Source organism: Trinickia terrae, from assembly GCF_005144415.1.
GTDB lineage: Bacteria > Pseudomonadota > Gammaproteobacteria > Burkholderiales > Burkholderiaceae > Trinickia_A > Trinickia_A terrae.
This window is the reverse complement of sequence record NZ_SWJE01000014.1, coordinates 1-226,036: the sequence shown is the minus strand read 5'-3', so window position 1 is coordinate 226,036 and position 226,036 is coordinate 1. Positions and strand designations below refer to the sequence as shown.

Annotated in this window: 227 protein-coding genes, 2 tRNA genes and 4 pseudogenes; 119 read left to right on the top strand and 114 right to left on the bottom strand. The window is 64.0% G+C overall.

The window, feature by feature from the left end; translation table 11 throughout:
* Positions 1-91 precede the first annotated feature (91 nt).
* The 7 genes from FAZ69_RS24485 (at position 92) to hslU (ending at position 7,621) form a co-directional block, all read left to right on the top strand.
* Positions 92-817: a DUF484 family protein gene (locus FAZ69_RS24485; RefSeq protein WP_136897675.1), complete on the top strand. Its 726-nt coding sequence runs from the start codon at positions 92-94 to the stop codon at positions 815-817.
* A 56-nt stretch (positions 818-873) separates the two neighbouring features.
* The gene (gene xerC, locus FAZ69_RS24480; protein WP_136897674.1) at positions 874-1,803 is read left to right on the top strand and encodes a tyrosine recombinase XerC; all 930 of its coding nucleotides are present in this window, start codon (positions 874-876) and stop codon (positions 1,801-1,803) included.
* A gap of 63 nt (positions 1,804-1,866) precedes the next feature.
* On the top strand, positions 1,867-3,069 hold the full coding sequence (locus FAZ69_RS24475) for a class I SAM-dependent rRNA methyltransferase (RefSeq protein WP_136897673.1): 1,203 nt from the start codon (positions 1,867-1,869) through the stop codon (positions 3,067-3,069).
* 182 nt (positions 3,070-3,251) lie between these two features.
* On the top strand, positions 3,252-4,325 hold the full coding sequence (locus tag FAZ69_RS24470) for a CobW family GTP-binding protein (RefSeq protein ID WP_136897672.1): 1,074 nt from the start codon (positions 3,252-3,254) through the stop codon (positions 4,323-4,325).
* A 595-nt stretch (positions 4,326-4,920) separates the two neighbouring features.
* On the top strand, positions 4,921-5,340 hold the full coding sequence (gene dksA / locus FAZ69_RS24465) for an RNA polymerase-binding protein DksA (protein WP_136897671.1): 420 nt from the start codon (positions 4,921-4,923) through the stop codon (positions 5,338-5,340).
* Between the two features lie 387 nt (positions 5,341-5,727).
* Positions 5,728-6,264, top strand: a complete 537-nt coding sequence (hslV, locus tag FAZ69_RS24460) for an ATP-dependent protease subunit HslV (protein WP_136897670.1) — start codon at positions 5,728-5,730, stop codon at positions 6,262-6,264.
* 7 nt (positions 6,265-6,271) lie between these two features.
* Positions 6,272-7,621, top strand: coding sequence for an ATP-dependent protease ATPase subunit HslU (gene hslU / locus FAZ69_RS24455; RefSeq protein ID WP_136897669.1), 1,350 nt, complete (start codon positions 6,272-6,274; stop codon positions 7,619-7,621).
* Positions 7,622-7,711: 90 nt separating this feature from the next.
* Here hslU and FAZ69_RS24450 read toward each other — a convergent pair whose 3' ends face one another.
* The 3 genes from FAZ69_RS24450 to FAZ69_RS24440 are packed head-to-tail and all read right to left on the bottom strand — an operon-like array spanning position 7,712 to position 9,828.
* On the bottom strand, positions 7,712-8,254 hold the full coding sequence (locus FAZ69_RS24450; RefSeq protein ID WP_136897668.1) for a response regulator transcription factor: 543 nt from the start codon (positions 8,252-8,254) through the stop codon (positions 7,712-7,714).
* Complete coding sequence (locus FAZ69_RS24445) at positions 8,251-9,546, bottom strand: ATP-binding protein (RefSeq protein ID WP_136897691.1); 1,296 nt, start codon at positions 9,544-9,546, stop codon at positions 8,251-8,253. Before FAZ69_RS24445 ends, FAZ69_RS24450 begins: the two co-directional genes overlap by 4 nt.
* Before the next feature lie 15 nt (positions 9,547-9,561).
* Positions 9,562-9,828 carry a cysteine-rich CWC family protein gene (locus FAZ69_RS24440; protein ID WP_136897667.1) on the bottom strand — a complete coding sequence of 89 codons (267 nt, stop codon included), beginning with the start codon at positions 9,826-9,828 and terminating at the stop codon, positions 9,562-9,564.
* Between the two features lie 211 nt (positions 9,829-10,039).
* On the opposite strand from FAZ69_RS24440, the gene argB reads away from it, so the two are divergent.
* The 3 genes from argB to slmA are packed head-to-tail and all read left to right on the top strand — an operon-like array spanning position 10,040 to position 12,501.
* A complete protein-coding gene (gene argB / locus FAZ69_RS24435) occupies positions 10,040-10,939 on the top strand; it encodes an acetylglutamate kinase (protein WP_136897666.1) in 900 nt (299 codons plus the stop codon).
* Positions 10,940-10,988: 49 nt separating this feature from the next.
* Positions 10,989-11,768, top strand: coding sequence for a pyrimidine 5'-nucleotidase (locus FAZ69_RS24430; RefSeq protein ID WP_136897665.1), 780 nt, complete (start codon positions 10,989-10,991; stop codon positions 11,766-11,768).
* Between the two features lie 49 nt (positions 11,769-11,817).
* Positions 11,818-12,501 carry a nucleoid occlusion factor SlmA gene (gene slmA / locus FAZ69_RS24425; protein WP_136897664.1) on the top strand — a complete coding sequence of 228 codons (684 nt, stop codon included), beginning with the start codon at positions 11,818-11,820 and terminating at the stop codon, positions 12,499-12,501.
* 25 nt (positions 12,502-12,526) lie between these two features.
* On the opposite strand, the gene FAZ69_RS24420 is transcribed toward slmA, so the two are convergent.
* Positions 12,527-13,903, bottom strand: coding sequence for an MFS transporter (locus FAZ69_RS24420; protein WP_136897663.1), 1,377 nt, complete (start codon positions 13,901-13,903; stop codon positions 12,527-12,529).
* Positions 13,904-13,934: 31 nt separating this feature from the next.
* Positions 13,935-15,116, bottom strand: coding sequence for a M20 aminoacylase family protein (locus tag FAZ69_RS24415; RefSeq protein WP_136897662.1), 1,182 nt, complete (start codon positions 15,114-15,116; stop codon positions 13,935-13,937).
* 132 nt (positions 15,117-15,248) lie between these two features.
* On the opposite strand from FAZ69_RS24415, the gene FAZ69_RS24410 reads away from it, so the two are divergent.
* The 7 genes from FAZ69_RS24410 to FAZ69_RS24380 all read left to right on the top strand — a co-directional run bounded on the left by FAZ69_RS24410 (position 15,249) and on the right by FAZ69_RS24380 (position 22,227).
* On the top strand, positions 15,249-16,199 hold the full coding sequence (locus tag FAZ69_RS24410) for a LysR family transcriptional regulator (RefSeq protein ID WP_136897661.1): 951 nt from the start codon (positions 15,249-15,251) through the stop codon (positions 16,197-16,199).
* Between the two features lie 344 nt (positions 16,200-16,543).
* Complete coding sequence (gene metX / locus FAZ69_RS24405; RefSeq protein ID WP_136897660.1) at positions 16,544-17,689, top strand: homoserine O-succinyltransferase MetX; 1,146 nt, start codon at positions 16,544-16,546, stop codon at positions 17,687-17,689.
* Positions 17,686-18,294 (top strand): methionine biosynthesis protein MetW, encoded by a 609-nt coding sequence (gene metW / locus FAZ69_RS24400; RefSeq protein ID WP_136897659.1) that lies wholly within the window; start codon positions 17,686-17,688, stop codon positions 18,292-18,294. Before metX ends, metW begins: the two co-directional genes overlap by 4 nt.
* 16 nt (positions 18,295-18,310) lie before the next feature.
* The gene (locus tag FAZ69_RS24395) at positions 18,311-19,648 is read left to right on the top strand and encodes an AmpG family muropeptide MFS transporter (RefSeq protein WP_136897658.1); all 1,338 of its coding nucleotides are present in this window, start codon (positions 18,311-18,313) and stop codon (positions 19,646-19,648) included.
* The gene (locus tag FAZ69_RS24390) at positions 19,630-20,703 is read left to right on the top strand and encodes a M48 family metallopeptidase (protein WP_439654794.1); all 1,074 of its coding nucleotides are present in this window, start codon (positions 19,630-19,632) and stop codon (positions 20,701-20,703) included. Before FAZ69_RS24395 ends, FAZ69_RS24390 begins: the two co-directional genes overlap by 19 nt.
* 121 nt (positions 20,704-20,824) lie before the next feature.
* A complete protein-coding gene (locus FAZ69_RS24385; RefSeq protein ID WP_136897657.1) occupies positions 20,825-21,694 on the top strand; it encodes a hypothetical protein in 870 nt (289 codons plus the stop codon).
* Complete coding sequence (locus FAZ69_RS24380; RefSeq protein ID WP_240702447.1) at positions 21,691-22,227, top strand: hypothetical protein; 537 nt, start codon at positions 21,691-21,693, stop codon at positions 22,225-22,227. The genes FAZ69_RS24385 and FAZ69_RS24380 overlap by 4 nt, the downstream gene beginning before the upstream one ends.
* A gap of 47 nt (positions 22,228-22,274) precedes the next feature.
* On the opposite strand, the gene FAZ69_RS24375 is transcribed toward FAZ69_RS24380, so the two are convergent.
* The 5 genes from FAZ69_RS24375 to gatC all read right to left on the bottom strand — a co-directional run bounded on the left by FAZ69_RS24375 (position 22,275) and on the right by gatC (position 27,482).
* Positions 22,275-23,054: an exodeoxyribonuclease III gene (locus FAZ69_RS24375; protein WP_136897656.1), complete on the bottom strand. Its 780-nt coding sequence runs from the start codon at positions 23,052-23,054 to the stop codon at positions 22,275-22,277.
* A 59-nt stretch (positions 23,055-23,113) separates the two neighbouring features.
* The gene (locus FAZ69_RS24370; protein WP_136897655.1) at positions 23,114-23,965 is read right to left on the bottom strand and encodes a polyphosphate kinase 2 family protein; all 852 of its coding nucleotides are present in this window, start codon (positions 23,963-23,965) and stop codon (positions 23,114-23,116) included.
* 154 nt (positions 23,966-24,119) lie between these two features.
* On the bottom strand, positions 24,120-25,589 hold the full coding sequence (gatB, locus tag FAZ69_RS24365; protein ID WP_136897654.1) for an Asp-tRNA(Asn)/Glu-tRNA(Gln) amidotransferase subunit GatB: 1,470 nt from the start codon (positions 25,587-25,589) through the stop codon (positions 24,120-24,122).
* Between the two features lie 2 nt (positions 25,590-25,591).
* Entirely contained in the window at positions 25,592-27,082 is a 1,491-nt protein-coding gene (gatA, locus tag FAZ69_RS24360) for an Asp-tRNA(Asn)/Glu-tRNA(Gln) amidotransferase subunit GatA (RefSeq protein ID WP_136897653.1), read from the bottom strand.
* A 100-nt stretch (positions 27,083-27,182) separates the two neighbouring features.
* Entirely contained in the window at positions 27,183-27,482 is a 300-nt protein-coding gene (gene gatC, locus FAZ69_RS24355) for an Asp-tRNA(Asn)/Glu-tRNA(Gln) amidotransferase subunit GatC (RefSeq protein ID WP_136897652.1), read from the bottom strand.
* A gap of 402 nt (positions 27,483-27,884) precedes the next feature.
* Between gatC and FAZ69_RS24350 the strand changes: the two genes are divergently transcribed.
* The 5 genes from FAZ69_RS24350 (at position 27,885) to rodA (ending at position 34,134) form a co-directional block, all read left to right on the top strand.
* Positions 27,885-28,928 (top strand): rod shape-determining protein, encoded by a 1,044-nt coding sequence (locus tag FAZ69_RS24350; RefSeq protein WP_136897651.1) that lies wholly within the window; start codon positions 27,885-27,887, stop codon positions 28,926-28,928.
* 104 nt (positions 28,929-29,032) lie between these two features.
* Entirely contained in the window at positions 29,033-30,109 is a 1,077-nt protein-coding gene (gene mreC / locus FAZ69_RS24345; RefSeq protein WP_136897650.1) for a rod shape-determining protein MreC, read from the top strand.
* Positions 30,106-30,618 (top strand): rod shape-determining protein MreD, encoded by a 513-nt coding sequence (mreD, locus tag FAZ69_RS24340; RefSeq protein WP_136897649.1) that lies wholly within the window; start codon positions 30,106-30,108, stop codon positions 30,616-30,618. Before mreC ends, mreD begins: the two co-directional genes overlap by 4 nt.
* Before the next feature lie 31 nt (positions 30,619-30,649).
* Complete coding sequence (gene mrdA / locus FAZ69_RS24335; protein ID WP_136897648.1) at positions 30,650-32,974, top strand: penicillin-binding protein 2; 2,325 nt, start codon at positions 30,650-30,652, stop codon at positions 32,972-32,974.
* Between the two features lie 11 nt (positions 32,975-32,985).
* Positions 32,986-34,134, top strand: coding sequence for a rod shape-determining protein RodA (gene rodA, locus FAZ69_RS24330; protein WP_136897647.1), 1,149 nt, complete (start codon positions 32,986-32,988; stop codon positions 34,132-34,134).
* A 76-nt stretch (positions 34,135-34,210) separates the two neighbouring features.
* On the opposite strand, the gene FAZ69_RS24325 is transcribed toward rodA, so the two are convergent.
* The 14 genes from FAZ69_RS24325 to def all read right to left on the bottom strand — a co-directional run bounded on the left by FAZ69_RS24325 (position 34,211) and on the right by def (position 47,050).
* Positions 34,211-34,858 (bottom strand): tetratricopeptide repeat protein, encoded by a 648-nt coding sequence (locus FAZ69_RS24325; RefSeq protein WP_240702453.1) that lies wholly within the window; start codon positions 34,856-34,858, stop codon positions 34,211-34,213.
* A gap of 86 nt (positions 34,859-34,944) precedes the next feature.
* Positions 34,945-35,727 (bottom strand): HpcH/HpaI aldolase family protein, encoded by a 783-nt coding sequence (locus tag FAZ69_RS24320; RefSeq protein WP_136897646.1) that lies wholly within the window; start codon positions 35,725-35,727, stop codon positions 34,945-34,947.
* Between the two features lie 182 nt (positions 35,728-35,909).
* A complete protein-coding gene (gene queD / locus FAZ69_RS24315) occupies positions 35,910-36,356 on the bottom strand; it encodes a 6-carboxytetrahydropterin synthase QueD (protein ID WP_136897645.1) in 447 nt (148 codons plus the stop codon).
* A 7-nt stretch (positions 36,357-36,363) separates the two neighbouring features.
* On the bottom strand, positions 36,364-36,996 hold the full coding sequence (queE, locus tag FAZ69_RS24310) for a 7-carboxy-7-deazaguanine synthase (RefSeq protein WP_136897644.1): 633 nt from the start codon (positions 36,994-36,996) through the stop codon (positions 36,364-36,366).
* A gap of 33 nt (positions 36,997-37,029) precedes the next feature.
* Positions 37,030-37,761 carry a 7-cyano-7-deazaguanine synthase QueC gene (gene queC / locus FAZ69_RS24305; RefSeq protein WP_136897643.1) on the bottom strand — a complete coding sequence of 244 codons (732 nt, stop codon included), beginning with the start codon at positions 37,759-37,761 and terminating at the stop codon, positions 37,030-37,032.
* Between the two features lie 470 nt (positions 37,762-38,231).
* Positions 38,232-38,307, bottom strand: a tRNA-Phe gene (locus FAZ69_RS24300).
* Between the two features lie 58 nt (positions 38,308-38,365).
* The gene (esaR, locus tag FAZ69_RS24295; RefSeq protein ID WP_136897642.1) at positions 38,366-39,055 is read right to left on the bottom strand and encodes a response regulator transcription factor EsaR; all 690 of its coding nucleotides are present in this window, start codon (positions 39,053-39,055) and stop codon (positions 38,366-38,368) included.
* Positions 39,056-41,458, bottom strand: a complete 2,403-nt coding sequence (locus FAZ69_RS24290) for a sensor histidine kinase (protein ID WP_136897641.1) — start codon at positions 41,456-41,458, stop codon at positions 39,056-39,058.
* The gene (locus FAZ69_RS24285) at positions 41,448-42,038 is read right to left on the bottom strand and encodes a DUF4390 domain-containing protein (RefSeq protein ID WP_136897640.1); all 591 of its coding nucleotides are present in this window, start codon (positions 42,036-42,038) and stop codon (positions 41,448-41,450) included. The genes FAZ69_RS24290 and FAZ69_RS24285 overlap by 11 nt, the downstream gene beginning before the upstream one ends.
* A complete protein-coding gene (gene rsmB, locus FAZ69_RS24280; RefSeq protein ID WP_136897639.1) occupies positions 42,035-43,486 on the bottom strand; it encodes a 16S rRNA (cytosine(967)-C(5))-methyltransferase RsmB in 1,452 nt (483 codons plus the stop codon). Before rsmB ends, FAZ69_RS24285 begins: the two co-directional genes overlap by 4 nt.
* Before the next feature lie 270 nt (positions 43,487-43,756).
* Positions 43,757-44,614 (bottom strand): zinc metalloprotease HtpX, encoded by an 858-nt coding sequence (gene htpX, locus FAZ69_RS24275; protein ID WP_136897638.1) that lies wholly within the window; start codon positions 44,612-44,614, stop codon positions 43,757-43,759.
* 114 nt (positions 44,615-44,728) lie between these two features.
* Positions 44,729-45,370, bottom strand: a complete 642-nt coding sequence (locus tag FAZ69_RS24270) for a LysE family translocator (protein WP_136897637.1) — start codon at positions 45,368-45,370, stop codon at positions 44,729-44,731.
* Between the two features lie 136 nt (positions 45,371-45,506).
* On the bottom strand, positions 45,507-46,496 hold the full coding sequence (gene fmt / locus FAZ69_RS24265) for a methionyl-tRNA formyltransferase (RefSeq protein WP_136897636.1): 990 nt from the start codon (positions 46,494-46,496) through the stop codon (positions 45,507-45,509).
* Between the two features lie 50 nt (positions 46,497-46,546).
* Positions 46,547-47,050 carry a peptide deformylase gene (gene def, locus FAZ69_RS24260; RefSeq protein ID WP_136897635.1) on the bottom strand — a complete coding sequence of 168 codons (504 nt, stop codon included), beginning with the start codon at positions 47,048-47,050 and terminating at the stop codon, positions 46,547-46,549.
* 215 nt (positions 47,051-47,265) lie between these two features.
* Between def and dprA the strand changes: the two genes are divergently transcribed.
* The 3 genes from dprA to FAZ69_RS24245 all read left to right on the top strand — a co-directional run bounded on the left by dprA (position 47,266) and on the right by FAZ69_RS24245 (position 51,899).
* On the top strand, positions 47,266-48,534 hold the full coding sequence (gene dprA, locus FAZ69_RS24255) for a DNA-processing protein DprA (RefSeq protein ID WP_439654793.1): 1,269 nt from the start codon (positions 47,266-47,268) through the stop codon (positions 48,532-48,534).
* Between the two features lie 118 nt (positions 48,535-48,652).
* Positions 48,653-49,030 (top strand): thioredoxin family protein, encoded by a 378-nt coding sequence (locus FAZ69_RS24250; protein ID WP_136897634.1) that lies wholly within the window; start codon positions 48,653-48,655, stop codon positions 49,028-49,030.
* A 199-nt stretch (positions 49,031-49,229) separates the two neighbouring features.
* Positions 49,230-51,899, top strand: coding sequence for a DNA topoisomerase III (locus FAZ69_RS24245; protein WP_136897633.1), 2,670 nt, complete (start codon positions 49,230-49,232; stop codon positions 51,897-51,899).
* A gap of 88 nt (positions 51,900-51,987) precedes the next feature.
* Here FAZ69_RS24245 and FAZ69_RS24240 read toward each other — a convergent pair whose 3' ends face one another.
* Both FAZ69_RS24240 and FAZ69_RS24235 read right to left on the bottom strand, forming a co-directional pair.
* Positions 51,988-53,124, bottom strand: a complete 1,137-nt coding sequence (locus FAZ69_RS24240; RefSeq protein WP_136897632.1) for a LysR family transcriptional regulator — start codon at positions 53,122-53,124, stop codon at positions 51,988-51,990.
* Positions 53,125-53,464: 340 nt separating this feature from the next.
* The gene (locus tag FAZ69_RS24235) at positions 53,465-55,321 is read right to left on the bottom strand and encodes a phosphoenolpyruvate carboxykinase (GTP) (protein ID WP_136897631.1); all 1,857 of its coding nucleotides are present in this window, start codon (positions 55,319-55,321) and stop codon (positions 53,465-53,467) included.
* Between the two features lie 345 nt (positions 55,322-55,666).
* Between FAZ69_RS24235 and FAZ69_RS24230 the strand changes: the two genes are divergently transcribed.
* Entirely contained in the window at positions 55,667-56,701 is a 1,035-nt protein-coding gene (locus tag FAZ69_RS24230; RefSeq protein ID WP_136897630.1) for a D-2-hydroxyacid dehydrogenase family protein, read from the top strand.
* Between the two features lie 129 nt (positions 56,702-56,830).
* Here FAZ69_RS24230 and FAZ69_RS24225 read toward each other — a convergent pair whose 3' ends face one another.
* Both FAZ69_RS24225 and FAZ69_RS24220 read right to left on the bottom strand, forming a co-directional pair.
* Entirely contained in the window at positions 56,831-57,700 is an 870-nt protein-coding gene (locus FAZ69_RS24225) for a patatin-like phospholipase family protein (RefSeq protein WP_136897629.1), read from the bottom strand.
* Positions 57,701-57,704: 4 nt separating this feature from the next.
* Positions 57,705-58,109 carry a PaaI family thioesterase gene (locus FAZ69_RS24220; protein WP_136897628.1) on the bottom strand — a complete coding sequence of 135 codons (405 nt, stop codon included), beginning with the start codon at positions 58,107-58,109 and terminating at the stop codon, positions 57,705-57,707.
* A 210-nt stretch (positions 58,110-58,319) separates the two neighbouring features.
* On the opposite strand from FAZ69_RS24220, the gene FAZ69_RS24215 reads away from it, so the two are divergent.
* The 7 genes from FAZ69_RS24215 (at position 58,320) to cysD (ending at position 65,349) form a co-directional block, all read left to right on the top strand.
* A tRNA-Lys gene (locus FAZ69_RS24215) sits at positions 58,320-58,395 on the top strand.
* Positions 58,396-58,761: 366 nt separating this feature from the next.
* Positions 58,762-60,426 (top strand): methyl-accepting chemotaxis protein, encoded by a 1,665-nt coding sequence (locus FAZ69_RS24210; RefSeq protein WP_136897627.1) that lies wholly within the window; start codon positions 58,762-58,764, stop codon positions 60,424-60,426.
* Between the two features lie 172 nt (positions 60,427-60,598).
* On the top strand, positions 60,599-61,318 hold the full coding sequence (cysC, locus tag FAZ69_RS24205) for an adenylyl-sulfate kinase (RefSeq protein WP_136897626.1): 720 nt from the start codon (positions 60,599-60,601) through the stop codon (positions 61,316-61,318).
* Entirely contained in the window at positions 61,302-62,357 is a 1,056-nt protein-coding gene (locus FAZ69_RS24200; RefSeq protein WP_136897625.1) for a DHH family phosphoesterase, read from the top strand. The genes cysC and FAZ69_RS24200 overlap by 17 nt, the downstream gene beginning before the upstream one ends.
* Positions 62,354-63,481 (top strand): sulfotransferase family protein, encoded by a 1,128-nt coding sequence (locus tag FAZ69_RS24195; protein WP_136897624.1) that lies wholly within the window; start codon positions 62,354-62,356, stop codon positions 63,479-63,481. The genes FAZ69_RS24200 and FAZ69_RS24195 overlap by 4 nt, the downstream gene beginning before the upstream one ends.
* Positions 63,482-63,513: 32 nt before the next feature.
* Positions 63,514-64,332: a sulfite exporter TauE/SafE family protein gene (locus FAZ69_RS24190; protein ID WP_136897623.1), complete on the top strand. Its 819-nt coding sequence runs from the start codon at positions 63,514-63,516 to the stop codon at positions 64,330-64,332.
* Positions 64,333-64,386: 54 nt separating this feature from the next.
* The gene (cysD, locus tag FAZ69_RS24185) at positions 64,387-65,349 is read left to right on the top strand and encodes a sulfate adenylyltransferase subunit CysD (RefSeq protein ID WP_136897622.1); all 963 of its coding nucleotides are present in this window, start codon (positions 64,387-64,389) and stop codon (positions 65,347-65,349) included.
* 175 nt (positions 65,350-65,524) lie between these two features.
* Here cysD and FAZ69_RS24180 read toward each other — a convergent pair whose 3' ends face one another.
* Positions 65,525-67,930 (bottom strand): heavy metal translocating P-type ATPase, encoded by a 2,406-nt coding sequence (locus tag FAZ69_RS24180; protein ID WP_136897621.1) that lies wholly within the window; start codon positions 67,928-67,930, stop codon positions 65,525-65,527.
* Between the two features lie 88 nt (positions 67,931-68,018).
* On the opposite strand from FAZ69_RS24180, the gene cadR reads away from it, so the two are divergent.
* A complete protein-coding gene (gene cadR / locus FAZ69_RS24175) occupies positions 68,019-68,450 on the top strand; it encodes a Cd(II)/Pb(II)-responsive transcriptional regulator (RefSeq protein ID WP_136897620.1) in 432 nt (143 codons plus the stop codon).
* Positions 68,451-68,495: 45 nt separating this feature from the next.
* Here the strand turns inward: cadR and FAZ69_RS24170 are convergent, their stop codons facing one another.
* The 5 genes from FAZ69_RS24170 to FAZ69_RS24150 form a co-directional block, all read right to left on the bottom strand.
* Complete coding sequence (locus tag FAZ69_RS24170) at positions 68,496-69,905, bottom strand: FAD-binding oxidoreductase (protein WP_136897619.1); 1,410 nt, start codon at positions 69,903-69,905, stop codon at positions 68,496-68,498.
* 29 nt (positions 69,906-69,934) lie between these two features.
* Positions 69,935-70,714 (bottom strand): ABC transporter substrate-binding protein, encoded by a 780-nt coding sequence (locus FAZ69_RS24165; protein ID WP_136897618.1) that lies wholly within the window; start codon positions 70,712-70,714, stop codon positions 69,935-69,937.
* Between the two features lie 90 nt (positions 70,715-70,804).
* Complete coding sequence (locus FAZ69_RS24160) at positions 70,805-71,665, bottom strand: carbon-nitrogen hydrolase family protein (protein ID WP_206171234.1); 861 nt, start codon at positions 71,663-71,665, stop codon at positions 70,805-70,807.
* A gap of 9 nt (positions 71,666-71,674) precedes the next feature.
* Positions 71,675-72,829 (bottom strand): pyridoxal phosphate-dependent aminotransferase, encoded by a 1,155-nt coding sequence (locus FAZ69_RS24155; RefSeq protein ID WP_136897617.1) that lies wholly within the window; start codon positions 72,827-72,829, stop codon positions 71,675-71,677.
* Between the two features lie 145 nt (positions 72,830-72,974).
* The gene (locus FAZ69_RS24150) at positions 72,975-73,163 is read right to left on the bottom strand and encodes a hypothetical protein (RefSeq protein WP_136897685.1); all 189 of its coding nucleotides are present in this window, start codon (positions 73,161-73,163) and stop codon (positions 72,975-72,977) included.
* A gap of 377 nt (positions 73,164-73,540) precedes the next feature.
* Here FAZ69_RS24150 and FAZ69_RS34050 point away from each other — a divergent pair, with 377 nt between their 5' ends.
* Both FAZ69_RS34050 and FAZ69_RS24140 read left to right on the top strand, forming a co-directional pair.
* Positions 73,541-74,134: a PAAR domain-containing protein gene (locus FAZ69_RS34050; protein ID WP_240702446.1), complete on the top strand. Its 594-nt coding sequence runs from the start codon at positions 73,541-73,543 to the stop codon at positions 74,132-74,134.
* Positions 74,135-74,136: 2 nt separating this feature from the next.
* Positions 74,137-74,919, top strand: coding sequence for a peptidoglycan recognition protein family protein (locus FAZ69_RS24140; protein ID WP_136897616.1), 783 nt, complete (start codon positions 74,137-74,139; stop codon positions 74,917-74,919).
* On the opposite strand, the gene FAZ69_RS24135 is transcribed toward FAZ69_RS24140, so the two are convergent.
* On the bottom strand, positions 74,896-75,219 hold the full coding sequence (locus FAZ69_RS24135) for a hypothetical protein (protein WP_136897615.1): 324 nt from the start codon (positions 75,217-75,219) through the stop codon (positions 74,896-74,898). The genes FAZ69_RS24140 and FAZ69_RS24135 overlap by 24 nt on opposite strands.
* Here FAZ69_RS24135 and FAZ69_RS24130 point away from each other — a divergent pair.
* Both FAZ69_RS24130 and FAZ69_RS24125 read left to right on the top strand, forming a co-directional pair.
* Positions 75,139-75,771 (top strand): YdcF family protein, encoded by a 633-nt coding sequence (locus tag FAZ69_RS24130; protein WP_369407763.1) that lies wholly within the window; start codon positions 75,139-75,141, stop codon positions 75,769-75,771. The two genes, FAZ69_RS24135 and FAZ69_RS24130, sit on opposite strands and share 81 nt — an antisense overlap.
* 105 nt (positions 75,772-75,876) lie before the next feature.
* Positions 75,877-76,653, top strand: coding sequence for a hypothetical protein (locus FAZ69_RS24125; RefSeq protein ID WP_240702445.1), 777 nt, complete (start codon positions 75,877-75,879; stop codon positions 76,651-76,653).
* Positions 76,654-76,729: 76 nt separating this feature from the next.
* Here the strand turns inward: FAZ69_RS24125 and FAZ69_RS24120 are convergent, their stop codons facing one another.
* Entirely contained in the window at positions 76,730-77,878 is a 1,149-nt protein-coding gene (locus FAZ69_RS24120; protein ID WP_136897613.1) for a branched-chain amino acid ABC transporter substrate-binding protein, read from the bottom strand.
* Between the two features lie 85 nt (positions 77,879-77,963).
* Positions 77,964-81,911 carry a trifunctional transcriptional regulator/proline dehydrogenase/L-glutamate gamma-semialdehyde dehydrogenase gene (putA, locus tag FAZ69_RS24115; RefSeq protein ID WP_136897612.1) on the bottom strand — a complete coding sequence of 1,316 codons (3,948 nt, stop codon included), beginning with the start codon at positions 81,909-81,911 and terminating at the stop codon, positions 77,964-77,966.
* A gap of 287 nt (positions 81,912-82,198) precedes the next feature.
* Between putA and FAZ69_RS24110 the strand changes: the two genes are divergently transcribed.
* Positions 82,199-82,384 (top strand): hypothetical protein, encoded by a 186-nt coding sequence (locus FAZ69_RS24110; RefSeq protein ID WP_136897611.1) that lies wholly within the window; start codon positions 82,199-82,201, stop codon positions 82,382-82,384.
* 363 nt (positions 82,385-82,747) lie between these two features.
* Here the strand turns inward: FAZ69_RS24110 and FAZ69_RS24100 are convergent, their stop codons facing one another.
* The 3 genes from FAZ69_RS24100 to FAZ69_RS24085 all read right to left on the bottom strand — a co-directional run bounded on the left by FAZ69_RS24100 (position 82,748) and on the right by FAZ69_RS24085 (position 87,184).
* Entirely contained in the window at positions 82,748-85,009 is a 2,262-nt protein-coding gene (locus tag FAZ69_RS24100; RefSeq protein WP_169708749.1) for a primosomal protein N', read from the bottom strand.
* Between the two features lie 466 nt (positions 85,010-85,475).
* Entirely contained in the window at positions 85,476-86,564 is a 1,089-nt protein-coding gene (hemE, locus tag FAZ69_RS24090; RefSeq protein WP_136897608.1) for a uroporphyrinogen decarboxylase, read from the bottom strand.
* A 191-nt stretch (positions 86,565-86,755) separates the two neighbouring features.
* Positions 86,756-87,184, bottom strand: coding sequence for an Hsp20/alpha crystallin family protein (locus FAZ69_RS24085; RefSeq protein ID WP_369407762.1), 429 nt, complete (start codon positions 87,182-87,184; stop codon positions 86,756-86,758).
* Positions 87,185-87,379: 195 nt separating this feature from the next.
* Between FAZ69_RS24085 and FAZ69_RS24080 the strand changes: the two genes are divergently transcribed.
* On the top strand, positions 87,380-88,171 hold the full coding sequence (locus tag FAZ69_RS24080) for a transporter substrate-binding domain-containing protein (RefSeq protein WP_136897606.1): 792 nt from the start codon (positions 87,380-87,382) through the stop codon (positions 88,169-88,171).
* A gap of 96 nt (positions 88,172-88,267) precedes the next feature.
* On the opposite strand, the gene FAZ69_RS24075 is transcribed toward FAZ69_RS24080, so the two are convergent.
* From FAZ69_RS24075 to FAZ69_RS23940, 28 genes are all read right to left on the bottom strand, one after another.
* Positions 88,268-88,741, bottom strand: coding sequence for a CoA-binding protein (locus tag FAZ69_RS24075; protein WP_240702444.1), 474 nt, complete (start codon positions 88,739-88,741; stop codon positions 88,268-88,270).
* 682 nt (positions 88,742-89,423) lie between these two features.
* On the bottom strand, positions 89,424-91,154 hold the full coding sequence (locus FAZ69_RS24070) for an AMP-binding protein (protein ID WP_136897604.1): 1,731 nt from the start codon (positions 91,152-91,154) through the stop codon (positions 89,424-89,426).
* Positions 91,155-91,417: 263 nt separating this feature from the next.
* Complete coding sequence (locus FAZ69_RS24065) at positions 91,418-91,843, bottom strand: F0F1 ATP synthase subunit epsilon (RefSeq protein ID WP_136897603.1); 426 nt, start codon at positions 91,841-91,843, stop codon at positions 91,418-91,420.
* A gap of 109 nt (positions 91,844-91,952) precedes the next feature.
* Complete coding sequence (gene atpD, locus FAZ69_RS24060) at positions 91,953-93,347, bottom strand: F0F1 ATP synthase subunit beta (protein ID WP_136897602.1); 1,395 nt, start codon at positions 93,345-93,347, stop codon at positions 91,953-91,955.
* 91 nt (positions 93,348-93,438) lie between these two features.
* Positions 93,439-94,317: a F0F1 ATP synthase subunit gamma gene (atpG, locus tag FAZ69_RS24055; RefSeq protein WP_136897601.1), complete on the bottom strand. Its 879-nt coding sequence runs from the start codon at positions 94,315-94,317 to the stop codon at positions 93,439-93,441.
* Positions 94,318-94,403: 86 nt separating this feature from the next.
* A complete protein-coding gene (gene atpA, locus FAZ69_RS24050) occupies positions 94,404-95,945 on the bottom strand; it encodes a F0F1 ATP synthase subunit alpha (RefSeq protein WP_136897600.1) in 1,542 nt (513 codons plus the stop codon).
* A gap of 49 nt (positions 95,946-95,994) precedes the next feature.
* A complete protein-coding gene (locus tag FAZ69_RS24045; protein WP_136897599.1) occupies positions 95,995-96,534 on the bottom strand; it encodes a F0F1 ATP synthase subunit delta in 540 nt (179 codons plus the stop codon).
* 2 nt (positions 96,535-96,536) lie between these two features.
* Positions 96,537-97,007 (bottom strand): F0F1 ATP synthase subunit B, encoded by a 471-nt coding sequence (locus FAZ69_RS24040; protein ID WP_136897598.1) that lies wholly within the window; start codon positions 97,005-97,007, stop codon positions 96,537-96,539.
* Positions 97,008-97,141: 134 nt separating this feature from the next.
* Positions 97,142-97,411 (bottom strand): F0F1 ATP synthase subunit C, encoded by a 270-nt coding sequence (gene atpE / locus FAZ69_RS24035; RefSeq protein WP_007180033.1) that lies wholly within the window; start codon positions 97,409-97,411, stop codon positions 97,142-97,144.
* Positions 97,412-97,487: 76 nt separating this feature from the next.
* A complete protein-coding gene (gene atpB, locus FAZ69_RS24030; RefSeq protein ID WP_136897597.1) occupies positions 97,488-98,339 on the bottom strand; it encodes a F0F1 ATP synthase subunit A in 852 nt (283 codons plus the stop codon).
* Between the two features lie 140 nt (positions 98,340-98,479).
* Positions 98,480-99,010, bottom strand: a complete 531-nt coding sequence (locus FAZ69_RS24025) for an ATP synthase subunit I (RefSeq protein ID WP_136897596.1) — start codon at positions 99,008-99,010, stop codon at positions 98,480-98,482.
* Between the two features lie 279 nt (positions 99,011-99,289).
* Entirely contained in the window at positions 99,290-100,414 is a 1,125-nt protein-coding gene (locus tag FAZ69_RS24020; protein ID WP_240702450.1) for an SLC13 family permease, read from the bottom strand.
* A gap of 49 nt (positions 100,415-100,463) precedes the next feature.
* Entirely contained in the window at positions 100,464-101,351 is an 888-nt protein-coding gene (locus FAZ69_RS24015) for a ParB/RepB/Spo0J family partition protein (RefSeq protein ID WP_136897595.1), read from the bottom strand.
* Positions 101,352-101,367: 16 nt separating this feature from the next.
* A complete protein-coding gene (locus FAZ69_RS24010) occupies positions 101,368-102,138 on the bottom strand; it encodes a ParA family protein (RefSeq protein ID WP_136897594.1) in 771 nt (256 codons plus the stop codon).
* A 25-nt stretch (positions 102,139-102,163) separates the two neighbouring features.
* The gene (rsmG, locus tag FAZ69_RS24005; RefSeq protein ID WP_136897593.1) at positions 102,164-102,877 is read right to left on the bottom strand and encodes a 16S rRNA (guanine(527)-N(7))-methyltransferase RsmG; all 714 of its coding nucleotides are present in this window, start codon (positions 102,875-102,877) and stop codon (positions 102,164-102,166) included.
* Entirely contained in the window at positions 102,874-104,844 is a 1,971-nt protein-coding gene (gene mnmG / locus FAZ69_RS24000) for a tRNA uridine-5-carboxymethylaminomethyl(34) synthesis enzyme MnmG (RefSeq protein ID WP_136897681.1), read from the bottom strand. Before mnmG ends, rsmG begins: the two co-directional genes overlap by 4 nt.
* Before the next feature lie 252 nt (positions 104,845-105,096).
* Positions 105,097-105,855, bottom strand: a complete 759-nt coding sequence (locus FAZ69_RS23995; RefSeq protein ID WP_136897592.1) for an ABC transporter ATP-binding protein — start codon at positions 105,853-105,855, stop codon at positions 105,097-105,099.
* Position 105,856: 1 nt separating this feature from the next.
* Entirely contained in the window at positions 105,857-107,641 is a 1,785-nt protein-coding gene (locus FAZ69_RS23990; RefSeq protein WP_136897591.1) for a branched-chain amino acid ABC transporter ATP-binding protein/permease, read from the bottom strand.
* Positions 107,642-107,645: 4 nt separating this feature from the next.
* Complete coding sequence (locus tag FAZ69_RS23985; protein WP_136897590.1) at positions 107,646-108,701, bottom strand: branched-chain amino acid ABC transporter permease; 1,056 nt, start codon at positions 108,699-108,701, stop codon at positions 107,646-107,648.
* Between the two features lie 164 nt (positions 108,702-108,865).
* Positions 108,866-110,026, bottom strand: a complete 1,161-nt coding sequence (locus tag FAZ69_RS23980; RefSeq protein WP_136897589.1) for an ABC transporter substrate-binding protein — start codon at positions 110,024-110,026, stop codon at positions 108,866-108,868.
* 177 nt (positions 110,027-110,203) lie between these two features.
* Positions 110,204-111,370, bottom strand: coding sequence for an ABC transporter substrate-binding protein (locus FAZ69_RS23975; RefSeq protein WP_136897588.1), 1,167 nt, complete (start codon positions 111,368-111,370; stop codon positions 110,204-110,206).
* Positions 111,371-111,922: 552 nt separating this feature from the next.
* The gene (locus tag FAZ69_RS23970; RefSeq protein ID WP_169708752.1) at positions 111,923-112,894 is read right to left on the bottom strand and encodes a branched-chain amino acid ABC transporter permease; all 972 of its coding nucleotides are present in this window, start codon (positions 112,892-112,894) and stop codon (positions 111,923-111,925) included.
* Positions 112,894-113,778, bottom strand: coding sequence for a branched-chain amino acid ABC transporter permease (locus tag FAZ69_RS23965; protein WP_136897586.1), 885 nt, complete (start codon positions 113,776-113,778; stop codon positions 112,894-112,896). The genes FAZ69_RS23970 and FAZ69_RS23965 overlap by 1 nt, the downstream gene beginning before the upstream one ends.
* Before the next feature lie 91 nt (positions 113,779-113,869).
* On the bottom strand, positions 113,870-115,090 hold the full coding sequence (locus FAZ69_RS23960) for an ABC transporter substrate-binding protein (RefSeq protein ID WP_136897585.1): 1,221 nt from the start codon (positions 115,088-115,090) through the stop codon (positions 113,870-113,872).
* Between the two features lie 104 nt (positions 115,091-115,194).
* A complete protein-coding gene (locus FAZ69_RS23955) occupies positions 115,195-115,950 on the bottom strand; it encodes an ABC transporter ATP-binding protein (protein ID WP_136897584.1) in 756 nt (251 codons plus the stop codon).
* Entirely contained in the window at positions 115,947-116,726 is a 780-nt protein-coding gene (locus tag FAZ69_RS23950; protein ID WP_136897583.1) for an ABC transporter ATP-binding protein, read from the bottom strand. The genes FAZ69_RS23955 and FAZ69_RS23950 overlap by 4 nt, the downstream gene beginning before the upstream one ends.
* 211 nt (positions 116,727-116,937) lie before the next feature.
* Positions 116,938-118,647, bottom strand: a complete 1,710-nt coding sequence (locus tag FAZ69_RS23945; RefSeq protein WP_240702442.1) for a GMC family oxidoreductase — start codon at positions 118,645-118,647, stop codon at positions 116,938-116,940.
* Positions 118,648-118,675: 28 nt separating this feature from the next.
* The gene (locus FAZ69_RS23940; RefSeq protein WP_136897581.1) at positions 118,676-120,196 is read right to left on the bottom strand and encodes a CoA-acylating methylmalonate-semialdehyde dehydrogenase; all 1,521 of its coding nucleotides are present in this window, start codon (positions 120,194-120,196) and stop codon (positions 118,676-118,678) included.
* A 181-nt stretch (positions 120,197-120,377) separates the two neighbouring features.
* Here FAZ69_RS23940 and FAZ69_RS23935 point away from each other — a divergent pair, with 181 nt between their 5' ends.
* Together FAZ69_RS23935 and FAZ69_RS23930 are read left to right on the top strand one after the other, a co-directional pair.
* Positions 120,378-121,277: a LysR family transcriptional regulator gene (locus FAZ69_RS23935; RefSeq protein WP_136897580.1), complete on the top strand. Its 900-nt coding sequence runs from the start codon at positions 120,378-120,380 to the stop codon at positions 121,275-121,277.
* Between the two features lie 149 nt (positions 121,278-121,426).
* Positions 121,427-121,960, top strand: a complete 534-nt coding sequence (locus FAZ69_RS23930) for a class IV adenylate cyclase (protein WP_136897579.1) — start codon at positions 121,427-121,429, stop codon at positions 121,958-121,960.
* Positions 121,961-122,023: 63 nt separating this feature from the next.
* Here the strand turns inward: FAZ69_RS23930 and FAZ69_RS23925 are convergent, their stop codons facing one another.
* A complete protein-coding gene (locus tag FAZ69_RS23925) occupies positions 122,024-122,515 on the bottom strand; it encodes an Lrp/AsnC family transcriptional regulator (RefSeq protein ID WP_169708748.1) in 492 nt (163 codons plus the stop codon).
* Positions 122,516-122,658: 143 nt separating this feature from the next.
* Here FAZ69_RS23925 and FAZ69_RS23920 point away from each other — a divergent pair.
* A pseudogene (locus tag FAZ69_RS23920) lies at positions 122,659-122,751 on the top strand (phenylalanine 4-monooxygenase); the annotation flags it as partial.
* A gap of 120 nt (positions 122,752-122,871) precedes the next feature.
* Complete coding sequence (locus FAZ69_RS23915) at positions 122,872-123,204, top strand: 4a-hydroxytetrahydrobiopterin dehydratase (protein ID WP_255451563.1); 333 nt, start codon at positions 122,872-122,874, stop codon at positions 123,202-123,204.
* 68 nt (positions 123,205-123,272) lie between these two features.
* Here the strand turns inward: FAZ69_RS23915 and FAZ69_RS23910 are convergent, their stop codons facing one another.
* Positions 123,273-123,497 carry a DUF3717 domain-containing protein gene (locus FAZ69_RS23910; protein ID WP_136897576.1) on the bottom strand — a complete coding sequence of 75 codons (225 nt, stop codon included), beginning with the start codon at positions 123,495-123,497 and terminating at the stop codon, positions 123,273-123,275.
* 126 nt (positions 123,498-123,623) lie between these two features.
* Here FAZ69_RS23910 and FAZ69_RS23905 point away from each other — a divergent pair, with 126 nt between their 5' ends.
* Both FAZ69_RS23905 and FAZ69_RS23900 read left to right on the top strand, forming a co-directional pair.
* Positions 123,624-124,310 (top strand): response regulator transcription factor, encoded by a 687-nt coding sequence (locus FAZ69_RS23905; RefSeq protein ID WP_136897575.1) that lies wholly within the window; start codon positions 123,624-123,626, stop codon positions 124,308-124,310.
* Positions 124,311-124,434: 124 nt separating this feature from the next.
* Positions 124,435-125,931, top strand: a complete 1,497-nt coding sequence (locus tag FAZ69_RS23900) for a sensor histidine kinase (RefSeq protein ID WP_136897574.1) — start codon at positions 124,435-124,437, stop codon at positions 125,929-125,931.
* A 9-nt stretch (positions 125,932-125,940) separates the two neighbouring features.
* Here FAZ69_RS23900 and FAZ69_RS23895 read toward each other — a convergent pair whose 3' ends face one another.
* From FAZ69_RS23895 to mnmC, 7 genes are all read right to left on the bottom strand, one after another.
* On the bottom strand, positions 125,941-126,426 hold the full coding sequence (locus tag FAZ69_RS23895; RefSeq protein ID WP_136897573.1) for an SET domain-containing protein: 486 nt from the start codon (positions 126,424-126,426) through the stop codon (positions 125,941-125,943).
* A 274-nt stretch (positions 126,427-126,700) separates the two neighbouring features.
* Positions 126,701-127,813 carry an NADH:flavin oxidoreductase/NADH oxidase gene (locus FAZ69_RS23890; RefSeq protein ID WP_136897572.1) on the bottom strand — a complete coding sequence of 371 codons (1,113 nt, stop codon included), beginning with the start codon at positions 127,811-127,813 and terminating at the stop codon, positions 126,701-126,703.
* 104 nt (positions 127,814-127,917) lie between these two features.
* Positions 127,918-128,640, bottom strand: a complete 723-nt coding sequence (locus tag FAZ69_RS23885) for a glutamine amidotransferase (RefSeq protein WP_136897571.1) — start codon at positions 128,638-128,640, stop codon at positions 127,918-127,920.
* Between the two features lie 90 nt (positions 128,641-128,730).
* Entirely contained in the window at positions 128,731-129,369 is a 639-nt protein-coding gene (locus tag FAZ69_RS23880; RefSeq protein WP_136897570.1) for a MarR family winged helix-turn-helix transcriptional regulator, read from the bottom strand.
* A gap of 597 nt (positions 129,370-129,966) precedes the next feature.
* The gene (locus tag FAZ69_RS23875) at positions 129,967-131,082 is read right to left on the bottom strand and encodes a YbdK family carboxylate-amine ligase (RefSeq protein WP_136897569.1); all 1,116 of its coding nucleotides are present in this window, start codon (positions 131,080-131,082) and stop codon (positions 129,967-129,969) included.
* A 45-nt stretch (positions 131,083-131,127) separates the two neighbouring features.
* A complete protein-coding gene (locus tag FAZ69_RS23870; protein WP_136897568.1) occupies positions 131,128-132,333 on the bottom strand; it encodes a cation:proton antiporter in 1,206 nt (401 codons plus the stop codon).
* A 790-nt stretch (positions 132,334-133,123) separates the two neighbouring features.
* Complete coding sequence (gene mnmC, locus FAZ69_RS23865) at positions 133,124-135,091, bottom strand: bifunctional tRNA (5-methylaminomethyl-2-thiouridine)(34)-methyltransferase MnmC2/FAD-dependent 5-carboxymethylaminomethyl-2-thiouridine(34) oxidoreductase MnmC1 (protein WP_136897567.1); 1,968 nt, start codon at positions 135,089-135,091, stop codon at positions 133,124-133,126.
* Between the two features lie 495 nt (positions 135,092-135,586).
* Between mnmC and FAZ69_RS23860 the strand changes: the two genes are divergently transcribed.
* Positions 135,587-135,865 (top strand): HU family DNA-binding protein, encoded by a 279-nt coding sequence (locus FAZ69_RS23860; RefSeq protein ID WP_006401505.1) that lies wholly within the window; start codon positions 135,587-135,589, stop codon positions 135,863-135,865.
* Positions 135,866-136,039: 174 nt separating this feature from the next.
* On the opposite strand, the gene zigA is transcribed toward FAZ69_RS23860, so the two are convergent.
* Together zigA and FAZ69_RS23850 are read right to left on the bottom strand one after the other, a co-directional pair.
* Positions 136,040-137,299 carry a zinc metallochaperone GTPase ZigA gene (gene zigA / locus FAZ69_RS23855; RefSeq protein WP_136897566.1) on the bottom strand — a complete coding sequence of 420 codons (1,260 nt, stop codon included), beginning with the start codon at positions 137,297-137,299 and terminating at the stop codon, positions 136,040-136,042.
* A gap of 169 nt (positions 137,300-137,468) precedes the next feature.
* Positions 137,469-137,915, bottom strand: coding sequence for a lytic transglycosylase domain-containing protein (locus FAZ69_RS23850; RefSeq protein WP_136897565.1), 447 nt, complete (start codon positions 137,913-137,915; stop codon positions 137,469-137,471).
* 481 nt (positions 137,916-138,396) lie between these two features.
* Here FAZ69_RS23850 and gspD point away from each other — a divergent pair, with 481 nt between their 5' ends.
* Genes gspD through gspF form a run of 3 tightly spaced genes read left to right on the top strand, consistent with a single transcriptional unit; the run spans position 138,397 to position 143,424 of the window.
* Positions 138,397-140,709 (top strand): type II secretion system secretin GspD, encoded by a 2,313-nt coding sequence (gspD, locus tag FAZ69_RS23845; RefSeq protein WP_136897564.1) that lies wholly within the window; start codon positions 138,397-138,399, stop codon positions 140,707-140,709.
* Entirely contained in the window at positions 140,706-142,202 is a 1,497-nt protein-coding gene (gene gspE, locus FAZ69_RS23840) for a type II secretion system ATPase GspE (protein WP_136897563.1), read from the top strand. Before gspD ends, gspE begins: the two co-directional genes overlap by 4 nt.
* A 4-nt stretch (positions 142,203-142,206) precedes the next feature.
* Positions 142,207-143,424 (top strand): type II secretion system inner membrane protein GspF, encoded by a 1,218-nt coding sequence (gspF, locus tag FAZ69_RS23835; RefSeq protein WP_136897562.1) that lies wholly within the window; start codon positions 142,207-142,209, stop codon positions 143,422-143,424.
* 6 nt (positions 143,425-143,430) lie between these two features.
* Here the strand turns inward: gspF and FAZ69_RS23830 are convergent, their stop codons facing one another.
* On the bottom strand, positions 143,431-143,844 hold the full coding sequence (locus FAZ69_RS23830; protein WP_136897561.1) for a type II secretion system protein N: 414 nt from the start codon (positions 143,842-143,844) through the stop codon (positions 143,431-143,433).
* A 128-nt stretch (positions 143,845-143,972) separates the two neighbouring features.
* On the opposite strand from FAZ69_RS23830, the gene gspG reads away from it, so the two are divergent.
* The 8 genes from gspG (at position 143,973) to FAZ69_RS23790 (ending at position 150,056) form a co-directional block, all read left to right on the top strand.
* Positions 143,973-144,437: a type II secretion system major pseudopilin GspG gene (gspG, locus tag FAZ69_RS23825; RefSeq protein WP_136897560.1), complete on the top strand. Its 465-nt coding sequence runs from the start codon at positions 143,973-143,975 to the stop codon at positions 144,435-144,437.
* A gap of 50 nt (positions 144,438-144,487) precedes the next feature.
* Positions 144,488-144,991: a GspH/FimT family pseudopilin gene (locus FAZ69_RS23820; protein ID WP_136897559.1), complete on the top strand. Its 504-nt coding sequence runs from the start codon at positions 144,488-144,490 to the stop codon at positions 144,989-144,991.
* Entirely contained in the window at positions 144,991-145,443 is a 453-nt protein-coding gene (gene gspI / locus FAZ69_RS23815; protein WP_136897558.1) for a type II secretion system minor pseudopilin GspI, read from the top strand. Before FAZ69_RS23820 ends, gspI begins: the two co-directional genes overlap by 1 nt.
* Entirely contained in the window at positions 145,421-146,116 is a 696-nt protein-coding gene (locus tag FAZ69_RS23810; protein ID WP_136897557.1) for a PulJ/GspJ family protein, read from the top strand. Before gspI ends, FAZ69_RS23810 begins: the two co-directional genes overlap by 23 nt.
* Positions 146,113-147,264 carry a type II secretion system minor pseudopilin GspK gene (gene gspK / locus FAZ69_RS23805; RefSeq protein ID WP_136897556.1) on the top strand — a complete coding sequence of 384 codons (1,152 nt, stop codon included), beginning with the start codon at positions 146,113-146,115 and terminating at the stop codon, positions 147,262-147,264. The genes FAZ69_RS23810 and gspK overlap by 4 nt, the downstream gene beginning before the upstream one ends.
* Before the next feature lie 124 nt (positions 147,265-147,388).
* Positions 147,389-148,768, top strand: a complete 1,380-nt coding sequence (gene gspL / locus FAZ69_RS23800; RefSeq protein WP_136897555.1) for a type II secretion system protein GspL — start codon at positions 147,389-147,391, stop codon at positions 148,766-148,768.
* Positions 148,765-149,280, top strand: coding sequence for a type II secretion system protein M (locus FAZ69_RS23795; protein WP_136897554.1), 516 nt, complete (start codon positions 148,765-148,767; stop codon positions 149,278-149,280). Before gspL ends, FAZ69_RS23795 begins: the two co-directional genes overlap by 4 nt.
* On the top strand, positions 149,277-150,056 hold the full coding sequence (locus FAZ69_RS23790; protein ID WP_136897553.1) for a type II secretion system protein N: 780 nt from the start codon (positions 149,277-149,279) through the stop codon (positions 150,054-150,056). The genes FAZ69_RS23795 and FAZ69_RS23790 overlap by 4 nt, the downstream gene beginning before the upstream one ends.
* A 75-nt stretch (positions 150,057-150,131) precedes the next feature.
* On the opposite strand, the gene FAZ69_RS23785 is transcribed toward FAZ69_RS23790, so the two are convergent.
* Positions 150,132-151,631, bottom strand: coding sequence for an efflux transporter outer membrane subunit (locus tag FAZ69_RS23785; protein ID WP_136897552.1), 1,500 nt, complete (start codon positions 151,629-151,631; stop codon positions 150,132-150,134).
* A 254-nt stretch (positions 151,632-151,885) separates the two neighbouring features.
* Positions 151,886-152,131, bottom strand: coding sequence for a hypothetical protein (locus FAZ69_RS23780; protein WP_136897551.1), 246 nt, complete (start codon positions 152,129-152,131; stop codon positions 151,886-151,888).
* A 243-nt stretch (positions 152,132-152,374) separates the two neighbouring features.
* Here FAZ69_RS23780 and FAZ69_RS23775 point away from each other — a divergent pair, with 243 nt between their 5' ends.
* The gene (locus tag FAZ69_RS23775) at positions 152,375-152,908 is read left to right on the top strand and encodes a MarR family winged helix-turn-helix transcriptional regulator (RefSeq protein ID WP_136897550.1); all 534 of its coding nucleotides are present in this window, start codon (positions 152,375-152,377) and stop codon (positions 152,906-152,908) included.
* A gap of 141 nt (positions 152,909-153,049) precedes the next feature.
* Positions 153,050-154,618: a DHA2 family efflux MFS transporter permease subunit gene (locus FAZ69_RS23770; protein WP_136897549.1), complete on the top strand. Its 1,569-nt coding sequence runs from the start codon at positions 153,050-153,052 to the stop codon at positions 154,616-154,618.
* Here the strand turns inward: FAZ69_RS23770 and FAZ69_RS23765 are convergent.
* From FAZ69_RS23765 to ada, 4 genes are all read right to left on the bottom strand, one after another.
* On the bottom strand, positions 154,575-155,102 hold the full coding sequence (locus FAZ69_RS23765) for a hypothetical protein (RefSeq protein ID WP_136897548.1): 528 nt from the start codon (positions 155,100-155,102) through the stop codon (positions 154,575-154,577). The genes FAZ69_RS23770 and FAZ69_RS23765 overlap by 44 nt on opposite strands.
* Positions 155,103-155,307: 205 nt before the next feature.
* Positions 155,308-156,921 carry a glutamate--cysteine ligase gene (gshA, locus tag FAZ69_RS23760; protein ID WP_136897547.1) on the bottom strand — a complete coding sequence of 538 codons (1,614 nt, stop codon included), beginning with the start codon at positions 156,919-156,921 and terminating at the stop codon, positions 155,308-155,310.
* 180 nt (positions 156,922-157,101) lie between these two features.
* Entirely contained in the window at positions 157,102-158,028 is a 927-nt protein-coding gene (locus FAZ69_RS23755; RefSeq protein ID WP_136897546.1) for a DNA-3-methyladenine glycosylase family protein, read from the bottom strand.
* Complete coding sequence (gene ada / locus FAZ69_RS23750; protein ID WP_136897545.1) at positions 158,025-159,116, bottom strand: bifunctional DNA-binding transcriptional regulator/O6-methylguanine-DNA methyltransferase Ada; 1,092 nt, start codon at positions 159,114-159,116, stop codon at positions 158,025-158,027. The genes FAZ69_RS23755 and ada overlap by 4 nt, the downstream gene beginning before the upstream one ends.
* Before the next feature lie 427 nt (positions 159,117-159,543).
* On the opposite strand from ada, the gene FAZ69_RS23745 reads away from it, so the two are divergent.
* Positions 159,544-159,969 (top strand): VOC family protein, encoded by a 426-nt coding sequence (locus tag FAZ69_RS23745; protein WP_136897544.1) that lies wholly within the window; start codon positions 159,544-159,546, stop codon positions 159,967-159,969.
* A gap of 65 nt (positions 159,970-160,034) precedes the next feature.
* On the opposite strand, the gene FAZ69_RS23740 is transcribed toward FAZ69_RS23745, so the two are convergent.
* The 3 genes from FAZ69_RS23740 to FAZ69_RS23730 form a co-directional block, all read right to left on the bottom strand.
* On the bottom strand, positions 160,035-160,589 hold the full coding sequence (locus tag FAZ69_RS23740; protein ID WP_136897543.1) for a YaeQ family protein: 555 nt from the start codon (positions 160,587-160,589) through the stop codon (positions 160,035-160,037).
* Positions 160,590-160,882: 293 nt separating this feature from the next.
* Positions 160,883-161,224: a surface attachment protein Sap1 gene (gene sap1 / locus FAZ69_RS23735; protein WP_136897542.1), complete on the bottom strand. Its 342-nt coding sequence runs from the start codon at positions 161,222-161,224 to the stop codon at positions 160,883-160,885.
* Between the two features lie 216 nt (positions 161,225-161,440).
* A complete protein-coding gene (locus FAZ69_RS23730; protein WP_136897541.1) occupies positions 161,441-161,779 on the bottom strand; it encodes a hypothetical protein in 339 nt (112 codons plus the stop codon).
* A gap of 31 nt (positions 161,780-161,810) precedes the next feature.
* On the opposite strand from FAZ69_RS23730, the gene FAZ69_RS23725 reads away from it, so the two are divergent.
* The 3 genes from FAZ69_RS23725 to FAZ69_RS33395 all read left to right on the top strand — a co-directional run bounded on the left by FAZ69_RS23725 (position 161,811) and on the right by FAZ69_RS33395 (position 163,257).
* On the top strand, positions 161,811-162,437 hold the full coding sequence (locus FAZ69_RS23725) for a LysE family translocator (protein ID WP_136897540.1): 627 nt from the start codon (positions 161,811-161,813) through the stop codon (positions 162,435-162,437).
* A 168-nt stretch (positions 162,438-162,605) separates the two neighbouring features.
* Positions 162,606-162,800 carry a hypothetical protein gene (locus FAZ69_RS23720; protein WP_136897539.1) on the top strand — a complete coding sequence of 65 codons (195 nt, stop codon included), beginning with the start codon at positions 162,606-162,608 and terminating at the stop codon, positions 162,798-162,800.
* A 298-nt stretch (positions 162,801-163,098) separates the two neighbouring features.
* Entirely contained in the window at positions 163,099-163,257 is a 159-nt protein-coding gene (locus FAZ69_RS33395) for a hypothetical protein (protein ID WP_169708747.1), read from the top strand.
* Between the two features lie 4 nt (positions 163,258-163,261).
* Here FAZ69_RS33395 and FAZ69_RS23715 read toward each other — a convergent pair whose 3' ends face one another.
* Positions 163,262-163,456 (bottom strand): glycine zipper 2TM domain-containing protein, encoded by a 195-nt coding sequence (locus tag FAZ69_RS23715; protein WP_136897538.1) that lies wholly within the window; start codon positions 163,454-163,456, stop codon positions 163,262-163,264.
* 428 nt (positions 163,457-163,884) lie between these two features.
* On the opposite strand from FAZ69_RS23715, the gene FAZ69_RS23710 reads away from it, so the two are divergent.
* Positions 163,885-164,091 (top strand): hypothetical protein, encoded by a 207-nt coding sequence (locus FAZ69_RS23710; RefSeq protein ID WP_136897537.1) that lies wholly within the window; start codon positions 163,885-163,887, stop codon positions 164,089-164,091.
* Between the two features lie 186 nt (positions 164,092-164,277).
* Here FAZ69_RS23710 and FAZ69_RS23705 read toward each other — a convergent pair whose 3' ends face one another.
* The 3 genes and pseudogenes from FAZ69_RS23705 to mnmE form a co-directional block, all read right to left on the bottom strand.
* Positions 164,278-164,556, bottom strand: coding sequence for a DUF4148 domain-containing protein (locus FAZ69_RS23705; protein ID WP_136897536.1), 279 nt, complete (start codon positions 164,554-164,556; stop codon positions 164,278-164,280).
* A 180-nt stretch (positions 164,557-164,736) separates the two neighbouring features.
* Positions 164,737-165,491: pseudogene (locus FAZ69_RS23700) on the bottom strand (YoaK family protein).
* Positions 165,492-165,599: 108 nt separating this feature from the next.
* Positions 165,600-167,000: a tRNA uridine-5-carboxymethylaminomethyl(34) synthesis GTPase MnmE gene (gene mnmE / locus FAZ69_RS23695; protein ID WP_136897535.1), complete on the bottom strand. Its 1,401-nt coding sequence runs from the start codon at positions 166,998-167,000 to the stop codon at positions 165,600-165,602.
* Between the two features lie 361 nt (positions 167,001-167,361).
* Here mnmE and FAZ69_RS23690 point away from each other — a divergent pair, with 361 nt between their 5' ends.
* Positions 167,362-167,784, top strand: a complete 423-nt coding sequence (locus FAZ69_RS23690; protein WP_169708746.1) for a transcriptional regulator — start codon at positions 167,362-167,364, stop codon at positions 167,782-167,784.
* Between the two features lie 147 nt (positions 167,785-167,931).
* On the opposite strand, the gene yidC is transcribed toward FAZ69_RS23690, so the two are convergent.
* From yidC to rpmH, 4 genes are all read right to left on the bottom strand, one after another.
* On the bottom strand, positions 167,932-169,602 hold the full coding sequence (gene yidC, locus FAZ69_RS23685) for a membrane protein insertase YidC (RefSeq protein WP_136897533.1): 1,671 nt from the start codon (positions 169,600-169,602) through the stop codon (positions 167,932-167,934).
* A 30-nt stretch (positions 169,603-169,632) separates the two neighbouring features.
* On the bottom strand, positions 169,633-169,863 hold the full coding sequence (yidD, locus tag FAZ69_RS23680) for a membrane protein insertion efficiency factor YidD (RefSeq protein ID WP_136897532.1): 231 nt from the start codon (positions 169,861-169,863) through the stop codon (positions 169,633-169,635).
* 115 nt (positions 169,864-169,978) lie between these two features.
* Positions 169,979-170,470 (bottom strand): ribonuclease P protein component, encoded by a 492-nt coding sequence (locus FAZ69_RS23675; RefSeq protein ID WP_136897531.1) that lies wholly within the window; start codon positions 170,468-170,470, stop codon positions 169,979-169,981.
* A gap of 15 nt (positions 170,471-170,485) precedes the next feature.
* Entirely contained in the window at positions 170,486-170,620 is a 135-nt protein-coding gene (rpmH, locus tag FAZ69_RS23670) for a 50S ribosomal protein L34 (protein WP_004198824.1), read from the bottom strand.
* Positions 170,621-171,017: 397 nt separating this feature from the next.
* On the opposite strand from rpmH, the gene dnaA reads away from it, so the two are divergent.
* The 14 genes and pseudogenes from dnaA (at position 171,018) to FAZ69_RS23600 (ending at position 183,897) form a co-directional block, all read left to right on the top strand.
* Positions 171,018-172,580, top strand: coding sequence for a chromosomal replication initiator protein DnaA (gene dnaA, locus FAZ69_RS23665; RefSeq protein ID WP_136897530.1), 1,563 nt, complete (start codon positions 171,018-171,020; stop codon positions 172,578-172,580).
* Positions 172,581-172,877: 297 nt separating this feature from the next.
* Entirely contained in the window at positions 172,878-173,981 is a 1,104-nt protein-coding gene (dnaN, locus tag FAZ69_RS23660; RefSeq protein ID WP_136897529.1) for a DNA polymerase III subunit beta, read from the top strand.
* 148 nt (positions 173,982-174,129) lie between these two features.
* Entirely contained in the window at positions 174,130-176,601 is a 2,472-nt protein-coding gene (gene gyrB / locus FAZ69_RS23655; RefSeq protein ID WP_136897528.1) for a DNA topoisomerase (ATP-hydrolyzing) subunit B, read from the top strand.
* A 397-nt stretch (positions 176,602-176,998) separates the two neighbouring features.
* Positions 176,999-177,292, top strand: a complete 294-nt coding sequence (locus FAZ69_RS23650) for a hypothetical protein (protein WP_136897527.1) — start codon at positions 176,999-177,001, stop codon at positions 177,290-177,292.
* A 53-nt stretch (positions 177,293-177,345) separates the two neighbouring features.
* Entirely contained in the window at positions 177,346-177,579 is a 234-nt protein-coding gene (locus tag FAZ69_RS23645) for a hypothetical protein (RefSeq protein ID WP_136897526.1), read from the top strand.
* A gap of 524 nt (positions 177,580-178,103) precedes the next feature.
* Positions 178,104-178,307, top strand: coding sequence for a type II toxin-antitoxin system HicA family toxin (locus FAZ69_RS23640; RefSeq protein ID WP_240702436.1), 204 nt, complete (start codon positions 178,104-178,106; stop codon positions 178,305-178,307).
* Positions 178,304-178,663 carry a type II toxin-antitoxin system HicB family antitoxin gene (locus tag FAZ69_RS23635; protein ID WP_136897524.1) on the top strand — a complete coding sequence of 120 codons (360 nt, stop codon included), beginning with the start codon at positions 178,304-178,306 and terminating at the stop codon, positions 178,661-178,663. Before FAZ69_RS23640 ends, FAZ69_RS23635 begins: the two co-directional genes overlap by 4 nt.
* A 127-nt stretch (positions 178,664-178,790) precedes the next feature.
* Positions 178,791-179,076: pseudogene (locus FAZ69_RS33390) on the top strand (transcriptional regulator); the annotation flags it as partial.
* Between the two features lie 380 nt (positions 179,077-179,456).
* Positions 179,457-181,061 carry an anti-phage dCTP deaminase gene (locus FAZ69_RS23625; protein ID WP_136897522.1) on the top strand — a complete coding sequence of 535 codons (1,605 nt, stop codon included), beginning with the start codon at positions 179,457-179,459 and terminating at the stop codon, positions 181,059-181,061.
* 86 nt (positions 181,062-181,147) lie between these two features.
* Positions 181,148-181,396: a hypothetical protein gene (locus FAZ69_RS23620; protein ID WP_136897521.1), complete on the top strand. Its 249-nt coding sequence runs from the start codon at positions 181,148-181,150 to the stop codon at positions 181,394-181,396.
* 447 nt (positions 181,397-181,843) lie between these two features.
* On the top strand, positions 181,844-182,479 hold the full coding sequence (locus FAZ69_RS34475; protein ID WP_136897520.1) for a PAAR domain-containing protein: 636 nt from the start codon (positions 181,844-181,846) through the stop codon (positions 182,477-182,479).
* Complete coding sequence (locus tag FAZ69_RS23610; RefSeq protein WP_136897519.1) at positions 182,479-182,739, top strand: hypothetical protein; 261 nt, start codon at positions 182,479-182,481, stop codon at positions 182,737-182,739. The genes FAZ69_RS34475 and FAZ69_RS23610 overlap by 1 nt, the downstream gene beginning before the upstream one ends.
* Before the next feature lie 489 nt (positions 182,740-183,228).
* Complete coding sequence (locus FAZ69_RS23605) at positions 183,229-183,525, top strand: type II toxin-antitoxin system RelE/ParE family toxin (RefSeq protein WP_136897518.1); 297 nt, start codon at positions 183,229-183,231, stop codon at positions 183,523-183,525.
* A 3-nt stretch (positions 183,526-183,528) separates the two neighbouring features.
* Complete coding sequence (locus FAZ69_RS23600; protein ID WP_136897517.1) at positions 183,529-183,897, top strand: addiction module antidote protein; 369 nt, start codon at positions 183,529-183,531, stop codon at positions 183,895-183,897.
* Between the two features lie 82 nt (positions 183,898-183,979).
* Here FAZ69_RS23600 and FAZ69_RS23595 read toward each other — a convergent pair whose 3' ends face one another.
* A complete protein-coding gene (locus FAZ69_RS23595; protein ID WP_136897516.1) occupies positions 183,980-185,035 on the bottom strand; it encodes a phage portal protein in 1,056 nt (351 codons plus the stop codon).
* Positions 185,032-186,801, bottom strand: coding sequence for a terminase ATPase subunit family protein (locus FAZ69_RS23590; RefSeq protein ID WP_136897515.1), 1,770 nt, complete (start codon positions 186,799-186,801; stop codon positions 185,032-185,034). The genes FAZ69_RS23595 and FAZ69_RS23590 overlap by 4 nt, the downstream gene beginning before the upstream one ends.
* Positions 186,802-186,945: 144 nt before the next feature.
* Between FAZ69_RS23590 and FAZ69_RS23585 the strand changes: the two genes are divergently transcribed.
* The 11 genes from FAZ69_RS23585 (at position 186,946) to FAZ69_RS23535 (ending at position 193,284) form a co-directional block, all read left to right on the top strand.
* The gene (locus FAZ69_RS23585; protein ID WP_136897514.1) at positions 186,946-187,758 is read left to right on the top strand and encodes a GPO family capsid scaffolding protein; all 813 of its coding nucleotides are present in this window, start codon (positions 186,946-186,948) and stop codon (positions 187,756-187,758) included.
* A gap of 25 nt (positions 187,759-187,783) precedes the next feature.
* On the top strand, positions 187,784-188,797 hold the full coding sequence (locus FAZ69_RS23580) for a phage major capsid protein, P2 family (RefSeq protein ID WP_136897513.1): 1,014 nt from the start codon (positions 187,784-187,786) through the stop codon (positions 188,795-188,797).
* Positions 188,794-189,483 carry a phage terminase small subunit gene (locus tag FAZ69_RS23575; protein WP_136897512.1) on the top strand — a complete coding sequence of 230 codons (690 nt, stop codon included), beginning with the start codon at positions 188,794-188,796 and terminating at the stop codon, positions 189,481-189,483. The genes FAZ69_RS23580 and FAZ69_RS23575 overlap by 4 nt, the downstream gene beginning before the upstream one ends.
* A gap of 102 nt (positions 189,484-189,585) precedes the next feature.
* Entirely contained in the window at positions 189,586-190,068 is a 483-nt protein-coding gene (locus tag FAZ69_RS23570; protein WP_136897511.1) for a head completion/stabilization protein, read from the top strand.
* Between the two features lie 2 nt (positions 190,069-190,070).
* Positions 190,071-190,277, top strand: a complete 207-nt coding sequence (locus tag FAZ69_RS23565; RefSeq protein WP_136897680.1) for a tail protein X — start codon at positions 190,071-190,073, stop codon at positions 190,275-190,277.
* 16 nt (positions 190,278-190,293) lie between these two features.
* The gene (locus tag FAZ69_RS23560) at positions 190,294-190,638 is read left to right on the top strand and encodes a putative holin (RefSeq protein WP_136897510.1); all 345 of its coding nucleotides are present in this window, start codon (positions 190,294-190,296) and stop codon (positions 190,636-190,638) included.
* A 1-nt stretch (position 190,639) separates the two neighbouring features.
* A complete protein-coding gene (locus FAZ69_RS23555) occupies positions 190,640-190,906 on the top strand; it encodes a phage holin family protein (RefSeq protein ID WP_136897509.1) in 267 nt (88 codons plus the stop codon).
* Positions 190,907-190,909: 3 nt separating this feature from the next.
* On the top strand, positions 190,910-191,740 hold the full coding sequence (locus FAZ69_RS23550; RefSeq protein ID WP_136897508.1) for an N-acetylmuramidase domain-containing protein: 831 nt from the start codon (positions 190,910-190,912) through the stop codon (positions 191,738-191,740).
* Positions 191,741-191,801: 61 nt separating this feature from the next.
* Positions 191,802-192,251 carry a phage tail protein gene (locus tag FAZ69_RS23545; protein WP_136897507.1) on the top strand — a complete coding sequence of 150 codons (450 nt, stop codon included), beginning with the start codon at positions 191,802-191,804 and terminating at the stop codon, positions 192,249-192,251.
* On the top strand, positions 192,224-192,703 hold the full coding sequence (locus tag FAZ69_RS23540) for a phage virion morphogenesis protein (RefSeq protein WP_136897506.1): 480 nt from the start codon (positions 192,224-192,226) through the stop codon (positions 192,701-192,703). The genes FAZ69_RS23545 and FAZ69_RS23540 overlap by 28 nt, the downstream gene beginning before the upstream one ends.
* A 221-nt stretch (positions 192,704-192,924) precedes the next feature.
* On the top strand, positions 192,925-193,284 hold the full coding sequence (locus FAZ69_RS23535; RefSeq protein ID WP_136897505.1) for a hypothetical protein: 360 nt from the start codon (positions 192,925-192,927) through the stop codon (positions 193,282-193,284).
* A gap of 221 nt (positions 193,285-193,505) precedes the next feature.
* Here the strand turns inward: FAZ69_RS23535 and FAZ69_RS23530 are convergent, their stop codons facing one another.
* Positions 193,506-194,255, bottom strand: a complete 750-nt coding sequence (locus tag FAZ69_RS23530; protein WP_136897504.1) for a DNA-methyltransferase — start codon at positions 194,253-194,255, stop codon at positions 193,506-193,508.
* Between the two features lie 139 nt (positions 194,256-194,394).
* Between FAZ69_RS23530 and FAZ69_RS23525 the strand changes: the two genes are divergently transcribed.
* Genes FAZ69_RS23525 through FAZ69_RS23510 form a run of 4 tightly spaced genes read left to right on the top strand, consistent with a single transcriptional unit; the run spans position 194,395 to position 196,913 of the window.
* Positions 194,395-195,090: a phage baseplate assembly protein V gene (locus FAZ69_RS23525; protein WP_136897503.1), complete on the top strand. Its 696-nt coding sequence runs from the start codon at positions 194,395-194,397 to the stop codon at positions 195,088-195,090.
* Complete coding sequence (locus FAZ69_RS23520; protein ID WP_136897502.1) at positions 195,087-195,443, top strand: GPW/gp25 family protein; 357 nt, start codon at positions 195,087-195,089, stop codon at positions 195,441-195,443. Before FAZ69_RS23525 ends, FAZ69_RS23520 begins: the two co-directional genes overlap by 4 nt.
* On the top strand, positions 195,440-196,351 hold the full coding sequence (locus tag FAZ69_RS23515) for a baseplate J/gp47 family protein (RefSeq protein WP_136897501.1): 912 nt from the start codon (positions 195,440-195,442) through the stop codon (positions 196,349-196,351). Before FAZ69_RS23520 ends, FAZ69_RS23515 begins: the two co-directional genes overlap by 4 nt.
* Complete coding sequence (locus FAZ69_RS23510) at positions 196,344-196,913, top strand: phage tail protein I (RefSeq protein ID WP_136897500.1); 570 nt, start codon at positions 196,344-196,346, stop codon at positions 196,911-196,913. Before FAZ69_RS23515 ends, FAZ69_RS23510 begins: the two co-directional genes overlap by 8 nt.
* Positions 196,914-197,016: 103 nt before the next feature.
* On the opposite strand, the gene FAZ69_RS34255 is transcribed toward FAZ69_RS23510, so the two are convergent.
* Complete coding sequence (locus FAZ69_RS34255) at positions 197,017-197,151, bottom strand: hypothetical protein (RefSeq protein ID WP_255451556.1); 135 nt, start codon at positions 197,149-197,151, stop codon at positions 197,017-197,019.
* Between FAZ69_RS34255 and FAZ69_RS23505 the strand changes: the two genes are divergently transcribed.
* The 9 genes and pseudogenes from FAZ69_RS23505 to FAZ69_RS23465 all read left to right on the top strand — a co-directional run bounded on the left by FAZ69_RS23505 (position 197,150) and on the right by FAZ69_RS23465 (position 205,483).
* The gene (locus tag FAZ69_RS23505) at positions 197,150-198,511 is read left to right on the top strand and encodes a gp53-like domain-containing protein (RefSeq protein ID WP_169708744.1); all 1,362 of its coding nucleotides are present in this window, start codon (positions 197,150-197,152) and stop codon (positions 198,509-198,511) included. The two genes, FAZ69_RS34255 and FAZ69_RS23505, sit on opposite strands and share 2 nt — an antisense overlap.
* Positions 198,512-198,532: 21 nt before the next feature.
* The gene (locus FAZ69_RS23500; RefSeq protein ID WP_136897498.1) at positions 198,533-198,976 is read left to right on the top strand and encodes a phage tail assembly chaperone; all 444 of its coding nucleotides are present in this window, start codon (positions 198,533-198,535) and stop codon (positions 198,974-198,976) included.
* Positions 198,977-199,014: 38 nt separating this feature from the next.
* Positions 199,015-200,187, top strand: a complete 1,173-nt coding sequence (locus tag FAZ69_RS23495; RefSeq protein ID WP_136897497.1) for a phage tail sheath protein — start codon at positions 199,015-199,017, stop codon at positions 200,185-200,187.
* A 24-nt stretch (positions 200,188-200,211) separates the two neighbouring features.
* Positions 200,212-200,721: a phage major tail tube protein gene (locus tag FAZ69_RS23490; RefSeq protein WP_169708743.1), complete on the top strand. Its 510-nt coding sequence runs from the start codon at positions 200,212-200,214 to the stop codon at positions 200,719-200,721.
* A gap of 49 nt (positions 200,722-200,770) precedes the next feature.
* Positions 200,771-201,139 carry a phage tail assembly protein gene (locus FAZ69_RS23485; protein WP_136897495.1) on the top strand — a complete coding sequence of 123 codons (369 nt, stop codon included), beginning with the start codon at positions 200,771-200,773 and terminating at the stop codon, positions 201,137-201,139.
* 8 nt (positions 201,140-201,147) lie between these two features.
* Positions 201,148-201,261 (top strand): GpE family phage tail protein, encoded by a 114-nt coding sequence (locus tag FAZ69_RS23480; protein ID WP_136897494.1) that lies wholly within the window; start codon positions 201,148-201,150, stop codon positions 201,259-201,261.
* A 15-nt stretch (positions 201,262-201,276) separates the two neighbouring features.
* Positions 201,277-203,954: pseudogene (locus tag FAZ69_RS23475) on the top strand (phage tail tape measure protein).
* A 24-nt stretch (positions 203,955-203,978) separates the two neighbouring features.
* The gene (locus FAZ69_RS23470; protein ID WP_136897493.1) at positions 203,979-204,404 is read left to right on the top strand and encodes a phage tail protein; all 426 of its coding nucleotides are present in this window, start codon (positions 203,979-203,981) and stop codon (positions 204,402-204,404) included.
* Positions 204,401-205,483 (top strand): phage late control D family protein, encoded by a 1,083-nt coding sequence (locus FAZ69_RS23465; RefSeq protein ID WP_136897492.1) that lies wholly within the window; start codon positions 204,401-204,403, stop codon positions 205,481-205,483. The genes FAZ69_RS23470 and FAZ69_RS23465 overlap by 4 nt, the downstream gene beginning before the upstream one ends.
* 9 nt (positions 205,484-205,492) lie before the next feature.
* Here FAZ69_RS23465 and FAZ69_RS23460 read toward each other — a convergent pair whose 3' ends face one another.
* On the bottom strand, positions 205,493-206,398 hold the full coding sequence (locus tag FAZ69_RS23460; protein WP_136897491.1) for a hypothetical protein: 906 nt from the start codon (positions 206,396-206,398) through the stop codon (positions 205,493-205,495).
* Positions 206,399-206,927: 529 nt separating this feature from the next.
* Between FAZ69_RS23460 and FAZ69_RS23455 the strand changes: the two genes are divergently transcribed.
* Positions 206,928-207,299 (top strand): helix-turn-helix domain-containing protein, encoded by a 372-nt coding sequence (locus tag FAZ69_RS23455; RefSeq protein ID WP_169708742.1) that lies wholly within the window; start codon positions 206,928-206,930, stop codon positions 207,297-207,299.
* Positions 207,300-207,302: 3 nt separating this feature from the next.
* Here FAZ69_RS23455 and FAZ69_RS23450 read toward each other — a convergent pair whose 3' ends face one another.
* Entirely contained in the window at positions 207,303-207,863 is a 561-nt protein-coding gene (locus FAZ69_RS23450) for a helix-turn-helix domain-containing protein (protein ID WP_136897489.1), read from the bottom strand.
* Positions 207,864-208,186: 323 nt separating this feature from the next.
* Between FAZ69_RS23450 and FAZ69_RS23440 the strand changes: the two genes are divergently transcribed.
* From FAZ69_RS23440 to FAZ69_RS23380, 14 genes are all read left to right on the top strand, one after another.
* On the top strand, positions 208,187-208,474 hold the full coding sequence (locus FAZ69_RS23440) for a DNA-binding protein (RefSeq protein WP_136897487.1): 288 nt from the start codon (positions 208,187-208,189) through the stop codon (positions 208,472-208,474).
* The gene (locus FAZ69_RS23435; RefSeq protein WP_136897486.1) at positions 208,471-208,719 is read left to right on the top strand and encodes an Ogr/Delta-like zinc finger protein; all 249 of its coding nucleotides are present in this window, start codon (positions 208,471-208,473) and stop codon (positions 208,717-208,719) included. The genes FAZ69_RS23440 and FAZ69_RS23435 overlap by 4 nt, the downstream gene beginning before the upstream one ends.
* Positions 208,720-208,804: 85 nt before the next feature.
* A complete protein-coding gene (locus tag FAZ69_RS23430) occupies positions 208,805-209,350 on the top strand; it encodes a BRO-N domain-containing protein (protein WP_136897485.1) in 546 nt (181 codons plus the stop codon).
* A 14-nt stretch (positions 209,351-209,364) separates the two neighbouring features.
* Positions 209,365-209,589 (top strand): hypothetical protein, encoded by a 225-nt coding sequence (locus tag FAZ69_RS23425; RefSeq protein ID WP_136897484.1) that lies wholly within the window; start codon positions 209,365-209,367, stop codon positions 209,587-209,589.
* 5 nt (positions 209,590-209,594) lie between these two features.
* Positions 209,595-209,795: a hypothetical protein gene (locus FAZ69_RS23420; protein WP_136897483.1), complete on the top strand. Its 201-nt coding sequence runs from the start codon at positions 209,595-209,597 to the stop codon at positions 209,793-209,795.
* A gap of 45 nt (positions 209,796-209,840) precedes the next feature.
* Positions 209,841-210,038 carry a hypothetical protein gene (locus FAZ69_RS23415; RefSeq protein ID WP_136897482.1) on the top strand — a complete coding sequence of 66 codons (198 nt, stop codon included), beginning with the start codon at positions 209,841-209,843 and terminating at the stop codon, positions 210,036-210,038.
* Positions 210,039-210,042: 4 nt separating this feature from the next.
* The gene (locus tag FAZ69_RS23410) at positions 210,043-210,276 is read left to right on the top strand and encodes a hypothetical protein (protein ID WP_136897481.1); all 234 of its coding nucleotides are present in this window, start codon (positions 210,043-210,045) and stop codon (positions 210,274-210,276) included.
* A 115-nt stretch (positions 210,277-210,391) separates the two neighbouring features.
* The gene (locus FAZ69_RS33385; RefSeq protein ID WP_169708741.1) at positions 210,392-210,544 is read left to right on the top strand and encodes a hypothetical protein; all 153 of its coding nucleotides are present in this window, start codon (positions 210,392-210,394) and stop codon (positions 210,542-210,544) included.
* 3 nt (positions 210,545-210,547) lie between these two features.
* The gene (locus FAZ69_RS23405) at positions 210,548-210,787 is read left to right on the top strand and encodes a hypothetical protein (RefSeq protein WP_136897480.1); all 240 of its coding nucleotides are present in this window, start codon (positions 210,548-210,550) and stop codon (positions 210,785-210,787) included.
* Between the two features lie 21 nt (positions 210,788-210,808).
* Positions 210,809-211,111, top strand: coding sequence for a hypothetical protein (locus FAZ69_RS23400; RefSeq protein WP_136897479.1), 303 nt, complete (start codon positions 210,809-210,811; stop codon positions 211,109-211,111).
* Between the two features lie 2 nt (positions 211,112-211,113).
* The gene (locus FAZ69_RS23395) at positions 211,114-213,906 is read left to right on the top strand and encodes a toprim domain-containing protein (RefSeq protein ID WP_136897478.1); all 2,793 of its coding nucleotides are present in this window, start codon (positions 211,114-211,116) and stop codon (positions 213,904-213,906) included.
* Between the two features lie 341 nt (positions 213,907-214,247).
* A complete protein-coding gene (locus FAZ69_RS33610) occupies positions 214,248-214,595 on the top strand; it encodes a hypothetical protein (RefSeq protein ID WP_206171233.1) in 348 nt (115 codons plus the stop codon).
* Complete coding sequence (locus tag FAZ69_RS34040) at positions 214,592-214,927, top strand: helix-turn-helix domain-containing protein (protein WP_240702432.1); 336 nt, start codon at positions 214,592-214,594, stop codon at positions 214,925-214,927. Before FAZ69_RS33610 ends, FAZ69_RS34040 begins: the two co-directional genes overlap by 4 nt.
* Positions 214,840-215,904 carry a tyrosine-type recombinase/integrase gene (locus FAZ69_RS23380; protein ID WP_255451562.1) on the top strand — a complete coding sequence of 355 codons (1,065 nt, stop codon included), beginning with the start codon at positions 214,840-214,842 and terminating at the stop codon, positions 215,902-215,904. The genes FAZ69_RS34040 and FAZ69_RS23380 overlap by 88 nt, the downstream gene beginning before the upstream one ends.
* A 252-nt stretch (positions 215,905-216,156) precedes the next feature.
* Here FAZ69_RS23380 and FAZ69_RS23370 read toward each other — a convergent pair whose 3' ends face one another.
* The 11 genes from FAZ69_RS23370 to FAZ69_RS23320 all read right to left on the bottom strand — a co-directional run bounded on the left by FAZ69_RS23370 (position 216,157) and on the right by FAZ69_RS23320 (position 225,878).
* Positions 216,157-216,768 (bottom strand): hypothetical protein, encoded by a 612-nt coding sequence (locus FAZ69_RS23370; RefSeq protein WP_136897476.1) that lies wholly within the window; start codon positions 216,766-216,768, stop codon positions 216,157-216,159.
* A gap of 2 nt (positions 216,769-216,770) precedes the next feature.
* Positions 216,771-217,109, bottom strand: coding sequence for a hypothetical protein (locus tag FAZ69_RS23365; protein ID WP_136897475.1), 339 nt, complete (start codon positions 217,107-217,109; stop codon positions 216,771-216,773).
* Positions 217,102-217,848: a TIGR04255 family protein gene (locus tag FAZ69_RS23360; protein ID WP_136897474.1), complete on the bottom strand. Its 747-nt coding sequence runs from the start codon at positions 217,846-217,848 to the stop codon at positions 217,102-217,104. The genes FAZ69_RS23365 and FAZ69_RS23360 overlap by 8 nt, the downstream gene beginning before the upstream one ends.
* A 361-nt stretch (positions 217,849-218,209) precedes the next feature.
* Entirely contained in the window at positions 218,210-219,064 is an 855-nt protein-coding gene (locus FAZ69_RS23355) for a tyrosine-type recombinase/integrase (protein WP_136897473.1), read from the bottom strand.
* An 84-nt stretch (positions 219,065-219,148) separates the two neighbouring features.
* Positions 219,149-220,063 carry a rolling circle replication-associated protein gene (locus tag FAZ69_RS23350; RefSeq protein WP_439654795.1) on the bottom strand — a complete coding sequence of 305 codons (915 nt, stop codon included), beginning with the start codon at positions 220,061-220,063 and terminating at the stop codon, positions 219,149-219,151.
* Positions 220,064-221,017: 954 nt separating this feature from the next.
* Entirely contained in the window at positions 221,018-221,350 is a 333-nt protein-coding gene (locus FAZ69_RS23345) for a hypothetical protein (protein ID WP_136897471.1), read from the bottom strand.
* A 9-nt stretch (positions 221,351-221,359) separates the two neighbouring features.
* On the bottom strand, positions 221,360-222,715 hold the full coding sequence (locus tag FAZ69_RS23340; protein ID WP_136897470.1) for a type II secretion system protein GspD: 1,356 nt from the start codon (positions 222,713-222,715) through the stop codon (positions 221,360-221,362).
* A complete protein-coding gene (locus FAZ69_RS23335) occupies positions 222,712-223,647 on the bottom strand; it encodes a zonular occludens toxin domain-containing protein (protein WP_136897469.1) in 936 nt (311 codons plus the stop codon). The genes FAZ69_RS23340 and FAZ69_RS23335 overlap by 4 nt, the downstream gene beginning before the upstream one ends.
* Entirely contained in the window at positions 223,648-223,839 is a 192-nt protein-coding gene (locus tag FAZ69_RS23330; RefSeq protein WP_136897468.1) for a hypothetical protein, read from the bottom strand.
* A gap of 8 nt (positions 223,840-223,847) precedes the next feature.
* On the bottom strand, positions 223,848-224,126 hold the full coding sequence (locus FAZ69_RS23325) for a DUF2523 family protein (protein ID WP_136897679.1): 279 nt from the start codon (positions 224,124-224,126) through the stop codon (positions 223,848-223,850).
* 249 nt (positions 224,127-224,375) lie between these two features.
* On the bottom strand, positions 224,376-225,878 hold the full coding sequence (locus tag FAZ69_RS23320; protein WP_169708740.1) for a virulence factor TspB C-terminal domain-related protein: 1,503 nt from the start codon (positions 225,876-225,878) through the stop codon (positions 224,376-224,378).
* Positions 225,879-226,036 lie beyond the last annotated feature (158 nt).

Genomic DNA, 226,036 nt, shown 5'->3' with positions numbered 1-226,036 from the left:
GGCTGTCAGCACGCTTGGGGCGGCCCGGCGCGTGCTGACCCAGCCCTCATCCAACCGATTCCCTGCGCATTCCTTATTGCCTGTCGAGACCATGAACGATCGCGAAGTTGCTGAATACCTGCTCGCCAACCCCGGATTCTTCGACGAGCACGCCGAGCTGCTCGCGACGATCCGGCTGGCGAACCCACACGGCAAGGCCGCAGTGTCGTTGCAGGAGCGGCAGATGGAAATGCTGCGCGAGAAGAACAAGCATCTCGAGCGGCGTCTCGCCGAGTTGCTGCGCTACGGCCACGAGAACGACAGCATCGCGACCAAGTTCAACCGCTGGACGATGCGCGTGATGGCCGAGCGCGACGGCTATGCGCTGCCGCGCGCCGTGTCGCAAGGGCTGACCGAGGTGTTCGAGGTGCCGCAGGCGGCGCTGCGCGTCTGGGATCTGGCCGAACCGTACCGCGAAGCGGAATTCGCGCGCCACGTCGGCGAGGAAGTGCGGATCTTCGCGAACAGCCTGGCCGCGCCCTATTGCGGCGCGAACACCGGATTCGAGGCGGCGCAGTGGCTCGCCGCGCCGGGCGAGTCCGCCACGGCGGCCGGCGATCCCGCCGTTGTCCCCGCCACGGCCGACTACGCCGCAACACAATCGATCGCGCTCGTCGCGCTGCGCGACCCGCGCGCGGGCGACGAAGGCGCCGCCTTCGGCCTGCTCGTGATGGGCTCGCCGGACCCGCGCCGCTTCCACGAAGGCATGGCGACCGATTTTCTCGCCCAGATCGGCGGGCTCGCCAGCGCGGCGCTGAGCCGGCTGCTCGCGCACTGACGCGTTTGCCGCGCGCCGCCCAAACCGCTCTCATCGCCCTTTCCGGACCTCACCCCGTGACCGCGGCCGACAACGACCCGATCGCCGCCTATCTGTCGAGCCTCGAGCACGAGCGGCGGCTGTCGGCGCATACGCTGCGCGCCTACACGCACGAGCTCGACGAACTGAAGAAGCTCGCCAAAGGCCGCCCGCTCGAAAGCCTCTCTGCCACCGACATGCGCGGCGCCGTCGTTCGCGCGCATGCCGGCGGGCTGTCGGCGCGCTCGATCGGGCATCGCCTCTCGGCATGGCGCGCGTTCTATCGCTGGCTGGCGGGGCGCATCGAGCTGCCTGCGAACCCCGTCGCGGCCGTGCGCGCGCCCAAGCAGGCGAAGACGCTGCCGAAAGCGCTCTCGGTCGACGACGCCAACAGGCTGATGGAAGCGTCCGCCGCGCCGAACACCGAAGACCTGCGCGATCACGCGATGCTCGAGCTGTTCTACTCGTCGGGGCTGCGCCTGGCCGAGCTGGTCGGGCTCGATGTCGCCTTCGCCGATGCCGACGGCTACCGCTCGGCCGGCTGGCTCGACTTGCAATCGGCCGAGGTGACGGTGCTCGGCAAGGGCAACCGGCGGCGCACGGTGCCGGTCGGCAGCAAGGCGCTCGCCGCGCTCACCGCGTGGCTCGCCGCGCGCGGAGAGTTCGTGAAGCTCGATCCGCATCCGCTCTTTCTGTCGGCGCGCGGCAACCGGATGTCGCCGAACGTCGTGCGCGACCGGGTGAAGCGCGCAGCGCTTGCGGCCGGCATTCCGGCCAACGTGCATCCGCACGTGCTGCGCCATTCGTTCGCGACGCATGTGCTGCAATCGAGCGGCGACCTGCGCGCGGTGCAGGAGCTGCTCGGCCACGCGAGCATCACCGCGACGCAGGTCTATACGGCGCTCGATTTCCAGCATCTCGCGCAGGTGTACGACAAGGCGCATCCGCGGGCGAAGAAGCGCGATTGAGCGTCTTTGAACCGCCCCCGCCACGCACGATCCGCGCGGCCAAAACCTAGCTTTTGATCATTTATGAATACCGTAACGCTGAAACCGTCGAAGGAAAAATCGCTGCTGCGCCGCCATCCGTGGGTTTATGCGAACGCGATCGACCGCATCGACGGCAAACCCGCCCCGGGCGCCACCGTTGTCGTGCGCGCACACGACGGGCGTTTTCTCGCGCGCGCGGCGTACAGCCCGCAGTCGCAGATCCGCGTGCGTGTCTGGAGTTTCGACGAAGCCGAGCCGATCGATCACGCGTTCTTCAAGCGCCGCGTGCAGCGCGCGCTCGCGCACCGGCAGGCGCTCGTCCAGGGGACAGGCGCGGTGCGGCTGATCTTCGGCGAAGCGGACGGCCTGCCGGGGCTGGTCGTCGATTACTACGTCACGGACGCCGCCGAAAAACGCGGCCAGCTCGTCTGCCAGTTCATGGCGGCGGGCGTCGAGGCATGGAAGGAAGCGATCGTCGCGGCGCTGACCGGCGCGACCGGCTGCCCGAACGTCTACGAGCGCTCCGACGTGTCGATCCGCGAAAAGGAAGGCCTCGCGCAGACCACCGGCGTGCTCGCAGGCGACCCACCGCCGGATACGCTCATCACGAACGAAAACGGCGTGCGCTACCACGTCGACGTTCGCAGCGGCCACAAGACGGGTTTCTACGTCGACCAGCGCGACAACCGCGCGCTCGTCCAGGCGTACGCCGCCGGCCGCGACGTGCTCAACTGCTTCTGCTACACCGGCGGCTTTTCGCTGGCTGCGTTGAAGGGGGGCGCGAAGCGCGTCGTGTCGATCGATTCGTCGGGCGAAGCGCTCGCGCTGGCGCAGCAAAACGTCGCCGCGAACGATTTCGACGCGTCCCGCGCCGAATGGCTCGACGCCGACGCGTTCAAGACACTGCGCCGCCTCTACGACGACGGCGAGCGCTTCGACCTCGTCGTGCTCGATCCGCCGAAATTCGCGCCGTCGCGCGAGCACGTGGATCGCGCCGCGCGCGCCTACAAGGACATCAACCTGACTGGCTTCAAGCTGCTGCGCCCGGGTGGGCTGCTCTTCACCTACTCGTGCTCGGGCGCGATCGATTCCGACCTGTTTCAGAAGATCGTCGCCGGCGCGGCGGCCGATGCGCGCGTCGACGCCCGCATCCTGAAGCGGCTCGGCGCGGGCGTCGATCACCCGCTGCTGACCGCGTTTCCGGAAGGGGAATACCTGAAAGGCCTATTGTTGCAAATCGCCTGAACGCCCATAGTTGGCGGGGATCCGACAAGCCCGGCGCAACCCGTCGGCCACGCGGACTTGACAGATATGCTTCAATAGCTGGTTGTTGGACACCCGGACACCCTCCGGGCACCCGCGCGGTCGGCCGCAGGCCCGGCCGGCATCGATACCGACTCACGATTCACGTACTACAGGCGATTCCAATGATTCCCGTCACCATCCTGACCGGCTTCCTAGGCAGCGGCAAAACCACGCTGCTCAAGCGCATCCTGAACGAAAAGCACGGCATGAAGATCGCCGTGATCGAGAACGAATTCGGCGAAGAGAACATCGACAACGAGATCCTCGTGCAAGACTCGGCCGAGCAGATCGTCCAGATGAGCAACGGCTGCATCTGCTGCACGATCCGCGGCGACCTCGCGCGGGCGCTCGGCGACCTGGCGGCGAAGAAGCAGTCGGGCGAGCTCCAGTTCGACCGCGTCGTGATCGAGACCACGGGCCTCGCGAACCCGGGCCCGGTCGCGCAAACATTTTTCATCGACAGCGAAATCGCCGACGAATTCCTGCTCGACGCGATCATCACGCTCGTCGACGCCAAGCACGCCGACAATCAGCTCGACGAGCACGAAGTCGTGCAGCGCCAAGTGGGCTTCGCCGATCGCCTGTTCGTCACGAAGTCGGACCTCGTCGACGAAGCGGCGCTTTCGGACCTGCGTCACCGCCTTGTGCACATGAACCCGAAAGCGACGATCAAGGTCGTCAACTTCGGCGAGGCCGACATCAAGGAGATCTTCGACCTGCGCGGCTTCAACTTGAACGCGAAGCTCGAGATCGACCCAGACTTCCTCGCCGAGGACGAACACGACCACGCTCATCACGCCCATGACCATGGCCACGATCATGACCACGAGCATTGCGACCACGATCACGGGCACTGCGAGCACGAAGGACATCACAATCATCGCCACGCGCACCACGACGACAAGATCAAGTCGTTCGTGTACCGAAACGACCGCCCGTTCGATGCGAACAAGCTCGAGGACTTCCTCGGCGGCATCCTGCAGATCTACGGCGAGCGCCTGCTGCGCTACAAGGGCGTGCTCTATATGAAGGGCGTCGACCGCAAGGTCGTGTTCCAGGGCGTGCACCAGATGATGGGCAGCGACCTCGCCGCGAAATGGCTGCCGATCGAGAAGAAAACCAACAAGATGGTCTTCATCGGCGTCGATCTGCCGCAAGACCTGATCACCGACGGCCTCGACGCCTGCCTCGCCTGAACGCGCCTGAAAGGCCTGTTCGCAACAATCGCAGGCCCCGAGCCGCTTCTTTCCCCGCTGACAAGCCCGGTTTGTGTGCGCTACGGCACCCAGACCGGCCCGCCGCCCCCGTCGCCCGTGGTAAAACAGGTGTAAGCCCTATGAGACAAGGGGCCGGATGGTGATCGCTTTTTGGCGGCTCGCGCGCTATATTTTCGGGATGGCGCGTCGATCCGGCAGGTGGGTTTTTCCGTTGGAGAACCGAATTGTGATTCAGTTACAATACGTGCCCACTGGAGAATGACAACGATTTGCCCGCGCATTGTCTGGACATGCCGGGCGTGAAACGGCGCCGGAAAACCTCATCCGGATCATGCCGAAAAATGCCGAAGCGCCGGCTTGCACGCCGGATGGTTAGCGAGCGCGCAGTCCGGCATCGAGATGCTCGGGGGCATCCGAGGATCGGTTTCCAGAGGAGTTCGGCCCCGCATCGGCGCGATGGGCGTCACGACAGCCCACCGTCCGTGTTCGCCTGCGCTTGGATTGGCTGGTTGCGGGTAACACGAAAGTGCGGGCAATATGTAAGAGTTTTGCCTCACATTGAAGAAGCACGCAGATGACGACGAAACGACTCTTGACCGAAGCCGAAATCCTGAAGATGAGCGAGAAGGATTACATGAACGAGGACCAGCTCGCTTTCTTCAAGAACCGGCTCGAACAGCTGCAGGCGGAAATCCTCCGCAATGCCGGCCAGACGACCGAGAACCTGCGCGAAACCGTGATCGTGCCGGACCCGGCCGATCGCGCGACGATCGAAGAAGAGCACGCGCTCGAGCTGCGTACGCGCGACCGCGAACGCAAGCTGCTGAAGAAGGTGCAGCAATCGCTCGCGCGCATCGAATCGGGCGAGTACGGCTGGTGCGAGGAAACCGGCGAGCCGATCGGCATTCCGCGCCTGATCGCACGGCCCACGGCCACTCTGTCGCTCGAAGCGCAGGAGCGGCGCGAGCTGCGCCAGAAGCTGTTCGGCGACTGATTGCCGAAACCGCGCGGCCCGCTCGCCGCGCCCAACACGCTGCTTCGTCGAAGAGGCGCACGGTGAACCGCGCGCCTTTTTTCTTTTGAGGCGCGTACGTCGCGCCCCGCCGTATCCCGTTCCCCGCACACGAATCCGCCGCAGTTGCCTTCGCTTTGCGCAAAGCCGCCGATGAATCGGCGCAGCTTTTACTGCACCTTCGCGCCGTTTTTCCGTCCTATGCCTATTGGCTGACTCTTGATAAAGCGGCGCCCGCCCTAAAATAAATCGGACGCGCGTCGCACGAGGCCGCGCGCATCGCATGAAGCCGCGCCTCGTCCGCCCTCTGGCGTACGTCCGGGTGACACGCCAGCCCCGTCGGGGGCCCTCATTTCTTAAGGAACGCACATGGAGCAATTTCACGGCACGACGATCGTATCCGTGCGGCGCGGCGACAAGGTCGCGCTCGGCGGCGACGGCCAGGTGACGCTCGGCAACATCGTCATGAAAGGCGGCGCGAAGAAAGTCCGGCGCATCTACAACGGCAAGGTGCTCGTAGGCTTCGCCGGCGGCACGGCCGATGCGTTTTCGCTGCTCGACCGTTTCGAAGCCAAGCTCGAAAAGCATCAGGGCAACTTGACGCGCTCCGCCGTCGAGCTCGCGAAGGACTGGCGCACCGACCGCATGCTGCGCCGCCTCGAAGCGATGCTGATCACCGCCGACGCGCAAACCACCCTCGTCATCACCGGCAACGGCGACGTGCTCGACCCCGAAGGCGGGATCTGCGCGATCGGTTCGGGCGGCGCCTACGCGCAGGCTGCGGCCCGCGCGCTCGTCGAGAACACGGATCTTTCCGCGCGCGACATCGTCGAAAAGGCTTTGGAAATCGCCGGTGACATGTGTATCTATACCAACCATAACCGCGTCATCGAGACGATCGAGTGAGGACACGATGAGCACTATGACCCCGGCCGAGATCGTCTCGGAACTCGACAAGCACATCATCGGCCAGAAGCGCGCGAAACGCGCCGTCGCCGTCGCGCTGCGCAATCGCTGGCGCCGCCAGCAGGTCGCCGAGCCGCTGCGCCAGGAAATCACGCCGAAGAACATCCTGATGATCGGGCCGACAGGCGTCGGCAAGACCGAAATCGCGCGACGTCTCGCCAAGCTCGCCGACGCGCCGTTCATCAAGATCGAAGCGACCAAGTTCACCGAAGTCGGCTACGTGGGCCGCGACGTCGACAGCATCGTGCGCGACCTGATCGAAATCTCGGTCAAGGAAACGCGCCAGACCGAGATGCGCAAGGTCCGCACGAAGGCGCAAGACCAGGCCGAGGACCGCATTCTCGACATCCTCTTGCCGACCGCGCGCCCGGTTGGTTTCGGCTCGGCGGCGTCGAGCTCGAGCGAACATGGCGACGAAGGCAACGCCACGCGCCAGACCTTCCGCAAGCGTCTACGCGAAGGCGCGCTCGACGACAAGGAAATCGAGCTCGACGTCGAGGCGCCGCAAATCGGCATGGACATCATGGGCCCGCCGGGCATGGAAGACATGACCGAGCAGATCCGCTCGATGTTCGCGAACCTGGGCGGCGGCAAGAAGACGCGCCGCAAGCTGAAGGTCAAGGAAGCGCTGAAGCTCCTGACCGACGAAGAAGCGTCGAAAATGCTCAACGACGAGGAAGTGAAGGCGAAGGCCGTTCAGAACGTCGAGCAGAACGGCATCGTGTTTCTCGACGAAATCGACAAGATCGCCTCCCGCAGCGAAACGGGCGGCGCCGAGGTGTCGCGCCAGGGCGTGCAGCGCGACCTGCTGCCGCTCGTCGAAGGCACGACGATCAACACGAAGTACGGGACGGTGAAGACCGATCACATCCTCTTCATCGCGAGCGGCGCGTTCCATCTGTCGAAGCCCAGCGACCTGATCCCCGAGCTGCAAGGGCGCTTCCCGATCCGCGTCGAGCTCGATTCGCTGTCGGTTGAGGACTTCGAAGCAATTCTCGTCGCGACAGATGCAAGCCTGGTCAAGCAATACCAAGCCCTGCTCGCCACCGAAGACGTGCAGCTCGAGTTCGCCGCCGACGGCATCCGCCGGATGGCCGAAATCGCGTTCGCGGTCAACGAGAAGACCGAGAACATCGGTGCGCGCCGACTCTATACGGTGATCGAGAAGCTGCTGGAGGAAGTATCGTTCGCGGCCGGCAACCACTCGGGCCAAGCCGTGAAGATCGATGCGGCTTATGTCGATCAGGCGCTCGACGAAGTCGCTCAAAGCGAAGACCTGTCGCGCTACGTGCTTTGAGTCGCAACTGAAGCGCTCTGCCGATGCAAAATGGGCGGCCCGTGAGGCCGCCCATTTTGCATTCAACGCTCGTTAAAACGTCAACAAACGTTACTGCTTCACCGGCCGCTTCGAGAGCTTGCGTTGCAGCGTGCGCCGGTGCATGTTCAACGCGCGCGCCGTCGCCGAGATATTGCCGCCGTTCTCCGCCAGCGCCCGCTGGATGTGCTCCCACTCGAGCCGCGCGACCGACAGCAGCGTCGGATGCTCGATCGCCTCCTCCGCCTGCACCGCGCTCGCTTCCCGCTGCAATGCGCCCAGAATCGACTCGACGTTCGCCGGCTTCGCCAGATAGTTGTCGGCGCCGTCCTTCACGGCCTGCACCGCAGTTGCGATGCTCGCGTAGCCGGTGAGAATCAGCATGCGCGCATCCGGCTGCAACTCGCGCAGCGGCGCGACGAGGTTCAAGCCTGAATCGCCGCCCAGATGCAGGTCGACCGTGATCTGCCCGAACTTGTGCTGGTTGGCGAGCTTGATCGCCTCCTCGGCGTTCGGCGCCGTATGGACCGTGTAGCCCCGGCGCGTCAAACCGCGGGCGAGAATGCCCGAGAACACCTCGTCGTCGTCGATGACCAGGAAATTCATATCGCTCATGTGTTTTTCTCCCTCGTATCGGTGGTGGCGGAAGCGGCCTGACCAAGGCTCGTATCCCCTTTGGCGGCCGGCAGGCGGAGCACCGCCCGCGTGCCGCGCGGATTGCAGTCGGCGAGCGCGATTTCGCCGCCAAGCCGCGCCGCAGCCGTGAAAGCCAGATAGAGCCCTACGCCGTGTCCGCCCTGCGTGCTGTCTACCGGCATCGAGCCGAGCGTGCCGCGCAGCTGCGGCGGAATGCCCGGCCCCGAATCGCATACCTCGAACTCGACCTTGCCGTGCACGCTCGACGCCGCGAGCGTCACGCGATCGCGGCTCGCGCGCGCGGCGTTGTCGAGCAAGATGGTCAGAATCTGGCTGACGGCGACCGTGTCGTCAAGCCACACGCCTTGCGGCGCCGCGCCGATCTGCTCGAACTTCACGTGCGGGTGGCGCAGCCGCCACTGAGCCGCGAAGCTCTGGAGCCACTCGTCGAGCGTCTGCCGGTGCGACGGCAGCGACGCCCGGCTTCGCAAGCGCGCGAGCGCCGAGGTACAGAGCGTCATCTGCTGTTCGAACACTTCGAGATCGGCGGCATACGGCGCGAGCCCCTTGTCGCTGCGGGCGGCGTCGCGCAATTCTTCGGACAGCATCGCAATCGTGGAAAGCGGCGTGCCGATCTCGTGGGCGACCGTCGCCGCCTGCACGCCGAGCGCCACGGCCCGCTCGTCGCGCAAGAGACGCTGCTGCGCATCGGCGAGCGCCGAGTCGCGCAGGCGCAACCCGTTCGACATGCGCGCGACGAACCACGCGATCAGGCCGACGCTCACCATGAAGTTCACCCACATGCCGGCCCGGTAGTAGTCGAACAGGTTGGCGGGATTGTCCATGTTGAGCGGAATCGAATCGAAGCCGAGCGACGCATAGCAGCAGACCGCGAACGCCGCGAGCCAGATCATCAAGTGCCACGGCAGGACGGCCGCCGCGATCGCGAGCGACGGCAAATAGAGCGACACGAACGGATTGGTGGTGCCGCCGGATAGAAAGAGCAGTGCGGACAATGCGGCGAGGTCGACCCATAGCTGGCCGAGCAGCTCGAAGTTGGTCTCGGGCCGGGCGCGCGCCACGCGAATCCAGGTGAGCGCATTGAAGACCACCTCCAGTGCGATCACCATCAGCATCGCCGGCAGCGGCAGATGCACGCCGAAGAAGATCTGCACAACGGCAATGGTGACGAGCTGGCCGATGATCGCCAGGCTGCGCAACCAGAACAGATGAGCGAGATTGACGCGGCCGGTATTGGTTATTCGGTGCAGGTGCATCGCACCAGTTTAACCGCTCGACGCTTCGCGGGACACCGAGGCGATCGCTTCGGCGAGGCATTCGGGGCACAGGCAACGCATATCGGGTAACAAGCGCTCGGGCGGCAAAACCGGCATCGCCCGGCACCAGCACTCGAACGGCTCGGAAGGATCGGCGCGCCTGCCGCAGTCGAATGCGCGCCCGCAGCGCGGGCAGCGTGCGCTCGGGCTCGCTAAGGAGCCGGAGCGGCTGGCGGACGGTGAGGCAGGAGAAGTCGAAGAGCTCGAGCGGGTCATGACGCGTCGAAACAACAATCGAAACGGAAGCCGGATCACTCGGCTCGACACATGATGCCACGCCTTGCGGGGCTCGCCGCAGGCAGGCGCGAAAACCGCCGTCCTATGCCGTCTGGACGACCCGCGAAAACCGTGCTGCGCTGCGCCAGTCCTGTACAATTCGCCCTGGTTTGCCCGTCCCTCACCGTTCGTTTCGTCAGAGCTTGCCGCCATGTCCGAGCCCATCGACCTCTCGCAGATCGCCCCCACGCTGAAAGCCGAAATTCTCGCGGAAGCGCTGCCCTATATCCGTCAGTATCACGGCAAGACCGTGGTCATCAAATACGGCGGCAACGCAATGACCGAAGAGCGCCTGAAGCAAGGCTTCGCGCGCGACGTCATTCTGCTGAAGCTGGTCGGCATCAACCCGGTGATCGTGCACGGCGGCGGCCCGCAGATCGATCAGGCGCTCAAGAAAATCGGCAAGCAAGGCACGTTCATCCAGGGGATGCGCGTCACGGACGAGGAGACGATGGAAGTCGTCGAGTGGGTGCTGGGCGGCGAGGTTCAGCAGGACATCGTCACGCTCATCAATCACTTCGGCGGCCACGCGGTCGGCTTGACCGGCAAGGACGGCGGCCTGATCCACGCGCGCAAGCTGATGATGCCGGACCGCGACAACCCCGGCCAGTACGTCGACATCGGGCAGGTGGGCGAAGTCGAGGCGATCAACCCGGCGGTCGTGCGCGCGCTGCAGGACGACGCGTTCATTCCCGTGATCTCGCCGATCGGCTTCGGCGAAGACGGCCTGTCGTACAACATCAACGCGGACCTCGTCGCGGGCAAGCTCGCCGTCGTGCTGAACGCCGAGAAGCTCGTGATGATGACCAACATCCCCGGCGTGATGGACAAGGAAGGCAACCTGCTGACGGATCTGTCGGCGCGCGAGATCGACGCGCTCTTCGCCGACGGCACGATCTCCGGCGGCATGCTGCCGAAGATCGCGTCGGCGCTCGACGCAGCGAAGAGCGGCGTGCGCTCGGTGCACATCATCGACGGCCGGATCGAGCATTCGGTGCTGCTCGAGATCCTGACCGAGCAGCCGTTCGGCACGATGATCCGCTCGCATTGAGCGCATCGAGCCTGCCGGGTGCGGCGCACCGCCGCCGCGCCCCATCGCCATGACCACCTCTCGCTCCAAGCGGCGCCGGCCGCATTTCTCCGGCGGCCGCCCCGTCTGGCTGTTCGACCTCGACAACACCCTCCACCACGCCTCGCACGCCATCTTCCCGGCGATCAACCAGGCGATGACGCAGTACATCATCGATGCGCTGCAAGTCGAGCGCGACGTGGCGAACCGCCTGCGCACCGGCTATACGCAGCGCTATGGCGCGGCGCTCCTCGGGCTCGAGCGGCATCATCCGATCGACCCCCACGACTTCCTGAAAACGGTCCACACGTTCCCCGACCTGCGTTCGATGCTGCGCGCGGAGCGCGGTCTCGGCCGGCTCATCGCAGCGCTGCCGGGGCGCAAGATGGTGCTGACCAACGCGCCCGAGGCGTATGCGCGCGTTGTGCTGCGGGAGCTCGGCATCGAGCGCCTGTTCGAGCGCGTGATCGCGATCGAGCACATGCGCGACCGCCGCGCCTGGCGCGCGAAGCCCGACGCCGCGATGCTGCGCCGCCACATGCGCGACGCCCACGTGCCGCTCGCCGACGCGATCCTCGTCGAGGACACCTGCGGGCACCTGAAGCGCTACAAGCGCCTCGGAATTCGAACGGTGTGGATCGTCGGCCACCTGAGCGCGGCGGGCCCATCGGCCCGTCTGCCCGGCACCGGGCGTCCCCACTATGTCGATCGTCGCATTCGTTCGCTAAAATCGCTTCGACTGGGTACTCGCGCCTCCCGCCGGGCCGCCCCAAGGGAGGCGCCAGCCCCCTCGGCGGGCAGCGAACGATAGTGAGCGTGGGGGCGTTCAACTAGCTTTGCATGGGACCGGGGCGACAAAAATGCAGTCGACTCAAAAGCATGACGCGGGCGTAGACCAGCAAGACCACACGGAAGAGCTCAATTCAGCCGGCGCGCGGGCGCCGCGCCTGAAGCCCGGCGAGCGGCGCGTCCACATCCTCCAGACGCTGGCCGCGATGCTGGAGACCCCAAAAAGCGAAAAGATCACCACAGCGGCACTGGCCGCGCGCCTCGGCGTGTCGGAAGCCGCGCTCTACCGGCATTTCGCGAGCAAAGCGCAGATGTTCGAGGCGCTGATCGAGTTCATCGAGGAGACCTTTTTTGGCCTCGTCAACCAGATCACGGAGAAGGAGCCGAACGGCGTACTCCAGGCCCGCGCGATCGGTTTGATGCTGCTCAATTTTTCCGCGAAAAATCCCGGCATGACGCGGGTACTGACGGGCGAAGCGCTCGTCGGCGAGCACGAACGGCTCGCCGAGCGTGTCGCGCAGATGCTCGAGCGCATCGAGGCATCGCTCAAGCAGTGCCTGCGGCTCGGTCTGATGGAGTTCAACCAGAAATCCGCGGACGCGCCGGTGCCGCTGCCCGCCGATTACGATCCCGCCGTGCGCGCGAGCCTCATCATCAGCTATGTGCTCGGCCGCTGGCACCGCTACACGAAGAGCGGCTTTGCGCGCATGCCCGGCGAGCACGCCGACGCGCAACTGCGGCTGATCCTGCAATAGTCCGCGTCAGTACGCTCCGGAGCGGTCAGCCGATCGGCCGCCCCGCGGTCTCGCGGATGAACGGCAGCGCCAACAGCGACACGAGCCCGCAGCCGATCAGGTACCACGCCGGCGCGAGCGGATTGCCCGACAGCTCGATCAGCCACGTGGCAAAAAACTGCGCGAAGCCGCCGAATATCGACACGCCCAGGCAATAGACGATCGACATCCCAGTTGCCCGGATCTCGCGTGGAAACAGCTCGGGCAGCATCACGATGTTCGGCACCGCGGTGAACGCCACGAGCACGGCCAGCACGGCGACGACCGCGAGCAGCACAGGAACCGTCGGATACGCATTGATCAGCATGAAGCCTGGATAGATCACGAGCACCAGCAGCACGCGCGACACCCAGAGCACCGGCTTGCGGCCGATCCGGTCCGACAGCATGCCCGCGAACGGCGAGCAGATCACCGTCATCAAGGCCGCCGTCCACGACGCCCACAGCGCCAGCGACATCGGCATGTTCAGCATGCGGATCGCGTAGGTCGACAGATAGAACAGCACGATGTAGTTCGCCGCAGTGCCGCCGATCGTCGTCACCACGCCCGCCGCGATCGAGCCCGCATGGTGGCGGAAGATCGTGCGCGCGGGATGCACGACCAGAGCCGGTTCCGCGGCACGCTTGGCATCCTGCTTCAGCTGCGCATGACGCTCGTCCGTCTCGACACCCGGCAGGGTCTCGTCGAGATGCCGCCGGATATAGGTGCCGATCGGCCCCATCGCCATCCCGATCACGAACGGAATGCGCCAGCCCCAGCTTTCGAGCGACGGCGTCGATAGGCTCGACGCCAGCACCACGCCGAGCAGCGATCCGCACACGGTGTTGAGGCCCTGGCTCACGAACTGCCAGCTGCCGTAGAAGCCGCGCGTGCGGTCGCTGCCGTACTCGAGCAAAAGCGAGGTCGACGCGCCCACTTCGCCGCCGATCGCAAAGCCCTGGATCAGCCGCGCGAGGATGACGAGCGCGGGCGCGGCGAGGCCGATCGCCGCATAGGTCGGCGCGAACGCGATGATCGCCGAGCCGAGCGTCATGAGCCACAGCGTGAGGCTCATCGCGGCCTTGCGGCCGGCGCGGTCCGCATAGGCGCCGAGCACCACGCCGCCGATCGGCCGCATGATGAAGCCCACACCGAAGGTGCCGGCCGCGAGCATCAGTTGCGCGAGCGAGCCCTCCACCGGAAAGTACAGCTTGCCGATGATGGTCGCGAAGAAGCTGTAGATCGTGAAGTCGAAAAACTCGAGGCCGTTGCCGATCGTGATCGCGGCGATCGCCTTCGGCTGCGAGATGCGCTTGGCCGGCGCGGAAGGTGGCGCGGCGCTGGCGCTCTGCGGGCCGGTCGCCTGGGCGGTGGAGGAATCCATATCTGTCTCCGGGATATCGTGGGAGCAGCGGTCAGCCAGCTTTCGCGAGGAAGGCCTCGGTGAGCTTGACCCAATAGGCGGCGCCCGTCGCGAGACAGTCGTCGTTGAAGTCGTAACCGGGGTTGTGGACCATGCAGCCGCCCTCCCCGTCGCCGTTGCCGATGATCAGGTAGCTGCCCGCGCAGCGTTCGAGCAGGAAGGCGAAGTCCTCGCTGCCGGTCAGCGGCTCCATATCGGCGATGAGCCCGTTCTCGCCGACCCAGTCGAGCGCGACCTGGCGCGCGAAGGCGGTCATGCCGGCGTCGTTGACGAGCACCGGGTAGCGGCGCTGGTAATCGATCTCGGCGCGCGCGCCGTATACGGCGGCCTGCGCGTGGATCACTTCGGTGATGCGCTGTTCGAGCAGGTCGCGGACCTCGGGCCGCAACGCGCGCACCGACAGGCGCATTTCCGCGCTCTCCGGAATCACGTTCGGCGCCTCGCCCGCGTGAATCGCGCCGACCGTGACGATCGCCATGTCGAGCGGCGCGACGTTGCGCGAGACGATCGTCTGCAGCGCGAGCACGATCTGCGCGCACACGACGATCGGGTCGACCGCCTTGTGCGGCACCGCGCCGTGGCCGCCGCGCCCGATCACCCTGGCGATCACCGTGTCGGACGACGCCATGAACGAGCCCGGCAGAAAGCCGAACTTGGCCGTAGGATGGCCGGGCATGTTGTGCATCGCGAACACGGCATCACAGGGGAAGCGTTCGAACAGGCCGTCTTCGATCATCTTCTTCGCGCCGGCGAGCCCTTCCTCGGCCGGCTGGAAAATCAGGTTCAGCGTGCCGTCGAACGACTTCTCGCGCGCGAGGTGCTTGGCGGCCGCGAGCAGCATCGCCGTGTGGCCGTCGTGGCCGCATGCGTGCATCTTGCCGGGGATCGCGCTCGCGTACGGCAGGCCGGTCTGCTCGTGGATCGGCAGCGCGTCCATGTCGGCGCGCAAGCCGAGGCGCTTCGCGCCGCTGCCCACCTTCAGTTGCCCCACGACGCCGGTCTTGCCGAGCCCGCGATGGACCGTGTAGCCCCATTGCTCAAGCCGCTCGGCGATGAGGTCGCCGGTTGCGGCTTCCTCGTAGGCCAGCTCCGGGTGGGCGTGGATCCGGCGCCGCAAGGCGATCATTTCCTCTTCGAGATCGGCGATGCCGGCCGGGATTGCCATCGTGTTCATGCTGCTGTCTCCGTCGATGCGATATGTCGCCGCAGCATAGCCAGCGATATTTCCCCCGCACAGGGCGTAAAATCGTCGCGACAGCAACCGTTGGTTGCCACTTGGCATGCCAGGCGCCAACGGGAACGCCCGATGAAACTCCACCAGCTCACCACGCTCGCGGCCATCGCCGATACCGGCAGCATCCGCGCCGCCGCGCGCTCGCTCGGCGTCTCGCCGGCCGCGGCGACCAAGGCCGTGCGCGAGCTCGAAGCCGACCTGCGCGCGCCGCTCGTGATCCGCGGCACGAGCGGCATCACCTTCACCGAGTACGGCCGCGCGCTCGTCGTCCATGCGCGGCTCGTGCTCGGCCAGCTCGCGCGCGCCGAGGCCGAGCTCGACGCGATGCGCGGCAAGAGCGCCGGCAAGCTGTCGATCGGCGTCACGCCGTGGGTCGCGCTGACGTTCCTGCCGGGCGCCGTGCAGCGCTTCCGCCAGCGGATGCCGGAGGTCCAGCTCGAGTTCTTCGAGGGGCTGCTCGCCGTCGTCCAGCCGCGCCTGCGCGACGGCAGCCTCGATTTCTCGATCGGCCGGCCGCCGCCCGCGTCGCCGCAGTCGGAGTTCCAGGCCGTGCCGCTTTTTTCGACGCATTCGGCCGTGGTCGCGCGGCGCGGCCATCCGCTCGCCGAATGCCGCTCTCTCTTCGAGCTCGAGGACGCCGAATGGGTGCTGAACTGGGATCCGGCGAGCCGCGAGCCGATCTCGGAGAACGTGTTTCGCCGCCGCGGCATGCGCGTGCCGCAGACGATCCATCTCGCGCATTCGTTTGCGATCGTGCTCGGGCTGCTCGCACACACCGACATGTTGAGCATCTTCCCGTGGCCGCTCGTCGAGGTGGGCGTCGGCACGGAGAGCCTGCGCGCGCTGCCGCTGCGCGAGACGGTCGACGAGACGATCGTGAGCGTCGTCTCGCGGCGCGGCGCGCCGCCGAGCCCCGCCGGGGCGTGCTTCCTCGAATGCCTGCGTGAAGCGATCGACGAAGGCGCGCGCTCGGACGATCCGGAGCAGCGGCGGCTGTTCCATTCGATCGAGCTGCTGCTGTGAGCGAAGGCGGCCCGCCCCGCGTGAGGCATCGGCGCAAGCATCCGCGACGCGATCGAGGCCGCGCAAGGAATCCGTCGCCGTAATGCGGACTACGCTTGCCGCGTCCTCGCCGCGGATATTTTTCCGCTATACTTTGCCACCTGTCGTTACAGCCGCTGCGCATAGATGCAGCGGAATTCACAGCGCGCCGATTTGCTGACTCGATTGCGGGCGCGCGAACCTTCGCAGCAGAATCAATGCGCGGAGGTTCACTATAAATGCGGCTAAAGAGGTCGTCAGCCGCGCACTCCCTCCCTTCGCGCATCGCCGACACCATTTAGCCGCCCTGTCAGAAGGCGGAATGAATGGAATCGATCGGTATCGTCGCTCCACAAAAAATGCGGTTCACCGAGCCGCTCGCCATGCAGAACGGCAGCTCGCTTGCGAGCTACGAGCTGATGGTCGAAACCTACGGCACGCTCAACGCCGCGCGCTCGAACGCCGTGCTGGTCTGCCATGCGCTGAACGCGTCGCATCACGTCGCGGGCGTCTACGCGGACGAGCCCAAGAACGTCGGCTGGTGGGACAACATGGTCGGCCCCGGCAAGCCGCTCGATACGAACCGCTTCTTCGTGATCGGCGTGAACAACCTCGGCTCCTGCTTCGGCTCGACCGGGCCGATGAGCATCAATCCCGAGACGGGCAAGCCGTACGGCGCGAGCTTCCCTGTGGTGACGGTGGAGGACTGGGTGCGCGCGCAGGCGCGCGTCGCCGACGCCTTCAACATCGAGCGCTTCGCGGCCGTCATGGGCGGGAGCCTCGGCGGCATGCAGGCGCTCGCCTGGAGCCTGATGTATCCGGAGCGCCTCGGCCACTGCATCGTGGTCGCGTCGACGCCCAAGCTCTCGGCGCAAAACATCGCGTTCAATGAAGTGGCGCGCTCGGCGATCCTCTCCGACCCCGACTTCCACGGCGGCGACTACTACGCGCACGGCGTGAAGCCGAAGCGCGGCTTGCGCGTCGCACGGATGATCGGCCACATCACGTATCTCTCGGACGACGACATGGCCGCCAAGTTCGGCCGCGCGCTGCGCCGCGCGGAAGGCGCGCTCGACGAATACAACTTCAATTTCGACGTCGAGTTCGAAGTGGAGTCGTACCTGCGCTATCAGGGCGACAAGTTCGCCGACTACTTCGACGCCAACACCTACCTGCTCATCACGCGCGCACTCGACTACTTCGACCCGGCCAAGACGTTCGACGGCGACCTGACCGCCGCGCTCGCCCATACCACGGCCAAGTACCTGATCGCGAGCTTCTCGACCGACTGGCGCTTCGCGCCCGCGCGCTCGCGCGAGATCGTGAAGGCGCTGCTCGACCACAAGCGGCAGGTGACCTACGCGGAGATCGACGCGCCGCACGGCCACGACGCCTTCCTGCTCGACGACGCGCGCTATCACAACCTGATGCGCGCCTATTACGAACGCATTGCCGAGGAGGTGGGCGCATGAATCAGCAAGCCATCGACAATCTGACCGCGCGCGCTGATTTCCGCGCCATCGCCCGCTGGGTCGAGCCGCGCTCGACGGTGCTCGATCTCGGCTGCGGCGACGGGACGCTGCTGCGGCTGCTCACCGAAGAGCTCGAAGTCTCGGGCTACGGCATCGAGATCAACGACGCCGGTGTGCTCGCCAGCGCGAAGAACGGCGTGAACGTGATCCAGCAGAACCTCGAAGACGGCCTGCGTCTCTTCGAAGACGGCAGCTTCGACTTCGCGATCCTGTCGCAGACGCTGCAGACGATCCACCAGACCGCCGCGATCCTGCGCGAGACGGTGCGCGTCGGCAAAGAGTGCATCGTCTCGTTCCCGAACTTCGGCTACTGGCCTCACCGGCTGTCGGTGATACAGGGACGCATGCCGGTGTCGAAATCGCTGCCTTATCAGTGGCACAACACGCCGAACGTGCGCGTGCTGACGATCAAGGATTTCGAGGCGCTTGCGCCGGAAGTCGGCATCGAGATCCTCGACCGCGCCGTACTGCACGGCGGCCAGACCGTGCGGTGGGGCGTCAACTGGCGTGGTAGTCTTGCGGTCTATCGCGTGAAAAAAGGGTAGCCCCATCAAACGAGACATGCCCAATCAGGCACAGGAGCAGGACCAGAAGCCGCCACAGGAGCATGGCAAGCATCGCGAGCACCACGAGCCGCCCGCGCTCAGCGCCCACGAGGCGCATCCGGGCTGGCGGGCCTTCCTGAACCGGCACATGCTGATTTGCGTCTTTCTCGGCTTCACGTCGGGATTGCCGCTCTTCACGCTCGTCTATCTGGTGCAGGCGTGGCTGCGCTCCGAAGGGGTCAATCTCAAGGAGATCGGCCTCTTCGCGCTGATCCAGTTCCCGTACACCTGGAAGTTCGTCTGGGCGCCGCTGATGGACCGCTACGTCCCGCGCCTGCCCGGCTGGCGCCCGGGGCGGCGGCGCGGCTGGATGCTCGTCACGCAACTGCTCGTCGCGGGCGCGATCGCCTCGCTAGGCTTCGTCTCGCCCCGCAGCGATATCTGGACGGTGGCTGCGCTCACCGCGCTCGTCGCCTTCTTCGGCGCAAGCCAGGACATCGTGATCGACGCCTACCGGCGCGAGCTCCTGCGCGACACCGAGCAGGGCCTCGGCAACGCGGTCCACGTGAACGCGTACAAGATCGCCGCGCTGATTCCCGGCTCGCTCGCGCTGATCCTCTCCGATCACATGCCGTGGGACGTCGTGTTCGCCGTGACCGCGGCGTTCATGCTGCCGGGCATGGCGATGACGCTCCTCGTGCGCGAGCCCGAGATCCATGGCGCGCCGCCGAAGAACCTGCGCGAGGCGATCGCGTTGCCGTTCGCCGAGTTCGTCTCGCGCGACGGCTGGCGCGCCGCGCTTCTCGTGCTCGGCTTCATCTTCCTCTACAAGCTCGGCGACACCATGGCGACCACGCTGTCGACCTCGTTCTTCCTCGACATCGGCTTCGACAAGACGCAGATCGGCGTGATCGCGAAGACCACCGCGTTCTGGGCGAGCATCGCGGGCGGCATCATCGGCGGCGTGTGGCTCGTGAAGATCGGCATCGCGCGCGGGCTGTGGATTTTCGGGGTCGTGCAGATCGTCTCGACACTCGGTTTCGCGTGGCTCGCGAAGATCGGCCCGTCGCCGGCGGCGCTCGCGCTGATCTACGGCTTCGAGACGTTCTCGACCGGGCTCACGCTTGCCGCGTTCACGGCCTATATCGCGAGCACGACCGATCCACGCTACACGGCCACCCAGTTCGCGCTCTTCACGAGCCTTGCCTCGGTGCCGCGCACGCTCGCGTCGGCGTCGAGCGGCTTCATCGTCGCGAAGATCGGCTGGTTCGACTACTTCATCGTGTGCGCCGTGCTCGCGTTGCCGGGCATGCTGCTGCTGCCGATGATCGCGCCGTGGAGGGCCCGGGCGTGAAGGCTCTCGCATCGTCGGTGCTGCTATGCGCCGGCGCGCTGCTTTTGTGCGCGATGCCTGTCGCGGTCGTGGCGCAGACGGCGGCGAGCGGGTCCGCAAGCCCGTTGAATACGCCGCCCGCCGTGCCCGTTCCGATGCTGCCCGCGCCCGCCGGCCCTCCGGCGAAAGCACCCGCGGCGGCCCCCGGCTTGTCGTCGAGCGCTTCTGCCGCACTGCCGGCCGCCGTCCAGACGTATCAAACGAACCGCAATCTGCAAGTCCGGTTCGGCAACGCGACCACCTTCCGCAACCTGATTCCGTCGCCGGCGCTCGAAGAGCAGGCCGCCGACGAATACGCCGACATCCTGCACGGCGCCGCGCAAACCGGCCGCCTCCTGCCGGACTCGGACGCCCGCGTCAAACTCGCGCGCGACATCGCCGCCAAGGTGATGCCGTATGCGCTGAAGTGGAACGACCGCGTGAAGAACTGGAAGTGGGAAGTCAACGTGGTCCGCTCGTCCGAGATCCGCATGTACTGCCTGCCGGGCGGCAAGATCGTCGTCTATAGCGGGCTCTTCGATCGCGTGCATCTGAACGACGACGAGCTCGGCGTGCTGTTCGGCCACGAAATCGCCCACGCGCTGCGCGAGCACGCGCGCGAGCGGCTCGGCGAGCAGCAGTCGGCGCAGATCGGCACGGGCTCGATCCCGCAGCTCTTCGGCCTCGCCGACCTCGGCGCGACGCCGCTCGGCATCGGCTCGCAGCTGCTGGCGATGCGCTACACGCCGACCGACGAGACCGAGGCCGACGTGATCGGCAGCGACATCGCCGCGCGCGCCGGGTTCGACCCGCGCGCGGCGGTCACGCTCTGGGACAAACTCGCCGCCGCGACGCACAGCAACAAGGAGCAGGGCTTCATCTACGTGCACCCATACAGCGCGACGCGGCGGCACGACATCGTCAAGCGCCTGCCCGACATGCTCTCGCTGTATGCGAAGGCGCGGGGCGTGCCGGTCGATTCGCTGCCCGATTACGCGGGCATCAGCGCGGTCCGCAAGGGCACGGCGTCGCGCTAGCGGGGCGCGTGCTCACCCAACCTAAAAAAAGCAGGCGGCCGGAATATCGGAATCGTCTGATGGAGATCTCGAAACCGGGTCGACACAGTGGGGCTCCACCACTGACGGACGAGGTTTCAACATGGCTAGATTGCTACGCAACGACGGAACCACTATTGGAGGACAAATCACGCTGGTCGCGGGTAACCGGCTCCCGTTCAAAGTCTCCGGATTGGGGCCGAACGGCAGGCATCTCATCCTGACGAGCGACCACCACTCAGTGCGGATCTTTCCGATCAGGGCCGACCATCGGAACGTCGAGCAGCGTCTCATGCTGGAAGCGCACGGATGCGGTGTTTCGTGCAGCCAGATTGCCCACGTCGAAGCCTACGTCAGCGATGAGCGCGGCCAGCCGCTTCGCCGTGATTTCGACACCGACCGGCTCGCCGTGCAGATACTCCCGAAACTCGAACTGCCGCCCGCCGTCACCGAAACGGGGATGTTGGCGCGGATGTTGATTTCGGAAAATGCGGGACCGGAAAGTCCGGATTTCGTTAGCCTGAACGAGGCGCGAGTAGCGATGCAATGGATGGTCGTTGTGTTGAGAAATCGTCTCAAACTCGGTGCTCAACATTTTGCTTCGGGCCGACACGCGACCACCTTGGAATCGCTTATCAAGGCACCCAATCAAGTTGACGGATTTGAGAATTACCCAAGCATACGGCCTAAACAACAGCAATTAATAGACAAAGTAGCTGCGAATGCAAATGAAGGAACTCACAGACTTAATAAGCAGTATCGGGACTACCCGGAAACGGCATTAGCGGTGGCGCGTGGCGAGCTCACAAGTGCGGATCCCTGCCCAACTGGCCTCTATGCGTGGCGTACTAGTGAGGCAAAGTCACCTGGCGACAATTTCGTCCAATTCGCGACAAAAGGTGGGCAGGACTTTTATACGTTGACGAACGATTTCATATCGAAAGCGCAATCTCGGACGGAGGTGCGGCAATGAAGCAGAAACGCACCCCGAGTCTCGTTATGGCATGTGTTTCAGCTGCGCTCATCTGCGCGACGAGTTTTGCTGCTGACGATCTTCCGGAAGGCTTCAACCGAAAACCAACCTCGAGATTCGTCGTATCCGACAATCCATACTACAAAGACCCGCAGATTGCCCTGAAGAACGGGGTTGCTGCCTACCAAAAAAATCATCAAACCAATCGTTTCTGCGTCGTCGGCTACCAATGGCAGACTGGAAGCATGAATGTCTGGGTGCTCTGGAAAGAAGAAGAGGAGCTTCTTCTTTGGGATGGCGCATTGGACCCCGACAGTCGAGCAAAAAGTTTGATCGGCGTTCGCCGCGACCTGAAACTCGGCAGAGACACGGTCAAAACCGAGAACGACATCAACGGCAGCACCTACCTCGTGACGGAACAATGGTGGCACGCCGTCGCCGACGACTGCTTGAAGCACGGCGAGAAGTACGTCATCGGGCCCTTCAAGGCCAAGGCCGCCAAACCAACTGCCGATCAATCCGCCAACCCATGAAAGCCTGAGCGAAGATCCACCACGACGGGGGCAAAGCCCCCGCTTCGTCAGCTCTTGACCTTGTGGTCGTAGTCGACCGTCAGCGGCGCATGGTCGCTGAACTTGATGTCGCGGAAGATCGACGTGCCCTTCGCCTTGCCCGCGATGCCCGGCGTCGCGATCTGGTAATCGATCCGCCACCCGACGTTCTTCGCATACGCCTGTCCGCGATTGCTCCACCACGTGTACTGCTCGGGCCGCTGATCGAGCGTGCGGAACACGTCGACGTAGCCGACTTCGTCGAAGAGCTGGCTCAGCCAGGCGCGCTCTTCGGGCAGGCAGCCCGAGTTCTTCTGGTTGCTCTTCCAGTTCTTGATGTCGATTTCCTTGTGGACGATGTTGACGTCGCCGCACAGGATCACTTCGCGCTTCTTGCTCAGCTCCGCGAGGTGGGGCATGAACTCGTCCATGAAGCGGAATTTCGCCTGCTGGCGGTCGTCGCCGCTCGAACCGGACGGCACATACACCGACACCACCGACAGCTTCCCGAAGCGCGCTTCCACATAGCGCCCCTCGGGGTCGAACTCCTCGCTGCCGTAGCCGATGACGACGTCGTCGGGCTCATGGCGCGTGTAGACGCCCGCGCCGCTGTAGCCCTTTTTCTCGGCATGCTGGAAGTAGCCGGTAAAGCCGTGCGGCGCGAGGAATTCGGGCGTCATGTCGTCCTGCGAGCACTTGAGCTCCTGGACGCAGAGCACGTCGGCGTTCTGCTCGCCGAACCACTCGAAAAAGCCCTTCTTCGCAGCGGAGCGGATGCCGTTCAGGTTGGCGGTGATCACACGCAGCATAGTTTCCTGGTCCTGGTTCTTGTCGATGGATGGAGTGGGTTCGCTAGCGGTCGCTCGGCTCACTCGACCTTGATGCCCTTGAGCGCTTCCTTCGCGGGCGGGTATTCGAGCTTCATGTCCTCCAGTACGCGCAGCAGCAGCTCGGCCACCATCAGGTTGCGGTGCGACTTCGAGTCCGCCGGAATCACGTACCACGGCGCGTATTCGGTCGACGTCGCCGCCAGCGCGTCGCGGTAGGCCTCCTGATACGGCTCCCAGAGCTTGCGCGCTTCGATGTCGGAGATGTCGAACTTCCAGTGCTTGGTCGGATCGTCGATGCGGGCCTGCAGGCGGCTCTTCTGCTCGTCCTTCGAGATGTGCAGGAAGCACTTGATGATCGTCGCGCCCGCATCCGCGAGCAGCTCTTCGAATTGCCGGATGTGCCCGTAGCGGCGCTCGGTCTCGGCGGCGTCGATCTGGCCGAGCACGCGCGGCACCAGCACGTCCTCGTAGTGGCTGCGGTTGAAGACCGTCAGCTCGCCCGCGGCCGGCGCCTTCGCGTGCACGCGCCAGAGGAAGTCGTGCGCGGTCTCGATCGGCGTCGGTGCCTTGAACGGCACGATGCGCAAGCCGAGCGGATCGACTTCGTGGAACACGGCGCGCACGGTGCCGTCCTTGCCGCTCGTATCCATGCCTTGCAGCACCAGCAGCACGCGCTGGCGGCGCTGCGCGTGCAGGCGCTCCTGCAGCTCGTCGAGCCGATTGCCGAGCTCCGACAGGCGCGCGCGGTCGGCATCCTTCGATCCCATCGAAAACGGCTTCGACGCGGTGTCGAAATCGGTCAGCGAAAACTTCCCGGCTTTCTTGCCATTGCTCTTGCCGTTGCCGACGTAGGGGACGCGAAAGTCGTCCAGGCTCGGTTGCTTCGGCATGCGCGCTCCAATGTATGTGGCGGCCACGCCCGCGATGGGCCGGCACGCCATTTCAAACAAAACGGGCCGTCGCCTCGTATTCCGTCCGGCAACAGCCCGTGGTTCCATCATGCGGACTCGCACCGCGCAAGCCCGCAGTTCCGGCAAGGGACGCTCAGGATAGCTTCTTCTTCAAAAGCTCGTTGACCTGCTGCGGATTGCCCTTGCCCTTGGTCGCCTTCATCGCCTGGCCGACCAGCGCGTTGAACGCCTTTTCCTTGCCCGCGCGAAACTCCTCGACCGACTTCTGGTTCGCCGCGAGCACCTCGTCGATGATCGCTTCGAGCGCGCCGGTGTCCGAGATCTGCTTCCAGCCCTTCGCTTCGATGATGCGGTCGGCGGCGTCAACGTCCGTGGCCTTCTCTTCCCAGATCGCGAGGAACACATCCTTGGCGATCTTGTTCGAGATCGTGCCGTCGGCGATCCGCTGCAGCACCAGCGCGAGCTGGGCGGCGGAGACCGGGCACTCGGCGATCTCGAGCCCGTCGCGATTCAACTGCGACGACACTTCGCCCATCAGCCAGTTCGCCGCGGTCTTCGATTGCGCCGTTCCGGCCTTGGCGACCACCGCCTCGAAGTACGCAGCCATCGCCTTGCTCGACGTGAGCACGCCGGCGTCGTACGGCGTCAGGCCGTATTGCTCGACGAAGCGCTTCTGCATGCCGGCCGGCAGCTCGGGCATCTCGCCCTTCACGCGCTCGATCCACGCCGCGTCGATCACGAGCGGCATCAGGTCCGGATCGGGGAAGTAGCGGTAGTCGTGCGCGTCTTCCTTGCTGCGCATCGAGCGCGTTTCCCGCTTGTCCGGATCGTAGAGGCGCGTTTCCTGCACGACGGTGCCGCCGTCCTCGATCAGCTCGATCTGGCGGCGCACTTCGTACTGGATCGCCTCTTCGAGGAAGCGGAACGAGTTGAGGTTCTTGATCTCGGCGCGCGTGCCGAACTCCTTCTGCCCGACCGGACGCACCGAAACGTTCGCATCGCAGCGGAACGAGCCTTCCTGCATGTTGCCGTCGCAGATGCCGAGCCAGACGACGAGCGCATGGAGGGCCTTCGCGTACGCCACGGCCTCGGCGGCGCTGCGCATCTCCGGCTCGGTGACGATCTCGAGCAGCGGCGTGCCGGCGCGGTTCAGGTCGATGCCGGTCATGCCCGCGAAGTCTTCGTGCAGCGACTTGCCGGCGTCTTCCTCGAGGTGCGCGCGCGTGAGGTTGATGGTCTTCTCGTACGCGGCGGCGCCCGTCTTGTCGTTGGCGGGCACCTGGATCGTGACCTGGCCGCCCTGCACGACGGGGATCTCGTACTGGCTGATCTGATAGCCCTTCGGCAGATCAGGGTAGAAGTAATTCTTGCGCGCGAAGATGCTGCGCGGCGCGACCGTCGCGCCGATCGCGAGGCCGAAGCGGATCGCGCGCTCGACAGCGCCCTTGTTCATCACCGGCAGCACGCCCGGCAACGCGAGATCGACGGGGCACGCCTGCGTGTTCGGATCGGCGCCGAACTGCGTCGACGCGCCCGAGAAAATCTTCGAGGCCGTCGAGAGCTGCGAGTGCGTCTCCAGGCCGATAACGACTTCCCACTCCATATTCAGACTCCTGCCGGGGATTGCTTGTGCCAGTCGGTCGCGCGCTGGAACGCATCGGCGATCTGCAGCATCCGGGCTTCGTTGAAATAGTTGCCGACGATCTGCAAGCCGACCGGGCGCTTGGCGTTCGCGCCCGCGCCGAAGCCGCAGGGCACGCTCATGCCGGGCAGGCCGGCGAGGCTGATCGACAGCGTGTAGACGTCGGCGAGGTACATCTGCACCGGGTCGTCGCCCTTCGCGCCGATGTCCCAGGCGACGGTCGGCGCGACCGGACCCATGATGACGTCGCACGTCTTGAACGCTTCCTCAAAGTCCTGCGCGATGATGCGGCGGATCTTCTGCGCCTGCAGGTAGTACGCGTCGTAGTAGCCGTGCGACAGCACATAGGTGCCGACCAGGATCCGGCGCTTCACCTCGGGGCCGAAGCCCTCCGCGCGCGACTTCTTGTACATGTCTAGCAGATCGCGGTACTCGGCGGCGCGATGGCCGTAGCGCACGCCGTCGAAGCGCGACAGGTTCGACGACGCCTCAGCCGGCGCGATCACGTAGTAGACGGGAATCGACAGTTCCGTCTTCGGCAGCGACACCGGCACGAGCGTCGCGCCGAGCGCTTCGTATTGCTTGAGCGCGGCATCGACGGCGGCGCGCACATCGCCGGCGAGACCATCGCCGAAGTACTCCTTCGGCAAGCCGATGCGCAGGCCCGCGAGCGGTTTGTCCGCCGCGCCGCCGGTCGACCAGGTCTGGCCGAGGAAGCGCGTGTAGTCTTCGTCGTCGCGCTTCAAGCTCGTCGAGTCACGCTCGTCGAAGCCCGTCATCGCGTTGAGCAGCGCCGCGCAATCGGCGGCGGTCTGCGCCATCGGGCCGCCCTGGTCCAGCGACGACGCGAACGCGATCATCCCGTAGCGCGACACGCGGCCGTAGGTCGGCTTGATGCCGGTCACGCCCGAGAACGACGCCGGCTGGCGGATCGAGCCGCCGGTATCGGTGGCCGTGGCGGCGGGTGCGAGGCGCGCGGCCACGGCCGCCGCCGAGCCGCCCGACGAGCCGCCGGGCACCGCGGCCGTATCCCACGGGTTCTTCACCGATCCGTAGGCCGAATTCTCGTTCGACGAGCCCATCGCGAACTCGTCCATGTTGGTCTTGCCGAGCGTCACCATGCCGGCGCGCATAAAGCGCTCGACGACGGTCGCATCGAACGGGCTCACGTAGCCCTCGAGCATCTTCGAGCCGGCCGTGGAGCGCCAGCCGCGCGTGACGAAAACGTCCTTGTGCGCGATCGGCAGGCCCAGCAGCGGACCGCTCTCGCCGCGCGCGACGCGTTCGTCGGCGGCCTTCGCCTGCGCGAGCGTCAGCTCGGGATCGACCTGGATGAACGCATTGAGCGCGCTCGCGGCCTCGATTCGCTTCAGATAGTGCTGCGCCAGCTCGACGGCGGAACATTCCTTCGTCGCGACGAGCGCGCGCAGCTCGGTCAAACTCTTTGCATGCATTGGATGGGCGTTCCTAAGAAAACGCCGGGCCGCCCCAAGTCTTCTTACCCCCTTGGGGGGGCCTGGCGCGTAGCGACAGGTTTGGGGGCGCTCCGAACGGTTATTCGATCACTTTCGGCACGAGATACAGGCCGTCCTGCACCGCGGGCGCGGGACGCTGGTACGCATCGCGATCGACGGCCTCGGTGACGGCGTCGTCGCGCAGGCGCAGCGCGACGTCCTCGATGTGTTCGATGGGGTGGGCGAGCGGCGCGATGCCGGCCGTATCGACGGCCTGCATCTGCTCGACGAGCCCGAAGAAATCGTTGAGCTGGGTAAGCGTGTGCTCGGCGTCGGCGTCGGCCAATTCGAGGCGCGCCAGGTGCGCGATGCGCTTAACATCGGTCAGGGTCAAAGCCATGCTGTCACCGGAAAAGACGTGGAACTTAGCGCAGCGCGGAAAAACGATGCTGCGACAAGGAGTTAGGAAACGTCGCGGCGGCGAGATCGAGCCCTTAAAACGCAGGCCCGGTAAGGCAAAAAGTGCCGTCCGTATCCTTCAAATACGACAAAATTATAAGGTATCATTACGCGTTCGACCCAAACCCGGGCCGACTTACCTAGGCCTTTCGGCGTGTTTTCTACGGTTTTACTGAACGCTGCGCTGAGGATTCCACCTTGGTTTTTCGCACTCCCCGGTAGATTTCATTGCAGCTTCGTGCTCGTGTGGCGGCCGCTCACGCCCGAACTCGAAGCTGTTATTTTTTCCGCTGCCGCGCGGCGCCCATGAAGCGAAGCCGGCCCCCAGCGAGACAGGATTTTCATGTTCGGCTTTTTGCGCAGCTACTTCTCCAACGATCTGGCGATTGACCTCGGCACTGCCAACACGCTCATTTACATGCGCGGCAAGGGCGTCGTTCTCGACGAACCGTCAGTCGTCTCCATCCGCCAGGAAGGCGGTCCCAACGGCAAGAAAACCATTCAGGCAGTCGGCAAGGAAGCCAAGCAGATGCTCGGCAAGGTGCCCGGCAACATCGAGGCAATCCGCCCGATGAAAGACGGCGTGATCGCCGACTTCACCGTCACCGAGCAGATGATCAAGCAGTTCATCAAGATGGCGCACGAGTCGCGGATGTTCTCGCCCTCGCCGCGCATCATCATCTGCGTGCCGTGCGGCTCCACCCAGGTCGAGCGCCGCGCGATCAAGGAAGCCGCGCACGGCGCGGGCGCCTCGCAGGTCTACTTGATCGAGGAGCCGATGGCCGCCGCGATCGGCGCGGGCCTGCCGGTCTCGGAAGCCACGGGCTCGATGGTCGTCGACATCGGCGGCGGCACCACCGAAGTCGGTGTGATCTCGCTCGGCGGCATCGTCTACAAGGGTTCGGTGCGCGTCGGCGGCGACAAGTTCGACGAAGCGATCGTCAACTACATCCGCCGCAACTACGGCATGCTGATCGGCGAACAAACCGCCGAATCGATCAAGAAGGAAATCGGCTCCGCATTCCCGGGCTCCGAAGTCAAGGAAATCGAAGTCAAGGGCCGCAACCTCTCGGAAGGCATTCCGCGCAGCTTCACCATCTCCAGCAACGAAATCCTCGAAGCGCTGACCGATCCGCTGAACCAGATCGTCTCGTCGGTGAAGATCGCGCTCGAGCAGACGCCGCCGGAACTCGGCGCCGACATCGCCGAGCGCGGCATGATGCTGACGGGCGGCGGCGCGCTGCTGCGCGACCTCGACCGCCTGCTCGCCGAGGAAACCGGCCTGCCGGTGCTGGTCGCCGAAGACCCGCTGACCTGCGTCGTGCGTGGCTCGGGCATGGCGCTCGAGCGCATGGACAAGCTCGGCAGCATCTTCTCGTACGAGTGAAACCCGTGTCAGCAGACAGCGCGGCGCTCTCGGTCCCACCGGCGAGCCGCCGCGCTTGAGCGCGCCGTAGCTTCACTCACACGATCACGCCTTCGGCGCCGACCATGGAATACAGTCCGCCGCCTCTGTTCAAGCAAGGCCCGTCCGCGCTCGCGCGGCTGGTCTTCTTCGTCGTGCTCGCGCTCGCCTTGCTGATCTCCGATGCACGCTTCAGGACGCTCGAAATCGTGCGCGGCGTGCTCGGCGCAGGTCTCTATCCGCTGCAGCGCGCGGCCCTCGTGCCACGCGACGTCTTCATGGGCGCCGCCGATCTCGCCGTCACGAGCGCGACCTTGCGCACCGAAAACCAGAAGCTCACCGCCCGCAACCTCCAGCTCTCGACGCAGGCGAATCAAACCGCCACGCTCGAGGCGGAGAACGCGCATCTGCGTGCGCTTCTCGACCTGACGCAGCAGATGACGACGAAGTCCACGCCTGCCGAGATCCAATACGACACGGCCGATCCGTTCACGCAGAAGGTCGTGATCGGCGTCGGCTCGCATCAGGACGTCCAGAACGGCTCGCCTGTCGTCAACGAGAACGGCGTCGTCGGCCAGGTCACGCGCGTGTTCCCGATGCAGTCCGAAGTGACGCTCTTGACCGACAAGGATCAGGCCGTGCCCGTGCAGGTTGTCCGCACCGGGCTGCGCAGCGTGATCTACGGCACGCCCAAGGGTGACGCGCTCGAAATGCGCTTCGTGCCGATCAGCGCCGACGTGCTCGCGGGCGACGAGCTCGTGACGAGCGGCCTCGACGGCGTCTATCCGCCAGGGCTGCCGGTCGCGAAGGTGGCGCGCGTCGACAAGCTCGCCGATACGGCGTTCGCGCGCGTCGTCTGTCAGCCGGTCGCAACCGTGCGTGGCGCGAAGCAGTTCCTCGTGCTGCACTACATCAGCAATGTGCCGCCGCGTCCGGAAGAGCCCGAGTCGGCCTCAACGGCCGCGGGGAAAGACGCGAAGAACAAGAAAGCGGTGAAGGCCGCGGACAAGGATAAAGCCGCCGGCAAGACCGCTCCCGATGCGAAGGCCGGCGAGAACGCCGCAGACAAGACCGCAAAAACGCCAACCGCCGCAAAGAGCACCGAGAAGAACGCGAAAGCGCCCGCCGCCGATCACGCCGCCGCATCGGGAGCGAAGCGATGAACCGCCCGCAATACATCCTGCTGCCGGTCAATCCGTACTTCATCGCGTTCAGTCTCGCCGCCGCGTTCCTGCTGAATCTGATGCCCTGGGGGCGCCTCGTCGCCGTGCCCGATTTCGTCGCGCTCGTGCTCCTGTTCTGGAACGTGCACCAGCCGCGCAAGGTCGGCATGGGCCTCGCGTTCCTGCTCGGCATCCTGATGGACGTGCACAACGCGAGCCTGCTCGGCGAGCACGCCCTCGCCTATACGCTGCTCTCGTTCGGCGCAATCACGATCCACCGGCGCGTGCTCTGGATGACGCTCGGCGTGCAGATGTTCGCCGTCGCGCCGCTTTTGGTCGGCGCGCAGCTCGTGCCGTTCATGATCCGCCTCTTGATGGGCGCCGCGTTTCCCGGCTGGGGCTATCTGATCGACGGCTTCGTCGAAGCCGCGCTCTGGCCGGTTGCGAGCATGCTGCTCCTGATGCCTCAGCGCCGCCCGGAAGACCCGGACGACACCCGGCCGATCTGAGCCCGTTTCGAATCCGTAGCACGGTACTCGCATGACCGAATTCAAGGACACCCAGCAACAGCTCTCCCGGTTCCGTCTGCGCGTCGCGGCGGCCGGGGTGTTCGTGTTCGTCTGCTTCGGCCTCCTGGTGCTGCGCTTTCTCGACCTGCAGGTCTGGCACTACAGCAAATACTCGCTGCAGGCCGAGGAGAACCGCATCTCGGTCGCGCCGATCGTGCCGAACCGCGGCATCATCACCGATCGCAATGGCGTCGTGCTCGCCAGGAACTACTCGGCGTACACGCTCGAAGTCACGCCGTCGAAGATCGACGACACGCTCGATAACGTGATCGACAAGCTCTCCACGGTCATCTCGATCGACCAGCGCGACCGCCGCCGCTTCAAGAAGCTGCTCGAAGACTCGAAGAACTTCGAGAGCCTGCCGATCCGCACCCGCTTGACCGACGAGGAAGTCGCGAAGTTCACGGCGCAGCGTTTCCGCTTTCCCGGCGTCGACGTGCGCGCGCGCCTGTTCCGCCAATACCCGCTCGGCACGACGGCGGCGCACGTGATCGGCTATATCGGCCGGATCTCGCAGCGCGACGCGGAGCGCATCGACGCCATCAGCGACCAGAACGACAGCGACCCCGATCACTACGATCCGCGCCTCGACGCGAACAACTACAAGGGCACCGACTACATCGGCAAGATCGGCGTCGAGCAGAGCTACGAAACCGAATTGCACGGCATGACCGGCTTCGAGGAAGTCGAAGTGACGGCGGGCGGGCGCCCCGTGCGCACGCTCTCGCGCACGCAGGCGACGCCGGGCAACAACCTCGTGCTGTCGCTCGACATCGGCCTGCAGCAGGTCGCCGAGCAGGCGTTCGCGGGCAAGCGCGGCGCGCTCGTCGCGATCGAGCCCTCGACGGGGGACGTGCTCGCGTTCGTCTCGTCGCCGAGCTTCGATCCGAACTCGTTCGTCGACGGCATCGATCAGCAGACCTGGGACGAGCTCAACAACTCGGCCGACCATCCGCTCCTGAACCGGCCGCTGCACGGCACCTATCCGCCGGGCTCGACCTACAAGCCGTTCATGGCGCTCGCCGCGCTCACCCTGCACAAGCGCACGCCGAGCTGGGGCTTCCAGGACCCGGGCTCGTACACGTTCGGCGGCCACACGTTCCGCAACGACGTGCCGCAGGGCCAGGGCTGGATCGACATGAACCGCGCGATCATGGTGTCGAACGACACCTACTTCTACATGCTCGCGCACGACCTCGGCGTCAACGCGATCGCCAACTTCATGAAGCCCTGGGGCTTCGGGCAGATCACCGGCATCGACATCGCGGGCGAGGCGCGCGGCGTGCTGCCGTCGACGGACTGGAAGAAGAAGGCCTACCGCAAGCCCGAGCAGCAGCGCTGGTACGAAGGCGAGACGATCAGCCTCGGGATCGGCCAGGGCTACAACTCGTACACGATCCTGCAGCTCGGGCACGCGACGGCCACGCTCGCCAACAACGGCGTCGTCATGAAGCCGCACCTCGTGAAGGAGATCGAGAATCCGATCAGCCACGATCTGCGCCTGACCGTGCCGAAGGACAACGGCCGGATCAACGTGACGCAAGACGATATCGACGTCGTCAAGCGCGGGATGGTCAACGTGACGGCCAATCCGTCCGGCACCGCGTATCTGCTGTTCCGCAACGCGCCTTACGTGACGGCCGGCAAGACCGGGACCGCGCAGGTGTTCTCGCTGCAGGGCGCGAAGTACCACGGCCACGCGCTCGCCGAAAATCTGCGCGACCACGCGCTCTTCATCGCGTTCGCCCCCGCCGACAATCCGCAGATCGCGGTCGCGCTGGTCGTCGAAAACGGCGGCTGGGGCGCGCAGGCCGCAGCCCCGATCGCACGCCGCGTGCTCGACTTCTGGCTGCTCGAGCGCCAAAAGCCGGGCGCGGAAGCTGCGGCGGTCGCGGCTGCGGCGTCGGCGACGCAGGCGATCACCGTGCCGGTGATCGGCGCGTCCGATGCCGCGGAAGGCTCGGAGCCGCTCGTCAAGGTCGCGGCGGGGTTCACGGCGCTGCCGTCGCCAGTGCCGCCGAAACCCGCTCTGGCGGTGGGGGCGTCGGGCGCTGATGTCGCTGTGGGGGGCTTCGGCGCGGCCCCCGGGCCGGTTGTCGGCTCAGGCTCAGGCTCAGGCGCTGCCGCGGCGGCGGGCGCATCGGGCGCGGTCGCCGCGCCGGCGAAAAAGCCCGCGCCGCGCAAGCCGCGCCCCGCCAGCGAAACGCCCGACGTCGCTATCGCGCCGCCGTCGCGCGACGAGAACGCGCCGTCCGCCGCCCCCTCCACGCCGGCCCCGTCCGGCATCGACGAATAACGGAGAAAGACATGCAATTCGACAAGCGTGTCTGGCTCGAACGCGTCAAGCAGATGTTCGTGGGCTTCGATCGCCCGCTCGCGCTGACGGTGTTCCTGCTGCTGTGCGTCGGCATCGTCACGCTCTATAGCGCGACGCTCGACATGCCCGGCAAGGTCGAGGACCAGTTGCGCAACATCCTCTTCACCTTCGCCCTCATGTGGGCGCTCGCCAACTTGCCGCCCACGACGCTGATGCGCTTCGCCGTGCCGCTCTATACGGTGGGGATCGCGCTGCTCGTCGGCGTCGCGGTGTTCGGCATCACGAAGAAGGGCGCGAAGCGCTGGATCAACGTCGGCGTCGTGATCCAGCCGTCCGAGCTCCTCAAGATCGCCACGCCGCTCATGCTCGCGTGGTACTACCAGAAGCGCGAAGGCGGGCTGCGCTGGTGGGACTTTCTCGTCGGCTTCGCGATACTCGCCGTGCCGGTCGGCCTGATCGCCAAGCAGCCGGACCTCGGCACGGCGATGCTCGTGTTCGCCGCGGGCCTCTTCGTCATCTACTTCGCTGGACTGTCGTTCAAGCTGATCGCGCCGGTGCTGGCGGCCGTCGTCGTCTCGGTCGCGCTGATCGCGACGTTCCAGGACAAGATCTGCCAGCCCGAAGTGCAGTGGCCGCTCATGCACGACTACCAGAAGCACCGCGTCTGCACGCTGCTCGACCCGACCTCCGATCCGCTCGGCAAGGGCTTCCACACGATCCAGGCAGTCATCGCGATCGGCTCGGGCGGCCCGCTCGGCAAGGGCTGGATGAAGGGCACGCAGGCCCACCTCGAATTCATCCCCGAAAAACATACCGACTTCATTTTCGCCGTGTTCTCGGAGGAGTTCGGGCTCGCGGGCGGACTCGTGCTGCTCGTGCTCTACATGCTGCTGATCGCGCGCGGACTCTATGTGGCCGCCAACGGCGCGACGCTATTTGGGCGCCTCTTGGCCGGGTCGCTCACGATGGCGTTTTTCACCTACGCGTTCGTCAATGTCGGGATGGTGAGCGGGATTCTGCCGGTCGTCGGCGTGCCGCTGCCGTTCATGAGCTATGGGGGCACCGCGCTCACTACGCTCGGCGTCGCGGTCGGACTCATCATGAGCGTCGGGCGGCAGAAGCGGCTCATGAAAAGCTGAACGCCGCGCGCCGGGCTCGAGGCCCTGGCAGCGCGGCGTTTTCGGGTTCGCTTGCCGGTTCGATCGCGATTGGCGGTTACTGCGGCTTCGCCTTCTGCTGTAGCTGCGCGCTGAGCTGCTGGTACTTCAAGCGCGCTGCCGGATCGCCCTGCGCCGCCGCGGCCGCGTAGTAAGCGCGCGCCACGTTCAGGTTCTGTTCGACGCCGTCGCCGCCGAGCTCATAGAACGACCCCGTCACGTATTGCGCGGTCATGTCGCCGCCTTCGGCGGCCTTCTTGTACCAGACGAACGCCTGCTTGTTGTCGCGCGACGTGCCCCGTCCGTCGAGAAACTGATTCGCAAGCGCCAACTCCGCCTGCACGTGACCTTGCTCCGCCGCCTTCAGGAACCAGCGATGCGCCTCGGCCGGATCGCGCACGACGAAATCGCCATCGTCGTACATCTTGCCGTACACGTACTGCGCGTGCGACATGTTCGCGTCAGCAGCCTTCTTGAGCCACTTCTTGCCTTCGTCGACGTTCGCCTTCGTCCCCTCGCCGTTCAGCAGCATCATCGCGTAGTTGAATTCGGCGAGCCGGCTGCCGCGCTCGGCGGCGTCCCGGAACTCCTTGAGCGCAACGGGAAGATTGCCGGCGTTGTAATCGGCGACGGCCGTCTGCGTTTCCGCGTCGGGGGCCTCCTGCTTCACTGTCTGCGCATGGGCCGCGCCGCTCATCGCCAGCATGCCGCACAGCGCGAGGCCCACCCAGGCCGAGATGGGCTGGGCCATCGCGGCCCGAGCCGCCTTCGCCCGCGCCTTTTCTCGTTTGTTCATGACCGCACCTCCTGTAACGCTTGACGCGTTGCGCGCAGCAGCCAGACGACGTCGGCGCCGAGCGCGATGAAACGAAAGCCGGCGTCGCGATATTGGCGCGCGCCGGCGCTATCGAGCGCGAAAATGCCCGCGGCGACGCCGGCGCGCTGCGCCGCGTCCGCGATCCGCGCGATCGCTGCCTGCACGTCGGGGTGCCGCGCATCGCCAAGATGGCCCAGGCTCGCGGACAAATCGCCAGGACCGACGAACAGGCAATCGACGCCCGGCGTCGCCGCAATCGAGTCGACGTTTTCGAGCGCGCGCGCCGACTCGATCTGCACGATCGTCGCGATCTGCGCATTGGCCGTCAGCGCGTAGTCGCGGCGCATGCCGAACGCCGCTGCCCGCACCACGCCGGCGACGCCGCGCAGCCCATCGGGCGAATCCGCGTGCGGGTACTGTGTGAGGCGGACCGCGTGCGCAGCCTCGTCAGCCGTTTCGATGTTCGGGAACATGATCGTGCGCGCGCCCGCGTCGAGCACGCGCTTCACGAGCCACGGGTCCTTGGCTGGAACGCGCACGACGGGCTCGCTCGGCAAATGCGCGGCAGCGATCGCGCGCAACTGCGCCGTGACGTCGCCGGAATCGTTCGGCGCGTGCTCCATGTCGATGCAAAGCCAGTCGAAGCCGGCATGCGCAAGCGCCTCGGCCGCATTCTCGCTGCCGAGCGATAGCCAGAGCCCATACAGCGGGTCGGCTTCCTTCAGGCGTTGCTTCAGGGGATTGGTCAGGGCGCTCATTTGCGCACTCCTCGCGCGTGCGCGATGCAGCACGCAATGCGCCCGACGAGGCGGGCTTTTCGCCCGTTTGTCCCGCTTGGGACCAAGGTCTCCGGCATGTGTCGCTCCGTGGTTTTATTCATGAGCGCGCCGGGCGGACCGGCGCGCTCATGTAGGAGCGATCATACCGTGCCAAAAACGGCTCAGCCGCGGACCACGTCGGCCCAGCAATTCGGCGTTTCGTAGAGACGCACACGGTGCAGACGCAGGTTCACGCCGTAGTGCGCGTCGTAGACATTCGCAAGCACGTCGAACGCGACCGCCGCGAGGTTCTCGACAGTGGGAATGCGATCGAGCACCACGGTCTTGTGGCCTGGCATCGAATCGAGAAACTCGCGCACCTTCGTATCGCCCTCGAAGACGAGGAACGCGTGATCCCAGCGATTGACGAGATGCTCCATCGCCAGCGATTTGACGTCGGCGAAGTCCATCACCATGCCGCGGTCCGGCGCGCCTTCCGTTTCGACCACGTCGCCTTGCAGCGTGATTTCGATCACGTAGCGGTGCCCATGCAGGTTGCGGCACTGGCTGCGGTGGTCAGGAATGCGGTGGCCCGCGTCGAATTCGAGTTTTCGGGTAATCGTCAGCACGGCAGGGTCACGGAATATTCAGGTACTTGTGGGTTTGCATCGACAAACGCCATTGCGGGTGGCGCTTGCACCAGTCGATCGCGAGCTTGGTGTTGAGATCGCGCGACGGGCCGTCCATCGGCTGGACGAGGAAGTGGTCGAAATCGAGCTTCGCGTAGTCGGCGAGGCGCTGGTTCTCCTGCGGAATCACCACCTTCAACTCGTTGCCCTTGGTGACGACGAGCGGCGCATCGGCCTTCGGGCTCACGCAGATCCAGTCGATCGTCTCGAGCACCGGCAGCGAGCCATTCGTCTCGATCGCGATCTCGAAGCCGGCCGCATGCAAAGCATCGACGAACGGCGGGTCTATCTGCAGCATCGGCTCGCCGCCGGTGCAGACGACGAAGCGATGCCCCTCGCCCTCGGGCCACAGCGACGCAATCAGCGCGACCAGTTCATCCGCACTCTTGTACTTGCCGCCGTTCTCGCCGTCGGTGCCGACGAAGTCGGTATCGCAGAAGCGGCACACTGCCTCCGCACGGTCTTCCTCGCGGCCCGACCACAGATTGCAGCCGGCGAACCGGCAAAACACGGCAGGGCGGCCGGCATTGGTGCCTTCGCCCTGCAACGTGTAGAAGATTTCCTTGACTGCGTATGTCATGCTGCTCTCTGTGTCGTTCTCGACCGTGGCCGATCAAACCGGCTCGGTCACTTTCTCGCCCGCGAGAAACGCCTCGTAGCCGCGCTTGCGCAAACGGCACGCCGGACATTCGCCGCAGCCGAAACCCCAGTCGTGCAATTCGGCGCGCTCGCCGACATAGCAAGTATGCGTCTCGACGCGCACCAGCTCGACGAGCGCATCGCCGCCCAACTCCTGCGCGAGACGCCAGGTATCGGCCTTGTCGAGCCACATCAGCGGCGTTTCCAGCACGAATCGGCTGTCCATGCCGAGATTCAGCGCGACTTGCAGCGCCTTCATCGTATCGTCGCGGCAATCGGGATAGCCCGAGAAATCCGTCTCGCACATGCCGCCGACCAGCACCCGCAGTCCGCGCCGATAGGCGATCGCTGCGGCGATCGTCATGAACATCAGGTTGCGGCCCGGCACGAAGGTATTCGGCAGACCGTTCGCCGTGGCCTCGATCTGGATTTCGCGCGTCATCGCGGTATCGCTGATCGAGCCTAGCACGGACAGATCGATCATGTGATCGTCGCCGAGCCGCGCGCCCCAAGCGGGAAACGTGCGCGCGATCGCGCTGCGAAAACCTTCGCGGCATTCGAGCTCGACGCGGTGCCGCTGACCGTAATCGAAGCCGAGCGTCTCGACCGTCTCATAGCGATCGAGCGCCCATGCGAGGCAAGTGGCCGAATCCTGGCCGCCGGAAAACAACACGAGCGCGCTGTTCTTAGCGTCTGTCCGAGTCACCGTGAAACTCCAAGAGTGATGAGGGCTCGCGTCGCGCACGGCGCGGTGCGGCAACGCGTGCCGGCGGTGCCGGCTCAAGCAGTATAGGTCGCACCGTTTTGCGTCAGGCGGCGCGCCGCTTATACCGCTGATCGCCGGCTGCGACGCGACGCATCAAGCTGGCCAGGAGACGAGCACGCAGCGAAATCCGCTGCCGCAAACAAAAAAGGACTTGCGGGACACATGCGGCAAGTCCTTGTAATTGCAAGATTTTATCATGTCGTCTTGGAATGGCGCTGGCCTCTGCCTGCCGCCCGGCTCGCGCTCATCAACTGATGCGCTCGCCAGCCTTGCATGGGACCCGAGTAAGTGCTCGGCATGGGGCCGGAGTAAGTGCTGAAGCACCAACTCCGGCCGACAGCTGAAGCGTCAACTCGGGTCGACATACGAAAAACCCCAAGAACCTCGCGATTCTTGGGGTTGGATACTGCTGGTGGCCTGGGGCGGAATCGAACCACCGACACGCGGATTTTCAATCCGCTGCTCTACCAACTGAGCTACCGGGCCACGAAGAAGCGAGAGTATAGCAAGGGTTTTTGCCGTCCTCAAGCCCTTTTTCGAAGATTTATTCTCCCTTGTTCTTGCCGAGGTCGACGCCAAGCTGCTTGAGCTTGCGATACAGGTGCGTGCGCTCAAGCCCGGTTTTCTCCGCAACGCGCGTCATGCTGCCGTTCTCGCGCGCGAGGTGATATTCGAAGTACGCGCGCTCGAATGCATCGCGCGCGTCGCGCAACGGAATGTCGAACGAGATCGACGCCGTCTGGGCGGGCAGGCCGCCGCTTGCGCCATTCTCCGCGCCGGCCATCGGCAGCGCCGCCGCCGAGGCGATCGCCGCGGAGTTGACGGGCGCCGCCGGCTTGGCCGCGGCGCCGCCCACGGGCAGCGCCGCCCCGCCGCGCGCCAGCCCCTGCTCCACGGCCTTCAGCAGCTTCTGCAGCGCGATCGGCTTTTCGAGGAAATTCAGCGCGCCGATTTTCGTCGCCTCGACCGCCGTATCGATCGTCGCGTGGCCGGACATCATGATGACGGGCATCGTGAGCTGCCCCTGCCCCGCCCACTCCTTGAGCAGCGTGACGCCGTCGGTGTCGGGCATCCAGATGTCGAGCAGCACCAGATCAGGCGCCTGACGCAAACGGAAATCGCGCGCCTGCTGCGCGTTTTCCGCGACCTCCACGAGGTGTCCTTCGTCGGCGAGGATCTCCGAGAGCAATTCCCGGATGCCCATTTCATCATCTACCACCAGGATGGTTGCCATTTACGCTGCCCTTGTCTGCACTATTGCTTTTGTGTTTCCCGGCGCCCGGGCGCCGTGCGATGGCGCGTGCTCCGCACCGGGCGAAGCGCCATCGTCTGCCATCTGGAGAAACAGTATCGAGATCTGCGCCCCTTCGATCACGTCGCCCGCTTTCACGCGGTTGCGAATGTCGATGCGTGCGCCATGTTCATCGACGATCTTCTTGACCGTGGCGAGACCGAGTCCCGTCCCTTTGGCCTTCGTCGTCACGTAAGGTTCGAACGCGCGCGTCAGGATGCGCGCGGGGAAGCCCGCACCGTTGTCCGAGACGGTCAGGCGCACGGCGACGCGCACGGTGCCGTCCACGTCGGGGTCGCCATATTCTACTGTCTTGGTTTCGAGCAAAACACGCGGATTTTCGACATCGGCCACCGCGTCCTGCGCGTTTTGCAGCAAGTTGTGAATCACCTGACGAAGCTGCGTGGCATCGCCGCGAATCACGGGCAGCTCGGAAAGCTCCACGCGGATCGCGCTCTTGCCCTCCTCGATGCCGTAGAGCGTCAGCACTTCCGACACCAGCTCATTGAGCTGCAGATTCCCGAGCACCGCGGGCGGCGTGCGCGCGTATTCGCGGAAATCGTCGACCATCTGCTTCATCGCCGCGACCTGGTTCACGATGGTCGTCGCGCCACGCTTCAGGACGTCGGCGTCGGGCGGCGCGAGCTTGTCGGCGAGCTTCATCTGCAGGCGTTCGGCGGAGAGCTGGATCGGCGTGAGCGGGTTCTTGATCTCGTGCGCGAGACGACGCGCGACTTCGCCCCATGCAACCGAGCGCTGCGCCGAGATCACGTCGGAGATGTCGTCGAACACGACGACATAGCCCGCCGTCTGCACGTCCTCGATGTTCTCGGTGCTCGACACGAGCCGCGCCCCGCGCACGAGCAGTGTCAGCGGCTCGGTCTCGCCCGCGACCGGCACCGCGAACTGCTGCTGCCAGTGGCCGTCGTCGGCCATGCCGTTGGTGCTCGCCGCATCGCGGTCGGCAAACGCCTTCTTCACCAGCGCGCCGAACTCGGCCAGCACGCCGATGTGATCGAGCGAAGCGCCCAGCATCGATTGGAACGGCTGCCGGAAGATGCGCTCGGCACCGCGGTTGGCTGTCGTCAGGCGGAACTGGCGATCGAACACGAACACGCCGGCCGTCAGATTCGCGAGGATGCTCTCGAGATACGCCTTCGAATGCTCGAGCGCCACGCGGTTCTTCTCGACGGCGGCGCGCGCCTCGGAAAGCTGGCGCGTCATCGCATTGAACGACTGGGTGAGAAAGCCGAGCTCGTCGCGCGACTTGATTTCGCGCTTCGGCGTGTAGTCGCCCTCGGTCACTTCCTTGGTCCCTTGCGCGAGCAGGAACAGCGGCCGCGCGAGCTGGTTGCCGAGCGCGAGCGCCAGCATCATCGCGATGAAGGTCGCGAGAAAAAGCGCGAGCGTCAGCGTGCCGATGTACATCTTGCGCAAGCCGGTGCGGCCGAGCGCCTTCTCCTGATACTCGCGATAGGCGCGCTGCACGGCATCGGCGTTGCGCGCGAGCGTAGGCGAAACGGGCTGCGTCAATTGCAGGAAGCGTTCGGCCGGCTGCAGGAGCGACGTGCTCGAATCCGGAATGCGCTGCACGATGCGCAAGCGCAAGGCGCCTTTCGAATTCGCGTCGCCATCGACCTCGCCTTCGATCGCCGCATAACCACGGCCGCGCGCCTGGTTGAGCATTAGCTGCGTCGGCAAGTCGTCGGGCACGAGCGCGGCGTAATTGCTCGTCGCCTGAGCGACGACGTGCAGCTCCGGCGTCGCGCCCGAGACCGTGCGCACCGTTTCGACGAGCGTCGCGTCCTGCACGCCGAACTGGTCGCGCAGACGCAAGAGCGTGAGCGTCATGCTCGAAGGATCCGTGCTCGCGAGCTGCTCGGCCATCATGCGGCCCTTCGTCTGCAAGTCCGACAGCGACGCGTCGAGCATGCCCCGCCCCAGGTTCAGGCCGGATGTCAGCGCGGTCTCGACGTTGACGTCGAACCACGATTCGATGCTGCGCGACACGAACTGATACGACACGATGTAGATGATGCCGCCCGGCACCACGCCAACGAGCGCAAAGAAGATCGCGAGCTTCGCGAGCAGCCTCGTGCCGAACTTGCCCTTGCGCAAGCGCGCGACGATCATCACGACGAGCGTCACGACCACGAGCAGGAAGATCAGCGCGACCACGATGTTGGCTGCGTAGAGCCACGAGTAGTAGCGGTCGAAGAATTCGGTGTTGGCGCTCGCGGCGGCGAGCAGCACGAGGAGCAGGATCGCGGTGACGGCGACCGTCGACACGAGCAGCCGCACGACGACGCCCTTCGCTCCCACGGATCGGCGGACTCTATTTAGCACGTTCAGCCACCGTGAAGTTAAAGCGCTTCCAGTCGGAAGCGAGCGCCCAGTCGCGGTTGTTGACCGCATCGACCTGGAACGGCTTAGGCATTAGCGCGGTATCGAGCTGCATCCGTACGGACGCGTTGTAGGTGTCGCCCGGCTGCACCTGATTGCGGTCGATCACGTGCCACGACGTCACGTGCTTGATGACCGAGAGCGCCTCGTCGAGCGACGAAAAACCGAGCTGCAAGCCGCCGCTCGACACGCGGTACTCGCGCGTGAGCGGCTGGAACGACAGGCGGATGGTCTGCGACACGGACACGGGCTGCTCGTCGAACCAGTACCAGCGCGGACGGCTCAATTCGAAATCGGTCGTGAAGTAGAGCGGGATGCCTTTGTTGACGGCGTCTTCGAGGCTGCTGTTGAGCTCGAAATCGAAGCGGGCGTCGAGGTTCCAGCCGGTACCGTCCGCTTGCAGCGAGGCGCGCTGCACGGAGATCGGATCGGCGCACGCGGGCCCGGCTGCGGCGAGGCAAAGGGTCAGCGCGATCCAGAGCGCGGCCGCGAGCCGTAGCGGAAAAAAGCGTTTGATCGTCACCGTTTCTGAAAGCGCGCGTAGAAGAATCCGTCGTGGTCTATATCCGAACCCGTGCGCTGCCCGAGGCCGGCTGCACTCGGGAGTTCAGCCGCGGATCCGGCTTGTTCGCGGGCAAGAACCGGCACCAGTTGCCCCGGAGCGTCCAATCGTACCGCATCTTCATGCGCGCTTTCAAACCACCGCGCCTGCAACTCGCCCTCTTCCGGAAAGATCGAGCAGGTAACGTAAAGCAACTCGCCGCCTGGTTTCACGAGCGGCCACAACGCCGAGAGAATACGCCGCTGCTCGGCGGCGAGCGCCGCGATATCCGATTCGCGCCGCAGCCAGCGGATATCCGGATGGCGGCGGACGATGCCCGATGCCGAGCACGGCACGTCGGCGAGAATGCGGTCGAACGGCGCCCCGTCGTGCCATTGCGATGGGCTGCCGGCGTCGCCGATGCGCACGTCGGCTTCGAGCCCGAGGCGCGTCAGGTTTTCGCCGATGCGCTCCGCGCGGGACGGGTCGCTTTCGAGTGCGACGAGGTCGACGTCGGCCAGCTCGAGCACGTGCCCCGTCTTGCCGCCGGGCGCCGCGCAGGCGTCGAGCACGCGCATGCCGTCGCGCACGGCAAGCCATTGCGCGGCCAATTGCGCGCCCGCGTCCTGCACGGACACGACGCCATCGGTAAAGCCCGGAATGCGTTCGACGGGCATCGGCGTTGCCAGGCGCACTGCGTGAACGCCGGCCAGGGTCGCGTCGATTTGGTGTTCGCGCAGCGTTTCCAAATAAGCCTCGGCTGTCGCACGGCGCGCGTTGACGCGCAGCGTCAGCGGCCCTTGCCGATTGCCCGATTCGAGAATGTCCTGCCAGCGATCGGGCCAGGCGCGCTCGACAGCGTCGATCCACCATGCCGGATAGTTCCAGCGCGCGACGCGGTCCGCGCGGAACTCGTCCAGCAGTGCGTCGCGCTCACGCAGGAAGTTGCGTAGCACCGCGTTGACGAGCCCTTTCGCAAAGGCGAACTCGCGTCTTGCGCCGATTGCCTCCACGGCTTGGTCGACGACCGTAAACGGCGCATAGGCGGCGGTGCCGGCCTCGTCGGAAAGCAGCGCGAACGCGCAGCTCAGCATGTTGCCGACATGCGCCGGCGGCGCCTTGTGAACCAGTTTCGCGACAAGCCAGTCGACGCTCGCAAGACGGCGCAGCGTCCGATAAGCGATGTCCTGCACGGCACCGCGAGACAACGCGGCGTGGGCGACGCCCGTCGATGCGTGCAGCGCGGCGAGGGCTGCCGGCAGCGCGCTCCCCTCACGCACTGCGCCGACCGCCTGCGCGGCTCCGTCGAGCGCGAAGCCCAGAGAATCGGGTGCAAGATGCAGCGCCGACAGGCGCCCTTGCCGCACCGCAGCCTGTTTCTGCGCGATGGACGATTTGGAATGGCGACGTGCGGAGGATCTTTGAGTCATGGAGAAGATATGAACGTGCCGCGCGGATCATCGCATGGCGCAACCGCAATACAAGCGCGGCATTGTAGCGTGGCGCGGCATGCCATCCGTCTTACGGATGACGTCTCGCCGACGCGGCTGGCTGCGTCGATTGCGGTCTCGGCCGAGACGTTCGATCAGATCGCGCGCTCCATCAATCAAAAGGGCAGGCCTCTCGGCCCGCCCCGGCGTCTGCGGCTCGATCAGGCATCGAAAGCCTGCGCCCCGCAACAAGCTACTGCACCTCGAGCGTCAATCGAAACGCCCCGTACGAGCCATTTCCGTTAAGCGGGCAATCCGCTCCTCGGTTGCCGGGTGAGTCGAAAACAGATTCGCGATGCCGCCGCCCGACAGCGGATTCATGATCATCATCTGTGCAGTTGCCGGATGCGCTTCCGCAGCGGCGAACGGAATGCCCTGCGCGTAGCGGTGGATCTTGTCGAGCGCCGAGGCCAGCGCTTGCGGATCGCCGGAGATCTGCGCGCCGCCGCGGTCGGCTTCGAATTCTCGCGCCCGCGAAATCGCCATCTGGATCAGCGCTCCAGCGATCGGCGCGAGCAGGGCCACCGCGATGCTCGCGATCGGATTGGTTGGACGCCCTTCTTCGTCGCGCCCGCCAAAGAACATCGCGAAGTTCGCGAGCGCCGAGATGGCGCCGGCCATTGTCGCGGAGATCGTCGAGATCAGGATGTCGCGATGCTTCACGTGCGCGAGCTCGTGCGCCATCACCCCGCGCATTTCGCGCTCGGACAGCAAGCGCAGGATGCCCGTGGTGGCCGCGACCGCCGCATGCTCGGGGTTGCGGCCCGTGGCGAACGCGTTCGGCGCGTCTTCGTTGATCAAGTAAACGCGCGGCATCGGCAATTGCGCGCGCGTGGCCAACTCGCGGACCATGCGATAGAACTGCGGCGCACTCGCTTCGTCGACTTCCTGCGCGTTGTACATGCGCAGGACCATCTTGTCCGAGAACCAGTACGAGAAGAAATTCATGCCGAGCGCGACGAAGAGCGCCAGCATCATGCCGCGATGCCCGCCGATCATCCCGCCGATCACAATGAACAGGGCCGTGATCGCGGCCATCAGCGTTGCCGTTTTGACCCAATTGAACATGCTTGCTCCTAACCGTTTGCGTGCGCCACGCTTTGTTCCGCCCGATGTGGCGAGCGGATGATTGTAAGGAATATGTTGGATAAGGGCAGGCGCAAATAATTCAAATTGATTCGATCAATGCCGCGCGGTCGCGAGCTTGATGCCGAGCCCGACGAACGCGCTGCCGACGCCGCGGTCCAGCCACCGCTTCACCGCCGGCTTGCCGCCCAGCCGCTGCGTGACGCTGCCCGCGATCCACGCGACGAAGCTGTTCCACACCATGCTCATCAACACGAACACGACGCCGAGCGACAAGAAAGCGAGCGCCTTGTGCTCGCTTTCCGCAGCGACGAATTGCGGGAAGAACGAGACGAAGAACAGCACGACTTTCGGGTTCAGCACGTTGGTCCAGAACCCCTGCATGAAGAGCTGCTTGAGCGACTTCGGACCGCCCGCCGCGCGCGCCTTGCCAGCCGCCTCGGCCTGCTCCGGCTTCGCGAAGATCAGGCGCACGCCGAGATAGATCAGGTACAGCGCGCCGACAAACTTGATGACCGTAAAGGCAGTCGCCGATGCCGCGAGCAAGGCGGTCAGCCCGAACGCGCAAGCGAGCGAATGCACGCAGCAGCCGGCCGAAATGCCGAGCGCCGACATCAAGCCCGCGCCTCGTCCCTGCGCGACGCTGCGGCCGACGATGTAGGCCGTGTCCGGCCCGGGCGTCACGTTGAGCAGGAAGACGGCGGCGATAAAAAAAGCGAAGTGGACGATGCCGAACATGGCGAACCTGGGATGGCGTGGAATGACGTGGATGGAACGGGGATGCACGGAAGATTCTAACGCGCGCCGCGGACGCCGCGCGAGCTGGCCTAACGGGCAAGGCGGCGCGTCCACGCCCCGCCCGAAGCAGCGTTCATCAAGACTCAGGCAAGCCGAAGCGCTGCCCCGCCGACAGCGCCGTGCCGGCAAGAAATTCGCGCACCGGCAGGCGCTTGCCGCCCGGCTTCTGCAATTGTGTGAGACGCAGCGCGCCTTCAGCGCATGCGACGACGACACCGTCCGCGGAAACGTCGACGATCTCGCCCGGCTCGGCCGTGCCATCGCCTCGCGCGACAACAGGCTCCGCCGCCCAGATTTTCAGCGCGGTGCCGTCGCCGAGCGTGGCGACGCCGCCGGGAAACGGATCGAACGCCCGAACCTGCCGAGCCAGAACCGCGGCCGGACGGCGCCAGTCGAGCGCGGCCTCGTGCTTGCCGATCTTTTCGGCGTAAGTCACGCCGCCCTCGGGTTGCGGCGTCTCGTGCAGCGTGCCGCTCTTCTCCAGCTCGACGAGCGCGTCGGCGATCAGGCGCGCCCCAACGGCTGCAAGCTTGTCATGCAGCGTCGCGGTCGTGTCATGGGCCTCGATCGGCACGCGCCCGACCGTCAGCATCGCGCCTGTATCGAGGCCCACATCCATGCGCATCAGCGTGATGCCGGTCTCGGCGTCGCCGGACTCGAGCGCGCGATGAATCGGCGCCGCGCCGCGCCAGCGCGGCAGCAGCGAAGCGTGAATGTTGATGCAGCCGTGCCGCGGGATATCGAGCACTTCCTGCGGCAGCAGCAACCCGTAGGCCGCGACCACCATCACATCGTGCGGCGTTGCCCGCAGTTGCTCGATGGCGGCGGCGGCTTCGGCAGGAAACTTGCCGGCGCGGCGCAACGACGGCGGCTGCGCCACGGCGAGCCCATGCTCCTGCGCATAGCGCTTGACGGCGCTCGCTTGCAACTTCATGCCGCGCCCGGCCGGGCGGTCGGGCTGCGTGAGCACGAGCGGCACGGGAAAACCAGCGGAGTGAATCGCGGCTAGCGCCGCCGCGGCAAATTCCGGCGTGCCTGCAAAAACGACGCGCAACGTATGGGCCATGGGTTCGAGGTCGAATGGGAAGCGAAGGAGCGCGATGCGAGCCTAAGGTTTTACATCGCGTGCGCGAGCTTTTTCATCTTCGTCTTGATACGCGTCTGCTTGAGCGGCGACAGATACTCGACGAACACACGCCCCATCAAGTGATCCATTTCGTGCTGGATGCAGACCGCAAGCAGCCCCTCGCAATCGATCTCGAAGGTCTCGCCCTTCTCGTTGAGCGCGCGCACGCGCACCTTTTCGGCGCGCTCGACGCTGTCGTAGATGCCCGGCACCGACAAGCACCCTTCCTCGTTGATCTTGCGCTCGTCGCTCGACCAGATGATCTCCGGGTTGATGAACGCCAGCAGCTGGTCATGCGTCTCCGAGACGTCGATCACGATGACGCGCTCGTGCACGTCGACCTGCGTCGCGGCAAGCCCGACGCCAGGCGCGGCGTACATCGTCTCGGCCATGTCGGCGACCAGCTTGCGGATGCGGTCGTCGACGGCCTCGACCGGTTTCGCGATCTTGTGCAGGCGTTTGTCGGGGTAGTTGAGGATGCTGAGTAAGGCCATGGTCGTGAATGTGGTCGGATGCGGTCGCGCAAAGCAATACCGTGACGAAAAAAGCCGGATGCGGCAATAGGCCGTTCGGCCGGCTTGCGGGCCCGCGGCCGCGTCTCGAAGATAACGGCTGAATGCACGATTCAACCCACATTGCTCGGACACAGCCACGAACACCGCGTATGTGCGCGGCGCTGCATTGTATTTCGGATGATGAAAATTTTAGCATGCTGCCTGTCTGTCCGCAGGCGGCGCTGGAGGCTCGCCTTGCCATGCACGCCCTGCCGATGACCGACACCGAACTCGCCGCGTGGCTACGGCTCGCCACGGCGCGTGGCCTGACTCCAGCGGCGCTGCGCGGGCTGCTCGACGCGTTCGGCATGCCCGAGGCGGTGCTGGCTGCGCCATTTCAGGCGCTGGCCGCCGCCGCGGGCGAGGCCGCCGCGCGGGCCGCGCTGGCCGAGCCGCCAGCGGGCTTTGCGCAACGGCTCGCCGATACTGCGCGTTGGCGGGCCCAGCCGGGCAACGCCATCGTCGCCCTGAGCGACCCTGCCTATCCGCCCGCGCTCCTCACGATGCCCGATCCGCCGCCGCTGCTATATGTAAAGGGCCGTCTGGAGTTGCTGCACGCAAAGTGCGTGGCCATCGTCGGCAGCCGCAATGCGACGCCGCAGGGGCTCGAAGACGCCGCCCGTTTCGCGCAAGCCCTGTCGGACGCCGGGCTCACCGTCGTCTCGGGGCTCGCGCTCGGTATCGACGGCGCCGCGCACCAAGGCGCGCTCGCCGGGCGAGGCAGCACAGTCGCGGTGATCGGCACCGGCGCGGACCTCGTCTATCCGTCGAAGCATCACGCCCTCGCCCACCGGCTGGCCGCGGACGGCGCGATCATGTCGGAGTGGCCGCTCGGCACGCCGGCGAAATCCGCGCACTTTCCGCAGCGCAACCGGCTGATTGCGGGCCTCGCGAGCGGCGTGCTGATCGTCGAGGCCGCGCTGCGCTCGGGGTCGCTGATCACAGCGCGGCTTGCGAACGAAATGGGGCGTGATGTCTTCGCGATTCCAGGCTCGATCCATGCGCCGCTTTCGCGCGGCTGTCACAAGATCATCAAGGAAGGCGCGAAGCTCGTCGAAACACCGGAGGACATCCTGGAGGAGCTCGGTGGCGCTGTGCCGGTACGGTCGCCGCCGGACTTATCGAAGGGAACGCGTCTGGTGAGCGAGTCCGCGCCGCCCGCGACCGAGCCGGGCTCCGAATATGTCCGCTCCACACCGCCGGAAGCCGCGCCAACGAAACGAAGCGCGCCCGCCTCGCCGCCGGACCCACAGGCCCAGCGTCTGCTCGACGCCCTGGGTCACGCTCCCGCGACCCTTGAAGTCCTCGCCGCCCGGACCGAGATGAACGAAGCCGCCCTGCAAGGCACGCTGCTGCAACTGGAGCTCGCCGGGAGGCTGACGGCGCTTCCGGGCGGGCGCTTCGCGCGCATCGAACGCGGCTAGATCCAGAGCGTGCCGCTGGCGCCGGCCTCGGCGCGCCAGCGAACGCGCCGCCCCGTGAGAGGCGTGCTACAGTCGCCGCAAGCAGTTCGCACTTCGGAAAAGAACGCAAGGAAATACCATGCCAGCGCTGAATCTCGACACCGACGCAGACCGGATCGCCGAGCGCATCAACGACACCGACACCCTGCTGGTCGCCTGCCTGTGCGCGGAATGGTGCGGCACCTGCCGCGACTACCGCGCCGGCTTCGACCGCCTCGCCGACGCCCACCCGAATGTCTGCTTCGCCTGGATCGACGTCGAAACCCACGCCGACCGCTTCGAAGACCTCGACGTCGAGAACTTCCCGACGATCCTGATCGAAGACGGCATCACCACACGCTTTTTCGGCACCGTGCTGCCGCACCTGTCGATCATCGAGCGCATGCTGACCGACTTGACCGCGCTGCCGGACTCCAACGGCGCCCCCAAGCTGCGCCCGGCCCTGGCCGCAGCCTGACGCCGCAGCCGTTTCCTCCCCGCCGAACCGGCTCGCCACACCGCCCTGCAAACCGCATGCAGCGTGCCTGTCGTGTACGTGGCTTGGCCCTTTCGTTGTGTGCGTTTTTAAACAAGCGCAACGGCGTGTGCTATAAAGCGGTCGTTAAAGAGACCAACATCAGGGTTTTGACCCCGATCCACAAACCTCACAACCAGTCATGTCCAAAGCACTGATCATTGCGGAAAAGCCTTCTGTCGCGAACGACATCGCGCGTGCGCTGGGCGGCTTTACCAAGCATGACGAGTACTACGAGAGCGACGAGTACGTCCTGTCGTCGGCGGTCGGCCACCTGCTCGAGATCGCCGCTCCCGAAGAATACGAGGTCAAGCGCGGCAAATGGAGCTTCGCGCATCTTCCCGTCATCCCGCCGCATTTCGACCTCAACCCGATCGCAAAAAGCGAATCGCGGCTCAAGGCGCTCACGAAGCTGATGAAGCGCAAGGATGTCGAGCGCCTGATCAACGCATGCGACGCGGGGCGCGAGGGCGAGCTGATTTTCCGCCTGATCGCGCAGCACGCAAAATCGAAGCAGCCGGTGCAGCGCCTGTGGCTGCAATCGATGACCCCGGCGGCGATCCGCGACGGCTTCGCGAAACTGCGCACCGACGAAGAAATGCAGCCGCTCGCCGATGCGGCGCGCTGCCGCTCGGAGGCAGACTGGCTCGTCGGCATCAACGGCACGCGCGCCATGACCGCGTTCAACAGCAAGGGCGGCGGATTCTTCCTGACGACCGTCGGCCGCGTACAGACGCCGACGCTGTCGATCGTCGTCGAGCGTGAGGAGAAGATCCGCAATTTCGTGCCGCGCGACTATTGGGAAGTGCGCGCCGAGTTCGTCTGCGCGGCGGGCTTCTACGAAGGCCGCTGGTACGACCCGAAATTCAAGAAGGACGAGTTCGATCCGGAAAAGCGCGACTCGCGCCTCTGGAGCCTCGCTGCGGCGGAATCCGTGGTGGCCGCGTGCCGCGAGCAGACCGGCATGGTCACCGAGGAATCGAAGCCGTCGACCCAGCTCTCGCCGCTGCTCTTCGACCTGACGAGCCTGCAGCGCGAGGCGAACGGCCGCTTCGGCTTCTCCGCGAAGAACACGCTGGGGCTCGCGCAGGCGCTCTACGAAAAGCACAAGGTGCTCACCTACCCGCGTACCGACGCGCGCGCGCTGCCGGAGGACTACCTCGGCACCGTCAAGAGCACGCTCGACATGCTCAAGGAAAGCAACAACTATCTGCCGTTCGCGAAGCAGGTGCTCGACCGCGGCTGGGTGAAGCCGAACAAGCGCATCTTCGACAACTCGAAGATCAGCGACCACTTCGCCATCATCCCGACGCTGCAGGCGCCCAAGGCGCTGTCGGAACCCGAGCAGAAGCTCTACGACCTCGTCGTGAAGCGCTTCCTCGCCGTGTTCTTCCCGGCCGCGGAATACAAGGTTACGACGCGCATCACCGAAGTCGCCGGCCATCACTTCAAGACCGAAGGCAAGGTGCTCGTCGAGCCGGGCTGGCTGCAGGTGTACGGCCGCGAGACGAGTGGTGAAGACGCCAACCTCGTGCCGGTCCAACCGAACGAGAAGGTCAAGACCGACGAAATCGCCGCTCACACGCTCACCACCAAGCCGCCCGCGCGCTACAACGAAGCGACGCTGCTCTCGGCGATGGAAGGCGCGGGCAAGCTCGTCGAAGACGACGAGTTGCGCGAGGCGATGGCCGCGAAGGGCCTCGGCACGCCGGCGACGCGCGCCGCGATCATCGAAGGCCTGCTCGGCGAAAAGTACCTGCTGCGCGAAGGCCGCGACCTGATTCCGACGGCCAAGGCATTCCAGTTGATGACGCTGCTGCGCGGCCTCGGCGTAAAGGAGCTCACGGCGCCGGAATTGACGGGCGAATGGGAATACAAGCTCGCGCAGATGGAGCGCGGCAACCTCGCGCGCGACGCGTTCATGCTGGAGATCGCCCGCATGACGCAAACCATCGTCAAGCGCGCGAAGGAGTACGACTCCGACACGATCCCCGGCGACTACGCGACGCTCACCACGCCGTGCCCCAACTGCGGCGGCCAGGTGAAGGAAAACTATCGCCGCTTCGCCTGCACGAAGTGCGAGTTTTCGATTTCGAAGATTCCGGGCAGCCGCCAGTTCGAGATCGAGGAAGTCGAGGAATTGCTGCAAAAGAAGGAAATCGGTCCGCTGTCGGGCTTCCGCAGCAAGATGGGCCGGCCGTTCTCGGCGATCCTCAAGCTCTCGTTCGACGACGAAACGAACAACTACAAGCTCGAGTTCGATTTCGGACAGGAGCAGGGTGGCGAGGACGGTGAGGCGCCGGACTTTTCCGAGCAGCAGCCGGTCGGCGCGTGTCCGAAGTGCAAGGCGCGCGTGTTCGAGCACGGCATGAGCTACGTCTGCGAGAACTCGGTCGCGAACCCCAAGACTTGCGATTTCCGCTCGGGCAAGGTGATTCTCCAGCAGGAGATCGCCCGCGAGCAGATGGCCAAGCTGCTGGAAGAAGGCCGCACCGATTTGCTGACGAACTTCAAGTCGTCGCGCACCGGCCGCAACTTCAAGGCGTTCCTCGTCAAGCAAAGCGACGGCAAGATCGGCTTCGAGTTCGAGAAGAAGGAGCCGTCGGCCAAGACGGCTGCGAAGACCGCGTCGAAGACGGCTGCCAAAGCGGTTGCCGCAGCCGAAAGCAGCGATGCCGAGGAAGCCACGGTCACCGCCGCGCCTGCCAAGAAAGCTGCGGTGAAGACTGCAGCGAAAACGGCAAAGAGTGCGGAAAAGCCTGCAGCCAAGACGGCGGCCAGGAAAACGCCGGCGCGGAAAACCGGCTCATAAGCGACGCGGCGGGGCTGCACGCCCCAAAACAGAAGCGCAGCCTTTGCTGCGCTTCTGTCCTTTCACCGACGGTTTCTCGCCAAGCGACTCAGTGCTCGTTCGCGTAAACCGGCACCGGCCACGGCGCCGGCGTGCGCGAACGAGACGACTTCGCCACCTTCGGCGACAGCGCCTCATCGATCAGTTCGGCGCGCTCTTCCGCATCGTCGCGACGCTCGAACGCCGCCTTGGCCGCGCGCAGTTCGACGGGGGCCGGCGCCACCGGTCCGGAAGCCGGGGCCGCAGCCGGCCGCACCATCTCGCCCTTGATCCACTGCTCGCCAAGCTGGCTATTCGGCGTTTGGCTGAAGTGCTCGACGAGGTGGTCGATGAATGTGCGCACCTTCGCCGGCAAGTGCCGCCGGCTCGGATAGCCGACGTTGATTTCGACCTGCGGCAACCGGTAATCGCCCAGCAGCCGCACAAACTGGCCACGCGACATATCGCTGCCGATCAGGTAGCTCGGCAGAATCGCAATGCCCATGCCGAGCAGCGCGAACTGGCGCAGCATTTCCGTGTTGTTCGCGATGATCACGTTCGCCGGACGCACGCGCACCTCGCCTTCCGGCCCCGTGAACACGCGCTCGTCGCCCCAGTATTCCGACGGCAGGCTCAGGCACGGGTGCTCGAGTAGATGCTCCGGGCGCGTCGGCACACCGTGCTTCTCGAGGTAAGCCGGCGTCGCGCAGACGGTCAGGCAGCCGGTCGTGAGGCGACGCGTGACGATGCTCGCGCTCCTCATCTGCCGTGCGATCACGATGCCGACGTCGAAGCCTTCTTCGACCAGGTCGACTTGCCGGTCGACCAGCGTTAGGTCCGGGACGACCTTCGGATAGCGCTCCGTATAGGTCTGCAGCACGGGCGCGAGATTATGCAGCCCGAACACGACGGGCGCGACAATGCGCAGCGTGCCGACCGGCTCGTGATTGCGCGCGACGACCATTTGCTCGACGTCTTCGAGTTCGTCGAGAATCTGCCGCGCGCGCTCCAGGTACACCTGACCGGATTCGGTGAGGGACAGACTGCGCGTGGTGCGGTTGAGCAGGCGCGTGCCCAGCCGGCCTTCGAGGTCGGCGACGTGGCGCGTGGCGACTGCGTTCGAAATATCCATTGCGCTCGCGGCGCGAGCAAAACTGCCGAGATCCGCCACTTTGACGAACACGCGCATTGACTGCAGATGATCCATTGACAACTCCTGCCGCTGCTTCTGTTTCAGGAAACGAGTGAAGCACAATTGGTGATTGTCCTACGACTGGAGAATCCGCGCAGAGTTGCCCAATGGCAGAAGATTTCTCGTGAATTTTTGTTGATTATTCATTTTGGTACGTACCAGATGGGTCGATTATTCCCCTTTCAGAAACAATCAGCCTAAAAAACGCTACCGCGCACGTACCAGAAGAAATAACCAAAGATCGATTCGGGGTCAAATTGAATTTCTACAATCCCCTCTAATTTTAGAAAATCACGCCCAAAAAGGAAAAGCCGCCTTGGCGGCGGCCTTCCCGGCGAAGCAAAGACTTCCCAACCTATGCGCGCAAGCGCCCTTCGAATGCCGTCTTGGTTTGCGTCAGCGCGTCCGGCAACCGATGGCGCAAGGTCTCGAACAGCTCCCCATGCAGCACCAGCTCTTTGCGCCACGCAGCATCGTCGACCGAGATGACTTCCTCGAACTGCTCACGTGTGAAGTCGAGCCCTTGCCAATCGATGTCCTCGTAGCGCGGCGACACGCCGAACGCGTGGTCGACGCCCACCGCGCGCGCCTCGACGCGCCCGATCATCCAGCGCAGCACGCGCATGTTCTCGCCGAAACCGGGCCAGACGAACTTGCCGTCCGCGCCCTTGCGGAACCAGTTCACGCAGAAGATCTTCGGCAGCTTGGCGCCGAGCGCCTCGAGCTTGTCGCCGACGGCAAGCCAATGGCCGAAGTAATCGCTCATGTTGTAGCCGCAGAACGGCAGCATCGCGAACGGGTCGCGGCGCACGACGCCCTGCTGGCCGACCGCCGCGGCCGTCGTCTCCGAGCCCATCGTCGCGGCCATGTAGACGCCTTCGACCCAGTTGCGCGCCTCCGTCACGAGCGGCACGGTCGTGGAGCGGCGGCCGCCGAAGATGAAGGCGTCGATCGCGACGCCCGCGGGGTTCTCCCAGTCGACGTCAATCGACGGACATTGCGACGCCGGCGCCGTGAAGCGCGCGTTCGGATGCGCCGCCTTGCGGCCGGTCTCCTTCGCGATCGCGGGTGTCCAGTCCTGGCCCTGCCAGTCGATCAGGTGCGCGGGCGGCGCGTCGGTCATGCCTTCCCACCAGACGTCGCCGTCGTCGGTCAGCGCGACGTTCGTGAAGATCACGTTCTCCTTGAGCGTCGCCATCGCGTTGTAGTTGGTCTTCTCGCTCGTGCCCGGCGCGACGCCGAAGTAGCCGGCCTCCGGATTGATCGCGTAGAGACGGCCGTCCTTGCCGGGCTTGATCCACGCGATGTCGTCGCCGATCGTCGAGATCGACCAGCCGCTCATGCCCGCCGGCGGAATCAGCATCGCGAAGTTGGTCTTGCCGCAGGCCGACGGGAACGCCGCCGCGACGTGATACTTGCGCCCCTCCGGCGACGTGACGCCGAGAATCAGCATGTGCTCGGCGAGCCAGCCTTCGGCGCGGCCCATCGTCGACGCAATGCGCAGCGCGAAACATTTCTTGCCGAGCAGCGCGTTGCCGCCGTAGCCCGAGCCGAAGCTCCAGATTTCGCGCGATTCGGGGAAATGAACGATGTACTTGGTGGGATTGCACGGCCAGCTGACATCGGCCTGGCCCGCGGCGAGCGGCGCGCCGACCGAATGCACGCACGGCACGAACTCGCCGTCTTCGCCCAGCACGTCGTACACCTTGCGGCCCATGCGCGTCATGATCCGCATGTTGGTCACGACGTAGGGGCTGTCGGTCAGCTCGACGCCGATGTGCGCGATCGGCGAGCCGAGCGGCCCCATCGAGAACGGCACGACATACATCGTGCGGCCGCGCATCGAACCGTCGAAGAGACCGTCGAGCGTCGCACGCATTTCAGCAGGCTCGATCCAGTTGTTGGTCGGCCCCGCGTCCTCGCGATGCTTCGCGCAGATGAACGTGCGATCTTCGACACGCGCCACATCCGAAGGATCGGAGCAGGCGAGATACGAGTTGGGCCGCAACGCCTGATTGAGCTTTTTCAGCGTGCCGGCGGCAACCATCTGGGCGCACAGGCGGTCGTATTCCTCCTGCGAGCCGTCGCACCAGACGATGCGCTCGGGCTTCGTCAGCGCGGCGACGTGCTGAACCCAGTCGATCAGCCGGCGATGCTTGATGTAGGCAGGGGCTTCAAGTGTGACTTGGCCTCCGAAGGCGGGATGATTCATCGAGCTGTCTCCGTTTTGTGATTGTGAAAAGGGAAACGGTAGGCGCTCGCTGACGCTGCAGGCGAGAGGCGCGTTCGCACGGTATCGGGGAAACCCCTGTGCGCGCTGAGTTGCATGACGTCAGGAGCCATTCAGCTTGCCGGCGGCAGCCTTTGTTTGTCACGGCTTGCATCTTCACGCGACAAGCTGTTAAAAAGTGAGAGTCCTGTCTATCCACAGTAATGAGCATCGTGATGACTGGCGTCGCATCGCTCATGCCAGCTTGTGCTTCACACCACAGGTTGGAGCGTCAAGGATATCACTCCGTTCATTGCGCACATCGTGCGCCGCAAAACATACCTGCTTATGAAGATTGCCATTCTCGACGACTACCAGGACGCGGTACGCAAGCTCGATTGCTTTCAATTGCTTGCGGACCACGAAGTCAAAGTATTCAACAACACGGTGCGCGGCCTCGGTCAGTTGGCGAGCCGCCTCGCCGAAGTCGACGCGCTCGTGCTGATTCGCGAGCGCACACGCATCACCTCGCAACTGCTGGACAAGTGTCCGCATCTGCGCATGATCAGCCAGACCGGAAAAGTCGCGGGCCATATCGATCTCGAGGCCTGTACCGAGCGCAACATCGCGGTGCTCGAAGGCGTCGGCTCGCCGGTCGCGCCGGCCGAACTGACCTGGGCGCTTATCATGGCCGCACAGCGGCGCATTCCGCAATACGTGGCAAACCTTAAGCAAGGCGCCTGGCAGCAGTCGGGACTGAAGACGTCCGCGCTGCCGCCGAACTTCGGGCTCGGCCAGGTGCTGCGCGGACAGACGCTCGGCATCTGGGGCTACGGCAAGATCGGCCGGCTCGTCGCCGGTTACGGCAAGGCCTTCGGCATGAAGGTGATGATCTGGGGCCGCGAGCATTCGCTCGAAGCGGCGAAGGCCGATGGCTACGACGTCGCCGAGAGCCGCGAAGCGTTCTTCGAGCAGAGCGACGTGCTGACGCTGCATCTGCGCCTGCACGACGACACGCGCGGCATCGTCAAGCTCGACGACCTGCTGCGGATGAAGCCCACGTCGCTGCTCGTCAACACGAGCCGCGCCGAACTGTTCGAAGAGGGCGCGCTCTCCGCCGCGCTCGCGCGCAACCGGCCGGGGATGGTCGCCGTCGACGTCTACGAAAGCGAGCCGATCCTGCAAGGCTATGGCTTGCTGCGGCTCGAGAACGTGATCTGCACGCCGCATATCGGCTATGTCGAGCGCGAGAGCTACGAGCTGTACTTCAGAGCGGCGTTCAACAACATCCTCGCGTTCGATCGCGGCGATACGTCGAGCGTCGCGAATCCGGAAGCGATCTCGGGCGCGCGCCGCCACAACCGGCAGCGCGAGCGCGACTGACTACCAGTTCAAAGCCGATCGAGCAGGTGACGGCGGCGCCGGGCGCGGGCAGCGCTCGGCGCCGCTTTATTTCTTTGCGGGTTTCTTGCGAATTTTTTGCTGACCGGCGTGCGTGCGACGCGGCAGGTATCAAGCGTGCGCCGCAACCTCCAGCATTGCCGGCAAGCGTTGCAAAAACCGCTCGCCGTCGGCGCGGCCGAGATCGTACGCCGGACGCATCTGCGCTGGGCTCGTGTAGTCCCAGCTCGAAATCGGCACCTTGCGCGACGGCTGCACATAGATGCGCTGCTGCTCGCCATGCGCGAGCGCGAAGGTCTGGGGCCGCGGATAGAGCCGCGTCACCATCACCAGCACGCGCCCCGGCGACGCGTCGAGCGCGCCGACGGGCACGTTGTCGACCATCCCGCCGTCGAGCACCGGACGGCCGCCGCGCCGCAAAACCGGCGTGAACGGCGGCGTGCACGACGACTGCAGAATCAGGTCGGCGAGATCCTCGACTCGCGCGCAATCCTGCACGCGCACGAACTCCGGACGAAAGCCGAGCGAGCGGCCGAGCGTCGGATGCAGCGTCTTGCGCACGTGCTTTTCGATGTTGTAAGCGACGAGGCCGGCGGCCACCGCGCTGCGCGCGCCGAGCCAGCGCGGCACATGCGAGACGCCGACGCGAATCTCCGGCGCATCGGCGAGCTTCGCGAACGGCTCGCCGTAGATGTCGAGCAGTGCCTGCCGGTAGATCCGATAGTGCGGAAACACGGACTTGCCTGGGTGCAGGAGGTTTCCCCAGTAGGCGTTCTTCGTGTTGTGCCGCAGCGCGTCTTCGTAATAGCGCATGACCCACTCGGCGTCGCGCGTATAGAGCATGCAGGCGGTGGCGGCACCCGCCGAGATCGCCGTGATCACGCGAGGCGCAAGACCGATCTCCGGTTGCACCACGTCCCAGAAGCCGGCCTGCCACCAGCAGCGATTGCCGCCCCCCGCGAATACGACCTGATCGAACATGTTCTTAGTCGAAAAGCGTGTAGGTGGTCGTGGCGTGGCAGGCCGTCTTGCCGTCTTCGTCGGTCAGCTCGATTTCACCGAACACGAGATTGCGGCCCAGGCGCAGCACGCGCGCCGCCACGAGCACGTCGCCCTTGCGGACCGCGCGCATGAAGCTGATGTTCTGCGAAACGGTCGTCATCGGCTTGAAGCCGCCGAGCGCGGCCGAGATCGCGACCACCATCGCCGTATCCGCCGCCGCCATGAAGACCTGCCCGCAGATGACGCCGCCAGAATGCCGCAGCTCACCCGAAAACGGCAAGCGCAGCGTCGCGCCTTCCTCCGTGACGGACACCGGCTTTAGCCCGAGCGTGCGCACCCATGGCGCCAGCACGCGGTCGAGCAACTCGAGAACCTCGGTTTCGTCCATGATTTGTCTCCGGGCCGGCCTAGCGACGATCGCGCAGCCTGACGGTGGCGTCATCATACCGGGACCGCGGAACGTGCACCAAAGAGGGGGCGCTCGGGTCGTCGACGAGTGCCTTGCGTCGGCACCGGCAACTGGTCTACACATTTTTTAAGAAAATGACGAAAGGGGCTAGGCAAGGCTCAAAAAGTCCTGCATAATTCGCAGTCTGTTGGGGCGTTAGCTCAGTTGGTAGAGCAGCGGACTCTTAATCCGTAGGTCGAGTGTTCGAGTCACTCACGCCCCACCAAGAAATTCGAAGGCTTGCACGTTCGTGCAAGCCTTTTTGCTTTGCGCGACGCACAGCGAGCACGTAACAGCGATTCACCACTCGCACCCGCAAAATACGTCAGCCGATAGCCCCAACTGCCTGACGCACTTCCTGTCATCCCCCACCGCCAGCCCGCTTGACAGGTTTCCCCTACACGCGCCTTCCCTTCTTCCTACGGAACCGGTTTCACCCACTCAGTTAAAAATTCACTTAAGAGAATGTCGTAATAACAGACAATTTGTCTGACTTAACGCTTTAGAATCCCCTTCAGGCCGCCGTTTACGCACTCATAGAAACTGACACGTTCCCGGTGGAAGCGTGTCCTTTTTAAAAGGCGCCAGGGCCATGAACTTCTCTCACATGAAGGTTGCCATCCGTCTTGGAACCGGTTTCGCGCTGGTTTCATTGCTGCTGGTATTCGTCACACTATTCGGCTTGTATCGCATGTCGGAGCTCGAGGCATCGATGGTCGACATTACCGACGTCAACTCCGTCGAAGCCGCGCTGGCGAACCGCCTCGACCAGACCATTTCGAATCGCGCGCTCGCGCTGCGCAACCTGATCCTGCTCCAGGCCGACCAGCAGGACCAGATCGCTATCGAAGCCAAGCGCTTCGACGAAGAAGCCGCTGCGTATGAAGAAGCCCGGGCGAAGCTCGCCACGATGTTCGCGCTGCCGGGCACGACTCCGGAAGAAACAGCGCTGCTCGAGCAGATCAGGCAGCAAGGCGAGCAGGCCCAGCCGCTCATGCAGAAGGCGCGCGAAATGGTGCTGGCCGGCCAGAAAGACGAGGCCTACCACCTGTTGCGCTTCGAATTGCGCCCGGTGCAAGCGAAATGGTGGGGCTTCGTGCGTCAGCTGCGCGATCTCGAGCATCGGCAGAACGACGAGGAAACCACCGCCGCAAAAGCCTCGTACCGGAGCAGCCGCACGTTGATCCTCGTGATCGCGTCGCTGGCGCTGCTGACGAGCATCGTATCGGCGACAGTCATCACGCGCGGCTTGCTCAAGCAGCTCGGCGGCGAGCCCGGCGATGCGGTCGACGCGGCAGCCAGCGTCGCGCGAGGCGACCTGACCGTCGACGTGATCTCGAAGGACGGCGACACCTCGAGCCTCATGCATGCGATGAAGACGATGCGCGACAGTCTCGTAGCGATCGTCAGCCAGGTCCACACGAGCACCAGCACGATCGCCTCGGCCGCCAGCCAGATCGCAACCGGCAATCTCGATCTGTCGTCGCGGACTGAAGAGCAGGCAGCGTCGCTCGAAGAAACCGCGGCGTCGATGGAGGAGCTGACCGCCACCGTCAAGCGCAACTCCGAGCACGCGCGCCAGGCAAATGAGCTCGCGCTGTCGGCGTCGCAGGTGTCCGAGCGCGCCGGCACGGTGGTGTCGGGCGTCGTGCAGACGATGGGCGCGATCAGCGACGCGTCGAGCAAGATCGTCGAGATCATCGGCGTCATCGACGGCATCGCCTTCCAGACCAACATCCTCGCGCTCAACGCGGCGGTCGAAGCGGCGCGCGCCGGCGAGCAGGGCCGCGGCTTCGCCGTGGTCGCGGGCGAAGTGCGCAACCTCGCGCAGCGGGCGGCGGCCGCGGCCAAGGAAATCAAGGCGCTCATCGTCGGCTCGGCGGCGCAGGTCGACGCCGGCAACCGTCTGGTCGAAGAAGCCGGCGCGACGATGGGCGAGGTCGTCGAGAGCGTCAAACGCGTGACGGTCATCATGACCGACATCATGAGCGCGAGCGACGAGCAGGCCCAAGGCATCGAGCAGATCAACCAGGCGCTGACCCAGATGGATCAGGTGACGCAGCAGAACGCCTCGCTCGTCGAGGAGGCCGCGGCCGCAGCCGAATCGATGCGCGAACAGGCTGCCGCGCTTGTCCAGACCGTCAGCATCTTCAAGCTGAACCAGCCGGAGCCGACGATCGGCGCGGCGCGCAAGCCGGCGTACGCTTCGGCGGCGAGCCGCAAGGAATTCGTCTACGAGACGGCCGAAGCCGCCTGACGAGACGCGCGCCGCCCTGAAAGCGGCGCGCTGTTTTTTTTCGCAAAGAAGCAAACGATTGCGCGCCGCGCGGGCGCCAAGCCAGACCTGATAGAGACGCACCCTGCCGAGTTCGAGCTCGGCCCGACTTCGCTTTGGCTTGCTAATTTGTAACCCTCGAGAGGGGAAACTCATGAGTGGCAATGTGCAGGTCGTACCCGGCTTGGTCGTTCCATCTGGCGATGAGGCGCGCGCGCCCGTCAAACCTGACGCCGAGCACCACCGCCCCGGCGCGCCGTCGAACGTGTTCTGGCACGGCGGCGGCCCCGCCAGCGAGATGCGCCCTCTGCAGTTCGGCCATCCTCCGGTGTCGTTCTGGCTCACTGGCTTGAGCGGCGCCGGCAAGTCGACCATCGCCTTCGAGCTCGAGCAGCGGTTGAGGGCCGACGGGCGTCCCTGCACCGTGCTCGACGGCGACAACCTGCGCTACGGCCTGAACTGCGATCTCGGCTTCTCGGAGGACGACCGCCGCGAGAACATCCGGCGCACCGGCGAGGTCGCGCGCCTGATGAACGACGCCGGGCTGATTGTCATCGCCTCGCTGATTTCGCCTTATCGCAAAGACCGGGCCACAGCGCAGCGGATCATCGGCGAAGATCGCTTCATCGAAGTCCATGTGAGCACGCCGCTCGAGGTGTGCGTAGCGCGCGATCCGAAGGGGCTCTACAAGAAAGCGCGGCAGGGAGAGATCCGGCACTTCACGGGCGTCACGTCGCCTTACGAACCGCCGCTTGCGCCGTCGGTCGTCGTCGATACGTCGCAACTGGCGCACGGCGGCGCGGCGGCCGAGCTCCACGCGTATCTGATCGAACGCGAACGTTGCGAAGGCAAGCGCCATGCTGCCGCGAAATGAGCGTCCGGCAGCCCCGCTCGCCTACGACGTGTTCAACGGCGACGCGGACGGCATCTGCGCCCTGCATCAGCTGAGGCTCGCGTATCCGGCCGATGCGCAGTTGATCACCGGCGTGAAGCGCGACGTCGAGCTGCTGCGGCGCGTGCCTGGCGAGCCGGGAGTCGACGTCACCGTGCTCGACGTCTCGCTCGACACGAACTTTGCCGACCTGACGCGCCTCGTCGAAACCGGCGCGCGCGTCGCCTACTACGATCATCATTCCGCCAGCCGCGCGTTCGCGCATCCCGGGCTGCGGCTCTTCTGGGACGACTCGGCGGATGTCTGCACGAGCCTCATCGTCGACCGCGAGCTGGGCGGCCGATATCGCCCGTGGGCAATCGTCGCGGCGTTCGGCGACAACCTCGGCCCCTGCGCTCGCCGGCTCGCGGCGAGCGCAGGCTACCCGGAGTGCGAGACAGCGGCATTCGACGAGCTCGGCCGGCTGCTCAACTACAACGCCTATGGCGACGCCGTCGCCGATCTGCACGTCGCGCCGGATGCGCTCTATCGCGAGCTGCACACCTTTGCCGACCCGCTCGATTTCATCGCCGCCTCGCCCTGCTACGGGCTGCTCGCGGACGGCTACCGCGAAGACGTCGAGTGCGTCGCCGCGCTCGCGCCCTACCGCGCCTGGGACCGCGGCGCGATCTACGTGCTCCCCGACACATGCTGGTCGAGGCGCATATCGGGGACGTTCGCGAACCGCCTCGCGGCCGAAGACCTCGGCGCCTCGTTCGCGGTGCTGACCGCGGCCGCAGACGGGTCCTGCTGCGTCAGCGTCCGCTCCAGCGACCCGCACGCGCATCCGGCCAACGCGCTGTGCGAGCGCTTCGCGAGCGGCGGCGGAAGGCGCGCCGCAGCGGGCATCAACGTGCTGCCCGCCGACGCCTTGGGCGCGTTCATCGATGCCTTTGCCGGCCATTTCGTGCTGTCGGGCGGCGGCATCGTGCCGGCGCCTCGCCCATCGACTCCGCCCCACGACCAGGAGACCCGCCGATGAACGCCGCCATCCCGTCCGACGCACCCGCGCGCCGCCCCCGCCCGGTACTGATGATTCCGCTGCGCCGCTGCGGCAGCCACGCCCTGCGCCTGCGCCTGAATTTCAATCCCGCGTTCTATTCGCCGTACCCGCTGCATATCGTCGATTTCATGCCGATCGTGCCGCTCTACGGCGACCTCGGCGACGACCGCGCGTATTTCCGTCTGGTCTGCGACGTGATCGGATTGCAGGCGGCGAGCATGGTGAAATGGCCCGGCATCGTATTCGATCCGGTCGAGATCTTCGAGGTGATCCGGCACGAGCCGCGCAGCGTGCATCGCATCGTATGGGAGCTGCTCCTGCGCGCAAGCGAAGCGCGCGGTGCGAGCGTCGCGATGGACAAATCGCTCGACAGCGTGCATTACGGCGACGAGCTCATGCGCCTCTTCCCCGAGATGCGGTTTCTCAACGTGGTGCGCGATCCGCGCGCGCAGATCGCGTCGATGAACAAGGCGATCATTCACGACTTCGACACCTTGCTCAACGCGCAAACGTGGGTCGCCGCGCACCGCGCCGCCGACGCGCTCGTCGCCCGCTATCCCGAGCGCGTGCTGACGGTGCGCTACGAAGACTTCCTGCACGACCAGGAGGCGACGTTGCGGCGGATCTGCATGTTCTTCGGCATCGAGTTCCTGCCGCAGATGCTCGACGTCTCGCGCTCGCAGGAAGCACGGCAGATCTCGCAGATGTCCTCGCTCTGGTCGTCGAACTGCTTTGCGCCGATCGCGGCGAACATCGACAAATACAAGCATCAGTTGTCGGCAGACGAGATCGCCGTGATCGAGACGCTCACCGCCGGCTATATGCGGCGCTACGGCTACGAATTGACGACCGATGCGCAGGCGCCGGTCGACACCGCGGCGCTCGATGCCGCACGCCGACATTCCGACGCCGGCCGGACCGACGCGTGGCAGACGCTGGAACACGCCAACTTCCGCGACTTCGCGCTGCGGCGGCATCGCGCCGAGTATCTCGCGACCGTGCGCGCCCGTATGGAGCAGTTTGCCGCCGCGCACGCCGGGCAGGCTTCTACGGAACGCTACACGCTCGACGAACTGGACCCGGCATTCGAAGTGACCGACTGAGCCCCTGACCGACTCCCCGATAGGAGCGCAACATGTCGATCGCACTGTCGTGGCTGCATACGCAGATCGCCCTTGCCGGCGTGTCCGGGCTGTCGATCGGCTTTGCGCTCGGTCTCGTCGGCGGCGGCGCGGGCATGCTCGCCGTGCCGCTCTTGCTCTACTTCGTGAAAGTCGGCGACCCGCACATGGCCATCGGCACGACGGCCATCTCGATTGCGATGACCGCGCTCGTCAATCTCGTCGCGTATGCGCGTGCGGGACTCGTGCGCTGGCGCACCGCGTCGGTGTTCGCGGCGGCCGGCGTGGCGGGCGCGTTCGCCGGGTCGAGGTGGTCGCTGCACGTCGATGGCGGCGTGGTGATGCTGTTGCTTGCGGCTGTCGTCGCCGTTGTCGGCGTGATGATGTTTTCGCGCTCGCGCGCCGCTGCCCCGCGTCTCAGCGCAGCCGGAGACGCGCGGCAGGAACCGGAGTGGGCCGGTCGCGGCATCGCCACGGCCGGAGCCGGGGTTGCGATCGGCGGCGTCGCCGGATTCTTCGGCGTTAGCGGCGGCTTTCTTTCGGTGCCCGCGCTGCACTTCATCGCCCGCATTCCGATGCTCGAGGCAGTGGCCTCGTCGCTGCTGTCGGTGATCGTGTTCGGCGCGACCACCGGCGTCAACTATGCGATCGCGGGCAAGGTCAGCGTGCCGCTCTCGCTGGCGCTCGTCGCGGGCGGCGTGGTCGGCGGCAATGCCGGCATGCGCGCCGCCAAGACGCTCGCGAACAAGGGCGATACGCTGCGCCAGCTATTCGCAGCGATGCTGCTGTTGATCGCCGCCTATATCGCCTATCGCAGCGTCACGCAGTCGTGATGCAACCATCGGCGGACTTGAACCGAACAACGGAACACCACATCGAGAGCAAACATGAGCGACCTACTCGACCCGGCGCCCGCCGAGGCATCGCGCCAACCAGCAAACCGCATGGCTCACCTCGACTGGCTCGAAGCCGAGTCGATCCACATCCTGCGCGAACTGGTCGCCGAATGCAGCAAGCCTGCGCTGCTGTTCTCGGGCGGCAAGGATTCGGTGGTGGTGCTGCACCTGGCGCTGAAAGCCTTCGGCCTCGGCGCGAACCGCAAGACTTCGCTGCCGTTCCCGCTCGTGCACATCGACACGGGCCACAACTACGGCGAGGTGATCGATTTCCGCGACCGCCGCGCCGCCGAGATCGGCGCGCAGCTGGTGGTCGGCCACGTCGAGGACTCGATCAAGCGCGGCACGGTGCGCCTGCGCCGCGAGACCGATTCGCGCAACGTCGCGCAAGCGGTCACGCTGCTGGAAACCATTGAAGCGCACGGCTACACCGCGATGATCGGCGGGGCGCGCCGCGACGAAGAGAAGGCGCGCGCCAAGGAGCGCATCTTCTCGTTCCGCGACGAGTTCGGCCAATGGGACCCGAAGGCGCAGCGCCCGGAACTCTGGAGCCTCTACAACGCGCGCCTGCACGCAGGCGAGCACCTGCGCGTGTTCCCGATCTCGAATTGGACCGAGCTCGACGTGTGGCAGTACATCGCCCGCGAAGGGCTCGAGCTGCCCTCGATCTACTACGCGCACCACCGCGAGATCGTGCGCCGCAACGGGCTGTTGGTGCCGGTCACGCCGCTCACGCCGATGCGCGAGGGCGAGACGAGCGAGACGGCGCTCGTGCGCTTTCGCACCGTGGGCGACATCAGCTGCACGTGCCCCGTGGAGAGCGACGCGGACGACGTCGAGAAGATCATCGCCGAGACGGCGGTGACCGAGATCACCGAGCGCGGCGCCACGCGGATGGACGACCAGACCTCGGAAGCTGCGATGGAGCAGCGCAAGAAGCAAGGCTATTTCTGAGTGCCCCCAAGCCTGGCGCTGCGCGCCAGGCCCCCCGAGGGGGTCAATAAAACTTGGGGCGGCCCGGCGTTTTATTGAGAGCACGAACGAGGGCAGGACAATCATGAGCATTCATCAACCGGAAGACCTCGGCGATCTCGCGCGCGGACTCCACCGCCGCCGCGCGCCCTGCTCATCACTTGCGCAACAACCGCAACCCGTTCGCCACGACTATCAAGCTCGCGCCCGCATCGGCAAACACCGCCATCCACATCGTGCCCATGCCGGCCAGCGTGAGGCCGAGAAACAGCGCCTTGATGACGAGCGCGAACGCGATGTTCTGCACCAGCACCGCATGCGTCGTGCGCGACAGGCGCACGAACTCGGGAATCTTGCGCAAATCGTCGTCCATCAGCGCGACGTCGGCGGTTTCGATCGCGGTGTCCGTGCCCATCGCGCCCATCGCGAAGCCGATGCCCGCGCGCGCCAGCGCCGGGGCATCGTTGATGCCGTCGCCGACCATGCCCACCACCGCGCCGTTCGCTGACAAAGCGTCGACCGCATTGAGCTTGTCCTCCGGCAACTGATTGCCGCGCGCATCGTCGATGCCGACCTGCGCCGCGATCGCCTGCGCCGTGTGCGGGTTATCGCCCGTCAACATCGCCGTGCGGATGCCGAGCCGGTGCAGGTCCGCCACGGCGGCGCGGCTCGTCTCCTTGACGGTATCGGCGACCGCGAAGAGCGCGAGCACGCGCTCGCCGTCGATCAGCATCACCACGGTCTTGCCTTGCTGCTCGAGCGCGTCGAGCCGCGCTTCGAGTTCGGCGGAGCAGCGCCCCAGCTCCTCGACGAGCCGATGGTTGCCGAGCCAGTACGGCAAGCCGTCGATCGTGCCGCGCACGCCGCGCCCGGGAATCGCCTCGAAATCGGCGACGTCGAGCACGCTCTTGCCGATCCGGCCTGCCGCGGACGCGGCGATCGCTTGCGATACCGGGTGATCCGAGCGGCCCGCGAGGCTCGCGCCAAGATGCCGGGCGCGCTCGAGATCGATGTCCGCGCGCAGTTCGAAGTCGGTCTGCACCGGCTTGCCTTGCGTGACCGTACCGGTCTTGTCGAGCGCAAGCCACGCGAGCTTGCGGCCTTCTTCGAGGTACACGCCGCCCTTCACGAGAATCCCGCGCCGCGCGGCGGCCGCGAGGCCGCTGACGATCGTGACCGGCGTCGAGATCACGAGCGCGCACGGGCACGCGATCACGAGCAGCACCAGCGCACGGTAGATCCACTCGTGCCACAGCGCCCCGAACAAGAGCGGCGGCACGGTGGCGACGAGCAGCGCGAACGCGAACACGATCGGCGTATAGACGCGCGCGAAGCGGTCGACGAAGCGCTGCGTCGGCGCCTTCGCGCCTTGCGCTTCCTCGACGGCGTGGATGATGCGCGCGAGCGTCGTGTTGCTCGCGGCGGCGCTCACGCGGTAGTCGAACGAGCCCGACTCGTTGATCGTGCCGGCGAATACGGCGTCGCCCTCGGCCTTCTCGACGGGCAGGCTTTCGCCGGTGATCGGCGCCTGATTCACCGTCGAGCGGCCCGCGACGATCTCGCCATCCAGGCCGATGCGCTCGCCCGGCTTCACGCGCACCACGGCGCCGACCGCGACCGAGCGGGCGTCGACCGAAGCCCAGCTGCCGTCGGGCTGCTGGACCGTGGCCGTGTCGGGAGCGAGGCGCATCAGGCCCTGGATCGCGTTGCGCGCACGGTCGAGCGACTTCGCCTCGATCAGCTCCGCGAGCGTGAACAGCACCATGACCATCGCGGCTTCGGGCCATTGCCCGAGGACCATCGCGCCGGTGACGGCGATGCTCATCAGCGCGTTGATGTTCAGGTTGCCGTTGCGGAGCGCGACCCAGCCTTTCTTGTAGGTCGTCAATCCGCAGACGGCGATGGCGATGCCCGCAAGCAGCGCCGCCAGCCACGCGGGCAGGCCGAACCAGGTCGCGGCTTCCGACGCGGCAGCCGCGACGCCCGCGAGCGCCAGCGGCCACGTGCGCTTCGGCGGCGGCGCGATTGCCTCGTGCGTGCCGGCATCGGCGTCGGGGAGTTCGGGCACGAAGCCCAGCGAGCGGATTGCGTCCAGCACCGGCGCCTGCGCATCGGGCGCGTGGACCACCGTGAGGACGCGCTGCATCAGGTTGAACTCCATGGCGGAGACCGCCGGCATGTGGCCGAGCTTCTTGCGGATCAGTGCTTCTTCGGTCGGGCAGTCCATCTGCATGATGCGGATCGACGTGCGCACGCCGCCGGCGGTCACTTCCGCGGCGCGCAGCGGGGCCAGCGACGGCGCGGGAGCGCTGCAGCAGGCGCTGCCGTGCGAATCGTGCGAATGGGCGTCGTCGTGGCCGTGGCCGTGCTGATGGTCGTGATCGCGGCCACCGTCGTGCTCATGCCCGTGGTGATGTGCATGCCCCTGCTCGTGATCGTGCCCATGACCATGCCCGCACGCGTGCCCATGGCCGTGCGCCTTTCCGTGGTCATGCGCGCCGCCGCACTCCTGTGGCTGGCGGGGTGCGTTGTGCACTTCGAGCGGATTCTTGGTTTGGGTCATGACGCGCTTCCTGCATCCTTGTGTACGTTGACGTACAGTTAACACCTTGAAGCCGCTACAAGGTCAAGGCGAGGAAAAGGGGAAGCACATGAAAATCGGAGAACTGGCAAAAGCCGCGAGTTGCACGACGGAAACGATCCGCTTCTACGAAAAAGAGGGGCTGATGCCGGACGCGCAGCGCACCGATGCGAATTACCGCAGCTACTCGGCCGAGCACGTCGAGCGCCTGCGTTTCATCCGCAACTGCCGCGCACTCGACATGACACACGACGAAATCCGCGCGCTGCTGCGCCTGACCGACGACCCCGCCGAGCGCTGCGGCTCGATCAATACGCTGCTCGACGAGCACATCGGACACGTGAATGCGCGCCTCGCCGAGCTGGAGCAGCTCAAGACGCAGCTGACCGCGCTGCGCGAGCAATGCGTGGGCGAGCACACGGTCGAGGACTGCGGCATCGTGCATGGCCTGACGACGATGGAAACCGTCGCCCCTTCGGCAAAACGCACGCATGTCGGCTGACCCGAGCGGGGAAATCGGACCGCTCGCGACGCAATCGATGCCTGCCTACAAGACCTTGCCGGGATTCAGAATGCCGAGCGGATCGAGCGCCGCCTTCATGCGGCCCATCAGCTCGATCTCCGCGGCGCTGCGCGAATAGCCGAGATAGGCGCGCTTGAGGCGGCCGATCCCGTGCTCCGCCGAAATCGAGCCTCCCATCTCGCGCACGACTTCGTACACGACGCGATCGACGGCGTCTTCGCCATGCAATGGCAGGTCTTCGAGCGAGACGCCGATGTGGATGTTGCTGTCGCCGATATGCCCGAAGAAAAGGCTCACCGCATGCGGCCAGCGCTCGCCAAGCGCCGCGCGGCAACGCGCGGCGAACGCACCGATCACGCCGATCGGCAGGCTCACGTCGAAGTTGATCAGGTGCGGCAGCGTGTCGATCGCCAGGCCTTCGCGCAGCGTCCACATCTCGAGCGCCTGGCGTGTCGAGGCGGCGAGTGCCGCATCATCGAGCAAGCCGTCTTCGAAGCATGCGCCGAGGCATTGCTCGAGCGCTTCATGTGCATCCGTCGCCAACGCTGCCGCTTCGCTCGACGCGCATTCGATCAGCACGACAAACCCGTCGTCCGCGGCGAGCGGCGCGGTGACGCCGGGCGTATTCGCCGCGACGAATCGATAGAACTCCGGCCACATCGCTTCGAAGCTGATGACCGACGGCAGCGTCGCGCGCACGCGGTGCCAGAGCTTGACGACTGCGTCGTAGCCGGCGACGCGGCACAGCGCGGTCGCGGGTGGCGCGAGCTTCGGATGCAAGCGAAGCACAGCGCGCGTGATGACGCCAAGCGTCCCTTCGCTGCCGATGAAAAGCTGCTTCACATCGAAGCCCGCGTTGTTCTTCAGCATCTTGTTGAGCGAGCTCACGACGGTGCCGTCGGCCAGCACCGCCTCCAAACCGAGCACCTGCTCGCGCATCACGCCATAGCGAATCGCGCGATTGCCGCCCGCGTTCGTCGCGATGTTGCCGCCGACCTGGCACGAGCCGCGCGCGCCGAGATCGATGCCGAGCGCGAAGCCTGCTTCGTCGACGGCTTCCTGCACCGTTTGCAGCAGCGTCCCGGCACGGACCGTGACCGTGCCCGCCGCCGTGTCGATTTCCTCGAGGCCCGCGAAGCGCTCCATCGACAGCACGACCTCGCCGTCGAGCCCGACCGCGCCGCGCGCGAGCCCGGTCACGCCGCCCTGCGGCACGATGGGTTGCTTCAAGCGCGAGCAGAGCGCAAGCGCGCGCGAAACGTCATCGACCGTGCGCGGCCGGATCACCGCGCATGGCCGCACGCCGGGCGCTTCGTTATAGGCCGTGAAGTAGCGTGGATCGATGGCGCCGCCGAGCGAGACGAGGTCGCCGCCCAGCTCCTTCAGCAGCACTGCCGTGACTTCCTGCTCTCCATTGCCGCCGCTCGCCGCCATCCGCCCGCTCCTTTGCCTGGCCTCGACCGTTACTTCGCCGAGACGTCGATATTGCCGAAGTACTTCTGCGCGAGCGTCTTCACCGTGCCGTCGGCCTTCACCTTCGCGATGGCCGCGTTCAACTGGCCGCGCAATGCGTCGTCGCCCTTGCGGATGCCGAACGCAATGCCGCTGCCGAGGATCTTGTCGTCGTGCACGGGCTGGCCAACGAACGCGTAGCCCTTGCCGTCCGGCTTCGAGAGGAAGCCCGTCTGGCCCGCCGGCGCGAGCACGAGCGTCGCGTCGAGGCGGCCCGCGACGAGGTCCGAGTACACCTGGTTCTGGTCCTGGTACGGCACGACGGTCACGCCGGCCGGCTCCCAGTGCGCCTTCGCGAAGGTCTCCTGGATCGACGCCTGCAGCACGCCGACTCGCTTGCCCTTGAGCGACTCCGGCGTCGCCACGAGGCCGCTTTCGCTCTTCGCGATCAGCTGCGTCGGCACACGATAGATGACGGTCGTGAAGTCGATTGCCTGACGGCGCTTGTCGGTCGCGTTCATCGCCGAGTTGATCGCGTCGAACTTGCGGCCTTGCAGCGCCGGGATCAGGCCGTCGAACGACGTCTCGACCCACGAGCACGTCAGGTGCGCAGCCGTGCAGACGGCATTGCCGATGTCGATGTCGAAGCCTTGCAGCTGGCCGTCCGGGCCCTTGGATTCGAACGGCGGATATTGCGCTTCGAGGCCGAAGCGCATCGAAGTCGCGTCGGCGAACGCCGATACCGATGCCAATGCGCACGCGATTGCGAGCAGAACGTTGAGTCGTTTCATCGTGGATCTCCTTGCCTGGGTGTCCTTGGGTATGTTGCGGGCCGCTCAACCGGCGGCTTGGGCGCGTCATCGGCATCGATGACGCGCCAGTCAAAAAGCGGCGACCTCGGATGGCGTCGCGATGCGCTTGTGCGTGAGCACCGGCAGGCGCTCGCGCACTTCGCGCAACGAAGATGCGGTGAGCCGCGCCACCGCGATGCCCGGCTCGTCGTCACGGCGCGCGAGCACGTCGCCCCACGGTCCGACGATCATGCTGTGGCCGAACGTGCGCCAGCCGTTCACGTGGGTGCCGCACTGGCCCGCCGCAATCACGTAGGCCTGGTTCTCGACCGCGCGGGCGCGCAGCAGCAGCTCCCAGTGCGCGAGGCCCGTCGTGTGCGTGAACGCCGCGGGCACCGCGATCACGTCGGCCGCCGGCGCCGCGCGGTAGAGCTCGGGAAAGCGCAGGTCGTAGCAGACCGACAGCCGCAGCGTGCCGAACGGCCCGTGCGCCGTGCCGATGCTTTGGCCGGCCATCATCGTGTCGGCCTCGGCGTGCCGCTCGGCGCCCTGGTTGAAGCTGAACAGATGGATCTTGTCGTAGCGCGCGCTGCAGTTTCCGTCCGGATCGAACAGCAGCGCGGTGTTGCAAGCGTGCGTGCCTTCCTGCGCGCCGCCGCGTTCGGGACGGATCGGCACCGTGCCGCCGATCAGCCACACACCGGTCTCGCGCGCGAGCTGCGCGAGCGCCCGCTGGATCGGCCCCGCGCCGAACGGCTCGGCGAGCGCGACGCGTTCTCGCTCGTCGTTGCCGATCCAGCAGAAGTACTCCGGAAGACTGACGAGCGTCGCGCCTTCGCGTGCGGCCTGCTCCACCCAGCGCCGCGCTTCGCCGAGGTTTTGCGCGACGTCGGCGGTGCTGCTCATCTGCACGACGGCCGCGGTCAGCGTCTCAATCATTTCTTTGCTCATCGTGCTTCCTCAGATCGAGCAAAGACGGCGCGCGCCTTCGATCAGCGTCGCGTCGTCCTTCGAGAAGCTCAGGCGGATCACGCCCTCGTCGGTGCCGTCCGTGTAGAACGCGGAGAGCGGAATCGTCGCCACGCGCACGTCGCGAATCAGGCGCAGCACGAAGTCACCGTCACTTTCGCCGGAGAAGTGGCGAAAGCGCGCGAGCATGAAAAAGCTGCCCTCGCTCGGCAACAATTCGAAGCGCGATTCGGCAAGCGCTTGCGCAAGCAGGTCGCGCTTCTTCTGATAGAAGGCGGACAGGCCGAGATAGCTCTCCGGCTCGGCGAGCGCATCGGCGAACGCGTACTGCATCGGCGTATCGGCGGAGAACACCATGAACTGGTGGACCTTGCGGATCTCGTCCATCAGCGCAGCGGGCGCGAGACAGTAGCCGACGCGCCAGCCCGTCACGTGATACGACTTGCCGAACGACGACACGATCACGCTGCGCTCGGCCAGCTCGCCGTGCCGCGCCATGCTGTGATGGCGCGCGCCGTCGAACACGACGTGCTCGTAGACCTCGTCGGAGAGGATCACGATGCCGGTGTTGCGCGTGAGCGCTTTCAGGCGCGCGATGTCGTCGTCGCTGAAGATCGTGGCGGTCGGGTTGTGCGGCGTGTTGACGATGATCATCCGCGTCTTCGGCGTGATCGCCGCGGCGACCTCGTCCCAGTTCACGCGGAAATGCGGCTGCGAAAGCTTGATCGCGACAGGCTTCGCGCCCTGTAGGCGGACGATCGGCGCGTAGCTGTCGAACGACGGCTCGAAGTAGATGACTTCGTCGCCGGGATGCACGAGCGCGCTGATCGTCGAATAGAGGCCTTCGCTCGCGCTCGCGATCACGGTCACTTCGGTTTGCGCGTCGTAGCGCACGCCGTAGAGGCGCTCGACCTTGTCGGCGAGAGCGTCGCGCAGCGCGCCGATGCCGGCCATCGGCGCGTACTGGTTGTGCCCCGCGCGCATCGCGGCGGCGACGCCGTCGACGAGCTTCGCGTCCGGCGCGAAATTCGGCGCGCCTTGCGACAGGTTCAGGGCATCGTGCTCGGCTGCGAGCTGGCCGATCACGGTGAAAATCGTGGTGCCCACATCGGGCAGTTTCGAGCGTGGTGTCCAGGCGCTCTGCATGTTCGCTCCTCCATCCGGCGGCCTAGTGCCGCGCGGCGTACGTGCCGATGAGGCCGGCGCATGGCCGGGGCCTCGTTAGAGTATGCAGATTAGGCCCGACCGAAATGGCCGCCACAATCGAAACTTTGTCATGCGGGGCATGCGTTTACGTCATGGGGCGGCCTTCGATCTGCTCGTAGACGACGGTGCCGTCGTCGGCCTCGAAGCGCTCGACGTAGTTGCGCGCGCCGCACATCGGGCAGCGGAACAGGAGGCCTTGTCCTTCGTTCTTGATGATGACGTCGGCTTGCTCCCATTGAGCTTGGCAGGATTGGTTTCTGCAGGTGAATGTCATTGATGCTCCGGTGAAGTAAATAAGGTGAGGCGCAATCGCGCTGCCGGGAGCAAGAGTATCGCGATGCAGCTCACATACGCCAAAGATCTTGATTGCCATCAACCCTTGTTTCGTCTGTTATGCAGCCGGCATTCAACAAAAGCAATACTCGCTCATTTCGGACCAATCCTATAGACGTGTTGCCGCGCCTTCGAATATGAGTGCTCAGTTGCCCCTCATTCAATCATCGTAAGGAGCTTTTTCTATGCCGCACGTTGAAGGACAAAAGGACGCTCAGCCTGATTCGTCGATCAAAGCAACGCATCTGCTTGCGACCATCGGGTCGCTAACCGAGCGCGGCGGACGCATCACGAAAGCGACGAGTTGACGAGGGGTACATGATTCGATATTTCCTCGCAAGAGGCGACCGCGCCGGGAATGCAGTGATCATTGACGGGCTGCCGAACATCACCTGTTCGAATCCCCCTCCGCGCGTGGAGATTGCCACTCTCTACATGAAAACCTACTGCACGGCCTGCAAACGCGAAGGATTCATTGCGCCCAAGGGACCGCGTTTGCCGGGCACCGCGCCTAATGGCGAGCAGTGGGCGCTCAGCGGCGACATCAACGTTTGCGGTTGTAATCCCCCGCCGGTCTTCTATGCAGAGCGTGGCATGAAGATGACGTTCACGGCGGAACAAGTCGCGACGCTCATCGCTCCGCCGACAAGTACTCGGCCGGCCGCAACCGTCTCTCCACCACCGAGCTCCCGCATCGAATCACCACACTCCCGGTGGTTCTTCATTTCGGACAGCACGACCGGGGAGCCTTTGCCCAATCGTGACTTCATCGCGAATGTCGGAGGCGTCCGGCAGGCGGGGAAAACCGATGCCAACGGCTACGCACAAATTACGACTGACAGCGAACAGCCGGTCGAGATCCATGTTGTATTCAAGGCACCCAAACGCAAATTGAATCCTCGAGGAGCCTAACCGTGCCAGCCGACTACACCGTCGAACATTGGACAACGTCGCATACCGTAGCAGGCAGCAGCAAGCATGACGCCATCTCGATCTCGGTCAACGATCGCGCCGCGACACGGCAAGCCATCATTGAAAGGCTTAAGCAGAAAGGCTATACACTGCTCGAACGTTCCTCTTGGAACGCAAAGCCTCCTAAACACGGTCTGACGCCAACTAACTGGGACTATCGGGATATTGTGATTCACCATGCTGGCCGTAGTTATTCGTGTGCTTTGAACGGGCATGGTGCCATTGAGCAAATCCAGAAGGCTCAAGAATATGACATGCGTAAGTTCTACGATATTGGCTATCACTACGCGGTTTCGTGTGGCGGTGAACTGATTGAAGCACGTGATATCAGATTTACAGGATCTCACGTGGCGGGAGACAACAAAGGAAAAATCGGCATTGTCCTGCTCGAAAATTTGGCTGAAGCGGGTGAGGCTTGGCAACAGGAATACAGTCGGAAATCACTTTGGCAGCAACTCAAGGGAGCGCTTGATATCGCACGAGACGCAGTGGCATTCGATCATGCATTGCCGACGAAAGTGCAGATCGACGCATTGTCAGCTCTGATAGGAACACTCAAGGAGTTCTTCGACATTTCGGCATTAGGCGGACATCGCGAATATCAACTTCTCGCGCCCGGCAACGAAGGGCGGGCATGTCCGGGAAAGTATGGTATGCAAGTGGTCGACGAAATGCGTGAGAAGTTCATACTTCGATCTCCTTCAAAACGAAATAAACCAACTTAGTTGCTGATTAATAATATACGTGTGACGTTCAAACTGGCTTTGAATCAACTGGCAACGCTGCTCGTTGGGAACGCGCTCTTTTACTGGCAGTCCGGCCATTTCTTCGACTGATCCGAGCCATTCACTGCTACCAAGGTCCGGGCCATGTCCGTGACCATCCGATACATCAAAGTAGTTTCGATCTATGTATGAAAGCCATTCATTTGTGCATGGCCGAGCGTGAGGAGGACGCGGCATGCTTGTCGTGATAACAAGCCACCCGAGTACGATAACGATAAAAAAACCGGCGAGGATTTTCATTTGAGCCTTTTTAAGATCATTACTTGCCTATGGCTGCTCGCCGGCGCAGTGCTGGCTTCGGCCGGTCTGCTGTCCCGAGCGCAACCTGCGGACGTTGCGATCGTGCTAGGAAACACCGTGTATCGCGATGGTAGTCCGTCGCCGAGGCTGGCGGCAAGGCTGGATAGGGCCAGTCAGTGTTATGAGCAACGGCAATGCGGACTTATCTTCGTGAGCGGTGGTGTTGACGCGTCCGGCACGGATGAAGCCGTTGCGATGCGCGCCTATCTGATACGCCGAGGGGTTCCAGCTGGCAGGATAGTAGTCGATAGTGCAGGGGTCGACACTTGGGCTACCGCGCACAACGCAAGCACCTTCATGCGAGATCGCGGACTGTCGAGCGCGATCGTAGTAACACAATATTTTCATCTTCCGAGAGCCATGTTGGCGCTTAGGCGCTTCGGTGTGCGTGACGTTAGCGGCGCATATCCTCAGTTTTGGGAAAGTCGGGACATCTACTCCGTTGCGCGCGAAGTACCTGCCTTTGTCTGGTACGGCATCCGCACCCGCTAGCCAAGAACTGCCCAAAGTCAAATACAGATTCAAGTGAGCCGCCCACGGCAGCACGATTTTCTGGACACACAACCCGGACTACCTGAAAGCGACAGGAGGGAAAGCATGCCGATGAAAACCGCAAGCACGCTGGCGGCAGCCTTGGCTGCTATGTCGATCAATGCCGCTGCTCAGTCTTACGATAGCTATGATGCGTTCTACGCTGCCCAGCCGGATACAGTGTTCGGCGTCCCGATCAAGCAAGATATCGACCCGAATGAGCCAACCGCTCATGTGCTCCATTCCTACCCGGATAAGCCAGGTTATTTCACGGAACTACACGCCAAGCTGGAACAGAAGGCGTTGACTATTGAGCTTTGGCAAAATCGCATCGTAGTCGACGGTAAAACCTATCGTTTTGCGCGCGCTACGGCATTTCCGGGAGAGCACGCGTCGAATATCTTTCCAGAGTCAGCCGAAGTGTTCGTAGCCGCGCGAGCAAACATCCATCCGCCCCTGGTTTGCGTGGAAGGACACGGCAGCGCCTCGGGCGAAGCATCCAGCCGATATCAGCAAATCTTCCTCGTGATGAACCCGCTGGCCCGCAGGCCCGTGTTTTTGCAACTGCCCGGATTGCTTTCGTCGTGCCGGGCCGTATTGGTGACGAAAGACGGGAAGCTTGCCTTCCCGAAGAACAGCTATCTATTCGATGCTACGCAAGAATCCCGCGTTGGCCTGCTAATGTCGTACTACACCTTTGAGAACCAGCGCTTCGTCCCAGCCCTATACGAGATCAGGCTCCGATTTACGCGTCCCGAGGTACCGTTTCAATTCTCAGTTCAGGACAAGAACGAAACAGCTTCCGCCTTCGCGCCCCAAATGAAAAAAGCTCCGCGGGGATAACCCCGCGGAGCCTGACCTACCCGCGCTACACGCAAACCACGCGCGGCGCGGCGCGGCGCATCCATCAAACCAGCGATTACTTCCCGCCGATGCTCTGCAGCGGCGTCCACTTGCCGCCTTCGACCTTGTACACCGTGATGCCACCGTTCCTCAGGTCGCCCTTCGTGTCGTACGCGAGGTGCGTCGTCGTCACGGCGGGCATGTCGGTCTGCGCCAGCAACGGCAGGTACTTCGCCGGATCGGTCGAGTTCGCCTTCTTCATCGCGTTGAACATCGCCATCGCGCCGTCGTAGGCGTACGGCGAGTACGTCTGCACGTCTTCGCCGAAGCGCTTCTTGTACTTCGCGACGTAGTCCTTGCCACCCGGCATGTCGTCGAGCGGCAGGCCGGCCAGCGAAGCGATCGTGCCGTCCGCCGCGTCGCCCGCCACTTGCAGGAACGTCGGGGTGTGGACCATTTCACCGCCCATCAGCGGAGCCTTCATGCCCAGCGTCTTCATCTGCTTGACCATCGGGCCCGCTTGCGAATCCGCGCCGCCGTAGTAGATGAGATCCGGATTCGCCGCCTTCAGCTTGGTCAGGATCGCCTTGAAGTCGACAGCCTTGTCGTTCGTGAACTCGCGGTCGACGATCGTCGCGCCCGCAGCCTTCGCGGCCTTCTCGAACTGGTCGGCGAGACCCTGGCCGTAGGCCGTGCGGTCGTCGACGATCGCGATCTTCTTCATGTTCAGGCTCTTGACCGCGAACGTGCCGGCCACCGAACCCTGCTGGGTATCGGAGGTCATCATGCGGAACGTGGTCTTGAAGCCTTGTGCCGTGTACTCAGGCGCCGTCGCCATCGCGATTTCGGGGATGCCCGCGTTCGCGTAGATGCGCGAAGCCGGGATCGTCGTGCCCGAGTTGAAGTGGCCGAGCATGCCCTTGATGCCGTCGTCGACGAGCTTCTGCGCGACGGTCGTGCCCGTGCGCGGGTCGGCCTGGTCGTCGGCTGCGTCGAGCACGAACTTCACCGGCTTGCCGCCGATCACCGGCTTGGTCGCGTTCATGTCTTCGATCCCGAGCGTGATGCCGTTCTTGAAGTCCGCGCCATAGTGCGCTTGCGCGCCCGTCATCGGGCCGGCAAAGCCGATCTTCACTTCATCCGCTTGCTGCGCGTAGGCCGTCCCCGCCAGCGACAGTGCGGCAACCAACGTTGCGCCTGCCAGCTGTTTCATCGTGTGTTGCATAGCTTCTCCTAGGTACCAAGGTGGTGGTGGAGCGGCTTCGGGGTCGCCTTACCGCTTCCTTTTTGAATCGATCGATGAGGGTCGCTCAGCCGATCGTCATCAAATTCGCATTGCCGCCTGCCGCAGCCGTGTTCACGCTGACCGAGCGCTCGGTCAAGAGGCGCTCGAGCGCGTAGTCTTCGTCGCCGTTCCCGAGCGAGCCCGCCGCCACGCCCTGCACCGAGACGATCGGCCCCGGGCGCTTCGCGACTTCCTTCACGAGCGCGAGCAGCTCGTCGCTGTCGCCTTCGAACAGGACCGCGTCGAACGACGCATCCGCGCCCTTCGCCACGCTCGCGTGGGGCTTGAGTTGGGCCGGCAGCGCGGCGAACAGCTCCTCGCCCGCCGCGCCCGAGAACAGCGCGCGGTTGCCGGTGGCGAGCACCGCCGCGAACTGCGCGCGGGCGCCGCTCGCCGTCGTGGGCACGCAGGATACCGTACCGCGCGCGCCGAGCGTATACGTGTTGCGTTCGCCCGTCGGTCCCGGCAGCACGGCGGTCGCGCCGGCCAGCACGTGCGCGAGGTAGCCGTCGCAGCGCGCGGCGAGCGCCGGCTCGCGCTCGGCGATCAGCCAGTCGCGCAGCGCCGCGAGCGCGGCGGCGGGCGATGAACCGTCGGCGCTGCCGTTGCCATTGCCGTCGGCAGGCGCATCGACGATAAGCGACGCCGCCAGCGACTTCGGCAGCCCCGCCGGACGCTTCGCGAGCAGGCGCTGCAGATAGAGCGCGCCGCCCGCCTTCGGACCCGTGCCCGACAAGCCTTCGCCGCCGAACGGCTGCACGCCGACCACTGCGCCGATCACGTTGCGGTTCACATAGATGTTGCCGACGTGCGCGCGGCTGATCACATGCGCGATCGTCTCGTCGATGCGCGTATGGATGCCGAGCGTGAGGCCATAGCCGGTCGCCTTGATCTGCTCGAGCAGCTTGTCGAGGCCGCTCCTGCGATAGCGGATCACGTGCAGCACCGGGCCGAACACTTCGCGCTTGAGCTCGTCGATGCTGTCGAGCTCGATCAGCGTCGGCGGCACGAAGGTGCCTTGCGCGCAGCCCTCCGGCATCGGCAGTTGCGTGACCACGCGGCCTTTCTCGCGCAGCGCGGCGACGTGCGTATCGATCGAGCGCTTCGCTTCGGCATCGATCACGGGGCCGACGTCGATCGAAAGGCGGTCGGGGTTGCCCACCGCAAGCTCCTTCATCGCGCCCTTGAGCATCGTCAGCGTGCGGTCGGCGACGTCGTCCTGCAGGCACAGCACGCGCAGCGCGGAGCAGCGCTGGCCGGCCGAGTCGAACGACGACTGCAGCACGTCGGCGACCACCTGCTCCGCGAGCGCCGACGAATCGACGATCATCGCGTTCTGCCCGCCCGTCTCGGCGATCAGCGGAATCGGCCTGCCGTCCGCATCGAGGCGCTCGGACAAGGTCTTGTTGATGAGGCGCGCGACTTCGGTCGAGCCCGTGAACATCACGGCGCGCGTGCGATGGTCGGCGACGAGCGCGGCGCCCACGGTCTCGCCGTTGCCCGGCAAGAGCTGCACCGCGCCCGGCGGCACGCCCGCTTCGCGCAGGATGCGCACGGCTTGCGCGGCGATCAGCGGCGTCTGCTCGGCCGGCTTCGCGATCACGGTGTTGCCGGCGGCGAGCGCCGCAGCGACCTGGCCCATGAAGATCGCGAGCGGGAAGTTCCACGGGCTGATGCAGACCACCGGGCCGAGCGGGCGGTGCGTATCGTTCGAAAACTCGTCGCGGATCTGCGTCGAGTAGTAGCGCAGGAAGTCGATCGCTTCGCGGATCTCGGCCACCGCGTTCGGCAGCGACTTGCCCGCTTCGCGCACCACGAGGCCCATCAGCGTGTGCATCTGCGCTTCGAGCAGGTCGGCCGCGCGCGCGAGGCAGTCGGCGCGCGCCTCCACGGGCGTCGCCTGCCAGATCGGCGCGGCGGCCACGGCGTTCGTCAGCGCGGCGCTCACGTGCTCCGCGGTCGCTTCGACCACCGTGCCGACGAGATCGCGATGATCGGCCGGATTGCGCACAGGCCGCTCGCTTGCGGCGGCACAGGCGATCCCGTCATGCTCGAGCATCGGCGCGGCGCGCCACGGATGATGCGCACTCGCCAAGAGCGCCGACGACAGCGACGCGAGCCGATGCTCGTTCGACAGGTCGAGCCCCATCGAATTGAGGCGCTCGGCGCCGTAGAGATGGCGCGGCAGCGGGATCTTCGCGTGCGGCGCGCCGAGCGGCGAGATCTTCGACGCTTCCTCGACCGGATCGGCGACGAGATCCTTGACGGGCACGCTCTGGTCCGCGATGCGGTTCACGAACGACGTGTTCGCGCCGTTCTCGAGCAGGCGGCGCACGAGGTAGGCGAGCAGCGTCTCATGCGTGCCGACCGGCGCGTAGACGCGGCACGGACGATTCAGCTTGTCGCGGCCGGTCACTTCTTCGTAGAGCGGCTCGCCCATGCCGTGCAGGCACTGGAATTCGTACTGGCCGGGGTAGTAGTTCTGCCCGGCGAGGTGATAGATCGCCGCCAGCGTGTGCGCGTTGTGCGTCGCGAACTGCGGATAGACGGCATCGGGCGCGCCGAGCAGCTTCTTCGCGCAGGCGAGATAGGAGACGTCCGTGTAGATCTTGCGCGTGTAGACGGGATAGCCTTCGAGGCCGTCGAGCTGGGCGCGCTTGACTTCGCTATCCCAGTACGCGCCCTTCACGAGCCGCACCATCACGCGATGGCGGCTGCGGCGCGCCAGATCGATGACGTAGTCGATCACGAACGGGCAGCGCTTCTGATACGCCTGGACCACGAAGCCGATGCCGTTCCAGCCCGCCAGATCCGGATCGAAGCAGAGTGCTTCGAGCAGGTCGAGCGAGATCTCGAGGCGGTCGGCCTCTTCCGCGTCGATGTTCAGGCCGATGTCGTAGCGGCGCGCGAGGACTGCGAGCGCGCGCACGCGCGGCAGCAGCTCGCTCATCGTGCGCTCCTGCTGCGAGCGCGAGTAGCGCGCATGCAGCGCCGACAGCTTGATCGAGATGCCCGGGCCTTCGTAGATGCCGCGGCCGCCCGCCGCCTTGCCGATCGCGTGGATCGCCTGCTCGTAGGACGCGTAGTAGCGCAGCGCGTCCTCTTCCGTGGTCGCCGCTTCGCCGAGCATGTCGTACGAGTAGCGGAAGCCGCGCGCCTCGTACTTGCGGCTGTTGGCGAGCGCTTCGGAGATGTTCTCGCCGGTGACGAACTGCTCGCCCATCAGGCGCATCGCCATGTCGACGCCCTTGCGGATCAGCGGCTCGCCGCCCTTGCCGATCAAACGCGTAAGCGCCGACGAAAGGCCCGCTTCGCTATTGGTCGTGACGAGCTTGCCGGTGATCATCAAGCCCCAGGTCGCCGCGTTGACGAACAGCGACGGCGCATGGCCGACGTGCGACTTCCAGTCGCCCTTGCTGATCTTGTCGCGGATCAGCGCGTCGCGCGTCGCGCGATCGGGAATGCGCAGCAGCGCTTCGGCGAGGCACATCAGCGCGACGCCCTCCTGGCTCGACAGCGAAAACTCGTGGATCAGCCCTTCGACGCCCCCGCCGCTGCGCTTCGCGCGCAAGTTTTCGACGAGTTTGGTCGCCATGGTCTCCACGTCGGCGGCGAGATTCGCGGGCAGCCGGGCCTGGCCGATCAGGAACGGCACGCACTCGGGCTCGGGACGGCGGTACGCCGCCGTGATCGCCGCGCGCAGCACCGATTGCGGCTGCACGCTCTGAGCGAAATCGAGGAACGGATGCGGCGCGCCGTCTTCGGCGTCGCCGGTAGCACCGTCAGCCAGATCGGCCGAGCCGATGTGGCCGGAGAGCTCGGCAGGCATCTGGCCGTGCTCGATCTTCTCGAGATAGGCAAAGATCGCCTGCTTGATGAGCCAGTGCGGGGTGCGCTCGAGACGCGCTGCAGCATCCTTGAGCCGTGAGCGGAGGATGTCGTCGACTTTGACGCCTAAGGTGGTGCTAGCCATGATTCCTTCGTTTGCCGGCCGACAGTGGCGGCGAATGACCAAAAAGTTGGCGAATCGTACCCCTCCCAATAAAAAGGTGCAACCAAATATCGAGCGCGGTTGCACCCCTCGCAGAGCCTTTAACAGCAAGGCTTCCCGGGAAATGGCGTCAGCCGGGGCCGTTAGGGTTGCGCTCGGTATTTTCCCTGAGCGGAAATCGTTATCATCGCCCTCTTCGCGGGCGAAACGCTGCCGTTAACCCAGGTACGGGGTGTAGCGAACAGTGCGAAGCACGAAAGGAGTGGCAAATGGAAAAGTGGCTTGTGATTGGCAGCATCTGGACGATGTCCATGGTTTGCCTCGTTCTTTTCGTGCGCGGCGCTTCGCCCGCACACAACCGCGCCGTCGCGATGGCGCGTTCGCGCGAAGAGCGCCGCAGGAAAGAAGCGCTCGGGCGTCAGTCAGGATCGGCAGTAGAACCGGAACGGACTTAAGCAGAAAAAGCGTGGCGTGCGCCAGCCGCCGGGGAGGACTGAGCGCATGCATCGTCGGGGAACACCAGCCGGCCGTGCGAACGGCACAGGCGGCTATCGGCGACGCTCGCACCCAACCCCGACCCGAATACAGCGAGGCCCGAAATGCTTTGCTCGAAAGATTGCCGATTGTCCGCGCGGTACCGGCAGCCGCAACAACGGGGACGCAGGCCGGCACCGGCCCGCTCGAGACCGCTCATGACCCCGGCCTCAAGCTACGCCAACAGGGTGCGAACCCGTGCGCGGACGGCGCGCAGCCGGCTGCGATATTGACGGCGACGCCCGCCGTGAACGCCGGGAATTCCGAACCGACCCGATCCCTGGCTAGATGTCGAGCGGATCGACCTCGACGTTCCAGCGCAGTACGCCCTTGAGCGCGCGCAACGCCGGCTGCCACGCGCGCAACGTGCCCTGCAGCGCCGCGCGCGACGCGCTTTCGAGCAGAAGCTGCGCGCGATGGACGTTCGCGACCTTGACGATCGTCATCGGCACCGCGTCGTAGACGGTCACGCGCTCGGCCGCCGCAATTCCCGCGAGCGCAGCGGCAGCCTGCTGCAGGAAGGCCAGCGCCGCGTCGAGCGTGCGCCCCTCGGCGCGCAACAGCGCCTGGTAAACGAACGGCGGCAGACGGGCATCGCGCCGCTCCGCGAGCGTCGAATTCGCAAATCCCACGTAGTCGTGCCGACCGAGCGCGTGATAGAGCGCGTGGCGCGGATAGCGCGTCTGCACCAATACTTCGCCCGGCAGCCCGGCGCGCCCCGCGCGCCCGCTCACCTGCATCAATTGCGCAAAAAGCCGCTCGCTCGCGCGGAAATCGTGGGAGAACAAGGCGGTATCGGCATTGAGCACGCCGACGAGCGACACGCGCTGAAAATCGTGCCCCTTGGCGATCATCTGCGTGCCGACGAGAATGTCGACCTCGCCCGCGTGCACGTCCGAAAACAGCGCCTGTGCGCTGCCCTTGCGGCGCGTGCTGTCCGCATCGATACGCAGCACGCGCGCGCCCGGCACGGCGGCGGCCAGTGTCTCCTCGACGCGCTGCGTGCCGCGCCCGAGCGGGGCGATGTCGACATTGCCGCACTCCGGGCATGAACGCGGAATGCGCGCTTCCCAGCCGCAGTGATGACAGCGCAGCGCGCGTTCGGGCTTGTGCAGCACGACATAGGCGCTGCAGCGCGGACAGCCGGCCACCCAGCCGCAGGCGTCGCACGCCAGCGCCGGCGCATAGCCGCGCCGGTTCAGGAACACGAGGCTCTGCTCGCCGCGTTCCAGGCGCGCTTTCAGCGCGGCGATCAGCGGCCCTGACAGCCCCTCGACCGACGCCCGCCCACGCCGCCGCTCGTCTTCGAGATCGATCAGCCGCACCGTCGGCAGCACCGCTTCGGCGACGGCCCGGCGCGCCAGCGTCAAGCGCTGGTAGCGGCCCTGATCGGCGTGCCACCAGCTCTCGAGCGACGGCGTCGCCGAGCCCAGCACGACCGGGATGCCGAGTTGCTTCGCGCGCCAGACGGCCAGGTCGCGCGCCGAGTAGCGCAGCCCTTCCTGCTGCTTGTAGGCCGGATCGTGCTCCTCGTCGACGACGATCATTCCGAGTTTCGGCAAGGACGCCAGCACCGCGAGCCGCGTGCCGAGCACGATGCGCGCATGCCCGAGGTGCGCGGCGAACCAGTTGCGCGCGCGCTCGCCTTCGGCGAGGCCGCTGTGCAGCGTCACGATGGCATCGCCGGGCAACGCCGCAAAACGCGCGCGAAACGCGGCCTCGAACTGCGGCGTCAGGTTGATTTCGGGGACGAGCACGAGCGCCTGCGCATCGGGGCGCTCGGCAAGCAGCGCGGCGAGCGTGTGGAGATAGACCTCGGTCTTGCCGCTGCCCGTCACGCCGTGCAGCAGGAATGGTGCGAAAGCGCCGGTGGCGCCGATGGCTTCGACGGCTTGCGCCTGCTCGTCGGTGAGCGTCACGCCTCGAGCCGGGGGCGCCGCGGACGCAGAGCCATTCGCCGCGCGCGGCATATCGCGGGCAGCCGCCGGGTCGATCACCTGGTGCTCGACCCAGCCTTCCGCCTGCCACGTCGCGAGCGTGGCGACCGCTTTCGGATGGATCGCACGGGCCTCGGCAGGATCGATCGATTCGGCGGCCGCGAGCGCTTCCGCAAGCCGCCGCAAGGCGCTCGCGCGCGCCGGCAGCGCCTCGGGCAACGCCGCGCGGCCGCCGTCCGTCAGCCGGTAGCGCTCCTCCGGCGCAAACAGCCGCGCCCAGCGCGACGCGTCGCGCAGCGCCTGCGGCAACGCCGGCAGCGCCACCTCGCCGAGCCCGCGCTGGTAGTAATCCGCCGCGAACGTCGCAAGCGCGAGCCATTCGGCGGACAGCGGCGGGCACGCGCCGCAAAGTGCGCCGGTATCGCGCAGCCGCTCCGGCGGCACGTCGCTGTGAGCGGTCACTTCACAGACGAGCCCCACCACATGCCGCTTGCCAAACGGCACCTGCGCCAGCATGCCCGGAGCGGGCTGCAGCGCAGCGTCGCAGCGGTAATCGAAGAGCGTCGGCAGCGGATGATCGAGCGCGACGCGGACGAACACGCCGCTCACGCTCCCGCGCGCTCCGCCGCGCCGGCCGGCCGGCGCGAACGCCGCGTTGCGGCCCCGGCAGCGAAGTTAAAGTAAAACATCACATTCGCCGCTAAGTTTTGGATTCTCATTAAGAATTGCCCGGTTGCCGATGAGCCTGTGGATAACTTTGTTGAGAAGTCGCCCGGCAAACCGGAAGAATGGCTCTGGGACGCCATTCTGTGGGCAATCGCACACTGTTTCCGGGTGCCGTCAAACCCTTACCAGACAAGGCTGGACACTGTCAAAAGCACAATTCCCGAGATAATGCCAGCGACAAATCGCTCTGCCGCGCCGCAACGAGTGGAATGTGTATAAGTCAAGTCTTGACAATCACAAGACAGCCAAATGACGCGGCCCCCGGCGAGGGTTCACCCTTAAGGGAAGAGCCCACTTTGATGCGACGCAGCAAATATTTTGGCTGGGCGGCACTCCGCCGGAACGGCGCTCACGCACCCGCCCGGACCGCGCGGCTATGCCGGTGAACCTCGTCGACCAGTTCCGCGACATGCTCGGGCGGCGTGAACTGCGAGATGCCATGGCCGAGGTTGAAGACGTGCCCCGGATGATTGCCGAAGCTGTCGAGCACTTTGCGCGCTTCCTCGCGAATCGCCGCAGGCGGCGCGAACAGCACCGAAGGATCGATATTGCCCTGGAGCGCGACGCGCGCGCCGACGCGCTCGCGGGCCCGGCCCAGGTTCACGGTCCAGTCGAGGCCCACCGCATCGACGCCTGTCGCCGCGATCTCTTCGAGCCACAGCCCGCCGCCCTTCGTGAACGTGATCACGGGCACGCGCGCGCCGTCGTGCTCACGCTTCACGCGGCTCACCACCTGCTCGATATAGTGCAGAGAAAAGCGCTGGTAGACGCCGTCGGCGAGCGCCCCGCCCCAGGTGTCGAAGATCATGACGGCCTGCGCTCCGGCTTCGATCTGCGCGTTCAGATAGGCCGCGACCGCCTGCGCGTTCACGTCGAGAATGCGGTGCATCAGGTCGGGCCGCGCGTAGAGCATCGACTTGACCGTGCGGAAGTCGTCCGAGCCGCCGCCTTCGACCATGTAGCACGCGAGCGTCCACGGGCTCCCCGAGAAGCCGATCAGCGGCACGCGCTGGCGGCCTTGTCCGTCGGTGAGCGCACGGCGGATTTCGCGCACCGCGTCGGTCACGTACGACAGGGTCGCGCCGATATCGGGCGCCGCGAGCTTCGCGACGTCGGCCTCCGAGCGCACCGGATGGGCAAACTTCGGACCTTCGCCGGCGGCAAAGTCTAGACCGAGGCCCATCGCGTCGGGGATCGTCAGGATGTCGGAGAAGAGGATGGCGGCGTCGAGCGGGTAGCGATCGAGCGGCTGGAGCGTGACCTCGGTCGCATAGTCCGGGTTCTTCGCAAGACCGAGAAAGCTGCCGGCGCGGCTGCGCGTCGCGTTGTACTCGGGCAGATAGCGGCCCGCCTGGCGCATCAGCCAAACGGGCGTGTAGTCGGTCGGCTGGCGCAGGAGCGCGCGCAGAAAGGTGTCGTTCAGAAGGGTATGAGCCACGGTGGAGCGACCAAAGGCGTAGAGCAAACGGCAATTCTACCGGAGGCGGGCTTCCCGATCCCGCGGGATACGCGCAATGAGGCGCGGCGCACCCCGCTCGCCTGGCGCACTGCCGCGCCGCCCGGCGGCGCCCGCGCAAAACAAAGCCGCGCGGCTCATCGCCGCGCCGGCTTTCGTCCGTCGCCCAGGCGTTATTCCACCGTCAACTGACGCGTCTTGGCGGCGGCCTTCTTCGGCAGCGTCAGCGTCAGCACACCGTTTTCGAACTTGGCGCGCGCGTTCGCTTCGTCGACCTCGTTGGGCAGCGCGTAGCTGCGCGACACCGCACCGTACTGCCGCTCGCTGCGCAACACGCGGAATTTCGCGCCGGCCTCGCCGCCATTTTCAGCGCTCAGCTCGCGCTTCAATTCGGCGCGCAGCGTCACGACGTTCGCGTCGATCGACACCTGGATGTCCTCTTTCTTCACGCCGGGCAAATCCGCGAGCAGCGTGAAGCCGTTGGCGTCTTCGCGCACTTCGGTGCGCACGTCGATCGCGGCCGGCGACTCGCCCGGCACCTGGCCATGCACGGGACGAATATAGAAACCAGGCGCGAAATCGCGGAATAGTTCTTCAAACATGGAACGGCTGGTCAACGACGACATTTCGAGCTCCTTTGAATTGGACACACGCAGAAGCGCCGCGCGCAGACACGCTGCGCATCGTTCACTGGAGGCGTTCCGCCATGACACAAAGATAGGGTGTCGCAGTCGATGTTCAAGGGGCGATGCGCTCGGCTATGATCGATCCACCCATACCCACGCGAGAAGAGACCGATGAAAAGAACCACCCTTGCCCTGCTGTTGAGCGTCGCCTGCGCCGGCACGGCGCTCGCCCAGTCGAATGCGGCCGTCAGCCCGCCCGCCCAGTCACGCCTGGATCAGATCGCGGCGCGCGGCACGTTGCGCGTCTGCACGACCGGCGACTACAAGCCGTATTCCTTCTACCGCCCGGACGGCGGCTTCGAAGGCATCGATATCGACATGGCCGAGTCGCTCGCGAAGTCGCTCGGAGTGAAGACGGAATACGTGAAGACAACGTGGTCGAACCTGATGAACGACTTCATCGCGAAGTGCGATATCGCGGCGGGTGGCATATCGACCTCGCTCGAGCGGCAAAAGCGCGCGTTCTTCACAGAGCCGTACATGGTCGACGGCAAGGTTCCGATCGCGCGTTGCGGCGACGTCGACAAGTACCAGACCGTCGCACAGATCGACCAGCCGTCGACGCGCGTGATCGTCAATCCCGGCGGCACCAACGAGCGCTTCGCGAAGCAGTACCTGCCGCACGCGACGCTGACCGTCTACCCGGACAACGTTACGATCTTCAAGCAGATCCTCGCGGGCAAGGCCGACGTGATGGTCACCGACGCCTCCGAGACGCTGCTGCAGCAGAAGCTCAATCCCGGACTCTGCTCCGTGCATCCCGACAAGCCGTTTCAGTACGGCGAGAAGGCCTACCTGGTGCCGGGCGGCGACGTCGTGTTCCAGCAGTACGTCGACCAGTGGTTGCACCTCGCGCGCGCAACCGGCGAGTTCCAGTCGATCTCGGACAAGTGGCTCAAGTAGCGGCGAGCGGCGCAGCCACGCGCCGCGCCGCCATTCGCATCCCCTCGCGCGCGGCAGCCGATTCGCCTTGCAGACGGCCGAAGCCGTGGAAACAGTTCATTCGTAGACGTGGCCTGGCACCCGCGGCGACGGCGCATGCGCGCGATGCAGCGCGCCCACGATGCGCTCGTGCTCGACTTTCACGCACAGGTCCATCGCGACATCGAGCCCAGCGGCCGCGGCTCGCGCCACGGCCTCGTCGTTGACCACACCGAGCTGCAGCCACAGCGACTTCGCACCGATTGCGATCGCCTCTTCGGCCACCGGCAGCACTTCGTCCGGGCGCCGGAAGACGTTGACCATGTCGATCGACACATCGTCCACCGCGAGCGCGTTCGCCGCATCGGCCAGCGTCGCATAGCAACGTTCGCCGAGCACGCCGGCGGAATCGTTCGCATAGGCGGGATTGACCGGCACGATCCGGTAGCCGTGCGCCTGCATATATGCCGCTACCGAATAGCTGGGCCGATGCGAATGATTCGACAAACCCACTACCGCGATCACGCGATCGCGCTCCAAGATGCGCTGCAAAGTTACACGCTCAATCATCGTAACAATGTCGACGGAAAGTTAGCGTGCCGCAACTAGACGCGGCACGAGTCCAAATAGATAACAACAGGAAGGAATCGGCCGCATATTCGGCGATCTCCCACGGTGCGCGGCCACGATTCGTGGCATCGATCATCCGGTCGATGCTCCCTCGTCTGCAACGCCCTTTCCGAAATCGGTAAGAATATCTTATTAAGCGTCCGCCGACGGCAAAAAATCCCGGAGAGCCTTATCTGGCGGGCGTTACAACCTGAAACACTTTGTTACCGCGTCCGGGAAGCAATTCGCCCAAAATGCCCTTCAACGGTTTCAACACGGATGTGGCCGCGGTGCAGCGTGTGAGCGGATACGATGCACTCAAGCCGGTCGGCCTTGCGCCGAATCCCTCCCCGGGGCATCCCTGCTGGAACCGTTATCGGCGCAATGCGCCGTTCCAGCCGGTTCCTACATTGGTCTCCTCGCGCTAACCCCGTAGCGTGTGGTTTTTAGCGGGCTCTAGGCCCGCTTTTTTTTCGCCTGTTTCTTTTGCAAGCGGCTCCCAAGTTGCCCTGAACACTTAGGTGTTCCGCACATCATTGTTGCGTCACGACCAGCGCTTGGCGCGGCAGCTCTCCTCCCCTCATCGAAGTCGAGCCTTTGCCGCGCCCTGCAGCGTTTGCATGCCTTACGCCGTCGGCGGCGCCGACAGCTTCAGTTCGTCGATCATGCGTTCGCGCATGACGAACTTTTGCACCTTGCCCGTGACCGTCATCGGCATCTCGTCGACGAAGCGGATGTAGCGCGGCACCTTGTAGTGTGCGATCTGCCCTTGGCAGAAGTCCTTCACTTCGTCGGCAGTCATCGCTTCGCCGGGGCGCAGCACGATCCACGCGCAAATCTCTTCGCCGTATTTCGGATCGGGTACGCCGAATACCTGCACGCTCTGAATCTTCGGATGCCGAAACAGGAATTCCTCTATCTCGCGCGGATAGACGTTTTCACCGCCTCGAATCAACATGTCCTTCAGGCGGCCGACGATGTTGCAATAGCCATCGGCGTCGATCGTCGCCAGGTCGCCCGTGCGCATCCAGCCGTCGACGATGGCTTCGCGCGTGCGCGCATCGTCGTCCCAATAGCCCTGCATCACGGAATAGCCCTTGACCCACAATTCGCCCGTCTCGCCGACAGCGACCGTCTGCCCTGACGGATCGACGACCTTCGCCTCGAGATGCGGCTGAATCCGCCCGACCGTCGAGGTGCGTTTCTCGACCGGATCGGCTGTCGATGTCTGGAACGACACCGGGCTCGTCTCGGTCATCCCATAAGCGATCGTGATCTCCGACAGATGCATCCTCGACATCACGCGCTTCATCGTTTCGATCGGACACGGCGCGCCGGCCATGATGCCCGTGCGCAGCGAGCTCAGATCGAAGGTCGCGAAATCGGGGTGATCGAGCTCGGCGATGAACATCGTCGGCACGCCGTGCAGCGCGGTGCAGCGCTCGTCCGACACGGCGGTGAGCGCCGCGCCCGCATCGAACCCTTCGCCGGGAAACACCATCTTCGCGCCAACCGACACGCAAGCGAGAACCGCCAGCACCATGCCGAAGCAGTGGTAGAGCGGCACGGGAATGCAGAGCGCGTCGACTTCGCTCAGACGCATCGCCATCGCAATGTAGCGCCCGTTGTTGACGACGTTGTGGTGCGTGAGCGTTGCGCCCTTCGGATTGCCCGTGGTGCCGCTTGTGAACTGGATGTTGATCGGGTCGTGTGCGGAAAGCGTCGCGTCGATCGCATCGAGCTGCGTGGTTTCGAGCGCCACGCGCCCCATTTCGACGAGCTCCGAGAAACACAGCATGCCGACCGTCTCGGTATCGCAGGTCCGGATGACCGTGCGCAATTGCGGCAAGCGTGCAGCGTGAAGATCGGCCGGTGACTGCCGGGCAAGTTCCGGCGCGAGCTCCTGCAGCATTTCGACATACATCGACGTCTTGAAACGCTCCGCGCAGACGATCGCCTTGCAGCCTGACTTGTTCAGCGCGTACTCGAGCTCGGACAGCCGATAGGCGGGATTGACGTTCACCAGTACGGCGCCGATGCGCGCCGTAGCAAACTGCGTCAGCAGCCACTCCACGCGGTTCGGCGACCAGATGCCGACGCGATCCCCCCGGGCGATGCCGAGCGCCGCAAACCCGGCCGCCACGACATCGACTTCATCGGCAAACTCCTGCCAGGTCCAGCGAATGCCCTGCTCGCGAAACACGACCGCCTGCCGATCGGGAAAGCGCTTCGCGGTATCGCGCAACAACTGCCCGATCGTCGACTCGGATAGCGGGATATCGGTTGAACCGCGCACATAGGAAAAACCGTCGACCGGCACGATCAGCGCACCGTCGCTAGAAGCCTGCGTTGCCATGGTTGTCTCCGCCAGAGGTAAGCGTTTTTTGGAATAGATATCGGCCGTCATTCTGCCACCCGTGGATGACAGACCGGCATCAAGTCTTACCCGCAGCATACACGCGCCGTTCCGCTCACTTGCGCCAAGGGCGCGGCCGCAAAGCCAGCGCGACAAAAACGCAGCGCTTTGCATGGGACCCAAGTAAGCGCTAAAGCGCTAACTCGGGCCGACACGAAAAAAAAGCAGCCCGAAGGCTGCTTTCTTACGACGATAAGATCGTCTTAGCGCTGACCGCGCAGCTTGCGCAGACGCTCGATCGCCGCGAGCTGAGCCGTCGCGTACGCGAGTTCCGCTTGCGCGGTCGCGTACTCGAGGTTCGAACCCGAGTTCTGCAGCGCCTCTTCCGCACGCTTGCGAGCCTGCTCGGCCTTGGCCTGGTCGAGGTCCGCGCCGCGGATCGCCGTGTCGGCCAGCACCGTCACCGCGCCCGGCTGCACTTCGAGAATGCCGCCCGCGACGAACACGAACTCTTCCTCACCGTTCTCGGCCTCGATGCGCACCGCACCCGGACGAATCCGCGTGATGAGCGGCGTATGGCCCGGCAGAATGCCGAGCTCGCCCGCCTCGCCCGGCAGCGCGACGAATTTCGCCGGACCCGAGAAGATCTGCTCTTCCGCGCTGACGACGTCTACTTTGATGGTTGCCATATCGACTCGACTCCTGGTTGAGCGTATTACGAGGGCGCCGCGCCCGCGAAAGCTACCGTTTCAGTAGTCTTCGCGCGCGAGCTGGCGCCCGCTGCGTTACACCCGACCTTTACTGGATCTTCTTGGCCTTTTCGAAGGCTTCGTCGATCGTGCCGACCATGTAGAACGCCTGTTCCGGCAGGTGGTCGCACTCGCCGTCGACGATCATCTTGAAGCCACGGATCGTTTCCTTGAGCGGCACGTACTTGCCCGGCGAGCCCGTGAAGACTTCCGCGACGTGGAACGGCTGCGACAGGAAGCGCTGGATCTTACGCGCACGAGCCACGGAGAGCTTGTCTTCCGGCGACAGCTCGTCCATGCCCAGAATCGCGATGATGTCGCGCAGTTCCTTGTAGCGCTGCAGCGTTTGCTGCACGCCGCGCGTGATCGTGTAGTGCTCTTCGCCGATCACGTTCGGGTCGATCTGGCGCGACGTCGAATCGAGCGGGTCCACGGCGGGGTAGATACCGAGCGAAGCGATGTCACGCGACAGCACGACGGTTGCGTCCAAGTGGCCGAAGGTCGTAGCCGGCGACGGGTCGGTCAAGTCGTCCGCAGGGACGTACACAGCCTGCACCGAGGTGATCGAGCCGGTCTTGGTCGACGTGATGCGCTCTTGCAGCTTGCCCATTTCTTCAGCCAGCGTCGGCTGATAGCCCACTGCCGACGGCATACGGCCGAGCAGTGCCGACACTTCGGTACCGGCCAGCGTGAAACGGTAGATGTTGTCGACGAAGAACAGCACGTCGAGACCTTCGTCACGAAAGTGCTCGGCCATCGTCAGGCCCGTGAGCGCCACGCGCAGGCGGTTGCCCGGCGGCTCGTTCATCTGGCCGTACACGAGCGCCACTTTGTCGAGAACGTTCGAGTCCTTCATTTCGTGGTAGAAGTCGTTCCCTTCACGGGTACGCTCGCCCACGCCCGCGAACACGGAGTAGCCGCCGTGCTCCTTCGCGATGTTATTGATGAGCTCCATCATGTTGACGGTCTTGCCCACGCCTGCACCACCGAAGAGGCCAACCTTGCCGCCCTTCGCGAACGGGCAGATCAAGTCGATAACCTTGATGCCGGTTTCGAGCAGTTCCGTCGACGGCGACAGCTCGTCGAACGCCGGGGCCTTCTGGTGGATCGAGCGCATGTTGTCGCTGGCGATCGGGCCGGCTTCGTCGATCGGACGGCCGAGCACGTCCATGATGCGGCCGAGGGTCGGCTTGCCGACCGGCACGCTGATCGGCTTCGCGGTGTTCTTCACCACGACGCCACGCCGCAGGCCGTCCGACGCACCCAAACAAATCGTGCGCACGACGCCGTCGCCGAGCTGCTGCTGAACTTCGAGGGTCAGTTCCGTGCCTTCGAGAATCAGGGCATCGTAGACCTTCGGCATGCTCTCGCGCGGGAATTCCACGTCGATCACCGCGCCGATGCACTGTACGATCTTGCCTTCTACCAAAGCAGTTGTACTCATCGCTTTTCCTTTAGATACTCAATTCTTCACTCGCGCAAAGGCGCAGTCACCAAGCGTTTCGCCGTCAGGCTGATCGAAGCAATCGCCGCGATCAGACCGCCGCGGCGCCGCCGACGATTTCCGACAGTTCCTTCGTAATCGCGGCCTGGCGGCTCTTGTTGTACGACAGCTGCAGCTCGTTGATGACCGTCTTCGCGTTATCGGAAGCGGCCTTCATCGCCACCATCCGCGCCGACTGTTCCGACGCCATGTTCTCGGCCACCGCCTGATACACAAGCGCTTCGACATAGCGCACGAGCAACTCGTCCACGACTGCCTGCGCATCCGGCTCGTAGATGTAGTCCCACGCCGAGTTCGGAGTCGTCTTGTCGTCGCGCTCGAAATGCTCGGCCGACAGCGGCAGCAGTTGCTCGATCACCGGCTCCTGCTTCATCGTATTGATGAAGCGCGTGTACGCAAGGTACACCGCCGAGATCTTGCCTTCCGAGTACAGATCGAGCTGCACCTTCACCGCGCCGATCAGCTTCTCGAGGTGAGGCGTATCGCCCAGCTGCACGACGTTCGACACAACCTTTGCACGCAGGCGGTTCAGGAAGCCGAGGCCCTTGTTGCCGATCGCCGTTGCTTCGACCGTCTGGCCTTTGCCTTCCAGCTCCTTGAACTTTTGAAGCGACGCACGCATCACGTTCGTGTTCAAGCCGCCGCACAAGCCCTTGTCGGTCGTGACGAGGATGAGGCCCGCAGCCTTCGCACCCTCGTTCTCCACCATGAACGGGTGGCGATACTCGGGGTTCGCACGGCTCATGTGCGCAGCGATATCGCGGACTTTCTCGGCGTACGGACGAGCAGCGCGCATGCGCTCCTGGGCGCGGCGCATCTTCGATGCCGCCACCATCTCCATCGCTTTCGTGATCTTGCGCGTGTTTTGCACGCTCTTGATCTTGCCGCGAATTTCCTTCATTCCAGCCATTGCTTGCTCCTTGATCCTTGATCGAAGCGGCGCGGGCTGCCCCGCGCCGCTTCAGCATCCGTTATTGACTAGCGGATCACGCTGGATCAGTAAGCGCCCGACTTCTTGAAGTCCTTCAGAGCGGCATGAAGCGCGCCCTCGTCGTCCTTCGAGAGGTCCTTCGTATCTTCGATGCGCTTGATCAGGTCGGCATGGCTCGTCTTCAGGAATTCGCGCAGGCCCTTTTCGAATGCCAGGACGTCCTTCACTTCGAGGTCGTCGAGGTAGCCGTTGTTGGCCGCGAACAGCGCCACAGCCAGCTCCCACACTTGCAGCGGCTGGTACTGCGGCTGCTTGAGCAATTCCGTCACGCGGCGGCCGCGCTCGAGCTGCTTGCGGGTGGCTTCGTCGAGGTCCGATGCGAACTGCGCGAACGCGGCGAGTTCACGGTACTGCGCGAGGTCGGTACGGATACCGCCCGACAGCTTCTTCACGACCTTCGTCTGCGCCGCACCGCCCACACGCGACACCGACACGCCGGCGTTGATTGCCGGGCGGATACCTGCGTTGAAGAGGTCGGTTTCCAGGAAGATCTGGCCGTCCGTAATCGAGATCACGTTCGTCGGAACGAACGCGGTCACGTCGCCGGCTTGCGTTTCGATGACCGGCAGCGCCGTCAGCGAACCGCTCTTGCCCTTTACTTCGCCGTTCGTGAACTTCTCGACGTACTCTTCCGAGACGCGAGCCGCGCGCTCGAGCAGACGCGAGTGCAGATAGAACACGTCGCCCGGATAGGCTTCACGGCCCGGCGGACGGCGCAGCAGCAGCGAGATCTGACGGTACGCCCAAGCTTGCTTGGTCAAGTCGTCATAGATGATCAGCGCGTCTTGGCCGCGATCGCGGAAGTATTCGCCCATCGTGCAGCCGGCGTACGGCGCGAGGTATTGCATCGCAGCCGATTCCGATGCCGAAGCGGCGACGACGATCGTGTATTCCATCGCGCCCGTTTCTTCGAGCTTGCGCACCACGTTCATGATCGACGAAGCCTTCTGGCCGATCGCGACGTAGATACAGATCAGGTCCTTGCCCTTCTGGTTGATGATCGCGTCGACAGCGACTGCGGTCTTGCCGCACTGGCGGTCGCCGATGATCAGCTCGCGCTGGCCACGGCCGATCGGCACCATCGAGTCGATCGACTTCAGACCCGTTTGCACCGGCTGCGACACCGACTTACGCCAGATCACGCCCGGAGCGATCTTTTCGATCGCGTCGGTCAGCTTCGCGTTGACCGGGCCCTTGCCGTCGATCGGGTTGCCGAGCGCGTCGACCACGCGGCCGACCAGCTCCGGACCCACCGGCACTTCGAGAATGCGGCCCGTCGTCTTGACGATGTCGCCTTCCGAGATGTGCTCGTATTCACCCAGAATCACGGCGCCGACTGAGTCGCGCTCGAGGTTCAGTGCGAGGCCGAACGTGTTGCCCGGAAACTCGAGCATTTCACCTTGCATCACTTCCGACAGGCCGTGGATGCGCACGATACCGTCGGTCACGGAGATCACGGTGCCTTGGTTGCGAACGTCTGCGCTCGCTTCAAGGCCCTGGATCCGGCTCTTGATCAGCTCGCTGATCTCAGAGGGATTGAGTTGCATTATTCGCTCCTGATAGTCAATTCTGTTGCGTGCCAGCCGCGTATGCGCTTCAGGCGGTCAGTGCCGTCTGCATGCTGGCGAGCCGCGCGCGGACCGAGGTATCGAGCACTTCGTCGCCGACCGTCACGCGCACGCCGCCGATCAGCGACGCGTCGACTTCGACCGCCGCCTTCAGCTTGCGCTTGAACTTGCGCTCGAGGCTTGCGACGAGCTCGTTGAGCTGCTCGCCTTCCAGCGGGAATGCGCTGACGATCAGCGCATCGGCCGCGCCTTCTCGAGCGTTCTTCAGTTCTTCGAACTGCGTGGCGATTTCCGGCAGCAGGGCGAGCCGATGATTGTCGACCAGCATCTGCGCGAAGTTCCTTGCCTGCGGGGTGTCCTTGACCGGCGACTTGACTGCGGCGAGCAGCAGGTCGCTGACTTGAGTACGGCTCACCTTCGGGCTCGCGGCGATCGACAGCACTTCGGGCAGACGCGCAACCTGTGCCAGCTCCCGCACGAGAGAGGACCAGGCGGCGACGTCACCCCCTTCGGCCACGCGGAACAGCGCTTCTGCGTACGGACGGGCGATGGTTGCAAGTTCGGCCATGATCAGAGCTCGGCTTTCAGTTGATTCAGCAGTTCGGCGTGGGCCTTTTGATCGACTTCACGCTTCAGGATCTGCTCTGCGCCCTTCACCGCCAGCGTGGCGACTTCGCCGCGCAGCGCTTCGCGCGCCTTCACGATCTGCTGATCCGCGTCGGCTTTCGCTTGCGCGATGATGCGAGCGGCTTCGGCTTGTGCGTTCGCCTTGATTTCCTCGGCGACGGCGAGTGCGCGCTTCTCGGCATCAGCAATGCGTTGCTGGCCGTCGTTGCGTGCTTGAGCGAGTTCCTGGTCGACGCGCTTGTGCGCGGCTGCGAGTTCCGATTTGCCCTTCTCGGCGGCGGCAAGACCTTCAGCGATCTTCTTCGCACGCTCGTCGAGGGCGTTGATCAGCGGCGGCCACACGAACTTCATCGTGAACCACGCGAGGATCAGGAACACGACCATTTGCGCAAACAGGGTTGCGTTCAGATTCATGGTGTTTCCTTATATGTTGCGATGCACGGAAAGATGAAACGGCAAGGCGCTCATCGACTTGGATTCGATCAGCGCCCCAGTACCCGTTTCGCCCTGCGCCATGAAAAGGAGTTGGCGCAAACTTCCGAGGAACCTCAGCCTGCCAGCTTCGACAGGAGCGGGTTCGCGAACGCAAACAGCATTGCCACACCGACGCCGATCAGGAACGCCGCGTCAATCAGACCAGCCAAGAGGAACATCTTGGTTTGCAGCGGGTTCATCAGTTCCGGCTGACGCGCGCAAGCTTCGATGTACTTGCCGCCCATCAGACCGATACCGATACAGGCGCCGATAGCACCCAGGCCGATGATGATGCCGATACCGATGGCGGTCAGACCTTGGATGTTGGCGATGAAAGCTTGCATGATCACTCCTTTGTGAAAAGACTTTTTAGAACCAGGATTTAAGAAACGAAACGAACTTGAAACTCTTTACGCACGCTTAGTGCGTGTCATGTGCCTGGCCGATGTACACCAGCGTCAGCATCATGAAAATGAACGCCTGCAGCAGAACGATCAGGATGTGGAAGATTGCCCAGACGCTGCCCGCGATCACGTGACCGATGAAACCGAGCACCGAGGTATCCGCGCCGAACGACCACACGCTGCCGAGCAGGGCGATCAGCAGGAACAGCAGTTCGCCGGCGTACATGTTGCCGAACAGTCGCAGCGCGAGCGAAACCGTCTTCGCGACGTACTCGATGATGTTCAGTGCAAGGTTCGGAATCCACAGCAGCGGATGCGCGCCGAACGGAGCCGACAGCAGCTCGTGCGCGAAGCCACCCGGGCCCTTGATCTTGAGGCTGTAGTAGATCATCAGCACGAACACGCCAAGCGCAATGCCGAAGGTGCCGTTCAGGTCGGCCGTCGGTACGATGCGATGGTGCGGAATGACCGTCGACAGGCCCAGCCAGCCGATCACGCGGCCCGGCAGGTCGACCGGGAGGAAGTCGAGGGAGTTCATCAGCCCGACCCAGATGAACACGGTCAGCGCGAGCGGAGCGATGAAGGTGCGGTTGCCGTGAACGATCGCCTTCGATTGGTCTTCAACCATCTCGACGAGCATTTCGATCGCGCACTGGAAGCGGCCCGGCACGCCGGGCGTCGCTTTGCGCGCCGCAAGACGCAGGATGAGGATCGTCACGAGACCACAGACGATCGACCAGAACAGCGTGTCGAGATTCCAGATATGGAAATCGACGACCGACGTCTGGTGCGCCGTGGAGAGGTTCTGCAAGTGGTGCGCGATGTATTCGGACGGATCCATACCGCGCGTTCCTTCGCTAGCTGCCATATCGTTAGTGCCACCCAAATTGTCGAAAATCTTCATTGCCCGCACCCGCCGCAGGCTTGCGATCCGGGAACAGGCCAGCGCGAGTCAGGTCTTACCCTCGCTGCACGCCGCGCCGGACTAGGTCCGGCTGCATTCGGTATTCAGCGCCAGGCGAGCGCGACCCAGTACGTCTTCAGCGCGATGAGGTAGGTCACGAGCAACGGCAACCAGCGCACGTCGTGATACCAATACGCAATGGCCACGAACATCGCGACCGTCGCACCCATCTTGAGCGCTTCGCCGATCATCCAGCTCAGGATGGTTGCGCCGCCGCTCAGCTTCCGAAGACGTGCCGCGAACAATGCGCTCGGCACCCAGCAAATCGCTCCCCCCAGGAACGCCGACAGCGCAGCAGCGCCCGGCGGCTTATAGAACAGCCACCAAACCAGCGTAGCAACCAGGGACAAAACCATTTGCGCAGCCACGACCCTGAAAGGCGTGACGCGCGATGGACGACTCACATCCGGGCCAAACAGTTTCTCTGCTTCAGCCCGCGAGAGCGGAACGATGTTGTTATCTTGCTGCTCGGCATCCCACGCATCGTCGGTCCATTCCTGCCGACCGTCGGCCGCTTCGGAAGCGGTGCGTTGCGCGTGTTCTTCGTGCCTGTCATTCGGCGCTCGACCCGCCATCGCAGTGTTCCGCAAAGTCCATTCGGCCCGTGTCTTTCGTGACGCTTACGGGGTTGCCTAGCTAATAAATCCGGGCGATTGTAAGCGATAGTTGCAGGCGATTCAAGACTTTACCTGCGTCAAAAACCGGCGCGAAAGGCGCGCCCGCCAAGCGGCGACCGCCCTATTTCCAGGGGCCGGAGCGTGGAATGTAAGGCGGCCCCGCTATACCGGGGTCTAGCGCTGGACAAGGCGATCCATCCGCGTGGCGACAGATCTCCAAATGACAATTTCAGCGTGTCAAAAATGAGACACAAACCACGTCCCGAGTGCACCGGCAACGACCCAGAACGGAATCGAAAAGCAGTGGAATTGCAGCCACATCCCTCGCTGCTTCGCGAGCCGAACGGCGATCAGATTCGCAAGCGAACCGATCGCCACGCCAAAGCCACCGACACTCACGCCGAACGCGAGCGCGCGCCAGTTCTTCGTGAATTCGGCAAGCATGATCGCGGCCGGCACGTTGCTGATGCCCTGTGACAGCAGCATCCCCGCCGCGTATGCGCGTAACGGAGTGTCCAAGCCCGCGCGCCCGATCGTTTCGTGTACCCACGGCAAGGCGGCGACGCTGCGCAGAACGATGAACATCAGCACGAAGATCAACAGCAGGAGCCAGTCGATTTTCAAGACGGCGTCGCGACGCCAGATCAGAAAACCGCACGCGACGCCGATGAGCCCTATGCCCGCATGGTGCGAATCCGCGAGCAGAACGAACGCAGCAAAGAGAAAGGCCGCGACGCCGGCAAACGCGCGATCGACGGGTTGAACCGCCGTGTCTCGCGAGAGATCGAGCGGCCGAGCTTTGAACGACGCCATCGTCAAAACGTACAGCATCGCCATCGACACTGCGCATAACGGCGCAAGCGCCAACACGAAGCGGCCGAACGAGACTCCGCTTACCTGCCAGAGAAAAAGGTTTTGCGGATTTCCAAGCGGCGTCAGGATCGAGCCAGCGTTCACAGCAAGCGCGACGAAGATCACGAGGCGCTTCAGCGGCAATGGCGTCAGCTTATTGAGCGACAGCACGAGCGGCACGACGACGAAGAGCGCGACGTCGTTGGTCAGGATCGTCGATAGCGCGGCGGCCAAGGTCACGAGCAAGGCAGCGAGCGCCCGCTCGGAATGGATGTGGTGGACGACGCGATGCGATAGCCAGCTTAGGGATCCTGATAATTCGAGCGCCTTGGTCAAGATCAGGAGTCCTGCCAGCGTAAGCACCGTCTGCCAGTCAACGAGCCTCGGAAGCGATGCCCAGGAAGTGCGATGGAACACCTGGAGCAAAGCGAACGCGACCAACAGCAGCACCAGCACCGGCTCCTTCGCGACGACCGAAAGGAGCCTGCGGGGCCAGCTTGTGCGCAAAATTTGAGCTTCGTCGGCTAACGGCACGGGCAAGTCGCGATGCTCGAATCGATCAGGCCGCAGGACCGCCGCGCAGGCGCGCGAGTATGCCCTCGAGCGCGTCGAGGTCACCGAAATCGATCTGCAGCTGGCCTCGTCCGCGACGGCCCAGTTTGATCTTCACGTTGGCGACCAGAAGGTCGGACAGCTCTTCTTCGAGGCGGCGCGTGTCGCGGCCACCATCCTGATTGGCGCGCGCCTTCACCGCCGGACTCGCCTTGGTCGTCGCTGTCACAAGCTTTTCGGTTTCGCGCACCGACATCCGTTTGTTGACGACCTGATTCGCGAGCGTGATTTGCGTCGCCGCATCGACGGCGAGCAGCGCGCGAGCATGGCCCATGTCGAGGTCGCCCGCGAGCAGCATCGTCTGCACCGGTGTCGCGAGATTCAGGAGACGCAGCAAGTTCGACACTGCGCTGCGCGAACGTCCGACGGACTCCGCCGCCTGCTCGTGCGTGAAGTTGAAGTCGTCGAGCAAGCGCTGGATGCCATGCGCCTCTTCGAGCGGATTCAAGTCTTCGCGCTGGATGTTCTCGATCAGCGCCATCGCAGCAGCAGCCTGGTCCGGCACGTCCTTGACGAGCACAGGCACTTCGTCGAGCCCGGCCAGATGCGCCGCGCGGAAACGCCGCTCGCCAGCGATGATTTCGTATTTCTCCGCGGATACCGGGCGCACCAGGATCGGCTGCATCAAACCCTGCGCGCGGATGCTCGCGGCCAGCTCCTGCAGCGCGCCCTCGTCCATGCGCGTGCGCGGCTGGTATTTGCCCGCCTGCAGCTTGCCGAGCGGCAAGACGTGCGGCACGCCGTCGCTGCGGACCGCCGCGGCGATCTCCGGGCTTCCGCCGAGCAACGCTTCCAGGCCGCGGCCCAGTCCCTTCTTCTTTGCTACTGCATTCATCGTGCTTCCTCGATCCTCAGAGTGCGCGCACTCGTTCAATCATCTCGGCGCCGAACTGGACGTAGGCCTGCGCACCACGCGACGCCCGGTCGAACACGACGCCCGGCAAGCCGTAGCTCGGCGCCTCCGCGAGACGCACGTTGCGCGGAATCACAGCGTCGAACACCTTGTCGCCAAAGTGCTCCTTCAATTGATCGGAAACTTGCTGCTGGAGCGTGATGCGCGGATCGAACATGACGCGCAACAGGCCGATGACCTTGAGATCGCGATTCAGGTTGGCGTGCACCTGCTTGATCGTGTTGACCAGGTCGGAGAGACCCTCGAGCGCGAAGTACTCGCATTGCATCGGGATCACGACGCCATGCGCAGCACACAAGCCGTTCAGCGTCAGCAGCGAGAGCGCAGGCGGGCAATCGATCAACACGAAGTCGTATTCTTGCGAGACGAGCTCCAGCGCATCCTTCAACTGGCGCTCGCGATTTTGGACGCTGACTAGCTCCACTTCCGCACCGGCCAGTTCGCGGTTGGCCGGCAGCACGTCATATGACACGGCCTCCGGCTTGATGCGCGCGTCCGCGACCGAAACGCCATCGACCAGCACTTCATAGACAGTGTTTTCGCACGCGGCTTTGTCGATGCCGCTGCCCATGGTGGCGTTGCCCTGCGGATCCAGATCGATCAGGAGGACGCGCTGCCCCTGCGATGCGAGACTCTCGGCGAGATTGACCGTTGTCGTCGTTTTGCCGACGCCGCCTTTCTGGTTCGCAACGCAGAAAATTTTTGCCATCGTTGGTAGATCCCTTTGTACTGCATCAAACCGAATGTTCCGAGCTTTGCTCGCCTGTGCTGCCGTCGACCGAAACCTGAACCAGATGACGCTCCGCGTCCAGCGACGGCACGTTGAGCCGAATCACCTGCATCGCTTTGGAACCGGCCGGCAGGCGCTCGATTTCGCCGTCCGGGCGCACGCCCTTCATCGCCCAGATCGAGCCGTGCTCGGCAACCAGATGCCGCGCCAGTGTAACGAAATCGGCGAGCTCTGCGAATGCGCGCGACACGATGACGTCGAATTTTCCCGGCACTTCGGCGCCTGGGCGCAGTGATTCGACTCGTCCGGTCACGACGGAAAGGTTGGCGAGCTTCAACTCCGCCTTCGCCTGGGACTGAAATGCCGTCTTTTTATGGACGATATCGTTCAGCGTCACTGTCCATTCGGGTAATGCGATCGCCAGCACGATGCCCGGCAAGCCGCCGCCAGAGCCGACATCCAGCACCGACGACGCCACTCGCCCGGCCAGATGCGGGACGATCGAAAGCGAGTCGAGGATGTGTTGAATCAGCATCTGCCGCGGATCGCGGATGGCGGTCAGATTGTAGACCGCATTCCATTTCGCGAGCAGCGCGACATAGTCGAGCAACTTGCTTTCCTGCGCGTCGGTAAGATCGACGCCCAGTTCTTCGACACCTGATCGCAGCAGCGCAGCCAGCGACTCACGGCTAGATGCTTCTCTTGAGCGCGACGTCATTGGACTGCCGGCGTGCTATCGGCGCTGCCGGCTTCCCCGGCAGCCGCACTCGCCGCACCTCGACGGCCCAGCCCGCGCTTCAGGTGCACCATCAGCAGCGAAATCGCCGCGGGGGTGATGCCGGAGATTCGCGAGGCCTGACCGATCGTCTCGGGACGGAACTGTGTAAGTTTCTGACGCGCTTCGAACGACAAACCACGCACTTCCGAGTAGTCCAGCGCCTCCGGCAAGCGCGTGTTCTCGTTAGCCTCGTTCCTCTCAATTTCACCGGCCTGGCGCTCGATGTAGCCCTGGTATTTGATCCCGATTTCGATCTGCTCCTTGATCTGAGCGAGCAACACTGAATCGTCGGCCAACGGCTCCGCCGGCCCGCACGTCCCTTCGAGCAAACCGCAGACGCCCTCGTAGCTGACGCCGGGGCGACGCAGCAGATCGGCCAAGCTGTATTCGTGATCGATCGGCTTGCCGAGCAGCGCGGTCGCTTCGTCTGACGAAAGCGTCTTCGGATTGACCCACGTAGCCCGCAAGCGCTCTGTTTCACGTGAAACAGCGTCGCGCTTACGGCAGAACGCCTCCCAGCGGATATCGTCGACGACGCCCAGCTCACGGCCGATCTCCGTCAGCCGCATATCGGCGTTGTCTTCACGCAGACTCAAGCGATATTCGGCACGACTAGTGAACATCCGGTACGGCTCGGAGACACCGCGCGTAACAAGATCGTCGACAAGCACACCCAGATAGGCCTGGTCGCGACGCGGGCACCATGCGTCCTTCCCCTGCACCTGCAACCCGGCGTTGATCCCGGCGAGCAACCCTTGTGCGGCCGCTTCCTCGTAGCCGGTCGTACCGTTGATCTGGCCCGCGAAGAAAAGCCCATGAATCACTTTAGTTTCCAGCGAGGCCTTCAGCCCGCGCGGATCGAAATAATCGTACTCGATCGCATAGCCGGGACGCAGGATATGCGCGTTCTCGAGACCGCGCATCGAATGCACCAACTCGAGCTGTACGTCGAATGGCAGGCTGGTCGAGATTCCGTTTGGATAGAACTCGTTGGTCGTCAGGCCTTCCGGCTCAAGAAAGATCTGATGCGATTCCTTCGATGCGAACCGGTGGATCTTGTCTTCAATCGACGGACAATAGCGCGGCCCCACCCCTTCGATAACGCCCGTGTACATCGGCGAGCGATCGAGACCGCTACGAATGATGTCGTGCGTCCGCTCATTCGTGTGCGTCACCCAACACGGCATTTGCCGCGGATGCTGCTCGGCGCGCCCGAGGAACGAGAACACCGGCACCGGATCGAGATCGCCCGGCTGCTCTTCGAGAACGGAAAAGTCGATCGTCCGGCCGTCGATGCGCGGAGGCGTACCGGTCTTCAGGCGCCCCTGCGGCAGCTTCAATTCCTTCAAGCGAGCGGAAAGCGAAACCGCCGCTGGATCGCCAGCCCGGCCACCGGTGTAATTGTTCAGGCCAACGTGAATCTTCCCATCCAGGAAGGTGCCGGCCGTCAGCACGACAGCACGTGCCCGGAAGCGGATTCCCACCTGCGTCACCGCACCGACGACGCGGTCGCCCTCCACCATCAAGTCGTCGACGGCCTGCTGGAACAGCCACAAATTCGGCTGATTCTCGAGCCGCCGGCGAATCGCCTGCTTATACAGCAAGCGGTCCGCCTGGGCGCGCGTCGCCCGGACCGCCGGCCCTTTCGACGAATTGAGGATGCGGAACTGAATACCGCCCTCGTCGGTAGCCGCAGCCATCGCTCCACCCAGCGCGTCGACTTCCTTGACCAGGTGACCTTTGCCGATGCCGCCGATGGACGGATTGCAGCTCATCTGACCGAGCGTTTCGATGTTGTGCGTAAGCAGCAGCGTTTTCACGCCCATGCGGGCGGACGCCAAAGCGGCTTCCGTGCCGGCGTGACCGCCGCCGACAACGATGACGTCAAATTCTGTAGGAAAAAGCATTGCAGACCTCGCGCAGTGATGTGCACGAGCCTTTCTGAGAAAAAGTATGGGCGAATTATAGCGGGTTCGCTTTTGGCCCGAATTTCGTCCGGATAGCCAACCCGAAGAACGGACCGCTGTGGGCCTGGAGCATGGGATCCAAGTAAGCGCTAAAGCGCTAACTCGGATCGACACAAAAAAGCGGCGTGTTTCACGTGAAACACGCCGCTCATCGAATTGACCAAACCGCCTTCGCGGCCGCGGTCATCATCACTAGGCGGTTTTCTTCGTCAATCCAAGATACGTTTCGATAACTCGCGGATTGTGGGCAAGCTCGTCAGCCACCCCCTCCATCGCCAGCTCCCCAGTTTCCAAAACGTAGCCGTAGTCCGATATCTGCAGCGCCGCACGCGCGTTCTGCTCGATCAACAGCGTCGCAACGCCGGTTCCCTTGAGCCTGGCGATAATGTGAAATATCTCCTTCACGATAAGCGGCGCCAGTCCGAGGCTAGGCTCGTCGAGCATCAGCAAATCGGGCTTGCCCATCAGCGCCCGGCCCACCGCGAGCATCTGCCGCTCGCCGCCCGACAACGTCCCCGCTGCCTGCTTGCGACGCTCCTTCAGCCTAGGGAAAAGGTCGAACACGGGTTCGAGCTGGTCGAGGTAATTGCGTTCCCCTGCGCGCTTGCGGCGGTACGCGCCGAGCAAGAGGTTATCCTCGACGGTCATCGTAGCGAATAGCTCCCGCTTTTCCGGCACAAGGCACATGCCGCGCGCAACACGCTTCTCGACCGGCAAAGCCCCGACCTCCTCGCCACGATAACGAACGCTGCCCCTCGCGTGCCCGGTCACGGGCAGCGCGCCCATCACCGCATTTAGCAGCGTCGATTTCCCTGCTCCATTCGGTCCGATGACGCTGACGATCTGACCCGGCGCCACCTTGAGCGCCGCGCCGTGCAGCGCCTCAACCTTGCCGTAGCGCACCGACAGTCCCGTCACTTCCAGAATCGGCATGGTTTTCGTCTGATTCATGTCATTCCACTCCGCCGAGATACGCTTCCAGCACCGCCGGGTCTTTCTGCACGTCCTGCGGCAAGCCCTCCGCGATCCGCGTGCCGAACTCCATCACGACCAGCCGATCAGTCAGGTTCATCACGAAATCCATGTCGTGCTCGACCAGCAGCACGCTCATCCCCTCCGCTTTCAACTTGCGCAGCAACTCGGCGAGCTGCTGCTTCTCCTGGTAGCGTAAGCCCGCCGCCGGTTCGTCCAGCAGCAGCAACGTCGGATCGCAGCACAGCGCACGCGCAATTTCCAGAATCCGCTGCTGACCCAGCGCCAGGCTGCCCGCCTCTTCATACATATGCGACGCCAGTCCGACGCGCTGGATCTGTCTCGCGGCCTCCGCCATCAGGCGTGCCTCCTCCGCGGCATTCAGCCGGACGACGCTGCGCCAGACGCCCGCTGCCCCCCGCAAATGCGCTCCCAGCGCAACGTTCTCGAGCACCGTCATGCCCGGCAGCAGCTTCACGTGCTGGAACGTGCGCCCGATTCCGCGTTTGACAATTTCACGTGAATTGAGCGCATCGATCCGCTCGCCGCGAAAGCTGATGGCGCCACGCGTCGCTTGCAGCACACCGGTGACAAGATTGAACGTGGTCGACTTGCCCGCGCCGTTCGGCCCGATCAAGCCGACGATCTGCCCCGCCTTGACCTCGAAGCTCACGTCGTTGACGGCCACCAGGCCGCCGAACTGCTTGCGCGCGTTATCCACGACCAGGAGCGTTTCGCCTGCAGTCGGCTTAGCGCGCTGCGGCAGCGGTTCCGCATGCTCGGGCACATGCGCGCTCGGTCCACGCGGGAACAAGCGCGCCACGAAAGGCCACACGCCCTGTCGCGCGTATTGCAGCAGCAGCACCATGAGCACGCCGAACACGATCACTTCGAAGTTGCCGGTCTGGCCAAGCAGCATCGGAAGCAGGGTCTGCAGGTAGTCCTGCAGGATCGTAAGAATCGCCGCGCCAAGCACCGCGCCCCACACGTGCGAAACACCGCCCACCACCGCCATGAACAGGAATTCGATGCCGTGGTTCAGGCCAAACGGCGTCGGGTTCACGGCGCGCTGCAAGTGCGCGTACAGAAAGCCCGATATCGCCGCGAGCACCGCCGCATAAATGAAGATCACGACGCGCATCCACGCCGTGTTCACGCCCATCGCTTCGGCCATCACGCCCGCCCCGCGCAGCGCGCGAATCGCACGCCCCGGCCGGCTATTAAGCAGATTTTGAACAGAGACGACCGCACCCAGTACGACGATCCATATCAGGTAGTAGATGCTGCGCCCGGATGCCAGCGAAATGCCGAGCACGTCCAACGCAGGAATACCGTTGATGCCATCGTACTTGCCGAGCAGCTCCATGTTGCCGAACAGGTAGTACAGCGAGAGCCCCCACGCGATCGTGCCGAGCGGCAGGAAGTGGCCGGAGAGCCGCATCGTGACCGCGCCAAGAATCAGCGCCACCAGCGCCGTCAACACGACGCCCACGATCAGCGCAAGCCACGGCGAGACGCCGTATTGCGTCGTCAGATAAGCAGTCGCATACGCGCCAACGCCGACGAATGCGGCCTGCCCGAAGCTCGTCATGCCACCGATGCCCGTGAGCAGCACGAGCCCGATCGCCACGATCGCATAGAGCCCGATGTAATTGAGCAGCGTGACCCAATACTCGGGCACGTGAACCGGCTGCGGCAGCACCGGAATTGCAAAGATCACGACGAGGAAGAGCCAGAAGAACCTGTTTCGAATCACGCGTTTCATCGGCTTACTCCTGTTCCTCTTCGACGTGCGGGCTCGCGAAACTCCGCCAGAGCAGCACCGGAATGATCAACGTGAAAACGATCACCTCCTTATAGGCGCTTGCCCAGAACGACGAATACGACTCGAGCAGCCCGACGAGCACCGAGCCGGCCGCCGCGAGCGGATAGCTGACGAGGCCGCCGATGATCGCGCCGACAAAGCCCTTCAAGCCGATCAAAAAGCCCGAGTCGTAGTAGATCGTGGTGAGCGGCGCGACGAGGATGCCGCAGAGCGCCCCGAGGCCGGCGGCCAGCGTGAACGCGAGCCGCCCGGCCTGGGTCGTGCCGATACCGACGAGCCGCGCGCCGAGCCGGTTCACCGAGGTCGCACGCAACGCCTTGCCGGAGATCGTCCGATCGAAATACAAATAGAGCGCGACGATCAGCACGGCCGCCGTGCCGACCACCCACAGGCTCTGCCCGGACACGGCCAGGCTGCCGGCGTTGAACGTGGCATCGGAAAACGGCGTCGTGCGCGAGCCTTCCGCGCCGAACATCACAAGGCCAAGACCAACCATTGCAAAGTGCACGGCCACCGCAACGATCAGGAGCAAGAGCGTCGTCGCCTCGGCGATCGGCTCATAGGCTAGCCGGTACACGAATGGACCCATCGGCACGACGATCAACAGCGTGAGCGCGATCTGCACGATCATCGGCATCGGCTGCATGAAGATGCCGCGCGTTACCGCGTAGACGGCGACCGGAAACAGCAGGTACTTGCCGGCCAGCATCGCGAGCGTGCGCGGCGCATGACGCCGCCGCTCGGGATGCCGCACGAGGCTCGCCGTCTCGACGACGAAACATGCCACGCCCATCGTGATCAGCAGCCAGCAGGTGGCGGGAAATTTCTGCGACTGGAGCGCGGCGAGCGTCAGCGCGCCATACGAAACGAACTCGCCCTGCGGAATGAAGATCACCCGCGTGACGGAGAACACCAGCACCAGCGCCAGCGCCAACAATGCGTAGATCGCGCCCGTGGTGATGCCGTCTTGCGCGAGAATCGCCGCAATCGATAGATCCATGCTTCCTCTTTTTTCAAGCTTCGAATGGGAAATCGGGGAATGCCGGCGCGCCGACATCGAAACACGCCCGCCGGGCCGCCATGCGGCGCGACGGGCGTCTGTCCATTGCTTCGATCGGCGCGGACCGCGACGGCGGCATCGAGCCCCGCCCCCGGTCGAACACTTCAGTCGTTCTGAAGCTTCCACTTGCCGTCGACGATCTGTACCATCACGCGTGCGCGGTCGTCGAGGCCGTTGTGGTTTGCCGGCGTCGTATTCATCACGCCATGCGCGAGCGGCAGATCCTTGATGTTTTCGAGCGCTGCGCGCAGCCCCTCGCGGAACGCCTCGGTGCCCGGCTCGCCCTTCTTCAACGCTTCGGGAATCGCACGCTGCAGCATCTGCCCAGCGTCCCACGCATGGCCGCCGAATGTCGCCACCGTCCCGACGCCATATGCCTTCTCATAGGCCGTCTTGTACGCCTGCGACGATTGCTTGACCGGGTTCGAGTCCGGCAACTGGTCGGTGACAAGAATCGGGCCCGCGGGCAACAGCTCGCCGTCGCAGACCTTCCCGCACACGCGCAGGAAGTCGTTGTTCGCGACACCGTGCGTCTGGTAGATCTTGCCCGCATAGCCACGCTCCTTGAGCGCCGTCGCCGGCAGCGCGGCCGGCGTGCCCGAGCCGCCGATCAGCACGGCGTCGGGATGCGCACTCATCAGCTTCAGCACTTGCCCCGTCACCGAAGCGTCCGCGCGGTTGTAGCGCTCATTGCCGACGATCTTCAGGTGATGCGCCTCCGCAGCCTTACTGAACACGGTGTACCAGCTCTCGCCATACGCATCCGAGAAGCCGATGAAGCCAACCGTCTTCACGCCGTGCTTTTCCATGTAACCCGCAATCGCTTCGGCCATCAGGCTGTCGTTCTGCGGCGTCTTGAAGGCCCAGGCGCGCTTCGCGTCCATCGGCTGGACGATCTGGGCAGAAGCCGCGAGCGAGATCATCGGCGTCTTGCCTTGCGACACGGGGTCGAGCATCGCCAGCGAGTTAGGCGTCACCGTCGAGCCGACGATCGCGTCGACATGGTCCTCGTCGATCAGCTTGCGCGTGTTCTGCACGGCGCGGCTCGTGTCCGAACCATCGTCGAGCACGATGTACTGCACGCTCTTGCCGGCGATCTCCTTCGGCAGCAGCGCAATTGTGTTCTTCTCCGGAATGCCAAGCGACGCGGCCGGGCCAGTGGTCGAGAGCGTCACGCCGATCTTCACCTGCGCGAAGACCGCGCTCGCGCTGCATACCAATACCGCCGCAACGCCTGCCTGCATCCACCGTTTCGTTTTTTTCATCGATCGTCTCCAAGCGCCTTCAATAAGCGAGTATTCGTTGCCGGCAACGAGGCCGGACACCCGAATCTAGTTATCGCGCCACGGCGTGCCAAGCATGGTTTTCCCGCGCAATACGAATAAAAAAGGCGCGTCGGACAACACGCGCCTTTTGCCTCGATCGGCTCGATCACTTCACGATCAATCGCCAATCAGCTTCCACTTGCCGCCGGTGATCTGCACCATCACGCGCGCGCGCTGGTCGAGCCCCGAGTGATCCTTGGCGCTCATGGTGAAGACGCCGTGTGAAGCGGGCATGTCCCTGGTGTTTTCGAGCGCGGCGCGCAACGCCTCGCGAAACGCCTTGGTGCCCGGCTGTCCCGCTTTCAATGCGACGGGAATCGCGCGCTGAAGCAACAGCCCCGCATCCCATGCGTGCCCCCCGAAGGTCGATGCCGACCCCGCGCCGTAAGCTGCTTCATACGCGGCTTTGCATGCGAGCGCCTGCTTCTTGGCCGGATTCGCGTCCGGCAGTTGATCGGCGACGAGCAGCGGCCCGGCAGGCAGGTACGTGCCTTCGCAATCCTTGCCGCACACGCGCAGGAAATCACTGTTCGCAACGCCGTGCGTCTGGTAGATCTTGCCCTTGTAGCCGCGCTCCTTGAGCGTCTTTTGCGGCAGCGCCGCCGGCGTGCCCGAGCCCGCGATCAGCACTGCATCCGGGTTCGACACCATCAGCTTGAGCACCTGCCCCGTCACCGATGTATCGTTGCGTGCGAAACGCTCGCTCGCGACGACCTTGATGCCCGCGAGATACGCGGCCTTGCCGAACTCCTTGATCCAGCTCTCGCCGTAGGTGTCGGAAAAGCCGATGAACGCGACCGTCTTCACGCCGTGCGCCGCCATGTGCTGCGCGATGGCCGTCGCCATCAAGGTATCGTTCTGCGGCGTCTTGAAGACCCACGCGCGCTTCTCGTCCATCGGCGCGACGATCGACGCGTTCGCCGCCATCGAGATCATCGGCGTCGACGACTCCGATGCAATGTCGATCATTGCGAGCGAGCCCGGCGCCGCGGTTGAACCGATGATCGCATCGACCTGGTCCTCGCTCGTCAGCTTGCGTGCATTCTTGACGGCCTGCGTGGAATCGGTGGCGTCGTCGAGCACGATGTAGTCGACTTTCTGGCCGGCGATTTCCTTCGGCAGCAGCGCGATCGTGTTCTTCTCGGGAATGCCGAGCGATGCGGCAGGACCGGTCGCCGATACCGTCACGCCGATCTTGATATCCGCCTGCGCATGGCCGCTCCACCCCGCTGCCATACTTGCTGCGGCCAGCGCCGCCCCTATCCAACGCAACCTGAACATCACGACTTTCCTTACCCCGCACCGATGTTTCGTTTGAATTTGACGATTGAAACGCGACCAGAGGAAAGAGGCCCCTGCTCCGAAAGACGGCGAGTGTAAGGGAGGCAAGCGAAGCACAGCAAGGCATCGCACGAAGAATCAGAAGATTCCTAAACGCGTGGGATGGGCTGAAAGACTGAAAAGGCGTGAGCGCAAAATGGCGCGCCAAAAGAGAGGAACGTCGGAAGCTCGATCAACAAGGCCACAACGGGCCATGCTTTGCATGGGACCCAAATAAAAAGCGCTGTTGGATCAACTCCAACAGCGCTTTCGTCCGGGCACTGAGTGCCTCGATTGTCTCCTCGTTCTCCACCTGCAAATTCGGGTGCATCAGAACTAAGCGAGAGATTAAACAACCCTGCCCCATGCCACAACCTAGCATTTACCCTAGTGGTGCAAGATTGCACTTCTCTGGGGCGGCCTGCGGTGCAAAAAAACGCGCCCATCAAGGCGTATTTCAACAATCCATTTAGATCGGAATCCGAATTATCTGCGCAACCACCTCTGCCGACCGAATCATGTCCGCAGCAGCCGCACGCGTGCGACGATCTCACCGACAATCCCCCGCCTGAACGCAAGCACACAGGTGATGAAGATCAGGCCGATGACGATCGTCGTCGATTCGCCGAGCGAGCGGAACCAATCGATGCCCGTCGCCGATGCGATCACGGCGCCGATATCGCCCATCCGGTCCTCGAGCGAGACGATCAGCGCCGCGCCGACGAGCGGCCCGAACAGCGTGCCCATGCCGCCCACGAGCGTCATCAGGATGACGAGGCCCGACATCGTCCAGTAGGCGTCGCTGAGCGTCTCGAAGCCGAGCACGAGCACCTTGAGCGCGCCGGCGAAGCCCGCGATCCCCGCAGACAGCACGAACGCCAGCAGCTTGAAGCGGTCGGTGTCATAGCCGAGCGAGATGGCGCGCGGCTCGTTCTCCTTGATCGCGGTGAGCACTTGCCCGAATGGCGAGTGCACGACGCGCACGATCAAGAGGAACGCCAGCACCACCAGCACGAGCAGCACGTAGTAGAGCGCGAGGTCGGACGACAGGTTCAGGAAGCCGAAGAGCTTGCCGCGCGCCACGCCCTGCAGGCCGTCCTCGCCGTGCGTGAAAGGCGCCTGCAGATAGACGAAGTAGACCATCTGTGCGAGCGCGAGCGTCACCATCGCGAAGTAAATGCCTTGCCGCCGGATCGCAAACAGGCCGACGATCAAGCCGAGCAGCGTCGCCGCTGCCGTGCCGGTGATCACGCCGAGCTCAGGCGAAAGCGACAGCGATTGAATCGCGTAGCCGGTGGCATAGCCCGCACTCGACAGGAACATCGCATGACCGAACGACAGCAGCCCTGTATAGCCGATCAGCAGGTTGAACGCTGCCGCGAAGAGCGCGAAGCACAGCACCTTCATCACGAACACGGGATACGCGCCGAGCCACGGAGCGGCAATCAGGCCGATCAGCAACAGGCCGTAGAGCGCTTTTCTGTGCATCATCTTTCCTTGCCGAAGAGACCCGCGGGACGCACCAGCAGCACCAGCGCCATGATGACGAAGACGACGGTCGCCGACGCCTGCGGATAGAACACGCGCGTGAGCCCTTCGATTACGCCGAGCAGGAGCCCCGTCACGATCGAGCCCATGATCGAGCCCATGCCGCCGATCACGACTACCGCGAACACGGTGATGATCATCGATTGCCCCATCAGCGGCGAGACCTGGATGACAGGCGCCGCAAGCACGCCCGCGAATGCCGCGAGCGCGACGCCGAAGCCATAGGTGAGCGTGACCATCAGCGGTACGTTGACGCCGAACGCTTCGACGAGCTTCGGGTTCTCGGTGCCGGCGCGCAGGTACGCGCCAAGCCGCGTCTTCTCGATTACGAACCAGGTCACGAAGCAGACCACGAGCGACGCCACCACCACCCACGCGCGGTAGTTCGGCAAATACATGAAGCCGAGATTGGTGGCGCCGGCGAGCGCGTCGGGCACGTCGTACGGCTGCCCCGACGAGCCGTAGATCGAGCGGAACACGCCTTCGATCACCAGCGTGAGCCCGAAGGTCAGCAGCAGGCCATAGAGATGATCGAGCTTGTAGAGCCAGCGCAGCATCGAGCGCTCGATGACCATCCCGAAGATGCCGACGACGATCGGGGCGATCACGAGCATCGCCCAGTACGGCAGATTGAAGTACGACAAGCCCATCCACGCGAGCATCGCCCCCAGCATGAACAGCGCGCCGTGGGCGAAGTTGATCACGTTGAGCAAGCCGAAGATGACGGCGAGCCCCAAGCTCAGAATCGCGTAGAACGAGCCGTTGACGAGGCCGAGCAGCAACTGGCTCAGCATCGCGGGCAGCGGAACGCCAAAGATATCCATCGATGAACCTGATGTCAGAGTCGGAACGGTGCGCCGCGCGGATCGGAATCAGCGCGTCGGCGCCGACTCCAATTCCATGCGGCGCGCCGCATCACTTCCACAGATCGCACTGCGATTCGGCCTTGGTCCCGAACGCCTGGTCGCCAGGGATCGTCGCCTTGAGCGCGTAGTAGTCCCACGGCTTCTTCGATTCGGCCGGCGTCTTCACCTCGTACAGGTACATGTCGTGGATCATGACGCCGTCCGCCCGGATGGAGCCCTTGGCATAGAAGTCGTCGACGTTCTGCTTCCTGACTTGCGCCATCACCTTGTCCGCATCGGTCGTGCCGACGGCCTTCACCGCATTCAGGTAATCCATCGTCGCCGAATAGTCGGCTGCCTGAAGGCTCGACGGCATCTTCCCGGTCTTCGCGAAGTAGCGCTGCGACCATTTGCGCGCGGCATCGTTCTGATCCCAGTACCAGCTGTCCGTGAGCAGCAAGCCCTGCGCCGTCGGCAAGCCGACGCTGTGCACGTCGTCGATGAACATCAGCAGCGCGGCGATCTTCATCGTCTTGCCGATGCCGAACTCCTTCGCCGCCTTGAGCGAATTCACGGTGTCGCCGCCCGCGTTTGCGAGGCCGAGCACCTGCGCCTTCGATGCCTGCGCCTGAAGCAGGAACGAAGAGAAATCCGAAGCCGACAGCGGATGGAACGCGTGGCCGAGCACCTTCCCGCCGCCCGTCTCGACGACCTTGGTCGTGTTGGCATCGAGCGACTTGCCGAATGCGTAGTCGGCCGTGAGGAAGTACCAGTTCTTGAGCCCCTGCTTCACGATCGCGGAACCGGTGCCCTTCGCGAGCGCGGTCGTGTCATAGGCGTAGTGAATGGTATAAGGCGTGCACTGCTTGTTCGTCAGCGCGTCGGTACCCGCACCGATGACGAAGAACGGCCGCCTCTTCTCCTTGATAACGTCGTTCGTCGACAGGGCCGTCGCCGAATTCGTCCCCCCGACGAGCATGTCGAGGCCTTCGGTGTCGATCCATTTGCGCGCGGTCGTCGCAGCAATGTCGGCCTTGTTCTGGTGATCGGCGTAGAGCACCTTGATCGGCTTGCCGTTGACCTTGCCGCCGAAGTCGTCGACCGCCATCTGGATGGCCGTCAGGCCGCCCTTGCCGTCGATGTCCGCGTACAGACCCGACAAGTCCGTGATGAAGCCGATCGTGACCTGGTTTTCGTCGGCCATGGCCTGCTGCATCGGCGCAGCGGCGAGCCATGCGGCCGTCGTCAGAGCGAGAGATCCTGCAACGCGTGCGAGCAACTTCTTCTTCATTGGTCTATCTCCTTCGTTGCGTTCTGGTTTTACGTAAAACGTCGGGCACACGGGTCTTGCCGGGACGCGAGCGCATCAGGCAGGCCCCGCGCATCGAACAAGCTTCACACGCCGAGCAGGTCGTGCAGCACCGGCATCTTGCTTTCGAGTTCGCGAGCGCTGAAATGCTCGACGATGCGGCCGTGCTCCATCACATAGAAGCGGTCCGCGAGCGGCGCGGCAAAACGGAAATTCTGCTCGACCATCACGACCGTATAGCCGCGCTGCTTGAGCATCAGGATCATGCGCGCGAGCGCCTGCACGATAACGGGCGCGAGGCCTTCCGAGATCTCGTCGAGCAGCAGCAGGTTCGCGCCCGTGCGCAGGATGCGCGCGACGGCGAGCATCTGCTGCTCACCGCCCGACAGGCGCGTGCCCTGGCTCATCCGGCGCTCCTTGAGGTTCGGGAACATCTCGTAGATCTCGTCGAGCGACATGGCGTCCTTGGCCGCGCCGACCATGGGCGGCAGGATCAGGTTCTCCTCGCACGACAGGCTCGAAAAGATCCCGCGCTCTTCCGGGCAGTACCCGATCCCGCAATGCGCGATCTTGTGCGTCTGCAGATCGATGGTCTCGCGCTCGCCGATGCGGATCGAGCCCGTGCGCCGTCCCGTGAGTCCCATGATCGCGCGCAAGGTCGTGGTGCGCCCCGCGCCGTTGCGGCCGAGCAGCGTGACGACTTCACCGCGGTTCACGGTCAGATCGACGCCATGCAGAATGTGCGATTCGCCATACCAGGCTTGCAGGCCTGCGATGGTCAATGCAGGCGTGCCGTTCGCGGCCTCGATCACTTCGATGTTTTCGCTCTCGGCCTGGCTCATGCGTGCGTTCCCGTGAGTGCGGCATCCGCGCTGCCCATGTAGGCCTGCATCACGAGCGCGTTCTTCGAGACTTCCGCGTAAGTGCCTTCAGCGAGCACTTCGCCGCGCTGCAGGACGGTGATCGTGTCGGAGATACCCGCGATCACGTTCATGTTGTGCTCGACCATCAGGATCGTGCGGCCGCTCGACACTTTCTTGATGAGCGCCGTCACACGGTCGACATCTTCGTGGCCCATGCCCTGCGTCGGCTCGTCGAGCAGCATCAGCTCGGGCTCCATTGCGAGCGTCGTCGCGATCTCGAGCGCGCGCTTGCGGCCGTACGACAACTCGACAGTGAGCGTATCGGCGAAATCGGTCAGGCCGACTTGCGTGAGCAGGTCGAGCGCTTCTTCGTCGAGCTGCTTGAGCGTGCGCTCGCTCTTCCAGAAATGAAAGGCGGTGCCGAGCGAACGCTGCAACGCGACGCGCACGTTCTGCAATACCGTCATGTGCGGAAAGACCGCCGAAATCTGAAACGAGCGGATGATGCCGCGCCGCGCGATCTGCGCGGGACGCTCGCCGGTAATGTCCACGCCGTTGAAGACGATCTGTCCGGCCGTGGGCCTGAGAAACTTGGTGAGCAGATTGAAGCAGGTGGTCTTGCCTGCGCCGTTCGGCCCGATCAACGCATGAATCGAGCCGCGGCGCACGCGCAGATTGACACCGTTGACAGCGGTGAAACCTTTGAATTCTTTAGTCAGCCCGCGCGTTTCTAGAATCGTGTCGCCGAGAATCATGTCCCCTTCCGTGCGAAGTCAGGCGATGCACTGCTTGGTTTGCGCGCCGACCGCGCCGCACCACGCCGCAGCTAGCGTCAGTCGCGCCACCGCTTGTTATGACGTGGTGCACCAATACGGACAACCGCCCCTACCGCACCACGCGGCACCGCGCCATTGTCTCGCCAATGATGCACCGCATTCATTGGGATTTGCACTAGGGTCTATTCACCTATGAATGATCTACGAACGACGAAGCGGTCTGCTGTTCGGCTCCGATATGGACTTGCCGCGAGCGCGCTTTCCGATCTGCGCGAATCATGTCGCTGGCTCGTTCGGCGATCATCAGCGTCGGCGAATTCGTATTGCCCGATGTAATCACCGGCATGATCGACGCATCGACGACCCGCAATCCTTCCAATCCGATGACACGCAAGCGCGAATCGACGACGGCTGACGGATCGTTGCCCGCGCCCATGCGGCAGGTGCCGACCGGATGAAAGATCGTGGTGCCCACTTCGCCCGCAGCCTTGACGAGCTCGTCTTCGGTCTGGAACTGCAGCCCCGGGAGGATTTCCTTCGGCGCGTAGCGCGCGAGCGCGGGCGCGGCCGCGATGCGCCGCGTGAGACGCAGCGCGTTTGCCGCGACGTGACGGTCGCGATCGGTCGACAGATAGTTCGGCGCGATCAAAGGCGGCTTGCGCGGATCGGCGGAATCGATATGGACCGTGCCGCGCGAAGCGGGACGCAGATTGCATGCGGACGCCGTAAAGGCGTTGAAGCGATGCAGCGGCTCGCCGAAGCGATCGAGCGAAAGCGGCTGCACGTGGTACTCGATATCGGGGCGCGTGATCGACGGATCGCCGGGATCGGACTTCGCGAACGCGCCGAGCTGCGACGGCGCCATCGACATCGGCCCGCTTTGCGTGAGCGCATATTGCATGCCGATCATCAGCTTGCCCCACCAGTGCGCCGACATCGTGTTGAGCGTACGCACGCCGCTCACCTGGAACGCCGTGCGCAGCTGCAGATGATCTTGCAGGTTTTCGCCGACGCCACGCAGGTCCTGCACCACGCCGATGCCGAGCTTTTGAAGGCGCGCGCCGTCGCCGATGCCAGACAGCTCGAGCAGTTGCGGCGAATTCACCGCGCCCGCGCTCAACAGCACCTCGCAGCGCGCTTTCGCAGCGAAATCGATATCACCCGCCACGCCGCCGCGATACTCGACGCCGATACAACGCTTGCCTTCGAACACTAGACGTTGCGTGAGCGCGCCCGTGATGATCGTGAGATTGCCGCGCTGCAGGGCCGGACGCAAAAACGCCTTCGACGCGTTCCAGCGAATGCCGCGCTTCTGGTTGACGTCGAAGTAGCCGACGCCGGTGTTGTCGCCGCGATTGAAATCATCGGTGGCGGGAATGCCCGCTTGCTGTGCGGCCTCGGCGAACGATTCAAGGATCTGCCACTTCAGCCGCTGCTTCTCGACGCGCCACGGGCCGCCCGCGCCATGCCACTGATTCGCGCCGCCGTGATGGTCCTCGCTGCGCCTGAAGACCGGCAGCACCGCATCCCAGCTCCACGACGAATCGCCCGTGATGCGCGCCCACTCGTCGTAGTCTTCGCGCTGGCCGCGCATGTAGATCATGCCGTTGATCGACGACGAGCCGCCGAGCACGCGTCCGCGCGGATACGACAGCGCGCGCCCGTTCAGCCCTGCTTCGGCTTGCGTCTTGTAGAGCCAGTCCGTGCGCGGATTACCGATGCAATACAAATAGCCGACGGGAATGTGAATCCAGTGATAGTCGTCCTTGCCGCCGGCTTCGAGCAGCAGCACGCTGACGTCCGGGTCTTCGGTGAGGCGGTTCGCGAGCACGCATCCGGCCGTGCCCGCGCCGATGACGATGTAGTCGAACTCGCCTTCGAAAGTGGTCTCTTTGCTCATCTGTGCACCCGTTGTCATCGGCCTTGCCTTACTTCGCAACCGGCATCGTAAACTCCGCGCCCTTCGCGATGCTGTCCGGCCAGCGTTGCATGATGCTCTTGTAGCGCGTGTAGAAGCGCACGCCTTCCTCGCCGTACGCATGGTGATCGCCGAACAGCGACTTCTTCCAGCCGCCGAACGAATGCCACGCCATCGGTACCGGAATCGGCACGTTGATGCCAACCATGCCGATCTGGATCTGCCGCGAGAACGCGCGCGCGATGCCGCCGTCGGTCGTGTAGCACGAGACGCCGTTCGCGAACTCGTTGGCGTTGATCAGTTCCACCGCCGACGCGAAATCGGGCACGCGCACGACGCACAGCACGGGCCCGAAGATCTCCTCGCGGTAGATCGTCATGTCGGTCTTCACGTCGTCGAAAAGCGTGCCGCCGAGGAAGAAGCCTTGCTCGTGTCCCGGCACCTCATGGCCGCGGCCATCGACCACGAGCTTCGCGCCCGCGTCCACGCCCGCATCGATATAGCCCGACACCTTCGCGCGATGCGCGGCCGTCACGAGCGGCCCCATCTCGGCATCGGCCTCCATGCCGTTCTTGATCTTCAGCGCCTTCACGCGCGGCGTGAGCTTGTCGACGAGCTCGTCGGCGATATGGCCGACGGCAACCGCCACCGAGATCGCCATGCAGCGCTCACCCGCCGATCCGTAGGCGGCGCCGATCAGCGCGTCGACGGCCTGGTCGAGATCCGCATCGGGCATCACCACGAGATGGTTCTTCGCGCCGCCGAGCGCCTGCACGCGCTTGCCATGCTTGGTGCCTTCGGTGTGGATGTAATGCGCGATCGGCGTCGAGCCGACAAACGAAAGCGCCTCGACATCGGGATGCTCGAGCAACGCGTCGACCGCCGCCTTGTCGCCGTGCACGACGTTGAACACGCCGCCGGGCAGGCCCGCTTCCTTCAGCAGTTCGGCGAGGCGGATCGACGCCGACGGATCGCGCTCCGAAGGCTTCAGCACGAACGTGTTGCCGCATGCGATCGCGATCGGGAACATCCAGCACGGCACCATCATCGGGAAGTTGAACGGCGTGATGCCGGCGACGACGCCAAGCGGCTGGCGCAGGTTCCAGTTGTCGATGCCGCCGCCGATCTGGTCGGTGAAATCGGTCTTCAGCAGGTTCGGAATCCCGCAGGCGAACTCGACGATCTCGATGCCGCGCATCACCTCGCCCTGCGCATCGGAGAACACCTTGCCGTGTTCCTTCGTGATCAGCTCGGCGAGCTCGTCGTGATGCTCGTCGAGCAGCTGCTTGAACTTGAACATCACGCGCGCACGCTTGATCGGCGCGGTCTCGCTCCACTGCGGAAACGCCGCCTTCGCGGCGGCAACCGCGGCGCCCACCTCGTCCGCGCCCGCCAGCGGCACGCGCGCTGCCAGGCAGCCGAGCGCCGGATTGAACACATCGCCGAAACGGCCGCTCTTGCCGGCCACCGTGCCGCCGCCGATGAAATGAGTCAACTCGCGCACGCGTGCGCCTCGATCTGCCTCGCTCATGTGTCTCCTCACTCTCGCTGGGTGAATGGAAAGAAATCGCCGGCAGGCATTCGCGGCCCGCTTTGCCGCGCCACCGAAGCCCGCCGGACGGATGCGCCTGCTTCGAAGCGTACGCGGCATCGCGCCGCCAAATCCAATGAGTAATGCTCAACTGCGTTATAAGCCGCGCTAATATCAGCGGATGGACCTGATCCTGCTCCGTGCCTTCGTGACAGTGGCGCGCGTCGGCAACCTGACGCGCGCCGCCGCGCAGCTGCACCTGACCCAGCCCGCCGTCAGCCTGCAAATCAAGAACCTGCAGGAGACGCTGGGCGTGACGCTGTTCACGCGCACCTCACACGGGCTCACGCTCACGCGCGACGGCCAGTCGCTCCTGCCGCACGCCGAGCGCGCGCTCGCCGCGGCCGGCGACGTCGAGCGCGCGGCGGCGACGCTGCGCCAGGAGGTGCACGGGCGGCTGCGCATCGGCACGATCCTCGATCCCGAGTTCCTGCGGCTCGGCGGTTTCCTCAGGCAGCTCGTCGAAACCTATCCACGGATCGAGACCGCCTTGCGGCACGGCATGTCGGGCTGGGTGCTCGAACAGATCCGCTCGCGCGAGCTGGATGTCGGCTACTACATCGGCGACCCCGCCGAAGACGACCCGCGCGAGCGCGGCCTCTTCCGCGCCGCCACGCTCACCCGCTTCCAATATCGCGTGCTCGCGCCGGCCGGCTGGAAGGACCGCGTGAGCCGGGCGCGCGACTGGCGGGCGCTGGCCGCGCTGCCGTGGATCTGGACGCCGCCGGCGTCCGCGCATCACCGGTTGCTGTCGCGGCGCTTCGCCGAGGCGGGCGTGACGCCGGTGAAAGTCGCCGAGGTCGACCAGGAGCCGTCGATGCTGGATCTCGTCAAATCGGGGGTCGGGCTCACGCTCGCGCGCGATTCGATTGCCATTGCGGAGGCGCACACCCATGCGCTGACGATCGTCGAAGGCGTCACGGTGCCGACTCAGCTGGCGTTCGTCACGCTTGCCGAGCGCCAGGACGAACCGGCAATCGCGGCGGCGTTCAAGCTGATCGAGCGCCAGTGGGCGATATGAGCGGCGCTGATGAGGCGGCTTTCGCGGACGGCGCCCGAGTCACGACAGTGATCGGCAAATTTTGCTAGATTCGTGGTTCGGTTCGCGCTTCGCGCGCACCCCTCCGCGCTGTTCCTTGCCCCATTCTTCTTCTAGACAGGAGCCTCAAGATGGCACGCAACATCGAAATCAAAGCCCGCGCCCAGCAGTTCGAGCAACTGCGCGAACGCGCCGCCGAACTTTCGTCCGAGGCTCCGCTGATCTTCCGGCAACAGGACTTTTTCTACGACGTCCCGCGCGGCCGCCTGAAGCTGCGTCAATTCGACGACGGCACGCCCGCCGAGTTGATCTTCTATCAGCGCGACGACCGGGACGGCCCGAAGGCGTCGTACTACACGCGCAGCCCCGTGACCAACCCCGAAGCCATGCATGCGCTGCTCGCCACCGCGCTCACGACGCGCGGCATCGTCACCAAGGAGCGTCACGTCTACCTCGTGGGACGCACGCGCATCCACCTGGATCGCGTCGACGGGCTGGGCGATTTCGTCGAGCTGGAAGTCGTGCTCGCGCCCGAGGACGACGAGGCAGGCGGCGAAGCCGAGGCGCACGCGATGTTCGCCAAGCTTGGCGTGCCGCAATCGGATCTCGTGGCGGTCGCTTACGTCGACATGCTCAATCCTGCGAAGGAGCAGGAGGCGGCCTGAGCAAACGTCTGGATCGAGGTACGCCGACGGCCGCAGGCAGCGGCGCGCCGTCAGCGCATCGAACTAGGCCGCCCCTGCCCCGGGCGACAAATGCCCGAGCGGCAACGGCCCATTGCGCTTGAACGTCGTGAGCACGATATTCGAGCGCACGCTGTCGACGCCCGGCACCCGCATCAGCTTCTTCATCACGAACGACGACAGCGCGTTCAGATCCGGCGCCACGATCCGCAGCAGATAGTCAGCATCGCCTACCACCGCATGGCATTCGAGCACTTCCGGCAGCATGTCGATCTGCTGCTGGAACTGCTCGATGATCGAATCGCCGTGATGCTTGAGCTTCAGGCTCGTGAACGCGGTCACGCCGAGCCCGAGCTTTTCGGGCCGCAGGACGACGCGATAGCCGTCGATCACCCCTGACGCTTCGAGCCGCTGCAAGCGCCGCCCGATTTGCGACGGCGACAGCGGCACCTGCTCGCCGAGCTGCTGATGCGTGGCGCGTCCGAAGCGCTGCAGCACCTCCAGCAGCGCCAAATCGAAGTGATCGAGTTCCAGCATGAGAATTTCCCGCATAAATTTAAAATTAATGCGTGATTATTTCATATTTGATCAATATCACGCGCTGATTACGCCTATTCCGCAGAATACTCGCACTGCACTCGCATGAACTCGATTTCGCGAACGCAATTCGCCGCCGGGCCATGTCCTCTGCCGTCACCGCCAAACTGAAGGAACAATTCGAAACTGGCCTGGAGACCCGCGCCGACTTCACCATCGATCGCGTGATCACGCGCGGCACCCAGGAAGGCTGGCAAGCCGGCGGCGACGTCTGACGCTTGCCTCTTGACGCCTTCTGCAAGCGCCTGCCGTCTGTGAAAAAATGGCTACGCGGATGAAACCCGAGAGATCCGCGCATCAACGAAGTCCATAGAGGTGACACGATGATCCACAAGCTGACTTCCGAAGAACGCGCTACGCAACTTGCCCAGCTGCATGGCTGGCAGGCCGTGGCGGGCCGCGACGCGATCCACCGTCAATTCAAGTTCGCGGATTTCAACGAGGCGTTCGGCTTCATGACGCGCGTGGCGATCAAAGCGCAGGAGATGAATCACCACCCGGAATGGTTCAACGTCTATCACACGGTGGAGATCACGCTATCGACGCACGACGCGGACGGCCTCACCGAACGCGACATAGCGCTTGCACGCTTCATCGACGAGGTCGCAAAGTCGATGCAGCACAAGTGATCGCGAGGCACGGCAGAAGCGCGCCGTGAAAGCGTTTTGCAGGTAAAACGGGGCCGAATCTTCGCTTTCTACAGGCCGTTTTTAAGGCGCACGTAAGATTCCCAGGCCTCGCGTGCAATCGGTTCCAAACCTTCCGGCGATAGACTGGTCCGACGCTGTACAATCATCAGCGCATACGGCTTGGAGAGCGCGCTTGCCTCTTTGCATAAGCTGAGCTCGTCGCCGCTCGAGGGCGAACGGTTGCGCCAGAAATTGATCGCGGCTTCTAGTTCGTTGATCGTAATATTGGACATGTTCTCGTGATCGTTCCTTGGCCGCCTGCTCGAACCCGACGTGCAGCGGCATGCACACCGGCAGAGACGGCGCACCGGCGAACCGCGTGCTTCAAACGCCTAACCCATTGTACTTGAGCGAAACCCATGCGACTCCTTCTGATCGAAGATGACCGCCCCATCGCGCGCGGCATCCAAAGCAGCCTCGAACAAGCCGGCTTCACCGTCGACATGGTCCACGACGGCATCTTTGCTGAACAAGCCCTCACGCAGAACCGCCACGAACTCGTGATTCTCGACCTCGGCCTGCCCGGCATCGACGGCATGACGCTCCTGTCGCGTTTCCGCCAGAGCAATCGCCATACGCCCGTCATCGTGCTGACCGCGCGCGACGAGCTCAACGACCGCGTCCAGGGCCTCAATTCGGGCGCCGACGACTACATGCTCAAGCCGTTCGAGCCCGCCGAGCTCGAGGCGCGCATTCGCGCCGTAATGCGCCGCAGCGGCCCGCACAGCGACATGCCGCGTCCCGAAGTCTCGCTCGGCGGCGTGCGCCTTTCGGGCGTCGATCGCCGCATCTTCAACGACGACAAGCCGCTCGAGCTGTCGCCGCGCGAATTCGCGGTGCTCGAGATGCTGCTGCTGCGCCACGGCCGCGTCGTCAGCAAGGCCCAGTTGCAGGATCACCTGACGCACTTCGGCGGCGATCTCGGCGACACCGCGATCGAAGTCTACGTGCACCGCGTGCGCAAGAAACTCGAGAACTGCCGCGTCGAGATCGTCACGGTGCGCGGCTTCGGCTATCTGCTGCAGGAAATCCGCCAGGCTTCGTAAGCCGGCTCATCGCTATCGCCCCGGGTCGAGCCGTCTCTTCCGCAACTTGCGCCGCGCCTCCCGTGCGCAGCGCCCCAACGGATAGCACGGCGCCCCGGGGCTTTTCCATCTCGCACGTCCGACCATGCCTCCCGCCGCCGCGAATAGCCTGCGCCGCTCGCTGCTGCGGCGCCTCGCCGCACCGCTGTCCCTGCTCGCGCTGATGAGCGGCCTGATCGCGTATTGGCTCGCATGGCAGTACACACAGCACGTCATCGACCGCTCGCTCGCCGACCTGGCGACTGCCATCTCCAAGCAGATCCAGATCGCCGGCCCTGACGCGCCGATCACCGTCCCGCCGCTCGCGCAGGCGATGTTCTCCGACCCCACCGAGAACCTGATCTACCGGATCAGCGACGGCGAAAACGAAATCGCCGGCGACCCGAAGCTGCCGCTGTTCGGCTCGAACGTGCGCCGCATGCACTATGCCTACGCGTTTGAAGCGCAGCATCAGGGTGTGAGCGTGCGGGTTGCGCAGGTTCGCGTGAACCAGGCGGGCGGCAATCCGATGATCGTCGAAGTTGCCCAGCCGGTCCGGCATCGTTTCCGCATCGCCGCCGAGTTCCTGGTCGCGATCATGATGCCGCTCCTGCTGCTGCTGCTCGCGGGCTGGGTGATCGTGTGGCGCGTCGTCAACCAGCAGCTCAATCCGCTGACGGATCTCGCCGATTCGCTCAACCGGCAGACGCACACCTCCCTCGAGCCCGTCGACGAAACCTATGTGCCCGTCGAGATCCGGCCGCTCACGAGCGCGCTGAACGCGCTGCTCGAACGCCTGAAGACCGCGCTCGACGCGCAGCGCAAGTTCATCGCCGACGCCGCACACCAGTTGCGCACGCCGCTGACGGCCGTGAAGCTTCACGCCGAGCAGGCAGCCAATGCGCGCGACCCCGCCCAGACGTTCGCCGCCGTTGCCGAGCTGCGCGCCGCCGCCGACCGTGCAGTGAGATTGTCGAACCAGCTGCTTTCGCTCGCGCGCGCGGAGCCGGGCGCGCAGGCCGCGCGCTTCGTCGAGTTGGACCTCGCCGCCCTCGCCTTCGAGACCGGCGCGGAATGGGTGCCGCGCGCGCTCGCGGCGCATGTCGACCTTGGCTTCCAGCGCCTCGACGATCCGGCGAACGACAGCGCCCTCGTCGTGCGCGGCAATCCCGTCTTGCTGCGCGAAGTGATCGCCAATCTGCTCGACAACGCGTTGAAGTATGTTCCGCCGGCGCGCCTCGACGGCGGCAGAATCACCGTCGGCGTCGCCCAAGTGACGATCGACGGCAGCGCGTTCGCCGAGATCATCGTCGAAGACAACGGCCCCGGTGTGCCCCTCAATCAGCAGGCCGATCTCTTCAAGCGCTTTTTCCGCGGCGACGGGCAAAACGTGGCAGGGACCGGCGTCGACGGCGGCGCGGGCCTCGGGCTCGCGATCGTCCACGACATCATGGTGCTGCACGGCGGCAGCGTGCAGTACGCCGACGCACCCGAAGGCGGCGCCCGCTTCATCCTGCGCGTGCCGCTCGGCGCCGCAACGCATGCCGACGATTCGACGCAAGCCAAAAAAAAATCGGCGCAACATGCGCCGATCGATCTGTGAAGAAGCCAGCTAGTCTTTTTTCTTGCGCTTCTTCTCTTTCTCTCTGTCCTTCGCCGGCGCAAGCATGGTGCCGCGGCACTTGCGCGCTCCGCAACGGCACTCGTACTCGCGCTTGAGCTTTTTCGTTTGACGCGCATCGATGACGAGACCGTAGTCGTAGAACAACTCCTCGTCGGCTTCGATATTCCGCAGGGCGTGGACGAACACGCGCCCATCCACCTCTTCCGCTTCGCAATTCGGCGCGCACGAATGGTTGATCCACCGTGCACTGTTACCGTTCACCTTGCCGTCGATCACGCGGCCGTCTTCGAGCGCGAAGTAAAACGTGTGATTCGGCTCATCGGGGTTGTGCGGATGCCGTCGCAGCGCCTCTTTCCACGAGATCCGTTCACCCTTGTATTCCAGCAGACGCTCGCCGGCCTTGATCGGCTCCACGGCGAACACGCCCTTGCCGTGCACACCCGATTGGCGCACGGCCGTCCTGCGTGAACTCATCGACGAATCCTTTTAAAACTGCAAGCGGCCAACGCTGGCCGACAGGCGCCGCGCGCTTCACGCGCGCGTGGGGCATTTTCAATCTTGGCGCGTTGCATGGGATCCGAGTAAGTGCTGAAGCGCTAACTCGGATCGACATAGAAAACGCGGCGCCCAGCGGGCGCCGCGTCAACGTGCGACGCGAACGCGTCACAACCGGCATCGTACACGTTCAAGATGGCTCAATTCAACCTCATGCGCTGCTTCGTGTGCGCGGTCCGGCTGAGCACCTCGCTCAACGCTGTCCGAACGAAATGTCGCCGAACAGCGCCTTCTGCTCGCGCGGCTGCGAGCGCCAATATTGCGGCGGCGCCTCGACTGCCGCGCCGAGCTGCGCCGCGGCATGCCACGGCCAGCGCGGATCGTAGAGCATCGCGCGCGCCATCGCGATGCAATCGGCCTTGCCCGTTTCGACCAGCTCGTTCGCGTGCACCGGATCGGTGATGAGGCCGACGGCGATCGTCGTGATGCCAGTCTGCTCTTTGACGGCTTCGGCGAACGGCACCTGATAGCCCGGGCTCAGTGGAATCTTCTGCAGCGGCGACACGCCGCCTGAAGACGTATCGACCCAGTCGCAGCCGCGCTTCTTCAGCTCGTGCGCGAAAGCGATCGTGTCGTCGAGACTCCAGCCGCCGTCGACCCAATCGGTTGCAGACACGCGCACGCCGACAGGTTTGTCGGCAGGAAACGCCGCACGTACGATCTCGAAGATCTCGAGCGGAAAGCGCATGCGGTTTTCGCGCGAGCCGCCATATTCGTCGGTGCGCCGATTCGCCAGCGGCGACAGAAATTGATGCAGCAAATAGCCGTGCGCGCCATGCACTTCGAGCGCGTCGATGCCGAGCCGCGCGGCGCGGCGCGCCGTGGCGGCGAAGGCTTCGCGAATGCGGTTGAGTCCTGCAGTATCGAGTGCGAGCGGCGGATCTTCTTCAGCCTTGTGGGGAATCGCAGAGGGCGCGTGCGTCATCCAGCCACCGCCGGCCACGGGGATTAGCTGGCCGCCCTCCCAAGGCACACGACTCGACGCCTTGCGGCCGGCATGCGAGAGCTGCATCGCGACGGGGATGTTCGAATGCCGGCGGATCGCCGCGAGCACCGGCACGAGTGCGCGCTCGGTCACGTCATCCCACAGGCCGAGACAGCCGGGCGTGATGCGCCCGTCCGGCTCGACGGCCGTGGCTTCGATGCACAGCATGCCCGCACCGGACAGCGCGAGATGACCGAGATGGATCATGTGCCACGCGGTCGCTTCGCCGCGCTCGGCGGAGTATTGGCACATCGGGGAGACAACGATGCGATTCGGGAGCGTCACGCTGCGCAGCGTGAGCGGAGAAAAGAGCGCGGCCATGGAAGTCTCCTTCTACGCGGGATTCGCCCGATGCGGCAAAGAAGCGCCCGAGCATAGCACGTGAGATTTTTTCTTGCGGACGCCCGCCTCGGCGGCGCCGACGCTCAGCGCCGGGCGACTCCCGCGGCGTCGAACCACTCGTCGAAAGTCTCGCGCGCGGCCGCTTCGAGCGCCGGGCCGAGACGCGCGGTATCGGCGCGCAACCGCTGGGCATCGACACCCGGCATCGCCCCGATTTCTCCAGCATGACCGATGAGCCAAGGCTCGAACCGTTCGGCGCGAATCTCCGGATGGCATTGAAAGCCGAGCACGTGGCTTCCCCATGAAAACGCCTGGTTTTCGCAATCGGGCGTGCGGGCAAGATGCACGGCGCCGGCCGGCAGATCGAAGGTATCGCCGTGCCAATGGAGCATCGAGGTGTGCGCGCCATCGAGATGCCGCAACGGCGATGCCTGCCCTGCCGCCGTCAACGTGAGCGGGCTCCACCCGAGTTCCTTCTTCGCCGCGGGATAGACGCGCGAGCCGAGCACGCGAGCGATCAACTGCGCGCCGAGACAAATGCCGAGAGTCGGAAAACCAGCGGCGATGCGCTTTTCGAGCAGGGAAAGGAGTGGCTTGAGCGTGGGATAAGCGGCATCGTCATACGCGCTGATCGGCCCGCCGAGGACCAGCGTCAGCACGGCTGCGGCAGGATCCGGCGCATCGAGGCGCGCGAGGCCGACGTCGAGGTAGCGTATCGTCAGGCCTCGCTCGCCGAAAACACGCTCGAGACTGCCTGCATCCTCGAAAGACACATGGCGGATGGCCAACACTTCGCGATTCGTCAAAGCCGGCCCCCCGCGACGGGATCGAACGACAATTCGGCAAGCCAGACAGCCGGCGCGCGGCCGGCCGCCTTTCCGAGAACGATTTCAGCCTTACGCCGCGAAAATCTTCCAGGTCTTCTTCTGCGTGGCGACGTCGGCTTCTTCGTGGACCGAACAATCCAGACGCAAGTCCGTGTCCGCAAACGACAGCTCGAGCAGCTTGCAGCGATGCGGCGTCTTCTTCGGGTTCTTGCTCGGCTCGAAGTGCGAGCAGGTCAGGCACATCCGGTGCTGCGGGATGTCGCCCTGCTCTTCCAGCTGGCGGATCATCTTCAGGAGCGTGCGGTAAAACACCGCCTGCTCTTCGTCGCGCAGCGTGCCGACTGCCTCGGACAGGAAATCCGGCCACTGCAGCGCGCGCTTGGCCGCGGTGCGGCCGCGAGCCGTCAGGCGCACCGCCAGGGCGCGGCCATCGTCGAGCGCGCGGCGCTTTTCAACGAGACCCTTGGTTTCGAGCGTGCTGACGGCGTCGCTCGTGGTCGCCGCCGTCAACGCCGTCTCGCGTGCGATCTCGCCGAGACGCATTGGGCCCTTGCGCTGCATCAGCAGGACGAGGATCTCTCCCTGGGTCGGCGTCAGGCCCGCGCCTTCGGCCCATTCCCATGCCTGACTGCGCATCGCCGTGCTCAGCCGCAACAGGCTGTGCGTCACGCGTCCGGTGGCCTGTTCTCCGTATACACCTTCGCTCATAGTCTTTCGTTCGCTATTGACAGCATGCTGCTGTTTAGTCGACCGTCCGGCGTCTTGCGCCGGCGGCCTGCCGTGGGGTGGCTCGCGGCCGTATTTTCACGGGCGAGCCATTCTACTATCTCAAAAATTTCGCGTTGTTCAAGACTCAAAACCCGCTTGTGGTGACTTGCGCCGCGCGGTTTTGCGGCGATGCGCCTCGCGTTATACCCGATCGCCGAGTCATCCGCATGACTTCACGCCGCAGCAAGATCGACATTCTATTCGAGAGCGGAGAATCGCACAGCTAAGTTATTCAGTGAATGTTGTGGATAACCTTGGGACAACTGCAGGGACTGATTGTGCGTGATTTTTTGATAACGTAAAAGTGCGACATGAGCGCCGACGAAGTTATCCCGCTTCCCCACCCGAATCGCATGCACTGCCCACGCGGTTATCGTTTACGCATGCCGTTGAGTTTACGTCGAAATTTCCGGTTTTCCACAGGTGGAGGCGGCCTTTGTTAACTATTACTACGTTTGTATACGTAAACTTTAAGAAAACCTAAAGGACCTTTCATCGGCGTACGGATAGAAAAAACCCTGATGCGGCTTCACCCGCCTACCCGCGCCACTGCAGGCACTGCTGCCGGACGGCCTCGTGCAGCGACTTCTCCTTGTCGAATACGCCGCGCAGCCAGGTGGCGTCATTGACCTGGCCGCGCGCGATCGCGGCGACCTCGGCCAGCGCCGCCTTCGACCCGAGCGCATCGGCGTGCGGAGCGATCGCGTCGAGCGTCTCGAGGATGTCATCGGAAATCGAGCGCCGCTCGCCCGTCTGCGGATTGATGCAGACGCCGGCCAGACCGAAGCGGCACGCCTCGAAGCGGTTGAACGTGTAGACGAGGTAGTCGTCTTCCTTGGGCGTGAGCGGCTTGTCGAGCAGCAGATGGCGCGCGAGCGTCTGGATGTAGCAGGCGATCGCCGCAGCGCGATCGACCGACAACGGCGTGTCCATCACGCGCACTTCGATCGTCCCGAAGCCGGGCTTCGGGCGGATGTCCCAGTAGAAATCCTTCATGCTGTTGACGACGCCCGTATTGACCATCTTCGAGAAATACTCCTCGAAGCTGCCCCAGGTCAGCACGAACGGCGCACGGCCCGAGAGCGGAAACGCGAACACGGAATTCAGGCGTGCCGAATGAAAACCGGTGTCGACGCCCTGCACGTACGGCGATGAAGCCGACAAAGCGATGAAGTGCGGAATGAAGCGCGACATCGAGTGCAGCATGAAGAGCGCGCTGTCCGGATCCGGGCAGCCGATGTGCACGTGCTGGCCGAACACCGTGAACTGCTTGGCCAGATACCCGTAGAGCTCGGAAAGATACTGGAAGCGCGGCGTGTCGAAGATCTGCCGCTCGCTCCATTGCTGGAACGCGTGCGTGCCGCCGCCGCACAGGCCGACATTCAGATGGTCGGCGGCCGCGACGAGCGTATCGCGGATCTTGCGCAGATCGGTCACCGCCTGCTCGTACGACGTGCAGATGCCGGTCGACAGCTCGATCATGCTTTCGGTGATCTCGGGCGTGATGTTGCCCGGGATCTTCTCGTCCTTGACGAGCCGCATCAGGTCGGAGGCGGCTTTGGTCAGATCATAGTCGTGCGTGTTGACGACCTGGATCTCGAGCTCCACGCCGAACGTGAAAGGCTTGGAATTGATGAAGGCTTCGAGCGACATAGCGTCCTCTTTGGTACGTGACCGGTAAATCGCTGGCGAGCTGCGTCAATCGTCGCGGCGCTCGCCGACGAGCATCAGGCTGCGGTAGACGAGCCACGGCCCGACGATCTGCAGCACCACGATAGAGCACATGACGACGGCGCTCAGCATCGGATCGAACTTCGGATACAGGTCGTAGGTGTCCTCGACGAGCAGGTACGCGAGCGCCGACATCGGCGACAGCGACAAGCCGAGCGCCACGCCCTGCTTCATGTCGAGACCGCTCGGCTTCGCGAACGCCAGCACGCCGACGAGCTTCGCGACGAAGCGCGCGACGATCAGCGCGAGCGCCGCGGCGCCGCCGAGCGCGATGTCCTTCCATTCGAACGACGTGAGCGTCAACACGAACAGAATGACGGTCAAGAGCCACCCGGCCGTGCCGAAATGCTGCGGCCACAGTTGCGGCTTCGCTTCGAGATTCTTCACGATGATGCCCGCCGCGAGCAGGCTCAGGATCGTCGACAGCTTGAACAGATGTGCAATTGCGATCGCAAGCAGCACGAGGCCGAACAGCGCGACGAACGAATGCTCGTCCTGCAGGTTGAAGCGCCGGTACAGGAAAGTGCAGGCGCGCGCGAGCGCAAACGCCAGGATCAGCGAGCCGACGAGCAGGTAGAGCGGCTGCACGATCGTCGCGAACACGTTGCCGTAGGTTTCCTGGTGCACCCAGCCCGACGCGAGCTTTTCGATGATGACCGCATACATGCTGTTGAGCGCCGTCAGCGTGAGCAGGCGCTGCGTGACCTGGCCTTCGGCGCGCAGTTCGGTCTTCAGCTGGATCACCATGGCCGGCGAGGTCGCCATCGCGATCGACGCCAGCACGACCGAGACGATCACCGGCACGCGCAGGAACATCAGCGCGCCGAACACGAGGATGAAAGTCAGCGTCGCTTCCGCGATGCTCGAGGCGATCAGCCACGGATTGCGCCGTATCCAGCGCAAATCGAGCCGGCCGCCAAGCTCGAACAGCAGCAGCCCCAGGGCAACGTTGAGCAGGAGGCGCGAAGTGCCGCCGGTGCTGGCGTCGATCACGCCGAAGCCCGCCGCCCCGGCGATGAGGCCGATCACGCCATAGCCTGAAATGCGCGGCAAGTGCCAGGCCCGGTAGCAGAGCTCTCCGCACAAGCCGGCGGCGACCATCGCGAGGCCTGCCCAAAAGATCGCGTCAGGCGCGAGCGGCCAACCGGGGAAGAATGAAAACGCTGATTTCATCGTTATGGCTTCTCCTTTGCAAACAGCCGCCGGCGGCAAAGCGGCAGTTGGCCACATCACGACCAGCCGGCCTGCGAAGCCCCATGGCTGCTGCGCTCTGACTCGCAACGCGAGTGTTCGATGATCGAATGAAAGCTGAAACGGATGCGCCGGCACGCGCGGGTGCGTTTGACGGAGCCTGGCACGCAGCCAGTGTGCAAAGTGTTGCGTTCGGCAAGACGCGTCGAACGGCTGCAGTCTTGGTGATGAATCAGATTCCGAAGCGAGCGCACCGTTCCGTCGAGGCATCGGTGCGCGGTTCGCCACCGATACGGGAAGAAGCCGGATTGTGCCACAGTCGGCGTTCTTTCGGCAGGAATCGACGTTAATTCGCTTCTATCTCGGTAAAAACCGGCGGTAACTTCAGACAACATGGAAGAATCGACCGATTCGCCCGGAGCGGATCGCGAGTTTTCGCCGATTGTGGCGAGCCGTTTTACGAAACGAACGTATACGCAGTTCAGGTGGGCCAGTGGTTTTGGTTTACTGGTTTACCGTATGTATACGTAGTAGCAGTTAACAAAGGCATCACTTTTCTGTGGATAACCCTTCTTTCCCAATCCAAATCAAACAGTTACCGAACGCATAACCGAATGGGCAGGGTGTGCGCCGGCCATGGTCACATTTGAACAACTTTTCGACCGGCTCGCTATGTATACGACTTACCCCGTATACATGCACATCGCGTCCACACGAACTTCGCGTGACTTTCGATAGGTTGTCCACAGCATCGGGTGGATAACTTTATCGCTCAGCCCAACTCGCCATGGCGCAGCGCGCGCAGCAGATAGCGCGCCGGATCGATGCTGTCCGCCAGATCGCGCTCGAGTGGACAAGGTTCGCCTTCGATCTGCGAGGCGATCAGCTCGGCCGCGAGCGATGCCCAGACAAGACCGCGCGAGCCATAGGAGAAGGCGCCGTAGAGACCTTCGCTGCGCGGCAAGTCGAGTAGCTGGGCGCCGCGCAGTGCCGTAGCGTCGCGCGCGGCCGTGGCTTCGTCGGCGAGCGCGCCGGCCATCGGCAAGCGATCGCTCGTCACACAGCGGAATGCGACGCGGCCGTCGAGCGCGCTCGCGTCCAGGGTTTCGAGCGAGGGCTCGATAGCGGGCATCATCCGCGCGAGCCGCTGCAGGTTTTCGGTGTGGCCTGCTGCGCGCAGCGAGGGATCGGCATCGTCGAGCTCGTAGGTCGCGCCGGTCAGCGTGATGTCGTCGTCGATCGGCACCGCATAGCCGTCGCCGATCAATGGCACGCGCAATCCGCATGCGATTCGAGCAGGCAATAGCGTGAGCTGGCCGCGGATGATGCGTGTCGGCGCGTGCTGAAGGCCTGCGATGCGCGCTGCATCGCAGGCGTTCGCAACGATGACAACCGGTGCGGACGCAATCGATCGCCCGGCCGTGTCGAAGACGTGCCATCGATTCCCCGCGCGTTCGATGCGCGATGCCTGCATGCCGAAGTGCCGGGTCAGCAGATCGCCCGCGGCTTCGCATTGCGCCGCGCATAGCGCGGCGGGATCGAGCGAGCCGCCGTGCGGATAGAACCATCCGCCGTTCGCGAGCGGCGCGTGCGCCAGGGCTTGGGCGTCGGCGAGCGAAGCGGGCGTCACGAATTCCGCCGGATAGCCGAGTGAGGCGATTGCGCCGGTGAGTGCGCTGGCCTCGTCGTCATCGACAGCAAGATGCAGCAGTCCGTCCGTGCTGCGCGCAAACGAATGGCCGAGCTGTTCGAGCGCGCTCCAGCGCCGCAACGCATAGAGAAAGCCGGCACGCGTGATGCGCGATGCGACGCTGTCGTCGCGTGAGATCAGCGGGTGAAAAACGCCGGCTGGATTGCCCGACGCCTCGCGCGCCGCAGCCTCGTTTCGATCGATCAGGCTGATGCGCCAACCGCGCGCGGCGAGCCGCTCGGTCAGTGCGCAACCGGCCAGCCCGGCGCCGATCACGATCGCGTGACGCTCACTGACCGCAAGCGGCGAGGGCGGTTCGTGACGGCGCACGCGCCAGCGAGGTGCGAATTCTCCGGCAAGCATCTCCCGCTTCCAGCCGAAGCCGTCCACTTTGCGCCAGTTGAATCCCGCCTGCTCGAGCGAGCGTTTGACGTGGCCCGCGCACGTGTAAGTGGCAAAAGTCGCACCGTCGCTGGCCAGGCGCGCTAGCGACTTGAAGACGGGCAGTGACCACAGGTCGGGGTTCTTGGCCGGCGAGAAACCGTCCAGATAGAACGCGTCGGCGCGCAGCCACAGCTTCGGCAGCAGCTCGGACGCGTCGCCAAAGGCAAGCGTCAGCGTGACGCGCCCGCCTTCGAATTCGAGCCGATGCATGCCCGGCACGAGCATCGGCCAGGCATCGGCCAGTTGCCGCGCGAGCGGCGCGATCGTTGCATCAGCAACGATCCGCGCGTGGACTGCCTTCAGATCCTGCTGCGCGAACGGATGTTTTTCGGTGGAGACGAAGTGCAGCCGCTCGGGACGCGCCGGGTCGTCGCGCCATGCCGCCCAGGTCGCGAGAAAGTTGCCGCCGATGCCGAAGCCGGTCTCGACGATCGTGAACGTGCGCCGCTCGCGCCAGCGCCGCGGCAAACCGTTGCCGGCGACGAACACGTAATGTGCCTGCGCGAGCGCGCCCACGGCGCTGTGATAGATGTCGTCGTAGGCGGGGGAGAACGGCGTTCCGTCGTCGCGAAACGCAAGCGTGGCGGGGATGAGCGGGTCGGTCATGCGTAGGTCGGAAGGCGGCTGCGGGTCGGGGAATGACGCTGGGCGCTCGAAATATGCCGCGTATTTTCGACGCACTCGCGGCCGCGCCGATGCGGCCGGGTCATCCGGAAGATGTCTCGCGAGCTCGGTGAAAACGGCGCAAAGCCCCGTCTGGCGGGCGTTTGCGGAGCGTTGGCAAAAACCAACGCCCCTATGCGGCAACCCGTCAACTCGCTTAGCATGCTCGGTTAGCGCGGGCTCGAAACGCGTGAAACCCAGCAGCGACAAGGCATTGGGAGGCTAAATTCTTTGAAAGCCTTGCCGTTATTGGGTTTGCGCTGCGCTATCATAGCAAGCGCCGCAGGGCAAAGCCGAAGCAAGGCCGTCACGGGATGACGCCGGGCGCGGCAGCAACCGGCGCGCGCTTGGCCACTAGGGCTCGACGGCATGGCCCGCGCATTTATAATCGGCGCGTTCGCGCTGTCTGTATCACCTTAACCTGAGAAAGGAACCTTAATGAACAAACAGGAACTGATCGACGCCGTCGCTGCTCAGACGGGCGCCAGCAAGGCTCAAACCGGCGAAACGCTGGACACGCTGCTCGAAGTGATCAAGAAGGCAGTGTCGAAGGGCGACGCGGTTCAACTGATTGGCTTTGGCAGCTTCGGCTCGGGCAAGCGCGCAGCACGCACCGGCCGCAACCCGAAGACCGGCGAGACCATCAAGATCCCGGCAGCGAAGACGGTCAAGTTCACGGCCGGCAAGGCGTTCAAGGACGCAGTCAACAAGCGCTGAGCATTCAGCTGCCTGATTGTTGACACCCGCCCATGGCGGGTTTTTTTTCGCCTGTTTTTTGCCTGTTCATCTTGCGCGGGCGCATCTTGCCTGCCGCCGATGGGTTCGGCTTGGCGCCCGCCGGGTGCATACCGGCGGGTTTATACCGAAGATGGATGGTTCGCCGGCAAGGCGTCAATGACGGTGCACGATTTCCGCGTCGCCGGTTTCGTCGTCGTCATGGGCGTCGAGATCCCATGCCGGGAACGGGTCGGCGAAATCCGCCCAGGCCTGCGGAGCTTGCGCGAACTCGCCGTCGGTCAAAAGACAGGCGTCGAGCTTCGCGCGCCAGGCGGCCGCATCGAGCCCGATGCCGATCATCACCAGCTCCTGGCGGCGGTCGCCGATCGTCGTGTCGTCGGGGTCGCCGTGCCAATCGGCGGCGATTTCCGCGGCGAGCTCATCGTCCTGCGGCCACTCGCTCTTATCCTGCGCCGCCCACCAGTAGCCCGCTGGGCCATGCCGACAAGCGCCGCCCGCCTGCGACAGCGAGCCGGCCACGTCGTTGCGCGTCGCGAGCCAGAAAAAGCCCTTGCTGCGCAGCACGCCTTGCCATTCTTCATGTAGCAGCGCCCACAGACGCTCGGGATGGAATGGCCGCCGCGCGCGATAGACGAAGTTGCCGATGCCGTATTCGTCGGCCTCGCCGCTGTGGTCGTGCTCGAGCGACTGAAGCCAGCCCGGCGCGTTCGACGCCTCGTCGAAATCGAAGCGCTTCGTGTTCAGCACGGCATCGAGCGGCACGTCGCCGAAACGGCTGACCACCTGGTCCGCGCGCGGGTTGATGCGCGCGAGGATCCGCTGCAGGCGCGCAAGCTCGTCCGTGCTGACGAGGTCGGCCTTGTTCACGACGAGCACGTCGCAGAACTCGATCTGCTCGATCAGCAGCTCGACGAGCGTGCGGTCGTCCTCGTCGGTCGCGGCGATGCCGCGCTCGGCGAGCGCATCGGCGCACGCGTAGTCGCGCAGGAAATTGAACGCGTCGACGACCGTTACCATCGTGTCGAGCCGCGCGACGTCGGAGAGCGACACGCCGTCGTCGTCGACGAACGTGAAGGTTTCGGCGATCGGCATCGGCTCGGCGATGCCCGTCGATTCGATCAGGATTGCATCGAAACGCTGCTCGCCCGCGAGGCGGCGGATTTCGGTCAGCAGGTCGTCGCGCAGCGTGCAGCAGATGCAGCCGTTCGACATCTCGACGAGCTGCTCCTCGACGTGCGAGAGCGCAGCGGCGTCGCGCACGAGCGTCGCGTCGATGTTGACCGAGGCGAGGTCGTTGACGATCACCGCGACCCGCAGGCCTGCGCGATTCGCGAGGATGTGGTTCAGGAGCGTGGTTTTGCCCGCGCCGAGAAAACCGGACAGCACGGTGACGGGCAGTGTCGGCTGGTTCATCGCATTTGAGACGTGATAAGAGAGGGGCGGCGCGCCTAACCGACGCGCGATGCCCGCATTGTGCATCAAACGCAGGGCGTTCGCCGGATTTCGCGGGACAGGGAGAGGCCGTGACTAAAGAATGCGCCGCATGCGGGCGCGTGCCGAACAGCGAGGGGACGGCCGAGCGTCAGCGCTGGGCTTGCAGCAGCTTCCACTGCGTGAGGATGTCGGCGATCTGGCGCGCGTACTTGTCGCGCAGCGACGGCGTTTCGGAATGATAGGCGCCTACCGCCTGCCACGTGTTGCCGTACTTGTTCATCTTCTGGCGCAGGTGCCACGCGGCGATGTAGACGTTCTTGCAAGGCTCCATCAGCGTGCCGGTAGAGATCCCGTACTGCGCGAGCGTCGGCAGATGGATCGAGTTGATCTGCATGAGGCCGTAGTCGGTCGAGCCGTTGGCGTTCTTGTGCAAGGCGTCGGGCTGATTGTGGGATTCCTGCCAGGCGATCGCGCGCAGGATCAGCGGGTTCACTTTCTGATACTTGGCTGCCTCGTCGAAGCAGTCCGCGCGCGCCGGCGCGCTTGCAAGGCAAGCTCCCAGTGCTGCGGCAAGAATCAGGAAGGCGGATCTCATCGGTTAAGTTATCTAAATAACGGAAGTCAAATTATCGGTTGAATTCAATATAGCTGGCGTCACCGGGAATATCGGTACACCCGCAATATCGGGAAAACCCCGTCTTGCAAATAACTTTCGTTTATCGGGGTGCCCGTATGATACTGGCACTTTCGCATCAGTCAAAGTTGGCTGACGGACATAAACCAGCTGCATACGGACAAGTTGCAGGCCCTGTTTCGGAATAGATGGGCCGCGTCAAAACTTTCTAACACTTACAAGAACGTGAAATTTTTTTGGGAAAGCGAGGCCAAGCGCCATGTTTTGTGACGAATCAGACACGAAAAGCTGCTAATGTTCCGGTCTCAGGATTGGCGGGTGGATGTCCTGCTTACCGGGCCTTCCAAGACGCGTGTGGCTTCGCGGGCATCCCGTTGCCGCGAACGCGCCCGCTGTGCAAGACCGCCGGGCGTCGCCGCTCCCGGCATCGACCTCACATTCCATGACTAGAAATCGTATCGCATTGCGCCGTGTGACCACCGCGCTGTTGGTTGCTGGACTCGTAACCGCACGCCTCGCGTACGCGCAGGTGACGCTCAACTTCGTCAACGCCGATATCGACCAGGTGGCGAAGGCGATCGGCGCGGCGACGGGGAAAACAATCATCGTCGATCCGCGAGTGAAGGGCCAGCTCAATCTCGTCTCGGAAAATCCGGTGCCGGAGGACCAGGCGTTGAAGACCCTGCAGTCGGCGTTGCGCATGCAGGGCTTCGCGCTTGTGCAGGACCACGGCGTCCTGAAAGTCGTGCCCGAGGCCGACGCGAAGCTGCAGGGCGTGCCGACCTACGTCGGCAACGCGCCGCAGGCGCGCGGCGACCAGATCATCACGCAGGTGTTCGAGCTACATAACGAGTCGGCCAACAACCTGCTTCCGGTGCTGCGGCCGCTGATCTCTCCGAACAACACGATTGCGGCCTATCCGGCCAACAACACGCTCGTCGTCACCGATTACGCCGACAATGTGCGGCGCATTGCGGCGATCATCGCGGGCGTCGACAGCGCCGCGGGCCGGCAGGTCGCCGTGGTCCCGCTCAAGAACGCGAATGCGATCGATCTGGCGCAGCAGCTCTCGAAGCTCCTCGACCCGGGCGCGATCGGCAGCACCGATGCAACGCTCAAGGTTTCGGTGACGCCCGATGCGCGTACCAATTCGCTGCTGCTCCGCGCGACGAGCTCGGCGCGCCTCGCCGCCGCGAAGACGATCGCCCAGCAGCTCGACGCGCCGACCGGCGTACCCGGCAACATGCACGTTGTGCCGTTGCGCAACGCCAATGCCGTGCAGCTCGCAAAAACGCTGCGCGGGATGATGGGCAAGGGCGGCGGCGAGGGCTCGTCGAGCGAGACGAATAGCGCGAATGCATTCAACCAGAGCAGCACGTCGTCCAGCGGCTCGCTGTCGACCGGAACATCGGGCACGCCGCCGCTGCCGAGCTCGCTGAGCAGCAGCAGTTTATCGGGGGGCTCCTCTTACGGGCAGGGAGGCAGCTCGAGCGGCGGCTTCCTGGGTGAGAAGCAAGGCGGGAGCGAAACCAGCAGCTCGACGGAGAACAACCCCGCAGGCGGGATGATCCAGGCCGATGCGGCAACCAACTCGCTGATCATCACCGCGCCCGATCCTGTCTACCGCAACTTGCGCGCCGTGATCGACCAGCTCGACGCGCGCCGCGCGCAGGTCTATATCGAAGCGCTGATCGTCGAGCTGAACTCGACGACGGCGGGCAACCTCGGCATCCAGTGGCAGGTGGCGAGCGGCAACTTCCTCGGGGGCACCAACCTCTCGAGCAGCGCCGGCAACGTGTCCGGCTCCAACATCCTCGGTGTGTCGGCGGGGCTGGCCGCGGGCGGCGCGCAAGGGGCGGCGTCGCTGGCGAACAACCTCACCCAGGGCCTGAACATCGGCTGGCTGCACAACCTGTTCGGCGTGCAGGGCCTCGGCGGGCTGCTGCAGTACTTCGCTGGCGTCAGCGACGCGAACGTGCTGTCGACGCCTAACCTGATCACGCTCGACAACGAGGAGGCGAAGATCGTCGTCGGCCAGAACGTGCCGATCGCGACGGGCTCGTACTCGAACCTGACGAGCAGCACGGCGACCACCGCGTTCAACACGTACGACCGGCGCGACGTCGGCCTGACGCTGCACGTGAAGCCGCAGATCACCGACGGCGGGATCCTGAAGCTGCAGCTCTATACCGAAGACTCGTCGGTCGTCAGCGGCACGACGAACACGGCGACGAACCCGGCGGGCCCGACCTTCAATCTGCGCTCGATCCAGTCGACGGTCCTCGCGGACAACGGCGAGATCATCGTGCTGGGCGGCTTGATGCAGGACAACTATCAGGTGTCGAACAGCAAGGTGCCGCTGCTCGGCGACATTCCCTGGGTCGGCCAGCTGTTTCGCTCGGAAACCAAGCAGCGCCAGAAGACCAACCTGATGGTGTTCCTGCGTCCGGTGATCATCAGCGACCGCGATACCGCGCAGGCGGTCACGGCGAATCGCTACGACTACATCCAGGGTGTGACGGGCGCGTATCGCTCCGACAACAACGTGATTCGCGACAAGGACGATCCGGTTGTTCCGCCTATGCCGCAGGGCCCGGCCGAGGGCGGCTCGGCGGCGGCGAATCTGTTCGACCTCCGGCAAATGACCCGCCAGCAGGAAAGCCCACAGGCACCTGCGCCTCAGCAGCTCCCGGCCGCGCAGCCGCAGAGCGTCCCGCAGCAGCCGCAGCCGGCCACGCCGGGAGCGTCGCAGTGAACGACGTGCTTGCGTCCGCTCATGAAGGCGCGCCGGGTGAACGCCAGCCGCCTTCGCCGCTTGCTGCGCGGTTGTTGCCCTATGGCTTCGCGAAGAGCGGCCAGATCCTCGTTGCGCATCAGCACGCGGACGGTCTCGAAGTCTGGATCGGCGAGCGCACAAACGATGCGGCGCTCGCCGAAGTCGCGCGCAACTTCGGCGCGCTGACGGTGGTGCGGCTGCCCGCCGATGAACTCTCGCAAGCGATCAATAAAGCGTATGAGCGCAGCGACGGCAGCGCCGCGCAGGTGGTCGGCGAAGTGGAAGGCGAAGTCGATCTGTCGCGGCTGATGCAGGACATCCCGGAAGTCGAGGACCTGCTCGAATCCGAAGACGACGCGCCGATCATCCGCATGATCAACGCGCTGCTCACACAGGCGGCGCGCGAGCAGGCCTCGGATATCCACATCGAGCCGTTCGAGAATGCGTCGGTCGTGCGCTTTCGTGTCGACGGCACGCTGCGCGACGTGGTGCGGCCGAAGAAGGCGCTGCACGGCGCGCTGATCTCGCGGATCAAGATCATGGCGCAGCTCGACATCGCCGAAAAACGCTTGCCGCAGGACGGACGCATCACGCTGCGCGTGGGCGGGCGGCCCGTCGACGTGCGGGTCTCGACGCTGCCGACCGGCCACGGCGAGCGCGCGGTCCTGCGTCTGCTCGAAAAGGATTCGCAGCGCCTGAACCTCGAGGCGCTCGGCATGGCGCCCGACACCCTCGCGCAATTCGACAAGCTGATCTCGCGCCCGCACGGCATCGTGCTCGTCACTGGGCCCACGGGCTCGGGCAAGACGACGACGCTTTACGCGTCGATGTCGCGGCTCGAGACGGCGACGACCAACATCATGACGGTCGAGGACCCGATCGAGTACGACCTCGCCGGCATCGGCCAGACGCAGGTCAACGAGCGCATCGGCATGAGCTTCGCGCGCGCGCTGCGCTCGATCCTGCGGCAGGACCCGGACATCATCATGATCGGCGAGATTCGCGATCTCGAGACCGCGCAGATCGCCGTGCAGGCGTCGCTCACGGGCCACCTCGTGCTCGCGACGCTGCACACGAACGATGCGGCGTCGGCGGTCACGCGTCTCACCGACATGGGCGTCGAGCCGTATCTGCTCGCGTCGTCGCTGCTTGGCGTGCTCGCGCAGCGGCTCGTGCGGCGGCTGTGCCCGGTCTGCAAGGAGGAGCGTGTCGAAGAAGGGCGCACGCACTGGCATCCGGTCGGCTGCGACAAGTGCGGGCAATCGGGCTATGCGGGGCGGCGCGGTGTCTACGAGCTGCTGCTGATCGACGACACGATCCGCGCGATGATTCACCGCAATGCGGCGGATGCCGACATTCTCACCGCCGGCTGCGCGCAGGGCATGCGCACGCTGCGCGAGGACGGCGAGCGCTGGCTCTCGTCCGGCCTCACGTCGCTCGAAGAAGTGATCCGCGTGACAGGCGGGGCCTGACGCAATGCCGGCATTCCGTTTCGAAGCGATCGACGCCGCGGGCAAGGCGCAAACAGGCGTCCTCGAGGCCGACACCGCGCGCGCCGCGCGCGGCCAGTTGCGCACGCAGGGCCTGACGCCGCTCGTCGTCGAGCCGGCCGCGACGCGCACGCGCGGCGAGCGCAGCCAGCGCCTGTCGCTCGGCCGCAAGCTCTCGCAGCGCGAGCAGGCGATCCTCACGCGGCAGCTCGCGAGCCTCCTGGTGGCCGGTTTGCCGCTCGACGAAGCGCTCTCGGTGCTGACCGACCAGGCCGAGCGCGACTACATCCGCGAGCTGATGGCCGCGATCCGCGCGGAAGTGCTCGGCGGCCATTCGCTCGCGAACGCGCTTGCACAGCATCCGAAGGACTTTCCCGAGATCTACCGCGCGATCGTCGCAGCGGGCGAGCATACCGGCAAGCTCGGCCTCGTGCTGTCGCGCCTCGCCGACTACATCGAGCAGCGCAACGCGCTCAAGCAGAAGATCGTCCTCGCGTTCACCTACCCGACGATCGTCACGATCATCGCGTTCGGCATCGTGACTTTCCTCCTGAGCTACGTGGTGCCGCAGGTCGTGAGCGTGTTCGCCAGCACCAAGCAGAAGCTGCCGATCCTCACGATCATGATGATGGCGCTCTCCGATTTCGTGCGGCACTGGTGGTGGGCGGTCCTGATCGCCGTGGCGGTGACGGCCTACGTGGTGCGCGGGCTGCTCAAGCAGCCCGGGCCGCGCCTCGCGTTCGACCGCTGGCTCCTCACCGCGCCGCTCGCCGGCAAGCTCGTGCGCGGCTACAACACGGTGCGCTTCGCGAGCACGCTCGGCATCCTGACGGCGGCCGGCGTGCCGATCCTGCGCGCACTGCAGGCGGCCGGCGAAACGCTCAGCAACCGCGCGATGCGCGGCAATATCGACGACGCGATCGTGCGCGTGCGCGAAGGCACGTCGCTGTCGCGCGCGCTCGGCCATACGAAAACGTTTCCGCCCGTGCTCGTGCACCTGATCCGCTCGGGCGAGGCGACCGGCGACGTGACGACGATGCTCGACCGCGCCGCCGACGGCGAAGCGCGCGAGCTCGAGCGGCGCACGATGTTCCTCACGAGCTTGCTCGAGCCGCTCCTGATCCTGGCGATGGGGGGCGTGGTGCTCGTGATCGTGCTGGCGGTCATGCTGCCGATCATCGAGCTGAACAATATGGTGCAGTAGCGGACTTCAGCGCACGTAGATCGTCGGGCCGGCCGGATTCGCCGGCAGGAAGATCTCGGAACGCGCGCCGTTGCGCTCGACGATGATCGAGCGGGGCTTGACCTCGTCGAGCTTCACGCCCTGCATGATCGGGCTGCCGAGCGAGACGGCGCGCGGCGGGTCGTCGCCGGCGCTGACGATGGCCGAGGCGCCTTCGCCGAGCGCGAGGATGCCGAACAGCTTAATGCTGCGGTTCACGTCGCGCGTGAGCTGCCCGCCGAAGATCGTCGCGGCGTCCTCGACCGCGACGGGCGGGCGCACCGAGGCGGCCTGCATCGGCGGCGCCGGATGCGAGGTCAGCGTGATCACCCAATAGGTGAGCGTCGCGCAGAACACGGCGAACAGCGCGAGCGACAGAAGGCGGACTTGGAGAGCGTTCATGTGCGCCATTGTACGGACTAATGTGAATATTGCGATGTGTCGAAACCCTCGGACGGCATGACATTACAATGAGCGGCCCGAGCGCCCTGTGGCGCAACCGGCATTCATCTTGAAAGAGGTAGTTGGAAATGCAAATGTGGATTTCTCGCCGTAAGGAAGCCATCGCCCTGCGCGAACGCCGTCAACGCGGGTTCACGCTGATCGAAGTCATGGTGGTGATCGCGATTCTCGGCATTCTTGCCGCGCTGATCGTGCCGAAGATCATGAGCCGTCCCGACGAAGCGCGGCGTGTGGCGGCCAAGCAGGACATCGGCACGGTCATGCAGGCGTTGAAGCTCTATCGCCTCGACAACGGCCGCTATCCGACCCAGGAGCAGGGCCTGCGCGCGTTGATCGAAAAGCCGGCGACGGACCCGGTTCCGAACAACTGGAAGGACGGCGGCTATCTGGAGCGTCTGCCCAACGATCCGTGGGGCAACCCTTACCAATACCTGAACCCCGGCGTGCACGGCGAAATCGACGTGTTCAGCTACGGCGCCGACGGCAAGCCCGGCGGCGAAGGCAACGACGCCGACATCGGGTCGTGGCAATAGGTCGTACCCAACACGTATAGGCTTCGTCTCGTTCGGCATCGGCTTCGATCATGCGAAGGCTCGCAGGCACATTCTCCAATAGCGGCAGCGGCGCTGCCGGCCGGCCGGCCTCGGGCTTCACGCTGCTCGAGATGCTGGTCGTGCTCGTGATCGCCGGGCTCCTGGTCTCGCTCGCGGCTGTGTCCATTTCGCGCAATCCGCGCACCGACTTGAACGAAGAGGCGCAGCGTCTTGCCCTCCTTTTCGAATCCGCCGGCGACGAGGCGCAGGTGCGCGCGCGGCCCATCGCCTGGCAGCCCGTCAACGGTGGCTATCGCTTCGACGTCCGCACCGAGGACGGCTGGCGCCCGCTGCGCGACGACCTGTTCACGCAGCGTCGCTGGGAGGGCGGCGTGACCGACGTGTCGATCGACTACCCCGGCTCGGACCTGCGCGCGAATCGCGTCGTGTTCGGCGTCGAGAGCATCGACGCGCCGGTGACCGTCACGCTCTACTCGGCCGTCGGCCGCGCGACGATCGTCGGCACCGGCAACGGCCGCTACGAGGTGCGTTGATGAGGAAGCGCCTGCCACGCTCGCTATGTTCTCTTGCTTCGCATGGGACCGGAGTAAGCGCTGAAAGCGCTAACTCCGGATCGACACTTGGCTTCACGATGATCGAAGTGCTCGTCGCGCTCGCGATCATCGCGGTGGCGCTGGCGGCGTCGCTGCGCGCGGTCGGCGCGCTCGCGGCGAGCGAGGCGGACCTGCATCAGCGGCTCCTCGCCAGCTGGAGCGCCGACAACGCCCTCGCTCAGTTGCATCTCGCGCACACGTGGCCGGAAATCGGCACGCAGACGTTCGATTGCTCGCAAGGCAACCTGACGCTCACTTGCACCGAACGCGTCAGCGCGACGCCGAATCCGGTGTTCCGGCGCGTCGAGGTGTCGGTGACGATGCCCGGACGCGACGGCAATCTCGCCCAACTGGTCACGGTGCTCCCGAATGAAACCAACCGTGCGCTCTGAACGGCGAGCCGGGCGCCGCGAACGCGGTGAGCCGCGCACCATCGCCGGCTTTACCCTGATCGAGCTGATGGTGGCGATTGCGATTCTCGCCGTGATCGCGGTGCTGTCGTGGCGTGGGCTCGACCAGATCATCCGCGGCCGGCAGACCATTTCGAGCGCGATGGAAGACGAGCGCGTGTTCGCGCAACTGTTCGACCAGCTGCGCGTCGATACGCGCCAGGCCGCCACCGACGACGAAGCCGGCCAGCCCGCCGTCTCGGTCGGCGGCACGACGCTGCAGATCGTGCGCAACTTCGGCGTGCCGGGCGATCCGCCGCGCCTGCAGGTCGTCCGCTACGGCATCTCCGAGGGCCGCTTGACGCGCTACGCGTCGCCGCCGATCGGCAATGCCGGCGAGCTGCGGCGCGCGCTGCGCGGCGACGTCGGCGACTGGAGCGCCGTGCAGCTGATCGGCGGCGTCGGCTCGATCACGGCGCGCATGTACGTGCCGAAGCTCGGCTGGACGGCGCAGATGAGCGACGTGGAAGCCGAGATCCGCCGCAACGACAACAACCTCAAGGTGCCGCAGCTCGGCAATGCGCCGCTGCCACGTTCGGTGACGGGGCTCGAAGTGAGCATCGGCGCGACGTCGCTGCACGCGCCGGTCACGCGCGTGTTCCTGGTCGGGGAATGACGATGAGCGCACGTCGATCACCAGCTGTGCATGGGACCGGAGTCAGTGCCAAAGGCGCTAACTCTGGATCGACAGAGGCCGGGGCCGCGATCATCACCGCGCTGTTGGTCGTCGCACTGTCGGCGATCCTGGTGTCGGGCATCCTGTGGCGGCAGCAGGTGCAGATCCGGCGCATCGAGAATCAGCGTCTTGCCGCGCAGGCGCGCTGGGTGGCGCGCGGCGCGCTCGATTGGACGCGCCTGATCCTGCGCTCCGAGGCCGACACCTCGGCGGGCGTGACCTATCTCGGCGGCGTCTGGGACGTGCCCATCGCGAAGACGCGTCTGTCCGACTTTCTCGGCCAGATCGGCGAAGTCCGTGCGGAGCAGGGCTCGCAGACTTATTTGTCGGGCTCGATCGAAGATGTGCAGGCGAAGTTCAACCTGCGCAATCTCGTGTCGATCCCCGCGCCGGGCGCGCTCCAGCTGAACGTCGAGCAGATTCAAGCGTTCAAGCGGCTGCTCTCGCTGCTGGGGTTGAACGGCGAGCTTGCGAAGACCGTTGCCGTGCAAGTGCGCGACGGGCTTCGGCAGTCGGCAACGCGTTTCCAGATGTCGAACACCGGCGCGCCGGCGCCGGCGCCTGCACCGGGCGTCGAGGCGCCGCAGATCGCCGGCGCAGTCGGCGGCAACAATTTCACCGGCCAGCCCGGCCTTGCCGACACCGACGACAACGCCAACGTCGCGCCGCTGCAGATGACGAGCGTCGATTCGCTGCTGAACGTGCCCGGCTTCACGCCGGAGATGGTGGCGCGGCTGCGCCCGTTCGTGACCGTGCTGCCGACACAGACCGCGATCAACATGAACACGGCGAGCGCCGAAGTGATCGCGGCCGTGGTGCCGGGGATGAGCCTGTCGAGCGCGCAGGCGCTCGTGGCGCGGCGCGAGACGGTGTTTTTCCGCAACGTCGGCGATGTGACGCTCGCGCTGAGCGCGGCGGGCGTCCCGTCGGCGGGAGTCGATACGAGCCTGATGGACGTGACGACGAGCTATTTTCTGATCCACGGCCGCGTGGAGCACGAACGTGCGGAGCTGGACCGCACGACGCTCGTCTATCGCGATACGCTCACGCATACGACCCGCGTCGTGCGCGTGAGCGATCAGTTATGAACGGGAACATGCACGCCCCCGGACTTGCCGCCTTGTACGAGTGCGAGGCTCGGCGGCGGGGCCAGAAAAACACGGGGCAGCGCTGCGTTTTCCGAAACGCCCCCAGACCAGGAGAGAGTGGCCTTTGAGCACCTTGATCGTCTTTCTGCCGCCGCGGGACCCCGTGGCGCCGTCGCAGGAATGGCTGCTGCCTGAGATGGCGTTCCTGCTTCTCGACAAGGGCGGCCGCACCCAGCGCGCCGGCCGCGCCGCGCTCGCGCTCTTGCCGCGCGCGTCGTCGACGGTGCTGGTCATGGCCGCGCGCGACGTGCTGATGCTGCGGGCCGCCGTGCCGCCGCTGAAGGGGCCGCGCCTGCGCCAGGCGTTGCCGAACGTGGTCGAGGATCAATTGATCCAAGATCCGCAGACCTGCCATATCGCACTCGATCCGCAGGCGCTCGCCGACGGCGAGCGCGTCCTCGCAGTGATCGATCGTGGCTGGTTCCGGTTCGTCGTCGAGGCGTTCGGATCGGCCGGGCACCGAAACCTGCGCGCCGTGCCGGTCACGCGCTGCTTGCCGACGCCGGCCCCGGCTGGCGGTGCAGCCGGAGCCGAGACTGCCGCGGAGCCGGCCGCAGCCGCCGAGGCGCACGCGACGGCGCCGATCGTCGCCGCCGTGCTCGGCATGGTCGTCCAAAGCACGGCTGCGCTGTTCGCCGAGGCGACGGAGGCGTCCGGCGTGCCGGTGCCGTCGATCGAAGCGCACGAGCCCCGCGTCGAGTTCGCGCTCGCGCGCGGCGCGCATGGCGAGGGGCTCGCGGTGCCCGCCTCGGCGGTCGGCGCGACGTTGGCCGCGTTGGCCGGCGGTGCCCCCGTCACGCTCTACGAACTCACCGACGTGCCCGGCAGCGAGCCGCGTCTTGCTTCAATCGCGCCGGCGCCGCAGGCCGGCACGGGCTTGCCGAAGGCGCTGCCGCTGCCGTTCGAAACGCTTGCGCGCCGGGCGCTCGAATGCCGCCTCGACCTCTGCCAGTTCGAGTTCGAGGCGCGTCCGTGGCGGCTCGATCGCGCGACGCTGCGCCGCCTGCGCTTGCCTGTGATGCTCGCGGTCGCGTCGGTCGCCGTCGCGGTGGTCGGCATGAACGTGCAATGGCTGATGCTCGCGCGGCAGCGCGATGCTCTCAACACGCAAATGACCGAGCTGCTGCTCAACGCCTTCCCGAAGACGACGGTCGTGCTCGACGCCCCCGAGCAGATGACGCGCCAGCTCGATCAGCTGCGCATCGCGGCCGGCGAACTGTCGCCGAACGATTTCCTCTCGCTGGCCGCAGGTCTTGCGCATTCGCTCGGACCGGTGCCCGTCAACGGCGTCGCGGCGCTCGACTACCACGACCGCCGGCTCGACGTGACGTTCAAGCCTGAAACCAAGGTCGATCCCGATTTCACCCAGCGTCTCGCACGCAACGGCCTGACAGGCGCCATCGACAGCAACACCGGCAAATGGACGATCAGGAACGGACAATGAAGACAGCATTGGCGAATAGCTGGGCAAGCTTTTGGGATGCGCGCAACGCGCGCGAAAAGACGCTGATCACGTGGGGCGGCGTGGTGCTAGGCGTCGCCATCGCGTACTCGGTGCTGTGGGCGCCTGCCCAGGCCGGGCGCGCGCAATTGCGCGAGACGCTGCCGCAGATGCAGCGCAAGCTGGCCGCGATGACCGCGCAGTCCGACGAGGCGCGCAAGCTCGCTCTCGCGGCGCAAGGCGTCGCGCCGACGGGCATTGCGCTGAAGAATGCGCTTGCCGCGTCGCTCACCGATCATGGCTTGAGCGCCGCGCAGGTCGAGGTGGCCGGCAACGCGGTCGAGATCCAGTTGAAGAACGCGTCGTTCCCGACCTGGACGATGTGGGTCGACGACGTGCGCAAGCAGTTCAAGGTGCAGGTGTCCGAGGCGCATATCACGGCGCTGAAGACCGATGGGCAAGTGGACCTCAATGCGTCGCTGCAGCCGGCCGCCAGTGCCGGCGCGTCCCGATGAAGTTATGGATGTGGCGCCTGAAGGCCTTCGCGCCCTGGCTCGCCGTGGCCGTCGTGTCGATCGGGATCACGCTCGTCGCCATGTTGCCGGCGGCATGGATCACGCCGCAAATCGCGCAGCAGACACAAGGCCACGTGAATTTGATCGAGCCGTCCGGTTCGATCTGGCACGGCTCGGCCGCCTTGATGCTGGCGGCAGGCTCCGATTCGAGCACGGCGACGCTGCTGCCCGGGCGTATCGAATGGCATACGGCGTTCTGGCCGCTGCTGACGGGGCGTTTGCAGATGCGGATGCTACAGTCCGACGCCATGCCCGACCCCGTGACGCTGAACGCGACGGCCACGGGCGCGACGCTGTCGGCGGGCAGTCTCGGCGTGCCGGCGGCGCTGCTCGCCGGACTCGGCGCACCCTTCAACACGCTTGACCTGCAAGGCGACGTGCGCATTGCCTGGAGCGACTGGCGGGTCCTCGAGCACAAGCCGTTCGGACAGCTGACCGTGACGCTCACCGACATGGCTTCGCGCGTATCGCGTGTGAAGCCGCTCGGGTCATACCGGGTGGTGTTTCAGGCCGAAGGGGGGCAGTCGACGCTCGATCTGTTGACGCTCAAAGGCGCGCTGCAGTTGACCGGCCACGGCACCATCACGGGCGGCCTAACCGTGTTTCAGGGCGCGGCGAGCGCCGCGCCCGAGCAGCGCGACAACCTCGCCGGCTTGCTCAACCTGCTCGGGCGACCGACGGGCACGGGAAGCGTCGCGCTGAGTTTCATGCACTGAGATGAAACGACCCCCCAGGCTCACTCCGGTCCCACGCAGAGCTCCCCCCAAGGGGGCGGCCCGGCGCGCACTGAGCTACTTCTGCGCGACCGGCGCCGGCGCCGCTGCATCGCCGGTCTCGCGATCCATCTGCGTGGCGTCCCAGCCTCCGCCGAGCGCCTTCACGAGCTCGACCGACGACACCATCCGCTGCCCCGCCAGCGTCGCGAGCTTTTGCTCCGCGGAGAACGCGGTCGTCTGCGCGGTCAGCACGCTGACGTAGGCGACTGTGCCGGCCTTGTATTCGTTGGTCGTGATCGCGAGCGCCTGCTGCGCCGAGTCGACCGCCTGCTTCTGTACCACGATCTCCCGCGCGAGAATCCGCTGCGACGCGAGGTTGTCCTCGACGTTCTGGAACGCGGCGAGCACCGTCTGCCGGTAGACGGCCACCTGCTGGTCGTAGGCGGCGCGGGCGGCTTCGGTCTGCGCGCTACGCAGGCCAGCGTCGAAGAGCGTCGCCGCCAGCGATGGCCCGACAGTCCAGAAGCGCGACGGCAGCGTGAGCAGCTGCGACCACGCCGAGCTTTCGAAGCCACCTTGGGCGGACAGGGTTAGCGTCGGGAAGAATGCCGCGATGGCGATACCGATCTGTTCGTTCGCCTCGGCGGCCTTGCGCTCGGCCGACGCGATGTCAGGCCGCCGCTCGAGCAGCGCCGACGGCAGCTGCATCGGCACCTCGGGCGGCACGGCGGTGAGCGGTGAGGGCGGAATCGAGAACGTCGACGCCGGCTCGCCGACCAGCACTGCGATCGCGTGCTCGTCCTGCGCGCGCGCGACACCGTTGTCGATCGCAGCGGCCTGCGCCGATTGCAGCTGCGTCTGCGCCGTGATCACGTCGGAGCGCGCGGCCACGCCGACAGCGTATTGGTTCTGCGTGAGCTTGAGCGCTTGCTCGTATGAAGCGGCGGTGTCGTCGAGGAGCTTCTGCAGCGAGTCGAGCTCGCGCAGCGAGAAGTAGGTTTGCGCGAGCGTCGCCTGCGCCGACAGGCGCGCGTTCGCGAGATCGGCCGCAGCGCTCTGCTGCCCGGCCTTTTGCGCGCCGACCTGGCGGCTCACCTTGCCCCACAGGTCGGGCTCCCAGCTGGCGTCGAGCGAGACACTGTAGCTGTTGGAGATCGTGGACGACGTGCTGCTGGACTGCGTGCTGCTCTGGCGCTGGCCGGAGCGTGTCCCGCTCGCGGCGAGGCCGACGGTCGGGAAGTACGCGGCGCGCGCTTCCGAGACGAGCGCGCGCGCCTGCCGGTAGGCCGCCGCGTATTGGGCGACGGTCTGGTTGGCCTGGTTGAGCTTGTCGATCAGCGCATTGAGCTGGGGATCGTCATAGATCTTCCACCACTCGCCGCGATCGGCTTGGTCGGACGGCTGGGCAACCTTCCAGCCCTCGGGCGTTTCCTTGTATGAAGCAGGGACGGTGGCGGCCGGACGCTGATAGTTCGGTCCGACGGCGCAGCCCGCGAACGCGATTGCCGCTGCCGCCGCGACGGCGGCGGTCAGGACACGCGGGATGCCCGCGCGCGGGTTTCGATGACGCTGCATGCAATGGATTCCTGTCGGTTCGATCGCCGCTCGATGGGCGCTTTTCAGGCAGCGCGGATGAGCGGCGATGGCTGCCGCCGTGGTTTCCGGCGCCCGTGCATGGACGGGGTGAAGGCGGCGAGGGACGGCGAAGCCCGAATGGTAGCGCACGGTGCGTGCGGCGCCGTGCGCTACGTCAGATTTGCGAAGCCTAAAGGATAAAGTGAGCGCCGCGCGCGATGTGTTACGGAGGGGTTACGGGCCTGCGAGGCTGATTACGAGACGTTACGGGCGAGACGGAGCTCGCGCGGCGGCCGCGTACGGGCCGCCGTCTCCTCGCGCTGATGGCGCCGGTGATCGAACCACGCGACGAGCGCAATCGCGACCGAGCCGCCCGGCAGCACGAACATCGCGGCGAAGAACGCGAGCTTCCACCAGCGGTGCGGGCCCTGGAAAGCGTGGAGTGCCGAATCGTGGAGGTGGCGGCCGAGGCTGCTCAGTGCGTTCTTCAGGTACTGCATGGGAAATCCTTGTGTGCGCGGGCGCAAAGCGCTGCGCGGTGGTGCGGTTAGAACATTGCGTCTGCGGCGCGGTGTCGCGCGTAACTGATTGCATAGAATAATATTGACTATGCAAGTAAATCTCAAGATACTTCGCAAATCGCATGGACGGACTGTTGTTTGGAGGCACGCGAAAGCCGTGCAATTTACTGTCTAGGCAGATAAAATCGGCCCCGCTTTCCTGGCCGCTTGTAATCCCGTTCCATGAGTGATGACCTCTACGATCCCGACGCGATCCAGCTCGAATCGAGTCTCGGCTACTACCTGACGAAGGCGCGCAACGTGCTGATGGATCGGATGGACCGCGCGCTCGCGCCGCTCGATCTGACCTCGCAGCAGATCGGCGTAGTGCTCCTGCTCGCGAACGGCCGGGCGCGGACGTCGCAGGAGCTGTCGCGCGCGCTGGCGTACGACAGCGGATCGATGACGCGAATGCTCGATCGTCTCGAGAAGAAGGGGCTGATCGTGCGCAGCCGCAGCGCCGATGACCGGCGTGTCGTATGCCTGGCGCTCACGGAGCTGGGGCTTGCCGCGTCGAAGAAGCTGCCGCGCTTGGGCGCGGCGGTGCTGAACGAGCAGTTGCGCGGTTTTTCGGCCGACGAGCTCGCGACGCTGACAAGCCTGCTCGGGCGTTTCATCGCGAACGGGCCGGATGGCGCGGGGCTTTCGTGTTTGAGCGACGAGGCCGCGCCGAGCAAAACGCAGCCGCTCGACGATCGATATACGACCGGCAACTGACGCAGTATCGTCTGAATTATTGATAACGACTACGCATTTGACTGTCTGGGCAGACAATGCGGCGACATGAACTTTGAGTCAGTAGGGTTCGAAAAATAGGTGCAAGGACAAGGTTTTCTTGCCCGGACGGAGGTAACAAGCATGACAAGCACGGCAACTCCCGCCGCATCGGCCGGCGCGACGGCCAGCCCCGCGCCCCTGCAAGGCGGCGCGCTCGCCCTGCTGACGGTCGGGCTCGCGCTCGGCACGTTCATGGAGGTGCTCGATACGTCGATCGCCAACGTCGCGGTGCCGACCATCTCGGGCAGCCTGGGCGTAGCGTCCAGCCAGGGCACCTGGGTGATCTCGTCGTACTCGGTCGCCTCGGCCATCGCTGTGCCGCTGACCGGCTGGCTCGCGCGCCGCGTGGGCGAAGTGCGGCTCTTCACGCTATCGGTGCTGCTGTTCACGATCGCCTCGGCGCTGTGCGGGTTCGCGCAGAACTTCGAATCGCTGATCGCTTTCCGGCTGCTCCAGGGGCTCGTGTCGGGTCCGATGGTGCCGCTCTCGCAGACGATCCTGATGCGCAGCTATCCGCCGCAAAAGCGCGGCCTCGCGCTGGGGTTGTGGGCGATGACGGTGATCGTCGCGCCGATCTTCGGGCCGGTCATGGGCGGCTGGATCACCGACAACTACACGTGGCCATGGATCTTCTACATCAACGTGCCGATCGGCCTGTTCTCGGCCGTCTGCGCGTTCTTCCTGCTGCGCGGCCGCGAGACGAAAATCACCAAGCAGCGCATCGACGCGATCGGCCTCGCGCTGCTCGTGATCGGCGTGTCGTGCCTGCAGATGATGCTCGACCTCGGCAAGGACCGCGACTGGTTCAACTCGCGCTTCATCCTCGCGCTCGCGATCATCGCGGCGATATCGCTCGCGTTCATGCTCGCGTGGGAGGCCACGGAGAAAGAGCCGGTCGTCGACCTGTCGCTGTTCAAGGACCGCAACTTCGCGCTCGGCGCGATGATCATCTCGTTCGGCTTCATGGCGTTCTTCGGCTCGGTCGTGATCTTTCCGCTCTGGCTGCAGACGGTGATGGGCTACACGGCCGGGCTCGCCGGTCTCGCGACGGCGCCGGTCGGCCTGCTTGCGCTCGTGCTCTCGCCGATGATCGGACGCAACATGCACCGGCTCGATCTGCGCATGGTGGCGAGCTTCGCGTTCGTCGTGTTCGCCGTCGTCTCGTACTGGAATTCGACGTTCACGCTCGACGTGCCCTTCAATCACGTGATCCTGCCGCGGCTCATGCAGGGGATCGGCGTCGCGTGCTTCTTCGTGCCGATGACGACGATCACGCTCTCGAGCATTTCGGACGAGCGGCTGGCGAGCGCGTCGGGCTTGTCGAATTTCCTGCGGACGCTTTCGGGGGCGATCGGCACCGCGGCCAGCACGACCTACTGGGAAAACGACGCGATCTATCACCACGCCGTGCTGGCCGAATCGGTGAGCAACTATTCGCAGAACACGACCGACTACAGCGGCGCGCTCTCGAGCCTCGGCCTCGTCGGCGACGGCCTCACCGCGCAACTCAACCAGATCGTGACGACGCAGGGCTACATGATGGCGACCAACGATTTCTTCCGGATTTCGTGCGTCGGGTTCGTCGCGCTCGCGTTGCTGGTGTGGGTCACGAAGCCGCGCAAGGGCGCCGGTCCGGCGATGGGACACTGAGCGAAGGCCGCGGCGCCGCTGACTGCTGTGATATGCCTGTGCGCAGCCGCGGCGGCGCGAAGCTTCCAGGGGCGGCCGGCGCGCGCGCCGGGGCGGCCGATCCCGACCTCACGTACAGCTTGAAGTCCGCGCCCGCCTGCCACGGATTCGGATTGCAGCCGAACGCGCTGTCGCAATGCGCGGCGAAGCCGATCGTCGCCGTGCCGTCGTGGTTCAGCGTCAGTGTGATCTGGTAAGCCAGCGCCCGGCTTCCGCCGGCCGGCCCCGCGGTCTGGATCAGGGAATCGGTGGAGGCCTGCATCGCGTAATTGGCGTGACGCGCTACCCATTCCCGCGCCCGCGTCCACCATTGGGCGCATTCCGACGGAACCTGGCACGTGAGCGGCTCGGTCGCGGTCTGCATCGTGTCCGGGCTGATCTCGCCGCTCGACGAACAGCCGACAAGCCACGCCGGCAGCAGCATGATCAAAAGCACGCGTTTCATCGGATCTGCCCTCCTTTTGTCCTGCAAATAGCGGACAAATCGCGTCAGCGCGGGCGCGGCGATTGCGTCGGCGCTTTAGCAACGACACAAAGTTGGACCGTCCGAAGGCGAACGCGTTTCGCAAGCGTTCGTGAGGGCTGCTGAATGGCGGAAGGACATCGAGGCGCGGCGCGGCAGCGCGCTTCGATGCCTTCTTCGGCCTGACTCAAACGCTGAAGCGGTTCAACGTGTACGCCCGATAGGCGGCGACGAACGCGTCGAACGAGCCGACCTCGTTGCGCTCGAGCTGCGCCTGCTCGTCGAGCGATTGCGCCGCGAGCGCGGCGGCTTCGCGGGCGGCGTCCGCACGCAGCGGGCGCGCGCGGAACCAGGCGGCATGCGCTTCGCTCTGTGCGCGGCCGAAGGCGAGGAAGCTCTGCTGCTTGTCGCGCATCGTCTGCAGCACGCGGGCCGAGGGCGTCAGCGAGGCGTCGGCTAACTTCGAGCGTTGCGCCGCGACGGCGCGCGTGTGGGCGTCGTTGCCGTGCAGCGCGTCGAGTGCCTGGGCAGTGAGGTCGATCTTCGACAGCAATTCCGCTGCCCAATCCTGCATCGCCACCGGCTGCCCGTCGCGCGCGAGCTCAAGGCCGGGCTTGCGTCCTTCGAGCGTGACGCGGCCGAAGTTTGCATTCGCCTCGGCGTAGGCATCGGGCGGCAGGAGCGGGCTGTCGTCGAGCGCGCAGGCGAGCAGGTAGGCATCGAGAAAACGCGCCGTTTCAAGCGCGATGCCGGTCGGCTCGAACGGGTCGATGTCGAGGCAGCGCACTTCGACGTACTGCACGCCGCGCGCAGCCAGCGCATGCAGCGGCCGCTCGCCCGGATGGGTGACGCGCTTGGGCCGGATCGTCGAGTAGAACTCGTTTTCGATCTGCAGCACGTTCGTGTTGATCTGCACCCACTGGCCGTCGCGATGCGTGCCGATCGCCTCGTACGGCGGATACGGCTGGCTTACCGCCTTCGCCAGCGCGTCGAGATAGCCGGGCAGCGTGTCGTAGTCGGCCTGTAGCGCGGCTTGCGCCGTCGTGTTCGAGTAGCCGAGGTCGCTCATCCGCAGGCTCGTCGCGTATGGGCGATAGAGCGTGTCGGCATCGAACGTTTCGAGCTTGTGCGGCTTGCCGCGCAGGAACTCGCGATCGAGCGCGGGCGATGCGCCGAACAGGTACATCAGCAGCCAGTTCGTGCGCCGGAAATTGCGGATCAGCGCCAAGTATCGTTCGGACTGGAAATCAACGGCGCTTGCGGTCGAGTTCTGCTCCGTGTGCAGCAGGCGCCACACTTCGTCGGCGAGCGAGTAGTTGTAGTGGATGCCGGCGATGCATTGCATCGTGCGGCCATAGCGCAGCGCGAGGCCGTGCCGGTAGACGGTCTTCAGCCTGCCGATGTTCGACGTGCCGTATTGGGCGATCGGGATCTCGTCGTCGGCGGGCAGCTGGCCGGGCATCGAGAGGTTCCACAGCAGCTCGTCGCCGAGCTGCGAGTAGACAAAGCGATGCAGCTCCTCGAGCCGCTCGAGCGTCACCGCGGGATCGTGCTCGGCCGGCGTGATCAGCTCGATCAGCGCTTCCGAGTAGTCGGTCGTGAGCGACGGGTGTGTGAGCGCGGAACCGAGCGCGCGCGGATGCGGCGTCATCGCCAGCGCACCGTCGCGCGTCACGCGCAAGCTCTCCTTTTCGATACCGCGCAGGCCTTGCGCCAGCACGTCGCGCGCCGCGCCGGAAGTCAGCACAGACAAACGGCGCTCGAGCGCCGCGGAGTGTTGAGATGGTTGGGTGTTGGGCATCGACGGGAACCAGACGCAAAGGACGCCGTGCCGCGAAGCACGGCGTCCTACTGAAATTTTTGGGTAGCGGGCACTTTAACATTTACCCGACTAGCTCGCTTGAACCCAATGCCGGCGAGGGTTTGCGGGCAATTCCGCGGTTTTGCGCGGCCCTTGCCCGGGGGCCTTTGCAAGCGTCGGTCAGCCGCCGCGGGCGCCGTTTGCACGGTCCGTCACTTCGTTCCAGAGATGCATCGCCGCGTATGCGCGCCACGGGCGCCATGCTTCGGTGCGTGCGCGCTGCGCGGCAGGCCGCGTGAGCGCCGCGTCGCGCGCGATGATCGATTGCATCAGGACGAGGTCTTTGTCCGGCCAGGCGTCGGCGTCGCGCCACGCGCGCATGGCGACATATTCGACGGTCCACGGGCCGATGCCGGGCAGCGCCAGGAGCGTCGCGCGCAACGCGGCTGGATCGGCGGGCGCGGCGCTCGCGGCGTCGAGCGGCACGGCGCCCGAGGCGACGGCTCGCGCGAAGCCCTGGAGCGCGGCGACGCGCTTGCCCGGCATGCCGATCTGCGCGAGGTCGGCGCTCGCGAGCGTGGCGGGCGTCGGGAAGCGCCATGCGGTGCCTTCGTGCGGATGGTCGTCGATGCGCTGCCCGGCGCGCGTGACGAGCCGGCCGACGATCGTCGTCGCGGCCTTCACGCTCACCTGCTGGCCGACGATGGCCCGCACCACGAGCTCGAAGCCCGACCACGCGCCGGGCACGCGCAAGCCCGGCACGGCTTCGACGAGCGGCTTGAGCCATGGATCGCGGGCGAGATGTCCGCCGATCTCAGCGGGGTTCGCGCCGAGATCGAACATCCTGGCGAGATGCGGGGCGAGCGTGTCGGCATGTTGGCTCGCTGCGCCTTCGATCGTCGCCACGAGACAGTGCTTGCGCGCGTGGCGCTTGACGATCAGCGTGCCGGCCGCGCCCTGCCATTCGACCGCGCGGCGATAGGCGCCGTCTTCGATGGCTTCGACGCCGGGGCTCGCGCGTCCGGCGAAAAACCGCAGGACGCGCGGCCAGTCATACGGCGCCTTGAACGGCAGTTCGAGCGTGACGACACGGGCGGCGGCGCTCAAGCGGCGTCGTCCACTGTTTGCGGCTTGCTTGCCTCATGCGCGTGCTGCGCTTCGGCCTCGAGCAAGGCCGCCTTGCGCGGCAGGCCCCAGCGATAGCCCGCGAGCGCGCCGCCCTTCTGGATGACGCGATGGCACGGAATCGCCAGCGCGACCGGGTTCGATGCGCACGCGCTCGCCACGGCTCGCACGGCGTTGGGCAAGCCGAGCGACTCGGCGATCTGCGTGTAGCTGCGCGTCTGGCCGTACGGGATGCGCTGCAACGCGTCCCAGACGCGCTGCCGGAATGCCGTCGACGCGACGTCGAGCGGCAGGTCGAACGCTTGCCGCGTGCCCTGCAGATAGGCCTCGATCTGCGCGATGAACGGCGCGATGCGCGCGCGGTCTTCGATCAGCTCGGCGTTCGCGAAGGCTTCGCGCAGCTCGCCGGTCAGCGCGCCGGTGTCGTCGCCGAAGGCGATCCGGCAGATGCCTTTGCCGGTCGCGGCGACCAGCACGAAGCCGAGCGTCGTCTGCGCGCTGGCGTAGTGGACGCGCAGGCCCGCGCCCTTGCGCCGGTACGTCGAAGGCGACATCCCGAGCTCGCTTGCCGCGGTTTCGTAGAGACGCGACGCCGAGCTGTAGCCGGCGTCGGCGGCCGCCCGGGTGACGCCGTCGCCGCGCTGCAAGGCGTCGCGCAGTGCCGCGCCGCGCCGCGCCGCCTGATACTGCCGCGGGGACACGCCGACTACGCGCTTGAACAGGCGCTGCAGGTGGAACGGGCTGACGTGGACCGCGTCGCTCAGCTGTGCGAGCGTGAGGCGCTGCTGCGGATCGGCGTCGAGCGCGGCGCAGGCGCGGTTCACGATCGCCAGCTCGCGCGGCAGGCCGCCAGGCTGGCAGCGCTTGCAATCGCGATAGCCGGCGGCACGCGCTTCGTCCGCCGTGGCGAAGAAATCGACGTTTTCACGCCGCGGCTGGCGCGACGCGCACGACGGGCGGCAGAACACGCCTGTGGTTTTCACGGCGTAGAAGAATTCGCCGTCGGCTTGCGTGTCGCGCCCGGCGACAGCGGTCCAGCGTTCGGCATCGGTCGGATAAGTGGTTTTCATCTCGTCCTCGGATCACAAGTAGACGATTTGACTGTAGGCCTCATCCCGGAACACTACGCCCCGGATCTTGCGCTGTCATTCGGCGCACTATATGACGGCTGTATGACGAAGTTGCGCGGTGCTAAAGCGCGACAGTTTGTTCATTTAACAACTTTTGATACAAAGGATATTGCGTCGCACCATCCGGTTGTGTATAGTGGTTCCTGTCTCCTCCATGTCTCCTCCTGATATGGATTAAGCCCGTTCCTTGTGAGCGGGCTTTTTTTCGTCCGTTGTCCGTCCATCCGCTCCCCCGCTTTCCTCGCGCTGGGCGCTCATAAGAGCGTCGCACGCCGGAGGTAAACTTACGCTGCAATCTTCGGTCCCATCAGGCGGATAGCCGTTGGTTCACAGCTTTGAACTCCGGCCGACACAGGAGGCACCCGAAATGAACTTCACGATTCGCGAGATCGATCACGTCGTGATTCGCGTCGCCGATCTCGAGGCGATGACGCGCTTCTATTGCAATGTGCTCGGCTGCAATGTCGAAAAAGAGCAGCGCGACATCGGCCTGATCCAGCTTCGCGCAGGCCGTTCGCTGATCGACTTGCTCGCGACCGGCGGGCCGATCGATCGTCCCGACAGCGGCGTCCCCGGCGCGGGCCGCAACATGGATCACCTTTGCCTGCGCGTCGATCCGTTCGATGCCGAAGCGCTGCTCGCCCATCTTGGCGGGCTCGGCGTCGAGCTCGGCGAAGTCGGCCGGCGCTACGGCGCCGATGGCTACGGTCCGTCGCTCTATTTGTTCGACCCGGAGCACAACATGGTCGAGCTGAAGGGGCCGCCCGAAGCGGCGCCCGCGCCGTCGCGCTGAAAGCCAAAAGCGCGGCGCGCCGTGGTGCGATGCCGCGCTTTTTGCGTTTCCCTTTCCATGCCAGGTCACGCTTGCTCGGGCGCCTTCAACACCGTCCATTCGATCGCGACCGGATCGGCATCGGCGCTGCCGAGCCACGCCGCGCCGTCCTGTACGGTCATCTGAAGGCGCATCGTCCGCTCCGCAAGGCCGCCGAGCGCATCGGCGACACCTTCGCCCAGCGACCACACGGTCACGTTCGACAAACGCTCGACCTTGCTGCGCACGCCCTGCCACCAGATGTCCGAAGTCCGCCCGCCGTACGCGATCACGACGACTTCGTTGGAGCGCCCGCTCGCCTTCGCGATGCGCCGCTCGTCGGGCTGGCCGACCTCGATCCACGTCTCGATGGCGCCCGTCAGGTCCTTTTGCCAGAGGTCGGGCTCGTCGGTGTCGGACAGGCCCTTGCAGAATTCGAGCCGTTCGTGCGCGAAGAGCGCGAACGCGGCAACGCGCACCATCATCCGCTCGTCGGTTTCCGACGGGTGGCGCGCGATCGTCAGCGCGTGATCGCCGTAGTAGTGCCGGTCCATGTCGGCAATTTGCAGTTCCGCTTTGTAGATCGTCGATTTGAGAGCCATGCAGCACCAGATGTGACCCGCGGTTGGCGAGTCATGGGAATGGGGGCAGGGTTTCGAGTGACGCATGCAGCGCGCCGACCCGACTGGTTGGCGCGTGATGATACCGAATGAGCGGATTCGGCGCGGGAAATTGTACGGAAGGGTATGACGCCGGCGTGGCGTCGTGCCAAAAAACACAGATGGCGGCTTGGCGTGAACCAAGCCGCCTGCGTCGCTATGCGCGACAATGCCGCCGACGTTGCGCGGTCGGCGCGCCGGTGTTCAGTGCTTCAGCCGCGAGGCGGCTTCAGAGGTCATTGCTTGATGAAGCGGTCGCTCGTCCAGAGTCCTTCAGTATCGCCGTTGCCTGCGTTCACGAATTCGACATCGTGACCGACCACGCGCACGACGCGGAAGTCCGCGTGCTCAGGCGTCGACAGGCATTGATAGCCTGAGAAGTACTCCTGCATTTGCTGCTGCTCGCCAGCTTGCGCATGTTGGTAGGCGGAGTCGAGTTTGTCCTTCGACAAGCACCCGTAGGAGTTCGCTACGAACTGGAAGGTTTGCTGCGGCTTGAGCGCATCCTGCGCCTGCGCTACCGACGCCGCTGCAAACAAGCCAACGACGGTGAAGAGAATCCCTGCACGCTTCATCATGGTCTACCTCCATGCGGGTTGTTACTCAGGTTAGCTATGTATTTAAAGGCAATCGAGAACCCGCAACTCTTATCCTAGATCAAGCTTTTCGAACAACAAGCACATCTTGTGTGCGCTCGCAATAGTGGCGAATTGCCGCACCTTCCGAGCCGGTCCTTAGTGGGTTTCGAACTGCCAGATTCTGTCGACACGGCTTCGTCTGTGGATGGGTCCGCGTTAAGCCAGATAAGGCTCTTCGAGATGACGTTGCAAGCGTCGATCAACAATTAAGCTGCTAACTAATTCGAAAACGCCTTTGATGCGCTGCACATAAAGTCGTTTCCAATGCTCGCTTGCCAGCGCGACATATGGGACTGAATACAGAATAAAAAGAATGCCTGCTTGTGCGATGGCTTTCGTCATGCAGGGAGTTATAGAGGCTATTACGCACGAAACGTGCCCCTTCAAGAGCGATTTATGCATATGAATAATCGTGGGCAGGCGGTGGGCCGCACGAACGCGTGGCGCATCTTCATCTTCAAGAGAAAAGTCGCCTTGCGCGGCACGCCGGTTCATGGATAAATCAGGCTATTCCGTGGAGAAACTCATGACCCTCGCTCACTGGCTGCCGTTTGCGATTGCATCGGCGATTCTCGTCGCCATTCCCGGCCCTACCGTGCTGCTCGTCGTTTCGTATGCACTCGGCCACGGGCGCCGTTACGCGTTCGCCACCACTGCGGGCGTCGCGCTCGGCGACCTGACGGCGATGACCGCTTCGATGCTCGGACTCGGCGTGCTGCTCGCCGCGTCAGCGGCCTGGTTTGCCGCGCTCAAGTGGGCCGGCGCCGCCTATCTGGTCTACCTGGGCATCAAGCTCTGGCGGGCGCCTGTCGGCGATCCCGGTGCGGCTGACATCTCCGAGACGCGCACAGGCCGCATCTTCGCGCACGCCTACGCGGTGACGACGCTCAATCCCAAGAGCATCATCTTCTTCGTCGCCTTCGTGCCGCAGTTCATCGACACGCATGCGCCCATCTGGCCGCAAATCGCGATTTTCGAAGCGACCTTCATCGTGCTCGCGTCGCTCAATGCGTTCGGCTATGCAATGCTCGCATCGGGCGCGCGGCGTGCGATTCGCAGCACCAACGTGCAACGCGCGGTGAACCGCGGCGGCGGGGCGCTGCTGATTTGCGCTGCGGTGTTTGCTGCGGCTTGGAAGAAGGCGGCAGCATAATCGGCGGCGCCCTCATTCGCCGAGTTTCGTATCGGCGGCCGCCGCCGTGCCCCGCCGTTTCGCGGGCCCTGAAACGGGGCATAAACGGAAGTGAGGGCGAGACCACGCGCTCATAGCGGATTCGCAAACTACCGGCGCCGGACCAAGCCTAAAATGAGACGACGTTGTTTGAAGTCCGGCGATGCGGAGGCCATCGTGATCGAGCACCTGATACTTGGCGCATTTCTCGTCCTGCCCTTATTAATTGTCGCATTCCTGTTTTCGGACGAGTTGTGGCAGGAGCACCGACAGCAGGTGCAAAGCGAGGATGCGCGGCGAATCGACTGGCGTCATCCGCTGCGCAGCTTGCTGCATCGGCACTGAGAATCGGCTGCCATGGCGATCGCGGGTTTTCGAGCCGTGCGATGTTTGCCGGATGGTCGCTCATCGCACATTCGCTTTTGTCGGACGCGAGCACGATGCATCCATGCGCGAGGCCGGCCCTCGGTCCGCGCATGTGGGAGGACCGATTAGCCCGCTTTTGCGGGCTTCTTTTTGCCCCTCGGCAACAGACCCTTTCTGCTAAAGCGTGATAGCAAATATTGACGCTGGTAAACCCTGTCAGTATGCGTCCGGACGAAGTATTCTCATGCGCATGGCATGACTTCGCGAGGATGCAACCATGGACGAGACATTGGTCGGCATGGCGATAGGAATCTCGGTCTTGGTATTTGCGAGTATTTTGATTGCCGGTCACTACCGCCGGGAGCGACTGCGCAGTCGTATCGTCAATAGCTTGCACGGGCACCGTCTTTATGACTTCACTCGGCCGAAGCGCTGATGCGTTATCTGCCGAGCTCGTAACCGACGATACCGCCTGCCACTGCGCCGCCTATCGTGCCTGCGGTGCTGTGGTGCGTGACCTCATTGCCGACGACGCCACCCACGGCCGCCCCGCCGAGCGTGCAGCCGCTCAGAAGCAACAGCGCCGATAGCGTTCCGATGACGCCAAATATTGCGGTTCGTTTGAGTCGCAGCATGACTGTTCCCCCTTTTGTCCAAAGCCTACGAACAACGGTAGCCGCGCAAGCGGCATACCCGCCGACGAAGCGATCGCACATGCATCGACGTCCCGGGTTCGCGGGATCGGGGCGAAATGGAAAGGCCGAGAAGCTTTGAGCAGCCGTCAAGCCGTCTTCTCGAATGCGCCAGCTTGCGTGGCGTTTGTCGCTTGGTGCGCAGCAAAACGGAAAGTCGCTTCTTCACCAAGGGGTTGGCGAAGGGCTCCCGAGGTTATCCACAACTGTGCGCACGGATTTTGTGGATAACCGGGGCTTTGCGCACAGGCCAAGCCGGGCTCGGGTTTCAGCTCTGAAACGCTCGGCGGACATCTTCCCGCGCGCTCGCTTCTTAGGCGTGCCGCTCGAAAACGCTAAAGCTTCACCCCTCGCCTGCCGACAACCGTAGTATGGAAAGCGAAAACGAACCTCTGCTTGCATGGGATCACGTGCTGTACCGCAAGGCGCGGGCAGTGGCGACGAGCGTCAGGGCCATCCGCAAAGCGCAGGGCAAGCCGTGCCACGAAGATCTCGATCCCGATTCGCCGGAGTTCCTTGCTGCGGAGGAGTCGCTCGTGTGCGATTTGTTGAACGCGATCGCGGCGCTTCCGGATTAGCCTGCCGCTGAGAGGCCGCCGGTACGAATGGAACAAATCAGGCCCGCGCTCCTAAGAGTCACGGGCCTGATTTTTTCGGCTTACCTATGGGCGGCTACCGCCCAAGCCGGCATCACGTCGAGCGACACCGCACTAGTCGATCAACGACCAACATACACCGGTGCGGAATACGAGGTCGCCGTCACTTCATTCACCGCGCTGCCCCGACTGGGACGAATCGCGACTAACCGAACCGTAACCTGAAGTGTCCGCCGCTGCGCCTTTTTGCGCCGCGACGCGGGCTTCAGCGGCCTGAATGTTATCCGGATAGTGCATCCAATCGAGCGGGCTATATCCGGCCTTTTCGACCTGCACGAGATCCGCACGGACCTGCTCGCGTGTAAGCGGCTGGTTCGACTGCGCGAACGATGCGACCGGTGCGGCGAGAACGAGAGCAACAGCAATGGCTTTGATCAGCGATTTCATGACGATTACCTCAGAGGATTGTTGTGTGAGGAGCTACAAACACGGTTGTTCGTAGCTGATGACAACAGTCTAGAGGGACAATCGACTAGGGTGAATACCTAGGTTCTGAATTCACTGTTATCCAAATCAGGACAATCGGAAAACTGCCTGCGCCGGCTGGTTGTTCGCATGCCGTCTCTGCTATCCCCGCTGCCCCCGCATATCGTCGACGAGCGGCACCGCCGCCAACGCAAGCAGCACGACCGCGAGCGGCAGTGTCGAAACATAGCCCAGGTGCTTGAAGCCGATTGCGCCCGCCAGGCCCCCGAGAGAAACGAAACCAGCAGCGAACCGAGCAGCGCGAGCTTCTGCCGGTCGGCACGGACGAAGTCCGCATCGGCGGACGGCCGCGGGGCGGACCCGTTCCAGTAGAACAGCTTGCCGAGCTCGATTCCGATGTCCGTGACGAGGCCCGTCACGTGTGTTGTGCGGATCTCCGAGCGCGAAATCTTGGTGATCATCGCGTTCTGCAACCCCATGACAAAACACAGCAGGCAGACCGTCGCCGGCAGGAAAAGCAGCCGGTGCTGCTCGAGTTGCGACCCGATCAGGCCGAAGCAAAGCAGCAGCGCCGCCTCGATCACGAGCGGCGTCGCATACACGCCGCGCAAACGATGCCGGCGGCCCCAGTTGATCAGGATCGCGGAGGTCGCCGCCCCGCAGAGGAACGACAGCAGCGAACTCAGCCCCGCGACGACGAGATTCAACTCCCCGAGCGCAAGGTTGTCGGCCAGCGACGACACGATCCCCGACATGTGAGAGGTGTACTGCCCGACCGCGAGAAACCCGCCAGCATTGGCGGCTCCGGCGACGAAGGCGAGCGAGCGCCCCAGGCGGCGATTGGTGGCGTCGGTGCGCTCGGGCGTGGTGAATCCGCGAAGGTAGTTGATCGGCATGCTGCGGCTCGGCTCAGTGGATGGGTACCGATAAGATCAGGCGGAACAGCCGATCAGTGTAATCGCAATGCGTACACTGCAAATCGCCGAAGTTGTGCGGATTTGACCTTATTTGCCGATGCAGAAGCGGCTGAAAATCACGCCGAGCAAGTCATCCGACGTGAACTCCCCGGTGATCGAATTCAACTGCTCCTGCGCGAGCCGCAGTTCTTCGGCGAACAAATCGAGCGCCTGCGCGTTCTGATTCGCGTGGTCGGCCGCGAGCGCGAGGTGATCCTGCGCTGCGCGCAGCGCAATCAGATGCCGCTCGCGTGCGAGGTAAACGCTCTCCGCCCCTGCCTGCCATCCCGCGATCCGCAGCAATTGCGCGCGCAACAAATCGATGCCTTCGCCTTTCTTCGCCGACAGCCGCACTTCAGAGACATCGGCGTCGCTTTCACCGCCAAGCCGTGCGACCGACGTCGCAAGCCCCGTCAGATCCGTCTTGTTCAACACGCGCACGACGGGCACGCCCGCCGGGAAGCGCGCGGCGATCGCATGATCCTCGCCGGTCGACCCGACGCGCGCATCGAGCAGATGCAGCACGACATCCGCGCGCTCGATCTCGTTCCACGTACGCGCGATGCCGATCTTCTCGACTTCGTCCTCCGTTTCGCGCAGCCCGGCCGTATCGATCACGTGCAGCGGGATGCCTTCGATCTGGATGGTTTGCGAAACCTTGTCGCGTGTGGTGCCGGCGATCGGCGTGACGATCGCGAGTTCGGCGCCGGCGAGCGCATTCAGGAGCGACGACTTGCCGACGTTCGGCTGTCCCGCCAGCACCACCGACAACCCTTCGCGCAGCAGCGCCCCCTGTCGTGCATCGGCGAGCACCTGCGCGAGACGCTCGCGGATATGCGCGAGCTTGCCCCGTGCGTCGGCGGCTTCGAGAAAGTCGATCTCCTCTTCGGGGAAATCGAGCGTTGCTTCGACGAGCATGCGCAGCGTGATGACGTCCTCGACGAGCGTATGGATGTCGCGCGAAAACGCGCCTTCGAGCGAACGCCCTGCTGAGCGCGCGGCGGCCTCGGTGCTCGCTTCGATCAAATCGGCGACGGCTTCGGCCTGCGCCAGGTCGAGCTTGTCGTTCAAGAACGCGCGGCGCGTGAATTCGCCGGGCTCCGCGAGCCGCAGCGCGAAGGCTCGGCCCGCATCGATGCAGCGTTGCAGCAGCAGTTGCATCACGATCGGCCCGCCGTGGCCCTGCAGTTCGAGCACGTGCTCGCCCGTGTACGAATGCGGCGCAGGGAAGTACAGCGCGATGCCGCGGTCGAGCGCATTGCCGCTTTGGTCGAGGAACGGCACGTAGCTCGCATGACGCGGCGCGAGCGGCTGGCCGCACAGCGCCTGCATCAGCGCGCGCGCGGCGGCTTCCCCGGCGCGTCCGAACGACACCCGCACGACCCCGATGCCTCCCCGGCCAGGAGCGGTGGCAATGGCGACGATCGGATCGGAGTCAGTGGCGAGCATGGCGGAGCAGCGCTGGAGTAATCGAGAAGAAGCCGGGAGCTAGCGTGCGCGCACGCTTGCCGAAAACGCAGCGCATTGTAGCGCGCGGGTCGCTTGGCTTCGACGACCGTGGCGAAGCCTGAGCAGCCATGTACAGAACAGGTGATTTATCTCAAATGAGATAAGAAATTTCCTAATAATATCTTCTATCATTGAGACCGAAGTCGCCGAATATGCTTGATGGGTAAGGGCTCGTGCGATGTACCGGCAATCGCATATTTCTGCTTTTCGCCGCGTATCCCAGCTAAAACCGTGCCGATATCGGCTAAATGTAGCTTGATTGGTTGTCTTCTTCACGCTGGCTGAACTGCACAATTTTGTGATGCCAACCGTCGAAGAAAAAATGGCGTTCTCCGAGCGCCTCAAGTTCGCGCTGCTGCGCAGCCCCGAGAAAATTTCGGGCGGGACCGAGCTTGCCCTGCACTTCAATCTGCGCCATCACGGCGAGAATTCGATTTCGCCGCAGACCGCACACAAGTGGCTGACCGGCCGCACGATTCCCACGTCCGACAAGCTCGCGACGCTCGCCGACTGGTTGCGCGTCGATCTCCACTGGCTGCACTACGGGCCGCCGCCGAGCGCGGCCGCCCGCTCGACGCCCAGGCCACTGCCACGCGACGAGAAATATCCGCTGACGCCGGAGACGATCGAGCTGGCGTCGAAGATCGAGGCGCTGTCGCCTCATCATCGGTATTTGGTGCAGGAGCTGATCGAGCAGTTCTATGGAGACGGGGCCGAGCGTTAGCGCAGCTGAAGCCCTTGCCGGCCATCGGCTCGAGACATTCCAGAAATCGCTCATCCAAACAAAAAGCCGCCCGGCGCAAACCGGGCGGCTTTTTCGTGACTGCGCCAGACCGTCACAGCAAGCGGATGGCAATCCATCCGCGTCGCATCAGGCCGGCTTCTTCTTCGCCGTGCCCATCATCCGCGTGATGTAGTACTGCTGCGCGATCGACAGCACGTTGTTCACGACGTAATACAGCACGAGACCGGCCGGGAAGAAGAAGAACATGACCGAGAACGCGATCGGCATGAACATCATCATCTTGGCTTGCACGGGGTCCGGCGGCGTCGGGTTCAGCCTGGTCTGCACGAACATCGACACGGCCATCAGCACCGGCAGGATGAAGAACGGGTCTTGCTGCGAGAGGTCGTGAATCCACAGAATCCACGGCGCGCCGCGCATTTCCACCGACGACAGCAGCACCCAGTACAGCGAGATGAACACCGGAATCTGCACGACCACCGGCAGGCAGCCGCCGAACGGATTGACCTTCTCGGTCTTGTAGAGCTCCATCAGCGCCGCGTTCATCTTTTGCGGGTCGCTCTTGAAGCGCTCGCGCAGCGCCTGCATGCGCGGCGTGATTTCCTTCATGCGCGCCATCGACTTGTAGCTCGCCGCCGACAGCGGGAAGAACACAGCCTTGATCAAGAGCGTCAGCAGCACGATCGACCAGCCCCAGTTGCCGACGTACGTATGGATCTTCTCGAGCAGCCAGAAGAGTGGCTTGGCGATGATCGTGACCCAGCCGTAGTCCTTCACGAGCTCGAGGCCCGGCGCGACGCCTTCGAGCATGCGCTCTTCTTCAGGACCAGCGAAGAGGCGCGCGTTGACGTCTTCCGATTGTCCCGGCGCGATCGTCTTGAGCGGCTGCTGCACGCCGACGCGGTACAGGTTCGGATCGATCCTCTGCACGTAGATGCTGCGCTGAACGCCTTCCTGCGGAATCCACGCCGACGCGAAGTAGTGCTGCACCATCGCGATCCAGCCGTTGTTGGCGGAGCTCGCGTAGTCCTGCTTGTTCTTGTCGATGTCGCTGAAGGTGATCTTCTGGAAGTGGTGCTCGCTCGTGTAGACCGCCGGCCCGATGAACGTGTGCGAGAAGCGCGGCGTCTCGACCGGCTGGCTGTCGCGCACGAGCTCCATGTAGGCGGTCGGCGTGACGGGCGCCGTGCCGACGTTCTCGATCTTCGTGTCCACGCCGATCACGTAGCTGCCGCGCGTGAACGTGTAGGTCTTCACGACCTTAACGCCGCCCTTGGCCGGCGACTCAAAGCTCAGCGCGAGCGTCTTCTGGTCGTCGGTCAGCGAGCGCGGGCCGGCGGCCGGCGTGAAGATGTCGTCGTGATTCGGGAAATCGCCGCCGACCAGGCCGGTGCGAGCCAGATACGTGTGGTCTGCCGTGCGGTCGAAGAGCGTGACGTTCAGATCGGGCTGGTTCGTGGCGCCGTGCTTGGTCAGCGTGAGCTTCGAGAGCGTGCCGCCGCGCGTGTCGATGTTGCCTTCATAGACGTCGGTGCTGAAGTGCACCAGCTGGGCTTGGGCCGCCTGCGGCGCTTGCGGCGCCGTTGCGCCTGGTGCGGCAGCTGCCGCGCCCGGGGTGCTCGCCGTCGGCAGGTCGGACGCCTGTGTGCCGGATGCGGTCGTGCCCGGCGCGGTCTGCGTATGCGTCGCGCTCGGGAAGAACATCGACGGGCGTCCATGGTCGCGTTGCCAGTTGTCGAACAACATGACCGCTGACATGAAGAAGATCACCCATAGGACGGTGCGTTTGATATCCATGCGTTGTCTCAGTGTCGATGGAACGGCGCCTCAGCGCTTTTCAGAGGTAGGGGGCGGCACGAGATCGATCCCGCCCGCGGAAAACGGGTGGCAGCGGCAAAGGCGCCGGGCGGCGAGGTAAGTCCCGCGCGCGGCGCCATGATACTGGATTGCTTCGCGCGCGTAATCAGAACAAGACGGGTAAAAGCGGCACCGGTTGCCGAGCATGGGGCTCACGGCAATCTTGTAGAAGCGCAGTAACGCTAGCAGTACCGTTTGCATGGCATTGGCGGCGTAGCGCGCCGCCCCTCGGCAACAAGCAATCGAGCCGGCTTCGACATGCCGGCGTATTCCGGCGCCGGGCGCATCCGGGCCATCGGCGAATGCGGCGGCGCTGTCAATCCGTGGCGGGAGAACCCGTGCTCGCGCCGACAGGCGGCAAAGCCTGGCGCCTGGCGATCTCGCGCGCCGCCTTGCTGAGCAGCTCGTCGATCTCGCTGCGGCACAACATCTTCAGCGGCGCCGACGCGGCGCTCGGCAGCGCCTTCTTGTCGAAGCGCGTATGCAGGCGCAGCAGGATGTCCCAGCCGCCGAAATCGGCGCGGCGCACGCGAAACGCTTCGCGCGCGATGCGCCGCACCAGGTTGCGCGTTGCCGCGCGCGGCGCGAACTTCTTGCCGATCACGAGCCCAAGGCGCGCATCGTTGCCCGTCGGCCGGGCGTAGACCACGAAGTGCGCCGACCGGCGCCAGGGGCGCAAACGAAAAACGGATGAAAATTCATCCGTTTTCAGTAGCCTCGCGGCTTTGGGGAAGGCGGCTTGCGCTCGCAACGGAACCGAGCCCTGCGGCGCATTGCCGGCCCCCGCGTTGCCGCAGGCGGCGGACACGGCGCGCAGCCTGCCTTAGATGGCGAGGCGCTTGCGGCCCTTCGCGCGGCGAGCGTTGATCACTTTGCGGCCGCCGGCGGTCTTCATGCGAACGCGGAAGCCATGGGTGCGCTTGCGGCGCGTCACGGAAGGTTGGTAAGTACGTTTCATGTTGCTCTCACTTGATTGAGATGGTCCGCACGCGCACTGCCAAGTGCAATGGCCCGGGGTTCAAAATTCGTTTTCGCTTTCGCGGAACCCGTTATTTAAACTGGTTTTCTCTTGGCCGTCAATACTTTAGGGCAGCGATCCACAGGGGCGGACGGCTTGCGAAAGGCTGTAACAGGGCTGATCCGGCCCTGTGGATAACTTACTTGCCGGTCGCGTTTGGCGTTAGAATCTCGCCTTATCCAAAGAATCCAGCACGCCGCTTCGGCCCGCTTGTTCGCCGCAAACCCTTGCCGCACAGGCCGCCGGAGCGTGCTCGCATTGCCGTTCAGGGTCCTGTTGCGCGTGCGCGACAGTAACGGCTGCGGGCAGTCGTGCCCTAAAAAACGATTGCATCTTGATGAACGAATTCTGGCAACACTGTTCCGCACTGCTGGAGCGTGAGCTGACGCCCCAGCAGTATGTGACGTGGATCAAACCGTTGGCCCCGGTCGCCTTCGACGCCGACGCGAACACGCTTTCCATCGCTGCGCCGAACCGTTTCAAGCTCGACTGGGTCAAGAGCCAGTTTTCCGGCCGCATCTCCGATCTCGCCCGCGATTTCTGGCAGGCGCCCGTCGAAGTCCAGTTCGTGCTCGATCCGAAGGCCGGCATGCGTGCGCCGATGGGCGGGCAGGCGGCATCCGCCGGGGCGCTGCGCTCGCCTGCGTCCACGATGGTGAGCCGCACGGGCGCGGCGGCGGTGGAGGCCGCAGTCGGCGCGGTGCAGGCCGCCCAGGCGCAAAAGGCCGGCGGTCCGTCAGGCGGCGCGAGCGCCGCCGACGATGCCGCCGACCTCGACCTCCCGAGCCTCGACGCGAACGAAGCCGCCGCCGCGCGCCGTACCTGGCGCCCCGGCGCGGGCGCAGCGCCCGGCAGCCCCGAATCCGACTCGATGTACGAGCGCTCGAAGCTGAACCCGGTGCTGACGTTCGACAACTTCGTCACCGGCAAGGCGAACCAGCTCGCGCGCGCGGCGGCGATCCAGGTCGCGGACAACCCGGGCGTCTCGTACAACCCGCTCTTCCTGTACGGCGGCGTGGGCCTCGGCAAGACCCACTTGATCCATGCGATCGGCAACCAGTTGCTGATGGACAAGGCCGGCGCGCGGATTCGCTACATCCACGCGGAGCAGTACGTGTCCGACGTCGTGAAGGCGTACCAGCGCAAGGCGTTCGACGATTTCAAGCGCTACTACCACTCGCTCGACCTGCTGCTCATCGACGACATCCAGTTCTTCTCCGGCAAGTCGCGCACGCAAGAGGAATTCTTCTACGCGTTCGAGGCCCTTGTCGCGAACAAGGCGCAGGTGATCATCACGAGCGATACCTACCCGAAGGAAATCTCGGGCATCGACGATCGCCTGATCTCGCGCTTCGACTCCGGCTTGACGGTCGCGATCGAGCCGCCCGAGCTCGAGATGCGCGTGGCGATCCTGATGCGCAAGGCGGCGTCGGAGGGCGTGAGCCTGTCGGAGGATGTCGCGTTCTTCGTCGCCAAGCACCTGCGCTCGAACGTGCGCGAGCTCGAAGGCGCGCTGCGCAAGATTCTCGCGTACTCGAAGTTCCACGGCCGCGAGATCTCGATCGAGCTGACGAAGGAAGCGCTGAAAGACCTGCTGACGGTGCAGAACCGCCAGATCTCGGTCGAGAACATTCAGAAGACGGTCGCCGACTTTTACAACATCAAGGTCGCCGACATGTATTCGAAGAAGCGTCCGGCGAACATCGCGCGGCCGAGGCAGATCGCGATGTATCTCGCCAAGGAGCTGACGCAGAAGAGCTTGCCGGAGATCGGCGAGCTGTTCGGCGGGCGCGATCACACCACGGTGCTGCACGCGGTGCGCAAGATCGCCGACGAACGCAGCAAGGACGCGCAGTTGAATCACGAATTGCACGTGCTGGAGCAAACATTGAAGGGCTAATCGCTCGATGCCCGCAAAGAGGCATTTGGACGCCTGTTTATTTCGCAAAACGACCCGATCTTAAGGGGGCGGTTCCGTTTTCAGGCACAATATAGGTTTAACCGCCCGGCGGCTGCGGGCGGGTTTCGGGATTCTCCAGACAAAATCAGGACGGGCCCGGAGTGAAAGCGGCGAGATGCCGGCGGTGCTTGGGCGGGGCGCCGGCGCCGCACGCAAATAGGCCAAGAAGGACCCAGCGGGAAGTAACCAAAGCTGCCGAGCGAGGCGCGCAGGCCGTCACATCAACGAAGGAACCCTATGCAACTGGTCAAGACCGAACGAGATAACCTCCTTAGGCCGCTGCAAACCGTGAGCGGCATAGTCGAACGCCGCCACACGTTGCCGATCCTCGCCAATCTGCTGATCACCAAGAACGGCCCGGACGTGTCGTTCCTGTCCACCGACCTCGAACTCCAGATCACCACGCGCGCCGATTTCGGCGTCGGCGGTGAATCGGTCGCCACGACGGTGGCGGCGCGCAAGCTGCTCGACATCCTGCGCGCGATGCCCGACGGCCAGGTGAGCCTGACCCTCTCCGACAAGCGCTTGACCGTGCAATCCGGCAAGAGCCGTTTCGCCCTCCAGACACTTGCCGCAGATGAGTTCCCGACCGTCGCGCAGGCCAAGGATTTCGGCGCGAATCTGTCGGTGCCGCAGAAGACCTTCCGCCAGTTGCTCGGCATGGTTCACTTCGCGATGGCGCAGCAGGACATCCGCTATTACCTGAACGGCATGCTGCTCGTCGTGGACGGCAGCACTCTGATGGCGGTCGCGACCGACGGCCACCGCCTCGCGTACTCGTCGATGAAGATCGAGGGCGAGTTCGCGCGCCAGGAAGTGATCATCCCGCGCAAGACGATTCTCGAGCTGCAGCGCCTGCTCGAAGACATCGACGACACCCTCAAGATCGACATCGCGCCGACGCAAGTGAAGTTCACGTTCGGCCAGGTCGAGCTGGTGTCGAAGCTCGTCGAAGGCAAGTTCCCCGACTTCCAGCGGGTGATTCCGAAGTCACACAAGAACCAGTTCCTGATCGGCCGCGACGAGCTGCAGCGCTCGCTCCAGCGCGCGGCGATCCTGACTTCCGACAAGTTCAAGGGCGTGCGCTGCATCATCGAGCCGGGCCAGCTCAAGATCATGTCGACCAACGCCGACCAGGAAGAGGCGCAGGAAGAACTGGAAATCGCCTATCAGGGCGACACCATCGACATGGGGTTCAACGTCACGTATCTGCTCGACGTGCTCGCGAACCTGAAGGTCGACATGCTGCAAGTGAGCGTCGGCGACGCGAGCTCCAGCGCCCTCATCACCATTCCCGAGAACGAAGAGTTCAAGTATGTGGTGATGCCAATGCGCATCTGACGCGGCCAACAATAAGAACACACCAAGGGGCGCAGCGCCCCTTTGGCGTTTTTATGGCGAATCGAGTAGGCCGCGAGCGAGTCTCCCAAGGGCCTTCGCGAAGTCCCGAGCAGTAACGCAGCAGTGAATGCAGAACCGGAAAAATCCCATGAGTGAACAGCAAAATACGCAACCCGACAACAGCTACGGCGCCTCGTCCATTCAGATCCTCGAAGGTCTGGAGGCCGTGCGCAAGCGGCCGGGGATGTACATCGGCGACACGTCTGACGGCACCGGCCTGCATCACCTCGTATTCGAAGTGCTCGACAACTCCATCGACGAAGCGCTCGCCGGGCACTGCAACGACATCCACGTGATCATCCACGCGGACAACTCCATCTCCGTCGCCGACAACGGCCGCGGCATCCCGACCGACGTCAAGACCGACGACAAGCACGACCCCAAGCGCAGCGCCGCCGAGATCGTGATGACCGAGCTGCACGCGGGCGGCAAGTTCGACCAGAACAGCTACAAGGTGTCGGGCGGGCTGCACGGCGTGGGCGTGTCGTGCGTGAACGCGCTGTCGAGCTGGCTGCGCCTCACGGTGCGCCGCAACGGCAAGAAGCACTTCATGGAGTTCCACCGCGGCGTCGCGCAGAACCGCGTGATCGAGGAAGTGAACGGCGAGACCGTCTCGCCGATGCTGGTGGTTGGCGACACGGAAAACCGTGGCACCGAAGTGCATTTCATGGCGGACCAGACCATCTTCGGAACCGTCGAATACCACTACGACATTCTCGCCAAGCGGATTCGGGAGCTGTCGTTCCTCAATAACGGCGTGCGCATCCGCCTGACCGACCAGCGCTCGGGCAAGGAAGACGATTTCGCGTTCGTCGGCGGCGTGAAGGGGTTCGTCGAGTACATCAACAAGACGAAGACCGTGCTGCATCCGACGATTTTTCACATCGTCGGCGAGAAGGAGGGCGTGGGCGTCGAAGTGGCGATGCAGTGGAACGACAGCTACAACGAGAACGTGCTGTGCTTCACGAACAACATCCCGCAGCGCGACGGCGGCACGCACCTGACCGGCCTGCGCGCCGCGATGACGCGCGTCATCAACAAGTACATTGCCGATCACGAGATCGCCAAGAAGGCGAAGGTCGAGACCTCCGGCGACGACATGCGCGAAGGGCTCTCGTGCGTGCTGTCCGTGAAGGTGCCCGAGCCGAAGTTCAGCTCGCAGACGAAGGACAAGCTGGTGTCGTCGGAAGTGCGCGCGCCGGTGGAGGAAGTGGTCGCGAAGGCGCTCGAGGAGTTCCTGCTCGAAACTCCCAACGACGCGAAGATCATCTGCGGCAAGATCGTCGACGCGGCGCGCGCGCGCGACGCCGCGCGCAAGGCGCGCGAGATGACGCGGCGCAAGGGCGTGCTCGATGGCGTCGGCTTGCCCGGCAAGCTGGCGGATTGCCAGGAGAAGGATCCGGCGAAGTCGGAGATCTACATCGTCGAGGGTGATTCGGCAGGCGGCTCGGCCAAGCAAGGACGCGACCGCAAGTTCCAGGCGATTTTGCCGCTGCGCGGCAAGGTGCTGAACGTCGAGAAGGCGCGCTATGACAAGCTGCTGTCGTCCGAGCAGATCGTGACGCTGATCACTGCGCTTGGCTGCGGCATCGGCAAGGAAGACTACAACCTCGACAAGCTGCGCTATCACCGCATCATCATCATGACCGACGCGGACGTCGACGGCGCGCACATCCGCACGCTGCTGCTCACGTTCTTCTACCGGCAGATGCCGGAGATGATCGAGCGCGGCTACATCTATATCGCGCAGCCTCCGCTCTTCAAGGTCAAGGCGGGCAAGGACGAACGGTATCTGAAGGACTCCGCGGAGCTGAACGCGCATATGCTGCGGCTCGCGCTGCAGGGCTCGGAGCTGGTGGCGAGCGAAGGCGCGGCGCCGATCGCGGGGGATGCGCTTGGCGAGCTCGCCAAGTCGTATTTGCTCGCACGGGCCGTGGTCGAGCGCTTGAGCCGGCTGTATGACGAGAACGCACTGGAAGCTGTGATGGATGGGGTGTCGATCGATTTGTCGAGCGAGGCTTCCACGGAGGCTTCGGCTCGGGCGCTTGAGGCTGCGTTGCGCAATGATCCGCTGAAGCCAGAGATCAGCGTGCATCCGATGTACGACCAGGTGCGTGAGCTCCGGTCGCTGCGGATCGAGCGGTGGCATCACGGGAATGTGAAGGTTTCTGTTCTCGATGAAGAGTTTTTGTTGACCGCGGATTATCAGCAGCTTTTGAATACGGCCAATACGTTCAAGGGGTTGATTGGTAATGGCGCGCTCATCAAGCGCGGCGAGCGGAGCATGGCCGTCAGCGACTTCAAGAGCGCAATGAAGTGGTTGATTGCCGATGCGGAACGGAATGTCTCGAAGCAGCGGTATAAGGGGCTCGGGGAGATGAATCCCGAGCAGCTTTGGGAGACGACGATGGATCCGAGTGTGCGGCGTCTCCTTCGCGTGCAGATCGAGGATGCGATCGCGGCGGATGGGATCTTTACCACGCTCATGGGCGATGAGGTGGAGCCGCGTAGGGCGTTTATCGAGTCGAATGCGTTGAGGGCGGGGAATATTGATGTTTGAGGTTGTTAGCGTCTGCTAATTCATGACGTAAAAGGGCATGCAACCTGAGTCCGCTGGGCCTGTAAGTCGAGATACTTACAGGCCTTTTCTTTACCAGCCCGCACTTGCTGCCCAGGTCCCGTCAAAGCTCGGCACCATCTTTGCAGCGCGGCCCATTCGAGCCGGGCCTGCACCACGCCCCGGGAGCGATGCGCTGTTGAATGTGGGTATCTCAAGGGCGCATTTCGCGTCGACCTCGCGCGACGGAAACACCTTGACGGGCGATAGTGCGTACAGGACGCCAGGGTAACTGCCTGTTACCACTCTCGCATAACCGTTGCACCTGTTCCAGGTTTGCATGCGTAAAGTCATGGCCATATTCACGACGAAATGCACGTAACGTGCAAGGAGTAGCGGAATGAACAAGACGATTCTCTACGCGGTACTTGGGGCAGCGGCACTGGCCGCATCGACCGCGGCATCGGCCCATGTTGACGTAGCCATTGGCGTTGGCTTGCCTGGCGCCGTTTATGCTCCGCCACAACCGGTCTACGTCGCTCCTCCCCCTGTCGCGTATGCGCCTGCTCCCGTCGCGGTTAGCTATGGCGGCTACGACGGTTGGCGTGCGCGGGAACGGCCGGAGCACGAGTGGCGCCGTCGAGAATGGCGGGAGCATGAATGGCACGACCGCGGTCGCTGGGACCGCGACTGATTGAAGGGCAGGCACCCTTACGCTCAGGGAGTGCAACAAAAGGACATCACAAAATGAGAAAAAACAGAGTCAGGCTTATCGCGTTGACCGCCGCGCTGGTCTCCGCAAGCATAGGAACCGCCAATGCGGCCGGCTGCCTCAAGGGCGCAGTCGTTGGTGGTGTGGCCGGTCACTACGCCGGCCACCATGCGGTTGCCGGAGCCGTTGGTGGTTGCATCGTGGGGCATCACTTGGCAAAGAAGCATGCCGAGGAGAAGGCGGCGCAGCGTCAGGCCGCGCACACTTAGGAAGGGTTGAAGGGGCGGCCGGCGCTACCTGTCGGCCGCCCCCATTGCACTACGATATGCACACCTTGGTGTTTAGAGATTGAACCGCTTCTTTATTTTGCGTTACCTATCGACGACACTAAAACGTATTAAAACGCATCTCTGCGTATCAAAACGCACGATCTCCGCACCCGCCCAAACGCCCGAAATCCCGCGCCACAAGGGCCTGAGCGCCGAGTGGCCTGACGCACGAAAACCACCCACCCAAGCAAAGCCCGCAGGCGGGGAGGGAACCGCGCGCCTGCCGCTGCGGCGTGGGTGTGGGTCGCCCCCCTGATCTCAGACGCACCGCCCCGGTAGCACAGCAGCCTCACCACGCCGCTCGCCACGCTCATCCGCCCCTTCATCCTGCCACGAGCGCCAGCGGCTCACAGGCGCGGAAATTCCGCCGGCCTACATGCACCCGTGATAGCACTTTTTGCTATCATGCGCGCATGAAATCGAAACACGCCCGCACCCGCGCTGCGATCTTCACGAAACCGACCTTGGGCGGCATCGTGTTTTCAGAAATCGAATCGCTCGTCGTCGACTTGGGCGGCGCACTCCACGAAGGCGCAGGGTCGCGCATCGCCTTCGAATTGAACGGCAAGCGCCGCTATCACCACCGCCCACATCCGGGCAAAGAGGCGAAGCGGTACCAGGTAGAGGATTTGCGCGACTGGTTTATCGAAATGGGGATCAAGCCATGACCAACGCTATGACCTACAAGGGATATTTCGCCCGCATCGATTTCGACGGGCGAGACAACATTTTTGTCGGCCACGTGCTCGGCGTGGACGACAAGATCAGCTTTCACGGTGAAACCGTGGCTGAACTGACCGATGATTTCCATGCGGCCGTGGATCACTATCTGAGCGACTGCGAACAGGCTGGACGCAAGCCGCAAAAGCCGGCGTCAGGGAAACTGATGTTGCGCATCGATCCGGACGTGCATGCGCGCGTCGGCATCGCCGCCGCTGTGTCCGGCGAAAGCGTCAATCAGTGGTCGGAAGAAGTGTTAGGGCGTGCGGCTCGCGAAGTGTTGGAACGAGCCGCGCACGCGTAAGGGCCATCCTGCGCGGCCCTGCCGCACGAATCCGAATCGCCGCGTGCACTACGTCACAACCGGCGCCGGCGAAATCTCGTAGTTGTCGAACTGCACCACCTCCTCCCCAAGCCAGTCGTTCAGCTCGGCGAACCAGATCGCCGAGCTGGCCGAATTCGCCGGTCTGCCGGTATTCGAGACGCTTGCAGCAATCGAAACGGCGCTCGAAGCCGAGCGTTCGTCCGAATGGGTACGTGCTTTGGGAAACTTGCGAGCAGCTGGAATCGCCGCAGGGGTAGTGATGGGAACAACGGGAGTGGTTGCGAGCGTCGCACCGCAAAAGGTGCAATCCGCTGAACATGAAGTGCCCGGCTGGGATCGAACCAGCAACCCCTGCCTTCGGAGTTTTGCGGACGTATCGCGTCCCTTTATAAATTAATGCCTTGCGCAACTCGCAAATTGCAAAACCGAGGCTAATCAAGGTCGATCAGGGGCGGGCCAGACTGGCAAAGGTGTACTTGAGCTACACCACAGTGACTTCAATGCACTGCGCTCAAGGCAACTACAGCGTTGCTCGGCAGATGCGTACAAATCCCCTGAAGCATCAATGACGCTTGGCACTATATAATCAGATCAAATGGCGCGATGGGGTGTCGATTTGGATCCATCTCCATATCGGACGACACCTGTGTGCGCCGAGTTCGCCGAAATCGCTCGGGATACCGGCCAGTTCTTTGGATCACGACCATGATCCGATAGAAACAGAAAGCTCGCAGCGTGACAGAGACCATCACGATCAAAGAGAGAGGGCAAAATGTCCACCTCAGCGGCAGCAACTCAAGAAAACACTACGCAGGATGAACCCGTTAAGACTACCTTGGAAAGGAGAGCGTCCAGGGAGATCGTCGTTGCTTTCATGGGCGCGGTGGGTTGTGGCCTTCCCCGGGTGATTACAGAATGTCAGCATCAACTCGAACAATTGGGTTACCGAGTCGAGCGAATCAAGTTAAGCAAATTCATCAAAGATCACCGAGAGTATTGGAAGGGAGAGTTGGCGCAAGAAGATGTTGGCAATGCTTACCTTGAAAATCAAACCGGCGGGAATTTTTTTCGCAAGACGCGTAGCTACGACATCCTGGCTCAATACGCCATTAATCATATTGCTCGCTTTAAATTTGCGACAAACCCCACCGCCGGAGATACCTCGGTAGAGTTACCGCAGGTCGCATATCTCATAGATCAAATAAAACATCCCGAAGAGGAAAACCTTCTTCGCCTAACATATAGAAATCTTTTCTATTTAATCGGAGTTCTCAGCACGCAAGATCACAGACTCGCCCGCCTAAAGGATCAGGGATTACCCGAGAATATCGCAAACCGCATAATGGAGCGCGATCGAAAAGAAGAGCAGAAATACGGTCAGCATCTTGAAAAAGCATTTAAGCTCGCTGATTATTTTATACAACACCCGCTTGGCCTGGAGGAAGCAATTCCACGGCAGATAGAGCGCCTGCTTAAGCTGGTGCACGGAAGCAACTCCATTACACCCACACGCCATGAACATGCAATGTACGTGGCACATGCCAGCGGAATGAAGTCTGCATGCTTTTCGAGGCAGGTGGGTGCCGCAATATTGGATGCGAATGGAAAATTGATAGCGGTCGGTTGTAACGACGTTCCACAATATGGCGGCGGACTTTATTCTGCAGAGAGTCAAAATGATCAACGGTGTGCAAGCAGAAGTAGCAAGATTTGCGAAAACGATCGACAAAAGAAGATACGTAAAGAGAAAATCAGAGCCGGTCTCACCAGTGAAATTGCTTCGCTTTTTAAAGATGCGAGGACAAGGTTGACGGTTTTATCAAAAATTGATTCCGTCATAGATCTGGCATATCAACACTCAGGCATCCCGGATTTAATCGAGTTTTCACGGGCTGTTCATGCAGAAATGGACGCAATTGTATCCGTTGCGCGCGAGGGAAGTGCAGCCGTTATAGGCGGTACGCTATATACCACGACATTCCCCTGCCACAACTGCGCGCGTCATATCGTCGCCGCCGGTATCGATAAGGTGTATTACATTGAACCTTACGAAAAGAGCCTCGCTCTCGAGTCTCATAGTGACTCAATTATTGTCCTTGATCACGATATTGCGGATATTTCCAATGTCGACGGTAAGCCAACGCGTATTGACAAGGTCAAATTCATTCACTTCTCAGGTGCGGCTCCCAGGGTATACCCTAAATTCTTCCACCGAGATAAGAGAAAGGACGATGACGGGGCGTTTATTGAGTGGAGTGGAGACAACAAGCCGTCCAAGATAATGGTCGAATTCCTCGACTCTTATCGCGACTTCGAAGCGAAGGTCTCACGGCGCTTCGAGGAGGCGTTTCCGTTGGAGCGAAGCAACAAGGGTTGACACTGCCTTGCTGCGCTGCATCGCGTGTCCTATATTGGCGCCAGGTAGGCTGTGGTATCATCCCGCGCTGCAAAACGAGGAGAGCCATGAGAAAAAATGACCACGAGGCTGGCCAAATGTCTCTGGATTTCACTCCGCCGGCTGACAAGCAAGAGAAAAACGACTATGAAATGGCCCGAAGGCCGGTGCTGACCATAGTCGTCTCGAACACAGCCTGCGATGTACCGCCGTGCTCTATGCCCTTGCGGAAGCTGCAGGAGAAAGCGGAGCGGGACATCTACTCCCAAGAAGTGACAAATGCCCTTCATGCGTTTGCCGATAGGCTCCGCTGGTAATTCATAGTTTCGATCAAGTCATCCAGCATAGCCGGGTGCTCGACGAGTTCGCCGTCGGCATAAACCTTCCAATGCCTTTCTTTTTGGTGCCCGCAGCATTTGCTCGATAGGTCGCGTAAAAATACCTCTCTAGCGAGCGCCATACGCATCACTGTGCCTGGCTGCTGCCGGGGATGATTTTAGCGGCGCGCTGATTCGTGTCGGCTATGCATCAAGGCGCACGATTTTCCTTAGGGTCCCAGCGTCGGGGCGCAAGCGTCACGGTGGCCGCGACGCGGGCTCGTCGGTGTATTGAAGCTGAGCTCTAGGCTCGGAAGAAACTGCGCAGCGAGCACGGCAGTTGCTCCCCCTGCGGATGGACTTTGGAGCGCTTGCGCCTGACAAATCTACCGGTACGGCCGGTGCGAGTGCCATGCGAAAATTAAGTCCTATTAGCTCGATGAACGTTTGGCTACCAGATATTTCATCCGAAAGGGCGACAAAACAACCGTAGGCGGAACAGTTTTATCAGGTGCCGCGACAATGGGCGGCTTCGGGGCTGACATTGCGCACGAAGGCGACCCTGTCAGTTGCCCCGCCTGCCACAGCACTGGCGTCATCATGGCCGTTGGCAGCCGCCTCCCTCTCACGGGCACCAATTCACGCCGTATCGCGCTGAGTGGCGATGTCTGTTCATGCCGCTGCTATCCGCCCCCTGAGCTCATTGAAAGCCAGACTTTCATGCAGACGACCGTCGATGACAGTCCTGCTAGCAGGTTCTCACTGGCTGGCGGCACTACCTCGGCGCCGGCCGGAAGCGCAACGGCGTCAGCGGCATACTCCGCCACCAGCAGTTCCGCGTCCACCTCCCTTGCCAACGCGGCTCCATTCTCGCTCGACCGCGCCGCGGCAGAGTCGGCCCCAAACGCGAACACCCTTGCAGCCAGTGGTATCAGCGAAGAAGATGAAGCCGAGTGCTTTAATCAATACGAGGCGGACATGGCCCAGTGCAAGGCGCTGCGAAGCGCGATGGGTGGCAGCCGATGGATGGACATGTGCTCCCAAAAGGCATTTACCCGTTACCAACAGTGCAGAGGCTATTGATGTCGATCGACAACCCGCAAAACTGCGTCATCGTGCGCTGGAACGCTGAGACGCAAGCCGTCACGTTCTGCACCGTCGACGCCAGAAAAGTTCAGGACGTAGCCGCAAAGGCCTTCAACATCGATCTACCGCTCGACGAGTTCGGTGGGGTTGTCACCGACGAACTCGCGCGAAAGCTCGGCGCCGGCATGGTGAATCTTCTCTCGCTCACCAATCCCGACCTCAAGACGCTCAACAAGACCACTCAGGCCGAGGAATAACTCGGCCTCGTGTTACTTTTGCCCGCCGTGCATGCATTCGCATTGTCGTGCATCAAAACGCACGATATCCGCACGGCTCCAAACGCCCGAGATCCCGCGCCGCAAGGGCCGGAACGCCTGGTGACCTGATGCACGAAAACCACCCACCTAAGCAAAGCACGCAGGCGGGGAGGGGACTCCGCGGCGGCCGGAGCCGCGCCCCTGCACACGCCGGCCGCCATCCTCCGGATACCCCGATTCCGCTGCACGGCAGCCACGTCACGCCACGCGCGACGCCAAAACCACACCCCGCACACGCCAACCCGCTGTAGCGGCTTTATTCGCGCTGTCGCCAAACGCAAAAAGAGCCGCGCCGGTTTCCCGACCGCGGCCTTATCGCGTGAATCTGTCTCGGCCCATGCACGGTGCGGCCAACGCGCACAGTTCAGAATCCTCATCCGAGCCACAATTCACCACCCTGGATTGTCCCCTATAGATTACAATGTCGACATGAATACGATTCTGCGCACTCCCCAATTTGATGAATGGCTCGACAAGCTGCGTGACCCGGTTGCGAGCGCCGCGATCAACATCCGAATCGAGCGCGCACGGCTCGGCAATCTCGGAAATTGGAAGGCAGTCGGGGACGGCGTTTGTGAGATGACGGTCGACGTGGGGCAGGGATACCGCGCCTACTTCGTGCAGCGCGGCAAGATCATCATCGTCCTGCTGTGCGGCGGCAACAAATCAACGCAGCAGAAGGACATCAAGTTGGCGAAGCAGCTCGCCGGCGAACTCGAGGACTGATTTATGAAGCTCAGCGAACTGAAGGAATACGACGGGTCGAAGTATCTGAAAGACGAAGAAACGATCCGCCACTATCTAGCGGAAGCGTTCGAAGATGGCGACCCGCGCTTGATCCAGGCCGCGCTCGGGACCGTTGCGAAGGCGCGCGGTATGTCGGCGCTCGCGCGCGATTCAGGCGTCAAACGTGAAGCGCTCTACCGCGCGCTGTCGGACGGCGGAAACGCCGAATTCGCCACGATCATGAAGGTTATGCGCGCGTTAGGCTTGCACCTGACGATCGCCGAACCAGAGCCTGCCCCCAAGGACAAGGCCGCGCGCAAGGCTGCTCCTAAATCCGCTCGTACGCCCGCGCGCGAGCCGGCGCACACGTAAAGACTGCGGCTTACTGACTGCACCGGAGCACGCGTCGCCCCGCGCGCGACGCTGCCCGCACGACGCCGAATCGGGCGGTGCGTTACGCCTGCGCCGCCCCACTCGGAATTTCGTATTTGTCGAACGTCACGACTTCCTCGCTGAGCCAGTCGTTCAACTCGGCGAAGCGCGCTTGCAACGGCTGGATTTCATTGCGGCCGAACACGCGCGCCGCTGTATCCGGCGTGCCGAACCCGCCCGAATTGCTCGGCACGATGCCGAGCAGTTGCGGCGGCACGCGATGCGCGGCGAGCAGGTCGTCGCGCGTGACGTTCTTGATGTTGAAGAACTCATCCTTCGCGGCGACCTCGGAAACCGGAATGAGCTGGATGCCGTCCTTCTTGCCGCCTGGTGCGTACATGAAGACGTTGCGGAAGTTGCCCGGCCCCTTCGCACTCTTCAGCGCCTCGCGCATGTTGTCGACGTCGTCCTGCTTCTGTGCGGCGTCGGTCATGTACAGAATGAAGCCGGCGTGGCTGCCGTTCTCATAGTATTTCCGCCGAAACAGTGTCGACGATTCGTTCAGCCAGGCCGAATGCAGCGAACTGAGGTACTCGGGCAGGCCATACACCTCCTGGTTGATATCCGGCCGCATGAGCTGGAACACGCTGCCGGGCTCGAACTCGTGCCGGTCCTGCCAGCCGTTCACGTACACGAAGCCGCTGAAATCGGCCTTGCGCCGCGTGTACTTCGCCAGGGCGGGCTCGAGGCGCAGCGTGCCGCCGAGCTGATTCCGCCGGCGCTCGAGGTAGCCATTGCCGAAGGTCAGGAAGTCCAACGCCCACCGCTCGAAGGCTTGGCGTGACAGCCACTTGTGCGGCCGAAACGTCGACGCCAGCACGTTCGCCTTGAAGTACAGCGCCGAGCTGTGGTGCGTGCTCGCGCGAAATGATTTCGCCAGGCCGGCAAAGCTCACCGGCGGCTCGAACCATTCGCCGTTCGACCAGCACTCGACGTAGTCGAGAATTTCGGCCCGGTTCATCACCGGCGTGGGGGCGTCGAAGGTGAACACCTCGGCGCGCGACGGCGCGGCGCCGCCGGCGCTCGAGCTAGGCGCAGCCGCGAACGTGCGCGGCGCGCCCGATCGGCGCTTGCTCATGAATAGAACTCCGTGAAAGAGGAAGAATTGATGTCGCCGCCGGCGAGCGGCTCGCGGTCGATGGCGTGCAGGCAGGCCCACGCGAGGTCAGCATGGCCCGTCTCGTTGTTCCGGCCGGCCGTGTAGGTCGCTTGCCGGCCGCTCGCCGTCATGGTCTGTTTGATCGCCATGAACGCCGCGGCCAGGTCGGTCCAGCTCGCGTCGAATTGCAGGCGAGCGTTGCGGATAACGGATTGCCCCTTCAGCACGAGGCGGGTTTTCACCTCGGGCGAGTAGTTCAAGGCGACCGCGGCAGGGTAGAACTTGCGCACGAGCTGGTAGACGCCCTGCCCCATGCCGGTCGTGTCGATTGCGATGTAGCCGACGCTATAGCGCTGCGTGATCTGCTCAATTGCGGCGGCCTGCTCCTCGAAGTCGTTGCCGCGGAACTGGTGACGCTCGAGCACGCGAAACGCCCCGCCCTCCACGCGCGGCGGCGCCACGACGACCAGGCCCGCCGAATCGCCGGTCAGCGCCGGGTCGTAGCCGACCCACACCTCGCGATAGCCGAACGGTCGCAGCAGCAGCGGTGAGAAATCGTCAGCCCATTCCTCCCACGAATCGACCATGCAGCGCTGCAACTCGGACAGCTTGAACACCGACAGCGAATCGTCAATGAACTGGCACATCAGTAGGTTCGCGAATTCCTCGGCGCTGTACTCGCGGCGCAGCTCGTCGATGTCGAACAGGTCACAGCCGCCCGCCATCGCGTCGAGGATCGTCACGATCTGGCGCCACTGCGCATCCTCGCCAAGCATGCCGCGCCCGAGCGCTTCGTGGCTTGTGTCGATCTCGATTCGATCGCCGGCCGCGCGGCCGCGGTTCGCGTGCGCGCCGCTCCAGAACACGTACGCCTCGTGGGTGATGCTCGACGGCGTGCTGAAGTAGGTCTTGCGCCAGCGCTTGTGCATCGCCATGCCCGACGCGACCTTGTTCAGCTCGCGGAACCGTGGCACCCAAAAATACTCGTCGAAGTAGAAGTTGCCGTGGTACGACTGCGCGGTGCGCGCGTTCGTCCCTAGGAAGTACAGAATCGCGCCGTTCGGCAGAATGATCGGATCGCCCGTCAGTTCAACGTCCGCCGCCTCGCGCGCGAACTGCGCGATGTACTGCTTGAAGACGTGCGCCTGTGCCTTGCTGGCCGACAGGAAGATCTGATTGCGTCCGGTTTCGAGCGCGTCGACGAACGCCTCGCGCGCGAAATACCAGGTCGCACCAATCTGCCGTGACTTGAGGATGTTGCGCGTGCGCTGATCGCCGTTGCGATACCAGACCTTCTGATAGTCGAAGAGCGATTCGCGAAACGCCTTCACGATCCGCTCGTGCTGCTCCTCGCTGATTTCATTGCGTGGCGGCCGGCGCTTCGACCCCACGCTGCGCGCGGCGATGTTCGGGTTCAGGTCGCCTTCCCTCCCGGTTTCCCCGTACTTGCGCACGCGCGCAAGCCGCTCGACCTGCCGGCCAAGCAGGTCGATTTCCTTGTAGTCCGCGCCGTCCTTCTTGCCCTTCGCAATCAGGACCATCAAGCGCGTTTCGAGCGATGCCTCGATCCGCTCGATCGCGCTCGCGTCCTTCCACTTGTCGCGGCGGCACCATGACGCCACCGTCGCAGGCTTCAGCTCAAGATGCCGGGCGATTGACGAGATGCGCCAGCCTTGCCAGTAGAGCGAACGCGCAATCTTGCGCACGTCCGTTTCGCGTTGATCCGGTTCCGTAGTGTCGAGCATGCGGCAAGCGTAGGGCTCCGCGCACGCGCGAGCACGTGCCGCACTGCGTATCCGTGCGGGTCACATACGCCGATCGTTGAGCCGTGGCGCGCGAAGTTCGAACATGGGAACCACATTCACTGACCCACGGTTCGACCGCTCTCTATGGCAACCAACAAAACCAAGTTTTTCCGCGTCGCAGTCGAAGGCGCGACCGTCGACGGTCGCGAGATCAAGCGCGAATGGCTCACGCAGATGGCGAGGAACTACAACCCGGAGATGTACGGCGCGCGCTTGAACGTCGAGCACATCAAGGGGTATGCGCCGCTGTCGGCGAACTACCCGTTCGGCGCGTACGGCGACGTGGTCGCGCTGAAGGCAAGCGAAATCGCAGACGGCCCGTTGGAGGGCAAGATGGCGCTCTACGCGCAAATCAATCCGACCGACAACCTCATCGCGCTATCGAAGAACCGCCAGAAGATCTACACCTCGATCGAGGTCAACCCGTCGTTTGCCGACATCGGCGAAGCCTATCTGGTCGGCTTGGCCGCCACCGACGATCCCGCAAGCCTCGGCACCGAGGCCCTGCAATTCGCCACGAAACGCTCGAACAACGTGTTCAGCGCTGCGTGCGAAACGTCGATCGAGATCGATGGCGCGCCCGAATCGCCCAGCCTGCTCTCGATCGTGAAAGGCATGTTCGCGCGCTCGAGGGTGTCCGATGACCAGCGTCACGACGACGTGTACCGCGCCGTCGAAGCAATTGCCGACTACGCCAGTAAACAGGGGCGTGACGTGGCCGCGCTGCGGGTCGACCTCACCGTCGCGCAGCAAAGCGCCTCCGACGCGAATAAGCGCGCCGACGAGGCGGTGACCGCCGTCGAAGCGTTGACCGCGAAGCTTTCGAACACCGACAACGGCACACCGCGGCGTCAGCCGTCGACCGGCTCCACCGGCGAACCCACGACCGACTGCTGACGCCCTCACCCCGGAGAAACACCACATGAACAAAGAAACGCGCCAGGCGTACGACAAGTACGCCGCGCAAATCGCCAAGCTGAACAACACCGTCGACGTGTCCACGAAATTCGCGGTCGAGCCGTCGGTACAACAAACGCTTGAGACCAGAATCCAAGAATCGAGCGCGTTCCTCAACAGCATCAACATCCTGCCCGTGACCGAGCTGGAAGGCGAACGACTCGGCCTTTCCGTGTCCGGTCCGATCGCGAGCCGCACCGACACCACGAAAGCTCCGCGCCAGCCGGTCGACCCGACAGCGCTCGACAGCAACCGCTACCGGTGCGAGAAGACCGACTACGACACGGCCATCGCATACCGCAAGCTCGACGCCTGGGCGAAGTTCCCCGATTTCCAACAGCGTATCCGCGACGTGATCGTCACACAGGCCGCGCTCGACCGGATCATGATCGGCTGGAACGGCGTGAAGGCTGCGCCGACGACGGACAAGACGGCCAACCCGCTGTTGCAGGACGTCAATATCGGATGGCTGCAACAGTACCGCGCTCACGCCGAACAACGCGTGCTCCGCGAAGGAGAGAAGCAAGCCGGCAAGGTGCTCGTCGGCAAGGACGGCGACTACGCGAACCTCGACGCGCTCGTCATGGACATCGTGTCGTCGATGATCGATCCGTGGTTCCAGGAAGACACGGGCCTGGTCGTGATCTGCGGCCGCGAGCTGCTGCACGACAAGTATTTCCCGATCGTCAACACGACGCAGGCACCGACCGAGCAGCTCGCGACTGATCTGATCGTCAGCCAGAAGCGCATCGGAAACCTGCCGGCGGTGCGTGTGCCCTTCTTCCCCAAGCACGCACTGATGGTGACGAAGCTCAAAAACCTGTCGATCTACTACCAGGAAGGCGCGCGCCGGCGCACGCTCAAGGAAGTTCCGGAACGCGACCGCATCGAGAACTACGAATCGTCGAACGACGCGTATGTCGTCGAAAACTTCGGCTGCGGCTGCGTCGCGGAAAACATCGAACTGGTGGCGGCATGACGATCAACACGCCTGCCCGCGCACACTTTGCCCGCGCGACGGCCGCCCGAGCCGCAGCCGCGGCAGAGCCCGGCCAGACGATGGTCGGCGCGACGCCGTATGAGCTGATGCTCGCGAAGCTCGCGGCCGACCGCCGCGCGCTCAAGGGCGTGCAGTCGGTCGCCCGAAAGATCGACCTGAAACGGAAGCTGCTTCCAGAGTACGCCGACTACGTGGCCGGCGTGTTGATCGGTGGTCGCGGCGCGCAGGACGACGTGCTCGTGACGGTGATGGTCTGGCGCATCGATGCCGGCGACTTCAGCGGCGCGCTTGCTATCGCCGCATATGCGTTCGAGCACGGCCTGACGTTGCCCGACCAGTTCGAGCGCTCGCTCGCGTCGCTCGTCGCCGAACAGTTTGCGGACGCGGCACTGTCCGCCTTCATGGATGGCGGCACGTTCGACGCGGCGAATCTCGAGCGCGTCGACGAGCTGACGCGCGACGCCGACATGCACGACCAGGTGCGCGCAAAGCTGTACAAGGCGCTCGGCTATGCGGTCCAGGATGTCGACCCGCCGCGCGCGCTCGACTATCTGCACCGCGCGGTGTCGTTGAACGACCGCGCCGGTGTGAAAAAAGACATCGATCGACTCTCGAAGCTGATCGAAGCCGCGGGCCGTCCGGGCGATGGCGCCGCCGGCCCGTAAAGAGCCCACCCCGGCATGGCGGCACCGGCGCCCAGGCCCAACGCCTGACGGTCACGGGCCTTGTGCGCCGGTCCACCGCCATCTATTCACCCTATCGACACCATGAGCAGCTTCATTGCGACCGCTGAACCCGGTGTGCCGACCTCGCCGACCGATGCCGCGACCGTTACGAACAACGGCTGGTTTCCCGACATCGATCTGAACGAGTTGCGCGACGCGATGCGCCTCGACGGCACCGTAACGCACGACCGGCTGCGCCTTGCAGCAATCGATGCGATCGCGAGCATCAACGATGAGTTGCAGGCGTGGCAAACCGGCCAACGCGCGGCAGGCCATGCGGATCTCGCAAGCGTGCCGGCGCCGGAACTCGGCGGTGTCAGCACGCACGTGCTTCGCTATCGCCGTGCCGTCTACAACCTCGCCCGCGCTGACCTGACCGAGCAATACCGCACCTATGACGCCACGAAAACCGGCAGCCAGCATGCGGACGAGCTCGAGGCGACGATCTGCGAATCACGCCGGAACGTCCGATGGGCGTTGAACGACCTGCGCGGCATTGCCCGCTCGACCATCGAGCTGATCTGACCATGATCGTGCGCGCACTACAGGGCGATACCGTCGACGCGCTGTGCTGGCGTCACTACGGCCGCGCGAATGGAACCGTCGAGGCCGTGCTCGAGGCCAACGCCGGCCTCGCCGAGCTCGGCGTCGTGCTGCCGGTCGGCACACCCGTCTACCTACCGTCGCTCGGGACCGTGGCGAGCACGAAGCCGCTGTTGCAACTGTTTGACTGACCTGGGAGCCGCCTGAATGGCCGAACCGAACACCACCACCGCCGCGGTGCTGTCAGCTGCGGTCGGGCTCGCAGGCCTCGCGCCCGGCATCGACGGAAACGCGCTGATTGGCGCGTTCACCGGTGCGGCGCTCGTCGTTGTCACGTCGAAGGACATCGGCATCGGCCGGCGCGCGGCCTACCTGCTGATTTCGCTCGTGATGGGCTATCTCGCCGCGCCCGAGATCGTCAGCGTCACGCCAATCCATTCGACAGGCGTCGCAGCCTTCTTCGCTGCTGCGCTCGTAATCACGCTAACGCTGCAACTGATCGAGCGGGTCAAGACCTTCGATTTGCTCTCGATTTTCCGCAAGGGGGAATGACATGCACATCTCCTTTGCGCTGATCGCGTTCGCCGCACATCTCGCGGCGCTCGTGCGCGTGCTTACCTACCGGCGCAACGGCGCACCACATCGGCTTCCCGTGTCGTGGTTCGCGTGGGCGCTCGCTGCGGTGATGGGTGGCGCGTCGATCGAGCTGGTGCTGCACGTCGAACAGGTCGGCTTTTTTGAGGCGGCCACAGCGGTGTTGCTGGCCGTGTTTGTGTACGGTGTGCGCGGCAACGTTGCGCGCCTTTTGTGGAGTGAATGAACCATGAAAACACACCGCCACGGCGACTATGGCGATGATGTCGGCCTGCTGCAGCGCCGGCTCGCCCGGGCAGGGTTTGAGCTCGAAGCGACGCACCTATACGACGATGCGACCGAAGCCGTCGTCATCGCTTTCCAGCGCAAAACCGGCCTCGTCGACGACGGGATCGCCGGAACGAAGACCTACGCCGCGCTCGCCACGGGTAGGCGCGAACCGAAACACCTGAGCGCTGCCGACCTCGAGCGGGCGGCGCACAGGCTCGATGTGCCCGTTGCGTGCGTGCGCGCCGTGAACGAAGTGGAGTCCCGCGGCTCGGGCTTCCTGCCTGACGGGCGCCCCGTCATCCTGTTCGAGCGGCACGTTTTCTGGAAACGCCTCGAGGCACGCGGCATCGATCCTGCGCCTTTCGCGGCGAAGAATCCGAACATCGTGGCGCAGGTGCGCGGCGGCTACCAAGGCCACGCCGCGGAATACACGCGCCTGGCCGCCGCCGAACTGATCGACGCCGGCGCCGCCTGGGAGTCAGCGAGCTGGGGCGCGTTTCAGGTCATGGGCTACCACTGGGGGCGCCTTTCCTACTCAAGCATCGACGATTTCGTGGCGCGCATGGAGACCGGCGAAGCCGAGCAGCTCGACGCCTTCGTGCGGTACGTAGCGGCCGACACGGCGCTCGTCGCGGCGCTCAAGGCCCGGAAGTGGGCTACGTTCGCGAAGGGCTACAACGGCCCGAATTACGCCGCCAACCTGTACGACGTCAAGCTCGCGCGCGCCTACGATCGCTACGCCGCGCGCGATACGCAAACGGCGTCGGCCGACGCCGCGGCGGACGTATGAGCGGACTCGCCGTGAAGCCCGGGGCCAGGGTACAGGCGCCCGACGTAGGGTTGGCTCTTTCATGATCAAGCCAGCCAGCCTACGGCGCGCGCTCGTCGCCGCAATCCCGTCCCTCGAAGCAGACCCGGACAAACTGGCGGTATTCATCGATGAGGGCTCGATCGCCGCTACCGGAACTCGCTCGCTGTCGTTCGAATACCGGTATACCCTGCACGCGCTCGTGATGGATTTCGCGGGCGACGCGGATTCGGTGTTCGTCGCGCTCGTCGAATGGGTACGCACGAACCAACCGGACCTCGTGACGAACCTAGGTGAGCGCGATCACGGCATCACGTTCGAAGTGGATATCCTCAGCCACGCGACTGCCGACCTTTCGATCAAGTTGCGGCTCACCGAAAGCGTTGCCGTGTCGGCCGGGCCGGATGGAAAGCACGTCATCAAGCACGTCGACGACGCGGCCAACGATGCGGCCCACACGCACACATGGGGTATGCCGTTGTGGACGAGCTGAACGCCGTCGAAGCGTGGGCCAACGCCTTGCTGGCTCAGTTATCACCCGCCGCGCGGCGGGCCGCGACGCGCGACATCGCGCGCAAACTGCGCATCACTCAACAGATGCGCATCGCCGCACAGCAGAATCCGGACGGCAGCGCATACGAACCGCGCAAGGCAAAGGCAGGTGACAAGCGGTTGCGAGAGAAGCGCGGCCGGATCAAACGCGCTGCGATGTTCGCGAAGCTGCGCACCACGCGTTGGCTAAAAGTCGAGGCGGACGCAAACGGCCTTGCGATCGGCTTTGCCGGCCGTGTGGCTCGCTTGGCGCGTATTCACCAGCTTGGCGAGAAAGCGCCCGTCACGCCGGGCGGTCCTGCGTACCGGTATCCGGCTCGCGTGCTGCTAGGCTTCACCGATATGGATCGAGCGGTGATCTGCAATACGTTGCTTCGACACATCACAAACTGACGAAATTTCTTATAGGTCTGTTCAAGCAGACCGCGCGACAAGCCCTTAAGCGGGAGTCCCGAATCTGCCTGCTGTATCACTGAAATGTTCGACGGTCACTTTCACGCACGAGTCCCTAAAACGTACAAGAACGTATTGAGGGTGACGCTGGCGTCCACGAAGCGGCGCATGCGTCAATTTCGATGATCCGTGCAACCCTGGACTTTCAAGGAGAACATTCCATGCCGTGGGATATGACTAAATGCAAGTGGGGAACGCCACCGGGCTTCAGTGACACCGACGCGACCGATGCCGTGACTAACGCCGACTTTACAAACGCCGTATTCGTCCAGACCTCCGAGATAGACAAAGTGACGAAAAAAGCATTCACCTACTATGAGGTGAGCGGGTATCGAATTTGCGTAGTGGGCGACGTTCACACGGACACGACTGGCAAATGGACGATTGCCGGGAACAGCTACATTCCGGGCTGGAAGGATTGGGCAATGCAGACGCCAGTCGGACAGGTCGCTGTGATTGGGCCGTTAAAGGACGGTGGAACATTTCCCGACAAAGAACGATACCCGCATCCCATTAAATAACGATTAGGAAATCAGTTAGGGGCGTCGGCAGTTGAATTTTTTGTGCGGGAACTTTTTTTTGCGTCGAGTGTGTATATGAGCCGCCCGAAACCGCCCCTAGCATCTCGGCCTGAGTGACCGCAAATACCGTTGTACAGCAAGCATATTTCGACTCATCGAGAGCGTTGCCGGTATGTATAGTATTCTCCGCCGCCTCGATGACATTCAAGTCGTACGGAACGTCACTTTGCAAGCCGTCCCTCCGCAACCTCGTGATAGTAAGCATTGGCTTCGCACCCCGTCCATCGTAATCCAGCCTCTCTTGCCGCGACCAGGAACGTCCCGCTCCCGGCAAACAGATCGCATACCACGCCATTTTCAGGCACCAGACGCACCACCTCTCGCGCGAGACCGATGGGCTTCTCTGTCAGGTGCTTCTTCGGCATGTCCAGCGAGCACGGGAAAACACCCGGCAGGTACACGTCACGTTGTTGCATAGTGCCTTTGCTCGCCCACACGATGAATTCCGCCTGCTGCTTGAAGCCACCGCGGCGCGGACGCGCACGGCGCGCCGTTTTATCCCATACGGCAATGCCGCGCTGAATAAAACCAGCCGCTTGAATCACGTCAGTCAGCGTCGGCAACTGCCGCCAGTCGATGAAGCACACGAGCAGCCCGCCTGGCTTTAACGCTCGGCGGGCTTCTGTGAGCCACCCGTGGCACCAGAACGCCCACGACCGCTGATCCATGTTGTCCGATTCGAAATCTTCGTAGACGGTCTTCGTACTCGTCTGAATGTATTTCTGCGTCGTCGACTGCGCGCGCGTGCCGACGTGTAGTCCACCCGATGAGTACGGTGGATCGGTAAAGAGCATATCGATCGATTGATCGGGCAGCGTCCGCGCAAATTGCAGCGCGTCGGTTCGATGCAGGCGATTGAGCAACGGCGCGATGTCGGACGTTGGTCCATTCGTGCAAATCGTTTTGGTCATCTCGTCAATGCGTTTTGAGTGAAAAGGCTGCGATTGTCTGCTCGCTGCTCCGTGCTTCGCATGCTTGCGGTGATGTCCCCCACGCCCATACGCACGCAATCGCTCGCACCGCGCGCGTGCGGTCGGCACCATTGCCGGTATGGATGCGAACGAAATTCAACGGCTGATTCGAAACCTGATCCGCAAAGGGCGGGTGATCGATGTCGACTTCGACAGTAAGCCGCCGAAGTGCAGAGTCGCCGTTGGCGAGGCTGACGATGACGGCCTGCAAACGAACTGGATCCCTTGGGTCTCACTGGCCGCCGGCGAAACGCGCGAATGGCTCCCGCTTTCCAAGGGTGAGCAGGTGGTGCTGTTCGGCCCGATGGGCGACTTCGCGCAAGGTGTCGCGGTGCGCGGCTTCTTTTCCGATGAGTTCCCCGCACCGGACCACAGCCCGAACACGCACACGCGCACCTATGGCGACGGCGCGCGGATTTCATACGATTACGCGACGCACGCGCTCACCGCAGACCTACCCGCCGACGCAACCGTGCGCATCGTCGCGCCGGGCGCCGTCACAGTGCAGACGCAGGCCGCAACCGTCAAAGCCGATGACGTCACGCTCGACGCCAAACAGACCACCTGTACGGGCGGCCTGCTCGTCAAAGGACCGTTCGCGTTCGAATCCGGCATGACCGGCAAAGGTGGCAAAGATGGCGCCACGATGAAGATCGACGGCGGCGCCGATTTCTCGCGGGACGTGATCGCCGCCGGCGTGAGCGTATCCAACCACCCGCACCAGGCTCAAGGCGCCGACGCTCTCACGAGCAAGCCAATCGCGAGCGGCGCATGAAAGGCATGAACGCGAACACGGGCCGCACGATCAGCGGCCTCGATCACCTCTACCAGTCGATCGATAAGATCGTGACGACGCCCCTCGCATCGTGCGTCCAACGCCGCGCGTTCGGCTCCGAACTGCCCGACCTGATCGACTCGCCCAGCAACGGTGCCGCCTGCACGCGCCTGTATGCCGCCGTCGCGACGGCGCTCATGCGCTGGGAACCGCGCCTGACGCTCACGCGCGTCTTGCTCACGGCTGACAACGCCGCGGACGGCGCACTGTATCTCGACATCGAAGGCTGGACGAGCGAGAGCGGCGATACCGTTCAGACGCGCATTGACCTGGTCGCACGAGGTGCCACATGACGGCTTCCGCCCTCATCGATCTGTCGAGCCTGCCTGTGCCTGACGCGCTCGAGGTGCTCGACTTCGAGACGATCTACGCCAGTCGAAAGGCTGCGATGATCGCGCTCTGGCCCGAAGACGAGCAGACGGAAATCGCTGCGACGCTCGAGCTCGAATCTGAACCGCTTGCGCGTCTGTTGCAGGAAAACGCCTACCGCGAGCTCGTCTGGCGCCAGCGCGTCAATGACGCCATGCGCGCCGTGATGCTGGCATTCGCAAAGGGCAACGACCTCGCACAACGCGCGGCCCTGTTCGGCCTCGAGCGCCTCCTCGTCTCGGCCGCCGACTTCGACAACAATATCGCAGCGGTCTACGAAGACGATGAAGATCTGCGCCGCCGCGTGCAGCTCGCGCCACATGGGTTCAGCGTGGCCGGGCCGGGCGCCGCCTACGTATCGAAGGCGCTCACCGTCGACGGGCGTCTCCTGGACGCGCGCAGCTCGCGCCCGCGGCCCGGCGACGTGCTCGTCACGCTGCTGTCGCGCGAGGGTGACGGAGCGGTTGGCGAGGACCTATGCGGTGCCGTCAAAACGGCATTAAGCGCCGAAGACGAGCGACCGCTAAACGATATGGTCGAGGTCTCATCCGCTGAAATCGTCCGGTATCGGATTCACGCGAAGGGCTACACGCGCTCGGCCGTCGGCGCCGAGGTGTTGCTCGCGCAAGCGAAAAAGAATGCCCAGGCGTATGCCGCGAGCGCGCGTCGTATCGGCGTGGGCGTCGCCGAATCCGCCATCAAGGGCGTTTGCCAGGCTGCCGGCCTCTCGAAAACCGAGTTGATCGAGCCGGTGGGCGACCTCGCGATCGGCCCGACCCAGGCTTCGTACTGCGCGGAAGTGATCGTCGAATACGGAGGCACCTATGCGTGATCTGCTGCCTCCGAACGCGACGCTGCTCGAACGTCGCACAGCCGCAGCGCTCGCGGCAGTGGACACGCTGCCGATTCCGATCCGCGACTACTGGAACCCGGACGCCTGCCCCGCGGCGCTGCTGCCGTATCTCGCGGCTGAGGTGTCCGTCGACGGCTGGGAACTGGCCGAGTCGGACGAAGCACGCCGTGCGCTCATCAAGGGCGCCATTCGCCTGCACGAGAAGCGCGGCACGCCGTGGGCGATCCGCGAAGTGATTCGGCGCCTGGGATTCGGCGAGGTGGAGCTGACCGAAGGCCGCAACGTGCGCCGGCGCGATGGCACCGCGCGCTACAGCGGTGAGTGGGTACACGGCAACGAGCACGGCGAGTGGGCGCAGTACATCGTGCGCCTGAAACGCCCCATCACCCGCGACCAGGCCGACAACATGAAAACCATGCTCGAGCGCTACGCGCCGCAGCGCTCCGAGCTCTACCGGCTCGACTACACCGCCGCGCCCGTGCGCCGCAACGGAACGGGCCGATACGACAGCCAATACACGAGAGGGAGTATCGACGCATGAGCAACCTCCCTGAAACCACTGAGTGGGCGGAGGGCATTTACCAGTTCGAGACCTCGGACCCCGTTCAGGGTGGACCGGACGGAATCGACAACGTGCCCACGCGTCAGCTCGCCAACCGCACGAGCTGGCTGCGCCGCGTACTCCAGTTCGGCCGCACGACATACGCGGTCGACACCGGTACAAAGAACGCCATCGTCGCGAACCTGTCGCCGGCCGTGACCGAGCTCGCGGACGGCATGGAGGCCAATTTCCGGGTGGCGGTCGCGAATGACGGCCCGTGCACGTTCACGCCAAACGGAGCCAAGGACAGCGGAATTCCGAAACTACCGCTGTACGGGGGCGACTACGGAGAGCTGTCGCCGGGCGACCTGCCGGCCGGCGCACAGGTGCGCGCGCGACTCAACAAGGCGTTGAATGTCGCGAACGGCGGCGCATGGGTCATCAAGTCCATCTCGGGCGGCATGGCGCGCACCGCGACGCCGCCCGTCGGCGATATGTCGACGCGGGTCGCGAACATGACCGCACTCTTTGCCGCGACCGATGGCTTTCAGGCAGTGGACGTGTCGGGCAAGGACGATACGCTCCTGACCAGCGCGCAATACGGCGTCGCGATGCTGCGCCTCACGGGAGAGCTCAAAGGCTCCAAGTCGATTTTGATGCCGGCACAGCCGGGCCAGTGGATTGTCGAGCACACCGCTACCGGCAATTACAACCTCACTGCGAAAGTGACCGGTGACGCGGGCTCCAGCGTCGTGCTGCCGGTCGGCTCGCCGGTGATCCTGTGCAGCGACGGCAAGAGCGTCAAGTTCGCGAGTGCGGGCGGCCAGGCCGGGTTTCGGGCGATTCCGGCAAGCGGTGTCAATGGCAAAAGCATCGCCGTGATCGGCGGCTACACGCCGGGCGCGCTCCTGATCGAGAAGAACGGCGCAATGCTCCAGCCAGGCACGGCAGCATCGCCCGACTTCCTCGCCACCGATGGCGTGAACATCCAATTCACGCAGGCGCTAGTGGCGGACGACGCCCTGACCATCTATACATTCTCGACGTTCAATGTCGCCAACGCCGTGCAGAAGTCCGGCGACGCGATGGGCGGGCCGCTCGCACTGTATGCAGGCTCCACGGTGCCGGCACCGGCCGCGGGCGATGACAGCCAGAACGTCATCAGTTCGGCCTGGTTCAAATCCGAGCGGGCGAGCGAAACGAATGCGGGTACGGCGAGGGTCGCCAGCCAGGCGCAGACGAACGCAGGCACCGACGACACCGCTATCGTCACGCCGAAGAAGTTGCGCGCAGGCTTTGCCTTCTCCTTCGCTCAGACCGGCTATCTTGCGTTCCCTACTTGGCTGGGCGGCCTGATCGTCCAGTGGGGGGCAATGACTACGTCGTCATCCGGCTATACCGGCGTCACGTATCCGTTGGCGTTTCCGAATCAGTGCTTTTGCATGCTGGCTAACGGTCTGGCGTCGGCCGCCATTGCAGCCAATGCGACATTTGCAAATAGCGGCCCAGCGCCCAAAGCGTCCTTCAACGTGGCAACACTCAACGGTAGTGGTTCCTACGTTTCCCAATCGACGATCTGGCTTGCGGCCGGGTATTGAACTATTGAAGGAGATTTTGAAATGGGCCAGAAATACGCCGCCTATGACACCACCGGCGCAATTGCCGGCTTCTACGACGACGGGATCAGCCCGCCTCCGAATGGCGCCCTGGTCGCTCGCATTACCTCGGACCAGCACAAGGTGCTGCTCGAAGGACAGGCTAAGGGGAAGCGCCTCGCTATCAACGCGCAGGGCGAACCGGTCTTGCTCGATCCGTTGCCGGCCTCGGCCGACGAGCTCGCCAACGTCAAACGTGCGGAACGCGATGCCGCCCTCGTAGCTACCGACTGGCTGATTGCCCGCCATCAAGACGAGACGTTCGCGCGCGGCGATACCACGCTCACGCAACCGCGGCTCGACGCACTGCTCGCGTACCGGAAAGCGCTGCGTGATCTGCCGAATGCGCCCGCTTGGCCCGAGGTCGAGCTGCCGGCCGCACCCGATTTCATGACGGCAGGCGCCTAAGCGTCCCCCCGTTTCCTCTCACCTCGGAGTTACCGAACATGCCCCAGGATTACCACCACGGCGTACGCGTCTTGGAAATCAACGAAGGCACCCGCCCGATTCGCACCGTCTCGACGGCAGTCGTCGGCGTCGTGTGCACGGCCGACGATGCCGACGCTGCGGCGTTTCCGCTCGACACCCCCGTGCTTGTGACGAACGTGATCGCCGCGCTCGGCAAGGCCGGCACGAAAGGCACGCTATATCGCACGCTCGATGCGATCGGCCGACAGACGAAGCCCGTGACGATCGTTGTGCGTGTGGCCGAAGGCAAAGACACAGCCGAGACGACGTCGAACGTGATCGGCACCGTCACGGCCGAAGGCAAATACACGGGCATGAAGGCGCTGTTGACGGCCCAGGCGCGCTTCGGCGTGAAGCCGCGCATTCTTGCCGCACCGAGCCTCGACACGCAGCCGGTCGCCGCCGCGTTCGGCACCATCGCGCAATCGCTGCGGGCATTCGCCTACGTGTCGGCGTGGGGCTGCAAGACGAAGGAAGAAGCCGCCGCCTACCGCCGCCAGTTCGGTCAGCGCGAAATCATGGTGATCTGGCCGGATTTCCTCGCATGGGACGACGTCACCAGCTCGACCATCGTTATGCCGGCGCCCGCCTTCGCCGCAGGCCTGCGCGCGAAGATCGACAACGACACGGGTTGGCACAAGACGCTCTCCAACGTGGCGGTGAACGGCGTGACGGGCATCAGCGCCGACGTGTCCTGGGACCTTCAGGACCCGGCAACCGATGCCGGCTATCTCAACGAGCAGGACGTCACCACGCTCGTGAATCGCAACGGCTTCCGCTTCTGGGGCTCGCGCACGTGCTCGGACGATTCGCTGTTCGCCTTCGAGAACTACACGCGCACCGCGCACGTCATCGCGGATTCGATCGCCGAAGCCCAGATGACGGTCGTCGACGGGCCGCTCAATCCGTCGCTGCCGCGCGACATCATCGAAAGCATCAACGGCAAGTTCCGCGAATGGACGTCCCTGGGCTACCTGATCGGCGGCTCGTCGTGGTACGACCCGGAGCCGAACACCACCGACGTGCTGAAGTCGGGCAAGTCGTACATCGACTACGACTACACGCCGACCCCGCCGCTCGAGAACCTGATGCTGCGTCAGCGCATCACCGACCGCTATCTCGCCGATTTCGCCGCGCGCGTGAACGCGTAACGGCACCACCAGGAGTCGAACACAATGGGCATGCCCCGCAAACTCAAGGGATTCAACCTGTTCCAGAACGGCGAAAACTTCGCCGGCCAGGTCGCAGAAGTCACGCTGCCGAAGCTCACGCGCAAGATGGAGGACTACCAGGGCGGCGGCATGAGCGGCCCGATCAAGGTCGACTTCGGGCAGGAGGGCATCCAGCTCGAATGGACCTGTGGCGGTTTCATGCGCTCGGTGCTCGCGCAGTACGGCATCACGAAGCACGACGGCGTGCTGCTGCGCTTCGCCGGCGGCTACCAGTCCGAAGACTCGACGAGCGTCGACTCGATCGAGATCGTCGTCAAGGGCCGGCATATGGAGATCGATCCCGGCACCGCCAAGGCGAAGGAAGACACCGCCTTCAAGGTAACGACCGTCGCGAGCTACTACAAGCTGTCCGTGAACAGCGAAGACGTCATCGAGATCGACTTCATCAACATGATCGAGAAGATCAACGGTAGCGACCTGCTCGCCGCGCTGCGCACGGCGATCGGCCTGTAACACATGCCCTGGCCGGGCAGTCATTCACTCATCATCCGACAGGACCAACATGAGCAGGAAAAGAAACCTCGACGACGTAACCGATGTAACTGCAACCGACGTAACGGACGCGCCAGCGCAGGACGATCCGAACACCGTCACGCTCGACACGCCGCTCGTGCGCGGCAACCAAACAATCGAGAGGATCGCCCTGCGCAAGCCCCGGTCGGGCGAGCTGCGCGGCGTATCGCTCTCCGACCTCGTGAGCCTCGACGTCGTCGCGCTCACGAAGGTGCTCCCGCGCATCAGCTCGCCGACATTGACCGAAGCCGACGTCGCCAACATCGACCCGGCCGACCTCGTGCAATTGGGAGGCCTGTTCGCGGGTTTTTTGATGCCGAAGGCCGTGAAGTCGAAACTGGACTCCCTGACCGCGTAGAAGACCCAATGGCCGACATCGCGGCGGTGTTCGGCTGGACGCCGGCAACGATGGACGCCTTCAGCCTCGCCGAGCTGATGGACTGGCGCGAGCGGGCGCGTGTGCGCGTCGGCGCTGAATGAACGAAACAACGAACGATGGACAACACGCTCAAGCTGCGCGTCATGTTCGACGTGATCGACAACCTGACGAAGCCGCTCAAAAACCTGCTGGCCGGTAACAAAGGGCTCGCTACATCGCTGAAAGAAACGCGCCGCGAGCTGGCAGAGATGGGCAAGACGCAGAAGCGCATCGCCGAGTTTCGCGAGATGCGTGGCGGCCTGGCCGCGACCGCCTCACAGCTTTCCGCGGCGCGCGCCCGCGTCACGGAGCTCGCCGGGTCGCTGCGCGCCGTCGGGCCGCCGTCGCGCCGCCGTCGCGCCAGATGATCGCCGAGTTCGAGAAGACCAAGCAGAGCGCCGCACGCCTGGCTGTCGAACACGAGAAGCAGTCGGGCCGCGTGCGCGTGCTGCGCGACCAACTTGCCGGCGCGGGCATCAACACGCGCAACCTTTCCCAGCACGAGCGCGAGCTGCGCGCGAGCATCACGTCGACCACCTCGGCGATGAACGACCAGGTGCGCCAGCTCGAGGCGCTCGGTGAGCGCGAGAAGCGTGTCGCGGCTGCTCGCACGAAGATGCACGCTATGCAGGGCGTAGCCGCTGGGATGGCGGTCGGCGGCTACGCGGCGAAGAGCACGGGCGTACACATGCTCGGCGACCTGCGCGAGACGCTCGACGAGTCGAAGAAGGCCGAGAACGAAGGCATGCGTATCAAGGCCCTGGGGCTGGGCGATCACGCGACCGCCGACGCGGTGAAGTACGCCCGCGCGATGAAGATGTATGGCGTGGCGACCACCGACAACCTGACCATGATGCGCGACTCGCTGACGATCTTCGCCGACGAGCATCACGCGCAAATGGTGATGCCGACGCTCGCGAAAATGAAGTTCGCCAACGAAGCCATGTTCGGCGCGGACGACGCGCACGGGAACGAAGAGAAGTTCTTGAACATGCTGAAGGTGATCGAGCTGCGCGGCGGCACCAAGGACGAAGCGACGTTCAAGGATGAAGCGAACATGGTGCAGAAGGTGCTCACCGCGACCGGCGGCCGGGTCGGAGGAGACGAGTGGCGTAACTTCATCCAGACCGGTGGCGTAGCCGCCAAGCAACTGCGCAAGGACGCGTTCTACTACCAGATGGAGCCGCTCATCCAGGAAATGGGAGGGCACGCTGTCGGCACGGGCCTCATGTCCGCGTACAGCAACGTCTACCAGGGCAAGACCACCGTGCGCGCCGCAAAACAGATGATGTCACTTGGCCTGCTGGACCCGAAGATGGTCGAGTACAACAAGATCGGCATGATTAAGCAGATCAAGCCGGGGGCGCTGAAGGGCGGCGACATGCTGAAGGCCTCGCCGCTCGAATGGCTCGAAAAGGTGCTGCTACCGAAGCTGGCCGCGAAGGGCATCACCGACCCGGACAGGGTGAAGGACATGATTTCGACGATCTTCACAAATCGCACCGCGGCGAACCTGTTCTCGACCATGTACATGCAGCGCGAGCAGGTCCACAAAAACGAGCGACTCAACGCCGGCGCCGACGGCATCGACGAGCTGCACGCGAAGGGCCAACAAATCACGCAAGGTCGTGAAATTGCGGCGCTCGCTCAATTGCGGGATCTGAAGCTCGAGCTCGGCGAGAAGGTGTCACCGCTCTATAACGCGGCGTTGCAGGCAACCGCCACCGCGACCGAGAAGGTCGTGGGCTTCATGCGCGAGCACAGCACCGCCGCAAAGGTCATTGTCACGGTGCTGACGGTGCTCGCATCACTGCTCGTCGTCGCCGGAACACTGACGATCGCGCTTGCGGGCGTGCTCGGGCCGATGGCGATTCTCCGCTTCAGCATGACAACTCTCGGCATGCAGGGCGGCATCCTCGCGCGCGGGCTCGGCATGGGCGCGGGCGCGTTCAGGCTGCTCGGCAGCGCCGTCATGTTCGTCGGGCGGGCGATGCTGATGAACCCGATCGGCTTGGCGATCACGGGCATCGCGCTCGCCGCGCTTCTGCTCTATCGGTACTGGGAGCCAATCAAGGGCTTCTTCGGTGGCCTGTGGGGCTCCGTGCGCGAGGCGTTCGCCGGCGGGCTATCGGGCATCGGCGCGCTCGTCGTCAACTGGTCGCCGCTCGGCCTCTTCTATCGAGCGTTCGCCGCGGTGCTGTCGTGGTTCGGCGTCGAGCTGCCGGCGAGGTTTTCGACGTTCGGCTCGAACCTCCTTGCAGGCCTCGTCAACGGCATCACGAGCGGGCTGGGCGCGGTCAAGGACGCGATCACGAACGTTGCCGATTCGACCGTCGCGTGGTTCAAGGAAAAGCTCGGCATCCACAGCCCGAGCCGCGTATTCGGCGAGCTGGGCGGCTTCATTAGCCAGGGCGCGGCGATCGGCATGGAAGGCGAACATGGGCGCGTTGCACGAGCCGCCGCGGCGCTCGCGACCGTCGCGGCTACCTCGTTCGGTGCGCCGGCCATCGCCGCCGGCACGCAGCTCTCACAGGCCGTGCCGCTTGTGCGTCCGTCCGTGCCAATTGACCGGCACCCGCCGATCGCCGCCGCGCTGGCGGCGCCGAGCATCACCACCGCAGCCGCGCCGATCACCATCAACATCTACCCGCCGGCCGGCGTCGACGCGACGGAAATCGGCCGCATGGTGCGCGCCGAGCTCGAGCGGGCAGAGCGCGCGAAGTTGTCGCGTCTCGGTTCTCGCCTGTCCGATTGACCGTCCGCAGAAGGAAAAATACCCATGATGATGTCGCTCGATCAGTTCGTGTTCAGCCTCGCGACCACGCCCTACAAGGAACTTCAGCGCCGGCGCAACTGGAAGCACCGCACGAGCTCGCGAGTGGGCACGCGCGACGCCAGCCAGTTCACCGGCGCCGGCGACGACACGATCACCCTCAACGGCATGGTGGCACCCGATAACGGAATTGGCACGATCGCCTCGATCGACGAGCTCGCGCGCATGGGTGACGCCGGCGACGCCTACGTGCTCGTCGACGGGATCGGCAACGTCTACGGCGCGTACGTGATCGACAGCCTGGACGAAACCGCGACGTACCACACGAAAGAAGGTATCCCGCGCAAGATTGAGTTTAATCTCACGCTCAAGCGCGTCGACGACAGTCAGCTATCGGCCAAGCCACAGCAGGACAAGGCGGCAACCGCATGACCGCGCAGGACGCCCAGGCCACGGACAAGCGAGCACGTGCCGGTCGCGTGCAGCCGCGAGCCGACTATCGCATCACGCTCGACGGCCGCGATCTGTCGAACCTGATCGCGCCCAGTCTCATCAGCCTGTCGCTCTCCGAGTCCCGAGCCGACGAATCCGACATGCTCGACCTGGTGCTCGACGATTCACGCAACACCTTCGCCATCCCGAAGCGCGGCGCGAATATCAAGCTGTCGATCGGATGGGTCGGCGAGCCGCTCGTCGATAAGGGGACGTTCACTGTCGACGAGGTGGAACACAGCGGGGCACCGGACATCATCACGATTCGCGCGCGTTCGGCTTCGATGACGGACGGGATGCACGAGCGCCGCGAAAGGAGCTGGCACCGGCAGACGATCGGCGCGATCGTGCGCACGATCGCGGGCCGCCACAAGCTGACGCCCGCCGTCGGCGACAGGTTGGCGAAGATTCTCATCGACCATATCGACCAGACGCACGAGTCCGATATGTCGTTTCTCACGCGCCTGGCGAAGCGCTACGACGCCGTGATGAACGTGAAGGATCTGCGCTTGCTCTTCATGCCGATCGGCACCGGCAAGACCGTGAGCGGCAAGGCGTTGGACGTGCTGAACCTCACCCGTTCGAGCGGCGACCAGCACCGCTACCACATCGCGCAGCGCGAGAGCTATTCGGCCGTGCGCGCGCACTACCATTCAAACGGCAAGGCGAAGCGCAAATCGGTGATCGTCGGCGGAGAGAACAACAAGAACGTGAAGGTGCTGCCGGAAGACTATGCGACCGAAGCCGAAGCGCGAGCCGCGGCGCAGGCCGAATACGCGCGCACCCAGCGCAGCCAGGCCACCATGAGCTACACGCTCGCGCTCGGCCGCGCCGAGCTCTTTCCGGAAATGCCGGTGACCGTGGCGGGCTTCAAGCCGGAAATCGATGAGACGCCGTGGCTCGTGAAGAAGGCGACACATACGATCGGCGAAAGCGGATTCACGACGGCGCTCGAGCTCGAAATGCGCGACGATCCGACGACCGACCGGCATCGGACGCATTTCAGGCGCGGCCGATAACGCCCCAAATCATTCCGCCATCGTGCCCTTGTTCCAGCACGTTACGTTATGCCGCCGCAGAAAATCCGAATATCGAAGCGCATTCGAAGTAAAGAACGGGCTTCGCGCGATCAGTTTGTCTCCCCGACGCTCAAACAGAATCTGCAGTTCTATCGGCTCGCCTGTATCAGCGCGCCGTAGTGTCGGGAAGTACTGCAAGTCGAAATATGGTGCCTTCATTTTCTCGTCGTAACCAACCTCAGCGGCATCGAGTGCTGTGAAACCACGGCTGCACGAGCGCATGAAATCGTACAGACTCTGCCCGTTCGCAAGCTGGATTTGCTTCGAAAAATAGAGACTCTGGAAGAAGTTCTCTTTCCTGTTCGACACAAGCTCGCTGTCGCTTGCATCCTCCAGCAGCGGGTGATACTGGACGCGAGCGAGACCCGGATAGCGTTTGAAAATGTAGCGCTGGAATCGCTTCGGGCCGTAGCATTCGGATTCGTCGAGGCAAACATAGTCGGCCATGTAGCGCTTTTCGTCCTCGCTCACAGGTAGCACGATTGTCACCGACTTCGGCCAATTTTCCGCCGTTACGGCTCCTTCGCTCGCCGCTCCAGTAAAAGCGACGGGCATGTCGGGCTCAACCTTCGCCCCCGCCTGTGGAACGTTGCTCCCGCTTTCATTTTTTTGCGCTGCCTGCACCACCGCCGCTTTCGGCGCTGACGCGTCAACGGAAGACTTCCCGTCGCCCGGTGCGCTTTTGCCCGACAGCTCCGCGATGAAAAGGATTGAGCAAACCACGAACCCCGACACCCCAGCAGACATGTGTGCGAGCAGCGCGCCATGTCCCTTACGCTTCCAATATTTTGCTAGCACAGTCCAAACAAGCACCCAGACCGCAATCGCAGCGGTCAGCAAAACGAATTCTTTCATTGGTCCCCCATTGAGTTAATTGCGTCCCTTGCTTCGCCGTGGTTCAGCGCAGACCGCACCGTCCGAAGTTCAGTCATCGCCTGTGATGCGCATTCAAGCGCGACTGCAAGCTGGCCTATTGCCCAGTCAACGGCTTTCAGAACAACGTCCTGATCATGTTCAGCAGCGCACCGATTCTTAACGCTTGCCGGCATCTCCATACATTCAATCTTATCGCAGTGCTTATTATCTGCTCTACCACTTCCGCTATTCATTTTGAGTTTCTTCCCCCTCTACTGTCCCTACGCGATGTCACGTGAGACCGGATTCCGCGACATGAAGCGTTCGCGGAAAACAGTCCACGACCAGCATTACGTCAGAAACGAACGGATTTTGGAATGAAACCCACAGGGAACGCTAAAGGTGCTTGTAAAGTTACACTCTTATGCTTATTGATTAACGAGAAAACTTAAGCCCTTGCAAGTTCGTGCCTTTGCGGGGCGTGGCAAGCGGAGAGCCTTTAGCGATGGTCGGACCAAGGCACGACGGGTTGAATTGGAATCTTCTGCGCGATTTTTTTGAAATAGCGCGCCACGAGTCTTTTACCGACGCAGCCAATGCAATGGGCATACATAGGCCCGCCGTCAGCAAGCGGATCGCCGAATTAGAGGAATTCCTCGGTTTCTCATTGCTGAACAGGAAAGTTGGCCTGCGCGACTTGTACCTTACAGAACGCGGCGAATACCTGCATGCCGCCATCGGCGTATTTGCGCAAAGCTTGTCCGGTCTATCGGACAAGCCACAACGCGCCGACTCTGCCCCGCCAGAAGTTGACGCGTTGGCAAGCGCGGAAGATGCGCTCGCGGCAATAAGTCACGTAGTCCGGGCGTTGCGCCGCGAGCGGCGTGACGCGGAACAGTAGCGATTATTTGCCAGGCCCTTTCTTCGATCGTGCCGATCGTTCTGCGCGCTCGGCCGCAACCAGTTGCATCGCGCGCTCGACGTTTTCTGCCGCTCGAGCATCAAGCGCCGCACGCCGGTTTTCAGACAGACGCTTGACGCGACGTTCAGGCGCTGGCGGCTGGCCCGTCTGCGTCAGCGCACCGGTATTCACCCAAGTCTCCAGCATCGCTTGCATGGTGGCTTTTCCGGCTTCGTTGAGCTGGTTGTAGGCATCGAGAATTTCGCGCTCGTCTTGCGTCAGTTCGCTGCCTGACGTCTGCGCTTCCTTGCCCAAACGGCAGCGCTTCACCAGCTCGCTCTCTTCCGAGGTGAGCGAATCCACCAACGTCTGGCCGGTCAGCACGTACCAGACGTCAACGCCAATACCTCGAAGAGCCAACAGGAAATTCGTGTCGGGCGCCCTTTCGTCGGACTCGTAGAGCCCCAGAGACTTTCGCCCGAGCCCGCCGATAGCCGCGAACTCATCCTGACTAAGGCCAACCCGTAAGCGCTCTTCACGCAAACGCTTCCCCACCGTATCCATTTAAGCCCAATTTTATTGACGGGTACTTTCGAACCCAATACACTATCCTTACGTAACGAAAGGCTATCCAGGAAAGTATACCCGCCATGACTAAGCCCAAAGGCCCGAGCCGCCAGCCTCGCGGCGTGCTATCGCCCAAACCTGTTTATGTGCGCCTCATGCCCGAAGAACGGCGCGCGCTCGAATACCTCTCGTGCCAAGAGAAACGTTCGATGTCCCAAATCACGAGAGCCGTGTTCCTCGAAGGAATCGAACGATACAAGGCAAAGCTTAGGCGCTCGGCCACCCAGCCGCACTCAACCAACGTTGCAGGACATTGAGCCATGCGAAACCCCGCCCTGATTGAGCCCGCGCTGCGCCAAGCACTACACGGCCCGAAGCGCCAAGACGTGCAAACAGCCCTTGGCTGGGACGATTCCCAGGTCAGCCGCTTCCTGAGCGGCGGGCAAGGCGTCGTCATCGACAAGATCGACACGCTCGTCGCATCCGTGGGTTTCGTGCTCGTCACCCGCAAATACCTCGATGCCGTCGCCACGCTCGGCGAAGTCGGCGTGCATTGCGAATGCGCCCGCCGCGGTTACGGCGAGTGCCGTCCAGGGAAGCTCTCATGAGAATCCTGAATCGCTGCCCCCATTGCCGCACACGCGCCACCGCGCGCAGCAGCCGGGATATGTCCCTGACCTTCCGGGAGGTGACGTTCATGTGCAACAACCCGGAGTGCGGCCACACCTACGTCGTGAACATGGAGTTCGCCCGCACGCTCTCGCCGTCGGCGACCCCGAATCTCTCGCTCAATCTGCCGCTCTCGCCTCATGTGCGTGAGCGCATCGCGCAACAGCTAGAGCTGCCCGTCTAGCGCCACAAACCGATCCCCAGTTGTCCCCTCGCATCGTGCCTAAACGGCGCGAGGGGATTTTTTTGCCCGCAAAAAGGAGAAACACATGCAGCAAGCGTCTTCAACCGCCGTTCTTGTGTTTGAAAGCGTCGAGTTCGACGTGGTCGATATTCATGGTGTGCCGTGGCTAAGGGCACCTCAGATTGAGGCAGCCTTGGACTACGAAAAGCGTGGTTCCATCAACACGCTGCACGACCGCAACGCCGACGAATTCACCGACGAGATGACCCAACTCGTCGAGCTCGACACCGCCGGCGGCCGCCAGCAGGTTTGCATCTTCAGCCCGCGCGGCTGCTACCTGCTCGGCATGCTCGCGCGCACCGAGCGCGCCAAGGCCTTCCGCGCCTGGGTGCTCGACGTGCTCGAAGGCCGGCTCGTGCCGCAAAGCATCGGCCGCCTGACCGTCTCCCAACGCCTCACCGCGCTTCGCTATCGCGGCACGCTCGCGAAAGAAATCGCCAAGTCCACCGAGCGCGGCGTTGCCGCCGAGCTGTACGCCAATCTGCGCGATGTCTCGCGCTTGCTCGGCATGCCGGTATCCCCGCTCGAGGCGATCGCCCCCGCCCTCAAGCAGCAACTGCTCATCAACTGAACGAGGAGACCGCTATGGCTCGTGCTGCCTCTGCTCCGCTGATCCTCTTCCCAGCCCCTTACGGCCTTCTGCGCTCGATGGAGCGCCGCCGCGCCTATCTGCGCGACCTGTGGGAAGCCGACGTCGACCCGTTGGTCTTTCGCGACGCCGCTCGCCGGCTCGGCTACGTCGTGCGCTGCCAGTGGGACGGCGGCGCCGGCATGCCGGTACTCAAACCGATGTTGGCGCTCCTGCACTGATCGCCATGCAAGCGCCGCTCACCGACGCTGATCTGCGCGCCGCATGGCAGCGGCTGCGCATGGTCGGCGACTTCGATACCTCGATGCGTCACCGCGCCGTGCGGATCGTCGTGGAAAGTGCGGCACGCGCCCTGCAGCAGCGCGACCACAGACGGTTCCTTCGCCTCGACGCAAAACGCCTGGCCGCCGGCGACTTCGACGATTGACACCAACCGCGCCGGACGCCGGCGCCCTTACCCGAGACCCATCAAATGAAAGACTACGTTTTCGGCATCGGCGTGCTGCTGATGCTCTCCTTCTCCTTCGCCGGTCTGAGCTTCGCCGCCGCCGGCGTATTGCGCCGCTTCGAACAACTGCGGCACGGGTCGCTGCTGTCGCTTGCGGTCGCCGCAAGCGCCCTGGTCGCGCTGATTGTTGCGCTGGCTTGGTCCGTTCCGCCGCGGGGGTAACACGATGACCCTCACCGAATTTATCGCCGAGATCGGCGACGACAACATGGCGTTTCAACTTCTCAGTCACTGCATGACCAATATCAAGAGGTTGCGGGATGGCTCGCGCATCACGATCGAGACAGAGGCGCTCACGCCTAACGACGTACTCCTTGATACCGGGAAAGTAGGGATCGTGGTGTGGGCTGATCGCAACGCATTCAATCGCACTGTCGAGCGGATGAAGGAGAGAGATTGATGACATTCACGATCCGCTACGCGCTGCCTTTGTGTATCGGCCTGCGCACCTTTGCTGGCGCGCTCGTTGACCTGTTGACTGCGTCAGCCTGGTCTGTGTTGCCGAGGGGTGAACGATGAACTCGCTGAAAGATATCAATCGACGCTGGTTGCTCGAAATGATCGTCGAACTGCCGAGCACCACGCGCGGCACCTGGGCCGACACCCTCCTGCAATTGGAAATCAAGAGTCTCCTGTATCGGCTAGGCGGCCTGGCGGGGGAGTGGTGAGCCATGAGCTATTCCTCCTCAAACCTCGACGATGCACTGCTCGCCGCCCTCATTCAGCGCGCCGCACACAACCTGCCCTTCAACAACCGCGCCGGCAGTGAAGCACGCGCCCGCACGCTGTCGCTGCTGCTTGCGACCGTCTCCGGAAGTCTGTCCGTTCTCGGATTCAGCCAGTCCGCTCGCGCAATCGAAATCGTGCTGTTCGATCCGCCGTCGATCGGCAGTCCTTTCGCAGATTCGTAACTCACATCAAGGGAGATCAACATGAATAACAACAGCCTTTATCCGCGATCCCGCAATCCTTACCAGCCGCTCGCCTTGCGCACTTCGACACCGCTCACGCTTGGCCGCCACACCGTGCAGCGCATCCACGTCCACAGCGAGATCTACACGCGCTACGAACTGCGATACCGAGGCGTCGTCGTGCTGAGTCAAATCAGCCCGCCAAGCGCCGACGACTGCACCAATGCCATCCGCGCCCACCAGCGCAGCCAGCGCCGTTTCGTCTCGCACAACTGGTCGCGCGAATCGATCGCAGCCGCTTCGGAAGGAACAGGGCAAGCGTAACGATGGCTTCGATTAACGAACTGAAACAACGCATCGACTTGCACGACCTCGCCAACCGCCTCGGCCTCAAACGCGGCCGAGGCGGCGACAATGCGCTCTACCACTCGCCGCAGCACGAGGACAAGAGCCCATCCCTGTCGATCTACGTCAAGCACCCGAAGCACGGCACAGGTTGGCGCGACCATAGCGCCAACGTCGGCGGCTCGTGTGTCGACCTGGTGATGCACGCGCGCGGCGGCACCGTCGCCGATGCAATCCGCTACCTGCACGAAGCCTTTGCGATTCCATTCGACCAGCCGGTGCCGGCCGAGCACCGCGAGAAATCGACCGTCGAATTCATCGCCGATCGATGCTTCGCGGAACGCAATCGCGTCCGGGAGTACCTCGTCGGCCGCAGCATTTCCGATGTCGTGATCGACGCGGCGCTCAACGCAAAAACGCTCGGCTTCAACGACTGGACGAGCTCGAGGGTGTCGCCCGGCGAAGTCGGTCATGGCGGCTCCGCTGCTGCGTTTGCCGTGCGCGCGCCCGCTGACGGTCGCATCGTTGCCGTCGACATGCGCTATCTCGATCCAACACTCAACGGCGGCGTCAAGACGCAAACCCAAGGTGAGAAGTCCGGCTACTTCTGGACTGCCGTCCCTCGCAAGCTCGACCAAGCGAAGCGCGTAATCGTGGTCGAAAGCGCAATCAACGCGCTGTCGGTCGACACGTGCGCGCTTCCGGGCACCGCGGCGCTCGCGTTGCGCGGCCTGGCGAACGTCGACGCGATCGACTTCTCGTTCCTGCGTGGCAAGCAAGTCGTGATCTGCCTCGACAATGACGAACCGTTCCCGGACGGCCACCCACGCGCCGGCCATCGCCCCGGCCCAGAAGGCATGTGGGCACTGTACGAGCGACTGACGAGCCTCAACATCAGCGCCGTGCTCGTCGACCAGGCCGAGTGGCTCGCCGAGCTCGCAGAAGGCGAGTCAGCGCGAAAACCAATCAACGACGTCAACGACTACCTGCAACTGCTCGGCGCGCCCGAGCTGGCACGCGCGCTCGAACAGTACGAGCCGTGGCTGATCGCTGGCATGGCCGGCGACGCCACACGCCGCGGCCGGCCGCGCATCTACCTGCCGTCGCACGACTTCGCGCAATACTGGCGCTTCCGCGCGCGGCTCGACTTCATGAGCTACATCACGAAGATGGAGCGCAACGACGAAAGCGGCGTCGAGACGCCTGTCACGACGGATCTGTGCGGCTTTCGCATCGCCTCGATCAGCCGTGTCTCGGTCGCGAGCGCAACGTCGACGATGACCGGCGACGCCGACCAGGCACCCACCGTCTACTTCGCGGTGTCTGTGCAGGCGCCGCGGCACGGTGCGCAGCTCATCCGTCGCGTGATGCTCGATGACCAGCTCCACAACGTCGATCAGTGGGGCAAGTTCGGCCCGATTTGGGCGCCGGCACCGTTCAAGCGGATGGTGAACATCCTCGAGCGTGGCGCCGATCTTGGCGCGCGCCAGGCGGCGAACTTCGTCGGGCTCGCCTGGCGCGACGGCCGCCTGATCGTCAACGAAGGCCCGGACTGCTACTTCACCGAAGCGGACAAGCAGTGCCCGTACCACAACCTGACGTTTCCGAACGGCCCGATCGGCGACGCGCGCCGCGTCATCGCGGCCTACCAGACAACGTTCAAGCAGAACGCCGCAACCATCGCGCTCGTATGGGCGCTCGGCGGCCACCTGAAGGCGTTGCTCGGCTTCTGGCCGCACATCACGATCCAGGCGAACAAGGGCGCGGGTAAGTCGACGCTCATCAAGCGCCTCGAGCGCTCGCTTGCCTTCACGATGTTCTCCGGGCAGTCGCTGCAAACGGAGTTTCGGCTGCTAACGAGCATCAGCCACACGAGCCACCCGGTCGGATGGGAAGAACTGTCCGCGCGCCGGCAGGACGTGATCGACAAGGCCGTCGGGCTGCTGCAGGAGAACTACCAGTACACGGTCACGCGCCGCGGCTCCGACATGACCGAATACCTTCTGTGCGCGCCCGTCATGCTGGCCGGCGAGGACGTGCCAGTGCGCAGCCTGCTCGGCAAGCTCGTGCGAACGACGCTGACGGGCAAGCGCGGGCCGCTTTTGCCTGACGACCTGCCTCGCTTCCCGGTTCGACCGTGGCTCGAGTTCCTCGCCGGCCTGGACAAGCGCGCCGTGCTCGACCAATACGCTGCGATGCGCGACAAGGCACTCGCCAACTGCCGTGCGAGCGGCCACGACGATGGCGCGACACGCATGGCCGGCAATTACGCCGCCGTCGCGCTGGCCTGGCGCTACCTGTGCGAGTTCGCCGGCATGGACCCGAGCGAAGGCGACTTCCCGCGCGACCTGGTCGCCGAGATGAACGGCCACATCGCCGAAACCAGCGCCGATCGCGAGCCGTGGGTCTGGATCATGGAAACGGCGCTGTCGGAGATCGACGGCGGCAACTACAAGCACCCCTACACCTTCGATACCGTCGACGGCGAGTTCTGCCTCCTGCTGCGCACAGGTCACGTGATGGACCACATCGCCCACACGAGCGCGCTGCGCGACAAATGGAACGGCCTTCCCGTGAAGTCCGACCGCGTGTTCAAGGCGCAGCTCAAGCACGCCGGCGTTGTCGTGGGTGAGAAGGAGGTCGAGCGACGCATTTACACCCGCCGGGTGCCTTACCTCACGCCGGTTTCGCTCGAGCGCCTTGCCGCGTTCGGACTGCACGTCGCCGTGCGCGAGGACCTTGCCACCGATGCACTGCAAGGGAGTCACGCATGACGCCCTCTCAGCCGATCTGGCCGCCGCGCGGCCGTGCCCCTTGCCTCTTTCATGCTGGCCGCGCAGCTGCCCTGAAATCGGGTTTCCAACGCCTGTGCAAATGCGCGCAGCGATCGGCGCACGTCGTCATGCGGCCGCCGTGCTGTTCGCGTCCCCCCGTACCCCCCGCGAGTCGAAATGGCCGGGCAACGGCACGAGCCGAGAGGACGCGGGGCCATGCGGACGGGTTTTGCCGTTGGGAACGGGCAGGCAATGCACAGAACCCGTGGTTTTCGGAGGTGTCCGCTCGTAAGTCGTTGATTATTGAGAGGACTACCGCCACGAGTCACGACGAATTTGCCATGAGTCGGGCCGCTTTTGCCACGTGTCCGGTTTTTGCGCCGGCCGCCATCGCTCCTTCCTCTTCTCTCTTTAATTCATTGAAAAAGAAGAAGAAAGAAAGCGAAGAATGGCGAGGAATCGGCCCAAACGTGACACCACGAGTCGGGGTTGATTTGCCATCAATTTGGCATGCTGCCTATTTTTTAGGCCATGAGTTACACGAGCCGGAAACGCCCGAATGGTGGCAATTGATGGCGCGCGAGGCATTAAAAATCAAGGGCTTAGATAGCATCACCATGCAAACCACGTGTCCACGTGTTGCGCTGCCTGTGCTCCCTCCACGCCACACGCAGGAGCGCAGCCGATGAAAACCATCGACCTGATCGAAGCCGCTGCGCTGCTAGGCGCACACCCCGAGACGGTGCGTCTGAAGGCGAAGGCCGGCACGCTCCCTGGCCGCAAAGTCGGCAAGCGCTGGATGTTCTCGACGGTTGCCTTGCAGCGCTACCTCGCTGGAGAATGGACTCCGCGAGTTGTGCAGGGCGATCTGCTGGAGGAAGTAGAAAAATGTCGCTCTACAAACGAGAGAGAAGTTCGAACTGGTATTACAAGCTGTACCCACCTGGAGGCGGATCGCCGTTACAGGGCAGCACTGGCACCAGCGACAAAGCCAAAGCGCAGGAATTCCATGACCGCCTGAAGGCGAGCCTTTGGGATCAGGCGAAACTCGGCCACAAGCCGCAATACACCTGGAATGACGCCGTCATCGAGTACCTGAGCGATCGCGAAGGCATTGCAAGCCTCGACACGACGAAAACGCACCTGCGTTGGCTGGACAAACACTTGTCGGGCGTGTTGCTGGATGACATCGACCGAGAGCGAATCGACACGATTGTGCGTGCGAAGCGCCAAGAGCCGATCATCGTCCGTACGCGCACCGGCCCGCAGCTGGTCGGCCGGACGGTGAGCGAAGGCACGGTGCGCCGTGTCGTTGGTGTCATCGTTGCGGTCCTGAACGCGGCGGTCGAGCGCGGCTGGCTTGTTCGGGCGCCGGTCCGCAAACCGTCGAAGGCAGTCGCGAAGCGCATTCGGTGGCTCAGCCGGGCCGAGGCTGACCGCCTGCTGTCCGAGCTGCCGGACCACCTCGCGGCGATGGCGCAGTTCAGCCTCGAAACAAGGCTGCGCCGCGCCAATGTAACGGGCCTGCAGTGGTCGCAAGTCGACCTGGTGCGCCGCGTGGCCTGGATTCATCCGGATCAGGCGAAGGCGCGCAAGGCGATCACGGTTCCGCTGTCGGAAACGGCGATTGCGGTATTGCGCCGGCAACTGGCGAAAAGGCGGAAGCCCGAGTACGTCGAGAGCGTGTTCGTGTACCGCGGCGCGCCGGTTCACCAGACAACGACAGCAGCATGGAGCAAGGCGTTGAAGCGGGCCCACATTCGGAGCTTCCGATGGCACGACCTGCGGCACACGTGGGCGAGCTGGCATGTCCAGCGCGGCACGCCGCTACAGGTGCTCAAGGAGCTCGGGGGATGGGAAACGATGGAGATGGTGCAGCGGTACGCCCACCTGTCGGCTGACCATTTGGCGCAGTGGGTTGCATCACACACGGAGGTGGCGCAGGTCGTCGAGTTGCCGGCGACAGGCGCTCCGACGCAGATGGTAGGTGTACTTTAGCTACACCTAGTGGCAACGACGGGGGGAGGGAACCGCTGAAAGCCTTGCTAGATTTGGCGCGCCCGGCTGGGATCGAACCAGCAACCCCTGCCTTCGGAGGGCAGTATGCCTCAACAGTAGCACGCTACCTATCATCACTTTGGTCTGCCCTACGTCACCTATCGACTAGCCTCGCGACACTTCGGCCAATCCATAGCGTCGTCCTTTCAGTAACTTCATGACGTAGTAAAGCTCCCCGCCGGGAGTGGCACATCAGCCGCGCTGAGGCTCCTCTTCACGTGCTACGTTTTCGTGAAAGCGACAGAAGTGCACGGAGAGCTTAAACAAGAATAAGTAAAAGCCCACCGTGTCAAGGGTGAACAGCTTCTTCCGATCCTTGTCTGAAGTAAAACGATCCAACGGCACGGTGTGTAAGTTATCGAGCAGCGCGATACATTCTTCCGTCAATGCGCTACCTTTCGGTAAGTAAAATATTGACGTTACGCTTTGCTCGCGAATGGCTTGCAATTTGTTTTCTATAGAACCAGCCTCAATCCCCGCTCCCCTCAGACTTTCAACGTACCGATCCAGTGATACCAGTGGAGCAAACACGAGACGAGGAGGGATAGCGCGATCATTCCCAACATCAATATCGCAACTGTTTGATAATACGATCCCTTTGACTTTTTTCCGATCGCCGCTTTCAAGGTTAACAACGTCAAGCCCAGCCCAGCCGTCACCTTGCAAAAGCTCATCCCAGTAGCGATTCAAATAATAACCAATCGCCCTGGGAAAATCAGCCAATGCCTTAGCCAATCCCTCTTTCGCTTGCTTTGTCAGATATGGCGGGATGTGATCCTCAAGCCTCTCAAAGCTGATGGACATGATCAGTCAGCGTAAAGATCCCAAAGATTCTCCGTTAGCACCGCTTGAAACTCTTCCCCCAATGGGCGCTGAGCGCTTAGCAGGCGACTATAAAACGAAGCCATTTCAGCTTCAAATGACCGCTCTGGAATAGAAACGATAATCTGCCCACCTACAGCGGCCGTATCGGACCATTGGACAGCCGTATATGGCACGTTACGACCAACGTTCTCCTGCGCCAACTCGGCCAACCCACCAAGGCGGATCGGCGCATGAATCATTCCCGTAGCAAGAACCCCAGCCGCAAAAAGCGACGGGATGCGATAGCTTTGGCCGTTGCCGGTCAGTGTGAAATTATTCATACTCGGCCCCCAAGGATTCGATAGTTTTGCTTTTCAAGCATTGAAAGAATAATGTTTTATTTGCTTCATGTATTTCTTTTGCCAAATCGGACGACTGTGCTAGGAATTCGCCAAATGGTATCTCTGACTCACAGTTGAAAATAGTATCAATGTCAATAATTGTTCCGCTTTTTGAAATGCTGGTATCCGCTAGCTGCGCATTCGCACTGGCTATCGCATGCACAACAGATATGAATTTATTGTGTGCTAACTCTACTCGTAATTGAAAATTTATATTTTCTTGGCTGCCATCGCCAACCTTTATCTCTAAATTCAGCTTCGACAAAGCGTCGGCAGAGTTATCGGTTTCGAGAAGGTTAATATATTTTATCGAATAGCGGCTCACCGCCTCGATCAGATTTGTATCCGCAACAGCCGTCAAGACGTCACCAATGGCGGCCCCGAACTTAGTCCAACCTGGGTAAGGTAACTTGCAGCCAATCGCCAACGACTCGTCGCCGATCAAGATGAAGAACGTGTCCCAATGGACCTTCTGAACAGCCAGCACCCGAAATATCGGATCAGCTTGCCGCGACAACTCCGGAAGGTTAGCAGCTGGCAGTTGTTCGACGCGCTCGGCTTTCAATTTCGTAAACAATACGCCAGGCAAGATGCTCGCCACCGGCGTCCTTGCGCGGAACCGGATTTCAAATATCGCTTCGAGTACAGGCTCGCTTGTGAGCCGCTTCGGTAATTTCATGCTCGTCCGAAAATGTTTGCGGCCGATGCTAACGCCAGCACCGCAGTAAAAGTATCACTATGATACAGCCACATCAATGCTGCGACGCAGTATGTTCGACGTGTTCTAACGTAAGGTAGACCTAGGACATATTTCGGCCAATCCTCGCTAACCTTTAGGCGGCAACCGCTCCTGCGATCCACCGCGTGCTACCTACTCCCCCGACTTGCCCCTCTGCTGATGACGTCATAGATCGAGCATCCCGCCTCTCGGCCATCAACGCCGCATACGACATACCGGCGGTCAGGACCTCCCGGTGAACGTCGGAAGCACTCTCTTTTTCAGCTCGTAAGGAAATACAGGGCGAGCCGTATCACCGACATCAAAAGCACAGCAATCGCTGCACGGCGGCCCGGCCCTGATGCGGAGAAAGGTGCGCGTAGCGTTCCGTGACAGTGACCGACGAGTGTCCAAGCAAATCCCGCACGACGTACAACGACTCACCCGACATCACCAACCATGACGCAAACGTATGTCGCAAATCATGTATCCGGAAATCGTTAATTCCAGCTCGACGGCACGCCGACTCAAAACCCTTCTGAATAGTAGTAATCCGCGCCCCGGTTTCAACGGAAAAAACCCACCGTGCGCCCGGAACGTTCTCCGCCAGCCAAACACGCTGATCGTGCAACGCTGAGATGGCTTCCGCATTCAACGGCAAAGCCCTACGTTTATTGTTTTTCGTATGTTCAGGTTCCAACTGAATTAGCGAACGCTCAAAATCAACCCTTGTCCACTCCAATTTTAATAGCTCGTTTTTCCGACAACCCGTATGCAGCGCCAATCGAATGAAATTGCGTAAATGAGGTCGGCGCGCAAATTCAGATGCGGCTTCAATAAGTAAATCGGCCTCCTTCCGCGTAACCCACCGAACCCGGGTATCAGCATTTTGCAAACCAAGCCGAAGGGTAGGGTTGGGTAAATCTGTCATATCGTGCTCAACGCGCACGAAATTAACAGCCGCCGAAAAAAGCTTTAGTTCACGTTTAATCGTTGACTCGCTTACGCCTTCCGCCAGACGAGCAGAAACATAACTGCGAACATCAGCGCGCTTTAACGACGAAATGCGCCGACCGCCAAAATGCGGTTGCAACCGCTTGAGCGAATATAAATCGCGCTGTTTGCTCCGGTGGCTTTTTGCAGCCAGATAGATCCCCACCACTTCCTCGAACAGCATGTATGACGCCTCGCACGTAGGATCCACTACGCATATATCGTCAGACTAATGCGGGGACTTTAAGCGTTCGCTTAGTGTAAGCATTCACCCCGTATTGCCCGTCGCCATCCAGAAAACGCCTATGCCCTGGTTCCAATAGAACTGAGCGCCGTCACACGTTGCGCCGTTCCCCAGCACGCACCGATGCGCCGCCACCACAGCATCCCGCGCCTGATACTCGGGGCCGAGGTGCGCGTACGTCGTCACTTCCGGCACCACGATGCCCCGGCTTGTCCAATACCGTTTCTTGTTGAACGTCGACACGTCAGAGTCTTTGCCGACGTACTTGGCGATATACGTGGCGATCCGGTGTCGCATCGCACGACCCTTGCCGCCTATCTTCCTCATGAGCGCCTGAAGCTTTCGGTTACCAGAACTATCGTTCACCGCGCCATCCGTGCCGAGCTTGCTAATAACCGACAGCCAAATCGAGCGCAGCAGCTTCCAGTTCTGCCGACCGCTCACCGCCACGTGCATATGCCATCCGCCGCGTTCATGCCGCTCAGGCACCGCCACATAATGAAAATCCTGCAACCGATTCAGCCGCCGCCTGAATTCGTCCCAGGCCTTCGCCCATACCTCAATCGACGCCTCATTGCGCCGCATTGTTAGCGTCAGCATGCGATCCGCTCGGATCGACTTGCAGCGCTTGCGAATCATGCGCCTGGACCGCTCTATCGACGTTTTGAGCGACTTCGCCGCCTTCTCCGACACATCGTCGTCAGTCTCACTTTCCAGCTTCTCGCGCTTGCCACGCATCCCCCGAGGCCGCAGCCGCAGTTCGTGAAAGCGGCGCTGCACAGCCACGCTGAACGCCACGACCTCTTGCTGACCGTCTTCGAACCGTTGCGAACGAATGATGTACTCATCGCTAAACGGCCCCTCAGACTCGTATACGGGAATCGGCTCGCCGCGCAGCGCTGCTGCGTTCAATGCTTGGGGAGAACCGTACTCATTCAGAACGCTTTGATAAGACAGCGTTTTTTGACCTACAATGCTGTTACTCACGTTGGATAGCCCTTTATCCGATGTCTGTCACCGCCCGGGATCGCGCCAACGATCGCCGGGTTTTTCTTTTGCCGCTCCACCTGCTATCTTTCCCATCCGGCGGGAAACCCCAGGCTGGTGTTTTCTCAACTGGTCCACCAGCCGTCCGCCGTCTTGTCGTCCCGGGCATCCACCCCACGCATGGATACCCGGGATTTTTTTCGTCTGAGCCCTTCTCTACCTCCTGATAGAGCCTGGCTTCGTCTGCATTTCCGTTAAGTGTTAGAGGTACAAGTTTAGGCGCGCTTCGCGCGCCGGCCTCTGCGGCCTGCGGCTCGCCGTAGGCCTGCGCACCCGCGCGCCCCGCTCACACCCCACCGCATCACCGGCAAGCCCGCCAGCGCGCCATACGTCGGCCCCATCGCACCGAGCGCGCCCAACAAACCGGCTTGGCAGTGAGGGGTCGCCGCGTTCCGGCGCCGCGCCTACGTTCGGCGTGGTTGCCGATACCCGCTACTCGGTCCCGCAGGCCGCGCTCAGCCGCGCGACAATCGCCACACTCCGCAGGTCCGCTGTCGCTCTCCCTCGCTTCGGCCACGGCGGGACACTCCTCACGCTAGACGCTGACACCTCAGCCCCACGCGGCGCACCGGCTAAAATGGGCGCAAACACCCACAGAGGCCAACCACAATGAGCATCCACGACCGCGACTGGTATCGAGAGGAAACAAAGCGTCGACTCACCCGCGAGTACAGGCAACTACCGCCCACGCCGCGCGTACGCAGCACACCACGCAGGCACCTACACAAGCCTCTCTCCCACCAGCTACACGAATTTGCCGAACCAGCCATCCTGTGGTCACTCATTTTCACGGCGACGTACTTGGTAATCGACCGCCTCATTCACACCAACAACTTCTGGACCTGACTACAGGCCGGAACGCAATTCATCCACACGCCGACGCAGACGCTTCACCTTCCGTCCGAGGTCGAGATAGGCGGAGCGAATGAAAAACGCCGTCAGTACCGCAATCAAGACCATCGCAAAGATCAGCCCGCAACACACGGCGACAAGTCCATCCATCGGCAACGCACCAAACGAGGAAATCGGTGCTCCCTTCGCATGCTCGCCAGCCGACTCGAACAACTCAAAGACCGACCACGCAAACACCAGCATCGTCACAAACCACACACCCGACCTCAAAGCATCAAGCGCCAACTCACGAGCAACCGCATCCGCCTTAATCCGCTCCCGCTCCATAACGCCCCCCTAGACTTTCTGAACCTGCAACACCAGCACGACCTCAGTACGCCCTTTCGACCGCGTATGACCGCCCAGGAACGCCGGTAAGAACCGCTCACGGCTATGAGTCTCGCTGTCGCTGTCTTGAATCAACCCGCCCAGCACAATCACTTCGCCATCCTTGAGCGCCGCGACCGTTTGCAATGACCTGGTGCTTTTCGTCGGCGAGTTATTCACGCCGGTTGTCGTCGCTTCGAAGCTCGATATCTCCTCATCGATTGCGAGCTGGATAGCGTCCTGCAATACCGTTGGCGTGACGTTGAAGATGACGCCCGCGTCTTGATACTCGACCGATTGAACCGGCGTGCCGCTGGTCCCCTGGTAACTCACGCTTGACACCGTAGGCACCCGTTGCCCCACATTGAGCTTCACTTGCTGGCCCGACACGCAGCGCACGTTCGGCGAGCTGACCTCATGAAAGCGTGAGTCAGACGCAAGCGCCGATATCGTGAAGCCCAACCGGCCCGCTCCAAACTGCAACGCCGTCGAATCCGCCTGAGTCGTGCCGCTGCCGAGCTGGACACCGACGCCGAGCAGTTTGGACACGATGCTGAAACCCGTATTACCGCCATCCGTGTCGTCAACCTCATAGGCCCAGCCGCGCACGACGACCTCGCCCACCGCCGTATCCAGTTGCGGCAACAAGGCTTTGAGTTGCTTCACGTCGCTCGCAGGCCCCGAGAACACCAACTGATCCGCAGCAGAGACCGTCGGCCCTTGGCTAACCTGCATCGCATCCGATGCCGCAGTCGGAATGCCTGCCGCAGCACCGGACGCAGGATTCCTCGTGGTTGACGGCACCGGCATTTGCGCCATGCTCGACACACGATCGCCGAACAGCGGTTGCACGAGCTTCAGCAGGTAATCAGCGCTGCGATAGCGCGGCGTATACACGTAGGTCTCGCGATCGACGGGCGTAGCACCGCTTTTCTTCGAGACGAAATCGACGCCGTTTCGCGTGTTGACCTCAAACCCCTGCGAATCCAGGAACACCTTCACGAACGCGCGCAGATCGCCCGCCTTCCCGTCGTACTGAAACGACACCTGACGCGTGTCCTGCAACACCTCCGAGCTGATGACGTGCGGTACATGCATCGCCTCGCCGTACAGCAGATCCACCAGTTGCCCAACGTTCACGAACCGCAGATCGAACGCCCCACCATTGACTCGCGGAAGCGGCCGCAAAGGCACTGACGGCAACTGCTCGGAAACGACACCCGACGCCGACGGCACCGGCAACGTTGGAATCGGCGGCACAGCCTCCACCGCAAACACTGACCACGACAACAACAGCCCGCACACCACCCATGCCACGCGCTTCATTTTTGCCCTCCGACCGCGTTATCGTTCGCAGCACCGCCGCCCGTCCACACCGCCACCCGCTCGCCGTCGACCATCCCCGTCACGCCAAGAGTTTGACCCTTGAAATCCTCCACCGACTCACGCCGGAAACGCCCTCTGTTGTCAGCAAGCAGCACATACCCTTGCCCGTCAACCGCGTACCGTCCCGCGATCCGCCACTGTTCCGAGGCCTGCCCTCGCGACCCCGACGACACAGCAACCGGCACAGACGCGCCGAACGCACCGCCCGCACCGAACAACCCGCCACCCGACTCCGCACCCTTCGGCTTGCCGATCGCGGAGACGCCCATGAAGCCCTTCCACGCAAACACCACGGCGAAGATCAGCGCCACTGGCAGCACGAACAGCGCTTTCGGAATCACCGCCTTCGGCTTCGTGTGGAGCTCCGCGCTCGTGTACAGCTCGAAGACCTTCTTCGGATAGAACCACGGCATCTTCACCGCGTCTTTCAAGCCGCTGTTCGGGTTGTGCGTATGGTCCCACTCGTACAGCATCGCCTTGTGCCCGCCGAACAAGCGCTTGACGTGCACATGTCGCCCGACCAAGTCACGAATCGTCTTGTTCATGCGATTCGGATGCTGCGTGATCAACACGATGTCCACGCCGAAATGCCGATGCACGTGCAGCTTCTCGATGTCCTCCGTGGCTTTCACCGATGCCGACACGGGGGGCCAAATCCGCTGCACCTCATCGATCACGATCACGTCGTTCGGCTTACAGTGCTTGTGCCACTCGCGCACCATATCGTCGTCCCACAGCTCATGATCAATCGCCAGATCGCGAATACCGTTCACCACGATACGACGCCCCGCCTTGATCTCCTTCGGCAGCCGCGAGACCGCTAACAAAGTCTTCCCGGAGCCCGGCACCCCCGTAACAAGCTCGATCGCCATCTAGCGTGCGCTCCCATGAACGACGAGGCCCTTCTCCAGCGTCACTCGAAGCCCGTCGAGCACCAACAGCCCAGCATGCGACAAACACGCCCGCACCAGCTCCATCTCCTGCACCGCCGCTTGCACGCTCCGCAGCAGCTCCGGGAACATCTCGCACTCGGCCACCATGTCTTTCTCCCACTGCGCCGCCATCCCCGACCTCACTTGATGAAAAACTTCTTCATGCTCGACACCCCGGCCATCGTCACCCGCGCACTGATCGCACCGCCGATATACCCGAAGCCCTGAAAAACGCCCCCCATCGCGAGCACGTTCACCAGATCAGACGCAAAGCCACCGACCGAAGACGTCAGCCAGGACATCGCCGTGTTGACCGCCAGATCAATGCCGGTCACGGTCAGCACGCCCACCCCCAACGCCACCAGCGCATTGAAGATGATCGGCTGAACCAAGCTCAACAGAAACGTTGCCCACGTCATCGCCACCACCCCCTCCAGTGCCCGAACCGATACACCCAGACCGCTCCAATCGAACCGGACAGCACGAATAGCAGCGCCAACACGAACAGCACCAAGCGCTCACGCCGCGTCAAACGCCGCCCCTTCATTTCACGACCCTCGCCACGAGCTGGTCGACTGCATCTGTCGCTTTCTCCGTCTGATGGACCATCGAAGAAATCATGTAGACGAAAAACGCGAACATCACCGCGCCACACACCACGAGGACCTTCATGCCTTCACCCCCATTGCAACGATAAGAGCCGCCGCCAGCGCACACAGCGCCAGCACAAGCGGACGGAGTTTCTGCACAGCCGTGCAGAGCGGGTCATACGCAAACGCGTACGAAGAACCAAGGATCGAGACAGACAACGGAGCCGGACACGCCCCGTCAGGCGGTCCGATATTCCACGGCGACATAGACACACTGGCCGAGCTCGTAGGCAAAGCCGGAGCAGCCGGAGGCGTCCCAAGAGACGCACACGCCGACGCATTCGAGTCGATCGCACACGGATCACTTGCGCTTGTCGCAGACGTCGCCGAGGCAGAAGAGGAGCCCGTGCTGGTGCTAGTGCCAGTGCTGGTACTCGTACCGGTGCTGGTGCTCGTACCTGTACTCGTGCCGGTGCTAGTCGTCGGATCACTAGACCCAGGAGTCCCGGAGATAGGCAGCGACCCAAGAGACCCCCCGGCACTCGTGCCCTGCGTACCAGCGCCCGACCCCGTGCCAACCGCATCACCGACCGTTGGCGTGTAGCTCGGATTCGCGCTCTGCCACGCCGTCGCATCCGCCGTCGTGATCGGATTAGTCGCGTCGTACGGCAGGCCGGTGTACCCAGGCATTTGCGACGCTTGCTGCCATAACGCATTCGTCGCATCCGCAGCGAGCTCGGGGTTGATTTGCTGCGCCAGCTCCGAAGCGGGTATGCCGCCGACTGCCGTCGCAATATCCGTCGTTGTCGTCGTCGTGCTCGAGACAGCCGTGTAGCCCGCAAGCGGTGCCACCACCGTGTAGCCCTGCGCACTCACGTCAGACGCCTGATCCTCCGTGAACGTCACCGTGGCCTGCCCCGTGTTGCCGTTGAACGTGAACGAATAGGTCGCCGCGCCCTGCGCGACACCCGCCGCATTGCTCTCCGTCAGCGACACCGCCGAAAAGGTCGAAGTAGACATCCCCTCATACGCGGCGTAGACGTTGTTAAGCGACGCTACATACGCCTGAGCAAGCGCATTCGGATCGACGCTGCAATCTGTTCCCGTCGTCAAAGCGCCCGAGCTATTGAGCTTCCAGACATTGCTGAAGCACCACATCCACGTCGTCGTACTGGCAACCGTACCCGTCGACGTCACGCTATCGCCCGAACCAAACAGCCAGGTCAACAACTTATCGACGCCAAGCGCGACAGCAAACTGCAACACAGCACCAATAACGACACCGAGGAAGCCGCCACCGTACCCAGCCCTCGCACCGTTCCCAGCTGCAACCGTCACGCTCTCGACTTTCTCAATCGTCGCCAACGACTCCGTAGCCGTGGGCGATAGCCCGGCCTGCCCGAGCTTCTTATACAAAAGCCCTGAGGTCTCGATCTGCGTCTTACCGAAGTTATAGGGTGTCGTCGGATCAGCCCGAGCGGTTACGATCCCATTGGAATCGAATGACAGGATGTTCCCTGCTTCCGCCCGACAACAGATACCGACCATCACCAAGCAACACATGACCTGACTCGCACGCATATCAGCCCCCAAGCTGCGAAAAAATCAGTCACCCGAAGATGATGTAACCGGCAACCAAACAGGTCGCCACCACAACGCCGAACGACTCGTAGAACCACGTCATCGCTAACCCTCGCACGTCGAATTCAAGAAATCGCGTAGAGCACGCACGCACCACG

Coding starts and splice junctions, on each gene's coding strand:
- FAZ69_RS24485 (WP_136897675.1), top strand. CDS start 92: ATGAACGATCGCGAAGTTGCTGAATACCTGCTCGCCAACCCCGGATTC.
- FAZ69_RS24475 (WP_136897673.1), top strand. CDS start 1,867: ATGAATACCGTAACGCTGAAACCGTCGAAGGAAAAATCGCTGCTGCGC.
- FAZ69_RS24470 (WP_136897672.1), top strand. CDS start 3,252: ATGATTCCCGTCACCATCCTGACCGGCTTCCTAGGCAGCGGCAAAACC.
- dksA (WP_136897671.1), top strand. CDS start 4,921: ATGACGACGAAACGACTCTTGACCGAAGCCGAAATCCTGAAGATGAGC.
- hslV (WP_136897670.1), top strand. CDS start 5,728: ATGGAGCAATTTCACGGCACGACGATCGTATCCGTGCGGCGCGGCGAC.
- hslU (WP_136897669.1), top strand. CDS start 6,272: ATGAGCACTATGACCCCGGCCGAGATCGTCTCGGAACTCGACAAGCAC.
- FAZ69_RS24450 (WP_136897668.1), bottom strand. CDS start 8,254: ATGAGCGATATGAATTTCCTGGTCATCGACGACGACGAGGTGTTCTCG.
- FAZ69_RS24440 (WP_136897667.1), bottom strand. CDS start 9,828: ATGACCCGCTCGAGCTCTTCGACTTCTCCTGCCTCACCGTCCGCCAGC.
- argB (WP_136897666.1), top strand. CDS start 10,040: ATGTCCGAGCCCATCGACCTCTCGCAGATCGCCCCCACGCTGAAAGCC.
- FAZ69_RS24430 (WP_136897665.1), top strand. CDS start 10,989: ATGACCACCTCTCGCTCCAAGCGGCGCCGGCCGCATTTCTCCGGCGGC.
- slmA (WP_136897664.1), top strand. CDS start 11,818: ATGCAGTCGACTCAAAAGCATGACGCGGGCGTAGACCAGCAAGACCAC.
- FAZ69_RS24420 (WP_136897663.1), bottom strand. CDS start 13,903: ATGGATTCCTCCACCGCCCAGGCGACCGGCCCGCAGAGCGCCAGCGCC.
- FAZ69_RS24415 (WP_136897662.1), bottom strand. CDS start 15,116: ATGAACACGATGGCAATCCCGGCCGGCATCGCCGATCTCGAAGAGGAA.
- FAZ69_RS24410 (WP_136897661.1), top strand. CDS start 15,249: ATGAAACTCCACCAGCTCACCACGCTCGCGGCCATCGCCGATACCGGC.
- metX (WP_136897660.1), top strand. CDS start 16,544: ATGGAATCGATCGGTATCGTCGCTCCACAAAAAATGCGGTTCACCGAG.
- metW (WP_136897659.1), top strand. CDS start 17,686: ATGAATCAGCAAGCCATCGACAATCTGACCGCGCGCGCTGATTTCCGC.
- FAZ69_RS24395 (WP_136897658.1), top strand. CDS start 18,311: ATGCCCAATCAGGCACAGGAGCAGGACCAGAAGCCGCCACAGGAGCAT.
- FAZ69_RS24385 (WP_136897657.1), top strand. CDS start 20,825: ATGGCTAGATTGCTACGCAACGACGGAACCACTATTGGAGGACAAATC.
- FAZ69_RS24380 (WP_240702447.1), top strand. CDS start 21,691: ATGAAGCAGAAACGCACCCCGAGTCTCGTTATGGCATGTGTTTCAGCT.
- FAZ69_RS24375 (WP_136897656.1), bottom strand. CDS start 23,054: ATGCTGCGTGTGATCACCGCCAACCTGAACGGCATCCGCTCCGCTGCG.
- FAZ69_RS24370 (WP_136897655.1), bottom strand. CDS start 23,965: ATGCCGAAGCAACCGAGCCTGGACGACTTTCGCGTCCCCTACGTCGGC.
- gatB (WP_136897654.1), bottom strand. CDS start 25,589: ATGGAGTGGGAAGTCGTTATCGGCCTGGAGACGCACTCGCAGCTCTCG.
- gatA (WP_136897653.1), bottom strand. CDS start 27,082: ATGCATGCAAAGAGTTTGACCGAGCTGCGCGCGCTCGTCGCGACGAAG.
- gatC (WP_136897652.1), bottom strand. CDS start 27,482: ATGGCTTTGACCCTGACCGATGTTAAGCGCATCGCGCACCTGGCGCGC.
- FAZ69_RS24350 (WP_136897651.1), top strand. CDS start 27,885: ATGTTCGGCTTTTTGCGCAGCTACTTCTCCAACGATCTGGCGATTGAC.
- mreC (WP_136897650.1), top strand. CDS start 29,033: ATGGAATACAGTCCGCCGCCTCTGTTCAAGCAAGGCCCGTCCGCGCTC.
- mreD (WP_136897649.1), top strand. CDS start 30,106: ATGAACCGCCCGCAATACATCCTGCTGCCGGTCAATCCGTACTTCATC.
- mrdA (WP_136897648.1), top strand. CDS start 30,650: ATGACCGAATTCAAGGACACCCAGCAACAGCTCTCCCGGTTCCGTCTG.
- rodA (WP_136897647.1), top strand. CDS start 32,986: ATGCAATTCGACAAGCGTGTCTGGCTCGAACGCGTCAAGCAGATGTTC.
- FAZ69_RS24325 (WP_240702453.1), bottom strand. CDS start 34,858: ATGCTGGCGATGAGCGGCGCGGCCCATGCGCAGACAGTGAAGCAGGAG.
- FAZ69_RS24320 (WP_136897646.1), bottom strand. CDS start 35,727: ATGAGCGCCCTGACCAATCCCCTGAAGCAACGCCTGAAGGAAGCCGAC.
- queE (WP_136897644.1), bottom strand. CDS start 36,996: ATGACATACGCAGTCAAGGAAATCTTCTACACGTTGCAGGGCGAAGGC.
- esaR (WP_136897642.1), bottom strand. CDS start 39,055: ATGGCAACCATCCTGGTGGTAGATGATGAAATGGGCATCCGGGAATTG.
- rsmB (WP_136897639.1), bottom strand. CDS start 43,486: ATGACTCAAAGATCCTCCGCACGTCGCCATTCCAAATCGTCCATCGCG.
- htpX (WP_136897638.1), bottom strand. CDS start 44,614: ATGTTCAATTGGGTCAAAACGGCAACGCTGATGGCCGCGATCACGGCC.
- FAZ69_RS24270 (WP_136897637.1), bottom strand. CDS start 45,370: ATGTTCGGCATCGTCCACTTCGCTTTTTTTATCGCCGCCGTCTTCCTG.
- fmt (WP_136897636.1), bottom strand. CDS start 46,496: ATGGCCCATACGTTGCGCGTCGTTTTTGCAGGCACGCCGGAATTTGCC.
- def (WP_136897635.1), bottom strand. CDS start 47,050: ATGGCCTTACTCAGCATCCTCAACTACCCCGACAAACGCCTGCACAAG.
- dprA (WP_439654793.1), top strand. CDS start 47,266: ATGCTGCCTGTCTGTCCGCAGGCGGCGCTGGAGGCTCGCCTTGCCATG.
- FAZ69_RS24250 (WP_136897634.1), top strand. CDS start 48,653: ATGCCAGCGCTGAATCTCGACACCGACGCAGACCGGATCGCCGAGCGC.
- FAZ69_RS24245 (WP_136897633.1), top strand. CDS start 49,230: ATGTCCAAAGCACTGATCATTGCGGAAAAGCCTTCTGTCGCGAACGAC.
- FAZ69_RS24240 (WP_136897632.1), bottom strand. CDS start 53,124: ATGGATCATCTGCAGTCAATGCGCGTGTTCGTCAAAGTGGCGGATCTC.
- FAZ69_RS24235 (WP_136897631.1), bottom strand. CDS start 55,321: ATGAATCATCCCGCCTTCGGAGGCCAAGTCACACTTGAAGCCCCTGCC.
- FAZ69_RS24230 (WP_136897630.1), top strand. CDS start 55,667: ATGAAGATTGCCATTCTCGACGACTACCAGGACGCGGTACGCAAGCTC.
- FAZ69_RS24225 (WP_136897629.1), bottom strand. CDS start 57,700: ATGTTCGATCAGGTCGTATTCGCGGGGGGCGGCAATCGCTGCTGGTGG.
- FAZ69_RS24220 (WP_136897628.1), bottom strand. CDS start 58,109: ATGGACGAAACCGAGGTTCTCGAGTTGCTCGACCGCGTGCTGGCGCCA.
- FAZ69_RS24210 (WP_136897627.1), top strand. CDS start 58,762: ATGAACTTCTCTCACATGAAGGTTGCCATCCGTCTTGGAACCGGTTTC.
- cysC (WP_136897626.1), top strand. CDS start 60,599: ATGAGTGGCAATGTGCAGGTCGTACCCGGCTTGGTCGTTCCATCTGGC.
- FAZ69_RS24200 (WP_136897625.1), top strand. CDS start 61,302: ATGCTGCCGCGAAATGAGCGTCCGGCAGCCCCGCTCGCCTACGACGTG.
- FAZ69_RS24195 (WP_136897624.1), top strand. CDS start 62,354: ATGAACGCCGCCATCCCGTCCGACGCACCCGCGCGCCGCCCCCGCCCG.
- FAZ69_RS24190 (WP_136897623.1), top strand. CDS start 63,514: ATGTCGATCGCACTGTCGTGGCTGCATACGCAGATCGCCCTTGCCGGC.
- cysD (WP_136897622.1), top strand. CDS start 64,387: ATGAGCGACCTACTCGACCCGGCGCCCGCCGAGGCATCGCGCCAACCA.
- FAZ69_RS24180 (WP_136897621.1), bottom strand. CDS start 67,930: ATGACCCAAACCAAGAATCCGCTCGAAGTGCACAACGCACCCCGCCAG.
- cadR (WP_136897620.1), top strand. CDS start 68,019: ATGAAAATCGGAGAACTGGCAAAAGCCGCGAGTTGCACGACGGAAACG.
- FAZ69_RS24170 (WP_136897619.1), bottom strand. CDS start 69,905: ATGGCGGCGAGCGGCGGCAATGGAGAGCAGGAAGTCACGGCAGTGCTG.
- FAZ69_RS24165 (WP_136897618.1), bottom strand. CDS start 70,714: ATGAAACGACTCAACGTTCTGCTCGCAATCGCGTGCGCATTGGCATCG.
- FAZ69_RS24160 (WP_206171234.1), bottom strand. CDS start 71,665: ATGAGCAAAGAAATGATTGAGACGCTGACCGCGGCCGTCGTGCAGATG.
- FAZ69_RS24155 (WP_136897617.1), bottom strand. CDS start 72,829: ATGCAGAGCGCCTGGACACCACGCTCGAAACTGCCCGATGTGGGCACC.
- FAZ69_RS24150 (WP_136897685.1), bottom strand. CDS start 73,163: ATGACATTCACCTGCAGAAACCAATCCTGCCAAGCTCAATGGGAGCAA.
- FAZ69_RS34050 (WP_240702446.1), top strand. CDS start 73,541: ATGATTCGATATTTCCTCGCAAGAGGCGACCGCGCCGGGAATGCAGTG.
- FAZ69_RS24135 (WP_136897615.1), bottom strand. CDS start 75,219: ATGAAAATCCTCGCCGGTTTTTTTATCGTTATCGTACTCGGGTGGCTT.
- FAZ69_RS24125 (WP_240702445.1), top strand. CDS start 75,877: ATGCCGATGAAAACCGCAAGCACGCTGGCGGCAGCCTTGGCTGCTATG.
- FAZ69_RS24120 (WP_136897613.1), bottom strand. CDS start 77,878: ATGCAACACACGATGAAACAGCTGGCAGGCGCAACGTTGGTTGCCGCA.
- putA (WP_136897612.1), bottom strand. CDS start 81,911: ATGGCTAGCACCACCTTAGGCGTCAAAGTCGACGACATCCTCCGCTCA.
- FAZ69_RS24110 (WP_136897611.1), top strand. CDS start 82,199: ATGGAAAAGTGGCTTGTGATTGGCAGCATCTGGACGATGTCCATGGTT.
- FAZ69_RS24085 (WP_369407762.1), bottom strand. CDS start 87,184: ATGTTTGAAGAACTATTCCGCGATTTCGCGCCTGGTTTCTATATTCGT.
- FAZ69_RS24080 (WP_136897606.1), top strand. CDS start 87,380: ATGAAAAGAACCACCCTTGCCCTGCTGTTGAGCGTCGCCTGCGCCGGC.
- FAZ69_RS24070 (WP_136897604.1), bottom strand. CDS start 91,154: ATGGCAACGCAGGCTTCTAGCGACGGTGCGCTGATCGTGCCGGTCGAC.
- FAZ69_RS24065 (WP_136897603.1), bottom strand. CDS start 91,843: ATGGCAACCATCAAAGTAGACGTCGTCAGCGCGGAAGAGCAGATCTTC.
- atpD (WP_136897602.1), bottom strand. CDS start 93,347: ATGAGTACAACTGCTTTGGTAGAAGGCAAGATCGTACAGTGCATCGGC.
- atpG (WP_136897601.1), bottom strand. CDS start 94,317: ATGGCTGGAATGAAGGAAATTCGCGGCAAGATCAAGAGCGTGCAAAAC.
- atpA (WP_136897600.1), bottom strand. CDS start 95,945: ATGCAACTCAATCCCTCTGAGATCAGCGAGCTGATCAAGAGCCGGATC.
- FAZ69_RS24045 (WP_136897599.1), bottom strand. CDS start 96,534: ATGGCCGAACTTGCAACCATCGCCCGTCCGTACGCAGAAGCGCTGTTC.
- FAZ69_RS24040 (WP_136897598.1), bottom strand. CDS start 97,007: ATGAATCTGAACGCAACCCTGTTTGCGCAAATGGTCGTGTTCCTGATC.
- atpE (WP_007180033.1), bottom strand. CDS start 97,411: ATGCAAGCTTTCATCGCCAACATCCAAGGTCTGACCGCCATCGGTATC.
- atpB (WP_136897597.1), bottom strand. CDS start 98,339: ATGGCAGCTAGCGAAGGAACGCGCGGTATGGATCCGTCCGAATACATC.
- FAZ69_RS24025 (WP_136897596.1), bottom strand. CDS start 99,010: ATGGCGGGTCGAGCGCCGAATGACAGGCACGAAGAACACGCGCAACGC.
- FAZ69_RS24015 (WP_136897595.1), bottom strand. CDS start 101,351: ATGAATGCAGTAGCAAAGAAGAAGGGACTGGGCCGCGGCCTGGAAGCG.
- FAZ69_RS24010 (WP_136897594.1), bottom strand. CDS start 102,138: ATGGCAAAAATTTTCTGCGTTGCGAACCAGAAAGGCGGCGTCGGCAAA.
- rsmG (WP_136897593.1), bottom strand. CDS start 102,877: ATGACGTCGCGCTCAAGAGAAGCATCTAGCCGTGAGTCGCTGGCTGCG.
- mnmG (WP_136897681.1), bottom strand. CDS start 104,844: ATGCTTTTTCCTACAGAATTTGACGTCATCGTTGTCGGCGGCGGTCAC.
- FAZ69_RS23995 (WP_136897592.1), bottom strand. CDS start 105,855: ATGAATCAGACGAAAACCATGCCGATTCTGGAAGTGACGGGACTGTCG.
- FAZ69_RS23990 (WP_136897591.1), bottom strand. CDS start 107,641: ATGAAACGCGTGATTCGAAACAGGTTCTTCTGGCTCTTCCTCGTCGTG.
- FAZ69_RS23985 (WP_136897590.1), bottom strand. CDS start 108,701: ATGGATCTATCGATTGCGGCGATTCTCGCGCAAGACGGCATCACCACG.
- FAZ69_RS23980 (WP_136897589.1), bottom strand. CDS start 110,026: ATGAAAAAAACGAAACGGTGGATGCAGGCAGGCGTTGCGGCGGTATTG.
- FAZ69_RS23970 (WP_169708752.1), bottom strand. CDS start 112,894: ATGCACAGAAAAGCGCTCTACGGCCTGTTGCTGATCGGCCTGATTGCC.
- FAZ69_RS23965 (WP_136897586.1), bottom strand. CDS start 113,778: ATGGATATCTTTGGCGTTCCGCTGCCCGCGATGCTGAGCCAGTTGCTG.
- FAZ69_RS23960 (WP_136897585.1), bottom strand. CDS start 115,090: ATGAAGAAGAAGTTGCTCGCACGCGTTGCAGGATCTCTCGCTCTGACG.
- FAZ69_RS23955 (WP_136897584.1), bottom strand. CDS start 115,950: ATGAGCCAGGCCGAGAGCGAAAACATCGAAGTGATCGAGGCCGCGAAC.
- FAZ69_RS23950 (WP_136897583.1), bottom strand. CDS start 116,726: ATGATTCTCGGCGACACGATTCTAGAAACGCGCGGGCTGACTAAAGAA.
- FAZ69_RS23945 (WP_240702442.1), bottom strand. CDS start 118,647: ATGAGCAAAGAGACCACTTTCGAAGGCGAGTTCGACTACATCGTCATC.
- FAZ69_RS23940 (WP_136897581.1), bottom strand. CDS start 120,196: ATGAGCGAGGCAGATCGAGGCGCACGCGTGCGCGAGTTGACTCATTTC.
- FAZ69_RS23935 (WP_136897580.1), top strand. CDS start 120,378: ATGGACCTGATCCTGCTCCGTGCCTTCGTGACAGTGGCGCGCGTCGGC.
- FAZ69_RS23930 (WP_136897579.1), top strand. CDS start 121,427: ATGGCACGCAACATCGAAATCAAAGCCCGCGCCCAGCAGTTCGAGCAA.
- FAZ69_RS23925 (WP_169708748.1), bottom strand. CDS start 122,515: ATGCTGGAACTCGATCACTTCGATTTGGCGCTGCTGGAGGTGCTGCAG.
- FAZ69_RS23910 (WP_136897576.1), bottom strand. CDS start 123,497: ATGTCCAATATTACGATCAACGAACTAGAAGCCGCGATCAATTTCTGG.
- FAZ69_RS23905 (WP_136897575.1), top strand. CDS start 123,624: ATGCGACTCCTTCTGATCGAAGATGACCGCCCCATCGCGCGCGGCATC.
- FAZ69_RS23900 (WP_136897574.1), top strand. CDS start 124,435: ATGCCTCCCGCCGCCGCGAATAGCCTGCGCCGCTCGCTGCTGCGGCGC.
- FAZ69_RS23895 (WP_136897573.1), bottom strand. CDS start 126,426: ATGAGTTCACGCAGGACGGCCGTGCGCCAATCGGGTGTGCACGGCAAG.
- FAZ69_RS23890 (WP_136897572.1), bottom strand. CDS start 127,813: ATGGCCGCGCTCTTTTCTCCGCTCACGCTGCGCAGCGTGACGCTCCCG.
- FAZ69_RS23880 (WP_136897570.1), bottom strand. CDS start 129,369: ATGAGCGAAGGTGTATACGGAGAACAGGCCACCGGACGCGTGACGCAC.
- FAZ69_RS23875 (WP_136897569.1), bottom strand. CDS start 131,082: ATGTCGCTCGAAGCCTTCATCAATTCCAAGCCTTTCACGTTCGGCGTG.
- FAZ69_RS23870 (WP_136897568.1), bottom strand. CDS start 132,333: ATGAAATCAGCGTTTTCATTCTTCCCCGGTTGGCCGCTCGCGCCTGAC.
- mnmC (WP_136897567.1), bottom strand. CDS start 135,091: ATGACCGACCCGCTCATCCCCGCCACGCTTGCGTTTCGCGACGACGGA.
- FAZ69_RS23860 (WP_006401505.1), top strand. CDS start 135,587: ATGAACAAACAGGAACTGATCGACGCCGTCGCTGCTCAGACGGGCGCC.
- zigA (WP_136897566.1), bottom strand. CDS start 137,299: ATGAACCAGCCGACACTGCCCGTCACCGTGCTGTCCGGTTTTCTCGGC.
- FAZ69_RS23850 (WP_136897565.1), bottom strand. CDS start 137,915: ATGAGATCCGCCTTCCTGATTCTTGCCGCAGCACTGGGAGCTTGCCTT.
- gspD (WP_136897564.1), top strand. CDS start 138,397: ATGACTAGAAATCGTATCGCATTGCGCCGTGTGACCACCGCGCTGTTG.
- gspF (WP_136897562.1), top strand. CDS start 142,207: ATGCCGGCATTCCGTTTCGAAGCGATCGACGCCGCGGGCAAGGCGCAA.
- FAZ69_RS23830 (WP_136897561.1), bottom strand. CDS start 143,844: ATGAACGCTCTCCAAGTCCGCCTTCTGTCGCTCGCGCTGTTCGCCGTG.
- gspG (WP_136897560.1), top strand. CDS start 143,973: ATGCAAATGTGGATTTCTCGCCGTAAGGAAGCCATCGCCCTGCGCGAA.
- FAZ69_RS23820 (WP_136897559.1), top strand. CDS start 144,488: ATGCGAAGGCTCGCAGGCACATTCTCCAATAGCGGCAGCGGCGCTGCC.
- gspI (WP_136897558.1), top strand. CDS start 144,991: ATGAGGAAGCGCCTGCCACGCTCGCTATGTTCTCTTGCTTCGCATGGG.
- FAZ69_RS23810 (WP_136897557.1), top strand. CDS start 145,421: ATGAAACCAACCGTGCGCTCTGAACGGCGAGCCGGGCGCCGCGAACGC.
- gspK (WP_136897556.1), top strand. CDS start 146,113: ATGACGATGAGCGCACGTCGATCACCAGCTGTGCATGGGACCGGAGTC.
- FAZ69_RS23795 (WP_136897554.1), top strand. CDS start 148,765: ATGAAGACAGCATTGGCGAATAGCTGGGCAAGCTTTTGGGATGCGCGC.
- FAZ69_RS23790 (WP_136897553.1), top strand. CDS start 149,277: ATGAAGTTATGGATGTGGCGCCTGAAGGCCTTCGCGCCCTGGCTCGCC.
- FAZ69_RS23785 (WP_136897552.1), bottom strand. CDS start 151,631: ATGCAGCGTCATCGAAACCCGCGCGCGGGCATCCCGCGTGTCCTGACC.
- FAZ69_RS23780 (WP_136897551.1), bottom strand. CDS start 152,131: ATGCAGTACCTGAAGAACGCACTGAGCAGCCTCGGCCGCCACCTCCAC.
- FAZ69_RS23775 (WP_136897550.1), top strand. CDS start 152,375: ATGAGTGATGACCTCTACGATCCCGACGCGATCCAGCTCGAATCGAGT.
- FAZ69_RS23770 (WP_136897549.1), top strand. CDS start 153,050: ATGACAAGCACGGCAACTCCCGCCGCATCGGCCGGCGCGACGGCCAGC.
- FAZ69_RS23765 (WP_136897548.1), bottom strand. CDS start 155,102: ATGAAACGCGTGCTTTTGATCATGCTGCTGCCGGCGTGGCTTGTCGGC.
- gshA (WP_136897547.1), bottom strand. CDS start 156,921: ATGCCCAACACCCAACCATCTCAACACTCCGCGGCGCTCGAGCGCCGT.
- ada (WP_136897545.1), bottom strand. CDS start 159,116: ATGAAAACCACTTATCCGACCGATGCCGAACGCTGGACCGCTGTCGCC.
- FAZ69_RS23745 (WP_136897544.1), top strand. CDS start 159,544: ATGAACTTCACGATTCGCGAGATCGATCACGTCGTGATTCGCGTCGCC.
- FAZ69_RS23740 (WP_136897543.1), bottom strand. CDS start 160,589: ATGGCTCTCAAATCGACGATCTACAAAGCGGAACTGCAAATTGCCGAC.
- sap1 (WP_136897542.1), bottom strand. CDS start 161,224: ATGATGAAGCGTGCAGGGATTCTCTTCACCGTCGTTGGCTTGTTTGCA.
- FAZ69_RS23730 (WP_136897541.1), bottom strand. CDS start 161,779: ATGAACCGGCGTGCCGCGCAAGGCGACTTTTCTCTTGAAGATGAAGAT.
- FAZ69_RS23725 (WP_136897540.1), top strand. CDS start 161,811: ATGACCCTCGCTCACTGGCTGCCGTTTGCGATTGCATCGGCGATTCTC.
- FAZ69_RS33395 (WP_169708747.1), top strand. CDS start 163,099: ATGGACGAGACATTGGTCGGCATGGCGATAGGAATCTCGGTCTTGGTA.
- FAZ69_RS23715 (WP_136897538.1), bottom strand. CDS start 163,456: ATGCTGCGACTCAAACGAACCGCAATATTTGGCGTCATCGGAACGCTA.
- FAZ69_RS23710 (WP_136897537.1), top strand. CDS start 163,885: ATGGAAAGCGAAAACGAACCTCTGCTTGCATGGGATCACGTGCTGTAC.
- FAZ69_RS23705 (WP_136897536.1), bottom strand. CDS start 164,556: ATGAAATCGCTGATCAAAGCCATTGCTGTTGCTCTCGTTCTCGCCGCA.
- mnmE (WP_136897535.1), bottom strand. CDS start 167,000: ATGCTCGCCACTGACTCCGATCCGATCGTCGCCATTGCCACCGCTCCT.
- FAZ69_RS23690 (WP_169708746.1), top strand. CDS start 167,362: ATGCCAACCGTCGAAGAAAAAATGGCGTTCTCCGAGCGCCTCAAGTTC.
- yidC (WP_136897533.1), bottom strand. CDS start 169,602: ATGGATATCAAACGCACCGTCCTATGGGTGATCTTCTTCATGTCAGCG.
- yidD (WP_136897532.1), bottom strand. CDS start 169,863: ATGCAAACGGTACTGCTAGCGTTACTGCGCTTCTACAAGATTGCCGTG.
- rpmH (WP_004198824.1), bottom strand. CDS start 170,620: ATGAAACGTACTTACCAACCTTCCGTGACGCGCCGCAAGCGCACCCAT.
- dnaA (WP_136897530.1), top strand. CDS start 171,018: ATGAACGAATTCTGGCAACACTGTTCCGCACTGCTGGAGCGTGAGCTG.
- dnaN (WP_136897529.1), top strand. CDS start 172,878: ATGCAACTGGTCAAGACCGAACGAGATAACCTCCTTAGGCCGCTGCAA.
- gyrB (WP_136897528.1), top strand. CDS start 174,130: ATGAGTGAACAGCAAAATACGCAACCCGACAACAGCTACGGCGCCTCG.
- FAZ69_RS23650 (WP_136897527.1), top strand. CDS start 176,999: ATGAACAAGACGATTCTCTACGCGGTACTTGGGGCAGCGGCACTGGCC.
- FAZ69_RS23645 (WP_136897526.1), top strand. CDS start 177,346: ATGAGAAAAAACAGAGTCAGGCTTATCGCGTTGACCGCCGCGCTGGTC.
- FAZ69_RS23635 (WP_136897524.1), top strand. CDS start 178,304: ATGACCAACGCTATGACCTACAAGGGATATTTCGCCCGCATCGATTTC.
- FAZ69_RS23625 (WP_136897522.1), top strand. CDS start 179,457: ATGTCCACCTCAGCGGCAGCAACTCAAGAAAACACTACGCAGGATGAA.
- FAZ69_RS23620 (WP_136897521.1), top strand. CDS start 181,148: ATGAGAAAAAATGACCACGAGGCTGGCCAAATGTCTCTGGATTTCACT.
- FAZ69_RS23610 (WP_136897519.1), top strand. CDS start 182,479: ATGTCGATCGACAACCCGCAAAACTGCGTCATCGTGCGCTGGAACGCT.
- FAZ69_RS23605 (WP_136897518.1), top strand. CDS start 183,229: ATGAATACGATTCTGCGCACTCCCCAATTTGATGAATGGCTCGACAAG.
- FAZ69_RS23600 (WP_136897517.1), top strand. CDS start 183,529: ATGAAGCTCAGCGAACTGAAGGAATACGACGGGTCGAAGTATCTGAAA.
- FAZ69_RS23595 (WP_136897516.1), bottom strand. CDS start 185,035: ATGAGCAAGCGCCGATCGGGCGCGCCGCGCACGTTCGCGGCTGCGCCT.
- FAZ69_RS23590 (WP_136897515.1), bottom strand. CDS start 186,801: ATGCTCGACACTACGGAACCGGATCAACGCGAAACGGACGTGCGCAAG.
- FAZ69_RS23585 (WP_136897514.1), top strand. CDS start 186,946: ATGGCAACCAACAAAACCAAGTTTTTCCGCGTCGCAGTCGAAGGCGCG.
- FAZ69_RS23580 (WP_136897513.1), top strand. CDS start 187,784: ATGAACAAAGAAACGCGCCAGGCGTACGACAAGTACGCCGCGCAAATC.
- FAZ69_RS23575 (WP_136897512.1), top strand. CDS start 188,794: ATGACGATCAACACGCCTGCCCGCGCACACTTTGCCCGCGCGACGGCC.
- FAZ69_RS23570 (WP_136897511.1), top strand. CDS start 189,586: ATGAGCAGCTTCATTGCGACCGCTGAACCCGGTGTGCCGACCTCGCCG.
- FAZ69_RS23565 (WP_136897680.1), top strand. CDS start 190,071: ATGATCGTGCGCGCACTACAGGGCGATACCGTCGACGCGCTGTGCTGG.
- FAZ69_RS23560 (WP_136897510.1), top strand. CDS start 190,294: ATGGCCGAACCGAACACCACCACCGCCGCGGTGCTGTCAGCTGCGGTC.
- FAZ69_RS23555 (WP_136897509.1), top strand. CDS start 190,640: ATGCACATCTCCTTTGCGCTGATCGCGTTCGCCGCACATCTCGCGGCG.
- FAZ69_RS23550 (WP_136897508.1), top strand. CDS start 190,910: ATGAAAACACACCGCCACGGCGACTATGGCGATGATGTCGGCCTGCTG.
- FAZ69_RS23545 (WP_136897507.1), top strand. CDS start 191,802: ATGATCAAGCCAGCCAGCCTACGGCGCGCGCTCGTCGCCGCAATCCCG.
- FAZ69_RS23540 (WP_136897506.1), top strand. CDS start 192,224: ATGGGGTATGCCGTTGTGGACGAGCTGAACGCCGTCGAAGCGTGGGCC.
- FAZ69_RS23535 (WP_136897505.1), top strand. CDS start 192,925: ATGCCGTGGGATATGACTAAATGCAAGTGGGGAACGCCACCGGGCTTC.
- FAZ69_RS23530 (WP_136897504.1), bottom strand. CDS start 194,255: ATGACCAAAACGATTTGCACGAATGGACCAACGTCCGACATCGCGCCG.
- FAZ69_RS23525 (WP_136897503.1), top strand. CDS start 194,395: ATGGATGCGAACGAAATTCAACGGCTGATTCGAAACCTGATCCGCAAA.
- FAZ69_RS23520 (WP_136897502.1), top strand. CDS start 195,087: ATGAAAGGCATGAACGCGAACACGGGCCGCACGATCAGCGGCCTCGAT.
- FAZ69_RS23515 (WP_136897501.1), top strand. CDS start 195,440: ATGACGGCTTCCGCCCTCATCGATCTGTCGAGCCTGCCTGTGCCTGAC.
- FAZ69_RS23510 (WP_136897500.1), top strand. CDS start 196,344: ATGCGTGATCTGCTGCCTCCGAACGCGACGCTGCTCGAACGTCGCACA.
- FAZ69_RS23505 (WP_169708744.1), top strand. CDS start 197,150: ATGGAGGCCAATTTCCGGGTGGCGGTCGCGAATGACGGCCCGTGCACG.
- FAZ69_RS34255 (WP_255451556.1), bottom strand. CDS start 197,151: ATGCCGTCCGCGAGCTCGGTCACGGCCGGCGACAGGTTCGCGACGATG.
- FAZ69_RS23500 (WP_136897498.1), top strand. CDS start 198,533: ATGGGCCAGAAATACGCCGCCTATGACACCACCGGCGCAATTGCCGGC.
- FAZ69_RS23495 (WP_136897497.1), top strand. CDS start 199,015: ATGCCCCAGGATTACCACCACGGCGTACGCGTCTTGGAAATCAACGAA.
- FAZ69_RS23490 (WP_169708743.1), top strand. CDS start 200,212: ATGGGCATGCCCCGCAAACTCAAGGGATTCAACCTGTTCCAGAACGGC.
- FAZ69_RS23485 (WP_136897495.1), top strand. CDS start 200,771: ATGAGCAGGAAAAGAAACCTCGACGACGTAACCGATGTAACTGCAACC.
- FAZ69_RS23480 (WP_136897494.1), top strand. CDS start 201,148: ATGGCCGACATCGCGGCGGTGTTCGGCTGGACGCCGGCAACGATGGAC.
- FAZ69_RS23470 (WP_136897493.1), top strand. CDS start 203,979: ATGATGATGTCGCTCGATCAGTTCGTGTTCAGCCTCGCGACCACGCCC.
- FAZ69_RS23465 (WP_136897492.1), top strand. CDS start 204,401: ATGACCGCGCAGGACGCCCAGGCCACGGACAAGCGAGCACGTGCCGGT.
- FAZ69_RS23460 (WP_136897491.1), bottom strand. CDS start 206,398: ATGAAAGAATTCGTTTTGCTGACCGCTGCGATTGCGGTCTGGGTGCTT.
- FAZ69_RS23450 (WP_136897489.1), bottom strand. CDS start 207,863: ATGGATACGGTGGGGAAGCGTTTGCGTGAAGAGCGCTTACGGGTTGGC.
- FAZ69_RS23440 (WP_136897487.1), top strand. CDS start 208,187: ATGCGAAACCCCGCCCTGATTGAGCCCGCGCTGCGCCAAGCACTACAC.
- FAZ69_RS23435 (WP_136897486.1), top strand. CDS start 208,471: ATGAGAATCCTGAATCGCTGCCCCCATTGCCGCACACGCGCCACCGCG.
- FAZ69_RS23430 (WP_136897485.1), top strand. CDS start 208,805: ATGCAGCAAGCGTCTTCAACCGCCGTTCTTGTGTTTGAAAGCGTCGAG.
- FAZ69_RS23425 (WP_136897484.1), top strand. CDS start 209,365: ATGGCTCGTGCTGCCTCTGCTCCGCTGATCCTCTTCCCAGCCCCTTAC.
- FAZ69_RS23420 (WP_136897483.1), top strand. CDS start 209,595: ATGCAAGCGCCGCTCACCGACGCTGATCTGCGCGCCGCATGGCAGCGG.
- FAZ69_RS23415 (WP_136897482.1), top strand. CDS start 209,841: ATGAAAGACTACGTTTTCGGCATCGGCGTGCTGCTGATGCTCTCCTTC.
- FAZ69_RS23410 (WP_136897481.1), top strand. CDS start 210,043: ATGACCCTCACCGAATTTATCGCCGAGATCGGCGACGACAACATGGCG.
- FAZ69_RS33385 (WP_169708741.1), top strand. CDS start 210,392: ATGAACTCGCTGAAAGATATCAATCGACGCTGGTTGCTCGAAATGATC.
- FAZ69_RS23405 (WP_136897480.1), top strand. CDS start 210,548: ATGAGCTATTCCTCCTCAAACCTCGACGATGCACTGCTCGCCGCCCTC.
- FAZ69_RS23400 (WP_136897479.1), top strand. CDS start 210,809: ATGAATAACAACAGCCTTTATCCGCGATCCCGCAATCCTTACCAGCCG.
- FAZ69_RS23395 (WP_136897478.1), top strand. CDS start 211,114: ATGGCTTCGATTAACGAACTGAAACAACGCATCGACTTGCACGACCTC.
- FAZ69_RS33610 (WP_206171233.1), top strand. CDS start 214,248: ATGAGTCGGGCCGCTTTTGCCACGTGTCCGGTTTTTGCGCCGGCCGCC.
- FAZ69_RS34040 (WP_240702432.1), top strand. CDS start 214,592: ATGAAAACCATCGACCTGATCGAAGCCGCTGCGCTGCTAGGCGCACAC.
- FAZ69_RS23370 (WP_136897476.1), bottom strand. CDS start 216,768: ATGTCCATCAGCTTTGAGAGGCTTGAGGATCACATCCCGCCATATCTG.
- FAZ69_RS23365 (WP_136897475.1), bottom strand. CDS start 217,109: ATGAATAATTTCACACTGACCGGCAACGGCCAAAGCTATCGCATCCCG.
- FAZ69_RS23360 (WP_136897474.1), bottom strand. CDS start 217,848: ATGAAATTACCGAAGCGGCTCACAAGCGAGCCTGTACTCGAAGCGATA.
- FAZ69_RS23355 (WP_136897473.1), bottom strand. CDS start 219,064: ATGCTGTTCGAGGAAGTGGTGGGGATCTATCTGGCTGCAAAAAGCCAC.
- FAZ69_RS23345 (WP_136897471.1), bottom strand. CDS start 221,350: ATGGAGCGGGAGCGGATTAAGGCGGATGCGGTTGCTCGTGAGTTGGCG.
- FAZ69_RS23340 (WP_136897470.1), bottom strand. CDS start 222,715: ATGAAGCGCGTGGCATGGGTGGTGTGCGGGCTGTTGTTGTCGTGGTCA.
- FAZ69_RS23335 (WP_136897469.1), bottom strand. CDS start 223,647: ATGGCGATCGAGCTTGTTACGGGGGTGCCGGGCTCCGGGAAGACTTTG.
- FAZ69_RS23330 (WP_136897468.1), bottom strand. CDS start 223,839: ATGGCGGCGCAGTGGGAGAAAGACATGGTGGCCGAGTGCGAGATGTTC.
- FAZ69_RS23325 (WP_136897679.1), bottom strand. CDS start 224,126: ATGACGTGGGCAACGTTTCTGTTGAGCTTGGTTCAGCCGATCATCTTC.
- FAZ69_RS23320 (WP_169708740.1), bottom strand. CDS start 225,878: ATGCGTGCGAGTCAGGTCATGTGTTGCTTGGTGATGGTCGGTATCTGT.